The 163,107-nt window shown below is 59.7% G+C and carries 126 protein-coding genes, 4 tRNA genes and 1 other RNA gene; 91 read left to right on the plus strand and 40 right to left on the minus strand.

Annotated features, from left to right (window positions below; all coding sequences use genetic code 11):
• Window positions 1–463: 463 nt before the first annotated feature.
• From mltC to mutY, 3 genes are read right to left on the minus strand one after another with little or no spacing between them, the layout of a single operon-like run.
• Window positions 464–1,543, minus strand: coding sequence for a membrane-bound lytic murein transglycosylase MltC (gene mltC, locus EKL29_RS14525; RefSeq protein ID WP_120454614.1), 1,080 nt, complete (start codon window positions 1,541–1,543; stop codon window positions 464–466).
• Window positions 1,544–1,600: 57 nt separating this feature from the next.
• Entirely contained in the window at window positions 1,601–1,873 is a 273-nt protein-coding gene (locus EKL29_RS14530) for an oxidative damage protection protein (protein WP_033792153.1), read from the minus strand.
• Between the two features lie 2 nt (window positions 1,874–1,875).
• Window positions 1,876–2,958: an A/G-specific adenine glycosylase gene (gene mutY, locus EKL29_RS14535; RefSeq protein WP_126690047.1), complete on the minus strand. Its 1,083-nt coding sequence runs from the start codon at window positions 2,956–2,958 to the stop codon at window positions 1,876–1,878.
• A 155-nt stretch (window positions 2,959–3,113) separates the two neighbouring features.
• Between mutY and trmB the strand changes: the two genes are divergently transcribed.
• The 3 genes from trmB (at window position 3,114) to EKL29_RS14550 (ending at window position 4,953) form a co-directional block, all read left to right on the plus strand.
• Window positions 3,114–3,833, plus strand: a complete 720-nt coding sequence (gene trmB, locus EKL29_RS14540) for a tRNA (guanosine(46)-N7)-methyltransferase TrmB (RefSeq protein ID WP_126690048.1) — start codon at window positions 3,114–3,116, stop codon at window positions 3,831–3,833.
• Window positions 3,833–4,159 (plus strand): YggL family protein, encoded by a 327-nt coding sequence (locus EKL29_RS14545; protein ID WP_120454608.1) that lies wholly within the window; start codon window positions 3,833–3,835, stop codon window positions 4,157–4,159. The genes trmB and EKL29_RS14545 overlap by 1 nt, the downstream gene beginning before the upstream one ends.
• A gap of 80 nt (window positions 4,160–4,239) precedes the next feature.
• The gene (locus EKL29_RS14550; protein WP_126690049.1) at window positions 4,240–4,953 is read left to right on the plus strand and encodes a DUF2884 domain-containing protein; all 714 of its coding nucleotides are present in this window, start codon (window positions 4,240–4,242) and stop codon (window positions 4,951–4,953) included.
• A 160-nt stretch (window positions 4,954–5,113) separates the two neighbouring features.
• Here the strand turns inward: EKL29_RS14550 and EKL29_RS14555 are convergent, their stop codons facing one another.
• The 4 genes from EKL29_RS14555 to EKL29_RS14570 all read right to left on the minus strand — a co-directional run bounded on the left by EKL29_RS14555 (window position 5,114) and on the right by EKL29_RS14570 (window position 7,138).
• Window positions 5,114–5,359 (minus strand): DUF2543 family protein, encoded by a 246-nt coding sequence (locus tag EKL29_RS14555; protein ID WP_126690107.1) that lies wholly within the window; start codon window positions 5,357–5,359, stop codon window positions 5,114–5,116.
• Between the two features lie 66 nt (window positions 5,360–5,425).
• Window positions 5,426–5,902: a cold-shock protein gene (locus EKL29_RS14560; RefSeq protein ID WP_120454602.1), complete on the minus strand. Its 477-nt coding sequence runs from the start codon at window positions 5,900–5,902 to the stop codon at window positions 5,426–5,428.
• A 251-nt stretch (window positions 5,903–6,153) separates the two neighbouring features.
• Window positions 6,154–6,366: an RNA chaperone/antiterminator CspA gene (cspA, locus tag EKL29_RS14565; protein WP_120454600.1), complete on the minus strand. Its 213-nt coding sequence runs from the start codon at window positions 6,364–6,366 to the stop codon at window positions 6,154–6,156.
• 481 nt (window positions 6,367–6,847) lie between these two features.
• The gene (locus EKL29_RS14570; protein WP_120454598.1) at window positions 6,848–7,138 is read right to left on the minus strand and encodes a hypothetical protein; all 291 of its coding nucleotides are present in this window, start codon (window positions 7,136–7,138) and stop codon (window positions 6,848–6,850) included.
• Between the two features lie 309 nt (window positions 7,139–7,447).
• Between EKL29_RS14570 and EKL29_RS14575 the strand changes: the two genes are divergently transcribed.
• The 5 genes from EKL29_RS14575 to EKL29_RS14595 all read left to right on the plus strand — a co-directional run bounded on the left by EKL29_RS14575 (window position 7,448) and on the right by EKL29_RS14595 (window position 13,961).
• The gene (locus tag EKL29_RS14575) at window positions 7,448–9,100 is read left to right on the plus strand and encodes a sensor histidine kinase (RefSeq protein ID WP_126690050.1); all 1,653 of its coding nucleotides are present in this window, start codon (window positions 7,448–7,450) and stop codon (window positions 9,098–9,100) included.
• Window positions 9,093–9,794 carry a response regulator gene (locus tag EKL29_RS14580; RefSeq protein ID WP_120454594.1) on the plus strand — a complete coding sequence of 234 codons (702 nt, stop codon included), beginning with the start codon at window positions 9,093–9,095 and terminating at the stop codon, window positions 9,792–9,794. Before EKL29_RS14575 ends, EKL29_RS14580 begins: the two co-directional genes overlap by 8 nt.
• 174 nt (window positions 9,795–9,968) lie before the next feature.
• Window positions 9,969–11,057 (plus strand): ABC transporter substrate-binding protein, encoded by a 1,089-nt coding sequence (locus EKL29_RS14585; RefSeq protein ID WP_126690051.1) that lies wholly within the window; start codon window positions 9,969–9,971, stop codon window positions 11,055–11,057.
• A gap of 71 nt (window positions 11,058–11,128) precedes the next feature.
• Entirely contained in the window at window positions 11,129–12,898 is a 1,770-nt protein-coding gene (locus EKL29_RS14590) for an iron ABC transporter permease (RefSeq protein ID WP_120454590.1), read from the plus strand.
• Window positions 12,891–13,961 (plus strand): ABC transporter ATP-binding protein, encoded by a 1,071-nt coding sequence (locus tag EKL29_RS14595; RefSeq protein WP_120454588.1) that lies wholly within the window; start codon window positions 12,891–12,893, stop codon window positions 13,959–13,961. Before EKL29_RS14590 ends, EKL29_RS14595 begins: the two co-directional genes overlap by 8 nt.
• A 37-nt stretch (window positions 13,962–13,998) precedes the next feature.
• Here EKL29_RS14595 and hemW read toward each other — a convergent pair whose 3' ends face one another.
• The 4 genes from hemW to EKL29_RS14615 are packed head-to-tail and all read right to left on the minus strand — an operon-like array spanning window position 13,999 to window position 17,016.
• Entirely contained in the window at window positions 13,999–15,138 is a 1,140-nt protein-coding gene (gene hemW, locus EKL29_RS14600) for a radical SAM family heme chaperone HemW (protein ID WP_126690052.1), read from the minus strand.
• Window positions 15,131–15,724 carry an XTP/dITP diphosphatase gene (locus EKL29_RS14605; RefSeq protein ID WP_126690053.1) on the minus strand — a complete coding sequence of 198 codons (594 nt, stop codon included), beginning with the start codon at window positions 15,722–15,724 and terminating at the stop codon, window positions 15,131–15,133. Before EKL29_RS14605 ends, hemW begins: the two co-directional genes overlap by 8 nt.
• 17 nt (window positions 15,725–15,741) lie before the next feature.
• The gene (locus EKL29_RS14610) at window positions 15,742–16,296 is read right to left on the minus strand and encodes a YggT family protein (RefSeq protein ID WP_120454582.1); all 555 of its coding nucleotides are present in this window, start codon (window positions 16,294–16,296) and stop codon (window positions 15,742–15,744) included.
• A gap of 12 nt (window positions 16,297–16,308) precedes the next feature.
• A complete protein-coding gene (locus tag EKL29_RS14615; RefSeq protein WP_126690054.1) occupies window positions 16,309–17,016 on the minus strand; it encodes a YggS family pyridoxal phosphate-dependent enzyme in 708 nt (235 codons plus the stop codon).
• A gap of 16 nt (window positions 17,017–17,032) precedes the next feature.
• On the opposite strand from EKL29_RS14615, the gene EKL29_RS14620 reads away from it, so the two are divergent.
• Window positions 17,033–18,058, plus strand: a complete 1,026-nt coding sequence (locus EKL29_RS14620; protein ID WP_126690055.1) for a type IV pilus twitching motility protein PilT — start codon at window positions 17,033–17,035, stop codon at window positions 18,056–18,058.
• 9 nt (window positions 18,059–18,067) lie between these two features.
• Here EKL29_RS14620 and ruvX read toward each other — a convergent pair whose 3' ends face one another.
• From ruvX to metK, 8 genes are all read right to left on the minus strand, one after another.
• The gene (gene ruvX / locus EKL29_RS14625) at window positions 18,068–18,484 is read right to left on the minus strand and encodes a Holliday junction resolvase RuvX (RefSeq protein WP_081140873.1); all 417 of its coding nucleotides are present in this window, start codon (window positions 18,482–18,484) and stop codon (window positions 18,068–18,070) included.
• A complete protein-coding gene (locus EKL29_RS14630) occupies window positions 18,484–19,047 on the minus strand; it encodes a YqgE/AlgH family protein (protein ID WP_120454575.1) in 564 nt (187 codons plus the stop codon). Before EKL29_RS14630 ends, ruvX begins: the two co-directional genes overlap by 1 nt.
• Window positions 19,048–19,128: 81 nt before the next feature.
• A complete protein-coding gene (gene gshB, locus EKL29_RS14635) occupies window positions 19,129–20,073 on the minus strand; it encodes a glutathione synthase (protein ID WP_120454573.1) in 945 nt (314 codons plus the stop codon).
• Window positions 20,074–20,189: 116 nt separating this feature from the next.
• Window positions 20,190–20,921 carry a 16S rRNA (uracil(1498)-N(3))-methyltransferase gene (gene rsmE / locus EKL29_RS14640; protein WP_120454571.1) on the minus strand — a complete coding sequence of 244 codons (732 nt, stop codon included), beginning with the start codon at window positions 20,919–20,921 and terminating at the stop codon, window positions 20,190–20,192.
• A 73-nt stretch (window positions 20,922–20,994) separates the two neighbouring features.
• On the minus strand, window positions 20,995–21,702 hold the full coding sequence (endA, locus tag EKL29_RS14645; protein WP_120454569.1) for a deoxyribonuclease I: 708 nt from the start codon (window positions 21,700–21,702) through the stop codon (window positions 20,995–20,997).
• A gap of 77 nt (window positions 21,703–21,779) precedes the next feature.
• A complete protein-coding gene (locus EKL29_RS14650; protein WP_126690056.1) occupies window positions 21,780–22,292 on the minus strand; it encodes a SprT family zinc-dependent metalloprotease in 513 nt (170 codons plus the stop codon).
• A 125-nt stretch (window positions 22,293–22,417) separates the two neighbouring features.
• On the minus strand, window positions 22,418–23,815 hold the full coding sequence (locus EKL29_RS14655; protein ID WP_126690057.1) for a sugar porter family MFS transporter: 1,398 nt from the start codon (window positions 23,813–23,815) through the stop codon (window positions 22,418–22,420).
• Window positions 23,816–24,249: 434 nt separating this feature from the next.
• Window positions 24,250–25,401: a methionine adenosyltransferase gene (gene metK / locus EKL29_RS14660; protein WP_081140879.1), complete on the minus strand. Its 1,152-nt coding sequence runs from the start codon at window positions 25,399–25,401 to the stop codon at window positions 24,250–24,252.
• An 809-nt stretch (window positions 25,402–26,210) separates the two neighbouring features.
• Here metK and speA point away from each other — a divergent pair.
• The 8 genes from speA to EKL29_RS14700 all read left to right on the plus strand — a co-directional run bounded on the left by speA (window position 26,211) and on the right by EKL29_RS14700 (window position 53,025).
• On the plus strand, window positions 26,211–28,187 hold the full coding sequence (gene speA, locus EKL29_RS14665; protein ID WP_120454565.1) for a biosynthetic arginine decarboxylase: 1,977 nt from the start codon (window positions 26,211–26,213) through the stop codon (window positions 28,185–28,187).
• A 706-nt stretch (window positions 28,188–28,893) separates the two neighbouring features.
• Window positions 28,894–29,670, plus strand: coding sequence for an EAL domain-containing protein (locus EKL29_RS14670; protein WP_126690058.1), 777 nt, complete (start codon window positions 28,894–28,896; stop codon window positions 29,668–29,670).
• A gap of 238 nt (window positions 29,671–29,908) precedes the next feature.
• Window positions 29,909–46,531, plus strand: a complete 16,623-nt coding sequence (locus tag EKL29_RS14675) for an Ig-like domain-containing protein (protein WP_126690059.1) — start codon at window positions 29,909–29,911, stop codon at window positions 46,529–46,531.
• Window positions 46,532–46,724: 193 nt separating this feature from the next.
• On the plus strand, window positions 46,725–48,059 hold the full coding sequence (locus EKL29_RS14680; RefSeq protein ID WP_311779033.1) for a TolC family outer membrane protein: 1,335 nt from the start codon (window positions 46,725–46,727) through the stop codon (window positions 48,057–48,059).
• Between the two features lie 5 nt (window positions 48,060–48,064).
• On the plus strand, window positions 48,065–50,236 hold the full coding sequence (locus EKL29_RS14685; protein WP_376749692.1) for a type I secretion system permease/ATPase: 2,172 nt from the start codon (window positions 48,065–48,067) through the stop codon (window positions 50,234–50,236).
• Entirely contained in the window at window positions 50,233–51,453 is a 1,221-nt protein-coding gene (locus EKL29_RS14690; RefSeq protein WP_120454555.1) for an HlyD family type I secretion periplasmic adaptor subunit, read from the plus strand. Before EKL29_RS14685 ends, EKL29_RS14690 begins: the two co-directional genes overlap by 4 nt.
• A gap of 186 nt (window positions 51,454–51,639) precedes the next feature.
• A complete protein-coding gene (gene speB, locus EKL29_RS14695; RefSeq protein ID WP_126690062.1) occupies window positions 51,640–52,563 on the plus strand; it encodes an agmatinase in 924 nt (307 codons plus the stop codon).
• Window positions 52,564–52,581: 18 nt separating this feature from the next.
• Window positions 52,582–53,025 carry a YidB family protein gene (locus EKL29_RS14700; RefSeq protein WP_371315485.1) on the plus strand — a complete coding sequence of 148 codons (444 nt, stop codon included), beginning with the start codon at window positions 52,582–52,584 and terminating at the stop codon, window positions 53,023–53,025.
• A gap of 38 nt (window positions 53,026–53,063) precedes the next feature.
• Here EKL29_RS14700 and EKL29_RS14705 read toward each other — a convergent pair whose 3' ends face one another.
• Window positions 53,064–53,822 (minus strand): M48 family metallopeptidase, encoded by a 759-nt coding sequence (locus EKL29_RS14705; RefSeq protein ID WP_120454549.1) that lies wholly within the window; start codon window positions 53,820–53,822, stop codon window positions 53,064–53,066.
• Window positions 53,823–54,095: 273 nt separating this feature from the next.
• On the opposite strand from EKL29_RS14705, the gene tkt reads away from it, so the two are divergent.
• Complete coding sequence (tkt, locus tag EKL29_RS14710) at window positions 54,096–56,087, plus strand: transketolase (RefSeq protein WP_120454548.1); 1,992 nt, start codon at window positions 54,096–54,098, stop codon at window positions 56,085–56,087.
• A 42-nt stretch (window positions 56,088–56,129) separates the two neighbouring features.
• Here the strand turns inward: tkt and EKL29_RS14715 are convergent, their stop codons facing one another.
• The gene (locus EKL29_RS14715) at window positions 56,130–56,849 is read right to left on the minus strand and encodes a polymer-forming cytoskeletal protein (RefSeq protein WP_126690063.1); all 720 of its coding nucleotides are present in this window, start codon (window positions 56,847–56,849) and stop codon (window positions 56,130–56,132) included.
• Between the two features lie 338 nt (window positions 56,850–57,187).
• On the opposite strand from EKL29_RS14715, the gene epd reads away from it, so the two are divergent.
• The 6 genes from epd (at window position 57,188) to EKL29_RS14745 (ending at window position 63,296) form a co-directional block, all read left to right on the plus strand.
• The gene (gene epd, locus EKL29_RS14720) at window positions 57,188–58,207 is read left to right on the plus strand and encodes an erythrose-4-phosphate dehydrogenase (protein WP_126690064.1); all 1,020 of its coding nucleotides are present in this window, start codon (window positions 57,188–57,190) and stop codon (window positions 58,205–58,207) included.
• A 51-nt stretch (window positions 58,208–58,258) separates the two neighbouring features.
• Complete coding sequence (gene pgk, locus EKL29_RS14725) at window positions 58,259–59,422, plus strand: phosphoglycerate kinase (RefSeq protein ID WP_120454542.1); 1,164 nt, start codon at window positions 58,259–58,261, stop codon at window positions 59,420–59,422.
• 104 nt (window positions 59,423–59,526) lie between these two features.
• Entirely contained in the window at window positions 59,527–60,606 is a 1,080-nt protein-coding gene (fbaA, locus tag EKL29_RS14730; protein ID WP_126690065.1) for a class II fructose-bisphosphate aldolase, read from the plus strand.
• Between the two features lie 187 nt (window positions 60,607–60,793).
• Entirely contained in the window at window positions 60,794–61,666 is an 873-nt protein-coding gene (gene mscS, locus EKL29_RS14735) for a small-conductance mechanosensitive channel MscS (protein ID WP_120454538.1), read from the plus strand.
• Window positions 61,667–61,792: 126 nt separating this feature from the next.
• Entirely contained in the window at window positions 61,793–62,416 is a 624-nt protein-coding gene (gene argO, locus EKL29_RS14740) for an arginine exporter ArgO (protein WP_120454536.1), read from the plus strand.
• Between the two features lie 142 nt (window positions 62,417–62,558).
• The gene (locus EKL29_RS14745) at window positions 62,559–63,296 is read left to right on the plus strand and encodes an oxidative stress defense protein (RefSeq protein ID WP_120454534.1); all 738 of its coding nucleotides are present in this window, start codon (window positions 62,559–62,561) and stop codon (window positions 63,294–63,296) included.
• 39 nt (window positions 63,297–63,335) lie between these two features.
• Here the strand turns inward: EKL29_RS14745 and EKL29_RS14750 are convergent, their stop codons facing one another.
• Complete coding sequence (locus EKL29_RS14750; protein ID WP_033752211.1) at window positions 63,336–64,241, minus strand: LysR family transcriptional regulator ArgP; 906 nt, start codon at window positions 64,239–64,241, stop codon at window positions 63,336–63,338.
• Window positions 64,242–64,448: 207 nt separating this feature from the next.
• Between EKL29_RS14750 and rpiA the strand changes: the two genes are divergently transcribed.
• The gene (gene rpiA / locus EKL29_RS14755) at window positions 64,449–65,108 is read left to right on the plus strand and encodes a ribose-5-phosphate isomerase RpiA (protein ID WP_120454532.1); all 660 of its coding nucleotides are present in this window, start codon (window positions 64,449–64,451) and stop codon (window positions 65,106–65,108) included.
• A 280-nt stretch (window positions 65,109–65,388) separates the two neighbouring features.
• Window positions 65,389–66,627, plus strand: a complete 1,239-nt coding sequence (serA, locus tag EKL29_RS14760) for a phosphoglycerate dehydrogenase (RefSeq protein ID WP_126690066.1) — start codon at window positions 65,389–65,391, stop codon at window positions 66,625–66,627.
• Between the two features lie 101 nt (window positions 66,628–66,728).
• On the opposite strand, the gene EKL29_RS14765 is transcribed toward serA, so the two are convergent.
• The 3 genes from EKL29_RS14765 to zapA all read right to left on the minus strand — a co-directional run bounded on the left by EKL29_RS14765 (window position 66,729) and on the right by zapA (window position 67,950).
• Entirely contained in the window at window positions 66,729–67,322 is a 594-nt protein-coding gene (locus EKL29_RS14765) for a 5-formyltetrahydrofolate cyclo-ligase (protein ID WP_126690067.1), read from the minus strand.
• A 75-nt stretch (window positions 67,323–67,397) separates the two neighbouring features.
• Window positions 67,398–67,581: non-coding RNA, 6S RNA (ssrS, locus tag EKL29_RS14770), on the minus strand.
• A 39-nt stretch (window positions 67,582–67,620) separates the two neighbouring features.
• Complete coding sequence (gene zapA / locus EKL29_RS14775; protein ID WP_120454526.1) at window positions 67,621–67,950, minus strand: cell division protein ZapA; 330 nt, start codon at window positions 67,948–67,950, stop codon at window positions 67,621–67,623.
• A 170-nt stretch (window positions 67,951–68,120) separates the two neighbouring features.
• On the opposite strand from zapA, the gene EKL29_RS14780 reads away from it, so the two are divergent.
• From EKL29_RS14780 to EKL29_RS14815, 8 genes are all read left to right on the plus strand, one after another.
• Entirely contained in the window at window positions 68,121–68,699 is a 579-nt protein-coding gene (locus EKL29_RS14780; protein WP_120454524.1) for a YecA family protein, read from the plus strand.
• Window positions 68,700–68,749: 50 nt separating this feature from the next.
• Window positions 68,750–70,072, plus strand: coding sequence for a Xaa-Pro aminopeptidase (pepP, locus tag EKL29_RS14785; RefSeq protein WP_126690068.1), 1,323 nt, complete (start codon window positions 68,750–68,752; stop codon window positions 70,070–70,072).
• The gene (ubiH, locus tag EKL29_RS14790) at window positions 70,069–71,247 is read left to right on the plus strand and encodes a 2-octaprenyl-6-methoxyphenyl hydroxylase (protein ID WP_126690069.1); all 1,179 of its coding nucleotides are present in this window, start codon (window positions 70,069–70,071) and stop codon (window positions 71,245–71,247) included. Before pepP ends, ubiH begins: the two co-directional genes overlap by 4 nt.
• Window positions 71,248–71,260: 13 nt before the next feature.
• Window positions 71,261–72,463, plus strand: a complete 1,203-nt coding sequence (gene ubiI / locus EKL29_RS14795) for an FAD-dependent 2-octaprenylphenol hydroxylase (RefSeq protein ID WP_126690070.1) — start codon at window positions 71,261–71,263, stop codon at window positions 72,461–72,463.
• 442 nt (window positions 72,464–72,905) lie between these two features.
• Entirely contained in the window at window positions 72,906–74,000 is a 1,095-nt protein-coding gene (gcvT, locus tag EKL29_RS14800) for a glycine cleavage system aminomethyltransferase GcvT (RefSeq protein ID WP_120454517.1), read from the plus strand.
• Window positions 74,001–74,022: 22 nt separating this feature from the next.
• Window positions 74,023–74,409, plus strand: coding sequence for a glycine cleavage system protein GcvH (gene gcvH, locus EKL29_RS14805; RefSeq protein ID WP_126690071.1), 387 nt, complete (start codon window positions 74,023–74,025; stop codon window positions 74,407–74,409).
• A gap of 83 nt (window positions 74,410–74,492) precedes the next feature.
• The gene (gcvP, locus tag EKL29_RS14810; protein WP_120454513.1) at window positions 74,493–77,366 is read left to right on the plus strand and encodes an aminomethyl-transferring glycine dehydrogenase; all 2,874 of its coding nucleotides are present in this window, start codon (window positions 74,493–74,495) and stop codon (window positions 77,364–77,366) included.
• Between the two features lie 60 nt (window positions 77,367–77,426).
• Window positions 77,427–78,179: an SDR family oxidoreductase gene (locus EKL29_RS14815; protein ID WP_126690072.1), complete on the plus strand. Its 753-nt coding sequence runs from the start codon at window positions 77,427–77,429 to the stop codon at window positions 78,177–78,179.
• 40 nt (window positions 78,180–78,219) lie between these two features.
• Here EKL29_RS14815 and EKL29_RS14820 read toward each other — a convergent pair whose 3' ends face one another.
• Window positions 78,220–79,659: a 6-phospho-beta-glucosidase gene (locus EKL29_RS14820; RefSeq protein WP_126690073.1), complete on the minus strand. Its 1,440-nt coding sequence runs from the start codon at window positions 79,657–79,659 to the stop codon at window positions 78,220–78,222.
• Between the two features lie 113 nt (window positions 79,660–79,772).
• A complete protein-coding gene (locus tag EKL29_RS14825; protein ID WP_126690074.1) occupies window positions 79,773–80,492 on the minus strand; it encodes a MurR/RpiR family transcriptional regulator in 720 nt (239 codons plus the stop codon).
• A 178-nt stretch (window positions 80,493–80,670) separates the two neighbouring features.
• Here EKL29_RS14825 and trhA point away from each other — a divergent pair, with 178 nt between their 5' ends.
• Window positions 80,671–81,321, plus strand: a complete 651-nt coding sequence (gene trhA, locus EKL29_RS14830; RefSeq protein ID WP_218834529.1) for a PAQR family membrane homeostasis protein TrhA — start codon at window positions 80,671–80,673, stop codon at window positions 81,319–81,321.
• Between the two features lie 45 nt (window positions 81,322–81,366).
• On the opposite strand, the gene ygfZ is transcribed toward trhA, so the two are convergent.
• On the minus strand, window positions 81,367–82,350 hold the full coding sequence (gene ygfZ / locus EKL29_RS14835) for a tRNA-modifying protein YgfZ (RefSeq protein WP_126690075.1): 984 nt from the start codon (window positions 82,348–82,350) through the stop codon (window positions 81,367–81,369).
• A 218-nt stretch (window positions 82,351–82,568) separates the two neighbouring features.
• Between ygfZ and sdhE the strand changes: the two genes are divergently transcribed.
• Window positions 82,569–82,835, plus strand: a complete 267-nt coding sequence (gene sdhE, locus EKL29_RS14840; protein WP_120454504.1) for an FAD assembly factor SdhE — start codon at window positions 82,569–82,571, stop codon at window positions 82,833–82,835.
• Window positions 82,810–83,223: a protein YgfX gene (locus EKL29_RS14845; RefSeq protein WP_126690076.1), complete on the plus strand. Its 414-nt coding sequence runs from the start codon at window positions 82,810–82,812 to the stop codon at window positions 83,221–83,223. Before sdhE ends, EKL29_RS14845 begins: the two co-directional genes overlap by 26 nt.
• Window positions 83,224–83,231: 8 nt before the next feature.
• On the opposite strand, the gene fldB is transcribed toward EKL29_RS14845, so the two are convergent.
• Window positions 83,232–83,750, minus strand: a complete 519-nt coding sequence (gene fldB / locus EKL29_RS14850) for a flavodoxin FldB (protein WP_120454500.1) — start codon at window positions 83,748–83,750, stop codon at window positions 83,232–83,234.
• A 102-nt stretch (window positions 83,751–83,852) separates the two neighbouring features.
• Between fldB and xerD the strand changes: the two genes are divergently transcribed.
• Genes xerD through recJ form a run of 3 tightly spaced genes read left to right on the plus strand, consistent with a single transcriptional unit; the run spans window position 83,853 to window position 87,218 of the window.
• Window positions 83,853–84,746: a site-specific tyrosine recombinase XerD gene (gene xerD, locus EKL29_RS14855; RefSeq protein ID WP_120454498.1), complete on the plus strand. Its 894-nt coding sequence runs from the start codon at window positions 83,853–83,855 to the stop codon at window positions 84,744–84,746.
• Between the two features lie 21 nt (window positions 84,747–84,767).
• A complete protein-coding gene (gene dsbC / locus EKL29_RS14860) occupies window positions 84,768–85,478 on the plus strand; it encodes a bifunctional protein-disulfide isomerase/oxidoreductase DsbC (protein ID WP_120454496.1) in 711 nt (236 codons plus the stop codon).
• Window positions 85,479–85,484: 6 nt separating this feature from the next.
• A complete protein-coding gene (gene recJ / locus EKL29_RS14865; protein ID WP_120455113.1) occupies window positions 85,485–87,218 on the plus strand; it encodes a single-stranded-DNA-specific exonuclease RecJ in 1,734 nt (577 codons plus the stop codon).
• Between the two features lie 7 nt (window positions 87,219–87,225).
• Here recJ and EKL29_RS14870 read toward each other — a convergent pair whose 3' ends face one another.
• Window positions 87,226–87,543: a hypothetical protein gene (locus EKL29_RS14870; protein ID WP_126690077.1), complete on the minus strand. Its 318-nt coding sequence runs from the start codon at window positions 87,541–87,543 to the stop codon at window positions 87,226–87,228.
• A gap of 171 nt (window positions 87,544–87,714) precedes the next feature.
• On the opposite strand from EKL29_RS14870, the gene prfB reads away from it, so the two are divergent.
• Both prfB and lysS read left to right on the plus strand, forming a co-directional pair.
• A protein-coding gene (gene prfB / locus EKL29_RS14875) for a peptide chain release factor 2 (RefSeq protein ID WP_120454492.1) occupies window positions 87,715–88,813 on the plus strand; the annotation gives its coding sequence in 2 pieces (ribosomal slippage) (window positions 87,715–87,789 and window positions 87,791–88,813; 1,098 coding nt in all).
• 9 nt (window positions 88,814–88,822) lie between these two features.
• Entirely contained in the window at window positions 88,823–90,346 is a 1,524-nt protein-coding gene (lysS, locus tag EKL29_RS14880; RefSeq protein WP_120454490.1) for a lysine--tRNA ligase, read from the plus strand.
• A 42-nt stretch (window positions 90,347–90,388) separates the two neighbouring features.
• Here the strand turns inward: lysS and EKL29_RS14885 are convergent, their stop codons facing one another.
• Complete coding sequence (locus EKL29_RS14885) at window positions 90,389–91,015, minus strand: serine protease (RefSeq protein WP_120454488.1); 627 nt, start codon at window positions 91,013–91,015, stop codon at window positions 90,389–90,391.
• A 353-nt stretch (window positions 91,016–91,368) separates the two neighbouring features.
• On the opposite strand from EKL29_RS14885, the gene EKL29_RS14890 reads away from it, so the two are divergent.
• Window positions 91,369–92,532, plus strand: coding sequence for an MFS transporter (locus tag EKL29_RS14890; RefSeq protein ID WP_120454487.1), 1,164 nt, complete (start codon window positions 91,369–91,371; stop codon window positions 92,530–92,532).
• Here the strand turns inward: EKL29_RS14890 and EKL29_RS14895 are convergent.
• Window positions 92,529–93,449, minus strand: coding sequence for a LysR family transcriptional regulator (locus EKL29_RS14895; protein WP_126690078.1), 921 nt, complete (start codon window positions 93,447–93,449; stop codon window positions 92,529–92,531). The genes EKL29_RS14890 and EKL29_RS14895 overlap by 4 nt on opposite strands.
• A 97-nt stretch (window positions 93,450–93,546) precedes the next feature.
• Here EKL29_RS14895 and lysA point away from each other — a divergent pair, with 97 nt between their 5' ends.
• Window positions 93,547–94,803 (plus strand): diaminopimelate decarboxylase, encoded by a 1,257-nt coding sequence (lysA, locus tag EKL29_RS14900; RefSeq protein ID WP_126690079.1) that lies wholly within the window; start codon window positions 93,547–93,549, stop codon window positions 94,801–94,803.
• A 12-nt stretch (window positions 94,804–94,815) separates the two neighbouring features.
• Window positions 94,816–95,268, plus strand: coding sequence for a GNAT family N-acetyltransferase (locus tag EKL29_RS14905; RefSeq protein WP_126690080.1), 453 nt, complete (start codon window positions 94,816–94,818; stop codon window positions 95,266–95,268).
• On the opposite strand, the gene galR is transcribed toward EKL29_RS14905, so the two are convergent.
• On the minus strand, window positions 95,265–96,266 hold the full coding sequence (gene galR, locus EKL29_RS14910; protein WP_120454479.1) for an HTH-type transcriptional regulator GalR: 1,002 nt from the start codon (window positions 96,264–96,266) through the stop codon (window positions 95,265–95,267). The genes EKL29_RS14905 and galR overlap by 4 nt on opposite strands.
• Before the next feature lie 178 nt (window positions 96,267–96,444).
• On the opposite strand from galR, the gene EKL29_RS14915 reads away from it, so the two are divergent.
• From EKL29_RS14915 to lplT, 12 genes are all read left to right on the plus strand, one after another.
• Window positions 96,445–98,718, plus strand: coding sequence for a molybdopterin guanine dinucleotide-containing S/N-oxide reductase (locus EKL29_RS14915; RefSeq protein WP_126690081.1), 2,274 nt, complete (start codon window positions 96,445–96,447; stop codon window positions 98,716–98,718).
• Window positions 98,719–98,991: 273 nt separating this feature from the next.
• Complete coding sequence (locus EKL29_RS14920; protein WP_120454476.1) at window positions 98,992–100,719, plus strand: penicillin-binding transpeptidase domain-containing protein; 1,728 nt, start codon at window positions 98,992–98,994, stop codon at window positions 100,717–100,719.
• A gap of 411 nt (window positions 100,720–101,130) precedes the next feature.
• Entirely contained in the window at window positions 101,131–101,319 is a 189-nt protein-coding gene (locus EKL29_RS14925; protein ID WP_120454474.1) for a toxin-antitoxin system HicB family antitoxin, read from the plus strand.
• A 173-nt stretch (window positions 101,320–101,492) separates the two neighbouring features.
• Window positions 101,493–102,629 carry an efflux RND transporter periplasmic adaptor subunit gene (locus EKL29_RS14930; protein ID WP_126690082.1) on the plus strand — a complete coding sequence of 379 codons (1,137 nt, stop codon included), beginning with the start codon at window positions 101,493–101,495 and terminating at the stop codon, window positions 102,627–102,629.
• A gap of 10 nt (window positions 102,630–102,639) precedes the next feature.
• A complete protein-coding gene (locus EKL29_RS14935; protein WP_126690083.1) occupies window positions 102,640–105,777 on the plus strand; it encodes an efflux RND transporter permease subunit in 3,138 nt (1,045 codons plus the stop codon).
• Window positions 105,767–107,164, plus strand: a complete 1,398-nt coding sequence (locus tag EKL29_RS14940; RefSeq protein ID WP_126690084.1) for an efflux transporter outer membrane subunit — start codon at window positions 105,767–105,769, stop codon at window positions 107,162–107,164. Before EKL29_RS14935 ends, EKL29_RS14940 begins: the two co-directional genes overlap by 11 nt.
• A gap of 143 nt (window positions 107,165–107,307) precedes the next feature.
• Window positions 107,308–108,516 carry an efflux RND transporter periplasmic adaptor subunit gene (locus EKL29_RS14945; protein WP_126690085.1) on the plus strand — a complete coding sequence of 403 codons (1,209 nt, stop codon included), beginning with the start codon at window positions 107,308–107,310 and terminating at the stop codon, window positions 108,514–108,516.
• Window positions 108,513–111,719 carry an efflux RND transporter permease subunit gene (locus EKL29_RS14950; protein WP_126690086.1) on the plus strand — a complete coding sequence of 1,069 codons (3,207 nt, stop codon included), beginning with the start codon at window positions 108,513–108,515 and terminating at the stop codon, window positions 111,717–111,719. Before EKL29_RS14945 ends, EKL29_RS14950 begins: the two co-directional genes overlap by 4 nt.
• Window positions 111,716–114,817, plus strand: a complete 3,102-nt coding sequence (locus EKL29_RS14955; protein ID WP_126690087.1) for a multidrug efflux RND transporter permease subunit — start codon at window positions 111,716–111,718, stop codon at window positions 114,815–114,817. Before EKL29_RS14950 ends, EKL29_RS14955 begins: the two co-directional genes overlap by 4 nt.
• Window positions 114,818–114,820: 3 nt before the next feature.
• Complete coding sequence (locus EKL29_RS14960) at window positions 114,821–116,209, plus strand: efflux transporter outer membrane subunit (protein ID WP_126690088.1); 1,389 nt, start codon at window positions 114,821–114,823, stop codon at window positions 116,207–116,209.
• 77 nt (window positions 116,210–116,286) lie between these two features.
• Window positions 116,287–118,437 (plus strand): bifunctional acyl-ACP--phospholipid O-acyltransferase/long-chain-fatty-acid--ACP ligase, encoded by a 2,151-nt coding sequence (gene aas / locus EKL29_RS14965; protein WP_126690089.1) that lies wholly within the window; start codon window positions 116,287–116,289, stop codon window positions 118,435–118,437.
• The gene (gene lplT, locus EKL29_RS14970; RefSeq protein WP_311779032.1) at window positions 118,434–119,639 is read left to right on the plus strand and encodes a lysophospholipid transporter LplT; all 1,206 of its coding nucleotides are present in this window, start codon (window positions 118,434–118,436) and stop codon (window positions 119,637–119,639) included. The genes aas and lplT overlap by 4 nt, the downstream gene beginning before the upstream one ends.
• A 123-nt stretch (window positions 119,640–119,762) precedes the next feature.
• Here the strand turns inward: lplT and barA are convergent, their stop codons facing one another.
• The gene (gene barA, locus EKL29_RS14975; protein ID WP_126690090.1) at window positions 119,763–122,495 is read right to left on the minus strand and encodes a two-component sensor histidine kinase BarA; all 2,733 of its coding nucleotides are present in this window, start codon (window positions 122,493–122,495) and stop codon (window positions 119,763–119,765) included.
• A gap of 87 nt (window positions 122,496–122,582) precedes the next feature.
• Here barA and rlmD point away from each other — a divergent pair, with 87 nt between their 5' ends.
• The 6 genes from rlmD (at window position 122,583) to queE (ending at window position 131,104) form a co-directional block, all read left to right on the plus strand.
• On the plus strand, window positions 122,583–123,899 hold the full coding sequence (rlmD, locus tag EKL29_RS14980; RefSeq protein WP_126690091.1) for a 23S rRNA (uracil(1939)-C(5))-methyltransferase RlmD: 1,317 nt from the start codon (window positions 122,583–122,585) through the stop codon (window positions 123,897–123,899).
• A 33-nt stretch (window positions 123,900–123,932) separates the two neighbouring features.
• Window positions 123,933–126,164 carry a GTP diphosphokinase gene (gene relA, locus EKL29_RS14985; protein ID WP_120454452.1) on the plus strand — a complete coding sequence of 744 codons (2,232 nt, stop codon included), beginning with the start codon at window positions 123,933–123,935 and terminating at the stop codon, window positions 126,162–126,164.
• Between the two features lie 63 nt (window positions 126,165–126,227).
• Window positions 126,228–127,016 (plus strand): nucleoside triphosphate pyrophosphohydrolase, encoded by a 789-nt coding sequence (gene mazG / locus EKL29_RS14990; protein WP_126690092.1) that lies wholly within the window; start codon window positions 126,228–126,230, stop codon window positions 127,014–127,016.
• A gap of 229 nt (window positions 127,017–127,245) precedes the next feature.
• Window positions 127,246–128,883, plus strand: coding sequence for a glutamine hydrolyzing CTP synthase (gene pyrG, locus EKL29_RS14995; RefSeq protein WP_120454449.1), 1,638 nt, complete (start codon window positions 127,246–127,248; stop codon window positions 128,881–128,883).
• 76 nt (window positions 128,884–128,959) lie between these two features.
• Window positions 128,960–130,258, plus strand: coding sequence for a phosphopyruvate hydratase (gene eno / locus EKL29_RS15000; protein ID WP_120454447.1), 1,299 nt, complete (start codon window positions 128,960–128,962; stop codon window positions 130,256–130,258).
• A gap of 174 nt (window positions 130,259–130,432) precedes the next feature.
• Window positions 130,433–131,104: a 7-carboxy-7-deazaguanine synthase QueE gene (gene queE, locus EKL29_RS15005; RefSeq protein ID WP_126690093.1), complete on the plus strand. Its 672-nt coding sequence runs from the start codon at window positions 130,433–130,435 to the stop codon at window positions 131,102–131,104.
• Between the two features lie 40 nt (window positions 131,105–131,144).
• Here the strand turns inward: queE and EKL29_RS15010 are convergent, their stop codons facing one another.
• Together EKL29_RS15010 and queD are read right to left on the minus strand one after the other, a co-directional pair.
• Window positions 131,145–131,741: an inorganic diphosphatase gene (locus tag EKL29_RS15010; RefSeq protein ID WP_120454445.1), complete on the minus strand. Its 597-nt coding sequence runs from the start codon at window positions 131,739–131,741 to the stop codon at window positions 131,145–131,147.
• 128 nt (window positions 131,742–131,869) lie between these two features.
• On the minus strand, window positions 131,870–132,229 hold the full coding sequence (gene queD / locus EKL29_RS15015; protein ID WP_120454443.1) for a 6-carboxytetrahydropterin synthase QueD: 360 nt from the start codon (window positions 132,227–132,229) through the stop codon (window positions 131,870–131,872).
• 296 nt (window positions 132,230–132,525) lie between these two features.
• Here queD and cysJ point away from each other — a divergent pair, with 296 nt between their 5' ends.
• The 3 genes from cysJ to EKL29_RS15030 are packed head-to-tail and all read left to right on the plus strand — an operon-like array spanning window position 132,526 to window position 136,786.
• Window positions 132,526–134,331: an NADPH-dependent assimilatory sulfite reductase flavoprotein subunit gene (cysJ, locus tag EKL29_RS15020; protein ID WP_120454441.1), complete on the plus strand. Its 1,806-nt coding sequence runs from the start codon at window positions 132,526–132,528 to the stop codon at window positions 134,329–134,331.
• The gene (gene cysI, locus EKL29_RS15025; RefSeq protein ID WP_126690094.1) at window positions 134,331–136,055 is read left to right on the plus strand and encodes an assimilatory sulfite reductase (NADPH) hemoprotein subunit; all 1,725 of its coding nucleotides are present in this window, start codon (window positions 134,331–134,333) and stop codon (window positions 136,053–136,055) included. The genes cysJ and cysI overlap by 1 nt, the downstream gene beginning before the upstream one ends.
• Window positions 136,052–136,786: a phosphoadenylyl-sulfate reductase gene (locus tag EKL29_RS15030; protein WP_126690095.1), complete on the plus strand. Its 735-nt coding sequence runs from the start codon at window positions 136,052–136,054 to the stop codon at window positions 136,784–136,786. The genes cysI and EKL29_RS15030 overlap by 4 nt, the downstream gene beginning before the upstream one ends.
• A 73-nt stretch (window positions 136,787–136,859) precedes the next feature.
• Here EKL29_RS15030 and EKL29_RS15035 read toward each other — a convergent pair whose 3' ends face one another.
• Complete coding sequence (locus EKL29_RS15035; protein ID WP_120454437.1) at window positions 136,860–137,879, minus strand: aminopeptidase; 1,020 nt, start codon at window positions 137,877–137,879, stop codon at window positions 136,860–136,862.
• A gap of 253 nt (window positions 137,880–138,132) precedes the next feature.
• Between EKL29_RS15035 and cysG the strand changes: the two genes are divergently transcribed.
• The 13 genes from cysG (at window position 138,133) to rpoS (ending at window position 149,284) form a co-directional block, all read left to right on the plus strand.
• Window positions 138,133–139,548, plus strand: coding sequence for a siroheme synthase CysG (gene cysG, locus EKL29_RS15040; protein WP_120454435.1), 1,416 nt, complete (start codon window positions 138,133–138,135; stop codon window positions 139,546–139,548).
• Between the two features lie 9 nt (window positions 139,549–139,557).
• Window positions 139,558–140,466, plus strand: coding sequence for a sulfate adenylyltransferase subunit CysD (cysD, locus tag EKL29_RS15045; RefSeq protein ID WP_120454433.1), 909 nt, complete (start codon window positions 139,558–139,560; stop codon window positions 140,464–140,466).
• A gap of 10 nt (window positions 140,467–140,476) precedes the next feature.
• On the plus strand, window positions 140,477–141,904 hold the full coding sequence (gene cysN / locus EKL29_RS15050) for a sulfate adenylyltransferase subunit CysN (RefSeq protein ID WP_126690096.1): 1,428 nt from the start codon (window positions 140,477–140,479) through the stop codon (window positions 141,902–141,904).
• Window positions 141,904–142,509, plus strand: a complete 606-nt coding sequence (gene cysC, locus EKL29_RS15055) for an adenylyl-sulfate kinase (protein ID WP_120454430.1) — start codon at window positions 141,904–141,906, stop codon at window positions 142,507–142,509. Before cysN ends, cysC begins: the two co-directional genes overlap by 1 nt.
• A gap of 55 nt (window positions 142,510–142,564) precedes the next feature.
• Complete coding sequence (locus EKL29_RS15060; protein ID WP_120454428.1) at window positions 142,565–142,885, plus strand: DUF3561 family protein; 321 nt, start codon at window positions 142,565–142,567, stop codon at window positions 142,883–142,885.
• Window positions 142,886–143,056: 171 nt separating this feature from the next.
• Window positions 143,057–143,371, plus strand: coding sequence for a cell division protein FtsB (ftsB, locus tag EKL29_RS15065; RefSeq protein ID WP_033752087.1), 315 nt, complete (start codon window positions 143,057–143,059; stop codon window positions 143,369–143,371).
• Window positions 143,372–143,374: 3 nt separating this feature from the next.
• The gene (ispD, locus tag EKL29_RS15070) at window positions 143,375–144,091 is read left to right on the plus strand and encodes a 2-C-methyl-D-erythritol 4-phosphate cytidylyltransferase (protein WP_126690097.1); all 717 of its coding nucleotides are present in this window, start codon (window positions 143,375–143,377) and stop codon (window positions 144,089–144,091) included.
• A complete protein-coding gene (gene ispF / locus EKL29_RS15075) occupies window positions 144,091–144,573 on the plus strand; it encodes a 2-C-methyl-D-erythritol 2,4-cyclodiphosphate synthase (RefSeq protein WP_120455109.1) in 483 nt (160 codons plus the stop codon). Before ispD ends, ispF begins: the two co-directional genes overlap by 1 nt.
• Window positions 144,570–145,619, plus strand: coding sequence for a tRNA pseudouridine(13) synthase TruD (truD, locus tag EKL29_RS15080; RefSeq protein ID WP_126690098.1), 1,050 nt, complete (start codon window positions 144,570–144,572; stop codon window positions 145,617–145,619). Before ispF ends, truD begins: the two co-directional genes overlap by 4 nt.
• Window positions 145,600–146,361 carry a 5'/3'-nucleotidase SurE gene (surE, locus tag EKL29_RS15085; protein WP_126690099.1) on the plus strand — a complete coding sequence of 254 codons (762 nt, stop codon included), beginning with the start codon at window positions 145,600–145,602 and terminating at the stop codon, window positions 146,359–146,361. Before truD ends, surE begins: the two co-directional genes overlap by 20 nt.
• Window positions 146,355–146,981 carry a protein-L-isoaspartate(D-aspartate) O-methyltransferase gene (locus EKL29_RS15090; RefSeq protein ID WP_120454297.1) on the plus strand — a complete coding sequence of 209 codons (627 nt, stop codon included), beginning with the start codon at window positions 146,355–146,357 and terminating at the stop codon, window positions 146,979–146,981. The genes surE and EKL29_RS15090 overlap by 7 nt, the downstream gene beginning before the upstream one ends.
• Window positions 146,982–147,146: 165 nt before the next feature.
• Entirely contained in the window at window positions 147,147–148,241 is a 1,095-nt protein-coding gene (nlpD, locus tag EKL29_RS15095; RefSeq protein ID WP_120454295.1) for a murein hydrolase activator NlpD, read from the plus strand.
• A 50-nt stretch (window positions 148,242–148,291) separates the two neighbouring features.
• Window positions 148,292–149,284 carry an RNA polymerase sigma factor RpoS gene (gene rpoS, locus EKL29_RS15100; protein WP_126690100.1) on the plus strand — a complete coding sequence of 331 codons (993 nt, stop codon included), beginning with the start codon at window positions 148,292–148,294 and terminating at the stop codon, window positions 149,282–149,284.
• 100 nt (window positions 149,285–149,384) lie between these two features.
• Here the strand turns inward: rpoS and mutS are convergent, their stop codons facing one another.
• Together mutS and EKL29_RS15110 are read right to left on the minus strand one after the other, a co-directional pair.
• On the minus strand, window positions 149,385–151,946 hold the full coding sequence (mutS, locus tag EKL29_RS15105) for a DNA mismatch repair protein MutS (protein WP_126690101.1): 2,562 nt from the start codon (window positions 151,944–151,946) through the stop codon (window positions 149,385–149,387).
• 370 nt (window positions 151,947–152,316) lie between these two features.
• Window positions 152,317–153,090, minus strand: coding sequence for an A24 family peptidase (locus EKL29_RS15110; RefSeq protein WP_120454291.1), 774 nt, complete (start codon window positions 153,088–153,090; stop codon window positions 152,317–152,319).
• A 291-nt stretch (window positions 153,091–153,381) separates the two neighbouring features.
• Here EKL29_RS15110 and mltB point away from each other — a divergent pair, with 291 nt between their 5' ends.
• Window positions 153,382–154,464, plus strand: a complete 1,083-nt coding sequence (gene mltB / locus EKL29_RS15120; protein WP_126690103.1) for a lytic murein transglycosylase B — start codon at window positions 153,382–153,384, stop codon at window positions 154,462–154,464.
• A 75-nt stretch (window positions 154,465–154,539) separates the two neighbouring features.
• Window positions 154,540–154,878: a zinc ribbon domain-containing protein YjdM gene (locus EKL29_RS15125; RefSeq protein WP_120454287.1), complete on the plus strand. Its 339-nt coding sequence runs from the start codon at window positions 154,540–154,542 to the stop codon at window positions 154,876–154,878.
• Between the two features lie 33 nt (window positions 154,879–154,911).
• Here EKL29_RS15125 and EKL29_RS15130 read toward each other — a convergent pair whose 3' ends face one another.
• Complete coding sequence (locus EKL29_RS15130; protein ID WP_126690104.1) at window positions 154,912–155,799, minus strand: dihydrodipicolinate synthase family protein; 888 nt, start codon at window positions 155,797–155,799, stop codon at window positions 154,912–154,914.
• A gap of 142 nt (window positions 155,800–155,941) precedes the next feature.
• On the opposite strand from EKL29_RS15130, the gene tam reads away from it, so the two are divergent.
• The 10 genes from tam (at window position 155,942) to EKL29_RS15180 (ending at window position 163,106) form a co-directional block, all read left to right on the plus strand.
• On the plus strand, window positions 155,942–156,721 hold the full coding sequence (gene tam / locus EKL29_RS15135; RefSeq protein ID WP_126690105.1) for a trans-aconitate 2-methyltransferase: 780 nt from the start codon (window positions 155,942–155,944) through the stop codon (window positions 156,719–156,721).
• A gap of 100 nt (window positions 156,722–156,821) precedes the next feature.
• Complete coding sequence (gene pncC / locus EKL29_RS15140; protein WP_126690106.1) at window positions 156,822–157,316, plus strand: nicotinamide-nucleotide amidase; 495 nt, start codon at window positions 156,822–156,824, stop codon at window positions 157,314–157,316.
• Window positions 157,317–157,411: 95 nt separating this feature from the next.
• Window positions 157,412–158,485: a recombinase RecA gene (gene recA / locus EKL29_RS15145; protein WP_120454278.1), complete on the plus strand. Its 1,074-nt coding sequence runs from the start codon at window positions 157,412–157,414 to the stop codon at window positions 158,483–158,485.
• A 111-nt stretch (window positions 158,486–158,596) separates the two neighbouring features.
• On the plus strand, window positions 158,597–159,109 hold the full coding sequence (locus tag EKL29_RS15150; protein WP_271152745.1) for a regulatory protein RecX: 513 nt from the start codon (window positions 158,597–158,599) through the stop codon (window positions 159,107–159,109).
• Between the two features lie 136 nt (window positions 159,110–159,245).
• Window positions 159,246–161,873 (plus strand): alanine--tRNA ligase, encoded by a 2,628-nt coding sequence (gene alaS, locus EKL29_RS15155; RefSeq protein ID WP_120454276.1) that lies wholly within the window; start codon window positions 159,246–159,248, stop codon window positions 161,871–161,873.
• Between the two features lie 250 nt (window positions 161,874–162,123).
• Complete coding sequence (csrA, locus tag EKL29_RS15160; RefSeq protein WP_004155916.1) at window positions 162,124–162,309, plus strand: carbon storage regulator CsrA; 186 nt, start codon at window positions 162,124–162,126, stop codon at window positions 162,307–162,309.
• Window positions 162,310–162,593: 284 nt separating this feature from the next.
• Window positions 162,594–162,686: transfer RNA gene (locus tag EKL29_RS15165), tRNA-Ser, on the plus strand.
• 9 nt (window positions 162,687–162,695) lie between these two features.
• Window positions 162,696–162,772: transfer RNA gene (locus tag EKL29_RS15170), tRNA-Arg, on the plus strand.
• An 83-nt stretch (window positions 162,773–162,855) separates the two neighbouring features.
• Window positions 162,856–162,932: transfer RNA gene (locus EKL29_RS15175), tRNA-Arg, on the plus strand.
• Window positions 162,933–163,029: 97 nt separating this feature from the next.
• Window positions 163,030–163,106 (plus strand) — tRNA-Arg (locus EKL29_RS15180).
• Window position 163,107 lies beyond the last annotated feature (1 nt).

Raw genomic sequence — 163,107 nt, forward strand, 5'->3', positions numbered from 1 at the left:
GCGAGGACGAAGAGTCCTGACTCCAGAAGACGCAATCTTATCGCTGCAAGCGCGCATCCTGCATACAGACAACGCAGTCGTTTATAAAAAATGAGAAATCACAGGCAGGGGTGTGACAGAGGCATCCGACACGCTGAGGCGCGTACGGCGGCCAGGATGAGCCGACAGGACGTCGGCGAGAGCGTGGCATGAGACAGGATGTCGAATCCGCGCGGTCCGTAAGGCTGACGTAAGCAACGAAGGGACCGCGCGCAGCGCGGCGTGGAGGCTGCCGGAAGCCGGGATTGTTAAGGGGCTGGCGAGCCCCTTAACACGCACGCCGGCAGCGCAGCTGCTGAAACTCCCCGACGCCTGGCGGGCGGAACCCGCACAGAGCCGTTCGCGCAGCGAACGCCATGCAAATCACCGGCGGCCGGAACCTGCACAGAGCCAGCCGTTCGCGCAGCGAACGCCAGGCAAACCATCAATACCGCCGATAGCTACGCTGTGCCGTACTCACCTTATAGAGATAGCGCCGCGACTCTGCAGACGGATGCTGCGTCGTCAGGGTGTTATAAACCTGACTCGGCGACATATTATTGATGGTGTTAAAGGCGCGATCCTTATCGCTGGAGAAGACGCGCAGCACGCTGCCTGCACCGCCGTTGTAGGCGGTGATCACCGCATAGCGGCGTGACAGCGGATCCTGAATCCCGCCCAGATAGCTATTTTGCAGCAGCGACAGATAGGCGGTGCCCGCGTCGATATTGTTCTCGGGATCGAGCAGATAGCTGCGGCTCGGTTTGCCCCATTTGCCCTTCATACGGAACACATCAACGCCCGCGGTATGCTGCACTACCTGCATCAGGCCCAGCGCGTCGGAATGGCTGACCGCATAGGGGTTGAAGCTCGATTCGGTCTGCATAATCGCCAGGATCAACGATGCATCAACGCCATACTGCTCGGCCGCTTTACGCACTATCGGCAGATATTTGTGCGCACGCTTGTCGAGGTGATTAGGCACCATGGGAATAGTGACCGAGTAGATAACATGCAGGCCGGAAACGCGGCGCTGCAGTTTATTTTGCAGCAGGTAATCGGCGAAGTTACCCGCGCGCCCCTGCCAGCGAATCGGCTGGCCGGTATTGTCCAGCACCTGGCCGTAGAGCAGCGGCTCTTTGCTGATCACAATATCGTTGGCGTCGGAGTAGAGATCGACATTGCCCGGATCGTCGCCGATCAGCAACGTGGTAATGATCGCCTGGCGCAGGCTGGCCATTGGATCGGTACCGGCGATGGTTTCGATGGTGATGTTGCCGCTTTCAAAGTTGATATGGCTGCGGGTGTAATAGTTATCGCTGTATTTGACGTAGTCTTTCGGCCCGGCAATCAGGACTTCGTTGATACCCCAAATGTTCTCGATGTTATGCGCAAACTGGCCCATTAAAATATCGAAGCCGTTGGTGTCCTTTACCCACTCTTCGTGATACTGCGAAGACTTCTTTCCTGAGCAGGAGACCAAAAGCGGAGCGATCACCAGCAGTGCGAGTAATTTCTTATTCATTGTAAATACGTGCCTGACCCGGAAAAGAGAGGGGCCTCAACGCTGAGGCCCTAAAATTTATGCTTCTGGCGGCGTATAGCCTTCGATGTGGACCTCTTTGCCTTCAAACAGGAAATTGACCATCTCCTTTTCCAGCACCTTGCGGTCTTCCGGATTCATCATGTTGAGCTTTTTCTCGTTGATCAACATGGTCTGTTTGGCCATCCACTTCTGCCAGGCTTCTTTCGAGATCTCATTGTAGATGCGCTTACCCAGTTCGCCCGGATAGAGCTGAAAATCCTGCCCTTCAGCGTCGCGCTGTAGAAACGTACAAAAAATCGTGCGGCTCATTACTATTCCTCTTCAATCTCATGCCGGGGCAGGGCCAGCTGTTGTGGATGACGCAGCTCGTGCAAAAGCCGCTCAACCGGCGCCGCCAGCCCCACTGACGGCGGCTGGGCTAAGTTATACCAGAGACCGCCGGGTTCATCCATCGCCGCCCCGACAGATGACCACGATAGCCACATTGGCACGATATCCAGATGAAAGTGGCTAAAGGTATGACGAAAAGCGGTTAACTGCTGCGGCTTTGACTCGATGCCGCGCGCCTGCAGCCAGTCGTGTAGTGCCTCTTCGGTGGTGAACTGCGGGAAGCAGAACAGACCGCCCCACAAACCAACCGGCGGACGCTGCTCCAGCCAGACGTTGTCGCCATCCTGCAGCAGCAAAAACCAGCCGCTGCGCTCCGGCAATATCTGTTTCGGCTTTTTGCCGGGATAGTTCGCCTGACTGTTGCTGGCGTAAGCGATGCAGCCGTTGTTAAGCGGACAGATGTCGCATTTGGGTTTTGAACGGGTGCAGACCAGCGCGCCGAGATCCATCATCGCCTGATTAAACTGGCTGACGCCCTCCGCCGGCGTCACGGTCTCGCTAATTTCCCAGAGCCGCTTCTCGACATCTTTTTTGCCCGGCCAGCCGCCGACCGCGTAACAGCGGGCCAGCACGCGCTTCACGTTGCCGTCGAGGATCGGGAAGTGCTGCCCGAGCGACAGGGAGAGCACCGCGCCTGCGGTGGAACGCCCAACGCCGGGCAGCGCCGCGACATCATCGAAATTGCGCGGAAACTCGCCCTGATGTTGGTCGACAATGTGCTTCGCCGCCTTATGCAGATTGCGCGCGCGGGCGTAATAGCCCAGCCCGGTCCAGAGGTGCAGCACCTCGTCGAGCGGCGCGGCGGCCAGATCGGCGACGGTGGGAAAGCGCGCCATAAAGCGTTCGAAATAGGGGATAACGGTGGTGACCTGGGTCTGCTGCAGCATGACTTCAGAGAGCCATACCTTATAGGGCGTTTTCTCCTGCTGCCACGGCAGGGTCTTGCGGCCAAAGCGCTGATACCAGTCCAGCACCTGTTGCGCGAACTGCGGCGCTTGCATCATAAGAAGGAAATTTTCCGTGATTACTCTACACTCAGGCAGGCATTCCAGCACAGGCGCAGCCCCGGTGTAAACCTGAAGATTGCAAGGGCTTGCTTCTGCTAATTAACTTTGCATAATGCGCCTTTCCCCAAACAGGCTACTCAGCAGGCTACAACATGATTAATGACGTCATCACTCCGGAATTTGATGAGAACGGGCGGCCGCTGCGCCGTATTCGCAGTTTTGTGCGCCGCCAGGGGCGTCTGACGAAAGGACAGCAGCTGGCGCTCGACCAATACTGGCCGGAGATGGGCGTAGAGTTTCAACCTGAGCCGCTGGATCTGACGCAACTGTTTGGCCGCGACGCGCCAGTGGTGCTGGAGATCGGCTTTGGCATGGGCGCTTCGCTGGTAACCATGGCACAGAATAACCCGCAGCAGAACTTCCTCGGCATTGAAGTGCACGCGCCGGGCGTGGGCGCCTGTCTCGCCTCCGCGAAAGAGGCGAACGTGGAAAACCTGCGCGTAATGTGTCACGACGCGGTAGAGGTGCTGGAGAAGATGATCCCGGATAACTCGCTGCGCATGGTGCAGCTTTTCTTCCCCGATCCCTGGCATAAAGCGCGCCACAACAAGCGCCGCATCGTGCAGGTGCCTTTCGCCGAGCTGGTAATGCGTAAGCTGAAGCTGGGCGGGGTATTCCATATGGCGACCGACTGGGAAGCCTATGCCGAACATATGCTGGACGTGATGAGCAGTATCGACGGGTATAAAAACCAGTCGGAAACACAGGATTATGTGCCGCGTCCGGAGACGCGTCCACTGACTAAATTTGAGCAGCGCGGGCAGCGACTGGGCCACGGCGTTTGGGACTTAATGTTTGAGAGGATTAAATAATGGCCACACAACGCAGCCGTCGTTTACGTAAAAAACTGCATATCGACGAGTTTCAGGAGCTGGGCTTCTCGGTCGCCTGGCGCTTCGCCGAGGGAACCACAGAGCAGCAGATTGATAAAACCGTCGACGACTTCATTAACGAAGTGATTGCGCCGAACGGACTGGCCTATGACGGCAGCGGCTACCTGGTGTGGGAAGGATTGATTTGCCTGCAGCGCACCGGCAAATGCACCGACGAGCATCGTGAGCTGGTGCGCAAGTGGCTGGAAGATCGCCAGCTGAGCGACATCCAGGTGACCGAACTTTTCGACGTCTGGTGGGACTAAGATCCGTATCGGCCTGGCTTACTTGCCGCCGCCAGCCGACCTGTAATTACCGCGCCTGGTTCACATGTTAGGGAGAGATTATGGTTCGTAAAACGCTTATCGCCGCGCTGCTGCTGGCAGCGACGCAGGCACAGGCTGCCTGGGAGTGCAGCGTAAAACCGCAGGATGATGTCGTGATCAAGCCGCAGAGCGTGCAGGTCGTCGGCGCGAACGGCAACCTGGAGATCTCCCCGCAGGGCGATGTGCAGTTTAACGGTCAGAAGATTGCGGTGAACAACGCGCAGCGCCAGCAGGCGATCGACTATCAGAATGCGCTGCGTCGCGATCTGCCGTGGATCGATACCGGTGCGACGACGCGTCTGGAGAAGGGCCGGGTGGCGCTGGATAAGGTCATTGTCGAGAAGCTCGGATCTGACAGCAATGTGCGCAAACGTCTCACCACCCTGAATGGCCAGCTGAAGCAGCAGATGAACCGTATTATCGAGCACCGCGACGACGGCCTGACCTTCCATCATCAGGCAATCGACCAGGTGCGCGCCGATGGCGAACGTCTGGTGCAGAGCACCATGGGCGGCGTGTTGCAGGACAGTCTGAACGAAATGGGCACAAAGCAGGCGAGCGGCAGCAATCCGCTGCAGGCGATTATGGGCAACCTGGGCGGTCTGCAGCAGTCGATTCAGGCGGAGTGGAGCAATCAGGAGCAGGATTTCAAAAACTTCGGCCACGAAGTATGTAACCGCGTAATCAGCCTGGAAGATCAGCGCAAGAAGCTGGTGAGCAGCGTGAAATCCTGAGCCGGTTACGTTAAGCGTTCTCCTGTCGGGGAAGTGACAGCACTGATAATGACCCCGACAGGCGGCCTGGCGAGGCTGGCGTTATCGACTTACGCCCTGACTCGGCTGGCTAAGTGCAGAGCGTCGGCACGTCTGGTAATTACAGACGCGCCCCTGGACGTTACTCGTTGCCCCACTGATTAAGAAACTCAGCGATCTCGTCAATGCGCAGCGCATTGATACCCGCTTCACCGGCCATCTCTTTCTGCGCCTCTTCGCTGATCTCCTCGTTATTCATTAAGCGAGTAATCAGCAGCTGGAAATAGCGCGCCAGAGCATCACGCTCCGACTCGCTTACCGGCGTTTCGGTTTCCGTCGCGTACTCATCCGCAACATCATAATATTTAAGTGGGATTTCATCGTTCATCATAGTCTCCAGGGTTAAAACCTGTATCACGTGCGGAGTGCAAAAGTTATCGGCCGTCTGGATGCGTCAGACCTTGAGCATTTTTACCGTGGCATCCACATCGATCTCATCTTCCGTGAAGATTAACGTCGTGCCCTGGAAGGTGGTAATCGCCAGCTTTTTCATTGAGCGCATCTCATCGGGCTTAGCGGCTGTTTTCGGCCTGATATTGTTCAACAGCGTGCCCACAGAAAGCACGGTATTTTCTTTATCTATCCGCGTATCGACAGGTACTTCTTCGCTGTAGACCAGGTATGATTTGATCGACGTGAGCTTGATGCGTTCGCCAGCAATATAGATGTACTTGCTCTCTGGGACGACTTTGACCGCGTAAGCTGACAGGCCTTTGTTGTTGGTGGTTGGTTCGAAAGTCACTGCCGCATTTTTCTTGATCAGCTCAGGGTTGGCGACCTTGATCACATGAAAATAGCGGTTGTCGCCGTTCTCATCTTTGATAAACCCAAAACCCTTGTCCTGAAACCAGGTTGTGATCGTTCCGTTCATCGCCGTTACCGCCTGTTTAATCGTTAATCTGCTCAGTTTTTTACAGCGCGCAGTGTAAAGCACAATGGCCCTACAGAACAGGGTAAGTGTGGATGATAAATTCAGGAGATGCGAGGAGGGAGATGAGGGATGAAAAGGCCATTAAAATCAAAAACCCGCACAGGGCGGGTTAATTTTATTATCAGCAGAAGTTAACTGCTCAGGCTGTTGCCTTCATCGCTATTGTAAGCGCCGCCGATAATTAGCGCAGCTTACAGCGGCGTGACGTTTCCAGCTGCTGGGCCTTTCGCACCATTTTCAATGGTGAAAGAAACCTGCTGGCCTTCGTCGAGGGTTTTATAGCTGTCACTCTGGATAGCAGAGAAATGTACGAATACATCTTTGCTGCCGTCGCTCGGAGTGATAAAGCCAAAACCTTTATCAGAGTTAAACCATTTTACTAAACCAGTCATTTTGTTAGACATAGATACTTCCTTAATTGATGAGCCACTAAGAGCGGCGAAAATGGCCTGTAATTAGAGAGTGACTTATGGGGCACTTAGGAGGAGGCTCACGAAGAAGGGTATCTTTGGATAACACTTGAACTGAGGACTGCTTTACTAAAACTGCTTTCATAAGGTCTGTATTCCAAACCGATGGCGCTATTAAGACACAGGGGATTTTATATAGCAACTTTTATATAATTTATTTTAACCGTTTAAACGCTCAGATGGCTATATGGAGGTCAGGATCAGCAACGCTTTAATTCAGGGCGATATCAGGCCTCATTTTCCAGGCTGGCAGAAATCGGTACCGACCCGTTTAGTGTGGTATCTCTTCCCGCGTCGCGATTAATTTTGCTGAATAAAAGCAATTAGCGTTCGCTTAGCCGCAACGACCTCTTCGAACATCCCGACTGTGACCGCGCCTGAAAAAGGGGAGTATCAATTTCTCCTGCGCCCCCTTTTACTCAAGGTCAACGACGCGAAGCCCTGACCAGCAGCGCTCCTCTGAGCGGGTAACCAGCACAGAGGGATCTTCACTGATACCGCTTATCAACGAAATAACCTGGTCCATCAGATTTTTTATTCCGTCTGAACCCACGTAGACAAACTCGTTAGAGGGCAGGGCGTAGGTAAAGCCTCTGTCGCAAACAACGCTTCGCGAAAACCCATTTTCGAGCATCGTAAAGTGAAGTTCGATGCGCATTTTTTCGGTCTGCTCTTTCAGCTCGACCCGGACTGTATAGCTGGCCATAGGCATGCCTGAAAAACTGAAATTTAAGATTACTTAAATTATAGCGCCTGCCACGAGAGGAAAGGCGATTTAAGATATGTCCCATCCCTGATGCCGACGCACGCATTTTCACCGTTTTACGCCTCTTCGCTGGCCGTGCCGGCTTCCATTCGCTTACGGCCGGGCGTACGGCGGCTGGTCTGCTGTCCACGGCCCTCGGGCCAGCTTCTACCCGAGATTGTAGCCAGTTCACAACTCTGGCTTTAGCCGGTCATCCGCGCTCTTTTCGCGTGATAGTCTTCGCCTATGCCTCGCTCCGCTACAAAGTATATGAAACGCAGATTACCTTTTCAGGTGAAGCTCTTTCTCTCGCTGGTGCTCTTTTCCTGCCTGCTGCTGGCTTTGCTGGGCGCTATCCTGTTTCATTTTATTGACCGGCAGCTGCACCATGATTTGGGGCAGCGCGCGCGCGTTCAGGCGAGCCAGATTGCGCTGATGCCCGGCCTGGCAGAGAAGGTCGAGAACCGTGATATCGCAGGGATCGCCCGTTTGATTCAGCCTCTGCGCCGTCAGAGCGACGCCAGCTACATCGTGATCGGCGATGTGCATGAGCAGCATCTCTACCATTCAGAATCGCCAGAGCGCCTGAATTTGCCGCTGATTGGCGGCGATAATGCGGAGGTGCTGCAGGGGAAAACCATTATTTCAGTACGCAAAGGGGGGATCGGCGTTTCATTGCGCAGTAAAGCCCCGATCTTTAACGCCCGGCATCAGGTTATCGGCATCGTTTCGGTCGGTTATCTCACCTCCTGGATCGCCAACATTAATGTCAGACTGCTGTGGCAAGCGAGCCTGTATGGGCTGGCCCTGCTTCTGCTGCTGTTTATTTTTTCATGGGTCTTTAGCCGCAACCTCAAGAAGCAGATGTTCTGGCTGGAGCCAAAAGATATCGCGCTGCTGGTGCTGCAGCAAAAAGCGCTGCTTGAGGCGATGTATGAAGGCGTGTTTGCCGTTAACGCCGAGATGCAGCTGATTTTAATCAATCGCGCCGCCAGAGAGCTGCTGGATATCGATCGGAGCGAGCGAGAGCTGCTGGGCAAACCGCTCCATGAGGTGCTGCAGGTCCATCCCGCCTTTCTGAGCCAGCGCGCCGAAGCGGAGAACGGCCGCCATCACGATCAGATAACCGTCCTGAACCAGCGCCAGGTTATCGTCAACCGGGTGGCTATCGATCTCGAACCCGGTGAGCCAGGCGGCTGGGTCTGCAGCTTCCGCGATAAAAACGATATCAATACCCTGAGCAGCCAGCTGAGTCAGGTGAAGCGCTATGCGGATAATTTACGCATCATGCGCCATGAGCAGCTTAACTGGACCGCCACGCTGGTGGGCCTGCTGCAGATGCAGCGTTACGACGATGCGATGCGCTATATCCAGGCGCAGTCTGCCGGGGCGCAGCAGGTGCTCGATTTTGTCTCGGCGCGCTTCACGTCGCCAGCGCTGTGCGGGCTGCTGCTGGGGAAATATGTCAGCGCGCGGGAAAAAGGCGTTGAGCTGAAATTCGACCCTGCCTGCCAGCTGACCCGCATCCCTGCCGCGATGAGCGAAACGGCGCTGATGTCGGTGGTGGGGAATGTGCTGGATAATGCCGTAGACGCGACGCTTAACGTGGAGAGGCCAGCGCCGCCGGTTGAGCTCTATATCTCCGATCGCAACCATGAAGTGCTGATTGAAGTCGCCGATCAAGGCTGCGGCGTGGATGAGCAGCTAAAACCGCATCTTTTTAAGCAGGGCGTAAGCAGCAAGCCCTCAAGCGGCGATGACCTGATGGGCTCGGAACACGGTATCGGTCTCTATCTGGCGGCAGGTTACGTTCATCAGGCGGGCGGCAGCATCGAAATCGCCGACAACTCGCCGCAGGGCACCATCTTCTCGATTTTTATTCCCTTCCAGCCCGCCGCTTCGACAGGAGTTTCCCATGAATAACGCGAAGGCTCTCAATGTCGTGATTGTGGAGGATGAGCCGCATCTGGCCGATTTACATCGCGAATTTATCGAGCAGCATTTTCATCTGCGCGTGGTGGGCATTGCGGCCACGCTGGAGCAGGCGCGCCAGCTGATCGAGCAGCATCAGCCGCGGCTGGTGCTGCTCGACAACTATTTGCCTGACGGCCAGGGCGTAACGCTGATCGACGATCCGCTGTTGAAACGCTTTGAATGCTCGGTGATTTTCATCACTGCCGCCAGCGATATGCAAACCTGTAGCCATGCGATGCGCAGCGGCGCGCTCGACTACCTGCTTAAACCGGTCTTTTTTCACCGCCTGCGCGCCTCGCTGGAGCGCTTTATGCTGCTGGTGCACTCAATGAGTCAGATGAAAAATGTCGATCAGCATGCGCTGGATAAGCTGTTTAATCTGCCCTCCAGCGAGGGGCCGGCGGCTCCTTCGACGAAAGGCATTGAGTCGCTGACTCTGACGCGGGTGAAAGATTTCTTTAGCGATGCGCCTGACAGCAGCTGGTCGGTAGAGCAGGTGGTGGAGAGCGTGGGGATCAGCAAAACCACCGGTCGCCGTTACCTGGAATATTGCGTGGAGATCGGCTTTATCGGCGTTGAGATGCAGTATGGCAATATCGGCCATCCGCGGCGGCTCTATCGTAAAATTACCGCCACAAAATAGTGTGATCGCGCGCAAACCGTGCGCGACGCTGACGTGGTTTTAATGGTGTTAATTGCCGAAAAAACGCCAATAATCACACTTCGCGAAGATAACGAACCGTCACCTCTTGCCTGCCTGAATCGATCGTTTATGTTGACCCTTAGTTCCCTGAGTGTAACTAAAAGGTTAAATATAATGACGAAAAATTATTCTCTCTCTCTGGTTGCCGCTACCGTATTCTTCTCCTGCTCAGCCTTCTCCGCGCCGCCGCAGGGCTATCCGGCGGATTATCAAAGCGTTATCGATGCCGCGACCAAAGAAGGCAAGGTCGTGATCTACTCCACCACCGACACGAAAGCCGCCGGGCCGCTGATCAAGGGTTTCGAAGCGACCTATCCCGGCATTAAAGTTGAATACAACGATATGAACAGCACCGAGCTGTACAACCGTTTTATCAGCGAGCAAGCCTCCGGCGGCACCAGCGGCGATGTGGTCTGGAGCTCCTCAATGGACACCGGCCTGAAGCTGGCGACCGACTACGCGCAGGAGTACCAGTCGCCTGAACTGGCGCAGCTGCCGAAGTGGGCCGTGTGGAAAAACAAGGCTTACGGCACCACCTATGAGCCGGTAGTGTTTATCTATAACAAACGGTTGATCCCCGCTGGCGACGTGCCCGATTCGCACGCCGCGCTGGCGAAGTTAATCGCCAGCCAGACCGATAAATTCAAAAGCAAAGTCACCACCTACGATATTGAAAAATCGGGCCTGGGCTTCATGCTGTCAGTGCAGGATTCCAAAGCGGATCCGCACTACTTCCAGACTCTGGCAGATGTGGCGAAGGGCGGCTTAGCGGTGCAGTCCTCAACCGGCACCATGATGGAAAGGGTCTCTTCGGGCGAAAACCTGATCGGTTTCAACATCCTTGGCTCCTACGCTGAAGCGCGCGCCAAAACCGATCCTTCGCTGGGTATCGCCTGGCCGAAGGATTACACGCTGGTGCTGTCGCGCGTCTCGTTTATTAGCCAGCAAGCGCAAAACAGCCATGCGGCAAAACTGTGGCTGGATTACGTACTCTCTGAGAAAGGACAAAGCATCCTGGCCAGTCAGGCCGATATTCCTTCCCTGCGTAATGATATCGAAGGCAAAAACGACATTGATGGCCTGACCAAAATGTTAGGCAGCGCGCTGAAGCCTATCCCGGTTGACGAAAGCCTGCTGGAGTACCTGCAACCGAAAAAACGTCTGGATTATATCAAGCAGTGGCGCGCAGCCGCCGGTAAATAACGGCTGTACGGAAGCGCGGCCCGCTGCGTCGCGCTTCTCTTTCTCAGGATTTCGCCATTCAGGGTCTCAATATGAATGCATTGCGCAGAAAGTGGCAAAGCCTGCCGCGCGGCGTCGTGGTGCTGTTAACCGCGCTGGTTATCTACGTTCCGCTCTCTTTTATCGTCATACAGAGCTTTTTATCCGCACCGTTCTTTGCACCGTCAAAAGAGTGGAGCCTGGAGTCGTTTGAATTTATTTTTACCGACCCCGATTTCTACAAGGCGCTGAGAAGCGGCTTTATTCTGGCCTTTGGGCTGGTGATCATCGCCATTCCGCTGGGCGGCATTCTCGCCTTCCTGATGGTGCGTACCGATTTGCCGGGAAGACGTTTTATTGAGCCGCTGATCCTCGTGCCGATTTTCGTCTCGCCGATGGTGCTGGGGTTCGGCTATGTGGTGGCGGCCGGGCCGGTCGGCTTCTTCTCGCTGTGGGCGCAGTCCCTGCTGGGCTTTGTGCCCTGGAATATCTACGACATGTCGAGCATCGTGGTAATTGCGGGTCTGACGCACGTTCCCCATGCCTATCTCTATATCTCGTCAGCCCTGCGCAGCGTGGGATCGGATGTGGAAGAGGCCGCGCGCATCGCCGGTGCATCGCCGTTGCAGGTTATGACGGCGGTGAGCTTGCCGATGGTACGGCCCTCAATTCTCTATGCCATCGTGCTGCTGTTTTTCCTCGGGCTGGAGGTGTTTGGCCTGATGCTGGTGCTGGGCGATCCCGAAGGCAACATGGTGCTGGCAACCTATCTCTACCAGCTGACCAATAAACTCGGCACCCCTTCCTATCATCTGATGGCGGCGGTCGCGGTGGTGCTGATCTGTATTACTGTTCCGCTGGTAATGCTGCAACGCCGCCTGATGCGCACCGCCAACCGCTTCGTGACCCTGAAGGGCAAAGCGTCGCAGGCGCGCGCCTTGCCGCTGGGGAAATGGCGCTGGGTAGCGGGCGCGGTGGTAGCGTTCTGGCTGACCGTGACCATCGGCGTGCCGCTGCTGGGCGTGGTGCTGCGCGCCTTTATCTCCAACTGGGGCGTTGGCGTCTCGCTGTGGGACGAGCTGTCGATCAAAACTTTCCAGACCATCTGGGCGCAGCCGAACCTGCTGCGCGCCATCGTCAACTCAATGGCGATTGGCGTTATCGGTGGCGCTTTAGCGGTGGGATGTTACCTGTTTATCGGTATCGCCATGCATCGTAAACCTGACAACACCACGCGCTTCCTTGACTACAGCGTGCTGGTGCCGCGTGCGGTGCCGGGGCTGCTGGCGGGCCTGGCGTTTCTCTGGGTCTTTTTGTTTCTGCCGCTGTGGCTGGATAACTCGCTTAAGTCGGGCTGGCTGTCCGATTTCGCCTGGTCGCAATGGCTGCGCGATAACCTGATCGTCTGGCTGCGTTCGCTGCGCAGCACCATCTTCAGCGTCTGGCTGGCGTACACCGTGGTGTGGATGGCCTATGGCCTGCGGTTGATCTCCTCAACGCTGCTGCAGGTAGGGCCGGAGCTGGAGGAGGCGGCGCGCAGCACCGGCGCTACGCGCGGGCAGATTACGCGCCACGTCACCATTCCGTTATCCCGCTACGGCCTGATTGGCTCCTGGCTGCTGATGTTCCTGATTTTCGAACGCGAATACTCCACCGGCGTCTATCTGCTCTCGCCCGGTACGGAAACCATCGGCTCGATGCTGGTTTCCCTGTGGGCGGCGGGCGCCATCGATATCGTTGCTGCGCTCTCCTTTATTAACATCCTGCTGGTGGTGGTAGGCCTGGGTATTGCCCTGCGATTTGGAGTTAAATTACATGATTGAATTATCGGTTGAGAATCTGCATTTAACCTACGGCGACAACCCGGTTCTGAAAGGGGTCTCCATGAACTTACAGCGCGGCGAGGTGGTTTCGCTGCTTGGCCCCTCCGGCAGCGGCAAAACCACGCTGCTCCGCGCTGTCGCCGGGCTGGAAAAACCGACGCAGGGCAACATCACCATCGGCAAAAAACAGGTGTATGCCGGTACGCCACGCAGCGAAATCCCGGCGGAAGAGCGCAACCTGGGGCTGGTGTTTCAGTCATACGCGCTGTGGCCGCATAAAACGGTGTTTGAGAATGTGGCCTACCCGTTAAAGCTGCGCAAAGTGGCTTCCGCGGAGATCAACCAGCGGGTGCAGGACGTCTTGACCCAGCTGGGGCTGGGCCACCTCGGCAAACGCCATCCGCATCAGCTTTCCGGCGGGCAGCAGCAGCGCGTAGCGATTGGCCGCGCGCTGGTCTACAACCCGCCCGTTATCCTGCTGGATGAGCCGCTGTCGAACCTGGACGCCAAACTGCGCGAAGAGGCGCGCGTCTTTCTGCGTGAGCTGATCATCAAGCTGGGCCTCTCCGCGCTGATGGTGACGCACGATCAAAATGAGGCGATGGCGATTTCCGATCGCATCCTGCTGCTTAATAACGGCAAGATTGAGCAGCAGGGGACGCCGCAGGAGATGTACGGATCGCCCAGGACGCTGTTTACCGCGGAGTTTATGGGCAGCAATAACCGGCTGCACGGTAAAATCACCGAGCTGCGCGACGGCAAAGCGCGTATCGAGGGCAAAGGCTGGGCGCTGTGGGGCATCGCAGGCGAAGGGGTGCAAAACGGTCAGGAGGCCACGGCGGTGATCCGGGTGGAGCGCGTAAGGCTGGTAGAGGGGGCGGGTGAAAACCAGCTGGAGCTGCCGCTGCTGACCAGCATGTATCTTGGCGACCGCTGGGAGTATCTGTTCCGCACCGCAGGCGATGACTTTGTTATCCGCGCCTATGGCAACGAGGTGCGCGACCCTCAGCATTGCCGGCTGGCGTTACCCGAAAACCATCTGTGGATCTTCCCGAAATCATAACGCCAGGGGCGGCTTTCGCCGCCCCGGTTGCCTGTGCTTACTCCTCCGCCAGAAAAAGCTCCAGCAGCGAGTTTAGAAACAGTTTGCCTTTATCCGTTATCTGCCAGTGCGTCGCGCTTTCCGCTACGTAACCAGCCGCGATCGCCGTATCCATCTGCGGTCGGATCCTGCTCTCGCTCAGGCCGGTGTAGCGGGTAAACTCCTCGCGCGGCGCCGCTTCCAGCAGGCGAAAGCGGTTCATAAAGTATTCGAACGGCTTCTCGTCGTCGGCGACTTCATACTGCTTCTCCTGATAGCGGCCCTGCATAAAGCCGCGCGGATGACGCGTCTTCACGGTACGCACGATGCGCCCGTCCGGCTGGGTCAGCTTGCCGTGCGCGCCGCAGCCGATGCCGAGGTAGTCGCCGAAGCGCCAGTAGTTAAGGTTATGCTCGCAGCGGTAGCCCGGCTTCGCATAGGCGGAAGTCTCATACTGCTGATAACCCGCGGCGGTGAGCAGACGATCCCCTTGCTCGAAGATATCCCACAGCGCGTCGTCGTCCGGCAGCACCGGCGGCCGCGAGCCAAACAGCGTATTCGGCTCGATGGTCAGCTGATACCAGGAGAGGTGCGGCGGATTAAGCGCAATCGCCTGCTCCAGGTCGCTCAGCGCCTCCTCCAGCGACTGATCGGGCAGGCCATGCATCAGGTCGAGGTTGAAGCTGCGCAGATGCAGCCCCTCAGCCAGCTGCGCGGCGCGTTTCGCCTCTTCCGGGCCGTGGATGCGCCCCAGCCGCTCCAGCTTCTGCGGGCTGAAGCTTTGCACGCCGATAGAGATACGGTTAATACCGGCACGCTGGTAGGCGCTGAAGCGGTCCGCCTCTACGGTGCCAGGGTTGGCCTCCATGGTGATCTCCGCATCCGCCGCCAGCGGCAGACGCGCACGCACGCCGTCCATCAGCATCTGCATCGCCTCGCTGCTGAGCAGGCTTGGCGTGCCGCCGCCGATAAAGATAGTGCGCACTTCGCGCCCCTGGGTCAGCGGCAGGTCATTTTCCAGATCGCGCAGCAGGTGCTGCACATACTCAACGTGCGGCACCTCGCCTTTGAGCGCATGGGAGTTAAAGTCGCAGTAGGGACACTTCTGCACGCACCACGGAATGTGGATATAGAGGCTTAACGGCGGTAAATCAGGCATTACGCATCGCTTCCAGCAGCAGCGTCAATGCTTTGCCCCGATGAGAAACCGCGCCTTTTTCCGTTTTGCTTAGCTCGGCGGCGGTTTTGCCCAGTTCGGGCACATAGAAAATCGGATCGTAGCCGAAGCCGCCTTCACCCGCCGCTGAGCGAGTGATTTCGCCCGCCCAGCTGCCGTGGAACACCAGCGGCGTCGGGTCTTCCGCGTGACGCAGATAGACCAGCACGCAGTGGAACTGCGCCTGGCGTGCGCCCTCCGGCACTGTGTCCATTGCCTGCAGCAGTTTCTCGAGGTTCTCCCGATCGCTGGCCGCTTCTCCGGCGTAGCGCGCCGAATAGATGCCAGGCGCGCCGCCCAGCGCATCCACCGCCAGGCCGGAGTCGTCGGCGATGGCGGGCAGGCCGGTAATCTGCGCGGCGTGACGCGCTTTCAGAATGGCGTTTTCGATAAAGGTCAGGCCGGTCTCTTCCGCCGACTCCACGCCCAGATCGGTTTGCGCCACAATATCCAGGCCAAAGGCGGAGAGCAGATCCGCCAGTTCACGTACCTTGCCGGGATTACCGGTGGCGAGCACAACTTTTTGCATAGCAGTTCCAGTCATATTTACAGCAGAAACCAGAGGCCTGGAAACAGGTCCATACCGAGGAAGTTCAGCGCATAGAGCACCAGGATCACAATCATCGCGGAGAAGTCGATGCCGCCCATCGCAGGCAGCATGCGGCGAATCGGCGCCATCAGCGGCTCAGTCAGCTGGATCAACACATAGTCCAGCGGGCCGCGTCCCTGACTGATCCAGCTCATCAGCGAGCGAACGATAATCACCCAGAAGACCAGATAGCCGGCGGATTTCACCAGCGACAGCAGGCCGACCAGCAGGTTGGCCGGATCGACCGAGAAAGCGCCGACCTGGATCAGCAGCAAAATCGGGTATTTCAGCGTCGTCAGCACAAACGCCAGCAACAGCGAGGCGGTATCCACCGGGCCGATAGCTGGAATAACGCGGCGCAGCGGCTTGATAATCGGCTGGGTGATCTTGACGACGAACTGCGACAGCGGGTTGTAAAAATCGCAACGCGACCACTGCATCCAGATGCGCAGCAGCAGCACCATTACATACAGGTCGATCAGCGTTTTGACTAAAAACGTCAGTGTTAACATGAGGTTCCTCAATTATTGTTGTGGGTTGCGCGCATAGTCCCGCGCGCCGAAAATCGCGGTGCCAATACGCACCATGGTGCTGCCAGCTTCAATCGCCGCTTCCATGTCGTCGCTCATTCCCAGAGAAAGCGTATCGACGTCGGGATAGTGCTGCTTCAGCTGGCGAAAAGCGTCAGCCATCTGCTGGCACACCGCCAGCTGACGCGAATAGTCGCTTTCCGGCGCCGGAATCGCCATCAGGCCGCGCAGGCGCAGCTGCGGCAGCGCGGCGACCTGCTGCGCCAGCTCAGGCAAATCCTCCAGCATGATGCCAGATTTGCTGTTTTCGTCACTGATATTTACCTGAATCAACACATTCAGCGGCGGCAGCGAGGCGGGACGCTGGTCGCTCAGGCGCTGGGCGATCTTCAGGCGGTCCACCGTATGGCACCAGGCAAAATGCTCCGCCACCAGGCGGCTTTTATTCGACTGCAGCGGGCCGATGAAGTGCCACTCCACCTGAGGATGTGCGGCCAGCGCTGCAATCTTTTCAACCCCTTCCTGCACGTAATTTTCGCCGAAGGCGATCTGTCCGGCGGCGATAGCTTCTTCGACCGCGCTCGCAGGTTTGGTTTTGCTCACGGCAAGCAGCGTAACTTCTTCTGGATCGCGCCCGCATTGCGTCGCGGCAGCGCGGATACGCTGACGCAGTTGCTGTAGGTTGTGCTGGATTGAGGTCATCGTCAGGAGGCTATCTATGGAGTTGGAGGAAATGGTGGCGCTTAGTGTAAAACATAATGCCGCCGATCTGCACCTGTGCAGCGGACATTCCCCGCGCTGGCGGCGCCACGGCAGGCTGGAGCGCATTCCCGATCTTGCGCCGCTGACGGCCGACTGGCTGGAGCGCTTCGCCGGGCGATATCTGGAGCCGCGGCAGCGTGATGAGCTGGCGGCGCAGGGACAAACCGACTTCGCGCTCTCCCTTGCCGCCGGTCAGCGGCTGCGCGGCAATCTGTTTGTCCAGCGGCAGGGGCTGTCGCTGGCGCTGCGTACGCTGGCGACCCATTGTCCGACGCTGGAAAGCCTGCGCCTGCCGCCTGCGGTGCCGCGCTGGCTGGAAATGGATAACGGCTTGATTTTAGTAACCGGCGCGACCGGCAGCGGAAAATCGACCACGCTCGCCGCAATGGTTGACGCCATCAATCGCCAGCAGGCAAAGCACATTATTACGCTGGAGGATCCCATCGAGTTTGTCCACCAGAGCCAGCGCTCGCTGATCCAGCAGCGCGAGATTGGCGCGCACTGCGCTTCGTTCAGCCTTGGGCTGCGCGGCGCGCTGCGTGAAGACCCCGACGTTATTCTGCTGGGCGAGCTGCGCGACAGCGACACCATCCGCCAGGCGCTTACCGCCGCCGAAACCGGCCATCTGGTGCTCGCCACGCTGCATACGCGCGGCGCGGCGCAGGCGGTCGATCGCCTGGTGGATCTCTTTCCTGCGGAGGAGAAAAATCTGGTGCGCACGCAGCTGGCGGGCAGCCTGAAAGCGGTGATGGCGCAGAAGCTGGTGCCGTCGCGCGACGGCGAACGCATCGGATTGTTTGAGGTGCTGATCGCCACGCCCGCCATTGCCAGCCTGATCCGCGACGGCAAACTGCATCAAATCGGCGCGCTGCTGCAAACCGGCGCGCAGGCCGGTATGCAGACCTTTGAGCAGAGCCTGCTGGCGCGCCAGCGGGAAGGGCTGATTGCGGCCGAGACGGGCGAGGGCGGGTGGTCCGCCTGAGCTGTCGCCTCAGTGAGTTTCGAACCAGTCCTGCAGAATAATCGCCGCCGACTGCGAATCCACCGAGCCTTTATTCAGCGCGCGATAGCCGCCGCGCTCAAACAGACCGGCGCGCGCCTCTACGGTGCTGAGGCGCTCATCCTGCAGCTCGACGCGAACGCCGAAGCGGCCATGCAGGCGACTGGCGAACTTACGCGCGCGCGCGGTGAGCGGCTGTTCAGTGCCGTCCATATTCAGCGGCAGGCCGACCACAACGAAATCGGGCTGCCACTCTTTCAGCAGGCGCTCTATCTGCAGCCAGTCCGGGGTGCCGTCCTGCGCTTTCAGGGCGGCAAGCGGGCGCGCGCTGCCGGTAAGCTGCTGGCCGACCGCCACGCCGATGCTTTTCGTGCCGAAGTCGAAGCCCAGCAGGGTTTGCGTCGTCATCAGGCGTGTCCCGCATCGCTGGCGATGCTGTGGATATCGATGCCTATGCTGCGCGCCGCTTCGCGCCAGCGATCGGCAATCGGCGTCTGGAACAGAATATTGCTGTTGGCAGGCGTGGTAAGCCAGGCGTTCTCCATCAGCTCGTTTTCCAGCTGATCTTTCTCCCAGGCGCAGTAGCCCAGCGCCACCAGCACATGCTCCGGCTGTGAAGCGGTGCCGAGCGACTCCAGCACATCGCGTGAGGTGGTGATCACCGTGTTGTCGGAGATGCGGATGCTGGACGAGAAGGTGCGCTGCGCGGAGTGAAGAATAAAGCCGCGATCCTCAGCCAGCGGGCCGCCGCTGAAAACCGGTTTGTCCAGACGAACCGCAGGATCGCGCTCGCCGGAGGTAATTTTCAGCTTCTTTAAAATGCCTTCGACCGTCAGGTTTTCCATCGGCTTGTTGATAATCAAACCCATCGCCCCCTCTTCATTGTGCTCGCAGATATAGACTACGGAGCGTTTGAAAAAGGGATCCTGCAGGGAAGGCATGGCAATCAAAAAATGATGCTGTAAATTCATTCTCACTCGATATACCAAAAATAGCCGGCGCGGGTATGCGCCGGTTTGGGTTGATCACGGAGCCTGGCTCCAGGGTCATGCTCAGCCCAGACGCTTCTCGATAGCATCCATCAACATACCGGTAATGGAGATCGGGAATGCGGCTTCGATTTCACGCACGCAGGTCGGGCTGGTGACGTTCACTTCAGTGAGTTTATCACCAATGATATCCAGGCCGACAAAAATCAGTCCTTTTGCTTTGAGCGTCGGGCCGACGCGGCGGGCAATTTCCCAGTCGCTCTCGCTCAGCGGACGCGCTTCGCCACGCCCACCTGCCGCCAGGTTGCCGCGTGTTTCGCCGCCCTGCGGGATACGCGCCAGGCAGTAAGGCACCGGCTCGCCGTCTACCACCAGCACGCGCTTGTCGCCTTCCTTGATGGCTGGCAGATAGTTCTGCGCCATACAGAAGAACTGGCCGTGGTTGGTCAGCGTCTCGGTGATAACACCGAAGTTCGGGTCATCCTGCTTAACGCGGAAAATCGACGCGCCGCCCATGCCGTCCAGCGGCTTCATAATAATGTCGCCATGCTCCTGCCAGAAGGCGCGCAGTTTCTCTTTGCTGCGCGTCACCAGCGTATCCGGCGTAAATTCCGAGAACCAGGCGGTGTAGAGCTTCTCGTTACAGTCGCGCAGGCTCTGCGGCTTGTTGACGATCAGCGTGCCTTGCTCTTCGGCGCGCTCCAGAATATAGGTCGCGTAGATAAACTCGGTGTCGAACGGCGGATCCTTACGCATCAGGATCACGTTGAGGTCGGCCAGCTTGATCTCCTGCTCGCTGCCGAACTCATACCATTTATCATAGTTCTGTTCGACGCTCAGCAGGCGAGTGCGGGCATAAGAAACGCCGCCGCGCAGAGAGAGATCGGCCATCTCCATGTAGTGAATTTCATAACCGCGGCGCTGTGCTTCCAGCAACATGGCGAAGCTGGTGTCTTTTTTAATGTTAATGGACGAGATCGGGTCCATAACGATGCCAAGTTTAATCATTATTCTCTCCTCAGAGAGGCGGCTTCTTCCGCCCCGTTCTGTGCGGTCAGCGCAGGCTGACCAGTCAGGACGCCAGTAAGTGCTGTGCGCGTCTTAATATAAACCCTGATTATTCCCTAGCCGAGATCGCCAAACCTCACCTGGAGTGCCGTAATCGCGGTAAGCGCGGTCGTTTCCGTGCGCAAAACGCGCGGGCCGAGCAAAATATCGGTAAAACCGTACTCGCCGGTCATGGCGATCTCCTCGGCGCTCAGGCCGCCTTCCGGACCAATCAGCAGGCGAACCCGCTCAACCGGCTGCGGCAGCGTATTGATGCTGTGCTGCGCGCGCGGATGCAGATTCAGCTTCAGGCCGTCGTCGGCTTCTGCGCACCAGGCCTCCAGCGTCATCGCCGGGCGAATTTCCGGCACGCGATTGCGGCCGCACTGTTCGCAGGCGGCGATGGCGATCTTTTGCCACTGCTGAAGTTTTTTCGCCAGCCGTTCGGCATCAAGCCTGACGCCGCAGCGTTCGGAAAAGAGAGGCGTAATTACGCTCACGCCCAGTTCAATCGATTTCTGGATAGTGAACTCCATCTTTTCGCCGCGCGACATCACCTGGCCGAGGTGCAGAAACAGGGGCGATTCACGATCGTCGGGCTGGCCTTCAAGGACAGTTACTTTTACACGCTTTTTATCAACAAGAGTGATCTCTGCCGCAAAAGTCAGATTAGTGCCATCAAAGAGCTCCAGACGCTGGCCGGTGGTCATGCGCAGAACGCGGCCAACGTGATTTGAGGCGTCTTCGTCCAGCGTAATTTCACTGCCGCTGGTTAAAGGTTCGGAATGATAAATGCGAGGTATGCGCATACAGGCCCTGAAAGCTGAGCGCCGCGCACCCGGCGCGGCGGAATCGAGAAGACGTTAGTGTAGGGCACTGTTTTTAACGCTGGCAAGCCTGCTGCACATAAGGATTGTGATTGCCCTGCACGCGCGCGATGCGCTGGTCGCGTTCACACTCCCAGCGGGAGACCGGATAGAGCTTGTCCCAGACGGTGAAAAGCTGAGTCTGCTGACGCGACAGACGCAGATGATACTGGTCGCGCATATAGAAGTAGGTGCGCGCGATTGCGCCGCGAGCACGAGCCGGCGGCTCGGCCTGTTTGTTTTTGAAGTCTATCTTCATGGCGCACTGGCCGTACTGGCCTTCGCCGCCGTTCCACTGGCTGTAGGCGAAGTTGCCGCGATCGCCGTTCACCTCGCCGATCGCGGGCTGCAGGTTATGCAGGTCGCTTTCGATACGGCGATAGTCGGCGTCTTTGCTGCAGCTTTTACGGCCGCCGTTCTGCCAGCACTGGCGCTGATGGCCGAACTCCCAGGCGGGCATCACATGTTCCCATTCGATGCGCCCGGCGCGGTTGGCGTTTTTCCGCACCTGATAGCCGCAGCTGTTGAGATCGGGCACGCCTTTTTTACCCTGCCAGTTAATCTTGCAGCCGCAGTAAAAGGAGCCGGGCGCATCGGCATTAATCGCCGCAGCAAAGGTTTTCGCCTGCTGAAAGTTATTCTGATGATAGTCGGTCAGCGAGAGCGCCTGGGCGGCGAGAGGGGAGAACAGCAGCGCCATGGCGGCGATAAGTTTGCGAGACATTTTCCAGAATCTACTCGGTCGGTAAAAAAGGGCGGCAGGGTAGCAGAACGGCGCGGCGAGCGGAATGAGAATTCCGCTCAGGCTGGCGAATAGTCGCCGGGTTTTAACAGGTTTTTGCAACGCACGCAGCGATACTCGCTTTCGCCGCGCAGTACGCGGTTGTGGCGCCAGACGGTAAGGTGATGCTGCTGGCAGCCGCAGCGGTAGGGGAAAGTCGCGGCGCGCACCGAGGCGATCTCAAACTGATGGGTGCGGCGCGCGGGCACGCCAAGCACCTCCTGCATCATCCACTTCCACTCTTTGCCGTGTGGCGGCACGCGGCCAAAAACTTTCCATACCAGCAGGTGCGCCAGTTCGTGCGGCACCACCTCTTCGATAAACGCCTGCTGGTTTTCCATCAGCAGCACCGGATTCAGGCGAATCTCCCACTTCTCCAGCCAGGCGGTGCCAGCCGCCGTGCCGCGCTGCTGGTAGACCAGCGCCGGTTCGGCAAAAGGGCGCTCCAGCCTGTCACTGGCAAGCTGTAAAAAATGACGCAGCGAGCGCATTACTGCCTGCTGCAGGGCGATAGGAAGTCGGGGCGTTTTCATGCAGGAAAGGATAAGGGGCGACGAAAGGGAACTCAATCAAATAAAAAAGGCGGGCCTTGCGGCCCGCCTTTTGGTGCTCATGTGCGGCGCGGGTAAGATGGCCCGCTAACCGGCACAGGCGCGGATTAGTTGTTTGAACCGATATCGCGCAGTTTCTTACCGGACATCAGGTTGCGTTCGATATGCTCCAGCGAGACGTTTTTGGTCTCTGGGATCAGCATAACCGTCAGCAGAATGAAGAAGACGTTCAGCAGGCCATAGACCCAGAAGGTCGGCGCGTTGCCCAGCGAATTCAGCATGGTGAGGAAGGTCGCGCCGACAATCATGTTGGCGATCCAGTTCGTCGCAGTAGAGACGGTAATACCGAAGTCGCGGCCTTTCAGCGGCTGGATTTCCGAACACAGCACCCAAATCAGCGGGCCGGCGCTCATGGCGAAGCCGACGATAAACATCAGCAGCATGGCGATAGCGAAGTACTGTGCGCCCTGCGAGTGGATGCCCATATGCAGCATCGTGCCCAGCACGCCCATACCCGCCGCCATCACCAGGAAGCCCAGGATCAGCGTCGGCTTACGGCCCCAGCGGTCCACCAGACCGATGGCGATAAAGGTCGCCAGCACGTTGACCAGTCCGACAATCACGGTGCCCCACATCTGCTCGGTGGTATTAGAGAAGCCAGCAATCTCAAAAATCTTCGGCGCGTAGTACATGATGACGTTCATACCGGTGAACTGCTGCATGACCTGCAACAGCACGCCGAGGAACACCGCGCGACGGAAGTTGCTGTTGCTCTGGAACAGCTGCCAGCCGGACTGCTTGATCTTCAGGCTCTCGCGGATCTCTTCCAGCTCGCGTTTCGCCTGCTCGCTGGTGTCGCGCAGGCGATCCAGCACGCGCTGGGCGTCGCGGAAATCGCCTTTAGCCGCCAGCCAGCGCGGGCTGTTGGGCAGGAAGAAGACGCCTACCAGCAGCAGCACCGCCGGGATCGTGATGATGCCCAGCATCCAGCGCCAGTCGCCGGACGCGCTGAAGGCCGTGTCGGAGAGATAAGCGCCGAGAATACCGATGGTGATCATCAGCTGATACAGAGAAATCATACTGCCGCGGATTTTTTCCGGCGCGATTTCAGAAAGATAGAGCGGAGCGGTATAAGAGGCGACGCCAACGGCCAGGCCCAGCACCACGCGCGCAACGATCAGCATTTCCGGGTTCGGCGCCATGGCGGACCAGAGCGAACCGATAACAAACAGAATAGCGCCCGCCATCAGGCTCTTTTTACGACCGAGACGTGACGACATCCAGCCGGAGCCGACAGCGCCGACGGCTGCGCCGAACATCATGGAGCTGACGATCCACTCCTGCTGGTGTGCGGTAACGTTAAAGTCTTTGGCGATAAACGGCAGCGCGCCCGCAATAACGCCGATATCCAGTCCAAATAACAGCCCTGCAAGGGCCGCAAGAAAGCAGACAAACAAGCTCATCGCCTTGTTTGAGGTTCTGCTTTTGTGAGTATTGCCAGGCATTTTGCCTCCGAGTTTATCCATCATTGTTGTTATCAATGTTAAAAAACCTTTCTCGGGGAAAAAGTGAGGGCGATCACGCTAATGTAATCGCTTACACACGCCGAAACCCTGAAATTCAGCATATTCAGCCCGAAAAGGTTAAGTAACCAGTAAGGTATAGCACCTGTTAAGTTTCTGACATGGCGTCAATTATCGGCTATCAGAGGACGCTGAAAATAACGCATTTTCAGCCGAATAACCACGGAGGTTAAATCCTAAATAGCAGATAAATAAAGCGTTTCAATTTGTAATCGGTAACACGCTTGCTGTTGACGAGTCTCAGAAGTGTAGTTGAGAAAAGAAAAATTGCTGACCGGGGCGGGAAGGGGCAAGAAAAGGCGCTTAAAAAACAAGGCCCTCCTCCTGAAGAGGAGGAGAGCCTGATAGGAAAAAACTTACAGACCCGCAGCTTCGCGCAGCTGAGCGGCTTTGTCGGTTTTTTCCCACGGGAAATGTTCGCGGCCGAAGTGACCGTAAGCGGCGGTCTCTTTATAGATCGGCTGCAGCAGATCCAGCATCTGAATCAGACCGTAAGGACGCAGGTCGAAGAACTCGCGCACCAGCAGGGTCAGCTGTTCGGTCGAGATCTTCTCGGTGCCGAAGGTTTCCACCATGATGGAGGTTGGTTCCGCAACGCCGATAGCGTAGGAGACCTGAATCTCGCAGCGGTCGGCCAGGCCAGCGGCAACGATGTTTTTCGCAACATAGCGCGCCGCGTAGGCTGCGGAACGGTCAACTTTTGACGGATCCTTACCAGAGAAAGCGCCGCCGCCGTGACGCGCCATGCCGCCGTAGGTATCTACGATGATTTTACGCCCGGTCAGGCCACAGTCGCCCATCGGGCCGCCGATAACGAAGCGTCCGGTTGGGTTGATATGGTATTTGGTGCTGGCGTTGATCCACTCGCTCGGCAATACCGGTTTGATGATCTCTTCCATTACCGCTTCACGCAGAGTGGCCTGATCGATATCTTCCGCGTGCTGGGTTGAGAGCACTACCGCGTCGATACCAACGATTTTGCCGCCGTCATACTGGAACGTGATCTGGCTTTTCGCGTCCGGACGCAGCCACGGCAGCGCGCCGTTTTTACGCACTTCAGACTGACGCTGTACCAGACGGTGCGCATAGGTCACCGGCGCTGGCATCAGCACGTCAGTTTCGTTAGTGGCGTAGCCAAACATCAGGCCCTGGTCGCCCGCGCCTTGCTCCAGCGGATCGGTGCGGTCAACGCCCTGATTGATATCAGGCGACTGCTTGCCGATGGCGCTCAGTACGGCACAGGAGTTGGCGTCAAAGCCCATATCGGAATGAACATAACCGATTTCACGTACGGTATTACGGGTGATCTCTTCGATATCGACCCATGCGCTGGTGGTGATCTCACCGCCGACCAGCACCATACCGGTTTTTACGTAGGTTTCGCAGGCCACGCGCGCTTTGGGATCCTGTTCGAGGATAGCGTCCAGTACGGCGTCAGAAATTTGGTCAGCGATTTTATCAGGATGTCCTTCTGATACAGACTCGGACGTAAAAAGGTGTTTAGCCATTCTGTTCTTTACCTTACAAATGGTTTGAATTCGACTGCATAGCGTAAGTGAGATGAACTTACTTGACGCCCCTTCAGGCAAAGCCGCGAGCAGTTTAAGAAGTGTCAGTATGTCAGATGTAAAACGCCTGGATGTTAACCAGTTTAGATGGAAAACCATCTGGATGGCTATTTTAGGTTAAGGCGTGAACGAAATGCCAGCCCTTTTTCTGTTTCCGCATTTTTCGAAAACGCGCCGCCTGGCAAAAAAACGTGACGCGAAACGGCGCCAAACCAGCGAAACGCTTTGCATTTTTAGCCGTCAGGCGGTATAAAACGCCGCTGCTGCCCTGGCGCATCCATCAGGACGCCGCCGCCGCGCGTAGCCACTGTCAGAGCTTCTCTGACGTTCACCCAGATTGTTTCCACATGCGAAAACATGTGTGGAGGTGACAGAAGTAATGAACCACGCTTTCCTTTCTTGCGGTTCTCTGCGCTCTACCGGCGCGCTGGCGTTCTCCTTTCCTGCTTTTTCTCTGATTTGCCGACGTATCTCCTGTTGCGGTCATTCGCCCGACACGCGCGCCGGTTAATCTGTACGTCCTTATTAACTCTTACCGGCCAGCACGCGTTGGTGAACGTCGTAATGCATTCGCGGTCCATTTACACGTAACGGGCCTGGGTGTTTTACACTTAGTTTTATGCTTTTTTGATCCTGACTTCGCCGTCAGGCAGACGGGGCAAAGCGTTTTATGCGGCAACTCATTAACAGACAGAGCGTGGCGAAAGCGCGTAACTGTTTCACATTCCAACAGAAATTCGAGGTTCGTGATGTCTGACGACATGAAGACTATCAAGGGTTCGTCAGCTGGCGAACAGGGTGTGCTCCGCTCGATGCAGGAGGTTGCAATGAACGACCAGGATGCCAGCAAAATGCTGCGTACCTATAACGTTGCCTGGTGGGGCAATAACTACTACGACGTCAACGAACTCGGCCACGTCAGCGTCTGTCCAAATCCGGATGAGCCGACGCTGCGCGTCGATCTGGCTAACCTGGTGAAAGAGCGCGAAGCCCAGGGCCAGCGTCTGCCCGCGCTGTTCTGCTTTCCGCAGATTCTGCAGCATCGCCTGCGCTCGATTAACGCGGCGTTCAAGCGCGCGCGTGAATCCTACGGCTACCGCGGCGACTACTTCCTGGTCTATCCCATTAAGGTCAACCAGCATAAGCGCGTAATCGAGTCGCTGGTTAACTCCGGCGAACCGCTGGGTCTCGAAGCGGGATCGAAAGCGGAGCTGATGGCGGTGCTGGCGCACGCGGGCAAAACCCGCACGGTTATCGTCTGTAATGGCTACAAAGACCGCGAATATATCCGTCTGGCGCTGATTGGCGAAAAGCTCGGCCACAAAGTCTATCTGGTGATTGAGAAGATGACTGAAGTGCGCCTGGTGCTGGAGGAGGCCGAGCGTCTGAACGTGGTGCCGCGCCTGGGCATCCGCGCGCGCCTGGCGTCGCAGGGATCCGGCAAGTGGCAGTCGAGCGGCGGCGAAAAATCGAAGTTCGGCCTGGCGGCGTCGCAGGTGCTGCAGCTGGTAGAGATTATGCGCAACGCGGGCCGTCTCGACAGCCTGCAGCTGCTGCACTTCCACCTCGGCTCGCAGATGGCTAACATTCGCGACATCGCCACTGGCGTGCGCGAATCGGCGCGTTTCTACGTTGAGCTGGCTAAGCTTGGCGTCAATATTAAATGCTTCGACGTCGGCGGCGGTCTGGGCGTCGATTATGAAGGCACCCGTTCGCAGTCTGACTGCTCGGTCAACTACGGTCTGAACGAATACGCCAACAATGTGATCTGGGCGATTGGCGATGCCTGCGAAGAGCATGGGCTGGAACATCCTACGGTGATCACCGAGTCGGGCCGCGCCGTGACCGCGCACCATACCGTGCTGGTCTCCAACATTATCGGCGTAGAGCGTAATGAGTTCATCACGCCGCAGGCACCGCAGGAAGAGGCGCCGCGCCCGATCCTCAGCATGTGGGAAACCTGGCAGGAGATGCACGAACCAAACGTGCGTCGTTCGCTGCGCGAGTGGCTGCACGACAGCCAGATGGATCTCCACGATATCCACACCGGCTACGCCTCCGGCACTTACGATCTGTCGCAGCGCGCCTGGGCGGAACAGCTTTACCTCAGCATCTGCCACTATATTCAGCAGCATCTCGATCCGAGCAACCGCGCGCACCGTCCGATTATCGACGAGTTGCAGGAGCGCATGGCGGATAAGATGTACGTTAACTTCTCGCTGTTCCAGTCGATGCCGGATGCCTGGGGTATCGATCAGCTGTTCCCGGTGCTGCCGCTGGAAGGGCTGCATAAAAAGCCGGAGCGCCGCGCGGTGCTGCTGGATATCACCTGCGACTCCGACGGCACTATCGACCACTACGTTGATGGCGACGGTATCGCCACCACGATGCCGATGCCAGAGTACGATCCTGAGAACCCGCCGATGCTCGGCTTCTTTATGGTGGGTGCTTATCAGGAGATTCTCGGCAATATGCACAACCTGTTCGGCGATACCGAGGCGGTCAACGTCTATGCGCGTGCGGGCGGCGAAGTCGAAGTGGAGCTGTCGGATGAGGGTGATACCGTGGCGGATATGCTGGAGTACGTGCAGCTTAATCCGGACGAGCTGATGACGCTGTTCCGTAATCAGGTTAAAGAGACCGATATTGACGACGAACTGCGCGCGCAGTTCCTGGAAGAGTTTGAAAGCGGTCTGTACGGCTATACCTATCTCGAAGATGAATAATTAACGCTTCACGCTGGGCCTCGCCAGAGGCTCAGCTTTTCACTTTCCCGCCCCCTTATCCGCTTTTTGCTGAATTTGTGATCGCCATCACTGTTTAACGCTGCGTTAAGTTTCTTTAAGACCCTTTATTTTGTAGGTCATTTCTGCGTCGCGGAATTTTTCAGAAAAAACGAGGCGTTACCAGCCGTGCCGTTTGAAACTGGCTGAAATGGTAATTTACTGTCGAGTATTCCACCTTCATTCACTGTGTATGCATTAATTAAATTAAAGTTTATAGCTAAAGTAAAATTTGCGGATTGCGTGCGTTTTACGGTTTTTAATGGAATTTACTGTAATCATGGTTTCCAGTAATATTTATCAGATAAAGTGATGTTTATGAGCGACACGTTAAATTATTTTTTAATAAAATCAGGGGAGTAATTAATTCTTAATTCGTCAAGGTCGATGAAATAATTAATTTTAAGCATATTTTATGACCCTTTAATTCTAAAAAACCTTTTTAAAAAACATTTTTGATTGGTTTTGGCTATTGAAAATTTCTTCTGGTTTGGCTTAAATCTATTTTTCAAAATGTAAGTTGTACGTTAGCATCAGGTTAAGGTGTTAAGAATCTTCTGGGTTTTCTTAACGTTCACATGAGTTTTCCTGACATTTCCGTTGCTGTTTTCAGGTAGCTGACTTATCGGGTGGATCAGGTAGCAGCAGCATGGGTCGCCAACTACATCTTCGTCAGCATTACGTCTTTCTGCTCGAACCGATTCATGCCCCTTCCGGGGAAGTGATGGCGTGGGAGCTGTTGACGCGCTGCATGCAGGGGAACGAAAGTGCCGTTCAGGCAGATGCCGACAGCGGGCACCGGCTATTTGACCGCCTGCTTGAGGCGGAAAAATGGCAGCTGTTTTTGCTGCAGCTCGAACGGATCGATGCGCTTTATCAGTCTGGTTTCTCGTCTGTTCTCAGCCTTAATATCGACAGCGATATTATTCGCGGCATTCTGAATAACCACGCGGTTCAGCAAAAACTCGATCAGCTGCCTTTGTTACGTCTCGAAATTTCTGCCTTTTTCACTGCGCGTTATCACGCCGCCGATCGCCTGCTGCTGCAAAAACTGGCAGGTATCACCCCGGCGTTATTATGGCTTGATGATTTCGGCGCAGGCAGTTCGACCTTATCTATGCTGAGCAGCGGAATAGTTGAATATGTGAAAATCAGTCGCAGCTTCTTCTGGAAATATGGCACAGGCTACGCCTTTGATACGTTGCTTAATCACGTTAATGATTTCTGCAAGGGCGTCATTATTCAGGGTGTAGATACGCAGCAACAGCTGGAACTGGCGTCAAGCAAGCAGGCGGCTGGTTTGCAAGGGCGTTGCTGGAACACAGCATATTTAGATGATTTTATTGATCAATCAGTAAACGTTCCGCTGTCCGGAGCGCTAAAAAATCAACGATCTGCAATAACACACTACCGAAACTTTTTGTGATATGCCGCCTGCTCCGGTTATTACGGAAGCGGGCTAGCCCATTGCGGTTATTAAAACAAATAAAAGTGATTCCCTCACCAGGATAAAGATTCAACACGGCTCAGAGCGATTTCGTCAAAAGGATGGGATCGACAAAGAGGGGAGTGAATAGCACATAGCGTTATTCACGGATAAACCGGGATCTCAGGATGCCGGGCATTTTTATGAATATTAATAACCTCAGTGGGATATACATAACATGAATAATATCTCAGTAACGCCTAAAGGCGGCACGATCGCCTCGCAGCTGAGTGGCAGCGACGTCAATTTAAACGCTCCGAGTGTGGTTAAGCTCAACCTCAATCGATCTGACATTAAATCTTTTGCGCGCAACGGCAATGACCTGGTCGTCACCACGAAATCTGGGGAAACAGTTGTTATTCATAATTTTTATAGCCCGGCAGGCGAAAGCGACCTGGTGCTGCAGGATGACCATGGCGCGCTGTGGTGGGTAGAAGATCCGGGTCAGCCGGGCTTCCAGTTTGTCTCTATCGACAGCACCGAGGGGCTGCTGGCGGATAACATCACCAACGATGGCACGATTGCTGCCTACGGTATCGGCGGCGGGGCGCTGGCGGGTATTGCCGCGATGTTCGCCGGTTCTAACGGCAGCAACGGTTCAGGCGACAGCGGCGGCGCGACCGGCGGCGGTACGGGCAGCGGCGGTACGGGCGGTGGAACAGACGGCGGTACAGGCGGTGGCACGGGTAGCGACACCACTGCGCCCGGCGCGGTTACCGATCTGGCTATTAACGATAACGTCGGCACCATTCAGGGCGCGATTACCGCAGGCGCCACCACCGATGACAATACGCCGGTTCTAAGCGGAACGGCTGAAGCGGGCACCACCATCAGCGTTTACGACAACGGCACGCTGCTGGGAACGGCGACCGTCAACGCAGACGGCAGCTGGAGCTTTACTTCGCCTGTGCTGGCGGATGGCCAGCACAGCCTGACGGCGACGGTCACCGATGCCGCAGGCAATACCAGCAGCGCCACCGCGCCGGTTACCTTCACCGTCGATACCGTCGCTCCGACGCTATCCGATGTCAGTGCCGCCAGCGACAACGGCACGACCCTGACGCCCATCGCCGCTAACGGCGCGACCAATGACGCCACGCCTCTGCTGCAGGGCACTACCGAAGCGGGCAGCACCGTTACTCTTTCTGACAACGGCACCGTTCTGGGCACCGTTATCGCAGGCAGCGATGGACGCTGGTCTTTCACGACGCCCGCGCTGAGCGAAGGCAGCCACACGCTGAGTATTACCGCCGCCGATGCGGCGGGCAACGCCAGCCCGGCGACCACTCTCTCTTTTACCGTCGATACTCTGGCGCCGGATGCGGCCAGCAACCTGCAGCTGACAGATAATGTCGGCACCAGCCAGGGCCCGCTGACGTCCGGCGAGTCGACCGATGACAATACCCCTGAGCTAAGCGGACAGGCCGAAGCGGGCGCGACCGTCAGCGTTTATGACGGCAACACGCTGCTGGGCACGGTGACGGCAGGCGCAGACGGCGTCTGGCGCTTTACCACCCCGACGCTGAGCAACGGCAGCCACAGCCTGACGGCGACCGTGACCGATGCGGCGGGCAACGTCAGCGCGCCGACGACGGGGATCGTTATCAACGTTGCGGCGGATTTGCCGCCAGCAACCAGCTCGCTGGAAATTACTAACGACAACGGCAGCGGCCTGGTGCCGATAGCGGACGGCACCCGCACCAACGACGCGACGCCGGTGCTGAGCGGCCTGACCACCGCCAGTGCGGTGGTGACGATTTATAACGGCGATCAGCTGCTGGGCAGCGTGACCGCCGACGGCAGCGGTCAGTGGAACTTTACGCCCGCCACGCTGGCAGACGGCACCTATGCCTTTAGCGCCACCAGTACGGACGCAAACGGCAACGTTACCACGTCGCCGACCATTACTATTACCATTGATACCCTTGCGCCGGATGTTGCATCCAGCCTGCAGTTGAGCAATGACGGCGGCGGCGCGATCGCCTCCGGCGGTGCGACCAGTGACAATACGCCGACGCTGGGCGGAAGCGCTGAGCCTGGCAGCACCGTCTCTGTTCTGGATGGCGATACGCTGCTGGGCACCGTCACCGTAGGCAGCGACGGGCTCTGGAGCTTTACTTCTCCCGCGCTGACCGATGGCAGCCACAGCCTGGCTGTCACCGTCACCGATGCGGCGGGCAACGTCAGCGCGCCGTCCGCGCCGCTGAACTTTACGGTCGATACCCAACCACCCGCTGCGGTCAGCGGTCTGGTGGTGACCGACGACGCTGGCACCAGCACCGGCCCGCTGACCTCTGGCGACACCACCGACGACAACACGCCTCTTCTCAGCGGCCAGGCGGAACCCGGTTCGCTGCTGACGATTTACGATAACGGCGCCGCCATCGGAAGCGTGACGGCAGGCGCCGACGGCACCTGGCGCTTTACCACGCCGACGCTGAGCAACGGCGCGCACAGCCTGACTCTGACCCAGACCGATGCGGCAGGCAACGTCAGCGCGCCGACCACGCCATTCGATCTTACCGTCGCCGCAGGCGATCCGCCTGCCACCCTGACGCTGGTAGCCACTGACGACAGCGGCAGCACGCCGGTCGCGCTGGCCGACGGCGCCAGCACGCGCGACACCACGCCCGTTCTGAGCGGCGCGACCCTCGCTAACGCGCTGGTAACGCTCTACAACGGCGATCAGCTGCTGGGCAGCGCCACCGCCGACGCGAACGGACAGTGGCGCTTTACGCCCGCCACGCTGGCGGATGGCACCTACGATTTTCGCGCGACCGCTACCGATGCCGCAGGGAACACCATCAACTCCGCGACGCTGGCGCTTACCGTCGATACCGTCGCGCCGACAGCCGCAACCGGCGTTTCGCTGGCTGACGCCAGCGGCGATGCGATCGTCAGCGGCGGCCTGACCAACAGCGGCGCGCCGGTACTGAGCGGCAACGCCGAGCCGGGCAGCACCGTCACCGTTTCCGACGGCGACACGGTGCTGGGCAGCGCCACGGCCGGAACAGACGGCAGCTGGAGCTATACGCCAGCAGGCCTTGCTGACGGCAGCCACAGCCTGACGGCGGTCGTGACCGATCCGGCAGGCAACGCCAGCGCTGCGACCGTGCCGGTTTTCTTTACCCTGGATACCCAGGCACCTGCCGCCGCCGCCGATCTGGCGCTTAACAGCGACAGCAGCGGCGTTTCCGTGCCGGTCACTGCGGGCGGTACGACAAACGACGCCTCACCGGTGCTGAGCGGTACGGCGGAGCCGGGCAGCATCGTCACCGTCTCTGACGGCGATGTAGCGCTGGGCAGCGCCACGGTTGGCGCAGACGGCCGCTGGAGCTTTACCGCGCCGACGCTTGCCGAGGGGAGCCACAGCCTGACCACAACTGTCACCGATCCGGCGGGCAACACCGGACCGGTTTCTGAACCGCTGCTGTTCAGCGTGGATACTCTCCCGCCAGCGGCGGTCAGCGGGCTGGTGGTCAGCGACGACGTGGGCGCGACGCAGGGCGAACTCCTCCCGGGCGCCACCACCGACGACAGCACGCCGACCCTGAGCGGCCAGGCACCCGCGAGCAGCCTCGTCAGCGTCTATGACGGCGACACGCTGCTGGGCACCGTCATCGCCGCCCAGGACGGCAGCTGGCGCTTCACCACCCCTGCGCTGAGCGACGGCCAGCACAACCTGACGGCGACCGTGACCGATGCGGCAGGCAACGTCAGCACGCCGACGGACGCCTTCGCTCTGACCGTTGACGCAGGGGTGCCGCCTGCCGCCAGTTCGCTGGTCGTGACCGACGACAGCGGCAGCACGCTGGTGCAGCTGGCAAACGGCGACAGCACGCGCGACTCGACGCCGGTACTGAGCGGCCTCACTACTGCCGGTGCGCTGGTGACGCTCTATAACGGCGATCAGGCGCTGGGTTCCGTCACCGCTGACGCAAACGGGCAGTGGAGCTTTACGCCCGCCGCGCTGTCGGACGGCAGCTACGCCTTCCGCGCCGCCAGCGATGACGGCGCAGGCACCGTGACCGATTCGCCAGTGCTTAACATTATCGTTGACACCGTTGCGCCGGAAAGCGCGTCGGGCGTCACGCTGACGGATGCGAACGGCGATGCCATCGTCACCGACGGCGTGACCAGCAGCAGCACGCCAGTGCTGAGCGGTACGGCGGAGCCGGGCAGTATCGTCACCGTTTCTGACGGCAGCAGCGTACTGGGCACCACCACCGTGGCGCAGGACGGCAGCTGGAGCTTTACCGCGCCGACGCTTGCGCAGGGCGTCCACAGCCTGACCTCTACCGTCACCGATGCGGCGGGCAACGTCAGCGCGCCTGCCGCGGCGGTGACGTTTACCCTTGATACCACCGCGCCGCAAACGGCCTCGGGCGTTATTGTCACCGATAATGTCGGCGCCCAGCAGGGCGAGCTGGCGTTCGGCGACACCACCGACGACAGCACACCGACCCTGAGCGGCCAGGCGGAAGCGAGCAGCATTGTCAGCGTCTATGACGGCAGTACGCTGCTGGGCAGCGTCACGGTCAACGCCGACGGCAGCTGGCGCTTTACCACGCCGGCACTGAGCGACGGGCCGCACAGCCTGACGACCACCGTGACCGATGCGGCAGGCAACGTCAGCGTGCCGACGGCGCCTTTCGACCTGACTGTGGCGACCGGTCAGCCACCTGCCACCCTGACGCTGGTGGCGACTGACGACAGCGGCAGCGCGCCGGTCGATCTGACCGACGGGGCCAGCACGCGCGACGCGACGCCGGTGCTGAGCGGCGTCGCCACCGCCGGTGCGCTGGTGACGCTCTACAACGGCGATCAGCTGCTGGGCAGCGTCACCGCCGACGCTAACGGGCAGTGGAGCTTTACGCCGGACGCGCTGACGGACGGCAGCTACGCCTTCCGCGCTGCTACCGCTGACGGCGCAGGAACCGTGACTGATTCGCCTGTGCTTAATATCACTGTCGACACCGTCGCGCCGGACGCGGTCAGCAATCTGCAGCTGAGCAGCGACAGCAGCGGCACGCCGGTTGCCGTCACCACGGGCGCGACTAACGATACGACGCCGCTGCTGAGCGGCACGGCAGAGCCGGGCGGCATCGTCACCGTTTCTGACGGCGACAACGTTCTTGGCTCGGTAACCGCTGCTCAGGATGGCAGCTGGAGCTTCACCACGCCCGCACTGAGCGAAGGCGACCACAGCCTGAGCGCGACCGTCACCGATGCGGTGGGTAACGTCAGCAACGCCTCCGCACCGATAACCTTTAGCGTCGACAGCACGCCGCCAGCGGCGGCAGCCGATCTGGTGCTGAGCGACAGCCGCGACGGCACGCTGCAGCCGATAGCCGCAGGCGGAACCACCAGCAGCACCAGCCCCACCCTGAGCGGCACGGCGGAGCCGGGCAGCATCGTTACCGTTTCTGACGGCAACGCGGTGCTGGGCACCGCCACGGTCAATACCGACGGCAGCTGGCGCTTTATTACGCCAGCGCTGGACGAGGGCAGCCACAGCCTGACCACTACGGTGACCGATCCGGCGGGCAATACCGGCACGGCCTCCGCTCCGCTGGCCTTTACCGTCGATAGCACCGCGCCAGCGGCCGTTAGCGGCCTGGTGGTGACAGACGATTACGGTGATGTCCAGGGCGCGCTCGCCTCGGGCGATACCACCGATGACCGCACCCCGACCCTGAGCGGGCAGGGGGAGCCAGACGCGCTGGTGACCATTTATGACGGTCAGACCGTTCTGGGTTACACCACTGTCGATACCGATGGCAGCTGGAGCTTCACCACGCCGACCCTGAGCAGCGGTCTGCACAGCCTGACCACCACTGTCACCGACGCGGCAGGTAACGTCAGCAGCGCCTCCGACGCCTTCAACCTCACCGTCGAGGGCGGCCTGCCGCCAGCCACCACCCCGCTTGAGGCGGTTAATGAAACGGGCAGCACGGTCACGCCGCTGGCAGACGGCACGACCACCAATAACGACAGCCCGGTGCTGAGCGGCCTCGCCGAGCCAAACAGCGTAGTTACGCTCTATGACGGCCAGACGCTGGCCGGCAGCACCACGGCAAACAGCAGCGGCCACTGGTTCTTCAGGCTCTTTGCGCTGTCGAACGGTTCGCACGCCTTCTTTGCCACTGCGGTCAGTCCGACCGGCGCTACGACCACCTCTGGCCCGCTGAATATCACCGTCGACACTGTCGCGCCAGCGGCAGCCGACAACCTGCAGCTCACCGATGATGCAGGCAGCACCAGCGTGCCGATCGGCGAAGGCAGCGCCACCAATGATGTCTCGCCGGTACTGAGCGGCACGGCCGAGCCGGGTAGCACCGTCGCCATTTCCGACAGCGGCAATCTGTTGGGTACCGCGACGGCGGATGCCAGCGGCAGCTGGCGCTTTACCTCGCCAGCGCTGGCGGAGGGCGCGCACAGCTTCACCACCACCGTGACCGATGTCGCCGGTAACGTCAGCCCGGCGACAGCGCCGCTTACCTTTACCGTTGATACCACGCCGCCAGCCGCCGCCAGCGGGTTGGTGGTAAGCGATGACGTCGGCGGCACGCAGGGGCCGTTGACCTCTGGCGACACCACCGATGACAACACGCCGACCCTGAGCGGCCAGGCCGAGGCGGGCGCGCTCGTCAGCCTCTATGACGGCAACGTGCTGATCGGCACCGTCACGGCGGATGGCGCAGGCAACTGGAGCCTGACCACCACCGCGCTGAGCAACGGCAACCACAGCATGACCGTCACCGTTACCGACGCGGCGGGCAACGTCAGCCTGGCGACATCCGCCTTTAACCTGAATATTCAGGCGGATCTGCCGCCCGCGACCCTCTCTCTGCAGGCAACCGATGACAGCGGCAGCCAACTGGTAGCGCTGGCCGACGGCGCCACGACGTCAGATGCGACGCCGCTGCTGAGCGGCCTGGCGACGGCGGGCGCGCTGGTGACGCTCTTTAGCGGCGATGTCGCGCTGGGCAGCGTGACCGCAGACGCCAGCGGCCAGTGGTCCTTTACCCCTGCGGCACAGACGGACGGCACCTATACCTTCCTCGCCAGCTACACCGATGCGACCGGCAACCTGGTGACATCCACGCCGCTGACCCTGACTATCGACACCACCGCGCCGGCAGCCGCGACGGGCGTTACGCTCACCGACGCCAGCGGCAATCCGGTCGCGACCGATACACCGACCAGTAACAGCGCGCCGGTACTGAGCGGCAGCGCCGAACCGGGCAGTAGCGTCACCGTTTCCGACGGCAGCACGGTGCTGGGCACGGTAACCACGGCCAGCGACGGCAGCTGGAGCTTCACCACGCCGACGCTCTCCGACGGCGCGCATAGCCTTACCACCGTAGTCACCGATGCGGCGGGCAACGCCGGACCGGCTTCCACCCCTGTCGCCTTCACCGTCGATACCCAGCCGCCCTCCGTGCCTGCGGATGTGGTGCTGAGCAACGATGGCGCGCCGCTCGCCTCTGGCGATGCGACCAATAACGCGACGCCGACGCTGAGCGGGACGGCCGACGCTGGCAGCATCGTGACCGTTTCCGATGGCGCTACGGTACTGGGCAGCGTCACGGCGGGCAGCGACGGCAGCTGGAGTTATACCGCGCCAGTGCTGGCTGACGGCGACCACAGCCTGACCGCCGCGGCCACCGATCTGGCGGGCAACAGCAGCGTGGCGACAACGCCACTTCTCGTCACCGTTGATACCCTGGCGCCGATAGCGGCGACCGGCCTGCAGCTCAGCAACGACCAGAGCGGCACGCCTGTACCGGTTACCGGCAGCGTCACCAACGATCCGACGCCGGTGCTGAGCGGAACCGCAGAGGCGGGCGGCATCGTCACCGTTTATGACGGCACTACCGCGCTCGGCTCCGCGGTCGCAGGCACGGACGGCAGCTGGAGCTTTATCGCCCCAGCGCTGAGCGAGGGCAGTCACAGCCTGAGCGCCACCGTTACCGATGCGGCGGGCAACGTCGGCCCGGCTTCTGATGCGCTGGCCTTTACCGTCGATACCACGCCGCCAGCGGCGGCGGCCGATCTGCTGCTCAGCAGTGAGAACGGCACGGCTATCGTTTCCGGCGGGCTGACCAACTCCGACACGCCGGTGCTGAGCGGCACTGCCGACGCGGGCAGCCTGATTACCGTCACCGACGGCGATAACGTGCTGGGCACGGTAACCGCCAACGCCGACGGCAGCTGGAGCTTCACCTCGCCTGCGCTGGCTGACGGCCTGCACAGCCTGACAGCGACCGTGACTGACGGCGCGGGCAACGTCAGCCCGGCGACCGACGCGCTGAGCTTTAGGGTAGATACCCTGCCGCCGACAGCAGCGCAGGATCTCTCGCTCAGCAACGATCAGAGCGGGGTAGCGATCCCTGCGGATGGCACCACCAGCGATGCGACGCCGGTACTGAGCGGCACGGCGGAGCCGGGCGGCATCGTCACCGTTTCCGACGGCAACACGGTGCTGGGCACGGTAACCGCGGCCAGCGACGGCAGCTGGAGCTTCACCACCCCTGCGCTGGCGCAGGGCGAACACAGCCTGACCGCCACCGTTACCGATCCTGCTGGTAACACCGGCCCGGCCTCGGCGGCCTATCTCTTTAGCGTGGATCTGACGCCGCCAGCGGCGGCGACGGACCTGGCGCTCACCAGTGACGCCAGCGGCACGGCGATTGCGGCGGGCGGGCAGACCAACGACACCACGCCGGTGCTGAGCGGCACCGCCGCGGCTGGCACCATCGTCACCGTTTCTGATGGGGCGACCGTGCTGGGCAGCACGTCGGTCGACGGCAACGGCAACTGGAGCTTCAGCGCGCCGACCCTTAGCGAAGGCGCGCACAGCCTGAGCGTGGTGGTCACTAACGCCGCCGGCAACAGCAGCACGCCGTCTGGGGCGATCGGCTTTACCATCGACACCTCCGCGCCAGCGGCGGCGACGGATCTGGCGCTCACCAGTGATGCCAGCGGCACGGCGATCGCGGCAGGCGGCTCGACCAATGACGCCACGCCGGTACTGAGCGGCACGGCGGAGCCGGGCGGTACGGTGACCGTTTCCGATGGCGCTACCGTACTCGGTACGGCGACCGTCGGCGCTGACGGTAGCTGGAGCTTTACGTCGCCCACGCTGGCCGACGGCGCGCACAGCCTGATCGCCACGGTTACCGATGCGGCGGGTAACGTTGGCCCGGCATCAGACGCCTTTGGCTTTAGCGTCGATACCACCGCGCCAGCGCTGGCTGACAATGTGCTGGTCAACAACAACACCGGCCAGACGCTGACACCAATTGTCGACGGCAGCACAACTAACGACGCCACGCCGGAGCTGACCGGCACGGCTGAAGCGGGCAGCCTCGTCACCCTCTATGACGGCGCCGCAGTGCTCGGCTCCGTCACCGCAGCGCCAGACGGCAGCTGGAGCCTGAGCACGCCGACGCTGGCGGACGGGCTGCACAGCCTGAGCGTTAACGTGACGGATGCGGCGGGCAACAGCAGCGGCACTACCACGCCGGTTAGCTTCACCGTCGATACCGTCGCGCCTGTGGCCGCGGCCGGGCTGACGCTGACCAACGACGCGACCGGCTCGGCTATTCCCGATGGCGGCCTGAGCAATGACAACACGCCGGTGCTGAGCGGCACGGCGGAGGCGGGCACGGTGGTTACCGTGCTGGACGGTACGGCGGTGCTCGGCACCGCTACCGTGGACGGCAACGGCAACTGGAGCTTCACCGCGCCGACGCTTAACGACGGCGCGCATAGCCTGAGCGCCGTCGTGACGGACCTGGCGGGCAACGTCAGCCCGGCAAGCGACGCGATCGCGCTGAGCGTCGATACCCAGCCGCCTGCGGCGGTCACCAGCCTGGCGCTGAGCAACGACAGCGGTGCGGGGACGGTGGCGATACCGGACGGCGGTCTCACCAGCGACAGCACCCCGGTGCTGAGCGGTTTCGCGGAGGCGGGTGGCACGGTCATCGTCTATGAAGGCGCAGCGCTGCTGGGCAGCGTCGCAGTTAACGCCGACGGCAGCTGGAGCCTGATTTCGCCTGTGCTCGCCGACGGCACCCACTCCTTTACCGTCACGCCTGTGGATGCGGCGGGCAACGTTGGCGCATCCGCCGCCATCAGCGTGGTGGTTGACGCCACCGCGCCAGCGACGGCGGCGGATATCGCTCTCAGCAGCGATAACGGCGCAACCGCAGTGGCGATCGCCGACGGCACCACCACCAGCGACAGCACGCCGCTGCTGAGCGGCAGCGGAGAGGCGGGCACTATCGTCACCGTCTATGACGGTACCACCGCGCTGGGCACTACCACGGTGGGCGCCAGCGGGCTGTGGAGCTTCTCGGTGCCGACGCTGAGCGACGCCGCTCACAGCCTGACCGTGACCCTTACCGATGCGGCGGGTAATACCAGTCTGCCTTCGACGGCGATCGGCTTTACGGTCGATACGCTGGCGCCGGTTGCGACCGCGCTGACGGTCAGCAACGACAACGGCGCGGAAAATGTTGCGCTGACGCAGGGCGCTGCCACCAGCGATAACACGCCGCTGCTGACCGGTACGGCGGAAGCCAACAGTCTGGTCACCCTCTATGACGGCGACGTGATTATCGGGTCGACGACGGCCGGCGACGACGGCGCGTGGCGCTTTAGCTCGCCGACGCTGGCAGAGGGCACCCATGCGCTGAGCGCGACGGTCACTGATGAGATCGGCAACGTCAGCGCGCGTTCTGCAAGCTTTACCCTGGTAGTCGACGTGACGCCGCCGGAACCGGCTGGCGCGCTGACGCTGCGTAACGATGGCGGTACGATCATTGCCGACGGCGGCGTGACCAACGACAGCACGCCCGCCATCAGCGGCACGGCGGAGGCGAACAGTCTTGTCACTGTCTATGACGGCACCACGGCGATTGGGTCGGTGCTGGCGGACGGCGCGGGCGCATGGAGCCTTACCCCCGCTGCTGCGCTCTCCGACGCCACCCATACGCTGAACGTCACGGTGACCGATGCGGCGGGCAATATCAGCGCCACCTCTTCAGCCACCCTGACGGTAGACACCGTTGCGCCGCAGCCGGTCGCCACCTTCGACATTTACGACACTGACGGCGCGACGCCGCTGTTGATCGGCAATGACGGCTATACCAACGACGCCACGCCCGTGCTGCGCGGGACCGCCGAGGCGGGCACGACCGTCAATATCTATCAGGGCAGCGATCTGATCGGCAGCGCCACGGTGAACGAAAGCGGCGTCTGGCGTTTTGAAACCGACGCGCTTACTGACGGCCAGTACGCCTTTACCGTATCGGTCACCGATGCGGCGGGCAATACCAGCATTGAGGCGCAGCCTTACACGATTAACGTCGATCTGACGCCTCCGGCGGCAATCGCCGATCTGGTGGTAAGCGACGATGCGGGCGTCACCACCGGCCCGCTGGCCAACGGCGCCACCACTGACGACAACACCCCGACGCTGAGCGGAACGGCGGAGCCAGGCAGCACCGTTACCCTTTATGACGGGACGACGCTGCTGGGCACGGTTACGACGGCTGCGAACGGCGCCTGGAGCTTTACCTCTGCCGCGCTGAGCAACGGGTCGCACAGCTTTACGGTGACCCAGACTGACGTGGCGGGCAACGTCGGCGCGGCGATGGCACCTTTCGTTATTACCATAGAGAATGGCCTGCCGCCGACCACCAGCACGCTGCAGATTACCGACGACAGCGGCAGCACGCTGGTTAACCTGGCGGACGGTGCGTCAACCAGTGACACCACGCCGGTACTCAGCGGCACGGCGACGGCGGGCGACGTAATCACCATCCTCGATGGCGCCACCACGTTGGGCAGCGTGACCGTTGGCGCAGGCGGCATATGGAGCTTTACGCCTGCGGCGCTGGCGGAGGGGCCGCATACGTTCTCTGTTACCTCCGTAGATGCAGAAGGCAACCCGGGCGCAGCCGTTCCTCCCGTTACCGTTATCGTCGACACCACCGTGCCGACCCCGGTCACCGATCTGCTGCTGAGCAACAATAACGGTACGACGGCGGTCAGCATCCCTGACGGCACCGCCACTAATGACAACACGCCGCAGCTGAGCGGAACCACTGAAGCTAACGCGCTGATTACCGTCTACGACGGCGATACCGTTATCGGTTCCACCACGGCGGGCGGCGATGGCGCATGGAGCTACACCGCGCCGCTGCTGACTAACGGGGCGCACGCGCTGAGCGTAACGGTGACTGATGTCGCCGGTAACCTGAGCGGCCGTTCTGATGCAATCGCCTTTACCGTGGATACCGTTGCGCCTGCGACGGCGGCGAATATGGTGATCACTAACGACGCCACCAGTGCGGTCGTGCCGAACGGCGGCTTCACTAATGATGACACGCCGGTACTCAGCGGCACCGCCGAAGCGGGCAGCCTGGTAACCGTCTACGACGGTACGACGGCACTCGGTTCTGTCACCGCAAACGCCGCCGGCAGTTGGCGTTTCGTCTCCCGTGCGCTCGCTCAGGGCACGCATACGCTGAGCGCCCGCGTCACGGATGCGGCAGGCAACGTCAGCGTGCTCTCCGGCACCACGACGGTGGTGGTAGATACCACGCCGCCTGCCGCCGTGACGCTGACGGCCAGCAACAGCAACGGCACCACCACCACGCCGATCGCCAGTAACGGTACCACCAACGACAGCACGCCAGTGCTGGCAGGCACGGCGGATGCGGGTAGCCGCATTACCATCGCCGACGGCACCACGCTGCTGGGCAGCGTGACGGCGGGCAGTAACGGCCAGTGGAGTTTCACCACGCCGACGCTGGCTGACGGGCCGCATACGCTGAGCGTGACCGCAACCGATGCCGCGGGCAACGTCAGTGAGGCAGCGTTGCTGACGCTGACGGTGGCGACCGCCGCACCCGCGCCAGTCGCTGACCTCACGGTGAACGATAATGTCGGTGCGACGCAGGGCAGTCTGACTAACGGCGGCGTAACCGACGACAACACGCCAACCCTTAACGGCACCACCGGGGCGGGCAATATCGTGACTGTCTACGACGGCACGACGCTGCTTGGTACGGTAACGGCGGACGCGAGCGGTGCCTGGAGCTTCACTACCGGGGCGCTGAGCAACGGCGCGCATACGCTGAACGTGACGGTGACCGATGCGGCTGGCAACACCAGCGCCGCGACGCCGTTTACCCTGACGGTGGATACCGTCGCGCCAGCCGCGTCGACGCTGGCTATCACCAACGACGCCGCCAGCGTGGCGGTGCCGAATGGCGGATCGACCAATGACAACACGCCGGTGCTGAGCGGGACGGCGGAAGCGGGCAGCATCGTCACCCTCTATGACGGCGCTGCCACGCTCGGCTCGACTACCGTCGGCGCTGATGGCGGCTGGAGCTTTACCCCGGCGGCGCTCGCTGAGGGCGTGCATGCGCTGCGCGTCACGGTAACGGACCTGGCGGGCAACGTCAGCGGCGCCACCACGGCCAGTATTACCGTGGACACCACGCCGCCTGCCGCTGTTACCCTGGCGGCGAGCAACAACAACGGCACCACACCGGTGGCGATCGGCAGCAACGGCAGCACCAACGACAATACGCCAGCGCTGACCGGGACCGCCGAGGCGGGCAGCCGCATCACCATCACTGACGGCACGACGGTGCTGGGCAGCGTGACGGCGGGCAGCAACGGGCAGTGGAGCTTCGTCACGCCGACGCTGGCGGATGGGGCGCATACCCTGAGCGTCACCGCCACCGATGCGGTGGGCAACACCAGCTCGCCGACCGCACTGACGCTGACCGTTGATACCACGGCGCCCGCGGCGGTGACCGATCTGACGGTCAGCGACAACGTCGGGACAATTCAGGGCAACCTGACGAGCGGCGCGGCCACGGACGACAATACGCCAACCCTGAGCGGCACGGCGGAAGCGGGCGCGATCGTTGTTATCTTTGACGGCACCACGGCGCTCGGCTCCACTACGGCCGGCGCGAACGGCGCATGGAGCTTTACCACCGGCGCGCTGAGCAACGGCGTGCATCCGTTGAGCGTGACGGTGCGTGACGCGCTGGGCAATACCAGCGCCGCGTCGGCCACGGTTTCTATTACTGTGGATACGGTGGCGCCGACGGCCTCAACGCTGCAGATCGTTAACGACGTTACCGGCGCGGCAGTGGCGAACGGCGGTTCGACGAACGACAACACGCCGACCCTGAGCGGCACGGCGGAGGCGGGCAGTCGCGTCAGCATCTTTGACGGCACGACGCTGCTGGGGACGGTAACGGCAGCCGCAAGCGGCGCCTGGAGCTTTACCACCAGCGCGCTCCAGCAGGGCTCGCATCCGCTGAGCGTGACGGTCACCGACCCGGCCGGCAACGTCAGCGGCTCGACGTCGTCGACTATTTTGGTCGATACCACGGTGCCAGCGGCGGTAACGGCGCTGGCGGTAAGCAACAACAACGGCAGTACGCCGGTGACCATCCCGAACGGCGGCGTCACCAACGACAACACGCCGCTGCTGAGCGGCAGCGGCGAGGTCGGCGCGCGTATCAACGTCTATGACGGCGCTACGCTGCTGGGCAGCACGACGGTGGGCAGCAATGGCCAGTGGAGCCTGATTACGCCGGTGCTGGCCGGGGGCGCACACACCCTGACCGTCACCGCGACCGATGCGGCAGGCAACGTCAGTCCGGGCGTGAGTACCACCCTGACCATCGATACCACGGCCCCGGCGGCCAGCACCCTGGTGATCACCAATGACTCGGTCACGCCGAACGTGACGGTACCGAGCGGCGGGGCGACGCGCGATACCACGCCGGTACTGAGCGGCACGGCGGAAGCGGGCGCGGTTGTCACCATTTACGACGGCACGGCGCTGCTGGGCAGCGTAGTCGCGGGCAGTGGCGGCGCCTGGAGCTTTACCACCGCCACGCTGTCGCAGGGCACCCATCCGCTGAGCGTGACGGTGACGGATACGGCGGGCAATGTCAGCACCACCACCGCGGCAAACGTGGTCGTGGACAGCGTGGCGCCGACGGCGGTCACCGGGCTGGCCATTAATACGGCGGGCACCGCCCTGACCGGCAGCGGCGAAGCGGGCGCGACGGTCACCGTGCGCGACGCGGGCGGCAACGCTATCGGCAGCGGCACCGTGGCGGCCAACGGCAGCTTCTCGGTGGCGCTGACGACCGCGCAGACCACCGGCGCGACGCTGTCGGTAACCCAGGCTGACAGCGCAGGCAACGTTTCGCCAGTTGCGACGGTACTGGGGGCGATCCGCGTGGTAGCGGCCAATGATGTGTCCACCGTGGATTACTCCACCCAGACGGGCACCATCACCAACGCCAACAGCAGCCATACTGGTGTTTCGCTGCTGAACGTTAACCTGGGCGGTGCGGTGACGCTCGACGTCTTGCAAAGCGCCAACGCTTATCAGTTCAGCGTGGGAACCGGCGATACCCGTACGGTAACGCTGCACGCCTCGGCGACCAGCCTGGTGGCGCTGACCTCTACCTATACGCTCTATCTCTATCAACAGCAGGCGAACGGCACCTGGGTGGTGAAATCGAGCAACGCCAACTACATCTCCACCTTCCTGACGGTGGGGACGCAGACCGGCAGCAACGTCACCTACAGCAACCTCGGCACGGGCAACTACGCCGTGCTGCTGGGCACCAGTAGCGGCGTGGGTGTTCTGCCTTCCACGACCGTCACCACCACCTCCGATATCACCACGCTGGCGGTGACGGTGGCGGCCACCGTCACGGGCAACCTGCTGGCGAACGACACCAGTTCGGTGGCCGGTACGATACCGACAGGCACGCTGGTGACTACCGTTTCCGGCAGCGCCATTTCGGCAACGGGCAATACGGTTATTAACACCACCTACGGCACCCTGACTATTGATGCGCAAGGCGATTACACCTATGTGCTGAAAGCGGGGCTGGATGCCAGCGCGCTGCCAGCGGCGGACGTGTTCAGCTATTCGGTACGCGACGCCAGCGGCACGGTGACCTCGGCTACCCTGACGGTCGATCTGCACAACGGTCCGGCAGTCACGCTGCTCTCCGTAAACAGCCTGTTTGCGGAAACCAGCATCGATGACGGCACCACGGCGAGCGGCAGCATCTACGGCGACAGCACAGCTACCCATACCGGCGCGCTGAGCATCACCAACGAGGCGGGCCTGACCACCGCCGTCAGCAGCAGCGGCGTTACGCTGGTGGCGGGGGACTACGGCACCCTGAGTATCTCCGCCGACGGTCACTACACCTATGCGCTTAACAGCGCCGTCAATGTGCAGGAGATCGCCCATAAAGAGGTGTTCAGCTATAGCCTGGCGGCAGCCGACGGCACCATTACCACCAACAGCTTCACCATCGATCTGCATCCGATCATTACCGGAACCGCAGGGGCGGATGCGCTGACCAGCAGCGCCTATGACGACACCATCACGAGCGGAGCGGGCGCCGATACCCTGGTCTATCACCTGCTTAACAGCGCGGATGCCGTCGGCGGCAACGGGCATGACACCTGGACCGATTTCTCTGTCGCCGACGGCGACAAGATTGACGTCAGCAGTCTGCTCGTCGGCTGGAACGACAGCACCAGCAACGTCAACGATTTCGTGAAGGTGGACCATACCGCGGATGGCAATACCGTCCTGTCGATTGACCGCGACGGCACCGGTACCGCCTACAGCAGTACGCAGCTGGTCACGCTGGAAGGGGTGAACGTTTCACTGGAGGAGCTACTGCAACAGCCGCACCAGGCTCACACGGTCTGATCGCCGTGATGTCTGGCAGGGAAGCATTTTCGGGCGCAGGGATGCGCCCCTTTCTCTAACTGACGAGTGGAAAACGAGGGATCGGATGCAATCAAGCGCAATATATCGCCGTTCTTTTAAGCTCAGCGTTCTCTGTGCTGGCATCGCTTTTTTTACAACTTCCCCTCTGGCGGCCGGCAGCGACGTCGCGCAGATGGCCAGCCAGATCACCGCAACCGGCCTGGCGAAACAGCAGGATCTCCCTTCATTAACCGGCGAGAGCGCCGAACCCGCGCTGGCGCACGTCCCTGACACCCTGACGATCAATCAGGCGGTGCAGCGGGCGATCCAGTGGCATCCCGATATCGCCGAAGCGGTGGGAAAACTGCTCGAACAGGCCGATCAGGTCGACGTGGCGAAAGCCAAATATTATCCGCAGGTCAGCGCCGGTATGAATAACGGCTACAGCAACAGCTACAGCGAGAAGGGGTTTAGCCCCTCCTTCGTGCTGTCGGTTTCCCAGATGCTCTACGATTTCGGCAAGGTCAGCAGCTCGGTGCGCTCCGCCGAGGCGGGCGTCGCCCAGCAGCAGGCCAACGTGCTGCTCAGCATTGATACCGTGGCGCACGACACGGCCGCGGCGCTGATTCAGGTGCAGGGTTATCAGCAGTTGGTGAAGATCGCGCAGGAGCAGCTGACGGCGCTGATGAAAATCGGCGATCTCGCGCGCCAGCGCAACGATGAAGGCGCCGCCTCGCTCTCCGACGCGACGCAAACCGACGCCCGCATCGAAGGGGCGCGCACGCTGCTGACGCAGTATCAGGCCAGCCTCGACCGCTGGCGCGCCACGCTGGCGACCTATCTGGGCTGGCCGCTGGTGAAAAAAGTCAGCGACGACTTTCCCGCCAGCCTGACGCGCTCCTGCGATGTCGCGAAGGCGGATGACCGGACCAACCCGGCGGTGCTCGCCGCCTGGGCGCAGGCCAACGAGGCGCAGGCGAAGCTGGACAACGCCAACGCGCAGATGCTGCCCACCATCTCGCTGGAGCCGCAGGTGACGCACTACCTTAACAATCACTACGCCAACAGCGAGACGCTGGATCGCACGCAATATTCAACCTGGGTCAAGGTCGAGATGCCGCTCTATCAGGGCGGCGGTATGACCGCCAGCCGCAATGCTGCCGCCAACGCGCTGAGCGCCGCCAACGCCGCGGTGAATTCGGCGCGGCTAAAGGCGCGCCAGCAGCTGAGCGAATCGCAGAGCCAGTCGCAAAGCCTGGCGCTCAGCCTGGCGATTCAGGCGCGGCAGCAGCGGCTCGGCGAGAAAACCCAGTCGCTCTGCCAGGATCAATATCTGCAGCTCGGCACCCGTCCGCTGCTCGACGTGCTCAATGCCGAACAGGAAGTGTTCCAGACCCGCTTCACGCTGCAGCAAACCATCAGCCAGTTACGCTCGTTGCAGCTCGACTGCCTTTACAGCACCGGCCATATGCGGTCGGCGTTTGCCCTGAATAATCAGCGGATCCAGTCCGTGGAGATCCAGCCATGACGCAAATGCAGCTTCCAGAGACGCCCGCCGGAAAGCCCGACGGGGCTGAAGGCGGGGTGCCGTTACAGGGCTGGGCGACAGCCATTATCCTGATCGCCGGTCACTATCGCTTGCCCTGCTCGCCGGGCATGATCCTTGCCGCCAGCGAGTGGCAGGGCAAACAGACGCGCGACAAAGCGCTGCGCCATCTGGCGCGCCAGGCGGGCATGTCGCTGCAGCTTTACCAGGATAATAAATGGGAGATTAACCACTGGCGGCTGCCGCTGGCGGTCGAGCTGGCGGACGGGCAGGTCGGGGTGATTACCAGTTTCGACGGTGAAGATGAGGTGCGGGTGCACTTCAGCGGCGATGAGCAGCCGACGCCGCTGTCGCTGGGCGCGCTGCTGCCCGATATCCGCTTCGCCGCCGCCTTTCGTCCGCTCACCGCCGCGAAAGACAGCCGCGTCGACCGCTATCTGGAGACCATCAGGCCCGACTGGCTGCGGCGCCTGGTGCTGCGCGATCTGCGGCCCTACGGCTACGTCATGCTGGGATCCTTTCTGATCAACCTGCTGGCGCTGGTGGGCATCATCTTCTCGATGCAGGTTTATGACCGGGTCATCCCGGCGCAATCCTATCCGACCCTTTACGTGCTCTACGGCGGGGTGATTATCTCGGTGATCTTCACCTATATCCTGCGTGTCGGGCGCGATCACGTCACCGATCTGCTGGGCAAACGGGCCGATATGCGCGTCTCCGATCGGGTGTTCGGCCATGCGCTGCGCCTGCGCAACAGCGCTATCCCGCGCTCCACCGGCACCTTTATCTCGCAGCTGCGCGAGCTGGAGGCGATCCGCGAAATGGTAACCTCGACCACGGTCAGCTCCATCGTCGATATGCCGTTTTTCCTGCTGTTTATGCTGGTGATGGCGATTATTGCGCCGCAGCTGGCGTGGATCGCGCCGGTGGCGGTGATCCTGATGATCCTGCCCGGTCTGCTGCAGCAGAAAACGCTGGCGAAGCTGGCGCATCAGTCGCTGAAAGAGTCGACGCTGCGCAACGCGGTGCTGGTGGAGAGCGTGCAGGGGCTGGAGGATATTAAGCTGATGCAGGCGGAGGATCGCTTTCTGCAGCAGTGGAACAGCTATATCCGCATTACCGCGCAGTCCGGCGTTGAGATGCGTAAAGTGATGCACTCGCTGATTAGCTGGGGCGTTACGGTGCAGGGGCTGGTCTACGCCAGCGTGATCGTTATCGGCGCGCCGATGGTAATCGACGGCGATATCACCACCGGCGCGATTGTGGCGGCGTCGCTGCTCTCGTCGCGCATGATCGCCCCGATGGGCACCCTGTGCGGCGTGCTGGCGCGCTGGCAGCAGGTCAAGGCGGCGAAAAGCAGCCTGGACGCGCTGATGGCGCTGCCGGTAGAGAATAGCAAAGATGAAACCCGCATCCACTGTCCGGTACTGTTCGGCCACTACCAGTTCAGCGAGGCGATGTTTCGCTACTACAGCGACTCCGCCACTATTGCGCTGCGCATCAAGAGCCTGACGATCAAGCCTGGCGAGCGCGTCGCGGTGCTGGGCCGCAACGGATCGGGAAAATCGACGCTGCTGCAGGCGATGATCGGCGGCATGGATCTGGTGGGCGGCGAGCTGCGGCTCGATAACCTGAGCCTGCCGCATATCGATCTTGCCGACGTACGGCGCAATGTCGGCCTGATGACGCAGAATGCGCGGCTGTTTCACGGCACGCTGCGCGAAAACCTGACGATGGGCGCGGCGCACGCCAGCGACGAGGCGATCTTCGCCGCGCTGACGGTCAGCGGCGGCGCGGACTTTATTCGTCGCCTGCCACTCGGCCTCGATCATCCGGTGATGGAGGGCGGCGTCGGGCTGTCCGGCGGACAGCGTCAGTCAGTGCTGCTGGCGCGCATGCTGCTGCGCGATCCCAATATTGTTCTGCTGGATGAGCCGACCGCCTCGCTGGACGATCATACCGAAAAAGAGTTTATCGAACGGCTTGGGCAGTGGCTGAACGGCCGCACGCTGATTGTGGCGACCCACCGCGCCGCCATCCTCGCGCTGGTGGATCGCGTGCTGGTATTAAAAGAGGGGCAGCTGGTAATGGACAGCCCGAAAGAGAGCGCGCTGCCGCCGGCGCGGGCGTCGCTTAACCGGCCGGAGGATAAGGCATGAGCGAGCTATCGACAAAACTGCGGCTGGTCGCGCCCGAAGTGGAGGCGTCAGACGATATCAACGGCGATCTGCATTCGGAAAGCTACTACAGCGGCGCGGTGCGCCTGATCGTCATCAGCTTCTTTCTGCTGCTGGCCGGGCTGATCTGGGCGTGGTTCGGCGTGCTGGATGAGGTGTCGACCGGCACCGGTAAAGTGATCCCCAGCTCGCGCGATCAGGTGCTCAGCTCGCTGGAGGGCGGGATCCTCGCCGAGCTTAACGTGCACGAAGGGGATCGGGTCGAGGCGGGGCAGATCGTGGCGAAGCTCGATCCGACGCGATCCGTCTCCAGCGTCGGCGAGAGCGCGGCGCGCTACCGGGCCGCGCTGGCGGCCAGCGCGCGTCTTTACGCCGAGGTGAATGACCAGCCCTTGCGCTTTCCGGCAGAGCTGAAGGCCTTCCCCGACCTTATCGCCTCTGAAACCCGGCTCTACAATACCCGACGCGCGCAGCTAAAAGACTCGACGGCGCAGATTCAGGAGTCGCTCGGGCTGGCCAACCGCGAACTGGCGATTACCCAGCGGCTGGCGAAAACCGGCGCCGCCAGCAGCGTTGAGGTGCTGCGGCTACAGCGCGACAAGTCCGATCTGGAGCTGAAACTCACCGATATGCGTTCGCAGTATTACGTGCAGGCGCGCGAGGATCTGGCGAAGGCGTCGGCGGAAGCGGACAGCCTGGCGCAAACGGTGAAGGGACGCGAAGATACCGTCAGCCGCCTGACGCTGCGTTCGCCGATGCGCGGCATCGTGAAAAATATCAAGGTCACTACCGTTGGCGGGGTGATCCCGCCCAACGGCGAGCTGATGAATATCGTGCCGATGGACGATCGTCTGCTGATTGAAGCGCGCCTCTCGCCGCGCGATATCGCCTTTATTCATCCGGGCCAGAAGGCGCTGGTGAAGATCTCCGCCTACGATTACGCCATTTACGGCGGGCTGCATGGCGTGGTGGAGAGCATCTCGCCCGATACCATTCAGGATGAGGTCAAGCCGGAGATCTACTACTACCGCGTCTTTATCCGCACCGAAACGGATTACGTGCAGAACAAAGCCGGACGCCGTTTCTCTATCAGCCCCGGCATGGTCTCTACGGTGGATATTAAAACCGGCGAGAAAACGGTCATGGATTATCTGGTTAAGCCGTTTAACCGCGCCAAAGAGGCGCTGCGGGAGCGCTAATGGCATCCCAATACTTTTTATTCAGGCGCGTCGCGGATTGCAGCGCGCGCCGAACTCCGCAATAATTGCGTAAAATGCGGCAACGCAAAATCCCTTCCTCGTCGGGTTTAACGACGCGGAGGGGATTTTTTTTATCAAGCCTTTTATCACCTGTAACTTAACGCCACGCGGCAGTGAGGATGATTTATGTATAACACCCTGGGCAATCAGTATGACAATTCGCTGGTCTCAAACGCCTTCGGCTTCATGCGTTTTCCTGTGAACTTCCAGCCTTACGACAGCGACGCCGAGTGGGTGATCACCGGCGTGCCTTTTGACGCCGCTACCTCCGGCCGTCCGGGCAGCCGCCTGGGCCCGGGCGCGATCCGTCAGATCTCCACCAACCTCGCCTGGGAAGGGTGCCGCTGGCCGTGGGATTTCGACCTGCGTCAGCGCCTGAACGTCGTGGACTGCGGCGATCTGGTCTACGCCTTTGGCGATTCGCAGGATCTCTCCGACAAGCTGCAGGCGCACGCGGAAAAACTGCTGGCGAACGGCAAGCGCATGATGACCTTCGGCGGCGACCACTACGTTACGCTGCCGCTGCTGCGCGCCCATGCGAAGCATTTCGGCAAGCTGGCGCTGGTGCATTTCGACGCCCATACCGATACTTACTCCAACGGCCCGACGTTCGATCACGGCACGATGTTCTTTACCGCGCCGAAAGAGGGGCTGATCGATCCGCAGCACTCAGTGCAGATCGGCATCCGCACCGAGTTCGACAAGAGCCTGGGCTTTAACGTGCTGGATGCGGCGCAGGTCAACGATCGCAGCGTCGACGATATCCTGGCGGAAGTGAAGCGCACCGTCGGCGATCTGCCTGTCTATCTGACCTTCGATATCGACTGCCTGGATCCGGCGCACGCGCCCGGCACCGGCACGCCGGTTATCGGCGGCCTGACTACCGACAAGGCCACCAAACTGGTGCGCGGCCTGCAGGGGCTGAACATTGTCGGTATGGATCTGGTGGAGGTGGCGCCGGGTTACGATCACGCCGATCTCACCTCGCTGGCTGCGGCGACGCTGGCGCTTGATATGCTGCACGTTCAGGCGGCGAATAAAGGTAAGTAATTTTTCAAGCCGGGCGTTATACCGCGCCCGGTTTTAACCTTAACGGAGAGCAATATGGGCCTGCTTGATGAATTAGTCGGTGCTTTAGGCAACGGCAACGGACGCAATACCTTAGGCGAGCTGGAAGCAGTCTGGAACTGGGTGCAGGAGCAGGGCGGTATCGAAGTGCTGCTGCATAAGTTCCAGCAGGGCGGGCTGGGCGAGATTTTAAGCTCCTGGATCGGCACCGGCAGCAACCAGTCGGTGAGCGGCGGTGAGCTGCGCTCGGCCTTCGGCGAAGAGGCGCTGCAGTCGCTGGCGCAGAAGCTGGGGACCGATGTGAACGGCGCCTCCGGCAAACTGGCGGAGCTTTTGCCGCACCTGATTGACCGCATGTCGCCGCAGGGACAGATGGACGATCAATCCCTGCACGATAAGCAGCTCGATCTGGGATCGATGGTAGATCAGCTTTTCAAGCGATAACAGATTGCGTGCGCCGCCAAAGAGCGACGCACGCTCGCTTATTTTCCGGCGTCCGCCGCAATGCGATCGCGGATATGCTGCGCACGCGCCGCGGAGTCAGGATGCGAATCAAACAGGGTGCTCTGCTGGCCCTGCTGCATCTTCGCCAGCTTTTCAAAACTGGTCGCCAGCCCCAGCGGATTAATGCCGCGTTTCTTCAGTAGCTCGTAAGAGTAGTCATCCGCCTGCGACTCCTGGGTTTGCGAGAACTGCGCGTTGACCAGCTGTTCGCCCAGATCGCCCAACTGCGACTGCGACAGCGAGCCAATAACGCCACCCACCGAAGAGGCTGCGGTGCGCGCCGCCGTGGTGCCGAAGGCGACCTGCATCGCCTTGCGCGTATGGCCCAGCGCGACGTGTCCCATCTCATGTCCCAGCACGCCTTCGACTTCGTTGTCGTCCATCATATCCATCAGGCCGCTATAGACGCGGATGCAGCCGTTCGCCATCGCCCAGGCGTTAACGTCTTTGGTGACGTAGACGCGGTAGTTGGCTGGCGTACCGTTAATGTTGTCGCCCAGCGCGGCGGCGATTTTGTTCAGGCGCTGCTGGTAGGTGCTGTCGGCCGGCGCGAGCTGGTTCTCTTTATCCATCTGCGCGCAGGATTGATCGCTGAGCTGTTTGACCTGCGCGTCGTTGAGGGTGTAGGCCTGAAAAGCCTGAGCGCCCGACTGCAGCAGCGCGTTATTGTCCATGCCCTGGCAGCCGCTGAGCAGCGCCGCGAGGCTGATTGCCATGATGCCTGTCTTGATCTTCATGCGTACATCCTGTCAGTAACAAGGTAGGAAAAGCCGGTACCTGAAAAAGGGTCAGATACAGTAAAGAGTGGGTTATAGCCTGTAGTCAGCCACTTCGCTAGCAGACATTGCCGCAAATGCCAGGCGAAGCGGCGAGATTTAGCACGGTGCGGCATGTACTTTTGCCCCGATTTTCATGTACATTGATGAGCGACTTTTTCCTTGTTTTGCCCGATAAATCATTAATAACAATGAGTTAAATAGGCGAATCATTAATCCGACCTGGAGTAGAAAATGCCCTCTCGTAAAGAGCTTGCCAACGCCATTCGCGCGTTAAGTATGGACGCAGTACAGAAAGCCAAATCGGGACATCCGGGGGCCCCGATGGGTATGGCAGATATTGCCGAGGTGTTGTGGCGCAGCTACCTGAACCATAACCCCACCAACCCGCAGTGGGCCGATCGCGACCGCTTTGTGCTGTCGAACGGCCACGGCTCGATGCTGATTTACAGCCTGCTGCACCTCACCGGCTACGATCTGCCGATGAGCGAGCTGCAGAACTTCCGCCAGCTGCATTCCAGAACTCCAGGTCACCCCGAATATGGCTACACCCCGGGCGTTGAAACCACCACCGGCCCGCTGGGTCAGGGCATTGCCAATGCGGTCGGCTTCGCCATCGCCGAGCGCACCCTGGCGGCGCAGTTCAACCGTCCGGGTCATGAGATCGTTGACCACAACACCTGGGTATTTATGGGCGACGGCTGCATGATGGAGGGGATCTCCCACGAGGTCTGCTCCCTGGCCGGCACCCTGAAGCTGGGCAAGCTGGTGGCGTTCTATGACGACAACGGCATCTCTATCGACGGCCATACCGACGGCTGGTTCACCGATGACACCGCGAAGCGTTTCGAAGCCTACGGCTGGCACGTGGTGCGCGGCGTGGACGGCCACGACGCGGACGCAATCGCCCGGGCGATTGACGAGGCGAAAGCGGTCAGCGACAAGCCTTCGCTACTGATGTGCAAAACCGTTATCGGCTTCGGCTCGCCGAACAAGGCGGGCACGCACGACTCACACGGCGCACCGCTGGGCGACGACGAGGTGGCGCTGACCCGCAAGCAGCTGGGCTGGACGCACGCTCCGTTCGTTATCCCGTCAGAGATCTACGCCGAGTGGGACGCGAAAGAGGCGGGCCAGGCGAAAGAGGCGAAGTGGAACGAGAAGTTCGCCGCCTACGCGCAGGCGTACCCGGAGCTGGCCGCCGAGTTCAGGCGTCGCGTCAGCAACGAGCTGCCGGCCAGCTGGCACGAAGAGTCGCAGAAGTTCATTGAGCAGCTGCAGGCCAACCCGGCGAAAATCGCCAGCCGCAAGGCCTCGCAGAACGCCATCGAGGCGTTCGGTAAGCTGCTGCCGGAATATCTGGGCGGCTCTGCCGACCTGGCGCCGAGCAACCTGACCATGTGGTCCGGCTCTAAGCCGATCAACGTCGACCCGGCGGGCAACTATATCCATTACGGGGTGCGCGAGTTCGGCATGACCGCCATCGCCAATGGCCTGGCGCTGCACGGCGGCTTCCTGCCTTACACCGCCACCTTCCTGATGTTCGTGGAGTATGCGCGCAATGCGGCGCGTATGGCGGCGCTGATGAAGATCCGCCAGATTATGGTCTACACCCACGACTCTATCGGCCTGGGCGAAGACGGCCCGACCCACCAGCCGGTGGAGCAGCTGGCCAGCCTGCGCACCACGCCAAACATGAGCACCTGGCGTCCGTGCGATCAGGTCGAGTCGGCGGTGGCGTGGAAATACGCCATCGAGCGTAAAGACGGCCCGACCGCGCTGATCTTCTCCCGCCAGAATCTGGCGCAGCAGGCGCGCAGCGCAGAGCAGCTGGCGAACATCGCGCGCGGCGGCTACATCCTGAAAGAGAGCGACGGCCAGCCGGAGCTGATCCTGATTGCGACCGGCTCAGAGGTTGAGCTGGCGGTAGCGGCGTATGACAGGCTGAGCAGTGAAGGGATCAAGGTGCGCGTGGTCTCCATGCCGTCAACCGACACCTTTGACAAGCAGGACGCCGCGTGGCGCGAAGCGGTGCTGCCGAAAGCGATCGGCGCGCGCGTTGCGATTGAAGCGGGCATTGCGGACTACTGGCAGAAGTACACCGGCCTGCACGGCGCGGTGGTGGGGATGACCTCCTTCGGCGAGTCCGCTCCGGCGGAGCAGCTGTTCGAAGAGTTCGGCTTCACCGTGGACAACGTGGTGGCGCAGGCGAAAGCGGTACTGTAAGAAGTAAGGGTTCGCCTGCTTATGCTGGCGAACCCTGCCGGACTACTGCTGTACCAGCGTCGCCTTATGCAGTTGAAACTCCTGAGCGGAGGATACGGATGCTTCGCTCAGGCCGCTCTCCCTTTTATCCTGCTGCCAGGGATTAGAGGTGCCATAGAAACGCCCCTCCTGATGGACGGCCAGCGATTCGCATTCGATGGTGCCATCCATAAAACCTTCTGCATTGATGGCGATTTCACGGCTGCGGCACAATCCTTTTAGCTCGCCGCTGATTTCGGTACGCTGCGCATAGATCTCTCCGTCGACTCGCCCTTTTTTCTGCACAAAAACCGTTTTTTCCGCAATAATCTTGCCGGTGATATTGCCGTTAATGTGCACGTCTCCCTGAGCATTAACCTCGCCCGTAATCGTGCAGGTTTCCGGGATAGTCGTGGTGTTGACCGGTGCAGCCGGCGCAGCCTTGACCACAGTGGCGGCAGACACGCTCTCTTCGAAATCATCCTCAGGCGGTGTCACTACCGCCGCGCTGACCGTTTCGGCGTAGCTGGCGTTGAAGTTATTTTCTTTGCGTTTAAACATAATTATTCCTTTGTTGAATCTTAATCTCCTGAAAGCCGCCCGGGCGATAAGCGTTACCACTACTGCCAGCAGCAGCCCGCGATACTGACGCATCAGCGTCAGCGTAACGCTCCAGCTCAATACGTAGATCACCAGAGCGCAAGACCAGATAAACCAGAGATACCAAAGCAGGTTGTAGTTCATAGGTTGTCTGTCGTAATGACGCGCCTGTTGCCGCTATTGGGTTGAGTGGCGCTAAGCCGGGCTATTTTACTAAAGCAGGCCGCGTCTGGCGGTCGTTTTATATCCATAATGCAGGGGCGAGTGTGATCCTCGTCAGATTTTTAAAGTCTGATTTGATCTGACGCATTCCAATTATTACTGCTTCTCTTTATTGTAGCTGAACCGTTTCAGTAAGCGCTGTGACGGCGTTTTGTCGAGCGGCATAACGCTGCAAAAGCGCAAGAATTTCCTGTACAAACGAGAACGTCTGGCTCAGGCTAACGTTCCGATTTGACACTGATTTTAATTGCAGGGGTGGTATGACGGTTCGCATTGCCATAAATGGATTTGGTCGCATCGGACGCAATGTGCTGCGCGCCCTCTATGAGACCGGCCGCCGGGCAGAAATTACGGTTGTGGCGATCAATGAACTGGCGGAAGCGGCCGGTATGGCGCATCTGCTGAAATATGACACCAGCCATGGCCGCTTCGCCTTTGACGTGCGCCAGGAACGCGATCTGCTGTGGGTCGGCGAGGATACGATCCGCATCCTGCATCATGCCGATATCGCTTCGCTGCCGTGGCGCGAGCTTAATGTCGATGTAGTGCTGGATTGCACCGGCGTCTACGGCAGCCGGGCAGATGGCGAGGCGCATCTGCAGGCGGGCGCGAAGAAGGTGCTCTTTTCCCATCCGGGCGGCCACGATCTTGACGCGACCGTCGTGTTCGGCGTGAACGAACAGGCGCTTAAACAAACCGATCGCATCGTCTCTAACGCCTCCTGCACGACTAACTGCATTATTCCGGTGATTAAACTGCTGGATGACGCCTTCGGCATTGAGTCGGGCACGGTGACCACTATCCACTCGGCGATGCACGATCAACAGGTGATTGACGCCTATCACAGCGATCTGCGCCGCACGCGCGCCGCCAGTCAGTCGATCATTCCGGTCGATACTAAACTGGCCGCCGGGATCACCCGTATTTTTCCGAAATTCAACGACCGCTTTGAAGCGATCGCGGTACGTGTGCCGACCATCAACGTTACGGCCATCGATCTCAGCGTTTCCGTACGCGAGGCGGTAAGGGCCTGCGAGGTCAACGCGCTGCTGCAAAACGCGTCAGAGGGGGCATTTCGTGGTATAGTTGACTATACGGAATTACCGTTAGTCTCAGTAGATTTTAACCATGATCCGCACAGTGCCATTGTGGACGGCACGCAAACGCGGGTCAGCGGTCAGCGCCTGATCAAGACCCTGGTCTGGTGCGACAACGAATGGGGCTTTGCTAACCGAATGCTCGACACGACGTTAGCGATGGCCGCAAGCGGTTTCAGGTAAGGCGCGGTCTGCGTCTGACAAAACTTACGAGAATCAACGAGAGGGTTCACCATGTCTGTAATTAAGATGTCCGATTTGGATCTGGCTGGTAAGCGCGTTCTGATCCGCGCCGATCTCAACGTACCAGTAAAAGAAGGGAAAGTGACGTCAGACGCACGTATCCGTGCCTCTCTGCCTACCATCGAATCGGCGTTGAAACAGGGCGCAAAAGTGATGGTCACCTCTCACCTGGGTCGCCCGACCGAAGGTGAATATAACGAAGAATTCTCCCTCCTGCCCGTTGTTAACTATCTGAAAGAAAAACTGAACGGCACTAAAGTCACCCTGGCGAAAGATTACCTCGACGGCGTTGAAGTTGACGCGGGCGAGCTGGTCGTGCTGGAAAACGTGCGCTTTAACAAAGGCGAGAAGAAAGACGACGAAGCGCTGTCTAAAAAATATGCCGCGCTGTGCGACGTCTTCGTCATGGACGCCTTCGGCACCGCGCATCGCGCACAGGCCTCGACTCACGGCGTCGGCAAGTTTGCGCCGATCGCCTGCGCAGGCCCGCTGCTGTCAGCCGAGCTGGAAGCGCTGGGCAAAGTCATGAGCAACCCGGAGCGTCCGCTGGTGGCGGTGGTCGGCGGTTCAAAAGTCTCCACTAAATTCGACGTGCTGCAGTCGCTGGTGAAAATCGCTGACACCGTTATCGTCGGCGGCGGCATTGCCAACACCTTCGTCGCTATCGACAACAACGTCGGTAAATCGCTCTATGAGCCGGACTTCGTTGAAGCGGCGAAAGGCCTGCGCGACCAGTACGGCATTCCGGTTCCAACCGACTCACGCGTTGGCACGGAATTCTCTGAAACTGCCCCGGCAACCGTGAAAAAGGTTTCCGAAGTGGCGGATAACGAAGAGATTATGGACTTCGGCGACGAAACCGCACAGGCCATGGCGAAGCTGCTGAAAGAGGCGAAAACCATACTGTGGAACGGCCCGGTCGGCGTATTCGAGTTCCCGAACTTCCGTAAGGGCACCGAAATCGTTGCGAATGCCATCGCTGACAGCGACGCTTTCTCTGTGGCGGGCGGCGGCGATACCCTGGCGGCTATCGACCTGTTCGGCATCGAAAACAAAATCTCGTACATCTCTACCGGCGGCGGCGCGTTCCTGGAGTTCGTCGAAGGCAAAAAACTGCCTGCGGTCGCAATGCTGGAAGAGCGTGCTAAGCAGTAATCCTTTGGGGGCGACGCGCTGGCGCGTCGCCTGAAGACTTGCCCCGTTGGGCGTTTAAATCGCTGTCCCTTATGGGATAATCGGTCACGAAACAGGACACAATCATGTCTAAAATTTTTGATTTCGTTAAACCCGGCGTTGTCACTGGCGACGACGTTCAGAAGATCTTCCAGGTAGCGAAAGAGAACAAATTCGCGCTGCCAGCGGTAAACTGCGTCGGCACTGACTCTATCAACGCCGTACTGGAAGCCGCTGCGAAAGTGAAAGCGCCGGTTATCGTCCAGTTCTCTAACGGCGGCGCCGCGTTTATCGCCGGTAAAGGTTTCAAAACCGACAAGCCGCAGGGCGCGGCGATTTTCGGCGCCATCGCAGGCGCGCATCACGTTCACCTGATGGCTGAACAGTATGGCGTGCCGGTTATCCTGCACACTGACCACTGCGCGAAAAAACTGCTGCCGTGGATCGACGGTCTGCTGGACGCAGGCGAAGAGCACTTCAAGAAAACCGGCAAACCGCTGTTCTCTTCTCACATGATCGACCTCTCTGAAGAGTCCCTGGAAGAGAACATCGAGATTTGCAGCAAATACCTGGCGCGCATGGACAAAATGGGCATGACGCTGGAGATCGAGCTGGGCGTGACCGGTGGTGAAGAAGATGGCGTGGACAACAGCCACGTTGACGCTTCTGCGCTTTATAGCCAGCCGGAAGACGTTGATTACGCTTATACCGAGCTGAGCAAAATCAGCAAGCGCTTCACTATCGCTGCCTCTTTCGGCAACGTACACGGCGTTTACAAGCCGGGTAACGTGAAGCTGACCCCGACCATTCTGCGCGACTCGCAGAAATACGTTTGTGAAAAACATGGCCTGCCGCACAACGCGCTGGACTTCGTTTTCCACGGTGGTTCCGGTTCTTCTGCAGCAGAAATTGAAGAGTCGATCAGCTACGGCGTGATCAAAATGAACATCGATACCGACACCCAGTGGGCGACATGGGACGGTATCCTGCAGTACTACAAAAAGAACGAAGAGTATCTGCAAGCTCAGCTCGGCAACCCGCAGGGTCCGGACAGCCCGAACAAGAAATACTACGATCCGCGTGTCTGGCTGCGCGCAGCGCAATCCTCAATGGTTGTGCGCCTGGAGCAGGCTTTTAAAGAGCTGAACGCCATCGATCGTCTGTAATTCGCTACAGAGTACAAAAAAGGCCCGTAAGGGCCTTTTTTTATGCGCTTTGCCGACAAAATGTAAGGGAATTCAAGGCTGATTTGGCAGTTGTGCCTTTTTTGTTTACCCTTCAGTAAGAAATTGTCGGAACGCCTCTGACAATGTTTTGTCATTTCCCCCGGGGAATATTCAACAGGGTGCATAAATGGAACATTTGAATGTGGTCGATGACCTCAACAATGCGGGCAGCTGGATTGTCCGCAATCAGGAGCTGCTGATTAGCTACGCGGTGAATATCGTGGCGGCAGTAGTGATCCTTGTCATTGGTATGACAATCGCGCGTATCATCGCCAATACCGCCAACCGCCTGTTGCAGGCTCGCCATATTGATCCCACCGTCGCTGATTTCCTGTCGGCGCTGGTTCGCTACGGGATTATCGCCTTTACCCTTATCGCTGCGCTGGGCCGCATCGGGGTGCAGACCACGTCGGTCATCGCTATTCTCGGCGCCGCCGGTCTGGCCGTAGGTCTGGCGTTGAAAGACTCCTTGTCTAACCTTGCCGCAGGCGTGCTGCTGGTGATTTTCCGCCACTTCCGTTCAGGCGAGTTCGTCGACCTCGGCGGCATTATGGGCACGGTTATGAACGTGCAGATTTTCTCCACCACGCTGAAAAGCGCTGACGGTAAGATGGTGGTGGTGCCGAACGGTAAAATCATCACCGGCAATATCGTGAACTTTTCACGCGAGCCGGTGCGCCGCAACGAATTTATTATCGGCGTCTCTTACGATGCGGATGTCGATCAGGTGCTGACGCTGCTGCGTGAGGTGGTTGATGCCGATTCACGCGTGCTGCAGGATATGGGCGTACAGATTGGCCTTAACGAGCTGGCTGCGTCCTCCATGAACTTTGTGGTGCGCTGCTGGAGTAACAGCGGCGATCTGCAGAACGTCTACTGGGATCTGCTGAAGAATTTCAAGCGCGCGCTGGATGCGAAGGGCATCGGCATTCCTTATCCGCAAATGGACGTGCATCTGCATCGCGTCAGCCAGCCGGAAGCAGAAGCGAAAGCAGAATAAACCTCTCAGGGCGGCGCTCAGGCCGCCTTTATTAACCTGCCTAATGCCAGATTAAATCTTTCAATTTCCGCTAATAATCCCGCTTCTTTATACTCCTCTGCATCTCGTCGATGTAAGGAAAATCCCGTGTTATCAATATATTTACAAGGACTTGCTCTTGGCGCTTCGCTGATATTGCCGCTGGGGCCGCAGAACGCATTCGTGATGAATCAGGGCGTCAAGCGCCAGTATCATTTGATGACGGCGACGCTCTGCACGCTCAGCGATATCGCGCTGATATGCGGCGGGATCTTCGGCGGCAGCGCCTTGCTGCATCAGTCTCCGCTGCTGCTGATGCTGATTACCTGGGCTGGCGTCGCCTTTCTGCTGTGGTACGGCTGGAATGCGCTGCGGGCCGCCTTTAGCGGCAATGTCGATCTGGCCAGCAACGCCGAGCTTAAGCAGAGTCGCTGGCGCATCATCGCCACCATGCTGGCGGTCACCTGGCTTAATCCCCACGTCTATATCGATACCTTTGTGGTGCTGGGCAGCCTCGGCGGTCAGCTGCCGACGCAGGAAGCGCGCCACTGGTTCGCGCTGGGCACGATCAGCGCGTCGGTGATCTGGTTTTTCGGACTGGCGCTGATGGCGGCCTGGCTTTCGCCTCGCTTGCGCACCGCCAGCGCGCAGCGCGCGATCAACCTGCTGGTCGGCGCCGTGATGTGGATTATCGCCAGCCAGCTGGCGCTACAGGGAATAGCGAATTTCTGATTTGAATAGTCCGAAAGCGACAGAACATGATAAGCAAAACGCGAACTTTTGCGGTATAACACGCTCTTAGCTGTGCAAACTATTCCGCTCATGCTCTGGCCTTTGATGCCGCAGCAAAACAGAGATTTCAAGGAGGACTTTCGTGAAACTGAAAGCACTGGCGCTGGTCGCCATGACAGGCGCTTTAGCGCTGCCGTTAAGCGCACTAGCTGACGAACTGCCGAACGGCCCGCATGTGGTGACCTCCGGCCAGGCGACCGTCGATGCGCGCCCGGATATCGCTACGCTCTCTATCGTGGTTAACGTCTCCTCTAAAGATGCGGCGGACGCGAAAAAGCAGGCCGACGATCGCGTTGCGCAATATTTTGATTTTCTGCAAAAAAACGGCATTGAGAAGAAAGATATCGATGCCGCTAACCTCAGCACTCAGCCGGAATATGACTATACCAAAGAGGGCAAGTCGGTGCTGAAAGGCTACCGTGCGGTGCGTCAGGTGCAGGTTACGCTGCGTCAGCTCGATAAGCTGAATGAGCTGCTGGACGGCGCGCTGAAAAGCGGCCTGAACGAGATCCGCTCAGTGGAGCTGGGCGTCACCAACCCCGACAGCTATAAAGCGCAGGCGCGCAAGGCGGCGATTGATAACGCTACGCAGCAGGCTGCAGCGCTGGCGGAGGGCTTTAACGCGAAGCTCGGCTCGGTTTACAGCATCCGCTACCATGTCGCTAATTACCAGCCGATGCCGATGGCGCGCATGTATAAGGCCGCTGCGCCTTCTGCGGATACCTCTGCGCAGCAGACCTACGAGCAGCAGAGCATTCACTTTGACGATCAGGTGGATGTGGTATTCGACATCAAGCCGAATACAGCCGGTTCTCAGTAAAGAAAAAGGGGCGCCTGGCGCCCCTTTTTTACGGGTTTTTCAGGCCGCCAGATCGTCCTGACGCAGCACGCGATGGCCGTGTGAAATCAGCGCGTCGGTGACGCGGCGCATCAGCCGGCTCTCCGGCGCAAAGCGGTGCCAGTAGAGCATGCGGCGCTGGCAGAGGCCCGGCGTCAGGTCCAGCAGTTCGCCGCCCGCCAGTTCGCGCTCAATCTGCAGATGCGGGATCATACAGCAGGTCGAACCCTGCCGCGCCAGCTGCACGAAGGCTTCTGACGAGTTAACGATATGGCAGGGCACGCTGCCGGGCGACAGATCGAAGTTCTGCTGTAAAAAGGCCTGATGCATATCGTCGAGATGGTCGAAAGCGACCGCAGGCGCCTTAAGCAGCGCCGAGCGCGTGACGCCGTTAGGAAAATAACGGGCGGCAAACTCCGGCGAGGCGACAAAGAGATAGTCAAGCGCGCCAAGCTGATCCACCAGGCAGCTCGGCAGCGGCTGCGGCTGAATACTCACCGCACCTACCACTTCGCCACGGCGCAGACGCTCCTGCGTGCGGGTCTCATCTTCGACCTGTAAATTGAGGCGTACCGGCGAGTCCGCCAGCACATCTTTTAGCGCAGGCAGCAGCCAGGTCGCCAGGCTGTCGGCGTTAACCGCCAGCGACAGCAGCAGCGGCGTGGTGCCGCCATTCTCATCGCTCAGCCACTCCTCTTCCAGTAGCTCAACCTGATGCAGCAGCGCCAGCAGTTTCTGGCCTTGCTCGGTGGGGCGCGGCGGCACGGTGCGCACCAGCAGCGGCTGGCCGAACAGGTTTTCCAGCTGTTTAATACGCTGCGATACGGCCGACTGCGTAATGCATAATTTTTGTGCGGCGCGTTCAAAGCCGCGTTCGCGTATCACTGCGTCCAGCGCCTGAAGCGTTCGATAATCGGGGCGTTTCATTGTTGTTCTCTCTCCTTCAGGGTGGACGATACTATGCCACAAAAAATTCATCTGACGCGTCTGAAAGGATCTTTCTGCACGCCGCGCACCGCCTTTTTTGCGGGCTGGCTTCCAAAGCGAATATTCCAGCCTAAACAGCCGCGCACATTCGGCGGGCGTTGATTTATACTACGCGCACTTCGTTGTCGCACAGGTTTTAAACATACCATGACCCAGGATGAACTGAAAAAAGCCGTAGGCTGGGCCGCACTGAAATATGTGCAGCCGGGCACCGTCGTCGGCGTCGGCACCGGCTCCACCGCGGCGCACTTTATTGACGCGCTGGCCACGATGAAACATCAGATTGAAGGCGCGGTCTCCAGCTCGGAAGCCTCAACCCTGAAGCTGAAAGCGCTCGGTATTCCGGTTTTCGATCTCAATGAGATCGACGATCTGTCGATCTACGTTGACGGCGCGGATGAGATCAATCCGCAGATGCAGATGATCAAAGGCGGCGGCGCAGCCCTGACGCGCGAGAAGATCGTGGCGGCCGTCGCGCACAAGTTCATCTGCATCGCCGACGCCTCGAAAGAGGTGGACGTGCTGGGACGGTTTCCGCTGCCGGTAGAGGTGATCCCGATGGCGCGCGCCTATGTTGGCCGTGAACTGGTTAAGCTCGGCGGCCTGCCTGAATATCGCCAGCATGTGGTCACCGACAACGGCAACATCATCCTCGATGTGCATAACCTGCGTATCCTCGATCCGATTGCGCTGGAAAGAACCATTAACGCGCTGCCTGGCGTGGTTACTGTGGGGCTCTTCGCCACGCGCGGTGCCGATATCGCGCTGATCGGCACGCCAGACGGCGTCAAAACCATCGAAAAATGATCTGTCCGGCGCGGAGAACGCGCCGGTTATTTCCTTGCGCAAAACATCTTTTCTTTCATCGCTTAAATTCGGTGACTTATGTCACATAACCGTCATCGACAGCAGGTTCGTTCTTTGTTCCTGGTTCAGCTCCCGATTTTCTGTGGCAATGTGCTGAGCTCAGGCTTCCCCGTGCTGGCGGCATGGCAATCGGTTGTATTGCCGCAGGCGTAAATTTTGATATTTTGACAGAAGGCGCGCTTATGGCGGCCATTGTTGAAATCACAATAGGGTCGGGGAAATGGCAAAGGTATCACTGGAAAAAGACAAGATTAAGTTCCTGCTGGTGGAAGGCGTCCACCAGAGCGCGCTGGAGAATCTGCGCGCGGCGGGTTACACCAATATCGAATTCCATAAAGGCGCGATGGATGACGAAGCGCTGAAATCCTCCATTCGGGATGCGCACTTCATCGGCATCCGCTCCCGTACCCAACTGACGGAAGAGATCTTCGCCGCGGCGGAAAAACTGGTCGCCGTAGGCTGCTTCTGTATCGGCACCAATCAGGTCGATCTCAACGCGGCGGCGACGCGCGGCATTCCGGTCTTTAACGCCCCGTTCTCCAATACCCGCTCGGTCGCTGAGCTGGTCATCGGCGAAATGTTGCTGATGCTGCGTGGTATTCCTGAGGCGAACGCCAAAGCGCACCGCGGCATCTGGAATAAAAACGCTGTTGGCTCTTTCGAAGCGCGCGGCAAAAAGCTCGGCATCATCGGCTATGGCCATATCGGTATGCAGCTTGGCGTGCTGGCTGAAAGCCTGGGGATGCACGTCTTCTTTTACGACATTGAAAACAAACTGCCGCTGGGCAACGCCACCCAGGTGCGTCACCTTGCCGACCTGCTGAATATGAGCGACGTGGTGAGCCTGCATGTGCCAGAAACCCCGTCAACTCAGGATATGATCGGCGCGCAGGAGCTGGCGCAGATGAAGAAGGGCGCCTTGCTGATCAACGCCTCGCGCGGCACCGTGGTTGATATTCCAGCGCTGTGCGACGCCTTGTCGAGCAAACACCTTGCGGGCGCCGCGATCGACGTCTTCCCGCTTGAGCCTGCGACCAACAGCGAGCCGTTCAATTCGCCGCTGTGCGAGTTCGACAACGTGATCCTGACGCCGCATATCGGCGGCTCCACCCAGGAGGCGCAGGAAAATATCGGTATCGAAGTCGCTGGCAAGCTGGCCAAATATTCCGATAACGGTTCAACGCTCTCTGCGGTTAATTTCCCGGAAGTGTCGCTGCCGATGCATGGCGCCAGCGCCAGCCGCCTGCTGCACATTCATGAAAACCGTCCGGGCGTGTTAACGGCGATTAACCAGATCTTTGCCGAGCAGGGCGTCAATATCGCCGCGCAGTTCCTGCAGACCTCGCCGATGATGGGTTATGTCGTGATTGATATCGATGCGCCGCAGGATCAGGCGGACAAAGCGCTGCAGCTGATGAAGGCGATTCCGGGCACCATTCGCGCCCGTCTGCTCTACTGATTCCGCTTCAACAGAAAATGCGCCGTCTGCTTCTTTCTCCAGACGGCGCATCACTGTAAAACCCCGACGCCGGTCACTGAGAAGGTGTCAGACAACCACTTCTATTCCCACTGCCACAGACGCGACGGCGTCAGCACCGCAGGCAAGGGGACATCCCACTCCTCCGTTGGCAGCCGCTCTACCTGCTGACAGTCATGCGCCACGCCAACCGGCAGAAAGCCATGCTGACGCCAGTTCTGCAGGGTGCGATCGTAAAAGCCGCCGCCCATGCCGAGACGCTGCCCGCTGTCGTCAAAAGCGACCAGTGGCACCATCATGACATCCAGCCGATCCAGCGTAATCATCTGACGGATATCGAGCGGCGGTTCGGGAATGCGCAGTTTATTTGGCGTCAGCACCGTTTCAGGCGTGTAACGCAGGAACAGCAGATGGCCAGAGGCGAAAGGGTGCAGCACCGGCAGGTAAACCTGTTTTTTTTGCTGCCAGAGCTTAGCGATGAGCGGACGGGTATTAAGCTCACCATCTATCGACAAAAAGAGCGCGATATGGCTGGCGTTAGCGAGGGGGGCAAAGTTAACGGCATGTTCCGCCAGACGATCGGCTGCCTGTTCCTGCTGTTCAGGCGTCAGGGAGCGGCGCAGATGGCGCACATGCTGGCGGATATGGTGTCGATCGAGCAGAGAGGGATGAGACACAGAAACCCCGTTGATAAGTCGCTGACTGAGCAACTATATCATTCACAACGGGGAAAAACAGATGCAAAACGTAAGGAGATCTCCGAGATGCCGCCGCAGGCTGTAACCCTTGAACCCTTGGTTCAAGGTGAATGTGCCGTCGCAACCATCAGGCTTCTCGGACGAACCGAGCATGCTCACAGGTTACAGAGCGCCACACTCTGTTGGTATGAAATATCGGCTCAGGGGACTGGCCCGCTTGCAAACATCTCAGAGAAAATGGACTTCACCGTTACTGTAACACAGCAACCATAAAGTATTATTCGAACTTCGCACCCTGGCGGTCGGTGATACGACCCTGCTCAACAAGAGCCTGTTCAATCGTCTGCTGCAGGATACGGATACGTTGTTCCATATTAGCAGCATAATCGCGCGTTTTCACTTTCTCTTGCGCCAGTTCATGGCAGATGTTTAACGCGGCGATGAACACCAGTTGCTCGGTATTTGTGACTCTAGTGCGAACTTTTAGATCTTGCAACCGTTGATTGAGATCTTCGGCAGCCGCATTCAGCGCATCTTGCTGTTCAGGCGGACAATTCACTCTCAATGAACGACCAAAAATTTGTATATCTACTGGTTGTGCAGACATGCCACCTTCCTGACTGATTACTTCGCCCGCATCTCCCTTGACGCTCAATGCTTTGGGAGGCGGGCAACTATATAGACCCGCGAAATAAGTTACAACCCCTTTTCTGGAAACCTTGAGGCAGCTAGTGGTAGCATAACACGAACTTATTCTGCCAACGACGATGAATCCTTATGTCTTTACAGAACGCAACCCCCGATTACAACGCGCTGGCTTCGGCGCTCTCTCAACAAGGCGTGGGGATGACGCCAGCGGAAATGCATGGCCTGCTCAGCGGCATTCTGTGCGGTGGCAATCAGGATAACAGCTGGAGGACGCTCGTCCACGACCTTACCAATGAAGGTATGGCGTTTTCGCAGGGGCTGGCTTTGCCTCTTCAGGCGCTGCATGACAGCACCGCCAACACGCTGGAAGATGAAGGCTTCCTGTTTCAGCTGATGCTGCCGGACGACGAAGATATCACTGTCTTCGATCGCGCCGATGCGCTGGCGGGCTGGGTTAATCATTTCCTGCTCGGGCTGGGCGTTACGCAGCCGAAGCTGGATAAGGTCACCGGCGAAACCGGCGAAGCGATTGACGATCTGCGCACCATCGCCCAGCTTGGCTACGAAGAAGATGAAGACCAGGATGAGCTGGAGCAGTCGCTGGAAGAGGTGATTGAATATGTGCGCGTGGCAGCGCTGCTGTGCCACGACACCTTCAATCGTCCGCAACCTACCGCCCCCGAAGTGAAAAAACCGACGCTACACTAAGCCAGATATCACAGGGCGCGAACGCGCCCGTTTCTACAGGGAGTGCAAAGATGATTTCTCTGGATACATTTCAGCAGCGTCGACAGGCGCTACTGGCGAAAATGGCGCCGGGCAGCGCCGCCTTGATATTTGCCGCGCCGGAAGTGACCCGCAGCAACGACAGCGAATATCCGTTCCGACAGAACAGCGACTTCTGGTATTTCACCGGCTTCAACGAGCCGCAGGCGCTGCTGGTGCTGATAAAAAGCGATGCGACCCACAACCACAGCGTGCTGTTTAACCGCGTGCGGGATCTCACGGCGGAAATCTGGTTTGGGCGTCGGCTGGGGCAGGATGCCGCGCCGGAAAAATTAGGCGTCGATCGCGCGCTGCCCTGGGATGATATCGGCCAGCAGCTGCATCTGCTGCTGAACGGGCTGGATGTGGTTTATCACGCGCAGGGCGAGTACGCTGAGGCGGATACGCTGGTGTTCGCCGCGCTGGAGAAGCTGCGCCGCGGCTTCCGACAGAACTTCAGCGCTCCAGCGACGCTGACCGACTGGCGTCCCTGGGTGCATGAAATGCGCCTGTTTAAAGGGCCGGAGGAGATCGACCTTCTGCGCCGCGCCGGAAAAATCAGCGCGCTGGCGCACACCCGCGCAATGGAAGCCTGTCGTCCCGGCCAGTTTGAATATCAGCTTGAAGGCGAAATTCATTACGTCTTTAACCGTCACGGCGCACGTTTTCCCGCTTATAACACCATTGTCGGATCGGGCGAAAACGGCTGCATTCTGCACTACACCGAAAATGAGAGCGAGCTGCGCGACGGCGACCTGGTGCTGATTGATGCAGGATGTGAATTCCACGGCTACGCCGGCGATATTACCCGCACCTTCCCGGTGAACGGCACCTTCTCCGCGCCGCAGCGCGCCATTTATGACATCGTGCTCGCGTCGCTTTACAAAGCGCTGGCGCTCTTCCGTCCCGGCGTCAGCATCCGCGAGGTCAACGAAGAGGTGGTGCGCATTATGGTCAGCGGGCTGGTGGATCTGGGCATTCTGCAGGGCGACGTGGAGACGCTGATCGCTGAAGAGGCGCACCGCCAGTTCTTTATGCACGGGCTGAGCCACTGGCTGGGCCTGGACGTGCATGACGTTGGTCATTACGGCACCCCGTCGCGCGACCGCATGCTGGAGCCGGGCATGGTGCTGACTGTTGAGCCAGGGCTCTATATCGCGCCGGATGCCGACGTGCCTGCAGAGTATCGCGGCATCGGCGTTCGTATCGAAGATGACATTCTGATCACCGAAACGGGCAACGAGAATCTCACCGACAGCGTGGTAAAAGACGCGGATGCGATTGAGGCGCTGATGGCAGCGGCGCGCCAGGCATGACGGTTATTATCGCCGGAGGAGGCATGACCGGCGCGACGCTTGCGCTGGCTATTTCCCATCTGACCCAGGGGCAACTGCCGGTCACGCTGATTGAGAACAGCGCGCCCGACAGCCGCTCGCATCCGGGGTATGACAGCCGCGCTATTGCGCTGGCAGCCGGTACGCGTCAGCAACTGGTGAATATCGATCTCTGGCGCAGCATCGAGAAGCACGCCACCGCCATCACAGATATTCACGTCTCCGATCGCGGGCATGCCGGTTTTGTCACGCTAGACGCCGAGGCGTATCAGATCCCCGCGCTCGGGTATGTGGTCGAACTTTTTGAAGTCGGCCAGAGGCTGTTTGACCGTCTGAAAAGCGCGCCAGGCGTTACTCTGCACTGCCCGGCGCGCGTCAGCAGCGCTCAGCGTCAGCAGGATAACGTACAGGTGACGCTGGAGAGCGGGGAGCGGCTCGACGGCGCGCTGCTGGTGGCCGCAGACGGCTCTCGCTCGCCGCTGGCCGCATCGTTCGGCATCCAGTGGCAGCGCGAGGATTATCACCAGCTGGCGGTTATCGCCAACGTCTCTACTCAGCTGCCGCATCAGGGACGCGCCTTTGAGCGCTTTACCGAACACGGTCCGCTGGCGCTGCTGCCGATGTCGGACAATCGTCTGTCGCTGGTGTGGTGCCATCCGCTGTCGGCGCGCGAGAAAGTAGAGAGCTGGAGCGACAGCGAATTTCTGGCGCAGCTGCAGCGCGCATTCGGCTGGCGGCTGGGGCGTTTTACCCATACCGGCCAGCGCGAAAGCTATCCGCTGGCGCTGCAGAGCGCCGGGCAGCAGGTTTCACATCGGCTGGCGCTGGTTGGCAATGCGGCGCAGACGCTGCATCCCATCGCCGGGCAGGGTTTCAACCTCGGGCTGCGCGACGTTATGTCGCTGGCGGAAACGCTGGCGGCCGCGCATCGTCAGCAGCAGGATGTGGGCAGCTATGACGTTCTGCAACGCTACCAACAGCGTCGCCAGCCCGATCGCGACGCGACTATCGGCATCACCGACGGGCTGGTGCGGCTGTTCGCCAATCGCTATGCGCCGCTGGTGGCGGGACGAAATCTGGGGCTGATGGCGATGGATCATCTGCCGTGGCTGCGTAATCAACTGGCTGAGCGCACGCTTGGCTGGGTTAAGCGTTAATTAAGGGGCACCGATGCAAAGTTTTGATGTGGTTATCGCCGGCGGCGGCATGGTAGGACTGGCGGTCGCCTGCGGTTTGCAGGGCAGCGGGCTGCGCGTCGCCGTGCTGGAAAAAACGGCGGAGCCGCAGTTCGACGCCAGCGCTGCGCCGTCGATTCGCGTATCGGCCATCAACGCCGCCAGCGAGCGGCTGCTGCAGAAGCTGGATGTCTGGTCCGATATTCTGGCGCGGCGCGCCAGCGCTTATCACGGCATGGAAGTGTGGGATCGCGACAGCTTCGGCGCCATCAGCTTTGATGACGAGCAGCAGGGGCTGACGCATCTGGGGCATATTATCGAAAACCCGGCGATTCACAGCGCCCTCTGGCAGCGCGCCAGCCGCTGCAGCGACGTTACGCTGATGGCACCTTCGCAGCTGCAGCAGTTGGCGTTCGGCGAAAATGAAGCCTTTATTACGCTGCAGGACGGCACGATGCTGACCGCGCGCCTGCTGATTGCCGCAGATGGCGCTAACTCCTGGCTGCGTAACAAAGCGGATATTCCCTTAACCTTCTGGGATTACGATCACCACGCGCTGGTGGCGAATATTCGTACCGATCTGCCGCATGACGCGGTGGCGCGCCAGGTGTTTCACGGCGACGGCATTCTGGCGTTTCTGCCGATGCAGGATCCGCACCTCAGCTCAATCGTCTGGTCGCTGTCGCCGCAGGAGGCGAGTCGGCTGGAGAGCATGCCGCAGGCGCTGTTTAACCAGCAGCTCGCGGTGGCGTTCGATATGCGCCTCGGCCTGTGTCACCTGCAGAGCGAACGCAAATCTTTCCCGCTGATGGCGCGCTACGCCCGCAATTTTGCGGCGCACCGTCTGGCGCTGGTCGGCGACGCCGCGCATACCATACATCCGCTGGCGGGGCAGGGCGTGAATCTCGGCTTTATGGACGCGGCGGAGCTGATCGGCGAAATCCGCCGCCTGCATCAGCAGGGCAAAGATATCGGTCAGCACCTCTATCTGCGCCGCTATGAGCGCAGCCGCAAGCACAGCGCGGCGCTGATGCTGGCGGGCATGCAGGGGTTCCGCGAGCTTTTCGCCGGCACCCATCCGGCGAAAAAGCTGCTGCGCGATCTGGGGCTGAAGCTGGCGGATACGCTGCCAGGCGTCAAGCCGGTTATGCTGCGTCAGGCGATGGGGCTGCACGATATGCCCGCCTGGCTGCGTTAGCGTCGGTCGTTTCCGTTATGAGCCAGCCTTGCGCTGGCTTTTTTACGCCTGTCGTTCAGGGATGCACCAAAAAAGAGCGGCGCTGCACCCGCAGCGTGCCTCGTTTGATTTATTCTAATTTCACCCCCTTGTTCGCATTAGTTTTATTTATTCCTGAGCACGGGCTTTAAAGCGCGTTGTTAACATTCTGCGCGACACAGCTGATTATCTTGCTATCTCGCACGGCGTTTCGCTTCTTTCCTGCGAGGAAAATCACAAAACCACAGTTAATTATGCTGCTGGCTTTGCGTGCCCCTTTAAAGACATGCTTCAATTCGCCTCTGTACAGCTTATGGTTAAATCGTCTTTTCAATGATAACGTCAGGGAAAAGAGAACGTTTGCGCCGGGCGATTTGCAGGCTGACGCCCGCCCGAAACTTACCCGCTTCGCGACAGGATAGTTATGACTCAGCAAACCCCGTTATTTGAACAGCATCAGGCCTGCGGCGCCCGCATGGTCGACTTCCACGGCTGGATGATGCCGCTGCATTACGGCTCGCAGATGGACGAGCATCATGCCGTACGTCAGGACGCCGGTATGTTCGACGTTTCACATATGACTATCGTCGATCTGCACGGCGCGCAGACGCGCGACTTCCTGCGCCATCTGCTGGCGAACGATGTCGCCAGGCTGACGCAGCCCGGCAAAGCGCTTTATACCGGCATGCTGAATGCCTCCGGTGGCGTCATTGATGATTTGATTGTTTACTTTATGACCGAAGACTTTTTCCGTCTCGTCGTTAACTCGGCGACGCGAGAGAAAGATCTGGCGTGGATCGGCAAACATGCCCAGGCCTATGGCGTCGCGCTGACGGAGCGTGATGACCTGGCGCTTATCGCCGTGCAGGGCCCGCAGGCGCAGCAGAAAGCGCAGACCCTGTTCAGCGCGGAGCAGCGCGAAGCGGTAACCGGCATGAAACCCTTTTTCGGCGTACAGTCGGGTGAGCTCTTTATCGCCACGACCGGCTATACCGGCGAAGCGGGCTATGAAATTGCACTGCCCGCGACCATGGCGGCGGATTTCTGGCAGCGTCTGCTTGCGGCGGGTGTTAAGCCTGCAGGGCTGGGCGCGCGCGACACGCTGCGTCTGGAAGCGGGCATGAACCTCTACGGGCAGGAGATGGACGAAGGCGTTTCGCCGCTGGCAGCCAATATGGGCTGGACGATTTGCTGGGAGCCTGCCGATCGCGACTTTATCGGACGCGAGGCGCTGGAGATGCAGCGCGAAAAGGGCACAGAAAAACTGGTTGGCCTGATCATGACGGAAAAAGGGGTGCTGCGTAGCGGTCAGCCGGTACGCTTCACTGACGCGCAGGGGCAATCGCAGCAGGGCGTTATCACCAGCGGCTCCTTCTCGCCGACGCTCGGCTACAGTATTGCGCTGGCGCGCGTGCCGGCAGGTATCGGCGAGCACGCTATCGTTGAGATCCGTCAGCGCGAGATGCCGGTAAAAGTAACCAAACCTGTTTTTGTACGCGGCGGCAAGCCGGTTCAGTAATCTATTTTCAGGAGAAAGGGCGATGAGCAATGTGCCAAATGAATTGAAGTACCGCGACAGTCATGAGTGGGTGCGTAAAGAAGCGGACGGCACCTTTACCGTCGGCATTACCGAGCACGCTCAGGAGCTGTTAGGCGATATGGTCTTTGTCGATCTGCCAGAGGTCGGCAACACCTACTCCGCTGGGGACGAGTGCGCCGTCGCGGAGTCAGTCAAAGCCGCGTCCGATATTTATGCGCCCGTTAGCGGCGAAATCGTGGCCGTAAACGACGAGCTGGGCGATGCGCCGGAGCTGGTCAACAGCGAGCCCTATGCAGCCGGTTGGCTGTTCAGAATCAAACCCAGCGACGAATCTGAACTCGATTCGCTGCTGGATGCGGACGCCTATAAAGCCTCCATCGACGAATAAGCAACACGGCGGCCAGCCCGCTCTGGCCGCTTTTAACGACCTTGCTTTCTCTGTATTCCAGCCCGATTCAGGATTGACTGCTAATGACCCAGACTTTGAGCCAGCTCGAACACAACGGCGCCTTCATTGAACGCCATATCGGTCCCTCGCCGGAACAACAGGCTTTGATGCTGGAGGCGATCGGCGCCAGCTCGCTGGACGCGCTAATCGGCGCGATTGTGCCTGCCGACATTCAGCTGCCCGGTCCACCCGCCGTCGGCGACGCGGCGACCGAGCAGCAGGCGCTGGCCGAGCTTAAGGCGATCGCCGGTCAGAATCAGCGCTACAAATCCTGGATCGGCATGGGTTACAGCGCGGTCGTGACGCCGCCGGTGATCCTGCGCAATATGCTGGAAAATCCGGGCTGGTACACCGCCTATACACCTTACCAGCCAGAAGTGTCGCAGGGCCGACTTGAAGCGCTGCTTAACTTTCAACAGGTGACGCTCGATCTTACCGGTCTGGATGTCGCCTCCGCTTCGCTGCTCGATGAAGCCACGGCGGCGGCAGAAGCGATGGCGATGGCGAAGCGCGTCAGCAAACTTAAAAACGCCGGTAAATTCTTTATCGCGGAAGATATCCATCCGCAGACGCTCGACGTGGTGCGCACCCGCGCGGAGACCTTCGGCTTCGAGCTGATTATCGACCGCGCCGAGAAAGCGCTGGAGCATGACCAGCTGTTCGGCGTGCTGCTGCAACAGGTCGGCACCACCGGCGAAGCGCACGACTACAGCGCGCTGATCGCCGAGCTCAAAAGCCGCAAAATCATCGTCAGCGTCGCGTCGGACTTTATGGCGCTGGTGATGCTGGAAGCGCCGGGCAAGCAGGGCGCGGACATTGTCTTCGGATCGGCGCAGCGTTTCGGCGTGCCGATGGGCTATGGTGGCCCGCACGCCGCCTTCTTCGCCAGCCGCGACGAGCACAAGCGCTCGATGCCGGGACGCATTATCGGCGTCTCGCGCGACGCCGCAGGCAACACCGCGCTGCGCATGGCGATGCAGACGCGCGAACAGCATATCCGTCGTGAAAAAGCGAACTCAAACATCTGTACCTCTCAGGTACTGCTCGCCAATATCGCCGGCCTGTATGCGGTTTATCACGGTCCGAAAGGGCTGAAGCGCATCGCTTCCCGCATCCATCGCCTGACGACTATTCTGGCGACCGGACTGCAAAACGGCGGGCTGAAGCTGCGCCACAACAGCTGGTTCGATACCCTGACGGTCGAGGTGGAAGACAAAGGCGCGGTGCTGAACCGCGCGCAGAGCTTCGGCGTCAACCTGCGCAGCGATATTCATCACGCGGTCGGCATTACGCTGGACGAAACCACGCGCCGCGAGGATGTGCTGGCGCTGTTCGCTATCCTGCTGGGCGACGAGCACGGTCAGGATATCGACAAGCTGGACGCCGCCGTTGCGGCTGACAGCCAGGCGATCCCCGCCGCGCAGCTGCGCCAGAGCGAAATCCTGACCCATCCGGTCTTCAACCGCTATCACAGCGAAACCGAGATGATGCGCTATATGCACAGCCTGGAGAAAAAGGATCTGGCGCTGAATCAGGCGATGATCCCGCTTGGCTCCTGCACCATGAAGCTTAACGCCGCCGCCGAGATGATCCCCATCACCTGGCCGGAGTTCGCTGAACTGCATCCGTTCTGCCCGGCGGAACAGGCCTCTGGCTATCTGCAGATGATTGGGCAGCTGTCGCAGTGGCTGGTTCAGCTTACCGGCTATGACGCGCTCTGCATGCAGCCGAACTCCGGTGCCCAGGGCGAATATGCCGGGCTGCTGGCTATTCGTCGCTATCACGAAAGCCGTAATGAAGGCGCGCGCAATCTTTGCCTGATCCCGAGTTCTGCGCACGGCACCAACCCAGCCTCGGCGCAGATGGCGGGAATGGAAGTGGTGGTAGTGGCCTGCGACAAGCAGGGCAATATCGACCTCGGCGACCTGCGTGAAAAAGCGGCGCAGGCAGGCGAGCATCTCTCCTGCATTATGGTGACCTATCCTTCGACGCACGGCGTCTATGAAGAGACGATCCGCGAAGTGTGCCAGATCGTGCACCAGCACGGTGGGCAGGTTTATCTCGACGGTGCCAATATGAATGCGCAGGTGGGCATTACCACGCCAGGCTATATCGGCGCGGACGTGTCGCACCTGAATCTGCATAAAACCTTCTGTATTCCGCACGGCGGCGGTGGTCCCGGCATGGGACCGATCGGCGTGAAAGCGCATCTGGCACCGTTCGTGCCGGGCCACAGCGTAGTGCAGATCGACGGCGTACTGACGCAGCAGGGCGCGGTGTCAGCGGCGCCGTTCGGCAGCGCCTCTATTCTGCCGATTAGCTGGATGTATATCCGCATGATGGGCGCGGAGGGACTGAAGCGCGCCAGCCAGGTCGCTATTCTTAACGCCAACTATATCGCCAGCCGCCTGCAGTCGGCCTACCCGATCCTGTACGCCGGGCGCGACGGTCGCGTGGCGCACGAATGTATTCTCGACATTCGTCCGCTGAAAGAGCAGACCGGCATCAGCGAGCTGGATATCGCCAAGCGATTAATCGACTACGGTTTCCACGCGCCGACAATGTCGTTCCCGGTCGCCGGCACCCTGATGGTGGAGCCGACCGAGTCCGAGAGCAAAACGGAACTGGATCGCTTTATCGATGCGATGCTCTCTATCCGGATGGAGATCGATCGCGTAGCGGACGGCGAATGGCCTGCGGAGGATAATCCGCTGGTTAACGCGCCGCACACGCAGGTCGAACTGGCAGGCGAGTGGAATCATCCCTACAGCCGTGAGCTGGCGGTCTTCCCGGCAGGCAGCGACAATAAATACTGGCCGACGGTGAAGCGTCTCGACGACGTGTTCGGCGATCGCAACCTGTTCTGTTCCTGCGTGCCGATGAGCGACTATCAGTAAGCGTCACGCAAAACATAGACAACAAGGGCCGCTTATCCGGCCCTTTTTTGTGGAGAAAATATGACACTGGCTCTGGTTACCGGCGCAAGCCGGGGGATTGGCCGCGCGACGGCGCTGAAGCTGGCGCAGCAGGGCTATCGCGTGGCGGTTAACTATCGCCAGCGTGCAGAAGAGGCGCAGCAGGTGGTGGCAGAGATCCGCGAGCAGGGTGGCGAAGCCTTTGCCGTTCAGGCGGATATTGCCGATGAGGCGCAGGTCGTGGCGCTGTTTCAGCGACTGGATGAGGAAGCGATGCCGCTCGGCGTGCTGGTCAACAATGCGGGCATCCTCTTTACGCAGTGCCGCGTTGAGGATCTCAGCGCTGAACGGCTGCAGCGCGTTTTTGCCACCAACGTCACTGGCGCTTTTCTCTGCTGCCGCGAAGCGGTAAAGCGTATGGGCACGCATCACGGCGGCCAGGGTGGGGCGATTATTAACGTCTCCTCAGCCGCGTCGCGTCTTGGCGCGCCGGGAGAATATGTCGATTACGCGGCGTCGAAAGGGGCGATGGATACGCTGACGCGCGGATTATCGCTGGAGGTGGCGGCACAGGGCATTCGCGTTAACGGCGTGCGGCCGGGCTTTATCTATACCGAGATGCATGCGGACGGCGGCGAGCCGGGACGCGTCGATCGCGTGGCGGGTATGGCAGGGGTGATCCCGATGGGGCGCGGCGGAGAGGCGGAAGAGATTGCCGAAGCGATTGCCTGGCTGGCGAGCGAGGCGGCCTCTTATATCACCGGCACCTTTATCGACGCCGCGGGCGGCCGCTAAAAAGTCGGGCCGCGTCTGTTGCGGCGCGGCCCGATGAGACTCAGATCGTTTCGCCGTTGCTGGCGATAACCTGCTGATACCAGCCGAAGCTCTTTTTACGCGAGCGGGCAAAGTCGCCGCTGCCGTCGTCGTTTTTGTTGACGTGGATAAAGCCGTAGCGCTTGTTGTACTGGCCGGTGGTGAAAGAGACGCAATCGATGCAGCCCCAGGGCGTATAGCCCATCAGCGCGACGCCGTCGTGCACCACCGCTTTTTTCATCTCGGCGATATGCGCGCGCAGGTAGTCGATACGGTAGTCATCTTCAATCACGCCGTTCTCATTCGGCTGGTCGATCGCGCCAAAGCCGTTCTCCACGATAAACAGCGGCTTCTGGTAACGCTCGTAAAGCACGTTCAGCGCATAGCGCAGCCCGGCCGGATCGATCTGCCAGCCCCAGTCGGAGGCGCCGACGTGTGGGTTTTTCACTACGCCTTCAAAGCCGGTAATGGGATCTTCCACGCCGCTGGCGTCATGTTTTACCGCATTGCTCATGTAGTAGCTGAAGCCAACATAGTCGGCGCAGCCGTTGCGTAGCGTCTCGGCGTCATCCGCCTCCATCTGAATCTGGTAGCCTTTGCGCGCCCACTCTTTTAGCGTATAGGCCGGATAAGCGCCGCGCATCTGCACGTCGCTGAAGACATAGCGCTGATGCATCGCTTCCTGCGCCAGCATCACGTCGTCTGGATGGCAGGAGTAAGGGTAGATCGGCACCATGGCGATCATGCAGCCGATCTGAAAATCGGGATTGATGGCGTGACCCAGGCTGACCACTTTTGCGCTGGCGACAAACTGATGATGCATCACCTGATACATCACCTCTTCCGGCTTTTCATGCTCGGTGAAGACCACGCCGGAACAGCAGTAGCCAAACAGCGGATACTGCCAGTTGCGCTGATTGTTGATCTCGTTGAAGGTCATCCAGTACTTCACCTTGTGCTGATAGCGACGCATAACCACTTCGCTAAAGCGCACAAAGAAATCTACCACCTGACGGCTGCGCCAGCCGCCATACTGTTTCACCAGGTGATAGGGCATTTCAAAGTGGGAAAGGGTGATAACCGGCTCGATGCCATATTTCAGCAGTTCGTCGAACAGGTCGTCGTAAAACTGCAGGCCCGCTTCGTTCGGTTCCTGTTCGTCGCCGTCAGGGAAGATACGCGTCCAGGCGATGGAGGTACGGAAACACTTAAAGCCCATCTCGGCAAACAGCGCCACATCCTCTTTATAGCGGGAGTAAAATTCTACGCCCTGATGATTGGGATAAAAGTTGCCTGGCTGCACGCCGTCGGTAATAACACGGCTGACGCCATGCGCGCCGCCGGTCAGCACGTCGGCGATGCTGACGCCTTTGCCGCCTTGATCCCAGCCGCCCTCGACCTGATGCGCCGCCACCGCGCCGCCCCATAAGAAGTGTTGCGGAAAGCCTGATTCGTTATGCATACGTCCCTCTCAGCGAAATAAATCTTGCCGCGAGTGTAACAAAGCAAAAAGGGAAGTCACGATATAACACCGGCGCGCCAGGGTAATATGTTACGCCCGTAAAACAGCCTGTTTTATTTAATCAGCAGCCGACCGATAGCTTCAAGAATATACATAACCGGCACCTGGGTAGTGATGTCGTAATTATCGCTCAGGCGGATCACCGGGACATGATAAGCCAGGGCGAAATCGCTCATTTTCGCCAGGGAGCTGCTCTCGGAATGGGTAATGGCAAGGGTCTGGCAGCGACGCAGACTGAACTGGCTGGCGAGGCGCAATATTTCCGGCGTCTCGCCAGAGACAGAGAGCAATATCGCCAGCGTATTTTCATCTACGCTGCCGCTGACCGGATAATAGGGATCGTCGATATAGTGGCTGAATTTCCCTACGTTAGAGAAAAAGCGCGCACCATATTTAGCCAGGCTGCCCGAGGTGCCCGCGCCAATAAAGAAAAGCTGCTCAGCCTGATTAATCATCCTGGCGGCGCGGGATATCAGCTCGCTGAATTCGTCGTTATTAATACTTTTGAAAAAGCTCAGCATTTCGCTGACGCCGACGTTCGCCTGTACCGGCTGCGTCTGCTGCTGCGCCAGGCGAAAACGGATGCGGAATTCCGACCAGCCGTCGCACCGCATCTTGCGGCAGAAGCGCAGCACGGTGGTGGTAGAGACGCCCGCTCGCTCCGCCAACTCACGGATGGTCATATAACTGACGCTTTCCGGGTGTTTAATGATGTCGTGATAAACCTGCATTTCCAGGTCATTCAGGCTGGCAAGATCGTGATGAGAGAACATCTGCGGGCGCGCTCATTAAAAATGGATCTGCGGGCAGTGTACCAGATTTGCGCAGCGCACAGGCTGTAACAGGCATTCACAGATTAATTTTAGCGTACAATTGTACTCTCAAAATGTTCCCGGTTATGCTGGTGGTTATAAAACCCTCACTCACCCCGACATTCAGGATCGCGCCATTATGAAAAATCGGTTAGTCGCTCAGGGCTATTCGCTCGCTGAGGAGATCGCCAACAGCATAAGCCATGGTTTCGGCTGCCTGTTCGGCATTGTCGGACTGGTGCTGCTGCTGGTGCAGGCGGTTGAAATGGGTGCCAGCGCCACCGCCATCACCAGCTATAGCCTGTACGGCGGCAGCATGATTCTGCTGTTCCTGGCTTCTACGCTTTATCACGCCATTCCTCATCACGGGGCCAAGCGCTGGCTGAAAAAGCTCGACCACTGCGCCATCTATCTGCTGATCGCCGGCACCTATACGCCTTTCTTGCTGGTAGGGCTGAAGTCGCCGCTGGCGCATGGGATGATGGTGGTGATCTGGGGTCTGGCGCTGGCGGGGATTATTTTTAAGCTCACCATTGCGCACCGCTTCAAGGCGCTGTCGCTGGTGACCTATCTCTGTATGGGATGGCTGTCGCTGGTTGTGATTTATCAGCTGACGCTGAAGCTATCGCCAGGGGGCATCTGGCTGCTGGCGGCGGGCGGCATTATCTATTCGCTCGGCGTTATTTTCTATGTAGCGCGACGCATACCCTATAACCACGCCATCTGGCACGCCTTTGTGCTGGGCGGCAGCGCCTGTCATTTCTGCGCTATCTACTTTTATGTTATGTAAACCGCAACCTCCCTCCCATAAGGAGAGGGAGATTGCAGCCAGACGTTACTCTTCCAGCGAATAGGGCAGCGGCTGAATCAGCAGACGGCCGCCCTCATCGCCTTCCACGCGCAGCACGCTTTCCGGCTCCAGATCGTTATTCATCACCACCTGAACCCATACGTCGCCATCCTCAAGCTGAACGGCGGCAAGCACGGTGCCGGTACGACGCCAGCGCTCGCCCATTTGCAGCTCCAGCGAATCATTCGCTGCGGGAACCCGGCTCGCCTGGCCCGCCAGCCAGTAAAGCGCGCGCTTGTTGGCGCCGCGGAATTTGGCGCGCGCCACCATCTCCTGCCCGGTATAGCAGCCTTTTTTAAAGCTGATGGCGTCGAGCGCCTGCATATTGGTGGCCTGCGGGATCAGCTGCGCGGAGGTCGCCGGGTCGATCACCGGTATGCCTGCCTCGATATCAAGCGCCAGCCACTGCGTGCTGTCGTTCAGCTGCGCGTCGTCGGCCAGCTTCTGCTGCAGCGCCTGCGCCTGCTCGTCTGTGGTCACAATCAGGAAGCGCTCGGCGGGCGTGGCGAACCACAGCAGCGTGGTGTCCGCCTGCTGCACCACTGGCGTCTCGCTGTCCGGCAGGGTATCGAACAGGCTGGCCAGCGCCGCGCGCGCCTGGAAGCCCGCTACGCCAAGCAGCACAGCTTCATCGTCCGGTAGCAGCGTCACTTTAGAGAACACCGCATATTTTTTCAGTTCGGCCAGCTGCGTGTCGCGCAGCTCGCGACGCACCAGGTAGGCGTAGCCTTCACCGCGATGGAACAGACGCAGGTTGCTCCACATTTTGCCTTTCGCGTCGCAGTGCGCCGCCGGACGGTGCTGATCCGCCCCCATCGCGGCGACGTCCAGCGTAAGCTGGCCTTGCAGATAAGAGGTGCTGTCGGCACCCTGCACCGATACCAGCGCCCAGGCCTCCAGCGACATCAGGGTTAACGGCAGACGAGAGGCGGCCACGGGCTGGCGCGGCGGTAAGCTGAAAATAGGCATTGGCTGTCCTGATTAAAAAGGTTAATCCTGAACTCAATGTTAAAAGAGCATACTGGCTTTGCAACAGGTTTACGGAATCGGGCGCACAAATCGCGAGTCGGCGCGGTAACGACAGGCATGCGCGCGCGGCGCGTCGCACAGCATCGCAACGGGCCCCTGCAGGCGCAATAAAACCAGGTTACACTAGCCGCACTGTCTGAACTGCGGAAATAACTCACATGGACATTCATGACAAATCACGCATTCACTGGGCCTGCCGTCGTGGCATGCTGGAGCTGGATGTGGCTATTATGCCTTTCTTCAAATATGAATATGACACGCTCAGCGATACCGACAAAAAGGCTTTTGTCGCGCTGCTGAAGAGCGACGATCCCGATCTCTTCAACTGGATGATGGATCACGGCGAACCGGCCGATCCCGAGCTGAAGCGCATTATCCGGCTGATCCAACAGCGCAACCGTGAACGCGGCCCCGTGGCAATGTAAGCTGCGGCCGTCGCGGCAGGCGCGCGTGCTGCACGGCGCGCTTGCGACAGGCGCGCTGCTTACGGTAGCGGGCGCGCCGTTGCCCGCGCTTTTCTGGCTGATAAAAATCCCGATTTTGCTGCTGATGATGCGCGAAAGCCTGCAGCAGCAGCGACGCCTGGCGCAGCGGCGGGGACTGTTACAGCATAAAAGTGACGACAGCTGGCGCTGGCAGGGCGCGCGCTGGCGCATCGTCGGGCCGATCCGCTGGCTGCCTGGCGCGGCGCTGCTGGTGTTGCGCAGTGAAAAAGGACGCCTGTACAGGCTGTGGCTGATGCAGGATATGATGCCGCCCGCCCGCTGGCGTCAGTTCCGCGCCCGCTTGCTCTGCCGCGCGGAAAGGGGGTAGGCCGACCGCTACAGCAGCGCGGCGGTTTCGGTCAGGATCTGCTCGCACCACTGTTCGATGCGTTCATCGGTCACGTCGAACTGATTAACATCGTCCAGCGCCAGGCCAACGAACTGCTTGCCATCGGCGCTAAGCGGCTTCGGACTGGTAAATTCATAGCCTTCCAGCGGCCAGTAACCAACAAACGTCACCCCCATCGGCAGCAGCAGCTCATGCAGCATACCCATTGCGTCCAGGAACCATTCGCCATAGCCAAGCTGGTCGCCCATGCCGTAGAGCGCGACGATTTTACCCCGCAGATTGAGCGTCGGCAGCTGCGGCCAGATCGCTTCCCAGTCCTCCTGCAGCTCGCCGAAATCCCAGGTAGGGATGCCTAAAATCAGTAAATCGTACTGCTCCATCAGCAGCGGATCGTCATCTTTCACGTTGTGCAGCGTGACCAGCTCAGCCCCGATAAAGTCGCGGATTTTCTCTGCGGCCATTTCGGTATAGCAGGTACTTGAGCCGTAAAAAAGACCAATTTTCATGCAGATAATGCTCTGAGTAAGTCTGACTTTGGCGCAATTGTATCAGAAGCAGGGCGGATTCAGGCATAATGAGCATGATTTTACCTCAAGGGCGGGGATACCGTGCAAGACAGCGACCTGACAGAACAGTTTCTGGATGCGCTCTGGATTGAACGCAATCTGGCGCAAAATACCTTGTCCTCTTACCGCCAGGACTTAAAGACGCTGACCGACTGGCTGACGCATCACGGTCTGACGCTGTTGACGCTGCAGACGGCGGATTTGCAGCAGTTTCTCGCCGAGCGGCTGGAAGGCGGTTATAAAGCCAGCAGTTCGGCGCGGCTGCTCAGCGCCATGCGCCGCATCTTTCAGTATCTCTACCGCGAAAAGCTACGCAGCGACGATCCCAGCACGCTGCTCTCTGCGCCGAAGCTGCCGCAGCGGCTGCCGAAAGATCTTAGCGAAGCGCAGGTCGAGCGGCTGCTGCAGGCGCCCAGCACCGAGATTCCGCTGGAGCTGCGCGACAAGGCGATGCTGGAGCTGCTCTATGCGACGGGGCTGCGCGTCTCGGAACTGGTCGGGTTGACCCTGAGCGACGTCAGTCTGCGTCAGGGCGTGGTGCGCGTGATCGGGAAAGGCAATAAAGAGCGTCTTGTGCCGCTGGGTGAAGAGGCCGTTTACTGGCTGGAGCACTACCTTGAACATGGCCGCCCCTGGCTGCTTAACGGACAGACGCTGGACGTCATGTTTCCCAGCAGCCGCGCGCAGCAGATGACGCGACAGACATTCTGGCACCGCATCAAGCACTACGCTGTGCTGGCGGGCATCGACAGCGAAAAACTGTCGCCGCACGTGCTGCGCCACGCCTTCGCCACCCATTTGTTGAACCACGGCGCCGACCTGCGTGTCGTACAGATGTTGCTGGGACACAGCGACCTCTCTACCACGCAAATTTATACGCATGTCGCTACCGAGCGGCTGCGTCAGTTGCATCAACAGCATCATCCGCGCGCCTGACGCGGACATTAAGGAAAGAAGATGAAGAAATTTCTCCTGCTGGCTCTGTTGGCTGGCGCCTTCAGCAGCGTAGCTCAGGCCGATGACGGCGCGATCCTGCAGTCCCTGAAAAAGCTGGGCCTGAAGCAGACGGAAATCGCGCCATCGCCGCTGCCGGGTTTTAAAACCGTGCTGACGGAAAGCGGTGTGATTTACGTTACCGAAGATGGCAAACATATGATTCAGGGCCCGCTCTACGACGTCAGCGGCGCGCAGCCGGTCAACGTCACCAATCAGCTGCTCGACAAAAAGGTCGAGGCGCTGGCGCCGCAGATGATCGTCTATAAAGCGGCGAAAGAGCAGCACGTCATTACCGTTTTTACCGATATCACCTGCGGCTACTGCCGCAAGCTGCATGAGCAAATGGCCGACTACAATGCGCTGGGCATCACGGTGCGCTACCTCGCTTTCCCACGCGAAGGGCTGCACGGCCAGATAGAAAACGCCATGAAGGCGATCTGGTGCGCGGCCGATCGCAACAAAGCCTTTGATGAAGCGATGAAGGGCAACGCGCCGCAGATGAGCGCGCCGGACAGCTGTAAGATCGATCTCGATCAGCACTACAAGCTGGGCATTCTTTACGGCATCCAGGGCACGCCGGCGATCCTGACCGACTCCGGCATGATGATCCCGGGTTATCAGGGGCCGCAGGAGCTGAAGCAGGTGTTGGATCAGCAGAAGCGCGGTGGCTAATTGGCAGTGATTAAATCAGTAGAACTGCGGCGGCGTGAAGTGAGCGTTGAGGATCAACTCCCGACGGATCTTCCGCCGCTGCTTAAACGGCTTTATCTGCAGCGCGGCGTGCGCAGCCCGGCTGAGCTGGAGCGCGGTGCGAAGCATCTGCTGCCTTTCACCACCCTGAACGGGCTGGATGAGGCGGTTGAGCTGCTGCACCAGGCGCTGCTCGACGGGCGGCGCATTATGGTCGTGGGCGATTTCGACGCCGACGGTGCGACCAGCACTGCGCTGACGGTGCTGGCGCTGCGCAGTATGGGCGGCCATAACGTGCAGTATCTGGTGCCTAACCGCTTCGACGACGGCTACGGCCTGAGCCCGGAAGTGGTGGAGCAGGCGCGCGCACGCGGCGCGCAGCTGATCCTGACGGTGGATAACGGCATCTCTTCCCACAGCGGCGTCGCCTGCGCGCATCAGCACGGCATTCCGGTGCTGATCACCGATCACCATCTGCCGGGCGAAACCCTGCCTGAGGCGGAGGCGATTGTTAACCCCAATCTGCACGACTGCGCCTTTCCGTCGCGCGCGCTGGCGGGGGTCGGCGTCGCGTTTTACCTGATGATGGCGCTGCGCGCGCATCTGCGCAAGCTGGGCTGGTTTGGCGCAACGCGCGCCGAGCCGAACCTGGCGGAGCTGCTGGATCTGGTCGCGCTCGGCACCGTGGCCGACGTGGTGCCGCTCGACGTCAATAACCGTATTCTGGTGTGGCAGGGGCTGAGCCGCATTCGCGCCGGAAAGTGCCGTCCGGGCATACGCGCGCTACTGGAGATCGCCAACCGCGACGCGCGCCAGCTGGTGGCGAGCGACCTCGGCTTCGCCCTTGGCCCGCGCCTGAATGCGGCGGGGCGGCTCGATGATATGTCGGTCGGCGTGGCGCTGCTGCTTACCGACGACATTACGCAGGCGCGTATGCTGGCCAGCGAGCTGGATGCGCTGAACCAGACGCGCAAAGAGATTGAACAGGGTATGCAGAGCGAGGCGCTGGCGCTGTGTCAGGCGCTGGAGCGTCAGCAGACCGACCTGCCGCTGGGACTGGCTTTTTACCATCCTGAATGGCATCAGGGCGTGGTCGGCATTCTTGCCTCGCGGCTGAAAGAGCGTTTTTATCGTCCGGTTATCGCTTTTGCCCCGGCGGGCGACGGCACGCTAAAAGGCTCTGGACGGTCGATTCCCGGCCTGCACCTGCGTGACGCGCTGGAGCGGCTCGATACGCTCTATCCCGGCATGATGCTGAAGTTTGGCGGTCACGCCATGGCGGCGGGGCTGTCGCTGGAGGAGACGCAGTTCGAGGCGTTCCGTCAGCGTTTCGCCGAGCTGCTGGGAGAGTGGCTGAGCGAAGAGACGCTGCAGAGCGTTATCTGGTCAGACGGCGCGCTGCAGCCGGGCGAGTTCAGCATACAGACCGCCGAGCTGCTGCGCGAAGCGGGCCCCTGGGGACAGGCGTTTCCTGAGCCCGCCTTCGACGGCAAATTCAAACTGCTGCAGCAGCGGCTGGTAGGCGAACGCCATCTGAAAGTGATGCTGGAGCCGCTCGGCGGCGGCCCGCTGATTGACGGCATCGCTTTTAACGTCGACACCACGCTGTGGCCTGACAGCAGCGTGCGTCAGGTGGAGCTGGCCTTTAAGCTCGATATCAATGAATACCGCGGCAATCGCTCGGTACAGCTGATTATCGATCATCTCTGGCCGCTGAATTAATCCGGCCTCAGTGGCGGATCTGCTGAAGATCCGCCGCCGACAGCCCGGTCACTTCCTGCACCAGCGTAAAATCGAGCCTTCTGGCCAGCATATTGCGCGCAATCGCCAGCGTCGCCTCGCGCTGGCCTTCATTGCGCCCTTTGTAACGGCCTTCGCTAAGGCCTTCTTCGCGTCCCATTTGCTTAAGCTGTTCCGCAATCGTCATCAGTTCTTCCTTTTGCTGCGGTACGCGGCGCGCAAGCGCTTCGATAAAGCTTTTCGCCTGCGGTACGTCGCCCGCCTGAATCATAGAGTTAATCAGCGCCAGCCGCTGTTTGTGGGTCACTGAATTTTGCAGCATAAACGTGACGAGCGGCTCAAACAACCTGGTGAGATCACGCTGACGAAGAGGTTTACTGCCAGGGACGGCGCGCCACTGAAACCCTACAATCTCACGGCTATTTCAGTTAGACTGCGGGGTTTCCATCCCGACATTCAGCGAAAAGACCCGAAAGCCATGTTTGAAATTAATCCGGTTAAAAACCGCATCCAGGACCTCACCGAGCGCAGCGACGTTCTTAGGGGGTATCTTTGACTACGATGCCAAGAAAGAACGTCTCGAAGAAGTAAACGCCGAGCTGGAGCAGCCAGACGTCTGGAACGAACCTGAACGCGCGCAGGCGCTGGGTAAAGAACGCTCTTCGCTGGAAGCCATCGTCGACACTCTCGATCAAATGCAGCAGGGCCTGGAAGATGTTGAAGGACTGCTGGAGCTGGCGGTAGAAGCGGACGACGAAGAGACTTTCAACGAAGCCGTTGCCGAACTCGACACGCTGGAAACCAAACTGGGCGAGCTGGAATTCCGCCGTATGTTCTCCGGGGAATATGACAGCGCCGACTGCTATATCGATCTGCAGGCCGGTTCCGGTGGCACCGAAGCACAGGACTGGGCCAGCATGTTGCTGCGTATGTATTTGCGCTGGGCCGAATCCAAAGGCTTTAAAACCGAAATCATCGAAGAATCAGAAGGCGAAGTGGCCGGTCTGAAATCCGCCACCGTGCGCATTTCCGGCGACTACGCGTTTGGCTGGCTGCGTACCGAAACCGGCGTGCATCGCCTGGTGCGTAAGAGTCCTTTTGACTCCGGCGGCCGTCGCCACACCTCATTTAGCTCTGCGTTTATTTATCCGGAAGTGGATGACGATATCGACATCGACATCAACCCGGCGGATCTGCGCATTGACGTCTACCGCGCGTCGGGCGCGGGCGGTCAGCACGTTAACCGTACCGAATCGGCGGTGCGTATCACCCATATTCCGACCGGCACGGTTACGCAGTGTCAGAACGACCGCTCTCAGCATAAAAACAAAGATCAGGCGATGAAGCAGATGAAGGCGAAGCTGTACGAGCTTGAGATGCAAAAGAAAAATGCTGAGAAGCAGGCGCTGGAAGACAACAAGTCTGACATCGGCTGGGGTAGCCAGATTCGCTCCTATGTGCTGGATGATTCCCGCATCAAAGATCTGCGCACCGGCGTTGAAACCCGCAATACTCAGGCGGTGCTGGATGGCGATCTCGATCGTTTTATTGAAGCAAGTTTAAAAGCAGGGCTATAAGGAACCGACATGTCAGAACAACAACCGCAGAGCGCTGATGCCGCCCTTGAGTTAAATAACGAACTGAAAACGCGTCGCGAAAAACTCAGCGCGCTGCGTGAAAACGGCGTGGCCTTTCCTAACGATTTCCGCCGTGATACCACCTCGGACGTGCTGCACGCGCAGTATGACGAAAAGAGCAACGAAGAGCTGGAAGATTTAGGCGTTGAGGTCAGCGTCGCCGGACGCATGATGACCCGCCGCATTATGGGCAAGGCCTCTTTTGTGACGCTGCAGGACGTGGGCGGCCGCATTCAGCTCTATGTGTCGCGCGACGACCTGGCGGAAGGCATCTATAACGAACAGTTCAAGAAATGGGATCTGGGCGATATTCTCGGCGCGCGCGGCAAGCTGTTTAAAACCAAAACCGGTGAGCTGTCGATTCACTGCCACGAGCTGCGTCTGTTGACCAAAGCGCTGCGTCCGCTGCCGGACAAATTCCACGGCCTCGCCGATCAGGAAACCCGCTATCGCCAGCGCTATCTCGATCTGATTGCCAACGACGATTCGCGCCACACCTTTAAAGTGCGTTCAAAAATCATGGCCGGCATCCGCCAGTTCATGGTGAACCGCGACTTTATGGAAGTGGAAACCCCGATGATGCAGGTGATCCCGGGCGGTGCCTCCGCGCGTCCGTTTATCACCCATCACAATGCGCTCGATATCGACATGTATCTGCGTATCGCGCCGGAGCTCTACCTGAAGCGTCTGGTGGTAGGCGGTTTCGATCGCGTATTCGAGATCAACCGTAACTTCCGTAACGAAGGCATCTCGCCGCGCCATAACCCTGAGTTCACCATGATGGAACTCTATATGGCCTACGCGGATTACAAAGACCTGATCGAACTGACTGAAAGCCTGTTCCGCACCCTGGCGCAGGACGTGCTCGGCACCACTAAAGTGCCTTACGGCGAGCAGGAATTCGATTTCGGCAAGCCGTTTGAGCAGCTGACCATGCGCGAAGCGATCAAAAAGTACCGCCCGGAAACCGATCTGGCGGATCTGGATGATTTCGACAAAGCCGTGGCGATTGCACAGGCTATCGGCATTAAAGTCGAGAAGAGCTGGGGCCTGGGCCGCGTAGTGACGGAGATTTTCGAAGAGACGGCGGAAGCGCATTTGATCCAGCCGACGTTTATCACCGAATACCCGGCGGAAGTGTCGCCGCTGGCGCGCCGCAACGACGAGAACCCGGAAATTACCGATCGTTTTGAATTCTTTATCGGCGGCCGCGAAATCGGCAACGGCTTCTCGGAGCTGAACGATGCGGAAGATCAGGCGGAGCGTTTCCAGCAGCAGGTAAACGCGAAAGACGCGGGCGACGACGAAGCGATGTTCTACGACGAAGACTACGTTACGGCGCTGGAACATGGCCTGCCGCCGACGGCGGGTCTGGGCATCGGTATCGACCGCATGGTTATGCTGTTCACCAACAGCCATACCATTCGCGACGTGATCCTGTTCCCGGCGCTGCGTCCGGGCGGCGCGAAGTAAACAAAGAAGGCCAGCGATGCTGGCCTTCTTTTTTTCTGGCCGTCAGGATTTCACTACGCCGTTCAGCCAGGCTTCGAAGCGCGCATAGGGCACATAGAGCGCAACGTCGCGATAGAGGGTTTTCCCGCTCTGGTTATCATCAATGCGGCTGCTGTAGCCGACAATCACCCCCGCCAGGGTATCATCCGAGGCGTTATAGACCGCGCCGCCCGACATGCCTTTCACCACGCCGGCATTGGCCGCAACCACCACGCACTGCGCCTTGTTCCAGCTGTTCGCTAATGACGTATTAATCAGGTTCTCGCCGCTGGAGCTGACCGGCATCGCGCTGATAAAGCTGTAGCCGTAGAGATTCACTTTGTCGCCGATATGGCTGTTGCGAAAACGCGGCGGCAGATTAGCTTCGCTATTTTTATGGTAAACCACGGCGAGATCGCACTCAGGATGCCAGGCCTTAACGCGATAAAGCGAGAACTTAGCGACGTGCGCGGCGGTCAGGCTATATTCCGCCGTCAGCGGAATGGTGGTGCCCAGGGTTCCCAGCCCGAGCGCGGTGGGAATGCCGGTATAGGTCATATCAACGCGCTTTTGCGCTTCGCTGCTGTACTCATAGTGGCCGACGGAGCAGCCGCTGAGACAGAGCGCCATCAGAGCGATTAGCCGTTGCATTTTCTCTCCCCGCATAAGAATGGCTTTACATTATCGGACAAGGCATTTGGGGTATCGGCAATGCATCCTGTTCCTTTACGCAATAAATCAACATGAAACGCGCCCTTTTTAATAGTGCGGCTGCCCCTCACTATCAAGCGTAGCGCGTAATAGGGGAGGCTATTGTTAAGATTCTGGCAAACATCCGGCACTCATTATTGCGTCTGCGGCAAAAGATCCTTGCCGCACGCGGGGTGTATGCCGAGAGGCGGCTATGATTTAATACCCACCGTGACGAAGTTCAAATTTTTATAACCGTCCGCGCCCGGCGTCCGCTGCGGCGTTCACCTGCTTATCGATTGGGAGAGTGTGTTATGCCTGTTGCTTTACTGGCGCTGGCGCTGAGTGCGTTTGCGATTGGAACCACCGAGTTCGTCATTATGGGCCTGCTGCCCGAGGTGGCGGGCGATCTGCGGGTCTCGATTCCGTCGGCAGGCTGGCTCATCAGCGGCTACGCGCTGGGCGTCGCCATCGGCGCGCCGATTATGGCGCTGTTGACCGCCAGACTGCCGCGTAAAAAAACACTTATCCTGCTGATGATTATCTTTATTATCGGCAACGTGCTCTGTGCGCTGGCCTACACCTATAACCTGCTGATGATGGCTCGCGTCATTACCGCGCTCTGTCACGGTGCCTTCTTTGGCATCGGTGCGGTCGTGGCGGCAAGCCTGGTGGCGCCGGGCCGTCAGGCGTCGGCCGTGGCGCTGATGTTTACCGGCCTGACGCTGGCGAACGTGCTCGGCGTGCCGCTCGGCACCTGGTTTGGTCAGCTGTTCGGCTGGCGCGCCACCTTCTGGGGCGTCGCCATTATCGGCGTGCTGGCCTTTATCGCGCTGATTGTCAGCCTGCCGGTCAATAAAGAAGAGAAGCCGGTGCATCTGGCGAGCGAAATCAGCGCGCTGGCTAACGGCAAGCTGTGGCTTTCGCTGCTGATGACGGTGTTCTTCGCCGCGGCGATGTTCGCGCTGTTCAGCTATATCGCGCCGCTGCTGCTGCAGGTTACCGGCATCAGCGCGCGCGGCGTCAGCTGGACGCTGTTCCTGATTGGCGCAGGCCTGACCGTCGGCAATATCCTCGGCGGCAAGCTGGCGGACTGGAAGGTTTCCTTCAGCCTGATTTTAAGCTTCTCGCTGATCGCCATCTTCTCGCTGCTGTTTAGCTGGACCAGCCATGCGCTGTGGCTGGCGGAAGTGACGCTGTTCCTGTGGGCGATGGCGACTTTCGCCACCGTACCGGGTTTGCAGATCAACGTGGTGCGCCATGGCAAGGAGGCGCCGAATCTGGTCTCGACGCTGAACATTTCCGCCTTTAACGTCGGCAATGCGCTGGGCGCATGGGTCGGCGGCGCGGTAATCGGACGAGGCTACGGCCTGACCGCGGTGCCGGTCGCCGCCGCCGCGCTGGCCGCTGTAGGCCTGCTGATCTGTCTGATCACCTTCCGTAAAGCGGGCGGCAGCGCCGCAACAGTGCGCGCCTAAGCCAGCCGTTCGGCGATGCGCCGGGGAAAGTCGGCCACCTGCGTCTGCAGGTGGTAAACAAAGGCGGCGACCAGCGCCGAGGCGGGGCGGTGCAGCGGGCGCACCAGACTGACGGTAAAAGGCACCGCGACGCTGAATTTACGCATCACCACACCGCTGTCGGCATAATCGAGCGCCGTCAGCGGATTCACCACCGAAATCCCCACGCCCGCGCGCACCATCGCACAAACCGACGCCGCGCTGTGCGTCTCCAGCACCAGCCTGCGCTCCACGTCCTTTTCATGAAACAGCGTATCCAGCAGCTGGCGATAGCTGTCGGCGCGCGACAGGCTGACGTAGTTTTCTCCGGCGAAATCCTGCGGCGTCAGCACCGCGCGTGCGCAGAGCGGGTGCTGCTGCGGCAGAACGCACACCTCGTCGCAGGTCAGCAGCGCCAGGCGTTCCGTACCGGCAGGCGCATGCTGGGTTTCGGTCAGGCCGAGATCGTAGCGCTGCGCCGACAGCCACTCCTCCAGCAGCGGCGACTCCTGCGGAATAATATTCAGGCTGACGTCGGGATAGCGCTGCATAAAGGGCTGCACCAGCGGCGGCAGCAGCGACTGCGAAAAGACCGGCAGACAGGCGATCGACAGCTCCCCCTGACGAAACTGACGCAGCCCGTCCGCCGCCTCCATAATGCGATCCAGCCCGTACCACGAGCGCTGCACCTCTTCGAACAGGCGCAACCCCTGCACTGTGGGCTGCAGCCGACCGCGCACGCGCGAGAAGAGCCGTAGCCCAAGCTGCGTTTCCAGTCGCGCCAGCTCGCGGCTGACGGTGGGCTGCGAGGTGTTCAGCAGCGTCGCGGCCTGCGTCAGATTGCCGCTGGTCATCACCGCGTGAAAGATCTCAATGTGTCGCCAGTTAATTTTTGCCATGGGCTACCATATCCATTTTGCATAGAAGCTATTAAAACAGATATTTTTCAGCATGGCACGGTTCTGGCTTAATAGCCGTAACCACAGGAGAATCCTTATGCCACGCGCCTTAACCGACCACACCACCGCGCTTAACGCTGAACAGCTGCTGCCGCTGGCGCAGCAGTACAACGGCCCGTTCTGGGCCTATGACGCACAGATTATTCAGCAGCGTATCGAACAGCTGCGCGCCTTCGACGTAGTGCGCTTCGCGCAAAAAGCCTGCTCCAACATTCATATCCTGCGCCTGATGCGCGCGGCGGGCGTTAAGGTCGACTCGGTATCGCTCGGCGAAATCGAACGCGCGCTGGCGGCGGGTTTTCAGCCTGGCGGCGAAGAGATCGTGTTTACCGCCGACGTTTTCGATCGGCCGACGCTGGCGCGCATCGCGGAGCTGAAGGTGCCGGTTAACGCCGGCTCGGTGGATATGCTGCATCAGCTGGGCAACGTTTCCCCTGGCCACGCGGTGTGGCTGCGCATTAACCCTGGCTTCGGCCATGGCCACAGCCAGAAAACCAATACCGGCGGCGAGAACAGCAAACACGGCATCTGGCACAGCGAGCTGCCGCAGGCGCTGAAGGCGATTGAGCAATATGGCCTGCGGCTGGTCGGCTTGCATATGCATATCGGCTCCGGCGTCGATTACGGCCATCTCCAGCAGGTATGCGATGCGATGGTGGAGCAGGTGATCGCGCTCGGCCACGACCTTGAGGCGATTTCGGCGGGCGGCGGCCTCTCCATTCCTTACCGCTTCGGCGAAGAGGCGATCGACACCGCGCACTATTTCGGGCTGTGGGATGCGGCGCGCCAGCGTATCGCCGCCCATCTCGGCCATCCGGTCAAGCTGGAGATCGAGCCGGGCCGTTTTCTGGTTGCTGAATCAGGCGTGCTGGTGTCGCAGGTGCGCGCGGTGAAAGCGATGGGCAGCCGCCACTTCGTGCTGGTGGATGCGGGCTTCAGCGATCTGATGCGTCCCTCTATGTACGGCAGCTATCACCATATTTCGCTGCTGGCGGGCGACGGACGCGCTGTCGATGAGCAGACGCGGGTCGATAGCGTGGTCGCCGGGCCGCTGTGCGAATCAGGCGACGTCTTTACCCAGCTGGAAGGCGGCAAGGTCGAAACGCGCGCGCTGCCTGCGGCACGGGTGGGTGACTATCTGGTGTTTCACGATACCGGCGCCTACGGTGCGTCGATGTCCTCTAACTACAACAGCCGCCCGCTGATCCCGGAAGTGCTGTTCGAACAGGGCAGGGCGCGCGAAATCCGCCGTGCGCAGACCATCCAGGAACTGCTGGCGCTTGAGCTGAGCTAAGGCGCGCGTCAGGTGAAGATCCTCTCTTTGCGCGACGCGCCGCAGTTCGCCGGACAGATCTCCGACTGGCTGTGGCTCGCCTTTGACGCGGACAACAGTCGCGACTTTATGGCCAGCGTGGTGGAGAGTTCGCTGCAGGAGGCGGAGTTTCCCGTCACCTTCGTTGCCGTTGACGACGCAGGCAGGGCGGTAGGTACGGTGGGCTTCTGGCGCTGCGACCTGATTAGCCGTCAGGATCTCTTCCCCTGGCTCGCTGCGCTCTATGTCGAGGAAAGCGCGCGCGGTGGCGGCCTGAGCGCGGCGCTACAGCAGCATGTGATCGACTACGCGCGGCAGCGCGGCTATGGCCGCCTGTGGCTCTGGTCCACCTTTGGCGACTATTACGAACGCCACGGCTGGACGCCAGCGGGCGAGGCGCTGGACTACCCGCATAAAAGGGTCAGGCTTTACCGGCGCGAGATTTAACCCGGCCCGCTCACTGAATGCCGTCGCACCAGCGTCGGGCTGAACATATTGGTCACCTCCGGCAACGGCTGCCCGTGGGCCAGCGCCAGCGCCAGCTCCGCCGCCTGCTGCGCCATGGTGACAATGGGATAGCGCACCGTCGTCAGGCGTGGGCGCACGTAGCGCGACACCAGCACGTCATCAAAGCCGATCAGCGACATCTCCTCCGGCACGCGAACGCCGTTATCGCTCAGCACCGCCAGCGCCCCGGCGGCCATCGAGTCGTTATAGCAGGCCACGGCGGAAAAACTGCGGCCCCGCCCCAGCAGCTCGGTCATCGCCTGTTCGCCGCCGACTTCATCCGGTTCGCCGAGCGTAACCAGCCGATCGTTGCAGGGCAGGCCGTGCTCTTTCAGCGCGTCGTAATAGCCCTGCAGGCGATCTTCGGAGTCGGAAATCGGATGGGTGGAGCAGATAAAGGCGATGTTCTGATGCCCCTGCTGGATCAGATGGCGCGTCGCCAGCCAGGCACCGTAGCGGTCGTCGAGCGCGATACAGCGCTGTTCAAACCCTTTCAGCAGCCGGTTTAACAGCACCATGCCCGGCACCTGCTTCATCAGCAGCTCCAGCTCGGCGTCAGGGATTTTCTTGGCATGCACCACCAGCGCAGCGCAGCGATGGCGCATCAGCTGCTCAATCGCCTGACGCTCTTTTTCCTCATTATGGTAACCGTTACCAATCAGCAAAAAGTTGCCGGTCTGTCCGGCTATTTCATCAACTGCCTTAACCATTGCGCCGAAAAAAGGGTCGGACACATCGCCGACCACCAGTCCTAAGGTCTCTGTTGACTGCTGCGCCAGCGCGCGCGCGTTGGCGTTAGGATGGTACTGCAGCTCCTCCATCGCCTGGCTGACGGCCTGACGCGAACTCTCGCTGGCTTTAGGCGAATTATTAATCACACGGGAAACCGTCGCGACGGAAACTCCCGCCAGTCTGGCAACATCCTTAATCGTAGCCATGCCTTGACCTGCTTTAGGGAAAACGTTTACACATGGCAGCAGTGTTACGGAAAAGGCGGCCTACATCAAGCCGGTAGAATGTCTGCGCCGTCGCAAAAAGGGGCAAAATTCCAGGCTTAACCCGGCGCAGGGTCGCGTGGTATCCTGCGTTTTTCCCTTACCTGCCGTAAAAGAAACCATGAAAAAGCGAGTGCCGCATCTGGCGCACTGGGGCGCATTCTCCGCCGTAACTGAAAACGATCGCCTGATCGGCTGCGAGCCGTTCTTCGCCGACGCCGATCCGTCGCCGATGCTGAACACCATTCCCGAGCTGGTCTACTCCGACAAACGTATTCGCCAGCCGATGGTGCGCCGCTCCTGGCTGAAAGCGCGCGAAAAAAGCGACCGCACGCTGCGTGGACGAGAAGATTTCGTCGCCGTTGACTGGGAGACCGCGCTGGATCTGGTGGCGGACGAAAATCGCCGCATCCGCGAACGCTACGGCGCCTCAGGCATTTTCAACGGCTCTTACGGCTGGTCGTCGGCGGGCCGGGTCAACCACGCGCGTACCCTGATCCGTCGCTTCTATTTTCAGGGCGGCGGCGGCGTCGATCAGCAGGGCAATTACAGCTGGGGAGCGGCGCAGTTTTTTCTGCCCTATGTGATCGGCACCTATATGCCGCTGACCGGGCGCGTGACTGACTGGCCGCAGGTGGTGGAGCACGCGGAAATTTTCGTTGCCTTCGGCGGGCTGGCGCTGAAAAATGCCCAGGTGGCGTCGGGCGGCGCAGGCCAGCACAGCCTGAAACCGGCGCTGGAGCAGCTGGCGGCCAAAGGCACGCCGGTTATTAATATCAGCCCGATGCGCGATGACTGCCCGGCGTTCGTCAACGCCGACTGGATCCCGATTCGCCCCAATACCGACGTGGCGCTGATGCTGGCACTGGGCTATGAGATCGCCCAGCGCAACGCGGTGGACGAGGCGTTTCTCGCCAGCCACTGCACCGGCTGGCCGCAGCTGCGCGCCTACCTGCTGGGCGAAAGCGACGGCGTCGCCAAAACCGCCGGCTGGGCGAGCCGCATCACCGGCATTCCGCCGGAGCGCATTGTCCGACTGGCTGAACAGCTGATCGGCAAGCGCAGCTTTATTACCTGCTCTTACTCGGTTCAGCGCGCCCATCGCGGCGAGCAGCCTTACTGGATGATGATTGCGCTGTCGTCCATGCTCGGCCAGCCTGGCCTGCCGGGCGCCGGTTTCTCCTTTGGCCACGGTTCGATGAACAGCGTCGGCAACCCGCGTCAGGACGGCCCCGCGCCGCTGATGGCCACCGGCCCCAATCCTTCGGGCCTGTCGATTCCCGTGGCGCGCATCAGCGATATGCTGCTCAATCCGGGCCAGCCCTATACCTTTCAGGGGGAAACGCTGACCTATCCCGACATTCATCTGGTGCACTGGGCGGGCGGTAATCCTTTCCATCATCATCAGCAGCTTAACCGACTGGTCGAGGGCTGGCAGAAGCCCGATACCGTGGTGGTGCAGGATATCGTCTGGACGCCAGCGGCGCAGATGGCGGATATCGTGCTGCCCGCGACTACCACGCTGGAGCGCAACGATATCGGCGGCTCGTCGCGCGACCGCTTTGTGCTGGCGATGCACCAGGCGATCAGGCCGCAGCATCAGGCGCGCAACGATTTTGATATTTTCGCCGATCTGGCCGAACGTCTCGGCTATCGCGAGGCGTTTACCGAGGGACGCAACGAACGCCAGTGGATTGAGTATCTCTACCAGCAGTGCGCGGTGGCGCATGCGCGCAAAGGGATCGATTTCCCGGAGTTCGCAGAGTTCTGGTCGCGCGGCTTCGTCGAGATCCCGGAAGGGGGCAAGCCCTATCTCTTTATGGAGGATTTCCGCGCCGATCCCGAGCGCCATCCGATCAAGACCGCCAGCGGCAAGATTGAGCTGTTCAGCCAGACCATCGCCGACTATCAGCTGGCGGATTTCGCCGGTCACCCTGAATGGCGCGAGCCGCAGGAGTGGCTGGGCGCGGCGCTGAGTGAGCAGTTCCCGCTGCATATGATCTCCATCCAGCCGTCGGATCGGCTGCACAGCCAGCTTGACGCCACGCCGACGGTGCAGGGCAACAAAACCGCCGGACATGAAACGCTTTATATGCATCCTCAGGACGCGGCGGCGCGCGACATTGCGGACGGCGACGTGATTGAAGTGCGCAACGCACGCGGCGCGATGCTGGCGGGCGTGCGCCTGACCGACGGTCTGACGACGGGCGTGGTCATCGTCGCCACCGGCGCCTGGTTCGATCCCGGTTTCGGCGCAGAGTGGCAGCCGTTCGACCGCGCGGGCAACCCTAATGTGCTGACGCTGGATATCGGCACCTCGTCGCTGACGCAGGGGCCGAACGCCATGAGTTGCCTGGTAGACATCAAAAAACATGCGGTTTGCAAAATTGCTTAACAAACACATGGCTGGTTACATTTTGCCGGACACTGTTGCGTTTGAGTGATGGCAGCCCGTCTCGCGGCCTTGCTACAGTCAGGGTCCCAGAGGTATTGATGGGTGAACATCAATAGATTTTCTTGATTACACCGACCTGCGCAGATGCGCAGGTTTTTTTTTGCCTGGCGCGCCGATTACGAACTGATACACAGTTTTCCTGTTAACAACGTAACGCTTTCTTTATAACTGCTCGCGGAGATATTTTTTACTTTTTCTTTGCAGCGGATTGCCATGCCCCGGATAAAAAAACTACTGGGAAAAGACCAGATCAAAGCCCCTTTTAACCCGTTTCGCTTTCGCCTGATCTGCCTTGGCGTGCTGACCTGCATGGTGGTGCTGCTGGCGCGCATCGCCGATCTGCAGTTTCTTAACCAGCCGATGCTGGAGCACGAAGCGGACCAGCGCTCGTTGCGCACCGTCACGCTGCCGACCAACCGCGGCACCCTGCTGGATCGCAACGGCGAAGCGCTGGCGCTCTCGGTGCCCTCGCGTGACGTTATCGCCGATCCAATGCGCGTGCTGGAGGCGAACCCCGACTTTCTTAGCGCCAAGTGGGCCTACCTGGCCTCGGCGCTGAATATGCGTCCAGAGCAGATCGCCGCGCAGATCACCGCCAACCCGAAACGCCGCTTTCTCTATCTGGGCCGTAAAATCGAGCTTGGCATCGCCAAAGATATCGCCGAGCTGCACCTGAAGGGCATCAGCGAAGTCTATGACGACAGCCGCTTCTACCCGATGAGCGAGGCGGCCGCGCCGCTTATCGGCATCGTCGGCGCAGACAACTCCGGCCTGAACGGGCTGGAAAAAGGCTATGACAAGCTGCTGCAGGGCGTGCCGGGCAAAGAGGTGTACCGTCAGGACGCCGCGGGCAATATTATCTCAATGCTGAGCTATACGCCGCCGACGCAGCCGCCGACAGTGCAGCTCAGCATCGATAAGTTCGATCAATACACCCTCTACAGCAAGCTGCGCGATGGGGTGCTGCTGAATAAAGCGGATTCCGGCGCGGCGGTGCTGATAAAGATCGATACCGGCGAAATTCTTGGCATGGCCTCTTATCCGTCGTTTAACCCGAACAACTACGACGGCGCCACTCCGGCGCAGATGCGCAACGCGGCGATCAACGACAGCTATGAACCCGGCTCCACGGTGAAGCCGCTGGTCGTGATGGAAGGGCTGGAGCGTCATCTGGTGCGCCCCGATTCGGTGATCGACACTACGCCGTATCGGGTTAACGGCCACCTGATCCGCGACGTCGGCCACTGGCCGCGCCTGACCATGACCGGCATTTTGCAGAAATCGAGCGATATCGGCGTGTCCCATATCGCGCTGGCGATGCCCGCCGAGGCGCTGGTCAATACCTATCAGGCGTTTGGCCTGGGCAAACCTACCGGGCTGGGGCTGACCGGCGAGAGCGTCGGCTACTTTCCGGCGCACCGTCAGCGCTGGGCGGATATCGAGCGCGCGACCTTCTCCTTCGGCTATGGCCTGCGCGTAACGCCGCTGCAGATCGCGCGTGAATACGCCACGCTGGGCGCTTTCGGCGTTTATCGTCCGCTGTCGATTACCCGCGTGACGCCGCCAGTGCTCGGCAAGCAGGTAGCGAATCCGGAAACGGTAAAAGAGGTGGTGCATATGCTGGAGAGTGACGTGCTGCCAGGCGGTACGGGTATCAAAGCGGCGGTGCCTGGCTACCGGCTGGCGACGAAAACCGGTACGGCGGAGAAGATGGGCGACAGCGGCAAATATGATGGCGGCTATATCAACTATACCGCCGGCATTGCGCCGGCCAGTCATCCGGAAGTGGCGCTGGTGGTGATGATCAACCATCCCACCGCCGGGGACCACTTCGGCGGCTCGGTCGCCGCGCCCATCTTCGGCAATATCATGGGGCCAGTGCTGAAGCATATGAATATCGCGCCGGATGCGATTTACAGTAAGTCTTCAGATAAATCTTAATAAAATCAGGATGTAACCGGGAATGGAGCTTATTCATACCTGGTTTCATTTCCCCGAATTCCGTTGCGTTTTCGCGCTGTTTTGTCCCGCTGCAGAGTGCGAGGATAGCAGTCCCAGAGGTATTGATAGGTGCGAAGACGCGCTGCTCAGGCAGCGATATCCGCAAGGATAATCCACCCTGTTTATTGCACCAACCCACGCGGATGCGTGGGTTTTTTTTGTCTTTTGTTAACCCGCCGCAATCTGCTCACATCTCTTAACCCACCCTTAACGCTTTGACGCGAACAAAAAAAAAGCTGGTGCGATAGGGTAACTGCAACGAACCGTTATCCTGCATTCCATGACGGGACGTTAGCCTTTTGCGGCGTGGGTAGCGCCGTAAAAGGCGCTCTGTCGCTCAGGGAAACATCTATGCCGAAAACCAAAGATCGAACGCCGCGCGGCGAAGGAAGATCCGCTGCGTTTCAACTACGTATCCCTTACCAGCTGCATCAGCAGCTGCGTGAACTGACGGATGCTGAAAACGTGACGCTCGCCTGCTGGCTTAAAGAGCTGGCGCGCCGCGAGCTGCGTCGTCGCGGCATCGAACCTCAAGGTTAAACCGGTTCAGTCCTGAACGAAACGTGCGGGAATGCTGCACAAAAGCGCGGAATTTTCGTCCGGAAAATATATTTTACGCAACCTTAACAGATTCCTGTATGGGCGCTTCTCTACAATAGACTCCCCTACGAGAGTAATCACTCTCGTTACTTTCCCCTGTAATGAGAAGAACTATGCGTCTGAAATTTCTTTCTGCCAGCGTGGTGTTTTTACTGGTGGCCTGCGATCAGGGAGGAGGCCAGCCTGCTGCCTCCAGCATCCCGCAAGTAGGCGTAACAACGGTTAAAAGCCAGCCCGTAACGTTAATGAAACAGCTGCCTGGCCGCACCAATGCGGTAAAGACTGCTGAGGTACGCCCTCAGGTAAGCGGCGTGATACAGAAACTGCTGTTTACCGAAGGCGGCGAAGTGAAAGCCGGGCAGCCGCTCTACCAGATCGATCCGGCCACCTATAAAGCGGCCTATGACAAAGCGCTGGCGACCTGGCAGAACGACGCAATGGTAGCGAAGCGCTATCAGCCGCTGGCGGCGGCGCACGCCATCAGCCAGCAGACCTATGACGACGCGGTTGCCGCGGAGCGCTCCGCGAAAGCGGATCTCGAGACTGCCAGAGTCAATCTGGACTACACGCTGGTGAAAGCGCCGATCGCTGGTCATATCAGCCGCTCGCTGGTCACCGCCGGCGCGCTGGTTACCAACGGGCAGACCGACTATCTCGCCACTATTCAGCAGCTCGATCCGATCTACGTCGACGTCAGCGAATCGGTCGCCGATCTGCTGAGCCTGCGTCGCGCCATGGCGCAGGGCAAGCTGGAAAAAGTGGATGACAACACCGCCACCGTGAAGCTGCAGCTGGAAGATGGCAGCACCTATCCGCTGGAAGGCAAACTCGCGTTCTCCGAGGTGAACGTCAGCGAGACGACCGGCACTGTCGTGCTGCGCGCCATTTTTCCGAATCCGCATAACGAGCTGCTGCCCGGCATGTATGTACACGCCGTGTTTCCGCAGGGGGTGCAGCAGCAGGGCATTCTGCTGCCGCAGGAGGCGATCATGCATGACGCCAAAGGGCAGCCCTATGTCTACGTCGTTAAACCGGACAGCAGCGTAGAACAGCGCAACATTACGACCGGCGAGATGGTGAAAGGCAACTGGCTGGTCAACAGCGGCCTGAAGAGCGGCGAGCAGGTTATCGTCAACGGACTTCAGAGCGTGCGCAGCGGCATAAAGGTCAATGCTCAGGCCGCGAACAGCCAGGATACGCCGGCTGCTGGCGGCGTCAGTCTGTCGATGACCGATCCGTCAGCGCAGTAAAGGAGAGGTCATGTCTAAATTTTTTATTGAGCGTCCGATCTTCGCCTGGGTTGTGGCCATTATCGTGATGCTGGTCGGCGCTATCGCCACGCTGAGCCTGCCGGTGAATCAGTATCCCGATATCTCGCCGCCGGCAGTATCGGTCTCTGTCACCTATCCGGGCGCCAGCGCGGAGACCACGCAAAACACCGTGGTGCAGGTTATTGAACAGCAGCTTAACGGGCTGGATGGCCTGCGCTATATCGAGTCGAGCAGCGCCAGCGACGGCAGCGCGCAGATTATCGCCACCTTCAATCAGGGCGTTGATCCCGATATCGCCCAGGTCCAGGTGCAGAACCGCGTCTCGCTCTCTGAGTCGCAGCTTCCCACTGACGTCACCCAGCAGGGACTCCGTATTCGTAAGTACCAGAAAAACTTCATGATGGTGATCGGCCTGATCTCGAAAGACGGCAAGCTGAGCAACGGCGATCTGGCGGATATGCTGGTATCGAAGCTGGAGGATCCGATTTCGCGTACCAAAGGGGTCGGCGACTTTATGGTGATGGGGGCGGAATATGCGATGCGCATCTGGCTCGATCCGGCGAAGCTTTACAAATATAACCTGATGCCGAGCGACGTCACCACTGCCATCAACAATCAGAACGTGCAGGTCTCTTCCGGCTCGCTCGGCGGGCTGCCGACCATTCCGGGCGCGAAAACCAGCGCCACCATTCTGGGCAAGTCGCGCTTTACGACGGTCAGCCAGTTTGAAAACGTGCTGCTCAAGGTCAACAGCGACGGTTCGCAAATCCGCCTGAAAGATGTCGCCAGCGTGGCGCTGGGGCCGCAGAGCTATACCATCGACTCCATCATGAACGGCAAGCCTTCCGCCGGGATCGCGCTGCGTCTGGCTACCGGCGCCAACGAGCTGGATACCGCCAAAGCGGTGCGCGCCACTATTGCCTCACTGAAAGATTCGCTGCCGGACAACGTAGAGGTGGTCTATCCCTATGACACCTCGCCGGTGGTCAGCGCCTCGATCGAAGAGGTGGTGAAAACGCTGATCGAAGCGATCGTGCTGGTGTTCTTCGTAATGCTGATCTTCCTGCAGAACCTGCGTGCAACGCTGATCACCACCATGGTGGTGCCGGTCGTGCTGCTGGGCACCTTCGGCATTCTCGCCGCCAGCGGCTACAGCATTAATACCCTGACGATGTTCGGCATGGTGCTGGCGATAGGGCTGCTGGTGGATGACGCCATCGTGGTGGTGGAGAATGTCGAGCGCGTGATGCACGAAGAGCAGGTCGATCCGAAAACCGCCACCATCAAGTCGATGGAGCAGATTCAGGGCGCGCTGTTCGGCATCGCGCTGGTGCTCTCGGCGGTGCTGCTGCCGATGGCTTTTTTCGCCGGCTCGACCGGGGTGATTTACCGCCAGTTCTCTATCACTATCGTCTCGGCGATGGCGCTTTCGGTGCTGATGGCGCTGATTTTTACCCCGGCGCTCTGCGCCACGATCCTTAAACGCGCCTCGGCGGAACATAAAACCACCGGGCTTGCGGGCTGGTTCAACCGTCATTTCGACAGCGGCACGCTGTACTACACGCGCGGCGTGAGCACAGTGATCTCGCGGCGCGGCCTGTTTATCGTTGTCTATCTGGTGATTGTTGGCGTCACCGGCTTCCTCTTCACCCGCGTGCCGACCACCTTCCTGCCTGAGGAAGATCAGGGGGTGATGATGTTACAGGTCACGCTGCCGGTAAACGCCTCAGCGCAGCGCACCCAGCTGGTGCTTAACGATATCAACGACTATCTGCAAAAGAACGAAGCCTCGGTATTTAGCAGCATGTTCGGGGTTAACGGCTTTAGCTTCGCCGGCCGCGGACAGAACAGCGGTATGGTCTTCGTGCGCACCAAAGACTGGAGCGAACGCAAGCAAAGCAGCCAGAGCGTCCAGGCGCTGGCGGCGCGTATCAGCGCGCATTTCGCCAGCTACCCGAACGCAAAAGTCTTTGCCATGGTGCCGCCTGCGGTAATGGAGCTGGGCAACGCCACCGGCTTTGACTTCTACCTGCAGGATACCGCCGGGCACAGCCATCAGCAGATGATGGACGCCACCCACCAGTTCCTGCAGCTGGCGAACCAGGATCCGCGTCTGACGCAGGTGCGTATGAATAGCCTGGAAGATGAGCCGATGTACCAGCTGGAGATCAACGACGAACGCGCCAGCGCGCTCGGCCTCAGCATGTCTGACGTCAACAACACGCTGTCAGTGGCCTGGGGCTCCAGCTATATCGACCAGTTTATGTATAACGGCCGCGTCAAGCAGGTCTATCTGATGGGCAAGGCGGCGTCGCGCGTCACCCCGGAGGATCTCAATAAGTGGTACTTCCGCAACAGCAGCGGAACCATGGTGCCGTTCTCCGCCTTCGGCAGCGGCAAATGGGTCAGCGGCTCGCCGCACTACGAGCGCTTTAACGGCATGACGGCGGAGGAGATTCAGGGATCGCCCGCGCCGGGCTACAGCAGCGGCGAGGCGATGAAGGCGGTTGAGGAGATTGCGGCGAAACTGCCGAAAGGCTTCCGCGTGCAGTGGTACGGCATCTCCTATGAGGAGCAGACGTCCGGCTCGCAGACCACTCAGCTCTACGCTCTCTCGATCCTGGTGGTCTTCCTCTGCCTGGCGGCGCTCTATGAGAGCTGGTCGATACCTTTCTCGGTAATCCTGGTGGTGCCGCTCGGCATTCTCGGCACCCTCTGCGCGGTGCTGCTGCGCGGCCTGCAGAACGATGTTTTCTTCCAGGTCGGCCTGCTGACTACCGTCGGGCTGGCGGCGAAAAACGCGATATTGATCGTCGAGTTCGCCAAAGAGCTGCATGAGCGCGACGGCAAGAGCCTGGTCGAGGCGGCGCTAGAGGCGGCGCGGCTGCGTATCCGTCCCATCATTATGACCTCGATGGCCTTTATCCTCGGCGTGCTGCCGTTGACCATTTCGAGCGGCGCGGGCGCGGGCAGCCAGCACTCTATCGGTACGGCGGTAGTGGGCGGGATGATCACCGCAACCTTCCTCGCCATCTTCTTTGTTCCCATGTTCTACGTAGTCGTGGCGCAGTTCTTCTCACGTAAGAAAGAGAACGCGGCCCCTGAGGAAGTTAATCATGATCGTTAATGTTCGCTGTACGTTGCTGCCGCTCGCTCTGCTGCTGGCGGGTTGTAGTCTACAGCCTGAGTACCATCGCCCGGCCATGCCTGTCGAGACGCGCTACGACCAGCAGACGCCCGTTGGCAACGTGGCCGATCTGCCGTGGCAGAATTTCTTTACCGATGCAGGCATGCGCCAGTTGATTGCGCTGTCGCTGCAGAATAACCGCGACCTGCGCGTCGCGGCGCTTAACGTCGAGCAGGCGCGCGCGGCGGTGCAGGTCAACCGCGCCGCGCTGCTGCCGTCGATCAGCGCCACCGCCAGCCAGACTTCGGCTCACGAGCCCGCCAATCTCTACAGCACCAAAAGCTCCGGCGCGGTGACCTATCACGAGCTTAACGCCGGGCTGGGCGTCACCTCCTGGGAGCTCGACTTCTTCGGCCGTCTGCGCAGCCTGCGCGACGAGGCGCAGGAGCAGTATCTCTCCACCGAGGCGACCGAGCGCGCCACGCGCATTGCGCTGATTGCCCAGGTGGCGTCAGCCTGGCTGACGCTCTGCTCCGATAACGATCTGCTGCATCTGGCGCAGCAGACCGCTCAGAGCCAGCAGAAATCCTATGAATTAACCCAGCTCAGCTACCGCGGCGGCGTAAGCAGCGATGTGGATGTGGCACAGGCGGAGAGCACGGTTCGCAGCGCCGAAGCGGACGTGGCGAGCTACACACGTCAGGTGCGCCAGGATGTCGACGCGCTGCGTTTGCTGGCGGGTACCGATCTGCCGGTCGATCTGCTGAAAAACGCCACGCTGAATAATCGCTGGGACTTCCTGGCGACCCCGGCGGGTCTGCCGTCGGATCTGCTGACCCGCCGTCCCGATATTATTGCTGCTGAGCATACGCTGAAGGCGGCCAACGCTAATATCGGCGCGGCGCGCGCCGCCTTTTTCCCCAGCATCTCGCTGACGGCGTCAGGCGGTTCGGCCAGCAGTTCGCTGGGGCATCTGCTGGAGGGCGGAACCGCCTCCTGGTCCTTTGTGCCCTCGATCAACCTGCCGATCTTCGACGGCGGCGTGAATCAGGCCAATCTTGATATCGCCAAAATTGAGAAGCGAATCGAAATCGCCAACTATGAGAAGGCGATCCAGACCGCATTTAAAGAGGTGAACGACGCGCTGGCCGGTCAGGACACCTGGCAGGATCAGCTAACGGCCCTGGAAAAAGAGGTGGCGGCGAACCAGCGCGATTACGACTATTCTGAATTGCGCTATAAGCAAGGCATTGACAACTATCTGAATGTGCTGGTGGCGCAGCGCTCGCTTTACAGCGCCCAGCAGGCCTGGATTGCGGCGCGTCTGGGCCAGCTAAACCAGAAAATCACACTGTATGAAGCGCTGGGCGGCGGCTGGAAAGCCTGACCTTTCTTAACGGAACCATTACAGTTTACCGATGGAAAAACGTACGGGCTTTCGCAGATAATACGCAGCGCTATGCTTAACACTTTAAATAATCCCCTGAAATAAGGGGATTTTTCCTTTTTACTCTTTGTAAGACTTTGATAATGACTAATGCGTCCCGCTCTTCTCGTGCCCGCTGGTTTAAGTGGCTGCTGTTGTTAATCCTGATTGTGATTATTGCCGGCGTCGTCTGGCGGGTGCTGCCGTCTGGCAAAGGGCAGGGCGCAATGCCGCCTGGCGGCCCGCCGGGGATGGCGATGATGGGCGGCGGCGCGACGCTGGTGCATAGCGGCGTGGCGACCACTGCCGACGTGCCGGTTTACCTGAACGCGCTGGGCACGGTGATCCCTAACGCCAGCGTCACGGTGACCAGCCGCGTCGACGGTCAGCTGGAGAAGGTTTACTTCACCGAAGGGCAAAAAGTGGAGGCGGGGCAGCTGCTGGCGCAGATCGATCCGCGCAGCTTCCAGGCGACGCTCAATCAGTATCAGGCGGAGCTGAGCCAGAACCAGGCGCTGCTGAAAAGCGCTGAGCTCACGCTGGCGCGCTACCGCAAGCTCTACGCGCAGGATTCACTGGCGCGTCAGGATCTCGACACCCAAATTGCCACGGTCGGCCAGTATCGCGGCGCGGTGGCGGCCGATCAGGCGCAGATCGCCAGCGCGAAGCTGAGCATCGAATATGCGCGCATTACCGCGCCGGTCAGCGGTCGCGTCGGGCTGCGGCTGGTCGATCCAGGCAATATGGTGCAAAGCTCCAGCAGCACTGGCCTGGTCACTATCACGCAGATGCAGCCTGCCGCCGTGACCTTCAGCGTGCCGCAGAGCCATATTCCCGATCTGATTAAGGCGCTGCACCAGGGGCAGGCGCTGCCGGCCACCGCCTTTGACCAGGACAACAGCCGCGCGCTGGCGCAGGGCGAAGTCAAATTTATTAGCAACCAGATCGACACCGATACCGGCACCGTGGCGCTGAAGGCCACCTTCGCCAATGAGGATGAGGCGCTTTACGCCAACCAGTTCGTTAACCTGCGCGTGCAGACGCGTATCCTGAAAGGGGCGACGGTGATCCCGTCGCAGGCGCTGCAGCTGAGCAGCGACGGCAGCTTCGTCTTCGTTATCAACAAAGACAACACCGTGACGCGCAAGGCGGTCTCTGCTGGTCCGGCATTTGGCGACGACAAACAGGCGATCCTCACGGGCGTCGAGCCTGGCGATCGTCTGGTGACCGAGGGCATTGATCGCCTGACTAACGGCAGCAAAGTCACGCTGGCGGATGAGACGCAACCGACCGCACCCGCCGAGGCAAAATGAATCCGTCACGCCTGTTTATCCTGCGCCCGGTGGCGACCATTCTGCTGATGGTCGGCGTGCTGGTCGCCGGTATTTTCGCCTATAAGTTTCTCTCTACCTCGGCGCTGCCGCAGGTGGACTACCCGACGATTCAGGTCACCACGCTCTATCCCGGCGCCAGCCCGGACGTGATGGCGTCGTCGGTCACCTCGCCGCTGGAGCGCCAGCTGGGGCAGATGGCGGGGCTGAGCCAGATGACCTCCACCAGCTCCGGCGGATCGTCCATCATTACCCTGAAGTTCGGCCTCGATCTCTCGCTCGACGTCGCAGAGCAGGAAGTGCAGGCGGCGATTAACGCCGCTGACAATCTGCTGCCGAGCGATCTGCCCAACCCGCCGACCTATAAAAAGGTTAATCCGGCAGACAGCGCGGTGATCACCCTGGCGGCCAGCTCCGATACCCTGCCGCTGACGCAGGTGCAGGATCTGGTTAATACCCGCGTGGCGCTGAAGCTGTCGCAAATCTCCGGCGTCGGCATGGTTACGCTGGCGGGCGGCCATCAGCCGGCGATCCGCGTCCAGATGAACCCAACGGCGCTCGCCGCGCACGGGCTAACGCTGGAGGACGTTAATACGCTGATTAGCAACAGCAACGTCAACGGCTCGAAAGGCGGCTTCGACGGCAAATATCACTCGGTCACCATCGACGCTAACGACCAGCTGCGCACTGCCGCCGAGTACGGCAATCTGATCCTCACTTATCAGAACGGCGCGGCGCTGCGCCTGAAGGATATCGCCCATATCGAACAGGGGCCGGAAAACAGCTATCAGTCAGCCTGGGCCAACAACAGTCCGGCAATTGTGATCAGCGTGCAGCGCCAGCCGGGCGCCAACGTGATCCAGGTGGTGGACAACATCAAAGCGGCGTTGCCGACCCTGCAGGCCGCGCTGCCGGACGGCGTAAAGATGACCATTCTTTCCGACCGTACCCAGACTATTCGCGCCTCGATCAGCGACGTGCAGTTCGAACTGATGCTGTCGATCGCGCTGGTGGTGATGGTGACCTTTCTGTTCCTGCGCAACGTGGCGGCGACGCTGATCCCCAGCGTCGCGGTGCCGCTGTCGCTGGTGGGCACCTTCGGCGTGATGTATCTGGCGGGCTTTAGCCTGAATAACCTCTCGCTGATGGCGCTGACCATCGCCACCGGCTTTGTTATCGACGACGCCATCGTGGTGGTAGAAAATATTTCGCGGCGGCTGGAGGAGGGCGAACCCCCGATGCAGGCGGCGCTGAAGGGGTCGCAGCAGATCGGCTTCACGATTATCTCGCTGACCTTCTCGCTGATTGCGGTGCTGATCCCGCTGCTGTTTATGGGCGACGTGGTCGGGCGACTGTTTCGCGAGTTCGCCATTACCCTGGCGGTTTCGATTCTGGTGTCGATGCTGGTGTCGCTGACGCTCACCCCGATGCTGTGCGCTTATCTGCTGCGCCATATCCCGCCGGAGAAGCAGTCACGCTTCGCGCGCAAGGGCGGCGAACTCTTCGACAGGCTGATCCGCGGCTACGACCGGCTGCTGACCATCGTGCTCAACCACCAGAAGCTGACGCTGCTGGTGGCGCTGGCGACCTTCGCACTTACCGCGCTGCTCTATCTGGCGGTGCCGAAAGGCTTCTTCCCGACGCAGGATACTGGACTGATCCAGGGCATTACGCTGGCGTCACAGGACGTTTCCTTTAGCGAAATGGCGAAGCGCCAGCAGGCGCTGGCGAAAGCGGTGCTGACGAATCCGGCCGTGGAGAGTGTCTCGTCCACTATCGGCATCGACGGCAGCAATACCAGCCTTAACAGCGGGCGGCTGCAGATTAACCTGAAGCCGTTCAGCGAGCGCGACGTCAAAGCCGACGTGGTGATTAAGCAGCTGCAGCAGGCGGCGGCGCAGGTGGCGGGCATTCAGCTCTATATGCAGCCCGCGCAGGATCTGACGGTCAACGATCAGGTAACGCCAAGCCAGTATCAGTTCACCCTTGACGACCCTGACAGCGAAAACCTGGTCACCTGGTCGCCGCGGCTGGTGGCGGCGCTGCAAAAACGCCCGGAATTTAATGGCGTGGTCAGCAATTTGCAGGATCAGGGGCGCGTCGCCTGGGTGGAGCTGAACCGCGACAAAGCGGCGCGCTACGGCATTACCGCGTCGGACGTTGATACCGCGCTCTATAACGCCTTCGGCCAGCGTCTGGTGTCGACTATCTTTACCCAGTCAAACCAGTATCGCGTGGTGCTGGAAGTCGCGCCTGCCTGGCAGCAGTCGCCAGCCTCCCTTGAGGAGGTTTATCTGCAGCCGTCGACCAGCACCAGCTCAGCGACGACCTCGACCTCTGCGTCAGCTTCGACCTCGACATCAACCTCCTCGACGACGACATCCGACTCGGCCAGCAGCGACGCCAGCAAGGGCATGGTAAAGCTGACCTCTGTCGCGACCATTCACCAGCGCACCGGTTCGCTGATGCATATGCGGCTGAACCAGTTCCCGGCGGTGATGATCTCTTTTAACCTCAACAGCGGCTATTCGCTGGAGGATGGGCAAAAGGCGATCGCCGAGGTAGAGCAGCAGCTGCAGCTGCCGTCGAGCATAACGCTGCGCTATCAGGGGGAAACTTCCGCCTTCCAGAGCGCGACCGGCAATACGCTGTGGCTGATCCTCGCCGCGCTGCTCACCATGTACGTGGTGCTGGGCATTCTCTACGAGAGCTTTATCCATCCGGTCACTATTCTCTCGACGCTGCCGTCGGCGGCGGTCGGCGCGCTGCTGACGCTGCTGCTGGCGGGCAGTGAATTCAGCCTGATCGCCCTGATCGGCGTGATCCTGCTGATCGGCATCGTGAAAAAGAACGCCATTATGATGATCGACTTTGCGCTGGAGGCAGAGAACAAGCAGCACCTCAGCCCGCGCGAGGCGATCCATCAGGCCTGCCTGCTGCGCTTCCGTCCGATTCTGATGACTACCATGGCGGCGCTGCTTGGCGCGCTGCCGCTGATGCTGGCGTCGGGCTCGGGCGCGGAGCTGCGCCAGCCGCTGGGGCTGGTGATCGTCGGCGGGCTGATCGTCAGCCAGGTGCTGACGCTCTTTTCTACGCCGGTTATCTATCTGTGGTTTGACGCCATCGCGCAGCGCGGTAACGCCTGGGTGAAACGCCGCCAGCAGCAGTCGCGAGGCGAATCATGAACCTGACGCGGCTGTTTATCTTCCGCCCGGTTGCGACGCTGCTGCTGACGCTGGCGATCCTGCTGCTCGGCGCGCTCGGTTACCGGCTGCTGCCGGTCGCGCCGCTGCCGCAGGTCGATTTCCCCACCATTATGGTGAACGCCAGACTCGCCGGTGCCAGCCCGGAAACCATGGCGGCGACGGTCGCGACGCCGCTGGAGCGCGCGCTGGGGCAAATCGCGGGCATTACCGAAATGACCTCCAGCAGCTCGCAGGGTTCCTCCAGCATTATTTTGCAGTTTGAGCTGGATCGCGATATCAACGGCGCGGCGCGCGACGTGCAGGCCGCTATTAACGCCTCGCGCAGTCTGCTGCCGAGCAGCATGGAGTCGCTGCCGACCTACCGCAAAGCCAATCCCTCTGACGCGCCCATCGTGATGCTGGCGCTCACCTCCGAAACGCGCACGCCCGGCGAGCTGTACGATCTGGCCGAAAGCAAGATTGAGCAGGCGATGGGGCAGGTGAAGGGCGTCGGCGAGGTGTCGCTGATGGGCAGCGCGCTGCCTGCGGTGCGGATCGATTTGCAGCCGCAGAAGCTGACGCACTACGGCATCTCGCTCGATAGCGTGCGCAGCGCCATCGCCAGCAGCACCACTAACCTGCCGAAAGGGATGCTGCAGGGCAGCAGCCAGTCATGGGTGGTGGACAGCAACGGCCAGCTCGACAAGGCGGCGCAGTATCGCGATCTGATCGTCGCCTATCAGGACGGCAAGGCGGTGCGTCTGCACGACGTTGCCACCGTCTACGACTCGGTGGAGGATCAGTATCAGGCCGGTTTTCTCAACGCCGCGCCTTCGGTGATGATCGGCATTACGCGCCAGGCGGGTGCCAACATGCTCGAAACCATCGACGCGATTAAGGCGCAGCTGCCGGCGCTGGAGAAGAATCTGCCCGCCGATACGCAGCTAAAAGTGGTTGTCGACCGGTCGCCTGGCGTGCGCGCCTCGCTCTACGATACCGAAGAGACACTGCTGATCGCGGTGCTGCTGGTGATCGCCGTGGTGTTTATCTTTCTGCGCAACCTGCAGGCGGTGATCATCCCGGCGCTGGCGCTGCCGGTATCGCTGATTGGCACCTGTGCGGTGATGTATCTGCTCGGCTATAGCCTCGACAACCTGTCGCTGATGGCGCTGATCATCTCCACCGGCTTTGTGGTGGATGACGCCATCGTGGTGCTGGAAAATATTACGCGTCACATTGAAGAGGGGCTGGGACCGGTACGCGCGGCGGTGCGCGGCGCGCGCGAAGTGAGCTTTACCGTGCTGTCGATGACGGTGTCGCTGGTGGCGGTATTTATTCCCATTCTGCTGATGGGCAGCATCGTGGGCCGCCTGTTTCGCGAGTTCGCCGTTACGCTCACGGTATCGCTGCTGATTTCGATGTTCGTCTCCCTCAGCCTGACGCCGATGCTCTGCTCGCGGCTGCTGAAGCGCAAACCGCGCGTCACCCGGCGGCCGCACCCGCTTTATCAGTTTATTGAGAATCAGCTTAATGCGCTGCTGGCGGCCTATGCGCGCGGGCTTAACTGGGTGATGCGCCATCAGAAGCTGACGATCTTCAGCCTGCTGCTTACCGTTCTCTTCAATCTGTTTCTCTATAGCGTGGTGCAGAAGGGCTTCTTTCCCAATCAGGATACCGGCCTGCTGATGGGGGCGCTGCGCGCCGACCAGAACATCTCGTTTCAGGCGATGAAGCCGAAAATGCTGATGTTTACCCGCATTATCCAGTCCGACCCGGCGGTAGAGAGCGTGATGTCCTCGATGGGCAGCGGCATGTTCGGCTCGCGCAACAGCGCTAATTTCTTTGTGCGGCTTAAGGACTTAGACCAGCGCGACGCCACCGCCACCGAAGTGGCCAACCGGCTGAGCATGAAAACCAGCCATATCGCTGGCGCGCAGATGTTTCTGATGGCGGCGCAGGATCTGCATATCGGCGGCCGCAGCGCCAATGCCAGCTATCAGTACAGCCTGCAGGCGGACGACCTCGATCTGCTGCGTACCTGGACGCCGAAAGTGCAGGCGGCGCTGGCGGCGATCCCGCAGCTCAACAGCGTCGATTCCGACTCGCAAACCGGGGGGCAGGAGATCGTAATTAATATCGACCGCGATCGCGCCACCCGCCTCGGCGTGAACGTGAAGATGCTCGATACCATGCTGAATAACGCCTTCAGCCAGCGCCAGGTGGCGACGCTTTACCACACGCTTAACCAGTATCACGTCGTGATGTCGCTCAACAGCAGCTACACGCGCGATCCGGCGATTCTGCAGGAACTTTACGTGATTAACGACAGCGGCGATCGGGTGCCGCTCTCCGCCTTTGCCAGCCTGACCACCGGCAACGCGCCGCTGTCGGTGGCGCATCAGGGACAGTCAGCCACCAGCACCATCGCCTTTAACCTCAACGACGGCGTCTCGCTGGAGCAGGCGCAGGTGCTGATTAAGCAGGCGATGGCGAGGCTCGGTCTGCCTTCAACCATTCAGGCCGGTTTTGCCGGCACCGCCGCCGCCTTCGCCCAGCTGACGGCGACCATGCCCTGGCTGATCCTGGCGGCGCTGGCGGCGGTCTATATCGTGCTGGGCGTGCTCTACGAGAGCTATGTGCATCCGCTGACCATTCTCTCTACGCTGCCGTCGGCGGGCGTCGGTGCGCTGCTGCTATTGCTGCTCACCAACACCCAGCTGACGGTGATCGCGCTGATCGGCATTATTCTGCTGATCGGCATAGTGAAGAAAAACGCCATCATGATGATCGACTTTGCGCTCGACGCCGAACGCCGCCTCGGCCTCTCGCCGCAGCAGGCGATCGTTCAGGCGTGCCTGATGCGCTTCCGTCCCATTATGATGACAACGCTGGCGGCCTTCTTCGGCGCGCTGCCGCTGGCGCTCGGCAGCGGTGGTGATGCCGATCTGCGCAGTCCGCTCGGCATAGCGATCGCCGGTGGTCTGGCGCTGAGCCAGCTGCTGACTCTGTTTACCACGCCGGTAGTCTATCTCTGGTTCGACCGTCTGAGTCGCGCCACCCAACGTCAGTGGCGCCGTTTGCGCCATGCGGAATCGTGATCCATGAAAAAAGTTTCTCTCGCTTTACTGCTGCTGCTTGGCGGCTGTGCCGTCGGCCCCGACTATCAGCGTCCCGTCGCCAGCGTGCCGCTGCACTATAAAGAGGCCAAAGGCTGGCAGCAGGCCACACCGCAGGACGACCAGAGCAAAGGTGAATGGTGGGCGGTCTATCATGACGCCACCCTGAGCAGCCTGCTGCAGCAGGTCAGCATCTCCAACCAGAACGTCGCCAGCTACGCCGCCCAGTACCGCGAAGCCCAGGCGCTGGCCGCCCAGTCGCGCGCTGCGCTCTTCCCGACGCTCGGCTATGACGTCAGCGGCACGCGCAGCGGCACCCGCTCCGCGAACAGCGGCGCGCGCAGCACCACCAACAGCAATTCGGCGCAGCTGAGCGCCAACTGGGAGCTGGATCTGTGGGGCAAACTGCGCCGCACCCGCGAAGAGAACGCCGCCAGCGCCGAGGCGAGCGCCGCCGAGCTGGCGAACGTAACGCTCAGCGCCCAGTCGGAGCTGGCGCAGGACTATTTTCAGCTGCGCATTATGGATGAGAAGATCGCGCTCTATCAGCAGAGCATCGCGGCCTATGAGCGCTATCTGAAGGTGATCGAGAATAAATACCAGGCCGGCAGCGAGTCGCGCGCCACGCTGGCGCAGGCGCAGATGCAGCTGGAGAGCGCCCGCGCCTCGGCGCTTGACTACCAGTGGCAGCGCGCCCAGCTGGAGCACGCCATCGCGCTGCTGGTGGGGAAAACGCCCGCCGAATTCAGCCTGCCGGTCGCGAAGCTGAACGCGACGCTGCCGCCGCTGCCGCAGGCGCTGCCGTCGCAGCTGCTGCAGCGCCGTCCCGATATCGCCTATGCCGAGCGTAACGTCGCGGCGGCCAATGCCGCCGTCGGCGTGGCCATTGCCGGTTACTATCCTGACCTGACGCTGAGCGCCAGCGGCGGCACCAGCGCGTCGGCACTGCATAATCTTTTCTCGCTGCCCTGGCGGGTCTGGTCGCTCGGGCCCGATCTGAGCGGCACGCTGCTCGATTTCGGCGCCACCTCGGCGAAGGTGGAGCAGGCGCGCGCCGCGTATGATGCCAGCGTCGCCAGCTACCGTCTTTCGGTGCTGACGGCGATGCAGGAAGTAGAGGACGACCTGGTGGAGCTGGCTACGCTGAACAACGAGCTGGCGGCGCAGCAGCGCGCCAGCGACGCCGCGCGCGAGTCGGCGCGCGTGACGCGCAATCAGTATGAGGCGGGAATGATCGACTATCTCGACGTCGCCACCACGGAAACCAGCAGCCTCAGCGAGCAGCAGAGCCTGCTGACGCTGCAAAGCACGCAGTGGGTCACCAGCGTGGCGCTGATCGCTGCGCTTGGCGGCGGCTGGCAGGCGACGCCTTAAATCGCGCCTTTACGCTTGTCGAACGACGCCAGATCCTGCATCGTTAGGAACCTTTTTAGCGATGCTATGGAGCTGGCATGTTGTTTACATTTTTACGTCTGGTCTGTCGCCTGTTGTGGCGGGTGGAACTGCGCGGCGACACCGCCGCGCTGCATCAGGAAAAAGTGCTGATCGCGCCGAATCATATGTCTTTTCTGGACGGCGTGCTGCTGGCGCTGTTCCTGCCGATCAGGCCGGTTTTTGCGGTTTACTCCTCCGTCAGCGAGCAGTGGTATATGCGCCTGGTGAAGCCGCTGATCGACTTCGTTCCACTCGATCCAACCCGTCCGATGTCGATCAAGCATCTGGTGCGGCTGATCGACAGCGGCCGTCCGGTGGTGATCTTCCCGGAAGGGCGTATCACCGTTACCGGCTCGCTGATGAAGATCTACAGCGGCGCCGGTTTTGTCGCTGCCCGATCGCAGGCCAGCGTGGTGCCGATGCGCATCGAGGGCGCGGAGTACACCCCCTTCGGCCGCCTGGCCGGCATCTTCAAGCGCCGCCTTTTTCCCCGTATCACGCTGACGCTGCTGCCCGCCACGCGCATTCCGATGCCGGAAGCGAAGCGCGCGCGCGACCGCCGTCAGCTGGCGGGCGAACACCTCCACCATATTATGATGGAGGCGCGCATGGCGGTGCGCCCGCGCGAAACGCTGTTTGAAGCCTTCCTCAACGCCCGCACCCGCTACGGAGCGTTCAAGCGCTGCATCGAAGACGTTAACCTGAAGCCCGACAGCTATACCGGACTGCTGAAAAAAGCGCTCGGCGTCGGGCGTATTCTTGAGCGCTACAGCCAGCCGGGCGAGATTGTCGGCCTGCTGCTGCCCAACACCACGGTGACGGCGGCGGCGATCCTCGGCGCCTCGCTGCGCGGCCGCGTTCCGGCCATGCTCAACTACACCGCCGGGGTAAACGGCATGCGCGCGGCGCTGACCGCGTCACAGGTCAAAACCATCTTTACCTCGCGTCAGTTTCTTGAGAAGGGCAACCTCTGGCATCTGCCGCAGGGGCTGAGCGACATCGAATGGATCTACCTGGAGGATCTGCGCGACAGCGTGACGACGCAGGATAAACTCTGGATCCTGGCGCATCTGCTGTTTCCGCGCCGCGCGCAGGTGGCACAGCAGCCGGAGGAGGCGGCGATGGTGTTGTTTACCTCCGGCTCGGAGGGCAATCCGAAAGGGGTAGTGCATTCCCATAAAAGCCTGCTGGCGAATGTGGAGCAGATCCGCACCGTGGCGGATTTTACCCCGCGCGATAAATTTATGTCGGCGCTGCCGCTGTTCCACGCCTTTGGTCTGACGGTCGGTCTGTTTACGCCGCTGATGACCGGCGCGCAGGTGTTTCTCTATCCCAGCCCGCTGCACTATCGCATCGTGCCGGAGTTGGTCTATGACCGCAACTGCACCGTGCTGTTCGGGACCTCGACCTTCCTCGGCAACTACGCCCGCTTTGCCGCGCCTTACGATTTCGCCCGTCTGCGTTACGTCGTGGCGGGGGCGGAGAAGCTGCAGGAAGCGACGCGTCAGATCTATATGGAGAAGTATGGCATCCGCATTCTTGAAGGCTACGGCGTGACCGAATGCGCGCCGGTGGTGGCGATCAACGTACCGATGGCGGCGAAAGCGCACACCGTCGGCCGCATTCTGCCGGGCATGGATTCGCGCCTGATGTCGGTTGAAGGCATTGAACAGGGCGGGCGGCTGCAGCTGCGCGGGCCCAACATCATGAAGGGCTATCTGCGCGTCGAAAACCCCGGCGTGCTGGAAGCGCCTGTCGCCGACAACGGCGAAGGGCAGATGGAGGCGGGCTGGTACGATACCGGCGATATCGTCAGCTTTGACGAGGGCGGCTTCTGCCAGATTCAGGGACGCGCCAAACGCTTTGCCAAAATCGCGGGCGAGATGGTGTCGCTGGAGAGCGTCGAGCAGATCGCCCTGAAAGCGTCGCCGGAAAAACAGCATGCGGCGTCGCTGCGCGCCGACGGCAACCGCGGTGAAGCGCTGGTGCTCTTTACCACCGACAGCGACCTGAAACGCGACAGGCTGCAAAAGGCGGCACGCGAGCTGGGCGCGCCGGAGCTTGCCGTCCCGCGCGATATCCGCGTGTTGAAACAGCTGCCGATGCTGGGCAGCGGCAAGCCGGACTATGTCAGCCTGAAAAAAATGGCGGAAGAGGAGCAGGCATGAGCACGCTGAATACGCAGGAGATGTCGCTGACGTCGCGCGGGATGCTGGCGGTTATGGGCGCGCAGTTTTTTTCCGCCTTTGGCGACAATGCGTTGCTCTTCGCCACCCTGGCGCTGCTGAAAAGCGAGCTTTATCCCGACTGGAGCCAGCCGGTGATGCAGATGCTGTTTGTCGCGGCCTATATTCTGCTGGCGCCCTTTGTCGGCCAACTGGCGGACAGCTTCGCCAAAGGCCGGGTGATGATGTTCGCCAACAGCCTGAAGCTGCTGGGCGCGCTGCTGATCTGCTTCGGCTTTAATCCTTTCGTGGGCTATACGCTGGTGGGCATCGGCGCGGCGGCCTACTCACCCGCCAAGTACGGCATCCTTACCGAGCTGACCTCCGGCGAGAAGCTGGTGAAAGCCAACGGCATGATGGAGAGCTCCACCATCGCCGCGATCCTGCTGGGGTCGGTATCGGGCGGCGCGCTCGCCGACTGGAGCCTGCTGGCGGCGCTGGCGGCGTGCGCGGTTACCTACGCGGCGGCGGTGGCGGCGAACCTCTTTATTCCGAAGCTGGCGGCGGCGCGGGCGGGGCAGAGCTGGAACCCTGCCGCGATGCTGCGCCGTTTTTTCCAGGCGTGCAGTCTGCTGTGGCATAACGCGGAGACGCGCTTTTCTATCCTCGGCACCAGCCTGTTCTGGGGCGCGGGCGTGACGCTGCGCTTCCTGCTGGTACTGTGGGTGCCGGTGGCGCTCGGCATCAACGACAACACCACGCCGACCACGCTCAACGCCATGGTGGCGATTGGCATCGTGGTTGGCGCGGGCGCGGCGGCGAAGCTGGTGACGCTGGAGACGGTGCGCCGCTGTATGCCCGCTGGCGTGCTGATTGGCGTGATGGTGGTGATCTTTTCTCTGCAACATTCGCTGGTGAACGCTTACCTGCTGCTGATGGTGATTGGCGCGCTGGGCGGCTTTTTCGTGGTGCCGCTCAACGCCGTATTGCAGGCGCGCGGCAAGGCGAGCGTCGGCGCAGGCAATGCGATTGCGGTGCAGAACTTCGGCGAGAATATCGCCATGCTGGTGATGCTGGGGCTGTATACGCTGGCGGTGAAAGCGGGCGCGCCCGCGGTCGCGACCGGCATCGGCTTCGGCGCGCTGTTTGCGCTGGCGATTGCGGTGCTGTGGATATGGCGGCCGACAGCGCGGGCGCAGCGTTAGTTAACAACCGATGCGAGGCGCCTGCTCAGAAAGAGCAGGCACCGGCGTAACGCTCCCTTCTTTAACACGACCCGCTGAAACCGTTGGGGTTTTCCCGGTACGCCTGCTGTAACTGAACGGGGACTACCGGGCATGCCCCAGCAGCCGCCGCGCCTCGCGCGCCACGTTTTCCATCTCGTCCTGCAACTCCAGCAGCTCCGGCTCCAGCGCGTCGATATCGTCGCTCTGACGCAGGTTCTGCTCCAGCTGGCGGCAGAGCTGCTTCATGCGCGGCACGCCGCTGTAGCTGGCGCTGCCGTGCAGCTTATGGATAATCTCGCGTAATCCCTGCACGTCGTGCGCCGCCATAAAAGCGTCAATCTTCTCGTGCACTTCGGGCAGAAAATCGAGCAGCATCTTCAGCATATCGCGCGCCAGATCGGGTTTGTTCGCCGCCTGACGCAGCGCCAGCTCCCAGTCGAGCGACGGCGAAACCGCAGGCACCGGCGGCAGCAGCGCAGGCAGCGGCGGGCTGTAGCGCGCCAGCAGCTGGCTGAGCCGGCTCTCGTCGATCGGCTTCGCCAGATAGTCGTTCATACCGGCTTTGATCAGATGTTCGCGCTCGCCGTCAATGGCGTGCGCCGTGACTGCCACTATCGGCGTGCTGGCGTGCAGCGGCAGGCCGCGAATAATTTCGCTGGCGCGAATACCGTCAATCTCCGGCATCTGAATATCCATCAGGATAATATCCAGCGGCTGCGCGCGGGCGGCGGCGATCGCCTGCTCGGCGTTGTTGCACAGCAGGATGTGCTGCACCTGCTCCTCCAGCAGCGCGCCGATCAGCTTGAGGTTAGCGGGGTTATCGTCCACCGCCATAACCCGCAGCGGCAGGCGTGCGCTGTCAGGCAGTTCGCTGCGCTGGCGCGTATGCAGATCGGCCAGCAGCGGCAGCAGGCGCGTGGTGGAAACCGGCTTGGTGATGCAGCCGTGAATGCCGCGCACCTTGAGCCGATCCGCCAGCAGCATCATGGCGCTCGGCAACGCCAGCAGCACGCAGTCGGCGCGATTAAGCAGGGCGTCGATAAAGAGGTCATCCAGCAGCTCCTGCTGCGTGATATCGATCGGCAGCCCCACCAGCAGCAGCGGATAGTGCGGTTCGCGCAGGCCCGCCAGCGTTTCGCTGTGCTCAACCTGCAGCGGCGTGACGTGCAGCATCTTCAGCGCGGCCTCGGCGGAAGCGGCGTGCGCCTCTACGTAGGCCATACGCGAACGCGACAGGGCGTCCAGCGCGCGCGGCAGCGTCGGGGCGTTGGGATTGAGGTCGAGCTGTATTCGCACCCAGAAGGTCGACCCTTCATTGACGCGGCTGTGAAAAGCGATTTCGCCGCCCATTTCGCTGACCAGTTTCTGCGTGATCACCAGCCCCAGCCCGGTACCGCCGTGACGGCGAGAGATGCTGGCGTCAGCCTGACGGAACGCCTGAAACAGCTGCGTCTGCTGATGTTCGGAAATGCCGATGCCGGAGTCGTGAACCTGAACCTCCAGCTCGACGCGCGTGGCGCTGACGTTTCGCTGTTCGACGCGCAGATCGATGGTGCCGCGCTCGGTAAATTTAATGGCGTTGCCCAGCAGGTTGATCAGGATCTGCTGCAGGCGCAGCGGATCGCCGATGACGTTATCCGGCACGCTGCAGTCGCACAGTACCGTCAGCTCGAGCCCTTTCTCATGCGCCGAGGGCGCCAGCAGCACAATGGTTTCGTCCAGCGTGGCGCGCAGCGGGAACGGGATCGACTCCAGCACCAGCTTGCCCGCCTCCAGTTTAGAGAAGTCGAGCACATCATTGATAATGCTGAGTAAATTATTGGCTGAACGCTCTATGGTGTGCATATAGTCGCGCTGCGTGGTGCCGAGCGTTGTTTTCAGCATCTGACGAGTAAAGCCGATCACGCCGTTGAGCGGGGTGCGCAGCTCGTGAGACATATTGGCGAGGAACTCCGACTTAATACGCGCCGCTTCCTGGGCGCGCTTTTTCGCCAGATCCAGCTCGACGTTTTGAATCTCCAGCTGCTCCAGCGTTTCCCGCAGGTCCCAGGTCGCCTGATCGATATTGTGCTGCATCTCTTCATGGTAGGCGGTGAGCGACATCGCCATGGCGTTGATGCCGTTTTTCAGGATGCTCAGTTCGCCCAGCATATAGCCCTCGACGCGGCTGTCGAGCTGGCCGCGGCGAATGCGGTCGACGGTGGTGACCATATTGCGGATCGGGCCGGTGACGTCGCGCATCAGGCGGTAGGCGAACAGCATGGCGATGCAGAGGCAAAACAGCAGCATCAGGGTCGCGACGAACACCTCTTTATACTGCTGCAGTCGCACCGACTGGAGATCAAGCTCTATCGCCACGTAGCCCAGCGGGTTGCCCGCCGGTTTGGCTTCTTCGCTGGAGAGTTCATCCACCGCATGGTGTTCAGGCGTAATCGGCGTGCGCAAAATCAGCAGCGTACCGTGGCGCTCCATCGAGACCTCGTCAGGCAGCGCGCGAATATCCTCTTTCTGCAGCAAACTCAGGTTCTGGTTGTTATTCGACGTGACGTAGAGGCGGTTATTATTGTCGAACACCGAAATGGCGCGGACAATAGCGGAGTGGCGGCGGTGCAGCAGGCTGACCAGCGCGCGCAGAGCTTCGCGATTGTGCCAGGTCATACTGTATTCGCTGGAGACCGCCAGCGGCTCGATGATGCTGGCGCCTGCTTCCACCACCTGAGACTGCAGTTCGTTGTAGCGATGCACCACGAAAAACGAGCTGAGCAGCAGTCCAATCATTAATGTCGGCGCCAGTATTAAAATCATCATTCGCGCCCGCAGGCTGTATTTCGTCATAATAGTCGTCGGCTTTTGCCAGCCCGTTATCCCTGTGCCGCGTTGAAGCGCGCGCACGCTGAATTTTTATTGAGAATGTAAAACACTATGGCGCAATTTTACTCCGCAAAACAGCGCGTGACGACTAAGCAACGCATCACCGTCACCGTGGACGAGCTCGATCCCTTTGGCCAGGGCGTAGCGCGGCATCAGGGCAAGACCCTGTTTATCAGCGGCGCGCTGCCTGGCGAGCAGGCGGAAGTGACGCTGGTGGAGGAGAAACGTCAGTACGCGCGCGGCAAAGCGACGCGGCTGTTAAGCACCAGCCCTGAACGCGTCAAGCCGCGCTGTCCGCACTTTACCCGCTGCGGCGGCTGCCAGCAGCAGCACGCCGCCGAGCCGCTGCAGCAGCGCAGCAAAGCGGCGGCGCTGTCGCGCATGCTGAGCCAGGCGGCGCAGCGCACCGTCGCAGTGGACGCGATCCTCGCCGGGCCTGCCTGGGGCTACCGTCGTCGCGCGCGGCTTGGTTTGCAGTGGCAGCCTAAAACGCGCGAGCTACAGATGGGGTTTCGCCAGGAGGCGAGCAACGATCTGGTGGCGATTCGCGAATGCCCCATTCTGGCGCCCGAACTTGAGGCGTTGCTGCCGCCGCTGCGCGACTGTCTCAGCGCGCTGAAGGCCGCCAGCCGGCTGGGACACGTTGAGCTGGTGCTGGCGGACAACGGCCCGCTGATGGTACTGCGCCACCTGGATGCGCTGCACGCTGCCGACCGGGAAAAACTGGAACGCTTTTCGCATGAGCATAACCTGATGCTGTTCCTGGACAGCGGCGGCGATGAGCTGGAGCAGGTGCGCGGCGACGAACCTTTTTACCACTCGGGCGAGGTGCGGCTCACCTTTAGTCCACAAGACTTTATTCAGGTCAACGACGCCGTCAACCAGCAGATGGTGGCGCAGGCGTTAGCCTGGCTCGATCTACAGCCGGAAGACCGCGTGCTGGATCTTTTTTGCGGCATGGGAAACTTTACGATCCCTGTAGGAAAATTCGTACAAAATGTTGTGGGTGTGGAGGGCGTTGCAGCATTAGTGCGGCAGGCAGCGTATAATGCGCAGCTGAATAATCTTAAAAATGTCCGCTTTTTCCAGCACAACCTGGAGGAAGACGTTGCGCGTCAGCCGTGGGCGGCGCAAGGATTTAACAAGGTATTGCTCGATCCGGCGCGCGCCGGGGCCGCGGGCGTAATGGCGCATGTGGTTAAACTTGCGCCGGAGCGCGTGGTCTATGTTTCGTGTAATCCCACAACGCTTGCCCGCGACAGCCAGACATTGCTGTCGGCGGGCTACCATCTGGAAAGGGTCGCGATGCTGGATATGTTCCCTCATACCCGTCATCTCGAATCCATGGTGCTGTTCAGTAAAACATAAGCAGTAATTGATGCTGCTGTGGCAGGAGAGGATATGGTTGCGGTCAGAAGTGCGCATTTAAATACGGCAGGAGAGTTCGCTCTCGATCAGTGGATCGCCACTCTTGGCATTGCCAACCCGCAATCATGTGAACGCATCGCTGAAACCTGGCGCTATTGCGAAGCCCAGACGAAGGATCACCCCGATCAGTCGCTGCTGCTCTGGCGCGGCATCGAAATGGTAGAGATCCTGTCGATGCTCAGTATGGATATCGAAAGCTCCTGCGCCGCGCTGATCTTCCCGCTGGCGAATGCGGAAGTGGTAAGCGAAGAGGAGCTGAGCGAAACCTTCGGCAGCGGCATCGTCACGCTGGTGCACGGCGTACGCGATATGGACGCCATTCGTCAGCTCAAAGCGATCCACAACGACTCGATGGCCTCCGAGCAGGTGGATAACGTGCGCCGCATGCTGCTGGCGATGGTGGAAGATTTCCGCTGCGTGGTGATTAAGCTGGCGGAACGCATCATGAACCTGCGCGAAATGAAAGATGCGCCGGAAGATGAGCGCGTGCTGGCGGCGAAAGAGAGCACCAATATCTATGCGCCGCTCGCCAACCGGCTCGGCATCGGCCAGCTGAAATGGGAGCTGGAGGATTACTGCTTCCGCTATCTGCACCCTGACGAATACAAACGCATCGCCAAACTGCTGCACGAGCGCCGCATCGATCGCGAACAGTACATCGAAAACTTTGTCGATTCGCTGCGCAAAGAGATGGTGAAAGAGGGCGTGCGCGCCGAGGTTTACGGCCGACCGAAACATATCTACAGCATCTGGCGCAAGATGCAGAAGAAGTCGCTGGCGTTTGACGAGCTGTTCGACGTGCGCGCGGTGCGCATCGTCGCCGAGCGCCTGCAGGACTGCTACGGCGCGCTCGGCATCGTGCATACGCTCTATCGCCATCTGCCGGCGGAGTTTGACGACTATGTCGCCAATCCCAAGCCGAACGGCTATCAGTCGATCCATACCGTGGTGCTCGGGCCGAAAGGCAAAACCGTGGAAATCCAGATCCGTACTCGTCAGATGCATGAAGACGCGGAGCTGGGCGTGGCCGCGCACTGGAAATATAAAGAGGGGCCGACCACCGGCAGCGCGCGCGGCGCCTCCGGACACGAAGAGCGCATCGCCTGGCTGCGTAAGCTGATCGCCTGGCAGGAAGAGATGTCCGACTCCGGCGAGATGCTGGAAGAGGTGCGCAGTCAGGTGTTCGACGATCGCGTTTACGTCTTTACCCCAAAAGGCGACGTGGTGGATCTGCCCGCAGGCTCCACGCCTCTCGACTTCGCCTACCATATTCACAGCGATATCGGCCACCGCTGCATCGGTGCCAAGATCGGCGGCCGCATCGTGCCCTTTACCTATCAGCTGCAGATGGGCGATCAGGTCGAAGTTATTACCCAGAAGCAGCCCAACCCGAGCCGCGACTGGCTGAATCCGAACCTCGGCTATATCACCACCAGCCGCGGACGCGCCAAGATCCATAACTGGTTCCGCAAGCAGGATCGCGACAAAAATATCGCCGCGGGGCGTCAGATCCTCGACAGCGAACTCAACCAGCTCGATATCAGCCTGCGCGAAGCAGAAAAACTGCTGCTGCCGCGCTATAACGTCACCTCGCTGGATGAACTGCTGGCGGCGATCGGCGGCGGCGATATTCGCCTTAACCAGATGGTGAACTTCCTGCAGGCGAAGCTCAACAAGCCGAGCGCGGAAGAGGAAGATCGCGAGGCGCTGCGCCAGCTGACGCAGAAAAACTACTCGCCGCCGTCGCGCAAAGAGAGCGGCCGCGTGGTGGTCGAAGGCGTCGGCAACCTGATGCACCATATCGCGCGCTGCTGCCAGCCCATTCCAGGGGACGATATCGTCGGCTTTATCACCCAGGGGCGCGGCATCTCTATTCACCGCGCCGACTGCGACCAGTTGGCGGAGCTGAGCGCCCATGCGCCGGAACGCATCGTCGACGCGGTGTGGGGCGAAAGCTACTCCAGCGGCTACTCGCTGGTGGTGCGCGTGACCGCCAACGATCGCAGCGGACTGCTGCGCGATATCACTACCATTCTCGCCAACGAGAAGGTCAATGTACTGGGCGTCTCCAGCCGCAGCGACACCAGAAAGCAGCTGGCCACGATCGATATGGATATTGAAATCTACAATCAGCAGGTGCTGGGCCGCGTGCTGTCGCGGCTGAACCAGGTGCCTGATATCATCGACGCCCGACGTCTTCACTGATTTTGCGGGATGAGCGCGCGCTCATCCCCGCGCTTTCATCCCCGTGTTTTAAAAGGATTAACTATGAGCTCACTCGATCGCCTGCTGGGCATTATGCAAACCCTGCGCGATCCGCAACGCGGCTGCCCGTGGGATCGCGAGCAGACCTTCGCCTCTATCGCCCCCTATACGCTGGAAGAGACCTATGAAGTGCTGGACGCCATCCAGCGCGAAGACTTCGACGATCTGCGCGGCGAGCTGGGCGATCTGCTGTTTCAGGTGGTGTTCTACGCGCAGATGGCGAGCGAACAGGATCGCTTTACCTTTGACGATATCTGCGACGCCATCAGCGACAAGCTGGAGCGCCGCCATCCTCACATCTTCGGCGACGCCAGCGTGGAGAACAGCGCTGAGGTGCTGAAGAACTGGGAGGCGATCAAAGGCGCAGAGCGGGCGGAAAAGGCGCAGCATTCGGCGCTCGACGATATTCCTAAAGCGCTGCCGGCACTGATGCGCGCTCATAAAATCCAGAAGCGCTGCCATAACGTCGGCTTTGACTGGACCGCGATCGGGCCGGTGCTGGATAAGGTGCACGAAGAGATCGACGAGGTGATGCACGAGGCGCAGCAGGCGACCATCGATCCGCTCAAGCTGGAAGAGGAGATAGGCGATCTGCTGTTCGCCACGGTCAATCTGTCGCGCCATCTGGGCAGCAAAGCGGAAACCGCGCTGCAAAAAGCGAACGACAAATTTGAGCGCCGCTTCCGCGCGGTAGAGGCGATTATCGCCGCGCAGGGGCTGCGCATGCCGGAGGCGACGCTGGAACAGATGGAGGCGGCCTGGCAGCAGGTTAAAGCCGCAGAAAAACGCTGATTATTCCAGCAGTGCATACTATTTAGCCGGTCGCGCTTACTCGATTCAGCGCAAGAAAAAAGTTGTGACCTGCGTCAACATTTCCTTGTCAGCTATCCGCTATGTTACCCGCTGCAATGCGTTGGAGGATGGCGGTGATTCATCAATTGTGGCTGACAGGGGTTTCAGGTATACTGTTTTCCCGTCCTGGTTATTCCACCGTCTTTAAACCTAAACTCTCAGGTTCAGCATGACAACGAATTATATTTTTGTGACCGGCGGGGTCGTTTCCTCTCTGGGTAAAGGCATTGCCGCAGCCTCCCTCGCAGCCATTCTCGAAGCACGTGGTCTTAACGTGACCATCATGAAGCTGGATCCCTATATCAACGTCGATCCGGGCACCATGAGCCCTACCCAGCACGGTGAAGTATTCGTCACCGACGACGGGGCCGAAACCGATTTGGATTTAGGTCACTACGAGCGCTTCATTCGCACCAAAATGACGCGCCGCAACAACTTCACCACTGGCCGTATCTACTCTGAAGTGCTGCGCAAAGAGCGCCGCGGCGACTATCTCGGCGCGACCATTCAGGTTATTCCGCATATCACCAACGCCATCAAAGAACGTATTATCGAAGGCGGCGAAGGTCACGACGTCGTTCTGGTGGAGATCGGCGGTACCGTTGGCGATATCGAGTCGCTGCCGTTCCTGGAAGCGATTCGTCAGATGGCGGTCGACGTCGGCCGCGAGCACACCATGTATATGCACCTGACGCTGGTGCCTTATATGGCGGCGGCGGGCGAGGTGAAAACCAAGCCGACCCAGCACTCCGTTAAAGAGCTGCTCTCTATCGGCATCCAGCCGGACGTGCTGATCTGCCGCTCCGACCGCGCCGTGCCAGCGAACGAACGCGCCAAAATCGCGCTGTTCTGTAACGTGCCGGAAAAAGCGGTTATCTCGCTGAAAGATGTCGATTCCATCTACAAAATCCCGGGCCTGCTGAAATCGCAGGGTCTGGATGACTATATTTGTAAACGCTTCAGTCTGAACGCGCCGGAAGCCAACCTGTCTGAATGGGAACAGGTGATCTACGAAGAGGCTAATCCGGGCGGCGAAGTGACCATCGGCATGGTCGGCAAATATGTCGAACTGCCGGATGCGTACAAATCGGTGATTGAAGCGCTGAAGCATGGCGGCCTGAAAAACCGCGTGACGGTAAACATCAAGCTGATCGACTCGCAGGACGTCGAGACGCGCGGCGTCGAAATTCTGAAAGATCTGGATGCGATTCTGATCCCGGGCGGCTTCGGCTACCGCGGCGTGGAAGGCAAGCTGATGACCGCGCAGTACGCGCGTGAAAATAACGTGCCTTATCTCGGCATCTGTCTCGGCATGCAGGTTGCGCTGATGGAGTTCGCACGCAACGTCGCCGGGATGGAAGGCGCCAACTCCACTGAATTTGTGCCAGACTGTAAATACCCGGTGGTAGCGTTAATCACCGAATGGCGCGATGAAAACGGCAATGTGGAACAGCGTACTGAAACCAGCGACCTGGGCGGCACCATGCGCCTCGGCAGCCAGCAGTGCCAGCTGACGCCGGACAGCAAAGTCCGCCAGCTCTACGGTTCCGATACCATCGTCGAGCGCCATCGCCACCGCTACGAAGTCAACAATCTGCTGCTGAAGCCGATTGAAGCCGCAGGACTGCGCATTGCCGGACGTTCTGGCGACGACCAGCTGGTTGAGATCATCGAGATCCCGAACCACCCCTGGTTTGTTGCTTGCCAGTTCCACCCGGAGTTCACGTCAACACCGCGTGACGGTCATCCGCTGTTCGCCGGCTTTGTTAAGGCCGCGCAGGATCACCAGAAGCGTTTAGCGAAGTAAGTTTCACGAGCAACGCGCGAACTTCTCGCGCGTTGTTTGTCTTAGGATTGACTAACTTGTACTGAGGAAAATCGTAATGGCCAAAATCGTTAAAGTCATCGGTCGCGAAATCATCGACTCCCGCGGCAACCCAACTGTAGAAGCGGAAGTACATCTGGAAGGTGGTTTTGTTGGTCTGGCAGCGGCACCGTCAGGCGCTTCTACCGGTTCACGCGAAGCGCTGGAGCTGCGCGACGGCGACAAATCTCGTTTCCTGGGCAAAGGCGTAACTAAAGCAGTTGCTGCAGTTAACGGTCCGATTGCGGATGCGGTAAAAGGCAAAGACGCGAAAGATCAGGCGAACATCGACAAGATCATGATCGACCTGGACGGTACTGAGAACAAATCCAACTTCGGCGCAAACGCCATCCTGGCGGTCTCCCTGGCAGCAGCGAAAGCAGCAGCAGCCTCTAAAGGTCAGCCGCTGTATGAGCACATCGCTGAGCTGAACGGCACCCCGGGCAAATTCTCTATGCCGCTGCCGATGATGAACATCATCAACGGTGGTGAGCACGCCGACAACAACGTCGACATCCAGGAATTCATGATCCAGCCGGTCGGCGCTTCCAGCGTTAAAGAAGCGATCCGCATGGGTTCTGAAGTGTTCCATCACCTGGCGAAAGTGCTGAAGGCGAAAGGCATGAACACCGCAGTCGGCGACGAAGGCGGCTACGCGCCGAACCTGGGCTCTAACGCCGAAGCGCTGGCCGTTATCGCGGAAGCGGTAAAAGCGGCAGGCTACGAGCTAGGCAAAGACATCACCCTGGCGATGGACTGCGCAGCGTCTGAATTCTACAAAGACGGCAAATATGTGCTGGCTGGCGAAGGTAACAAAGCCTTTACCTCTGAAGAGTTCACTCACTTCCTGGAAGATCTGACCAAACAGTACCCGATCGTCTCTATCGAAGATGGCCTGGACGAGTCAGACTGGACCGGCTTCGCTTACCAGACCAAAGTGCTGGGCGACAAAATCCAGCTGGTAGGCGACGACCTGTTCGTTACCAACACCAAGATCCTGAAAGAAGGCATCGAGAAAGGCATCGCTAACTCTATCCTGATCAAATTCAACCAGATCGGTTCTCTGACCGAAACGCTGGCGGCGATCAAAATGGCGAAAGACGCAGGCTACACCGCGGTGATTTCACACCGTTCAGGTGAAACCGAAGATGCCACCATCGCTGACCTGGCGGTCGGTACCGCAGCAGGCCAGATCAAAACCGGTTCTATGAGCCGTTCTGACCGCGTTGCCAAGTACAACCAGCTGATCCGTATCGAAGAAGCGCTGGGTTCTAAAGCGCCGTTCAACGGTCTGAAAGAAGTGAAAGGCCAGGCGTAATCGCCTGCCGATGCCGTCCGCGGACGGCATTCGCCTGATATATAAAGCCCCGCCTTGTGCGGGGCTTTTGCTTTATTGATGTGGGGCTGGCACTGAGAAAAGGCACGACGCGTGGTTGAGCTGCGCGACAAATCTGCCATAATCAGCGCCCTGTTTTTTTCTAGCGAGTCCGTAATGCAATACCCGATTAACGAAATGTTCCAGACGCTGCAGGGAGAAGGATTCTATACCGGCGTCCCGGCCATCTTTATCCGCTTACAGGGATGTCCGGTAGGTTGTAGCTGGTGTGATACCAAACATACCTGGGAAAAACGGGCCGATCGGGAAACGGCGCTGGGCGATATTCTGGTGAAAACGGTTGAGAGCGATGCCTGGGGCAACGCCGATGCGACGCTGCTACTGGAGACTATTCAGCGCCAGGGCTGGACGGCGCGCCATGTGGTGATCACCGGCGGCGAGCCGTCGATTTACGATCTGCGCCCGCTGACCACGGCGCTGGAAGCGCAGGGCTTTCAGTGCCAGATCGAAACCAGCGGCACGCATGAAGTGCGCTGCTCTGAGCGAACCTGGGTGACGGTATCGCCGAAGGTGAATATGCGCGGCGGCTATGATGTGCTGGAGCAGGCGCTGCAGCGTGCGGATGAGATCAAACATCCGGTGGCGCGCGAGCGCGACGTAGAGGCGCTGGACGAACTGCTGGCAACGCTGAGCGACAGCAAAGCGCGCATTATCGCGCTGCAGCCCATCAGCCGCAAAGAGGCGGCGACAAAACTCTGTATTGAAACCTGCATCGCGCGCAACTGGCGCTTATCTATGCAGACCCACAAGTATCTTAATATCGCCTGACGGCGGAGAGCAGGGCGGCGCTGCGCGCCGCCCGCCCGCATTACTGCTTCGCTTTATAGGCGTCAAACGCCTGCTTAATCTCGTTCTTCGCCACATCGGCGCTTTCAAAACCCTTTAGCTCGACCTTCTTGCGGCCGTCCGGCAGTTGTTTATAGACGCGGAAAAAGGCTTCCAGACGCTCCTGTTCAATCTTCGGCAGATCGCTCATGCTTTTAACGTCATCCCAGGTGGGATCGATCTTGCTGGTCGGCACCGCGACGATCTTATCGTCTACTTCGCCGCCGTCGATCATCTTCAGCACGCCGATGGCGCGCAGTTTGATCAGCGTGCCCGGCTGCAGCGGCGCGCGGGTGTAGAAGATCACGTCGAGCGGATCGTTGTCGCCGCCCAGCGACTGGGTCAGAGAGCCGTAGTTAGCCGGGTAGGCTACCGGCATCGACTGAAAGCGATCCGCCACGATAAAGCCGGTTTTGGCGTCAGTCTCATATTTGATGATGCCGCCCGCCGGGATCTCGGTGACGGCATAGAACTCATCCGGCACGTTTTCCGGCTGGGGAAAGTCGAGCACGTTTTGCGCCTGAACGGCGGCAGAGGCAGTGAAAAGCAGCGCGATGGCGGCAAGGGATTTCAGTTTCATCGTTGATTCTCTTGATCTTTAATGAAGGAGAGGACAACGTAGAGTGGGCAGATGACAGAGAGATGACGCGGGCGTAAAGAAGCGTAGAGCAGAAGTTGCGGGCTGTGCGACCACAGCCCTGGCGGGAATTAACCTTTATAGACGCAGCCCGCCGTACAGGTCTCTTTGATCATTACCGCGCTCAGCTCAGGCAGCAGTGGCTTCATCTCATCCCAGATCCATTTCGCCAGCACTTCGCTGGTGGGATTTTCCAGGCCGGGGATCTCGTTCAGATAGTGGTGATCGAGGCGGTCATAAAGGGGTTTAAACGCCGCTTTGAGTTCGGCGAAATCCATCACCCAGCCGGTATGCGCATCCACTTCGCCGGTAATTTCCAGTCGCACCAGAAACGAATGGCCATGCAGGCGTCCGCATTTGTGTCCTTCCGGGACGTTAGGCAAATGATGAGCGGCTTCGAACTGGAACTCTTTAAACAGTGTGGTAGACATAATGGCTCTCAGGCTTAAAAACCGGGGAATTCTACCTGAAATACGGAATTTTCGCATCCATCGCGCCAGAATGGCTAATTTTTGCCGAACGCCATAAGATACCCTCGTGTAAATTATTGATAACGAAGATCTTTGTTTACCAGTTTTACTGATTATAACTACCTGAAAAACCGCTTAGTCATTTTGGTTATTAATTATGTCGAAGCCGTATTTAATCGTTAATATGCGGGCCGGTAACCTACCACTCTTCCCGCTACTTTACCGTCCGGACTTCAGATACTGGAATTTTTAACGCGATGACGACTCAGGCACCCCCAGGCTCTCTGCTCCCGCTTAACCCGGAGCAACTTGCACGCTTACAGGCGGCAACGACTGATTTTTCTCCCACCCAGCTGGCGTGGATCTCGGGCTATTTTTGGGGAATGATTAATCAGACGCCCGGCAGCGTCGCGGCCAGCGCGCCAGCGGCAGCGGAGATCCCGGCGATTACGCTGATCTCGGCGTCGCAAACCGGTAACGCGCGCCGCGTCGCGGAGCAGCTGCGCGACGATCTGCAGGCGGCGAAGCTGAACGTGAAGCTGGTCAACGCCGGCGATTACAAATTCAAGCAGATCGCCCAGGAGAAGCTGCTGGTGGTGGTGACCTCCACCCAGGGCGAAGGCGATCCGCCGGAAGAGGCGGTGGCGCTGCATAAATTCCTGATGTCGAAAAAAGCGCCGAAGCTGGATGGCACCGCCTTTGCGGTGCTGGGCCTCGGCGACACCTCATATGAATTCTTTAGCAAAGCGGGCAAAGATTTTGATGGCCGTCTGGCTGAGCTGGGTGCAGAGCGCCTGCTGGCTCGCGTCGACGCCGACGTTGATTTCGCTGAAGCGGCGGCTGAGTGGCGTCGCGCGCTGGTAGAGGTGCTGAAACAGCGCGTGCCGAGCGAGACGCCGGCGCAGGCGATCGCCAACGCGACGGGCAGCTTCAATGAAGTACACAGCAGTCCCTACACTAAAGAGGCGCCGCTGACCGCCAGCTTTGCGCTGAACCAGAAAATCACCGGCCGTCACTCCGATAAAGATGTACGTCATATCGAAATCGACCTGGGCGATTCGGGCCTGCGTTACCAGCCGGGCGACGCGCTGGGCGTCTGGTATGAAAACGATCCTGAACTGGTCGCCGAACTGCTGAGCCTGCTGTGGCTGAAAGGCGACGAGCCGGTGCAGATCGAAAACGATACCCTGCCGCTCAGCGAGGCGCTGCAAAAGCATTTCGAGCTGACGGTCAATACCGCGCAGATTGTTGAGCAGTACGCCGCGCTGTCGCGCAACGAAACCCTGCTGGCGCTGGTGGGCGACAAGGCGAAGCTGCAGCACTACGCGCAGACGTTCCCCATCGTTGATATGGTGCGAAACGCGCCGACCGAACTCAACGCCGAGCAGCTGACCACGCTGCTGCGTCCGCTGACGCCGCGTCTCTACTCTATCGCCTCGTCGCAGGCGGAGAATGAAACCGAAGTCCACATTACCGTTGGCGCGGTGCGTTTCGATATCGACGGCCGTGCCCGCGCAGGCGGCGCTTCCAGCTATCTGGCCGACCGTCTGGAAGAGGATGCGGCGATCCGCGTCTTTATCGAGCACAACGATAACTTCCGTCTGCCCGCCAACCCTGACGCGCCGGTCATTATGATCGGGCCGGGCACCGGCATCGCGCCGTTCCGCGCTTTTATGCAGCAGCGCGACCATGACGGCGCCACCGGCAAAAACTGGCTTTTCTTCGGCAATCCGCACTTCACCGAAGATTTCCTTTATCAGGTTGAATGGCAGCAGTACGTAAAAGAGGGTCTGCTGACCCGTATCGATCTCGCCTGGTCGCGCGACCAGGAGCAGAAGGTATACGTACAGGACAAAATCCGCGCCAGCGGGGCGGAGGTGTGGCGCTGGATCGAAGAGGGCGCGCATATTTATGTCTGCGGCGACGCCAACCGTATGGCGAAAGATGTCGAGCAGGCACTGCTGGATGTGGTGGTCGAACACGGCGCAATGGATCGTGAAACGGCCGACGAATTTTTAAGTGAGCTGCGCATTGAGCGCCGTTATCAACGAGACGTTTACTGATGAGCGAAAAACACCCCGGACCGCTGGTTGTAGAAGGCAAGCTGGTTGACGCCGAGCGTCTTAAAAAAGAGAGCAACTATTTACGCGGCACCATTCTGGAAGATCTCGACGAAGGTCTGACCGGCGGCTTTAGCGGCGATAACTTTCTGCTGATCCGTTTCCACGGCATGTACCAGCAGGATGACCGCGATATCCGCGCCGAGCGCGCCGAACAGAAGCTGGAGCCGCGTCACGCCATGATGCTGCGCTGCCGCTTGCCGGGCGGCATTATCACGCCAACACAGTGGCTGGCGATCGACAAGTTCGCCACCGAGAAAACCCTGTACGGCAGCATCCGTCTGACCAACCGCCAGACTTTCCAGTTTCACGGCATTCTGAAGAAGAACGTCAAGCCGTCGCACCAGATGCTGCACGAAGTCGGGCTCGACGCGCTGGCGACCGCCAACGACGTAAACCGCAACGTGCTCTGCACGTCAAACCCGGTGGAGTCGGAGCTGCATCAGGAAGCCTACGAGTGGGCGAAGAAAATCTCGGAGCATCTGCTGCCGCGCACCCGCGCCTATGCCGAAATCTGGTGGGATAAAGAGAAGGTCGCGACCACGGATGAGGAGCCGATCCTCGGCGAAACCTATCTGCCGCGTAAATTCAAAACCACCGTGGTGATCCCGCCGCACAACGATGTGGATCTGCACGCCAACGATCTTAACTTCATCGCCGTGGCGGAGAAGGGCAAGTTGATCGGCTTTAACCTGCTGGTCGGCGGCGGCCTGTCGATTGAGCATGGCAATAAAGCGACCTATGCGCGCACCGCCAGCGAGATCGGCTATCTGCCACTGGAGAAAACGCTTGAAGTGGCGGCTGCGGTAGTAACTACGCAGCGCGACTGGGGCAACCGTACCGATCGTAAAAACGCCAAAACCAAATATACCCTTGAGCGCGTCGGCGTCGAGACGTTTAAAGCGGAAGTGGAGAAGCGCGCCGGCCTGACGTTCGGACCGATTCGCCCTTATGAATTTACGACGCGCGGCGACCGCTTCGGCTGGATCAAGGGCATCGACAATAAGTGGCACCTGACGCTGTTTATCGAAAACGGCCGCCTGCTCGACTATCCGGATCGTCCGCTGAAAAGCGGTATCGCGGCTATCGCGCGCGTCCATCAGGGCGATTTCCGCCTGACCGCGAACCAGAACCTGATCGTGGCCGGCGTGCCGGAGAACGAAAAGGCGAGAATCGAGGCGATTGCGCGTGAACACGGCCTGATGGAGAACGTGACCGCGCAGCGCGAAAACTCAATGGCGTGCGTGGCGTTTCCTACCTGTCCGCTGGCGATGGCGGAAGCGGAGCGTTTCCTGCCCGCCTTCGTGACAAAAGTGGAAGAGATTATGCACCGCCACGGCGTGGGCGAAGAGCACATCGTCTTACGCGTGACCGGTTGTCCTAACGGCTGCGGCCGCGCCATGCTGGCGGAAATCGGCCTGGTTGGCAAAGCGCCGGGCCGCTACAACCTGCACATTGGCGGCAACCGCATCGGCACGCGTATTCCTCGCATGTACCGCGAGAACATCACCGAAAGCGACATCCTCGCCAGCATTGATGAGCTGGTGGGACGCTGGGCGCGGGAGCGCCACGGCGCAGAGGGCTTCGGCGACTTCGCCATCCGCGCGGGCATCGTCAAGCCGGTGGTCGATCCGGCACGAGACTTCTGGGATTCGGAGGCAGTATGAGTCAGTTTGACCTCGCAGCACTGAGTGAAATGAACAAAGTCGAGCGCACCCTGGCGCTGGCGGCCACCAATGCGCAGCTGGAGAAACGTTCGGCGGAGGAGCGCGTCAGCTGGACGCTGGAGAACCTGCCGGGCGCCTTTGTGCTCTCATCGAGTTTTGGCATTCAGGCGGCGGTGTCGCTGCATCTGGTGACGCGCCAGCAGCCGGATATCCCGGTGATCCTCACCGATACCGGCTATCTGTTCCCGGAAACCTATCGCTTTATCGATCAGTTGACGGAACAGCTCGGCCTGAACCTGAAGGTTTTTCGCGCCGAAACGTCGGCGGCCTGGCAGGAAGCGCGCTACGGCAAGCTGTGGGAGCAGGGCGTGGAAGGCATTGAGCAGTACAACCAGCTCAACAAGGTTGAGCCGATGAACCGCGCGTTGCAGACGCTGGGTGCGCAGACCTGGTTCGCCGGGCTGCGTCGCGATCAGTCCGGCAGCCGCGCGAATCTGCCGGTGCTCGGCGTGCAGCGCGGCGTTTTCAAGGTGCTGCCGATTATCGACTGGGACAATCGCCAGATTCATCACTATCTGCAGCAGCATAACCTTAAATACCATCCGCTATGGGATGAGGGCTATTTGTCCGTGGGCGATACCCACACCACGCGCAAATGGGAACCCGGCATGGCGGAAGAGGAGACGCGTTTCTTCGGCCTGAAGCGCGAGTGCGGCCTGCACGAAGGCTGAGTTTTAACGCGCGCTGTCTGACTCACCTCAGGCGGCGCGCGTCCCGCTTAACCCCCTCGCTGGCGTTAAACCCTTATACCTTTGGATTGGTCAGCTCGCCCAGCAGCGGCAGCAGCACCTTCACGCTGTCGCGCGTGCGCAGCGAAATACGTCCCGGTAGCCAGCGATCCAGATAGCTGAGATTATCGCGGTCGGTCTGATGACGTGTCGTGCCGTCCGGGAAACGCTTCGAGCGGCTGCGCTGCTGCGCGCCATCTTTACCGCCCAGCGCCCAGTTGGCTGCCGTCACGTCCAGCAGCGGAAAGCCCGCCTTATCGAACGCGTTGATGCCGCTATAGTCGCGTGCCGACATCTGATGACTGGCAGCGGAGATGCCAAGCTGCTGCGCCAGGCGCAGCGCGCGCTCGCTGGTCTGCTTGCGCACCGCGCGCGGCGTATTGCTGCCGCTGTTGAAGTAGAGATGATCGCCGGTGATCAGGCTGTTGAGATCCACCACCAGCAGCGTGTTCTTTTTCTCTTTTTCGCTCATGCGCGCCACGTAATCCTGCATGCCGCCCAGCGCGTTTTCGCCTGCGCTCAGCGCCACGAACCGCACGCCGTAGTGCAGCGGCCGCTGACTCAGCTGCTGCGCCAGCTCCAGCATCACCCCCAACCCTGAGGCATTGTCATCGACTCCCTGCAGGCGGAGGCCGCCAAGATTACGCTCCGCCTCGCTGCTGCTGAGCGGCGTCCAGGTATCAAGATGCGCCACAATCAGGATCTCCTGCGGCGCGCTGCCGGCGCGCGCGGCGATTACCGAGGTCGCCGTCACTTTATGCAGGCGCAGATCGCCATTGGCTTCGCGCCAGCGATAGCCGGTATTGAACTGGCGGGTATTACTCTGAAAACCGAGCGCGGTGAACTGCTGTTGCAGGTAGTCGGCCGCCATCATTTCGGCCGGGCTGCCGCTCATACGGCCAGGGAAGTAAGTGGCGATGTGGCGAAGCTGCTGCTCGGCAAACTCTCCCGGCGCGACGCTGGCGGCCTGGGCGTGCAGAGCGAAACCGCAATTTAACAGCGCAGCCAGCGCGGTCAGGCGGAGAAAGGCAAACATGCTGTGTTCCTTGTGGGTCATCCTGTGGCGAAAAGCCAAAATTTTTTGCCGTTCAGTATGAAACTGTGATCGACATTAAACAATTTGATTTGCTCTGAAAGCCTTGCCAGATCATCTGTTAAGCACATTTTGTTATGAGCTTCCCAGAGGCGTTATTCCATTCGGTAACTACTCATTCCAATTCGTAATTTCATCTGCCAGAAGGGCGCAACGTATAGTCGCGTTAAATTACGGTTACAACACCAGGGTTATCGTGGACTATTTGCCTCTTTTCGCCGATCTCAAAGGTCGTCCGGTGCTGGTGGTGGGCGGCGGCGACGTCGCGGCACGCAAAATCGAGCTGCTGCGCCGCGCTTCCGCACAGGTACGCGTGGTATCGCGCGAGCTTTGCCCCGAGCTTCAGGCGTTACATCAGGAACAACAGCTTGAGTGGCTGGCGACAGCGTTCGATCCGGCGCAGCTGGACACAGTTTTTCTCGCCATCGCCGCCACTGACGATAACCTGCTCAACCGTCAGGTTTATGACGAGGCCAACGCCCGTCACCGGCTGGTCAACGTGGTAGATGACCAGCCGAAGTGCAGCTTTATCTTCCCCTCTATCGTGGATCGTTCTCCGCTGGTGGTCGCTATCTCCTCCAGCGGCACCGCGCCGGTGCTGGCGCGTATGCTGCGCGAAAAGCTGGAGGCGCTGCTGCCCGCCAGTCTGGGACAGATGGCGGAGGTGGCGGGCGGATTTCGTGACAGCGTGAAACAGCGCTTTCGCCGCATGTCCGACCGTCGTCGCTTCTGGGAGCGCGCCTTTAACGGCCTGTTCGCCAGCCAGATGTCAGCGGGCAACCTGGAGGAGGCGACGCGTACGCTACAGCGTGAACTGCAGGAGGAGCCGAACCGCGAGGGCGAAATCATTCTGGTCGGCGCCGGTCCCGGCGACAGCGGCTTGCTGACGCTACGCGGTCTGCAGGTGATGCAGCTGGCCGACGTGGTGCTCTATGACCATCTGGTCAGCGATGAGGTGCTGGATCTGGTGCGTCGCGACGCCGACCGAATTTGCGTCGGCAAACGCGCCGGAGCGCACTCGGTGGCGCAGGAGGAGACCAATCGTCTGCTGGTGGAGCTGGCGCGCAAAGGCAAACGCGTGGTGCGCCTGAAAGGGGGCGATCCCTTTATCTTTGGCCGCGGTGGCGAAGAGCTGCAGGCGGCGCAGGCGGCGGGCATTCCGTTCCAGGTGGTGCCTGGCGTAACGGCAGCGGCGGGCGCAACCGCCTATGCCGGTATTCCGCTGACGCACCGCGACTACGCCCAGAGCGTGCTGTTTATTACCGGACACTGCCGTGCCGACGGCGACGACATTGACTGGCCTTCGCTGGCGCGCGCGCGTCAGACGCTGGCGATCTATATGGGCACGGTAAAGGCGGCGGAGATCAGCGAAGGCCTGATACGCCACGGCCGGGACGCCGGAACGCCGGTTGCGGTGATTGGCCGCGGCACGCGGCAGGATCAGCAGGTGCTCACCGGCACGCTGGCTAACCTTGAGACGCTGGCTGCCGCCGCGCCGACGCCCGCGCTGCTGGTCATCGGGGAAGTGGTGAATTTGCACGGGCAGCTGGCCTGGTTTCAACATTCTGCACAGCAGGCGACCCGCGAGTCCGCCGTTGTCAATCTGGCTTGAGGAAAAATCATGGACCAAAAAAGACTCACTCATCTGCGTCAGTTAGAGGCGGAAAGCATTCATATCATCCGCGAGGTCGCGGCGGAGTTCAGCAATCCGGTAATGATGTACTCCATCGGCAAAGATTCGTCGGTGATGCTGCATCTGGCGCGTAAAGCCTTCTATCCGGGCACGCTGCCGTTCCCGCTGCTGCACGTCGATACCGGCTGGAAATTCCGCGAGATGTATGCGTTTCGCGATCGCACCGTGAAAGAGATGGGCGCCGAGCTGCTGGTCCACCGTAATCCGGAAGGCGTGGCGATGGGCATCAACCCGTTCGTACACGGCAGCGCCAAGCACACCGATATAATGAAAACCGAAGGGCTGAAGCAGGCGCTGAACAAATATGGCTTTGACGCCGCGTTTGGCGGCGCGCGCCGCGACGAAGAGAAGTCGCGCGCCAAAGAGCGCATCTACTCATTCCGCGACCGTTTCCACCGCTGGGATCCGAAAAACCAGCGCCCGGAGCTGTGGCATAACTACAACGGCCAGATCAACAAGGGTGAAAGTATCCGCGTCTTCCCGCTGTCGAACTGGACCGAACTCGATATCTGGCAGTACATCTTCCTGGAAAATATTGAAATCGTGCCGCTCTATCTCGCGGCGCCGCGTCCGGTGCTGGAACGCGACGGCATGCTGATGATGGTGGATGACGACCGTATCGATTTGCAGCCTGGCGAAGTGATCAAGCAACGCATGGTGCGCTTCCGCACGCTTGGCTGCTGGCCGCTTACCGGCGCGGTGGAATCCGAAGCGCAGACGCTGCCGGAGATTATTGAAGAGATGCTGGTCTCCACCACCAGCGAACGTCAGGGCCGCGTGATTGACCGCGATCAGTCCGGTTCGATGGAACTGAAAAAACGTCAGGGTTATTTCTAAGGAGACGCAGATGAATACCGTTATTGCACAACAGATTGCCGATCAGGGCGGCGTGGAAGCCTGGCTGACCGCGCAACAGCATAAAAGTCTGCTGCGTTTTCTTACCTGCGGCAGCGTCGACGACGGCAAAAGCACGCTGATCGGCCGCCTGCTGCACGATACGCGCCAGATTTATGAGGATCAGCTCTCCTCGCTGCACAACGACAGCAAGCGCCACGGCACCCAGGGCGAGAAGCTCGATCTGGCGCTGCTGGTGGATGGTCTGCAGGCCGAGCGCGAGCAGGGCATCACCATCGACGTGGCCTACCGCTACTTCTCTACCGAGAAACGTAAATTTATTATCGCCGACACGCCAGGGCATGAGCAGTACACCCGCAATATGGCGACCGGCGCCTCGACCTGCGATCTGGCTATCCTGCTGATCGACGCGCGCAAGGGCGTGCTGGATCAGACGCGTCGTCACAGCTTTATCTCGACGCTGCTGGGCATTAAGCATCTGGTGGTAGCGATCAACAAGATGGATCTGGTGGAGTACAGCCAGCAGACCTACGAGCAGATCAAACAGGACTATCTCGACTTCGCGGCGCAGCTGCCGGAAGACCTGGATATTCGCTTCGTGCCGATGTCGGCGCTGGAGGGCGATAACGTCGCAACACCGAGTCAGACCATGCCGTGGTACAGCGGTCCGACGCTGCTCGACGTACTGGAGACCGTCGAGGTGAAACGCGTGGTGGATCAGCAGCCGATGCGCTTCCCGGTACAGTACGTTAACCGTCCGAACCTGGATTTCCGCGGCTATGCGGGCACGCTGGCCTCCGGCGCAGTGAAGGTCGGCCAGCGCGTGAAGGTGCTGCCGTCGGGCGTAGAGTCTACCGTCGCGCGCATCGTTACCTTTGACGGTGACCTGCAGGAAGCGGGCGCGGGCGAAGCCATTACCCTGGTGCTGAAAGACGAGATCGATATCAGCCGCGGCGACCTGCTGGTCGACAGCGACGCCACGCTGGAGGCGGTGCAGTCCGCTACCGTCGATGTGGTGTGGATGGCGGAGCAGCCGTTACAGCCGGGCCAGAGCTACGATATCAAAATCGCCGGTAAGAAAGCGCGCGGCCGCATAGAGAAAATCATTCATCAGGTTGAGATCAATACGCTGGAGAAGCGCGCCGCCGAGACGCTGCCGCTGAACGGCATCGGCCTGGTGGAAATGACCTTCGATGAACCCATGGTGCTGGATAAATATCAGCAGAACCCGGTAACCGGCGGAATGATTTTTATCGATCGCCTGAGCAACGTCACCGTCGGGGCGGGGATGATCCATCAGCCGCTGAGCGGCGCGGCGCAGCAGGCGGGTCAGTTCAGCGCGTTTGAGCTGGAGCTGAACGCCCTGATCCGACGTCACTTCCCGCACTGGAACGCGCGCGATCTGCTGGGCGGTCAGTAATGGCGCAGCACGACGAAAACGTGGTGTGGCACGACCATCCGGTTACGCGCGACGCGCGTGAGCAGCAGCATGGCCATCAGGGCGTGGTGCTCTGGTTTACCGGCCTGTCCGGCTCCGGCAAATCGACGGTCGCCGGGGCGCTGGAACAGGCGCTGCATCGCCTCGGCGTCAGCACCTATCTGCTCGACGGCGACAACGTGCGCCACGGCCTGTGCCGCGACCTGGGCTTTAGCGACGCGGATCGGAAAGAGAATATCCGCCGCGTCGGCGAAGTCGCGAAGCTGATGGTGGATGCGGGGCTGGTGGTACTGACCGCCTTTATCTCGCCGCACCGTGCCGAGCGCCAGATGGTACGCGATATGCTGCCGGAAGCGCGTTTTATCGAGGTGTTCGTCGATACGCCGCTGGCGGTGTGCGAAGCGCGCGATCCCAAAGGCTTGTACAAAAAAGCGCGCGCGGGCGAACTGCGTAATTTTACCGGTATCGACAGCGTCTATGAGGCGCCGGAACAGCCGGAAATTCGCTTAGCGGGCGAACAATTGGTTACAAAACTGACCGCCCAATTGTTAGATCTGCTGCGTCACCGCGATATCATCAAATCCTGAACAGACAAGCGGCAAATCGAGGTTGATTTGCCGCCTTCGCGTCAACAGGATCTCTATGCAGAATGTTACTCCCATGCTGGCCCGCAAAGATGAAAGCACCCCGGAAGAGCCGCGCTCGACGCTGCCGGGCGGCATCATCGGCTTCCTCTCCTACTGGTGCGCGCTGGCGATCCCCTTTCTGTTGTACGGCTCCAACACGCTTTTCTTCTTCCTTTACACCTGGCCTTTCTTCCTGGCGTTGCTGCCGGTATCGGTGCTGATCGGCATGATTCTCAGCATGGCGCTGCGCGGTAATCTTCTCTGGACGACGCCTGCCACGGCGGTGGCGGTGGTCTGTCTCTTCTGGCTGCTCTTCTCTTTTTTATCCGGCTGGTAACGCTTCCCGATGTATAAACACGTCGGCAGGTTACAAAACTTTACCTGCCTGCCTTCTCGCCATCCTAATCAGAATTTGTGCAGACAGCCGCGAAAGCGCGCCATTTTCACCGCTGGAGTGGAGTCCTGCATAAAGTTATGGGATGATTGAGCCGTTTTTCAGGGGGCGGGGATGGGAAAACTGACGTTACTGCTACTGGTGCTGCTTGGCTGGCTGCAATATTCGCTATGGCTGGGCAAAAACGGTATTCACGACTATACGCGCGTCAATGACGACGTCGCGGTGCAACAGGCGAACAACGCCAAACTTAAAGCGCGTAACGATCAGCTGTTTGCCGAAATTGACGATCTCAATGGCGGTTCTGAAGCGATCGAAGAACGCGCGCGCAATGAGCTGGGCATGATTAAGCCCGGTGAAACCTTCTATCGTCTGGTGCCGGATCAGAACAAACGCAACGCGCAGGCTGCGCAAAACCAACAACGATAACTCATGAACATGTTCTCTTCCCCTGCGGAGGTGATCGCTGTCGTGCCCGCTGCCGGTATCGGCAGCCGCATGCAGGCGACTTGTCCTAAGCAGTATCTGACCATTGGTCAGCAGACGCTTCTGGAACACAGCATTGCACGTCTGTTTTCCCATCCCGCTATCAAACAGGTTATCGTCGCGCTAAACCCGGACGATGCGCAGTTCGCATCGCTGCCGCTGGCGCGGGATCCGCGCGTATTAAGCGTGACGGGCGGCGACACGCGCGCGGAGTCGGTGCTGGCGGGTCTGCGTGCCGCACAGGGCGCAAGCTGGGTGCTGGTGCACGACGCGGCGCGTCCTTGCCTGCACGCCGACGACCTTGCGCGTCTGCTGCAGGTTCGCGAAACCAGCCATGTCGGCGGTATTCTGGCGGCCCCGGTACGCGATACCATGAAGCGCGGCGAGCCGGGCATCGCCGCCGTCGCTCACACCGTGGAGCGCGAGGATCTCTGGCATGCGCTGACGCCGCAGTTTTTCCCACACCAGCTGCTGACTGCCTGTCTGACACGCGCGCTGGCAGAGGGCGCGACCATTACCGACGAAGCCTCGGCGCTCGAATATTGCGGCTATCATCCGCTGCTGGTCAGCGGACGTAGTGATAACATCAAGGTCACCCGGCCAGAAGATCTGGCGCTGGCGGCATTTTATTTAACCCAGATTCAATTAAAGGAGAGCGCATGATGCGTATCGGTCACGGTTTTGACGTTCACGCTTTTGGCGGCGAAGGTCCGCTGGTGATTGGCGGCGTGCGGATCCCGTTTGAGCAGGGGTTTATCGCCCATTCCGACGGCGACGTGGCGCTGCATGCGCTGACTGACGCGCTGCTTGGCGCGGTGGCGATGGGCGATATCGGCAAGCTGTTTCCCGATACCGATCCCGCCTATAAAGGCGCAGACAGCCGCGGTCTGCTGCGCGAAGCCTGGCGGCGTATCGCGGAGAAGGGCTACCGCATCGGCAACGTCGACGTCACGCTGATCGCTCAGGCGCCGAAAATGCTGCCTCATGTGCCGCAGATGCGCATCAATATTGCCGAAGATCTGGGCTGTCATATGGATCAGGTTAACGTGAAAGCGACCACCACTGAAAAGCTGGGCTTTACCGGACGCGGCGAAGGCATCGCCTGCGAAGCGGTTGCGCTGCTGCTGAAGGCGGATGCGGCATGACGCTGGCTGCTCAGGCTTTTCTGCACGGCAAGCCGACCGCGCGCGGCGTGATCAAAGCTAACCCGGAAGATTTCGTGGTGGTGGAAGATCTCGGTTACGGCGCCGATGGCGAAGGCGAGCATCTGCTGGTGCGTATCCGCAAAACCGGCGCGAATACCCGCTTCGTGGCGGAAGCGCTGGCGAAGTTCCTCGGCGTGCATCAGCGCGATATGAGCTACGCCGGGATGAAAGATCGTCATGCGGTGACCGAGCAGACGCTTTGTTTCCGTATGCCAGGCAATGCGATGCCCGACCTGAGCGGCTTCACGCTGGAAGGCGTCGAAATCCTCGAGGCGGTGCGCCATAAGCGCAAGCTGCGCATCGGCGCGCTGGCAGGCAACGCCTTCCGCCTTGTGGTGCGCCATATCAGCGACCGTGACGCGGTGGAGTCGCGCCTGGCGCTGATCCGCGACGGCGGCGCGCCAAACTACTTCGGCACGCAGCGCTTTGGACGCGGCGGCAACAACCTGACTATGGCGCAGCAGTGGGCGCAAGGCGAAATCAGCCTGCGCGATCGCAACAAGCGCAGCCTTATCCTCTCTGCGGCGCGCAGCGCGCTGTTTAATCAGGTCACCAGCGCGCGGCTGTTGCAACAGGGGTCACTGACGCAGGTGATGGAGGGCGACGCGCTGCAGCTGACCGGGCGCGGTAGCTGGTTTGTCGCTCAGGCGGACGAACTTAGCGAGCTGCAGACGCGCGTCGATCATCATGAACTTCGTATTACCGCGCCGCTGCCGGGACGCGGTGAGCCCGGCCCACACGGCGACGCGCTCGCCTTTGAACAGCAATCTCTGGCGGGCGCAGCAGAATTGGTTACACTGCTTGAGCGAGAGCGTGTTGATGCGGCGCGGCGCGCAATGCTGGTGGTGCCGCGCGATCTACGCTGGAGCTGGTGGGACGAGGTGACGCTGGAGATGCAGTTCTGGCTGCCGGCAGGCAGTTTCGCCACCAGCGTGATTCGGGAGCTTCTGCAACAGGAAGGTGACGATGCGGATATTGCTGAGTAATGATGACGGGATCCATGCGCCGGGCATACAGACGCTGGCAAAGGCGCTGCGTCGTATCGCTGAGGTGCAGGTCGTCGCGCCTGACCGCAATCGCAGCGGCGCATCCAACTCGCTGACGCTGGAGACGCCGCTACGCACCTTTACCCATGAGAACGGCGATATCGCGGTGCAGATGGGGACCCCAACTGACTGCGTCTATCTCGGCGTCAATGCACTGATGCAGCCGCGTCCGGATATCGTGGTTTCGGGTATTAACGCCGGTCCTAATCTGGGCGACGACGTGATCTATTCCGGCACCGTGGCGGCGGCGATGGAAGGGCGTCACCTCGGCCTGCCCGCGCTGGCGGTGTCGCTCAATGGCCTGCAGCATTACGACACGGCGGCGGCAGTGACCTGCGCGATTCTGCAGGCGCTGACGCGCGAGCCGCTGCGCACCGGGCGTATTCTTAATATTAACGTGCCGGATCTGCCGCTGGATGAGATCAAAGGCATTCGCGTTACGCGCTGCGGCAGCCGCCATCCCGCCGATCAGGTCATCGCGCAGCAGGATCCACGCGGCAACACGCTTTACTGGATAGGCCCGCCAGGCGAAAAATTCGATGCTGGCCCGGATACCGATTTCGCTGCGGTGGATCAGGGCTACGTCTCTCTGACCGCGCTGCATGTCGACCTGACTGCTCACAGCGCGCAGAATGTGCTTATCGACTGGCTGGAGAAGTCGGAGGTCAGTCTCGTATGGTGAACCGGCGTATCGAAGCGTTGCTGGAGCAGCTGCGCCAGCAGGGCATCCACGATGAGATCCTGCTAAAGGCGATTGCGGACGTGCCGCGCGAACGTTTTATCGATGAAGCCTTCGAGCATAAAGCCTGGGATAACGTGGCGCTGCCCATCGGTTCCGGCCAGACTATTTCACAGCCCTATATGGTCGCGCGTATGACCGCGCTGCTGGAGCTACAACCCCATTCGCGCGTGCTGGAGATCGGCACCGGTTCGGGCTACCAGACGGCCATTCTGGCGCATCTGGTGGACCATGTGTACTCGGTCGAGCGTATCAAAGGCCTGCAGTGGCAGGCGAAACGCCGTCTCAAACAGCTCGACCTGCATAATGTTTCGACGCGCCACGGCGACGGCTGGCAGGGCTGGCCCGCGCGCGGTCCTTTCGACGCCATCATCGTCACCGCCGCGCCGCCGGAAATTCCGACTGCGCTGATTGCGCAGCTGGATGAAGGCGGCATTATGGTGCTGCCGGTGGGGGACGATCAGCAGGTGCTGAAGCGTCTGCGCCGCCAGGGTGGCGATATTGTTGAAGAGTGCATTGAGCCGGTGCGGTTCGTTCCCCTTGTTCAGGGCGATCTCGCCTGAGATTTTCCCTACGTATTTCTTCACAACTGTTTCATAGCACCATCCTTTTGATCTTGTTACTATCCATTTTCATGCGTAATACGCAGGCTTTAATGCGCCTCACAGAGCTTTGTGCTGGTGTGTTAGCAAGACAGCGTTATTCAGGTTTGCCATCACGGGGGAACAATGAGCACGGGAAGCCCAATATTTCAGTTACGCCGCCTTGCGGCGCTTTCTCTGGTTGGATTTTGGCTGGCAGGCTGTAGTTCAGGCGATAACACACAAGCACCCATTAGCCAGGTTGGAGATAACGGCGGCAGCGGCGGCATGCTTAGCGCGTCAGGCGGCGTTCCGTCGACCCCGCGTCAGGGCGGAATGATTAATAATTCCGTACCTTCCGCGCCGCGCAGCGGCGCAATGGTTAGCGGAAATGATGATAATGTTCAGACGCAAAATGGCCGTATCGTATACAACCGCAGTTATCAGAACATTCCGAAAGGTAGTTACGCGGGCGATACCTATACCGTAAAACGCGGCGATACGCTGTTCTACATCGCCTGGATTACCGGCAACGATTTCCGCGATCTGGCGCAGCGCAACAACGTCCCGGCCCCGTACGGCCTGAATGTCGGCCAGACGTTGCAGGTTGGCAACGGTGCTGGCCAGCCGATTACAGGCGGCAATGCGATTACCGCAGCGGACGCAACGCAGGGTGGCGTCCCGACCGCGCCGCAAATTAAACCAGCGCCTGTTGCACAGCAACCAGTTATTACGTATTCTGATGATTCGGGTAACTCGACTGGTAGCAAATTGTTGCCGTCGAAAGGGACAAATGTTGCAACGACAACAGCTCCCCCCGTGGTTGCCGCACCGCCCACGGTCAGCAGTACAACGAACAGTTCGACGCCGGTTGGAAGCTGGCGTTGGCCGACCGATGGGAAGATTATCGATAACTTCTCTGCCTCTGAAGGGGGGAATAAAGGAATCGATATCGCTGGTTCGCGTGGACAACCTGTCGTCGCTACCGCATCAGGAAGAGTAGTGTACGCAGGCAACGCGCTCCGGGGTTACGGCAACCTGATCATCATTAAGCATAATGATGATTATCTGAGTGCCTACGCCCACAACGATACAATGCTGGTCCGGGAACAACAGGAAGTTAAGGCGGGGCAAAAGATCGCTACCATGGGTAGCACCGGAACCAGTTCAGTTAGATTACATTTTGAAATTCGTTACAAGGGGAAATCCGTAAACCCGTTGCGTTATTTGCCGCAGCGATAAACCGGCAGAACCCTGCTGTTCTGCCCTGGGATCACGGGTAGGAGCCGCTTATGAGCCAGAATACGCTGAAAGTAAACGAGTTACATGAAGATGCGGAATTCGAGGAGAACGGAGCTGAGGTTTTTGATGAGAAGGCTCTTGTTGAAAACGAACCCAGTGATAACGACGTAGCGGAAGAAGAGTTGTTGTCACAGGGTGCGACGCAGCGCGTTTTGGATGCGACGCAGCTCTATCTCGGGGAGATTGGCTATTCCCCGCTGTTGACGGCAGAGGAAGAGGTTTTCTTCGCTCGCCGCGCATTACGAGGCGATATTCCTTCTCGTCGCCGCATGATTGAAAGTAACTTACGACTGGTGGTGAAGATTGCCCGCCGCTACAGCAATCGTGGTCTTGCGCTGCTTGACCTGATTGAAGAGGGCAATCTCGGTTTAATCCGTGCCGTTGAGAAGTTTGACCCAGAGCGTGGGTTCCGTTTCTCAACCTATGCCACCTGGTGGATTCGTCAGACGATTGAACGGGCGATCATGAATCAAACCCGCACCATCCGTCTGCCGATTCACATTGTTAAAGAGCTGAACGTTTATCTGCGCACCGCGCGTGAACTCTCCCACAAGCTCGATCATGAGCCGAGTGCGGAAGAGATTGCGGAGCAGCTGGATAAGCCAGTTGATGACGTCAGCCGTATGCTGCGTCTCAATGAACGCATCACCTCGGTTGATACGCCGCTGGGCGGTGATTCCGAAAAAGCGCTGCTGGACATCCTGGCCGATGAGAAAGACAACGGTCCGGAAGACGCCACGCAGGATGACGATATGAAGCAGAGTATCGTTAAGTGGTTGTTCGAACTGAACGCCAAGCAGCGTGAAGTGCTGGCGCGTCGTTTCGGCCTGCTGGGCTATGAAGCGGCAACGCTTGAGGATGTGGGCCGCGAAATCGGTCTGACCCGTGAGCGTGTACGTCAGATTCAGGTTGAAGGCCTGCGTCGTCTGCGTGAAATTCTGCAGGCGCAGGGTCTGAACATTGAAGCACTGTTTCGTGAGTAACTGACAAAGTTGTAAGTACAAAAAAGCGGTGGCTTAAGCCATCGCTTTTTTTTGTCCGTGAGGCTGGCGACAGAACCAGAAAGGTCTGCCACCAGCGCGCTTACACCAGCGATTTGAGGCGGTAGATCCACTCCAGCGCCTGACGCGGCGTCAGCGTATCGGGATCCAGCGCCTCAAGCGCTTCGACGGCAGGCGAGGTTTCTTCCACCAGTAGCGGCAGCTGCGAGCCGTCAATGGTTGAGGAGGCCGAGTTGTTTGACAGGGTTTCCAGCTCCTTCAGCTTGTTGCGCGCGCGCTTGATGACCTCTTTCGGCACGCCCGCCAGCGCCGCTACCGCCAGACCATAGCTTTTGCTGGCTGCGCCTTCCTGTACGCTGTGCATAAAGGCGATGGTATCGCCATGCTCCACGGCGTCGAGGTGGACATTAAATACGCCCTCCATTTTCTCCGGCAGCGTGGTCAGTTCAAAGTAGTGCGTAGCGAACAGCGTCATCGCCTTGATGCGGTTCGCCAGGCTCTCCGCGCAGGCCCAGGCCAGCGACAGGCCGTCATAGGTTGAGGTGCCGCGTCCAATTTCATCCATCAGCACCAGGCTATGTTCGGTGGCGTTGTGCAGAATGTTGGCGGTTTCCGTCATCTCCACCATAAAGGTCGAGCGGCCTGAAGCGAGATCGTCCGCCGCGCCGATACGGGTAAAGATGCGATCCAGCGGGCCAGCGACCGCCTCTTCCGCCGGCACAAAGCTGCCAATCCAGGTCATCAGCGCGATGAGCGCCGCCTGACGCATATAGGTACTCTTACCGCCCATATTGGGGCCGGTGATGATCAGCATGCGGCGCTGCGGTGCCAGCGACAGTGGATTAGCAATAAAGGGCTCTTTCAGCACCTGTTCAACGACCGGATGACGCCCGCCGGTAATTTTGATGCCGGGCTTCTCCTGCAGAGTAGGGCGACAGTAGTTCAGCGTCCAGGCGCGCTCCGCCAGATTGCTCAGCACGTCCAGCTCGGCGAGCGCGGCGGCACTGAGCTGCAGCGCTTCCAGGTGGGGCAGCAGCTGGTCGAACAGCGACTCGTAGAGGCTTTTCTCCAGCGCCAGCGCCTTCCCTTTCGAAGTAAGCACCTTATCTTCGTACTCTTTGAGCTCGGGAATGATATAGCGCTCTGCGTTTTTCAGCGTCTGGCGGCGCACATAGTGAATAGGCACATGGTCGCTCTGGCCGCGGCTGACCTGAATGTAGTAGCCATGAACAGCGTTAAAGCCAACCTTCAGCGTATCGAGGCCGAGCTTTTCGCGTTCGCGGATCTCCAGCCTGTCCAGATAGTCGCTGGCGCCATCCGCCAGCGCGCGCCACTCATCCAGTTCCGCGTTGTAACCCGGCGCGATGACGCCGCCATCGCGGATCAGCACCGGCGGCGCCTCGATAATCGCCGCCTCAAGCAGTTCACGCAGTTCGGTGAATTCGCCCATTCGCTCGCGCAGACGAACCAGCGCCGTGGACCCGACGTCAGCCAGTAAGGCGTTTAGCTCCGGCAGTTGCTGAAAAGCGTGACGCATACGGGCCAAGTCGCGCGGTCGCGCCGTACGCAGCGCCAGACGCGCCAGAATACGTTCCAGATCGCCAACCTGGCGCAGCACCGGCTGCAGCGTATCGCACAGCGGCTGGAGTTCGGCGATGGCGTCCTGACGCTGGTGAATCACCTGCGCATCGCGCAGCGGCATATGCAGCCAGCGCTTGAGCATGCGGCTGCCCATCGGCGTTACGGTTCGGTCCAGCACCGCCGCCAGGGTATTTTCCGTGCCGCCCGCGAGGTTCTGCGTGATCTCCAGGTTGCGACGCGTGGCGGCGTCCATAATGATGCTGTCCTGCTGCCGCTCCATGCTGAGCGAACGGATATGCGGCAGGGTAGTGCGCTGCGTATCCTTGACGTACTGCAACAGGCAACCCGCAGCGCGCAGCGCCTGATGCGCCTGCTCAACGCCGAATCCGTTCAGATCGCGGGTGCCGAACTGCATGTTCAGCTGCTGGCGCGCGGTATCGATCTCAAACTCCCACAGCGGGCGACGGCGCAGACCGCGACGTTGCTCAATCAGCGACATTGCCTGGAGATCTTCCGGATAGAGCAGTTCGGCTGGATTGGTGCGCTGCAGCTCGGCGGCCATGGTTTCAGCGTCCGCCGGTTCGCTCAGGCGAAAACGGCCGGAGCTGATATCGAGTGTGGCGTAACCAAACCCCTGCGGACTCTGCACGATGGCGGCGAGCAGGTTATCGTGACGCTCCTGCAGCAGCGCTTCGTCGCTGATGGTACCCGGCGTGACGATTCGCACGACTTTACGTTCAACCGGCCCTTTGCTTAACGCCGGATCGCCGATCTGCTCGCAGATTGCGACGGACTCGCCCAACTGCACCAGTTTCGCCAGGTAGCTCTCCACCGCATGGTAGGGCACGCCAGCCATCGGGATGGGCTCTCCCGCCGACGCGCCGCGTTTAGTGAGCGAAATCTCCAGCAGCTGCGATGCACGTTTAGCGTCGTCGTAGAAAAGCTCGTAGAAATCGCCCATGCGATAAAACAGCAGGATGTCAGGGTGTTCCGCCTTCAGGCGCAGATATTGCTGCATCATGGGCGTATGAGCGGTGATGTCCTTATCGACTGATTTGTTCATAAATAATTAGCTCTTAAATCATTCGGTTATTAGGCAAGCCTTGCATCGGACTGCGTGTTCTGGCGTATGTAAAGGGATGAAACCCTTCTAAAACAGAGAGGATGCACGGGATAATGCGGCCCTGGCTGTGAGATAAGCTGCGTCTGAAAGCCATTATGAAAAGTTGCATCCTGAACATCAAGGCTGCCGCTTTACCACCGCCTGTCCGGGCGATGCCCGACCAGCCCGAATCCGGGCGCCCGTTACCAGCGACGGGCGAAAACAGGTTATCGCGCGTGACGTTATCAGGCCGAGGCGCAAAAGCCTAACGGAATCCTGCCTGACGAGCAGCCTGTGCGAGGCGCTACGCAAAAAGCGGCCAGCCACAGCGTCACTTCAGGCTGTAGAGCAGTAGCGCTTCACCCGCCAGTGCCAGACAGGGGCCAAAAGGCAACGGCAGATGCAGCGGACGCCGCATAAACAGGCGCGCCAGCACTACTGCGATTAGGCCGGTACTGGAGGCGATCAGCAGCAACAGGGGAAGCGGCCGCCAGCCCAGCCAGGCGCCGAGTGCCGCCAGCAGTTTAACATCGCCGCCGCCCAGCGCCTCCTGATGGCGCAATACGCGCCAGAGCCAGGCCAGCAGCCGGAACAGCAGATAACCGCCAGCCGCGCCGAAGATGCCCTCTGCCGGACCGCCTTGCGGCAGCATCCCCCACGCCTGAAACAGCAGCCCGAGCCAGAGCAGCGGCAGAGTCAGCGCATCCGGCAGCAACTGATAACGCAGGTCGATCAGCGACAGCGCCAGCACAAATGCGCTCATAACCAGCGCCGCCAGCAGCACGCCGTTCCACGGCAGCCACAGAGCGAGCAGCAGGCTTATCGCCATGGCGGCGAGCTCGGTTGCCGGATAACGCCAGGGGATCGGCAGACGGCAATGGCGACAATGGCCGCGCAGCAGCAGCCAGCCAAGCAGAGGAAGGCAGTCGCCTGCGCGCACGCGCGTTTTACAGCGCGGGCAGTGAGAGCGGGGCAGCAGTAGCGAAAAGCCCGGCTGGGGGCGCAGCACCATCAGTGGCAGACGGTAAATCACGACGTTGAGAAAGCTGCCGACGCAGAGCGCCAGCACGCCCAGCAGCAGCCAGCAAAGGAGATTATCGCTCATCGTTAGTTATTCCTCTTCCTTGATGTGCCGCACTTGAGTCAACTGCTCAAGGGGCACGGCCTGACCGCACTTTATCCGTGTCTTTCATCATCGTGTTGAACAGATCGCTGTTTTCAGGCGACTTTGCGAGAGGCTTCTCAGCCAACAGTGCGGCATTACTGCTTTTTGCCGATGCTTCCTGCGCCGGTTCGCAATTTTTCTCTGGCGCTATTTTTACGTTTCGCCCTGTCCATTCTGTGAGTGAATGTTTACCATAATTCGTTACCTTCACTGCATGCTTATGGATATCAAATGCGTTTTAAGATCAGCTTATTTCCGCTTATTGCCCTACTTGCCGCCTGCAGCAGTAAACCTGAATCCGCGACGCAGGCCGCTACGCTGGCCGCGCCGAAAGGGGGCTTTCTGCTTGAACAGTCCCACGCCGTACAGCCAGTGCTCGGCGATTTTGCCGGGAATCCGGCCGCCGAACAGTTTATCGACCAGATGGTGAAGAAGCATGGCTTCGACCGCCAGCAGCTGCATGCCGTTATCGGGCAGGCCAAACGGCTGGATTACGTGTTGCGTCTGATGGATCGCCAGGCACCCGCCTATACGCTGCCAGCCGGGCCTAACGGGGCGTGGATCCGCTATCGCAAGCAGTTCATTACGCCGGACAACGTACAAAACGGCGTCGCCTTCTGGAACCAGTATCAGGATGCCTTAACGCGCGCCCAGCAGGTATATGGCGTGCCGCCGGAGATTATCGTTGGCATTATCGGCGTAGAGACGCGCTGGGGGCGCGTAATGGGGAAAACGCGTATTCTGGATGCGCTTGCCACGCTCTCGTTTAACTATCCGCGCCGCGCCAGCTACTTCAGCAGCGAACTGGAAACCTTTCTGCTGATGGCGCGCAACGAAGAGGACGATCCGCTCGATCTGAAAGGATCGTTCGCCGGCGCGATGGGCTACGGCCAGTTTATGCCTTCTTCTTATCAGCAGTATGCCGTGGATTTTAACGGCGACGGCCACGTCAATCTGTGGGATCCGGTAGACGCCATCGGCAGCGTCGCGCACTACTTTAAAGAGCATGGCTGGCGCAGCGGGGAGGGCGTCGCTGTCCCGGCCAGCGGTCAGGCGCCGCTGCTGGAGAACGGTTTCAAAACCAGCTACACGCCGCAAATGCTGGCGGCATCCGGCCTCTCTCCGCAGGGCTCTCTGGACGGTAATAACCAGGTCAGCCTGCTGCGCCTGGATATGGGCACCAGCTACCAGTACTGGTACGGCTTGCCTAACTTCTACGTTATTACCCGCTACAACCACAGCACCCACTATGCGATGGCGGTATGGCAGCTGGGCGAGGCGGTCAGCAAAGCGCGCAGCGGCGCTATGTTTTGACAGTTGTCCTTAGCAACAGTAAGGGGATATGATGGCGCCCTCAGCGTCATCATATCTGTTGTTTCAGGAGCCGTTATGCAATCACTTCCCGCGTGTCCCCTTTGTCAGGCTGATTACAGCTGGCAGGACGGCGACAATCTTAACTGTCCCGCCTGCGGTCATATCTGGTCGCTGAGCGAAGGCGAAAGTAACGTGGACCGCCTGGTGGTGCGCGACGCCAACGGCAATCTGCTTGAGGATGGCGACACGGTGACCGTCGTTAAAGATCTCAAAGTGAAGGGCAGCTCCTCCACGCTGAAAATCGGCACGCGCGTTAAGGGGATCCGTCTGGTGGAAGGCGATCACAATATCGACTGCAAGATCGAGGGTTTCGGCCCAATGAAGCTGAAGTCGGAGTTTGTAAAACGCGGATAAAACACACGGGCGCGCTGCACCCGCATCCCTCTCTTATTCAAACAGCCGGTCAAGCGCCTCGCACTGCTCAGCGCTAAGCGCACCGCCGTAATTGCGCGACTGGCTGGTCATAGAATCAAAACGGCGCGACACCGCGGTTTTGATAGTCGTAACAAAATCCTCTCCGATAGCGTAAATCGCCATCATTCTGCCGATGCGCTGCTGAATAGACGCCAGCGCCGCCAGGTCCTGCTCGTGCCACGCCGCCATTGCCGCCGCGAACAGTTCCGGCACAATATTATTCAGACCTGAAATTACGCCCGCCCCGCCAGCCAGCAGGTTTGGCACCAGATATTCGTCATAGCCCGAAAGTACGGCGAAATCGTCGCGTACCTTTCTGGTCTCCTCAATCAGCGCGCGGTTGTGCGACAGAGAGTCAACCGTATCTTTTATGCCAATAAAGCCAGGCAGCTCCGCCGCCAGCTCGCTGACAAGTGCCGGGCTGAGATCGCAGCCGGTGCGCGCCGGAAAATTGTAGGCGAACCATTTACCGCCGATGCGCTTATCCAGCTCGCGGAAGTAGCTCAACAGCTGACGTGGGGTTTGCCCATAATAATAGGGCGGCAGCACCATCACCGCGTCAAAACCGTTTTTCCAGGCCGCCTCGGCCAGCTCCAGCATATCCGGCACGCAGGTGCTGGAGATGTTAGCAACCATGCTGAGGGGCGAGAGCTGGCGCGCTTCGCGAATAAGCAGCAAACGCTCCTGCTGCGTCAGCGAGGCAAATTCGCCAATGCTGCCCATCAGCAGTAAGGTATTAATGCCTGACGTGTTCAGTCGGGCAAAATGGCGACCCAGGGCATCAATATCTGGCTGCCCTTGCTGCGTAAAAGGCGTAACGGAGGGGCACCATACGCCGGAAAATGCGGGTTGCGAGATCATAAACGCTCCTGAATGTGAAAAATGAAACGTTGTTTTAACTTAATGCGCAGCGCGAACGCTTGCCACCGCGACGCGCAAAATTGGGCAACGCATCGCATTTTTCCGCTTCGGACACGCTTTTGAGCTAACGCAGAGGTCAAATATGCAGGACTGGGATCCTCAACTCTATCGGCAATTCGAATCTGAAAGAACGCGACCTGCGCAGGAGCTGCTGGCGCGCATACCCGTTACCGATGTGCGCTTCGCCACGGATCTCGGATGCGGCCCGGGCAACAGCACTGAGCTGCTGGCGCGCGCCTGGCCTGACGCACAGATTTACGGGCTGGACAGTTCGGAGGCGATGCTGGCGCAGGCGCGTGAAAGCGTGCCTCGCTGTACTTTCCTCCAGGAGGATATTCGGCGCTGGCGGGCGACAGAGCCGCAGCAGGTGATTTACGCCAATGCCTCGCTGCAGTGGCTTGACGAGCATGACAGGCTATTGCCGCATCTGACGAGTCAACTGGATAGCGGCGGCGCGCTGGCGATACAGATGCCGGATAATCTGCAGGAGCCTTCGCATCGCCTGATGCGTGAAATCGCCGCGTGCGATCCCTGGCGTCAGCGTATCGGCGAAGTGGAGCGTAAAAAGTTGCTCACCGGCGAGCGCTATTACGATCTCCTGACACAGGCGGGCTGCGAGGTGGATCTCTGGCGCACCACCTACTACCACATCATGGCCGACGCGCAGGCGATCGTCGACTGGCTGAAAGCGACCGGGCTGCGGCCGTTTCTTAATGCGCTTGAGCCTGACGAACGGCCGCGCTTTCTGGAGCAGTATCGTCAGGTGTTGCAGCAGGCTTATATGCCGCGCGCCGACGGTCGCATTTTGCTGGCCTTTCCCCGCCTTTTTATCGTAGCGGTGAAAAAGGCGTCGTCACGCTGAGAGATGATGCGCAAAGGCGGCAGGCTTTATGCCGGATGGGTTGAAAATGCTCCGCTTCTGCACCATGTTCTCTTTACTGAGCAGATAAGGATGAGATGCTATGAATGACCTGGAATTACAGCGTCTGAGCGCGGCAGTCGGTGAGCGTCTGAAGGCGAAAAGCGCGACGGTTACCTGCGCTGAATCCTGTACGGGCGGCTGGATTGCTAAGGTGTTTACCGATATCAGCGGCAGCTCCGCCTGGTTCGAACGCGGTTTCGTTACTTACAGCAACAGCGCCAAGCAGGAGCTGGTGGGCGTCTCAGCGGCTTCGCTTGCGCAGTATGGCGCAGTGAGCGAGGCTGTAGTGCGTGAGATGGCGCAGGGCGCGCAGCATGCCGCGCAGGCGGACTACGCGGTGTCGGTCAGCGGCATTGCCGGACCGGACGGCGGCAGCGCGGGAAAACCGGTCGGCACCGTGTGGTTCGGCTTCGCTGCGCCGGATGGCGTAGTGACCGCTAAACGCCAGCAATTTCAAGGGGATCGCGAGTCGGTGCGCCGACAGTCCGTGGCGTTCGCGCTCCAGACATTACAGGACGATTTTTTGGCAAATTAAGCTTGATACTGTATGACTATACAGTATAATTAGCAGCAACAGAAAGCGAGCAGGCATTTGTAGCGTGCTTACCCCCGTATGAGTCAGGAGTAGAAATGGCAATTGACGAAAACAAACAGAAGGCTTTAGCTGCTGCGCTGGGCCAGATTGAAAAGCAATTCGGTAAAGGCTCCATCATGCGTCTGGGTGAAGACCGCTCAATGGACGTAGAAACTATTTCTACCGGTTCGCTTTCACTGGATATCGCGCTGGGCGCCGGCGGTTTGCCGATGGGCCGTATCGTCGAAATTTATGGACCGGAATCTTCTGGTAAAACCACGCTGACGCTGCAGGTTATCGCCGCAGCGCAGCGCAAAGGCAAAACCTGTGCCTTTATCGATGCTGAACACGCGCTGGATCCGGTTTACGCTAAAAAGCTCGGCGTTGACATCGACAACCTGCTCTGTTCGCAGCCCGATACCGGCGAGCAGGCGCTGGAGATTTGTGACGCGCTGGCGCGTTCAGGCGCAGTAGACGTTATCATCGTCGACTCCGTCGCGGCGCTGACGCCGAAAGCGGAGATCGAAGGCGAAATCGGCGACTCTCACATGGGCCTTGCGGCACGTATGATGAGCCAGGCGATGCGTAAGCTGGCGGGTAACCTGAAGCAGTCCAACACACTGCTGATCTTTATCAACCAGATCCGTATGAAAATTGGCGTGATGTTTGGTAACCCGGAAACCACTACCGGCGGTAACGCGCTGAAGTTCTACGCTTCCGTTCGCCTTGATATCCGCCGTATCGGCGCGATTAAAGAGGGCGATGAAGTAGTAGGTAGCGAAACCCGCGTTAAAGTCGTGAAGAACAAAATCGCCGCGCCGTTTAAGCAGGCTGAGTTCCAGATCATGTACGGCGAAGGCATTAACACCTTCGGTGAGCTGGTAGACCTGGGCGTGAAGTACAAGCTGGTCGAAAAAGCCGGTGCCTGGTACAGCTATAACGGCGACAAGATTGGTCAGGGTAAAGCGAACGCCACCAATTTCCTTAAGGAAAACCCGGCGATCGCTAACGAGCTGGATGTGAAACTGCGCGATATGCTGCTGAACAGTGCAGCAGCAGAAGCGGGCGCTGCCGAAGCGCCGGCAGGCGCGCTGGAAGATGCAGCCAGCGAGACGAACGAAGACTTCTAACCCTGTAGCGGGAGTGGGCAACCACTCCCGTTTTTCGTTTTAGCGACCTTCTCTTTCTTTCCTCTCCGTTCTGCCGCCATAATTCCCTTCTGATTGAGCAAGGTGAGTCCTATGTCTGAACAACCGCAACCCAGGGAAATCCCTTTTCCACGTCTGCTCGATCGCGCTATGCGCATTCTGGCGCAGCGCGATCACAGTGAAGCGGAGCTGCGCAGAAAACTACAGCAGTCAGTGCAGCGCGCGGCATTTATCCAGCAGAGTGAACCTGAAATCATCACCGACGCGCAGCTGGATAAAGTGATCGGCTGGTGTCAGGAAAATGGCTGGCTCAATGAGGCGCGCTTTACCGAACGCTTTATCCAGAGCCGCAGCCGCAAAGGATATGGTCCACAGCGCATCCGGCTGGAGCTGGGACAGAAAGGCGTGGCGCGCCCTGAAATTGATATCGCGATGGAAGCCTGTGAAATTGACTGGAGCGCCTGCGCCGCGCAGCTGGCGGAGCGCAAATTTGGCCTCCCTTTGCCAACGGAGTGGAAGGCCAAAGCGAAAGTTCAGCGTTATTTGCAGTCAAAAGGCTTTTTCATGGAGGATATTCAGGCCGTTTTCAGAAATTTTGACGACTGAAAGCCGCGCGGGGTTTTACTTCCCTGTGAAGAAAATTTATCTTATTCCCACTTTTTTGTTCCACTGAACGGAAAGCTGCGCGGATGCGGCTTGTCTGACAGAACGGAACTTTCGTTAGCGTGATTCCAGGATATATATGAGCAAGAGCACTGCTGAGATCCGTCAAGCGTTTCTCGACTTTTTCCATAGCAAGGGACATCAGGTTGTAGCCAGCAGCTCCCTCGTACCGAATAACGACCCGACGCTGCTGTTCACCAACGCCGGCATGGTCCAGTTTAAGGATGTCTTCCTCGGCCAGGACAAGCGCGACTATTCGCGTGCGACCACGTCGCAGCGCTGCGTGCGCGCCGGTGGCAAGCACAACGATCTGGAAAACGTCGGCTATACCGCACGTCACCACACTTTCTTTGAAATGCTGGGCAACTTCAGCTTCGGCGACTATTTCAAAAAAGAGGCGATTGCTTATGCCTGGGAACTGCTGACGGGAGAAACCTGGTTCGCTCTGCCGAAAGAGCGTCTGTGGGTTACCGTATATGAGACCGATGACGAAGCCTACGACATCTGGGCCAACGATATCGGCGTACCGCGCGAGCGCATTATCCGTATCGGCGACAACAAAGGCAGCGCTTACGCCTCTGACAACTTCTGGCAGATGGGCGATACCGGCCCTTGCGGTCCCTGCAGCGAAATTTTCTACGATCATGGCGATCACATCTGGGGCGGCCCGCCGGGAAGCCCGGAAGAAGATGGCGATCGCTATATTGAGATCTGGAATATCGTCTTTATGCAGTTCAACCGTCAGCCGGACGGCACCATGCTGCCGCTGCCGAAGCCGTCGGTTGATACCGGCATGGGACTGGAGCGTATCTCCGCCGTGCTGCAGCACGTCAATTCCAACTATGAAATTGATCTGTTCGCAAAACTGATCAAAGCGGTAGCCGAAGTGACCGGCGCAACCGATCTCAGCAATAAATCGCTGCGCGTTATCGCCGACCATATCCGCTCTTGCGCCTTCCTGATCGCCGACGGCGTTATTCCGTCTAACGAAAACCGGGGTTACGTACTGCGCCGCATCATTCGTCGCGCGGTTCGTCACGGCAATATGCTGGGTGCGAAAGAGGCATTCTTCTACAAACTGGTTGCCCCACTGGTTGAGGTAATGGGCGCCGCGGGCGAAGATCTGAAGCGTCAGCAGAGCCAGGTAGAAACCGTACTCAAAACCGAAGAAGAGCAGTTCGCTAAAACACTGGAGCGCGGTTTGACGCTGCTGGACGACGAGCTGGCGAAACTGCAGGGCGATACGCTGGATGGCGAGACCGTTTTCCGTCTTTACGATACCTTTGGCTTCCCGGTTGACCTGACGGCTGACGTCTGCCGTGAACGTAACCTGAAAATTGACGAAGCGGGCTTTGAAAAAGCCATGGAACAGCAGCGCCAGCGCGCGCGCGAGGCGAGCGGTTTCGGCGCTGACTACAGCAACGTCATCAGTATCGACGCGGCTTCAGCCTTTAAAGGCTATGACCAGCTTGACCTGACGGCTACCGTTAAGGCGATCTACGTTGACGGCGTCGCGGTAGAAGAGGTCGCTGCAGGCCAGGAAGCGGTTGTGGTACTGGATGAAACGCCCTTTTACGGTGAATCTGGCGGCCAGGTAGGCGATACGGGCCTGTTGAAAGGGAAGAATGCTGAATTTAGCGTTCAGGATACACAAAAATATGGCCAGGCTATTGGCCATATCGGTAAGCTGACAACAGGTCATCTGCGTATCAGCGATCGCGTTGAGGCGCAGGTTGATGAAGCGCGCCGCGCGCGCATTCGTCTGAACCACTCCGCAACGCATCTGCTACACGCGGCGCTGCGTCAGGTTCTTGGCGAACATGTGGCGCAGAAAGGCTCTCTGGTCAACGATAAATACCTGCGTTTCGACTTCTCACATTTCGAAGCGATGAAACCGCAGGAAATTCATCAGGTCGAAGAGATCGTCAACGCGCAGATTCGTCGCAACCTGCTGGTTGAAACTGACGTAATGGATATTGACGCAGCCAAAGGCAAGGGCGCGATGGCGCTGTTCGGCGAGAAATACGATCAGCGCGTGCGCGTGCTGACCATGGGTGATTTCTCCATCGAGCTGTGCGGCGGCACGCACGCAGCGCGTACTGGCGATATCGGCCTGTTCCGCATTCTGAGCGAGTCCGGTACCGCCGCAGGCGTACGTCGTATCGAAGCTGTAACCGGCGAGGGCGCGCTGGCGCAGGTTTATGCGCAGAGCAGCCAGCTGAACGAGATCGCGCAGCTGGTGAAAGCCAACAGCAGCAATCTGAATGATAAAGTGCGCGGTCTGGTCGATCACGTGCGTGCGCTAGAGAAAGAGCTGCAGCAGCTGCGCGATCAGCAGGCCGCTCTGGAAAGTGCTTCGCTGAGCAGTAAGGCTATCGACATCAAGGGCGCGAAGCTGCTGGTAAGCGAGCTGAGCAACGTTGAGCCGAAAATGTTGCGCACCATGGTCGATGACCTGAAAAACCAGCTGGGTTCGGCGGTGATTGTGCTGGCGACCGTAGCGGAAGGAAAAGTGTCGTTAATCGCGGGCGTGACCAAAGATTTGACTGACCGCGTAAAAGCGGGCGAGCTGGTGGGCGAGCTGGCGCAGCAGGTCGGCGGCAAAGGCGGCGGGCGTCCAGATATGGCGCAGGCTGGTGGTACCGATGCGCAGGCGCTGAAAGGCGCGCTGGCGGGCGTTGAAAACTGGGTCAACAGCCGTCTGTAACAAAATAGAACAATGCATCGTGAAAAGCGCCAGGGACTGAGGTTCCGGCGCTTTTTAATACGATGTGCATCAGGTAATGACAAAGTCAGGTCGATGTAGTGTATTTCGGCTAAACTAACTATCAGCAGAATGTATTGGCGTAGCGACGTACATTGGTGTATTTGTCATAGTCAATGTTCAGCGTTAAATGATGGATAATGCCGGGAGCCCGAACAGAGCCCGACTCTTTTAATCTTTCAAGGAGCAAAGAATGCTTATTCTAACTCGTCGAGTTGGTGAAACCCTCATGATTGGCGATGAGGTGACTGTAACGGTGCTGGGAGTGAAAGGTAACCAGGTTCGTATCGGTGTGAACGCGCCAAAAGAGGTCTCAGTGCATCGCGAAGAGATTTATCAGCGCATTCAGGCCGAAAAAACTCAGCAAACGAGTTACTAACGGATTCAGCGCCTCGCAGCTTTTTGCGAGGCGCGACCGCTTTCCCGCACCTCTTCTTTTTTATTCCCGCTTCGTTTTTCTGATTATTTTCCCGCTTGCCTGCTTTTACTGTTGATAATTCACTCTTTTTGTCGGCAAATTACCCCAATTGAGCGTCATTTGTGCAAACGATCAGGCGGCGGGAAAAATTGTTTGACTTATAAGTGCGGGAAAGTAATATGTGCGCCACGCAGTGCCGATGAGCGGAAACAAAGTTCAGAAGCACGGTTCGCAAGAACGCGTAAGGTGAGGTGGCCGAGAGGCTGAAGGCGCTCCCCTGCTAAGGGAGTATGCGGTCAAAAGCTGCATCCGGGGTTCGAATCCCCGCCTCACCGCCATTTTCCGATGCATCCGTAGCTCAGCTGGATAGAGTACTCGGCTACGAACCGAGCGGTCGGAGGTTCGAATCCTCCCGGATGCACCATCTGGAAAATGCGAAAGTAAGTGAAAGAGTCGTTCCTTTCTCGGTGAGTTGTTAGCACCCTGCGTTGTACAAGAATTATCTATGCATCCGTAGCTCAGCTGGATAGAGTACTCGGCTACGAACCGAGCGGTCGGAGGTTCGAATCCTCCCGGATGCACCATATCTCAGGATATGGGCAAGGCACCTCAAAGCGAGATGCGTTAATTCCTGGCACTTCCTGGTTGTCTGATTTATCCCCTGCAAAACGATTTCTCAATGCATCCGTAGCTCAGCTGGATAGAGTACTCGGCTACGAACCGAGCGGTCGGAGGTTCGAATCCTCCCGGATGCACCAT

The sequence above is a fragment of the Pantoea sp. YU22 genome, from assembly GCF_003970755.1.
Classification (GTDB): Bacteria; Pseudomonadota; Gammaproteobacteria; order Enterobacterales; family Enterobacteriaceae; genus Pantoea; species Pantoea piersonii.

Coding starts and splice junctions, on each gene's coding strand:
- mltC (WP_120454614.1), bottom strand. CDS start 1,543: ATGAATAAGAAATTACTCGCACTGCTGGTGATCGCTCCGCTTTTGGTC.
- EKL29_RS14530 (WP_033792153.1), bottom strand. CDS start 1,873: ATGAGCCGCACGATTTTTTGTACGTTTCTACAGCGCGACGCTGAAGGG.
- mutY (WP_126690047.1), bottom strand. CDS start 2,958: ATGATGCAAGCGCCGCAGTTCGCGCAACAGGTGCTGGACTGGTATCAG.
- trmB (WP_126690048.1), top strand. CDS start 3,114: ATGATTAATGACGTCATCACTCCGGAATTTGATGAGAACGGGCGGCCG.
- EKL29_RS14545 (WP_120454608.1), top strand. CDS start 3,833: ATGGCCACACAACGCAGCCGTCGTTTACGTAAAAAACTGCATATCGAC.
- EKL29_RS14550 (WP_126690049.1), top strand. CDS start 4,240: ATGGTTCGTAAAACGCTTATCGCCGCGCTGCTGCTGGCAGCGACGCAG.
- EKL29_RS14555 (WP_126690107.1), bottom strand. CDS start 5,359: ATGAACGATGAAATCCCACTTAAATATTATGATGTTGCGGATGAGTAC.
- EKL29_RS14560 (WP_120454602.1), bottom strand. CDS start 5,902: ATGAACGGAACGATCACAACCTGGTTTCAGGACAAGGGTTTTGGGTTT.
- cspA (WP_120454600.1), bottom strand. CDS start 6,366: ATGTCTAACAAAATGACTGGTTTAGTAAAATGGTTTAACTCTGATAAA.
- EKL29_RS14570 (WP_120454598.1), bottom strand. CDS start 7,138: ATGGCCAGCTATACAGTCCGGGTCGAGCTGAAAGAGCAGACCGAAAAA.
- EKL29_RS14575 (WP_126690050.1), top strand. CDS start 7,448: ATGAAACGCAGATTACCTTTTCAGGTGAAGCTCTTTCTCTCGCTGGTG.
- EKL29_RS14580 (WP_120454594.1), top strand. CDS start 9,093: ATGAATAACGCGAAGGCTCTCAATGTCGTGATTGTGGAGGATGAGCCG.
- EKL29_RS14585 (WP_126690051.1), top strand. CDS start 9,969: ATGACGAAAAATTATTCTCTCTCTCTGGTTGCCGCTACCGTATTCTTC.
- EKL29_RS14590 (WP_120454590.1), top strand. CDS start 11,129: ATGAATGCATTGCGCAGAAAGTGGCAAAGCCTGCCGCGCGGCGTCGTG.
- EKL29_RS14595 (WP_120454588.1), top strand. CDS start 12,891: ATGATTGAATTATCGGTTGAGAATCTGCATTTAACCTACGGCGACAAC.
- hemW (WP_126690052.1), bottom strand. CDS start 15,138: ATGCCTGATTTACCGCCGTTAAGCCTCTATATCCACATTCCGTGGTGC.
- EKL29_RS14605 (WP_126690053.1), bottom strand. CDS start 15,724: ATGCAAAAAGTTGTGCTCGCCACCGGTAATCCCGGCAAGGTACGTGAA.
- EKL29_RS14610 (WP_120454582.1), bottom strand. CDS start 16,296: ATGTTAACACTGACGTTTTTAGTCAAAACGCTGATCGACCTGTATGTA.
- EKL29_RS14615 (WP_126690054.1), bottom strand. CDS start 17,016: ATGACCTCAATCCAGCACAACCTACAGCAACTGCGTCAGCGTATCCGC.
- EKL29_RS14620 (WP_126690055.1), top strand. CDS start 17,033: ATGGAGTTGGAGGAAATGGTGGCGCTTAGTGTAAAACATAATGCCGCC.
- ruvX (WP_081140873.1), bottom strand. CDS start 18,484: ATGACGACGCAAACCCTGCTGGGCTTCGACTTCGGCACGAAAAGCATC.
- EKL29_RS14630 (WP_120454575.1), bottom strand. CDS start 19,047: ATGAATTTACAGCATCATTTTTTGATTGCCATGCCTTCCCTGCAGGAT.
- gshB (WP_120454573.1), bottom strand. CDS start 20,073: ATGATTAAACTTGGCATCGTTATGGACCCGATCTCGTCCATTAACATT.
- rsmE (WP_120454571.1), bottom strand. CDS start 20,921: ATGCGCATACCTCGCATTTATCATTCCGAACCTTTAACCAGCGGCAGT.
- endA (WP_120454569.1), bottom strand. CDS start 21,702: ATGTCTCGCAAACTTATCGCCGCCATGGCGCTGCTGTTCTCCCCTCTC.
- EKL29_RS14650 (WP_126690056.1), bottom strand. CDS start 22,292: ATGAAAACGCCCCGACTTCCTATCGCCCTGCAGCAGGCAGTAATGCGC.
- EKL29_RS14655 (WP_126690057.1), bottom strand. CDS start 23,815: ATGCCTGGCAATACTCACAAAAGCAGAACCTCAAACAAGGCGATGAGC.
- metK (WP_081140879.1), bottom strand. CDS start 25,401: ATGGCTAAACACCTTTTTACGTCCGAGTCTGTATCAGAAGGACATCCT.
- speA (WP_120454565.1), top strand. CDS start 26,211: ATGTCTGACGACATGAAGACTATCAAGGGTTCGTCAGCTGGCGAACAG.
- EKL29_RS14670 (WP_126690058.1), top strand. CDS start 28,894: ATGGGTCGCCAACTACATCTTCGTCAGCATTACGTCTTTCTGCTCGAA.
- EKL29_RS14675 (WP_126690059.1), top strand. CDS start 29,909: ATGAATAATATCTCAGTAACGCCTAAAGGCGGCACGATCGCCTCGCAG.
- EKL29_RS14680 (WP_311779033.1), top strand. CDS start 46,725: ATGGCCAGCCAGATCACCGCAACCGGCCTGGCGAAACAGCAGGATCTC.
- EKL29_RS14685 (WP_376749692.1), top strand. CDS start 48,065: ATGCAGCTTCCAGAGACGCCCGCCGGAAAGCCCGACGGGGCTGAAGGC.
- EKL29_RS14690 (WP_120454555.1), top strand. CDS start 50,233: ATGAGCGAGCTATCGACAAAACTGCGGCTGGTCGCGCCCGAAGTGGAG.
- speB (WP_126690062.1), top strand. CDS start 51,640: ATGTATAACACCCTGGGCAATCAGTATGACAATTCGCTGGTCTCAAAC.
- EKL29_RS14705 (WP_120454549.1), bottom strand. CDS start 53,822: ATGAAGATCAAGACAGGCATCATGGCAATCAGCCTCGCGGCGCTGCTC.
- tkt (WP_120454548.1), top strand. CDS start 54,096: ATGCCCTCTCGTAAAGAGCTTGCCAACGCCATTCGCGCGTTAAGTATG.
- EKL29_RS14715 (WP_126690063.1), bottom strand. CDS start 56,849: ATGAACTACAACCTGCTTTGGTATCTCTGGTTTATCTGGTCTTGCGCT.
- epd (WP_126690064.1), top strand. CDS start 57,188: ATGACGGTTCGCATTGCCATAAATGGATTTGGTCGCATCGGACGCAAT.
- pgk (WP_120454542.1), top strand. CDS start 58,259: ATGTCTGTAATTAAGATGTCCGATTTGGATCTGGCTGGTAAGCGCGTT.
- fbaA (WP_126690065.1), top strand. CDS start 59,527: ATGTCTAAAATTTTTGATTTCGTTAAACCCGGCGTTGTCACTGGCGAC.
- mscS (WP_120454538.1), top strand. CDS start 60,794: ATGGAACATTTGAATGTGGTCGATGACCTCAACAATGCGGGCAGCTGG.
- EKL29_RS14750 (WP_033752211.1), bottom strand. CDS start 64,241: ATGAAACGCCCCGATTATCGAACGCTTCAGGCGCTGGACGCAGTGATA.
- rpiA (WP_120454532.1), top strand. CDS start 64,449: ATGACCCAGGATGAACTGAAAAAAGCCGTAGGCTGGGCCGCACTGAAA.
- serA (WP_126690066.1), top strand. CDS start 65,389: ATGGCAAAGGTATCACTGGAAAAAGACAAGATTAAGTTCCTGCTGGTG.
- zapA (WP_120454526.1), bottom strand. CDS start 67,950: ATGTCTGCACAACCAGTAGATATACAAATTTTTGGTCGTTCATTGAGA.
- EKL29_RS14780 (WP_120454524.1), top strand. CDS start 68,121: ATGTCTTTACAGAACGCAACCCCCGATTACAACGCGCTGGCTTCGGCG.
- pepP (WP_126690068.1), top strand. CDS start 68,750: ATGATTTCTCTGGATACATTTCAGCAGCGTCGACAGGCGCTACTGGCG.
- ubiH (WP_126690069.1), top strand. CDS start 70,069: ATGACGGTTATTATCGCCGGAGGAGGCATGACCGGCGCGACGCTTGCG.
- ubiI (WP_126690070.1), top strand. CDS start 71,261: ATGCAAAGTTTTGATGTGGTTATCGCCGGCGGCGGCATGGTAGGACTG.
- gcvT (WP_120454517.1), top strand. CDS start 72,906: ATGACTCAGCAAACCCCGTTATTTGAACAGCATCAGGCCTGCGGCGCC.
- gcvH (WP_126690071.1), top strand. CDS start 74,023: ATGAGCAATGTGCCAAATGAATTGAAGTACCGCGACAGTCATGAGTGG.
- gcvP (WP_120454513.1), top strand. CDS start 74,493: ATGACCCAGACTTTGAGCCAGCTCGAACACAACGGCGCCTTCATTGAA.
- EKL29_RS14815 (WP_126690072.1), top strand. CDS start 77,427: ATGACACTGGCTCTGGTTACCGGCGCAAGCCGGGGGATTGGCCGCGCG.
- EKL29_RS14820 (WP_126690073.1), bottom strand. CDS start 79,659: ATGCATAACGAATCAGGCTTTCCGCAACACTTCTTATGGGGCGGCGCG.
- EKL29_RS14825 (WP_126690074.1), bottom strand. CDS start 80,492: ATGTTCTCTCATCACGATCTTGCCAGCCTGAATGACCTGGAAATGCAG.
- trhA (WP_218834529.1), top strand. CDS start 80,671: ATGAAAAATCGGTTAGTCGCTCAGGGCTATTCGCTCGCTGAGGAGATC.
- ygfZ (WP_126690075.1), bottom strand. CDS start 82,350: ATGCCTATTTTCAGCTTACCGCCGCGCCAGCCCGTGGCCGCCTCTCGT.
- sdhE (WP_120454504.1), top strand. CDS start 82,569: ATGGACATTCATGACAAATCACGCATTCACTGGGCCTGCCGTCGTGGC.
- fldB (WP_120454500.1), bottom strand. CDS start 83,750: ATGAAAATTGGTCTTTTTTACGGCTCAAGTACCTGCTATACCGAAATG.
- dsbC (WP_120454496.1), top strand. CDS start 84,768: ATGAAGAAATTTCTCCTGCTGGCTCTGTTGGCTGGCGCCTTCAGCAGC.
- lysS (WP_120454490.1), top strand. CDS start 88,823: ATGTCAGAACAACAACCGCAGAGCGCTGATGCCGCCCTTGAGTTAAAT.
- EKL29_RS14885 (WP_120454488.1), bottom strand. CDS start 91,015: ATGCAACGGCTAATCGCTCTGATGGCGCTCTGTCTCAGCGGCTGCTCC.
- EKL29_RS14890 (WP_120454487.1), top strand. CDS start 91,369: ATGCCTGTTGCTTTACTGGCGCTGGCGCTGAGTGCGTTTGCGATTGGA.
- EKL29_RS14895 (WP_126690078.1), bottom strand. CDS start 93,449: ATGGCAAAAATTAACTGGCGACACATTGAGATCTTTCACGCGGTGATG.
- lysA (WP_126690079.1), top strand. CDS start 93,547: ATGCCACGCGCCTTAACCGACCACACCACCGCGCTTAACGCTGAACAG.
- galR (WP_120454479.1), bottom strand. CDS start 96,266: ATGGCTACGATTAAGGATGTTGCCAGACTGGCGGGAGTTTCCGTCGCG.
- EKL29_RS14915 (WP_126690081.1), top strand. CDS start 96,445: ATGAAAAAGCGAGTGCCGCATCTGGCGCACTGGGGCGCATTCTCCGCC.
- EKL29_RS14920 (WP_120454476.1), top strand. CDS start 98,992: ATGCCCCGGATAAAAAAACTACTGGGAAAAGACCAGATCAAAGCCCCT.
- EKL29_RS14925 (WP_120454474.1), top strand. CDS start 101,131: ATGCCGAAAACCAAAGATCGAACGCCGCGCGGCGAAGGAAGATCCGCT.
- EKL29_RS14930 (WP_126690082.1), top strand. CDS start 101,493: ATGCGTCTGAAATTTCTTTCTGCCAGCGTGGTGTTTTTACTGGTGGCC.
- EKL29_RS14935 (WP_126690083.1), top strand. CDS start 102,640: ATGTCTAAATTTTTTATTGAGCGTCCGATCTTCGCCTGGGTTGTGGCC.
- EKL29_RS14940 (WP_126690084.1), top strand. CDS start 105,767: ATGATCGTTAATGTTCGCTGTACGTTGCTGCCGCTCGCTCTGCTGCTG.
- EKL29_RS14945 (WP_126690085.1), top strand. CDS start 107,308: ATGACTAATGCGTCCCGCTCTTCTCGTGCCCGCTGGTTTAAGTGGCTG.
- EKL29_RS14950 (WP_126690086.1), top strand. CDS start 108,513: ATGAATCCGTCACGCCTGTTTATCCTGCGCCCGGTGGCGACCATTCTG.
- EKL29_RS14955 (WP_126690087.1), top strand. CDS start 111,716: ATGAACCTGACGCGGCTGTTTATCTTCCGCCCGGTTGCGACGCTGCTG.
- EKL29_RS14960 (WP_126690088.1), top strand. CDS start 114,821: ATGAAAAAAGTTTCTCTCGCTTTACTGCTGCTGCTTGGCGGCTGTGCC.
- aas (WP_126690089.1), top strand. CDS start 116,287: ATGTTGTTTACATTTTTACGTCTGGTCTGTCGCCTGTTGTGGCGGGTG.
- lplT (WP_311779032.1), top strand. CDS start 118,434: ATGAGCACGCTGAATACGCAGGAGATGTCGCTGACGTCGCGCGGGATG.
- barA (WP_126690090.1), bottom strand. CDS start 122,495: ATGACGAAATACAGCCTGCGGGCGCGAATGATGATTTTAATACTGGCG.
- rlmD (WP_126690091.1), top strand. CDS start 122,583: ATGGCGCAATTTTACTCCGCAAAACAGCGCGTGACGACTAAGCAACGC.
- relA (WP_120454452.1), top strand. CDS start 123,933: ATGGTTGCGGTCAGAAGTGCGCATTTAAATACGGCAGGAGAGTTCGCT.
- mazG (WP_126690092.1), top strand. CDS start 126,228: ATGAGCTCACTCGATCGCCTGCTGGGCATTATGCAAACCCTGCGCGAT.
- pyrG (WP_120454449.1), top strand. CDS start 127,246: ATGACAACGAATTATATTTTTGTGACCGGCGGGGTCGTTTCCTCTCTG.
- eno (WP_120454447.1), top strand. CDS start 128,960: ATGGCCAAAATCGTTAAAGTCATCGGTCGCGAAATCATCGACTCCCGC.
- queE (WP_126690093.1), top strand. CDS start 130,433: ATGCAATACCCGATTAACGAAATGTTCCAGACGCTGCAGGGAGAAGGA.
- EKL29_RS15010 (WP_120454445.1), bottom strand. CDS start 131,741: ATGAAACTGAAATCCCTTGCCGCCATCGCGCTGCTTTTCACTGCCTCT.
- queD (WP_120454443.1), bottom strand. CDS start 132,229: ATGTCTACCACACTGTTTAAAGAGTTCCAGTTCGAAGCCGCTCATCAT.
- cysJ (WP_120454441.1), top strand. CDS start 132,526: ATGACGACTCAGGCACCCCCAGGCTCTCTGCTCCCGCTTAACCCGGAG.
- cysI (WP_126690094.1), top strand. CDS start 134,331: ATGAGCGAAAAACACCCCGGACCGCTGGTTGTAGAAGGCAAGCTGGTT.
- EKL29_RS15030 (WP_126690095.1), top strand. CDS start 136,052: ATGAGTCAGTTTGACCTCGCAGCACTGAGTGAAATGAACAAAGTCGAG.
- EKL29_RS15035 (WP_120454437.1), bottom strand. CDS start 137,879: ATGTTTGCCTTTCTCCGCCTGACCGCGCTGGCTGCGCTGTTAAATTGC.
- cysD (WP_120454433.1), top strand. CDS start 139,558: ATGGACCAAAAAAGACTCACTCATCTGCGTCAGTTAGAGGCGGAAAGC.
- cysN (WP_126690096.1), top strand. CDS start 140,477: ATGAATACCGTTATTGCACAACAGATTGCCGATCAGGGCGGCGTGGAA.
- cysC (WP_120454430.1), top strand. CDS start 141,904: ATGGCGCAGCACGACGAAAACGTGGTGTGGCACGACCATCCGGTTACG.
- EKL29_RS15060 (WP_120454428.1), top strand. CDS start 142,565: ATGCAGAATGTTACTCCCATGCTGGCCCGCAAAGATGAAAGCACCCCG.
- ftsB (WP_033752087.1), top strand. CDS start 143,057: ATGGGAAAACTGACGTTACTGCTACTGGTGCTGCTTGGCTGGCTGCAA.
- ispD (WP_126690097.1), top strand. CDS start 143,375: ATGAACATGTTCTCTTCCCCTGCGGAGGTGATCGCTGTCGTGCCCGCT.
- ispF (WP_120455109.1), top strand. CDS start 144,091: ATGCGTATCGGTCACGGTTTTGACGTTCACGCTTTTGGCGGCGAAGGT.
- truD (WP_126690098.1), top strand. CDS start 144,570: ATGACGCTGGCTGCTCAGGCTTTTCTGCACGGCAAGCCGACCGCGCGC.
- surE (WP_126690099.1), top strand. CDS start 145,600: ATGCGGATATTGCTGAGTAATGATGACGGGATCCATGCGCCGGGCATA.
- EKL29_RS15090 (WP_120454297.1), top strand. CDS start 146,355: ATGGTGAACCGGCGTATCGAAGCGTTGCTGGAGCAGCTGCGCCAGCAG.
- nlpD (WP_120454295.1), top strand. CDS start 147,147: ATGAGCACGGGAAGCCCAATATTTCAGTTACGCCGCCTTGCGGCGCTT.
- rpoS (WP_126690100.1), top strand. CDS start 148,292: ATGAGCCAGAATACGCTGAAAGTAAACGAGTTACATGAAGATGCGGAA.
- mutS (WP_126690101.1), bottom strand. CDS start 151,946: ATGAACAAATCAGTCGATAAGGACATCACCGCTCATACGCCCATGATG.
- EKL29_RS15110 (WP_120454291.1), bottom strand. CDS start 153,090: ATGAGCGATAATCTCCTTTGCTGGCTGCTGCTGGGCGTGCTGGCGCTC.
- mltB (WP_126690103.1), top strand. CDS start 153,382: ATGCGTTTTAAGATCAGCTTATTTCCGCTTATTGCCCTACTTGCCGCC.
- EKL29_RS15125 (WP_120454287.1), top strand. CDS start 154,540: ATGCAATCACTTCCCGCGTGTCCCCTTTGTCAGGCTGATTACAGCTGG.
- EKL29_RS15130 (WP_126690104.1), bottom strand. CDS start 155,799: ATGATCTCGCAACCCGCATTTTCCGGCGTATGGTGCCCCTCCGTTACG.
- tam (WP_126690105.1), top strand. CDS start 155,942: ATGCAGGACTGGGATCCTCAACTCTATCGGCAATTCGAATCTGAAAGA.
- pncC (WP_126690106.1), top strand. CDS start 156,822: ATGAATGACCTGGAATTACAGCGTCTGAGCGCGGCAGTCGGTGAGCGT.
- recA (WP_120454278.1), top strand. CDS start 157,412: ATGGCAATTGACGAAAACAAACAGAAGGCTTTAGCTGCTGCGCTGGGC.
- EKL29_RS15150 (WP_271152745.1), top strand. CDS start 158,597: ATGTCTGAACAACCGCAACCCAGGGAAATCCCTTTTCCACGTCTGCTC.
- alaS (WP_120454276.1), top strand. CDS start 159,246: ATGAGCAAGAGCACTGCTGAGATCCGTCAAGCGTTTCTCGACTTTTTC.
- csrA (WP_004155916.1), top strand. CDS start 162,124: ATGCTTATTCTAACTCGTCGAGTTGGTGAAACCCTCATGATTGGCGAT.